155 protein-coding genes, 1 tRNA gene, 3 pseudogenes and 1 riboswitch are annotated in these 161,802 nt (G+C 68.2%); of the genes and pseudogenes, 63 read left to right on the forward strand and 96 right to left on the reverse strand.

The genetic code is table 11. The annotated features are described in order from the left end of the window. Window positions 1-560, forward strand: a 560-nt coding sequence (locus RT91_RS08200; protein ID WP_035186700.1) for a transposase, incomplete at its 5' end; no start/stop codon positions are given. Window positions 561-570: 10 nt separating this feature from the next. Here RT91_RS08200 and RT91_RS08205 read toward each other — a convergent pair. Further along, window positions 571-1,497 (reverse strand): annotated as a pseudogene (locus RT91_RS08205) (M1 family aminopeptidase); the annotation flags it as partial. Window positions 1,498-1,690: 193 nt separating this feature from the next. Between RT91_RS08205 and RT91_RS08210 the strand changes: the two are divergent. Further along, window positions 1,691-2,839 (forward strand): GNAT family N-acetyltransferase, encoded by a 1,149-nt coding sequence (locus RT91_RS08210; RefSeq protein ID WP_035186702.1) that lies wholly within the window; start codon window positions 1,691-1,693, stop codon window positions 2,837-2,839. Beyond that, window positions 2,836-3,702 (forward strand): DMT family transporter, encoded by an 867-nt coding sequence (locus RT91_RS08215; protein WP_012039817.1) that lies wholly within the window; start codon window positions 2,836-2,838, stop codon window positions 3,700-3,702. The genes RT91_RS08210 and RT91_RS08215 overlap by 4 nt, the downstream gene beginning before the upstream one ends. Here the strand turns inward: RT91_RS08215 and RT91_RS08220 are convergent. Then, window positions 3,663-4,043, reverse strand: a complete 381-nt coding sequence (locus tag RT91_RS08220) for a CsbD family protein (RefSeq protein WP_012039818.1) — start codon at window positions 4,041-4,043, stop codon at window positions 3,663-3,665. The genes RT91_RS08215 and RT91_RS08220 overlap by 40 nt on opposite strands. Before the next feature lie 200 nt (window positions 4,044-4,243). Here RT91_RS08220 and RT91_RS08225 point away from each other — a divergent pair, with 200 nt between their 5' ends. Both RT91_RS08225 and RT91_RS08230 read left to right on the forward strand, forming a co-directional pair. Then, on the forward strand, window positions 4,244-5,857 hold the full coding sequence (locus RT91_RS08225) for an APC family permease (RefSeq protein ID WP_035186705.1): 1,614 nt from the start codon (window positions 4,244-4,246) through the stop codon (window positions 5,855-5,857). Window positions 5,858-5,947: 90 nt separating this feature from the next. Continuing rightward, window positions 5,948-6,565, forward strand: a complete 618-nt coding sequence (locus RT91_RS08230; RefSeq protein ID WP_035186707.1) for a pyridoxamine 5'-phosphate oxidase family protein — start codon at window positions 5,948-5,950, stop codon at window positions 6,563-6,565. Window positions 6,566-6,574: 9 nt separating this feature from the next. On the opposite strand, the gene RT91_RS08235 is transcribed toward RT91_RS08230, so the two are convergent. Both RT91_RS08235 and RT91_RS08240 read right to left on the reverse strand, forming a co-directional pair. After that, entirely contained in the window at window positions 6,575-7,174 is a 600-nt protein-coding gene (locus RT91_RS08235; RefSeq protein ID WP_007424431.1) for a glutathione S-transferase, read from the reverse strand. Window positions 7,175-7,294: 120 nt separating this feature from the next. Next, a complete protein-coding gene (locus tag RT91_RS08240) occupies window positions 7,295-8,356 on the reverse strand; it encodes a phosphotransferase (RefSeq protein ID WP_007424432.1) in 1,062 nt (353 codons plus the stop codon). Between the two features lie 178 nt (window positions 8,357-8,534). Between RT91_RS08240 and RT91_RS08245 the strand changes: the two genes are divergently transcribed. The 3 genes from RT91_RS08245 to RT91_RS08255 are packed head-to-tail and all read left to right on the forward strand — an operon-like array spanning window position 8,535 to window position 11,664. Then, window positions 8,535-9,815: an acyl-CoA dehydrogenase family protein gene (locus RT91_RS08245; protein ID WP_007424433.1), complete on the forward strand. Its 1,281-nt coding sequence runs from the start codon at window positions 8,535-8,537 to the stop codon at window positions 9,813-9,815. After that, complete coding sequence (locus RT91_RS08250) at window positions 9,815-10,789, forward strand: NADPH:quinone oxidoreductase family protein (RefSeq protein WP_035186709.1); 975 nt, start codon at window positions 9,815-9,817, stop codon at window positions 10,787-10,789. The genes RT91_RS08245 and RT91_RS08250 overlap by 1 nt, the downstream gene beginning before the upstream one ends. After that, window positions 10,786-11,664 (forward strand): SDR family oxidoreductase, encoded by an 879-nt coding sequence (locus RT91_RS08255; protein WP_012039824.1) that lies wholly within the window; start codon window positions 10,786-10,788, stop codon window positions 11,662-11,664. Before RT91_RS08250 ends, RT91_RS08255 begins: the two co-directional genes overlap by 4 nt. Before the next feature lie 7 nt (window positions 11,665-11,671). Here the strand turns inward: RT91_RS08255 and thiL are convergent, their stop codons facing one another. From thiL to rpiB, 9 genes are read right to left on the reverse strand one after another with little or no spacing between them, the layout of a single operon-like run. Then, on the reverse strand, window positions 11,672-12,610 hold the full coding sequence (gene thiL / locus RT91_RS08260) for a thiamine-phosphate kinase (RefSeq protein WP_012039825.1): 939 nt from the start codon (window positions 12,608-12,610) through the stop codon (window positions 11,672-11,674). Window position 12,611: 1 nt separating this feature from the next. Then, window positions 12,612-13,109, reverse strand: a complete 498-nt coding sequence (gene nusB, locus RT91_RS08265; RefSeq protein WP_007423605.1) for a transcription antitermination factor NusB — start codon at window positions 13,107-13,109, stop codon at window positions 12,612-12,614. After that, window positions 13,106-13,588, reverse strand: a complete 483-nt coding sequence (gene ribH, locus RT91_RS08270) for a 6,7-dimethyl-8-ribityllumazine synthase (protein ID WP_007423604.1) — start codon at window positions 13,586-13,588, stop codon at window positions 13,106-13,108. Before ribH ends, nusB begins: the two co-directional genes overlap by 4 nt. After that, on the reverse strand, window positions 13,585-14,712 hold the full coding sequence (gene ribB, locus RT91_RS08275; protein ID WP_007423603.1) for a 3,4-dihydroxy-2-butanone-4-phosphate synthase: 1,128 nt from the start codon (window positions 14,710-14,712) through the stop codon (window positions 13,585-13,587). The genes ribH and ribB overlap by 4 nt, the downstream gene beginning before the upstream one ends. Continuing rightward, window positions 14,712-15,326: a riboflavin synthase gene (locus RT91_RS08280; RefSeq protein WP_035186712.1), complete on the reverse strand. Its 615-nt coding sequence runs from the start codon at window positions 15,324-15,326 to the stop codon at window positions 14,712-14,714. Before RT91_RS08280 ends, ribB begins: the two co-directional genes overlap by 1 nt. A gap of 3 nt (window positions 15,327-15,329) precedes the next feature. Next, window positions 15,330-16,421, reverse strand: a complete 1,092-nt coding sequence (ribD, locus tag RT91_RS08285; protein ID WP_035186714.1) for a bifunctional diaminohydroxyphosphoribosylaminopyrimidine deaminase/5-amino-6-(5-phosphoribosylamino)uracil reductase RibD — start codon at window positions 16,419-16,421, stop codon at window positions 15,330-15,332. Window positions 16,422-16,423: 2 nt separating this feature from the next. Continuing rightward, window positions 16,424-16,879 (reverse strand): transcriptional regulator NrdR, encoded by a 456-nt coding sequence (nrdR, locus tag RT91_RS08290; protein ID WP_007423352.1) that lies wholly within the window; start codon window positions 16,877-16,879, stop codon window positions 16,424-16,426. A 6-nt stretch (window positions 16,880-16,885) separates the two neighbouring features. Beyond that, a complete protein-coding gene (glyA, locus tag RT91_RS08295; protein ID WP_007423351.1) occupies window positions 16,886-18,184 on the reverse strand; it encodes a serine hydroxymethyltransferase in 1,299 nt (432 codons plus the stop codon). Continuing rightward, a complete protein-coding gene (rpiB, locus tag RT91_RS08300; protein WP_035186717.1) occupies window positions 18,181-18,633 on the reverse strand; it encodes a ribose 5-phosphate isomerase B in 453 nt (150 codons plus the stop codon). The genes glyA and rpiB overlap by 4 nt, the downstream gene beginning before the upstream one ends. 149 nt (window positions 18,634-18,782) lie before the next feature. Here rpiB and RT91_RS08305 point away from each other — a divergent pair. The 5 genes from RT91_RS08305 (at window position 18,783) to RT91_RS08325 (ending at window position 21,181) form a co-directional block, all read left to right on the forward strand. After that, a tRNA-Arg gene (locus RT91_RS08305) sits at window positions 18,783-18,859 on the forward strand. 26 nt (window positions 18,860-18,885) lie between these two features. Continuing rightward, window positions 18,886-19,071, forward strand: coding sequence for a Trm112 family protein (locus tag RT91_RS08310; RefSeq protein ID WP_007423349.1), 186 nt, complete (start codon window positions 18,886-18,888; stop codon window positions 19,069-19,071). After that, window positions 19,068-19,430, forward strand: coding sequence for a gamma-butyrobetaine hydroxylase-like domain-containing protein (locus RT91_RS08315; protein ID WP_007423348.1), 363 nt, complete (start codon window positions 19,068-19,070; stop codon window positions 19,428-19,430). The genes RT91_RS08310 and RT91_RS08315 overlap by 4 nt, the downstream gene beginning before the upstream one ends. A gap of 147 nt (window positions 19,431-19,577) precedes the next feature. Then, window positions 19,578-20,513, forward strand: a complete 936-nt coding sequence (locus tag RT91_RS08320; protein WP_007423347.1) for a tetratricopeptide repeat protein — start codon at window positions 19,578-19,580, stop codon at window positions 20,511-20,513. A gap of 14 nt (window positions 20,514-20,527) precedes the next feature. After that, window positions 20,528-21,181 (forward strand): LON peptidase substrate-binding domain-containing protein, encoded by a 654-nt coding sequence (locus RT91_RS08325; RefSeq protein WP_012039832.1) that lies wholly within the window; start codon window positions 20,528-20,530, stop codon window positions 21,179-21,181. Window positions 21,182-21,188: 7 nt separating this feature from the next. On the opposite strand, the gene RT91_RS08330 is transcribed toward RT91_RS08325, so the two are convergent. The 6 genes from RT91_RS08330 to RT91_RS08355 form a co-directional block, all read right to left on the reverse strand. Next, complete coding sequence (locus RT91_RS08330; RefSeq protein ID WP_081432887.1) at window positions 21,189-22,259, reverse strand: flagellar biosynthesis protein FlhB; 1,071 nt, start codon at window positions 22,257-22,259, stop codon at window positions 21,189-21,191. 40 nt (window positions 22,260-22,299) lie between these two features. Then, complete coding sequence (locus RT91_RS08335; protein WP_035186719.1) at window positions 22,300-23,079, reverse strand: flagellar biosynthetic protein FliR; 780 nt, start codon at window positions 23,077-23,079, stop codon at window positions 22,300-22,302. Between the two features lie 2 nt (window positions 23,080-23,081). Then, the gene (locus RT91_RS08340) at window positions 23,082-23,348 is read right to left on the reverse strand and encodes a flagellar biosynthetic protein FliQ (RefSeq protein ID WP_012039834.1); all 267 of its coding nucleotides are present in this window, start codon (window positions 23,346-23,348) and stop codon (window positions 23,082-23,084) included. A gap of 75 nt (window positions 23,349-23,423) precedes the next feature. Next, the gene (locus tag RT91_RS08345) at window positions 23,424-23,726 is read right to left on the reverse strand and encodes a flagellar hook-basal body complex protein FliE (RefSeq protein WP_007423342.1); all 303 of its coding nucleotides are present in this window, start codon (window positions 23,724-23,726) and stop codon (window positions 23,424-23,426) included. Beyond that, entirely contained in the window at window positions 23,726-24,130 is a 405-nt protein-coding gene (flgC, locus tag RT91_RS08350) for a flagellar basal body rod protein FlgC (RefSeq protein ID WP_007423341.1), read from the reverse strand. The genes RT91_RS08345 and flgC overlap by 1 nt, the downstream gene beginning before the upstream one ends. A 16-nt stretch (window positions 24,131-24,146) precedes the next feature. Beyond that, window positions 24,147-24,527, reverse strand: coding sequence for a flagellar basal body protein (locus RT91_RS08355; RefSeq protein ID WP_007423340.1), 381 nt, complete (start codon window positions 24,525-24,527; stop codon window positions 24,147-24,149). Between the two features lie 486 nt (window positions 24,528-25,013). On the opposite strand from RT91_RS08355, the gene fliP reads away from it, so the two are divergent. Continuing rightward, complete coding sequence (gene fliP / locus RT91_RS08365) at window positions 25,014-25,775, forward strand: flagellar type III secretion system pore protein FliP (protein ID WP_007423339.1); 762 nt, start codon at window positions 25,014-25,016, stop codon at window positions 25,773-25,775. A 39-nt stretch (window positions 25,776-25,814) separates the two neighbouring features. Here the strand turns inward: fliP and RT91_RS08370 are convergent, their stop codons facing one another. Then, the gene (locus tag RT91_RS08370) at window positions 25,815-27,212 is read right to left on the reverse strand and encodes a HAMP domain-containing sensor histidine kinase (protein WP_007423338.1); all 1,398 of its coding nucleotides are present in this window, start codon (window positions 27,210-27,212) and stop codon (window positions 25,815-25,817) included. A gap of 5 nt (window positions 27,213-27,217) precedes the next feature. After that, entirely contained in the window at window positions 27,218-28,375 is a 1,158-nt protein-coding gene (locus RT91_RS08375; protein WP_233490046.1) for a patatin-like phospholipase family protein, read from the reverse strand. Here RT91_RS08375 and rpmH point away from each other — a divergent pair. The 6 genes from rpmH to argB all read left to right on the forward strand — a co-directional run bounded on the left by rpmH (window position 28,365) and on the right by argB (window position 32,677). After that, window positions 28,365-28,499, forward strand: a complete 135-nt coding sequence (gene rpmH, locus RT91_RS08380) for a 50S ribosomal protein L34 (RefSeq protein ID WP_007423336.1) — start codon at window positions 28,365-28,367, stop codon at window positions 28,497-28,499. The two genes, RT91_RS08375 and rpmH, sit on opposite strands and share 11 nt — an antisense overlap. 67 nt (window positions 28,500-28,566) lie before the next feature. Beyond that, the gene (gene rnpA / locus RT91_RS08385) at window positions 28,567-28,929 is read left to right on the forward strand and encodes a ribonuclease P protein component (RefSeq protein WP_007423335.1); all 363 of its coding nucleotides are present in this window, start codon (window positions 28,567-28,569) and stop codon (window positions 28,927-28,929) included. Further along, window positions 28,926-29,180, forward strand: coding sequence for a membrane protein insertion efficiency factor YidD (gene yidD, locus RT91_RS08390; RefSeq protein ID WP_007423334.1), 255 nt, complete (start codon window positions 28,926-28,928; stop codon window positions 29,178-29,180). Before rnpA ends, yidD begins: the two co-directional genes overlap by 4 nt. Then, window positions 29,173-30,978, forward strand: a complete 1,806-nt coding sequence (gene yidC, locus RT91_RS08395) for a membrane protein insertase YidC (protein ID WP_035186724.1) — start codon at window positions 29,173-29,175, stop codon at window positions 30,976-30,978. Before yidD ends, yidC begins: the two co-directional genes overlap by 8 nt. Before the next feature lie 10 nt (window positions 30,979-30,988). Further along, window positions 30,989-31,618 (forward strand): ribosome biogenesis GTP-binding protein YihA/YsxC, encoded by a 630-nt coding sequence (gene yihA, locus RT91_RS08400; protein ID WP_007423594.1) that lies wholly within the window; start codon window positions 30,989-30,991, stop codon window positions 31,616-31,618. Between the two features lie 159 nt (window positions 31,619-31,777). After that, on the forward strand, window positions 31,778-32,677 hold the full coding sequence (argB, locus tag RT91_RS08405) for an acetylglutamate kinase (RefSeq protein ID WP_196796266.1): 900 nt from the start codon (window positions 31,778-31,780) through the stop codon (window positions 32,675-32,677). A 51-nt stretch (window positions 32,678-32,728) separates the two neighbouring features. On the opposite strand, the gene RT91_RS08410 is transcribed toward argB, so the two are convergent. The 3 genes from RT91_RS08410 to RT91_RS21445 form a co-directional block, all read right to left on the reverse strand. Continuing rightward, on the reverse strand, window positions 32,729-34,399 hold the full coding sequence (locus RT91_RS08410) for a methyl-accepting chemotaxis protein (protein WP_035186849.1): 1,671 nt from the start codon (window positions 34,397-34,399) through the stop codon (window positions 32,729-32,731). Window positions 34,400-34,546: 147 nt separating this feature from the next. Then, entirely contained in the window at window positions 34,547-35,839 is a 1,293-nt protein-coding gene (locus tag RT91_RS08415; protein WP_007423445.1) for a hemolysin family protein, read from the reverse strand. Window positions 35,840-35,847: 8 nt separating this feature from the next. Continuing rightward, on the reverse strand, window positions 35,848-36,048 hold the full coding sequence (locus tag RT91_RS21445) for a hypothetical protein (RefSeq protein WP_138919191.1): 201 nt from the start codon (window positions 36,046-36,048) through the stop codon (window positions 35,848-35,850). Here RT91_RS21445 and RT91_RS08420 point away from each other — a divergent pair. Further along, complete coding sequence (locus tag RT91_RS08420; RefSeq protein WP_012039840.1) at window positions 36,047-38,758, forward strand: glycosyltransferase; 2,712 nt, start codon at window positions 36,047-36,049, stop codon at window positions 38,756-38,758. The genes RT91_RS21445 and RT91_RS08420 overlap by 2 nt on opposite strands. Window positions 38,759-38,833: 75 nt before the next feature. On the opposite strand, the gene leuB is transcribed toward RT91_RS08420, so the two are convergent. The 11 genes from leuB to RT91_RS08475 form a co-directional block, all read right to left on the reverse strand. Next, a complete protein-coding gene (leuB, locus tag RT91_RS08425; protein WP_013640567.1) occupies window positions 38,834-39,946 on the reverse strand; it encodes a 3-isopropylmalate dehydrogenase in 1,113 nt (370 codons plus the stop codon). 53 nt (window positions 39,947-39,999) lie between these two features. Next, window positions 40,000-40,620, reverse strand: a complete 621-nt coding sequence (gene leuD, locus RT91_RS08430) for a 3-isopropylmalate dehydratase small subunit (RefSeq protein WP_035186728.1) — start codon at window positions 40,618-40,620, stop codon at window positions 40,000-40,002. Next, window positions 40,620-42,020 carry a 3-isopropylmalate dehydratase large subunit gene (leuC, locus tag RT91_RS08435; protein WP_035186731.1) on the reverse strand — a complete coding sequence of 467 codons (1,401 nt, stop codon included), beginning with the start codon at window positions 42,018-42,020 and terminating at the stop codon, window positions 40,620-40,622. Before leuC ends, leuD begins: the two co-directional genes overlap by 1 nt. A gap of 225 nt (window positions 42,021-42,245) precedes the next feature. Then, window positions 42,246-42,620 carry a 50S ribosomal protein L19 gene (rplS, locus tag RT91_RS08440; RefSeq protein ID WP_012039844.1) on the reverse strand — a complete coding sequence of 125 codons (375 nt, stop codon included), beginning with the start codon at window positions 42,618-42,620 and terminating at the stop codon, window positions 42,246-42,248. A 27-nt stretch (window positions 42,621-42,647) separates the two neighbouring features. Continuing rightward, a complete protein-coding gene (gene trmD, locus RT91_RS08445; protein ID WP_035186734.1) occupies window positions 42,648-43,352 on the reverse strand; it encodes a tRNA (guanosine(37)-N1)-methyltransferase TrmD in 705 nt (234 codons plus the stop codon). Continuing rightward, complete coding sequence (gene rimM, locus RT91_RS08450) at window positions 43,349-43,858, reverse strand: ribosome maturation factor RimM (RefSeq protein ID WP_012039845.1); 510 nt, start codon at window positions 43,856-43,858, stop codon at window positions 43,349-43,351. The genes trmD and rimM overlap by 4 nt, the downstream gene beginning before the upstream one ends. 15 nt (window positions 43,859-43,873) lie before the next feature. Further along, the gene (gene rpsP, locus RT91_RS08455) at window positions 43,874-44,218 is read right to left on the reverse strand and encodes a 30S ribosomal protein S16 (RefSeq protein ID WP_007421700.1); all 345 of its coding nucleotides are present in this window, start codon (window positions 44,216-44,218) and stop codon (window positions 43,874-43,876) included. Between the two features lie 154 nt (window positions 44,219-44,372). After that, window positions 44,373-45,746: a signal recognition particle protein gene (ffh, locus tag RT91_RS08460; RefSeq protein WP_012039846.1), complete on the reverse strand. Its 1,374-nt coding sequence runs from the start codon at window positions 45,744-45,746 to the stop codon at window positions 44,373-44,375. A 168-nt stretch (window positions 45,747-45,914) separates the two neighbouring features. Continuing rightward, a complete protein-coding gene (locus RT91_RS08465) occupies window positions 45,915-47,333 on the reverse strand; it encodes an NAD(P)(+) transhydrogenase (Re/Si-specific) subunit beta (RefSeq protein ID WP_007421698.1) in 1,419 nt (472 codons plus the stop codon). 13 nt (window positions 47,334-47,346) lie between these two features. Continuing rightward, window positions 47,347-47,742: an NAD(P) transhydrogenase subunit alpha gene (locus RT91_RS08470; RefSeq protein WP_035186737.1), complete on the reverse strand. Its 396-nt coding sequence runs from the start codon at window positions 47,740-47,742 to the stop codon at window positions 47,347-47,349. 10 nt (window positions 47,743-47,752) lie between these two features. Then, window positions 47,753-48,895 carry a Re/Si-specific NAD(P)(+) transhydrogenase subunit alpha gene (locus RT91_RS08475; RefSeq protein WP_007421696.1) on the reverse strand — a complete coding sequence of 381 codons (1,143 nt, stop codon included), beginning with the start codon at window positions 48,893-48,895 and terminating at the stop codon, window positions 47,753-47,755. A gap of 229 nt (window positions 48,896-49,124) precedes the next feature. On the opposite strand from RT91_RS08475, the gene RT91_RS08480 reads away from it, so the two are divergent. Then, the gene (locus tag RT91_RS08480; RefSeq protein WP_012039847.1) at window positions 49,125-49,775 is read left to right on the forward strand and encodes an ATP-dependent Clp protease proteolytic subunit; all 651 of its coding nucleotides are present in this window, start codon (window positions 49,125-49,127) and stop codon (window positions 49,773-49,775) included. Window positions 49,776-49,795: 20 nt separating this feature from the next. Here RT91_RS08480 and RT91_RS08485 read toward each other — a convergent pair whose 3' ends face one another. After that, window positions 49,796-50,707 (reverse strand): LysR family transcriptional regulator, encoded by a 912-nt coding sequence (locus RT91_RS08485; protein ID WP_007421694.1) that lies wholly within the window; start codon window positions 50,705-50,707, stop codon window positions 49,796-49,798. 158 nt (window positions 50,708-50,865) lie between these two features. Here RT91_RS08485 and RT91_RS08490 point away from each other — a divergent pair, with 158 nt between their 5' ends. Both RT91_RS08490 and RT91_RS08495 read left to right on the forward strand, forming a co-directional pair. Continuing rightward, on the forward strand, window positions 50,866-51,411 hold the full coding sequence (locus RT91_RS08490) for an SRPBCC family protein (RefSeq protein ID WP_035186739.1): 546 nt from the start codon (window positions 50,866-50,868) through the stop codon (window positions 51,409-51,411). 72 nt (window positions 51,412-51,483) lie between these two features. After that, window positions 51,484-52,383, forward strand: coding sequence for a GntR family transcriptional regulator (locus RT91_RS08495; RefSeq protein WP_035186742.1), 900 nt, complete (start codon window positions 51,484-51,486; stop codon window positions 52,381-52,383). 21 nt (window positions 52,384-52,404) lie between these two features. Here the strand turns inward: RT91_RS08495 and RT91_RS08500 are convergent, their stop codons facing one another. The 11 genes from RT91_RS08500 to RT91_RS08545 all read right to left on the reverse strand — a co-directional run bounded on the left by RT91_RS08500 (window position 52,405) and on the right by RT91_RS08545 (window position 62,354). After that, on the reverse strand, window positions 52,405-53,919 hold the full coding sequence (locus RT91_RS08500; protein WP_035186745.1) for a carboxypeptidase M32: 1,515 nt from the start codon (window positions 53,917-53,919) through the stop codon (window positions 52,405-52,407). Continuing rightward, window positions 53,916-54,632, reverse strand: coding sequence for an SURF1 family protein (locus RT91_RS08505; protein WP_012039851.1), 717 nt, complete (start codon window positions 54,630-54,632; stop codon window positions 53,916-53,918). The genes RT91_RS08500 and RT91_RS08505 overlap by 4 nt, the downstream gene beginning before the upstream one ends. 4 nt (window positions 54,633-54,636) lie before the next feature. Next, complete coding sequence (locus tag RT91_RS08510; RefSeq protein WP_007421645.1) at window positions 54,637-55,488, reverse strand: cytochrome c oxidase subunit 3; 852 nt, start codon at window positions 55,486-55,488, stop codon at window positions 54,637-54,639. 48 nt (window positions 55,489-55,536) lie between these two features. Further along, a complete protein-coding gene (locus RT91_RS22170) occupies window positions 55,537-55,710 on the reverse strand; it encodes a hypothetical protein (RefSeq protein WP_162839078.1) in 174 nt (57 codons plus the stop codon). Then, the gene (locus RT91_RS08515) at window positions 55,707-56,660 is read right to left on the reverse strand and encodes a heme o synthase (RefSeq protein ID WP_035186747.1); all 954 of its coding nucleotides are present in this window, start codon (window positions 56,658-56,660) and stop codon (window positions 55,707-55,709) included. The genes RT91_RS22170 and RT91_RS08515 overlap by 4 nt, the downstream gene beginning before the upstream one ends. Before the next feature lie 119 nt (window positions 56,661-56,779). Beyond that, window positions 56,780-58,378, reverse strand: coding sequence for a cytochrome c oxidase subunit I (gene ctaD, locus RT91_RS08520; protein ID WP_007421647.1), 1,599 nt, complete (start codon window positions 58,376-58,378; stop codon window positions 56,780-56,782). A gap of 33 nt (window positions 58,379-58,411) precedes the next feature. Then, window positions 58,412-59,362 (reverse strand): cytochrome c oxidase subunit II, encoded by a 951-nt coding sequence (gene coxB / locus RT91_RS08525; RefSeq protein WP_007421648.1) that lies wholly within the window; start codon window positions 59,360-59,362, stop codon window positions 58,412-58,414. Window positions 59,363-59,524: 162 nt separating this feature from the next. After that, window positions 59,525-60,238 (reverse strand): class I SAM-dependent methyltransferase, encoded by a 714-nt coding sequence (locus RT91_RS08530; RefSeq protein ID WP_007421649.1) that lies wholly within the window; start codon window positions 60,236-60,238, stop codon window positions 59,525-59,527. 185 nt (window positions 60,239-60,423) lie between these two features. Continuing rightward, window positions 60,424-60,951: a GcrA family cell cycle regulator gene (locus tag RT91_RS08535; RefSeq protein ID WP_012039853.1), complete on the reverse strand. Its 528-nt coding sequence runs from the start codon at window positions 60,949-60,951 to the stop codon at window positions 60,424-60,426. 115 nt (window positions 60,952-61,066) lie between these two features. Continuing rightward, window positions 61,067-61,600, reverse strand: a complete 534-nt coding sequence (locus RT91_RS08540; RefSeq protein ID WP_012039854.1) for an SH3 domain-containing protein — start codon at window positions 61,598-61,600, stop codon at window positions 61,067-61,069. After that, a complete protein-coding gene (locus RT91_RS08545) occupies window positions 61,587-62,354 on the reverse strand; it encodes a molybdopterin-synthase adenylyltransferase MoeB (protein ID WP_007423182.1) in 768 nt (255 codons plus the stop codon). The genes RT91_RS08540 and RT91_RS08545 overlap by 14 nt, the downstream gene beginning before the upstream one ends. Window positions 62,355-62,453: 99 nt before the next feature. Between RT91_RS08545 and queC the strand changes: the two genes are divergently transcribed. Next, window positions 62,454-63,194: a 7-cyano-7-deazaguanine synthase QueC gene (gene queC, locus RT91_RS08550; RefSeq protein ID WP_035186750.1), complete on the forward strand. Its 741-nt coding sequence runs from the start codon at window positions 62,454-62,456 to the stop codon at window positions 63,192-63,194. A gap of 265 nt (window positions 63,195-63,459) precedes the next feature. Next, window positions 63,460-64,872 (forward strand): nitronate monooxygenase family protein, encoded by a 1,413-nt coding sequence (locus RT91_RS08555; RefSeq protein WP_007423180.1) that lies wholly within the window; start codon window positions 63,460-63,462, stop codon window positions 64,870-64,872. A 48-nt stretch (window positions 64,873-64,920) separates the two neighbouring features. Here the strand turns inward: RT91_RS08555 and RT91_RS08560 are convergent, their stop codons facing one another. From RT91_RS08560 to RT91_RS08585, 6 genes are all read right to left on the reverse strand, one after another. Then, window positions 64,921-67,275: a xanthine dehydrogenase family protein molybdopterin-binding subunit gene (locus tag RT91_RS08560; protein WP_035186753.1), complete on the reverse strand. Its 2,355-nt coding sequence runs from the start codon at window positions 67,273-67,275 to the stop codon at window positions 64,921-64,923. Then, on the reverse strand, window positions 67,272-67,745 hold the full coding sequence (locus RT91_RS08565) for a (2Fe-2S)-binding protein (protein WP_007423178.1): 474 nt from the start codon (window positions 67,743-67,745) through the stop codon (window positions 67,272-67,274). The genes RT91_RS08560 and RT91_RS08565 overlap by 4 nt, the downstream gene beginning before the upstream one ends. After that, the gene (locus RT91_RS08570; protein WP_035186756.1) at window positions 67,742-68,584 is read right to left on the reverse strand and encodes a xanthine dehydrogenase family protein subunit M; all 843 of its coding nucleotides are present in this window, start codon (window positions 68,582-68,584) and stop codon (window positions 67,742-67,744) included. Before RT91_RS08570 ends, RT91_RS08565 begins: the two co-directional genes overlap by 4 nt. 67 nt (window positions 68,585-68,651) lie before the next feature. Continuing rightward, window positions 68,652-69,953, reverse strand: a complete 1,302-nt coding sequence (locus RT91_RS08575) for an MFS transporter (protein WP_007423385.1) — start codon at window positions 69,951-69,953, stop codon at window positions 68,652-68,654. A 387-nt stretch (window positions 69,954-70,340) separates the two neighbouring features. Next, window positions 70,341-71,705 carry an ATP-binding protein gene (locus RT91_RS08580; RefSeq protein WP_013640583.1) on the reverse strand — a complete coding sequence of 455 codons (1,365 nt, stop codon included), beginning with the start codon at window positions 71,703-71,705 and terminating at the stop codon, window positions 70,341-70,343. Beyond that, window positions 71,702-72,421: a response regulator gene (locus tag RT91_RS08585; protein ID WP_007423383.1), complete on the reverse strand. Its 720-nt coding sequence runs from the start codon at window positions 72,419-72,421 to the stop codon at window positions 71,702-71,704. The genes RT91_RS08580 and RT91_RS08585 overlap by 4 nt, the downstream gene beginning before the upstream one ends. 302 nt (window positions 72,422-72,723) lie before the next feature. Here RT91_RS08585 and RT91_RS08590 point away from each other — a divergent pair, with 302 nt between their 5' ends. The 4 genes from RT91_RS08590 to RT91_RS08605 all read left to right on the forward strand — a co-directional run bounded on the left by RT91_RS08590 (window position 72,724) and on the right by RT91_RS08605 (window position 78,957). Next, window positions 72,724-73,854 (forward strand): type III PLP-dependent enzyme, encoded by a 1,131-nt coding sequence (locus RT91_RS08590; protein ID WP_035186760.1) that lies wholly within the window; start codon window positions 72,724-72,726, stop codon window positions 73,852-73,854. A 63-nt stretch (window positions 73,855-73,917) separates the two neighbouring features. Continuing rightward, window positions 73,918-74,640 carry a dienelactone hydrolase family protein gene (locus RT91_RS08595; RefSeq protein WP_013640584.1) on the forward strand — a complete coding sequence of 241 codons (723 nt, stop codon included), beginning with the start codon at window positions 73,918-73,920 and terminating at the stop codon, window positions 74,638-74,640. Window positions 74,641-74,642: 2 nt separating this feature from the next. Continuing rightward, on the forward strand, window positions 74,643-75,866 hold the full coding sequence (locus tag RT91_RS08600; protein WP_035186762.1) for a hypothetical protein: 1,224 nt from the start codon (window positions 74,643-74,645) through the stop codon (window positions 75,864-75,866). 103 nt (window positions 75,867-75,969) lie between these two features. Then, window positions 75,970-78,957, forward strand: a complete 2,988-nt coding sequence (locus RT91_RS08605) for a glycosyltransferase (RefSeq protein ID WP_035186764.1) — start codon at window positions 75,970-75,972, stop codon at window positions 78,955-78,957. A 154-nt stretch (window positions 78,958-79,111) separates the two neighbouring features. Here the strand turns inward: RT91_RS08605 and ppdK are convergent, their stop codons facing one another. The 3 genes from ppdK to RT91_RS08620 are packed head-to-tail and all read right to left on the reverse strand — an operon-like array spanning window position 79,112 to window position 84,687. Next, complete coding sequence (gene ppdK / locus RT91_RS08610) at window positions 79,112-81,781, reverse strand: pyruvate, phosphate dikinase (RefSeq protein WP_035186766.1); 2,670 nt, start codon at window positions 81,779-81,781, stop codon at window positions 79,112-79,114. 7 nt (window positions 81,782-81,788) lie between these two features. Further along, a complete protein-coding gene (glyS, locus tag RT91_RS08615; protein WP_035186769.1) occupies window positions 81,789-83,789 on the reverse strand; it encodes a glycine--tRNA ligase subunit beta in 2,001 nt (666 codons plus the stop codon). Then, the gene (locus tag RT91_RS08620; RefSeq protein WP_013640589.1) at window positions 83,782-84,687 is read right to left on the reverse strand and encodes a glycine--tRNA ligase subunit alpha; all 906 of its coding nucleotides are present in this window, start codon (window positions 84,685-84,687) and stop codon (window positions 83,782-83,784) included. Before RT91_RS08620 ends, glyS begins: the two co-directional genes overlap by 8 nt. Window positions 84,688-84,754: 67 nt before the next feature. Here RT91_RS08620 and RT91_RS08625 point away from each other — a divergent pair, with 67 nt between their 5' ends. The 4 genes from RT91_RS08625 to RT91_RS08640 all read left to right on the forward strand — a co-directional run bounded on the left by RT91_RS08625 (window position 84,755) and on the right by RT91_RS08640 (window position 88,053). Next, window positions 84,755-85,159 carry a hypothetical protein gene (locus RT91_RS08625; protein ID WP_035186772.1) on the forward strand — a complete coding sequence of 135 codons (405 nt, stop codon included), beginning with the start codon at window positions 84,755-84,757 and terminating at the stop codon, window positions 85,157-85,159. Beyond that, on the forward strand, window positions 85,146-86,318 hold the full coding sequence (locus tag RT91_RS08630; RefSeq protein ID WP_012039867.1) for an isovaleryl-CoA dehydrogenase: 1,173 nt from the start codon (window positions 85,146-85,148) through the stop codon (window positions 86,316-86,318). The genes RT91_RS08625 and RT91_RS08630 overlap by 14 nt, the downstream gene beginning before the upstream one ends. A gap of 61 nt (window positions 86,319-86,379) precedes the next feature. After that, window positions 86,380-87,336, forward strand: coding sequence for an acetyl-CoA carboxylase carboxyltransferase subunit alpha (locus tag RT91_RS08635; protein WP_007423469.1), 957 nt, complete (start codon window positions 86,380-86,382; stop codon window positions 87,334-87,336). A 96-nt stretch (window positions 87,337-87,432) separates the two neighbouring features. After that, on the forward strand, window positions 87,433-88,053 hold the full coding sequence (locus tag RT91_RS08640) for a hypothetical protein (protein ID WP_035186775.1): 621 nt from the start codon (window positions 87,433-87,435) through the stop codon (window positions 88,051-88,053). A gap of 44 nt (window positions 88,054-88,097) precedes the next feature. Here the strand turns inward: RT91_RS08640 and speE are convergent, their stop codons facing one another. From speE to RT91_RS08655, 3 genes are all read right to left on the reverse strand, one after another. Further along, on the reverse strand, window positions 88,098-88,961 hold the full coding sequence (speE, locus tag RT91_RS08645; RefSeq protein ID WP_007423468.1) for a polyamine aminopropyltransferase: 864 nt from the start codon (window positions 88,959-88,961) through the stop codon (window positions 88,098-88,100). 69 nt (window positions 88,962-89,030) lie between these two features. Further along, entirely contained in the window at window positions 89,031-89,495 is a 465-nt protein-coding gene (speD, locus tag RT91_RS08650) for an adenosylmethionine decarboxylase (protein WP_007423467.1), read from the reverse strand. A gap of 166 nt (window positions 89,496-89,661) precedes the next feature. Beyond that, on the reverse strand, window positions 89,662-90,420 hold the full coding sequence (locus tag RT91_RS08655) for a carboxylesterase (RefSeq protein WP_035186778.1): 759 nt from the start codon (window positions 90,418-90,420) through the stop codon (window positions 89,662-89,664). A gap of 58 nt (window positions 90,421-90,478) precedes the next feature. On the opposite strand from RT91_RS08655, the gene RT91_RS08660 reads away from it, so the two are divergent. The 4 genes from RT91_RS08660 to RT91_RS08675 all read left to right on the forward strand — a co-directional run bounded on the left by RT91_RS08660 (window position 90,479) and on the right by RT91_RS08675 (window position 95,193). Next, a complete protein-coding gene (locus RT91_RS08660) occupies window positions 90,479-91,618 on the forward strand; it encodes a glycosyltransferase family 4 protein (protein WP_035186780.1) in 1,140 nt (379 codons plus the stop codon). Continuing rightward, complete coding sequence (locus RT91_RS08665) at window positions 91,615-92,553, forward strand: glycosyltransferase family 9 protein (protein WP_035186782.1); 939 nt, start codon at window positions 91,615-91,617, stop codon at window positions 92,551-92,553. The genes RT91_RS08660 and RT91_RS08665 overlap by 4 nt, the downstream gene beginning before the upstream one ends. Before the next feature lie 11 nt (window positions 92,554-92,564). Continuing rightward, window positions 92,565-94,487: a threonine--tRNA ligase gene (gene thrS, locus RT91_RS08670; protein ID WP_035186784.1), complete on the forward strand. Its 1,923-nt coding sequence runs from the start codon at window positions 92,565-92,567 to the stop codon at window positions 94,485-94,487. Window positions 94,488-94,605: 118 nt separating this feature from the next. After that, window positions 94,606-95,193: a hypothetical protein gene (locus RT91_RS08675; protein ID WP_035186787.1), complete on the forward strand. Its 588-nt coding sequence runs from the start codon at window positions 94,606-94,608 to the stop codon at window positions 95,191-95,193. A gap of 22 nt (window positions 95,194-95,215) precedes the next feature. On the opposite strand, the gene RT91_RS08680 is transcribed toward RT91_RS08675, so the two are convergent. The 7 genes from RT91_RS08680 to RT91_RS08710 form a co-directional block, all read right to left on the reverse strand. After that, a complete protein-coding gene (locus RT91_RS08680; protein ID WP_035186789.1) occupies window positions 95,216-96,037 on the reverse strand; it encodes an IclR family transcriptional regulator C-terminal domain-containing protein in 822 nt (273 codons plus the stop codon). Window positions 96,038-96,231: 194 nt separating this feature from the next. Beyond that, complete coding sequence (locus RT91_RS08685) at window positions 96,232-96,678, reverse strand: OsmC family protein (RefSeq protein WP_007422452.1); 447 nt, start codon at window positions 96,676-96,678, stop codon at window positions 96,232-96,234. Between the two features lie 75 nt (window positions 96,679-96,753). Next, a complete protein-coding gene (locus RT91_RS08690; protein ID WP_035186791.1) occupies window positions 96,754-97,455 on the reverse strand; it encodes an ABC transporter ATP-binding protein in 702 nt (233 codons plus the stop codon). Window positions 97,456-97,459: 4 nt separating this feature from the next. Next, on the reverse strand, window positions 97,460-98,167 hold the full coding sequence (locus RT91_RS08695) for an ABC transporter ATP-binding protein (RefSeq protein WP_035186851.1): 708 nt from the start codon (window positions 98,165-98,167) through the stop codon (window positions 97,460-97,462). Beyond that, window positions 98,157-99,065: a branched-chain amino acid ABC transporter permease gene (locus RT91_RS08700; protein ID WP_007422456.1), complete on the reverse strand. Its 909-nt coding sequence runs from the start codon at window positions 99,063-99,065 to the stop codon at window positions 98,157-98,159. The genes RT91_RS08695 and RT91_RS08700 overlap by 11 nt, the downstream gene beginning before the upstream one ends. 13 nt (window positions 99,066-99,078) lie before the next feature. Beyond that, on the reverse strand, window positions 99,079-99,960 hold the full coding sequence (locus RT91_RS08705) for a branched-chain amino acid ABC transporter permease (RefSeq protein ID WP_007422457.1): 882 nt from the start codon (window positions 99,958-99,960) through the stop codon (window positions 99,079-99,081). Between the two features lie 101 nt (window positions 99,961-100,061). Beyond that, on the reverse strand, window positions 100,062-101,318 hold the full coding sequence (locus RT91_RS08710) for an ABC transporter substrate-binding protein (protein WP_007422458.1): 1,257 nt from the start codon (window positions 101,316-101,318) through the stop codon (window positions 100,062-100,064). Window positions 101,319-101,563: 245 nt separating this feature from the next. Then, window positions 101,564-101,798: riboswitch (cobalamin riboswitch) on the forward strand. Window positions 101,799-101,933: 135 nt separating this feature from the next. On the opposite strand from RT91_RS08710, the gene metE reads away from it, so the two are divergent. From metE to RT91_RS08730, 4 genes are all read left to right on the forward strand, one after another. Next, on the forward strand, window positions 101,934-104,243 hold the full coding sequence (gene metE, locus RT91_RS08715; RefSeq protein ID WP_035186795.1) for a 5-methyltetrahydropteroyltriglutamate--homocysteine S-methyltransferase: 2,310 nt from the start codon (window positions 101,934-101,936) through the stop codon (window positions 104,241-104,243). A 119-nt stretch (window positions 104,244-104,362) separates the two neighbouring features. Continuing rightward, window positions 104,363-105,544 (forward strand): MFS transporter, encoded by a 1,182-nt coding sequence (locus RT91_RS08720; protein ID WP_035186854.1) that lies wholly within the window; start codon window positions 104,363-104,365, stop codon window positions 105,542-105,544. Window positions 105,545-105,657: 113 nt separating this feature from the next. Continuing rightward, window positions 105,658-107,388, forward strand: coding sequence for an L-arabinonate dehydratase (gene araD / locus RT91_RS08725; RefSeq protein ID WP_035186798.1), 1,731 nt, complete (start codon window positions 105,658-105,660; stop codon window positions 107,386-107,388). 106 nt (window positions 107,389-107,494) lie between these two features. Further along, complete coding sequence (locus RT91_RS08730) at window positions 107,495-109,870, forward strand: xanthine dehydrogenase family protein molybdopterin-binding subunit (protein WP_035186800.1); 2,376 nt, start codon at window positions 107,495-107,497, stop codon at window positions 109,868-109,870. Between the two features lie 59 nt (window positions 109,871-109,929). On the opposite strand, the gene RT91_RS08735 is transcribed toward RT91_RS08730, so the two are convergent. The 5 genes from RT91_RS08735 to RT91_RS08755 form a co-directional block, all read right to left on the reverse strand. After that, window positions 109,930-110,589, reverse strand: coding sequence for a glycosyltransferase (locus tag RT91_RS08735; protein WP_035186801.1), 660 nt, complete (start codon window positions 110,587-110,589; stop codon window positions 109,930-109,932). 294 nt (window positions 110,590-110,883) lie between these two features. Continuing rightward, entirely contained in the window at window positions 110,884-111,870 is a 987-nt protein-coding gene (locus tag RT91_RS08740) for an ABC transporter permease (RefSeq protein WP_012039883.1), read from the reverse strand. Continuing rightward, window positions 111,867-112,838: an ABC transporter permease gene (locus RT91_RS08745; protein ID WP_231844401.1), complete on the reverse strand. Its 972-nt coding sequence runs from the start codon at window positions 112,836-112,838 to the stop codon at window positions 111,867-111,869. The genes RT91_RS08740 and RT91_RS08745 overlap by 4 nt, the downstream gene beginning before the upstream one ends. 8 nt (window positions 112,839-112,846) lie before the next feature. Further along, window positions 112,847-114,292, reverse strand: a complete 1,446-nt coding sequence (locus RT91_RS08750) for a sugar ABC transporter ATP-binding protein (protein WP_240314240.1) — start codon at window positions 114,290-114,292, stop codon at window positions 112,847-112,849. 74 nt (window positions 114,293-114,366) lie between these two features. Further along, complete coding sequence (locus tag RT91_RS08755) at window positions 114,367-115,398, reverse strand: ABC transporter substrate-binding protein (protein WP_007424742.1); 1,032 nt, start codon at window positions 115,396-115,398, stop codon at window positions 114,367-114,369. 270 nt (window positions 115,399-115,668) lie between these two features. Here RT91_RS08755 and RT91_RS08760 point away from each other — a divergent pair, with 270 nt between their 5' ends. The 4 genes from RT91_RS08760 to RT91_RS08775 all read left to right on the forward strand — a co-directional run bounded on the left by RT91_RS08760 (window position 115,669) and on the right by RT91_RS08775 (window position 119,619). Beyond that, on the forward strand, window positions 115,669-116,457 hold the full coding sequence (locus RT91_RS08760; RefSeq protein ID WP_007424743.1) for an IclR family transcriptional regulator: 789 nt from the start codon (window positions 115,669-115,671) through the stop codon (window positions 116,455-116,457). A 213-nt stretch (window positions 116,458-116,670) separates the two neighbouring features. Continuing rightward, window positions 116,671-116,928, forward strand: coding sequence for a hypothetical protein (locus tag RT91_RS08765; protein WP_013640632.1), 258 nt, complete (start codon window positions 116,671-116,673; stop codon window positions 116,926-116,928). A 3-nt stretch (window positions 116,929-116,931) separates the two neighbouring features. Further along, window positions 116,932-118,872, forward strand: coding sequence for a penicillin-binding protein 2 (locus RT91_RS08770; protein WP_035186808.1), 1,941 nt, complete (start codon window positions 116,932-116,934; stop codon window positions 118,870-118,872). Between the two features lie 57 nt (window positions 118,873-118,929). Beyond that, the gene (locus tag RT91_RS08775) at window positions 118,930-119,619 is read left to right on the forward strand and encodes a GntR family transcriptional regulator (RefSeq protein ID WP_007424745.1); all 690 of its coding nucleotides are present in this window, start codon (window positions 118,930-118,932) and stop codon (window positions 119,617-119,619) included. Between the two features lie 298 nt (window positions 119,620-119,917). Here the strand turns inward: RT91_RS08775 and RT91_RS08780 are convergent, their stop codons facing one another. The 3 genes from RT91_RS08780 to RT91_RS08790 all read right to left on the reverse strand — a co-directional run bounded on the left by RT91_RS08780 (window position 119,918) and on the right by RT91_RS08790 (window position 122,812). Further along, window positions 119,918-120,481, reverse strand: coding sequence for a fasciclin domain-containing protein (locus tag RT91_RS08780; protein WP_007424746.1), 564 nt, complete (start codon window positions 120,479-120,481; stop codon window positions 119,918-119,920). A gap of 155 nt (window positions 120,482-120,636) precedes the next feature. Next, window positions 120,637-121,866 carry a bifunctional glutamate N-acetyltransferase/amino-acid acetyltransferase ArgJ gene (gene argJ / locus RT91_RS08785; RefSeq protein ID WP_035186810.1) on the reverse strand — a complete coding sequence of 410 codons (1,230 nt, stop codon included), beginning with the start codon at window positions 121,864-121,866 and terminating at the stop codon, window positions 120,637-120,639. 10 nt (window positions 121,867-121,876) lie between these two features. Further along, window positions 121,877-122,812, reverse strand: a complete 936-nt coding sequence (locus RT91_RS08790; RefSeq protein WP_035186813.1) for a peptidylprolyl isomerase — start codon at window positions 122,810-122,812, stop codon at window positions 121,877-121,879. A gap of 269 nt (window positions 122,813-123,081) precedes the next feature. Between RT91_RS08790 and secA the strand changes: the two genes are divergently transcribed. Both secA and RT91_RS08800 read left to right on the forward strand, forming a co-directional pair. After that, window positions 123,082-125,814: a preprotein translocase subunit SecA gene (gene secA / locus RT91_RS08795; protein ID WP_035186815.1), complete on the forward strand. Its 2,733-nt coding sequence runs from the start codon at window positions 123,082-123,084 to the stop codon at window positions 125,812-125,814. Between the two features lie 49 nt (window positions 125,815-125,863). Beyond that, window positions 125,864-126,349 (forward strand): DUF2380 domain-containing protein, encoded by a 486-nt coding sequence (locus RT91_RS08800; RefSeq protein ID WP_240314241.1) that lies wholly within the window; start codon window positions 125,864-125,866, stop codon window positions 126,347-126,349. 95 nt (window positions 126,350-126,444) lie between these two features. On the opposite strand, the gene RT91_RS08805 is transcribed toward RT91_RS08800, so the two are convergent. From RT91_RS08805 to RT91_RS08830, 6 genes are all read right to left on the reverse strand, one after another. Next, on the reverse strand, window positions 126,445-126,909 hold the full coding sequence (locus RT91_RS08805; RefSeq protein WP_007424751.1) for a MarR family winged helix-turn-helix transcriptional regulator: 465 nt from the start codon (window positions 126,907-126,909) through the stop codon (window positions 126,445-126,447). Between the two features lie 156 nt (window positions 126,910-127,065). After that, entirely contained in the window at window positions 127,066-127,557 is a 492-nt protein-coding gene (gene rpsI / locus RT91_RS08810; protein ID WP_007424752.1) for a 30S ribosomal protein S9, read from the reverse strand. A 2-nt stretch (window positions 127,558-127,559) separates the two neighbouring features. Further along, the gene (rplM, locus tag RT91_RS08815; protein WP_012039909.1) at window positions 127,560-128,036 is read right to left on the reverse strand and encodes a 50S ribosomal protein L13; all 477 of its coding nucleotides are present in this window, start codon (window positions 128,034-128,036) and stop codon (window positions 127,560-127,562) included. 91 nt (window positions 128,037-128,127) lie between these two features. Next, window positions 128,128-129,060 (reverse strand): NAD-dependent epimerase/dehydratase family protein, encoded by a 933-nt coding sequence (locus RT91_RS08820; protein ID WP_012039910.1) that lies wholly within the window; start codon window positions 129,058-129,060, stop codon window positions 128,128-128,130. Between the two features lie 25 nt (window positions 129,061-129,085). Beyond that, entirely contained in the window at window positions 129,086-129,679 is a 594-nt protein-coding gene (phaR, locus tag RT91_RS08825) for a polyhydroxyalkanoate synthesis repressor PhaR (RefSeq protein ID WP_012039911.1), read from the reverse strand. A gap of 109 nt (window positions 129,680-129,788) precedes the next feature. Beyond that, window positions 129,789-130,559: a sulfite exporter TauE/SafE family protein gene (locus RT91_RS08830; protein WP_035186820.1), complete on the reverse strand. Its 771-nt coding sequence runs from the start codon at window positions 130,557-130,559 to the stop codon at window positions 129,789-129,791. An 87-nt stretch (window positions 130,560-130,646) separates the two neighbouring features. Between RT91_RS08830 and RT91_RS22520 the strand changes: the two genes are divergently transcribed. From RT91_RS22520 to gabT, 6 genes are read left to right on the forward strand one after another with little or no spacing between them, the layout of a single operon-like run. Next, window positions 130,647-131,030 carry a hypothetical protein gene (locus RT91_RS22520; protein WP_231295264.1) on the forward strand — a complete coding sequence of 128 codons (384 nt, stop codon included), beginning with the start codon at window positions 130,647-130,649 and terminating at the stop codon, window positions 131,028-131,030. Further along, window positions 130,978-132,039 carry an alpha/beta fold hydrolase gene (locus tag RT91_RS08835; protein WP_240314242.1) on the forward strand — a complete coding sequence of 354 codons (1,062 nt, stop codon included), beginning with the start codon at window positions 130,978-130,980 and terminating at the stop codon, window positions 132,037-132,039. The genes RT91_RS22520 and RT91_RS08835 overlap by 53 nt, the downstream gene beginning before the upstream one ends. Window positions 132,040-132,095: 56 nt before the next feature. Beyond that, the gene (locus tag RT91_RS08840; protein ID WP_007422197.1) at window positions 132,096-133,268 is read left to right on the forward strand and encodes an acetyl-CoA C-acetyltransferase; all 1,173 of its coding nucleotides are present in this window, start codon (window positions 132,096-132,098) and stop codon (window positions 133,266-133,268) included. Between the two features lie 24 nt (window positions 133,269-133,292). Next, window positions 133,293-133,994 carry a CoA transferase subunit A gene (locus RT91_RS08845; RefSeq protein ID WP_012039915.1) on the forward strand — a complete coding sequence of 234 codons (702 nt, stop codon included), beginning with the start codon at window positions 133,293-133,295 and terminating at the stop codon, window positions 133,992-133,994. 10 nt (window positions 133,995-134,004) lie between these two features. Next, a complete protein-coding gene (locus RT91_RS08850; protein WP_007422199.1) occupies window positions 134,005-134,685 on the forward strand; it encodes a CoA transferase subunit B in 681 nt (226 codons plus the stop codon). Continuing rightward, complete coding sequence (gene gabT, locus RT91_RS08855) at window positions 134,682-135,962, forward strand: 4-aminobutyrate--2-oxoglutarate transaminase (RefSeq protein ID WP_007422200.1); 1,281 nt, start codon at window positions 134,682-134,684, stop codon at window positions 135,960-135,962. The genes RT91_RS08850 and gabT overlap by 4 nt, the downstream gene beginning before the upstream one ends. 6 nt (window positions 135,963-135,968) lie before the next feature. Here the strand turns inward: gabT and RT91_RS08860 are convergent, their stop codons facing one another. Continuing rightward, the gene (locus tag RT91_RS08860; protein WP_035186826.1) at window positions 135,969-138,002 is read right to left on the reverse strand and encodes a hypothetical protein; all 2,034 of its coding nucleotides are present in this window, start codon (window positions 138,000-138,002) and stop codon (window positions 135,969-135,971) included. Window positions 138,003-138,055: 53 nt separating this feature from the next. Then, the gene (locus tag RT91_RS08865) at window positions 138,056-138,442 is read right to left on the reverse strand and encodes a YraN family protein (protein ID WP_012039917.1); all 387 of its coding nucleotides are present in this window, start codon (window positions 138,440-138,442) and stop codon (window positions 138,056-138,058) included. Window positions 138,443-138,659: 217 nt separating this feature from the next. On the opposite strand from RT91_RS08865, the gene RT91_RS08870 reads away from it, so the two are divergent. The 4 genes from RT91_RS08870 to hisI are packed head-to-tail and all read left to right on the forward strand — an operon-like array spanning window position 138,660 to window position 142,045. Then, a complete protein-coding gene (locus RT91_RS08870; protein ID WP_007422203.1) occupies window positions 138,660-139,538 on the forward strand; it encodes a helix-turn-helix domain-containing protein in 879 nt (292 codons plus the stop codon). Window positions 139,539-139,590: 52 nt separating this feature from the next. Beyond that, window positions 139,591-140,445, forward strand: a complete 855-nt coding sequence (locus RT91_RS08875; RefSeq protein WP_013640641.1) for a sulfurtransferase — start codon at window positions 139,591-139,593, stop codon at window positions 140,443-140,445. After that, on the forward strand, window positions 140,442-141,698 hold the full coding sequence (gene metC / locus RT91_RS08880) for a cystathionine beta-lyase (protein WP_013640642.1): 1,257 nt from the start codon (window positions 140,442-140,444) through the stop codon (window positions 141,696-141,698). The genes RT91_RS08875 and metC overlap by 4 nt, the downstream gene beginning before the upstream one ends. Then, window positions 141,695-142,045: a phosphoribosyl-AMP cyclohydrolase gene (hisI, locus tag RT91_RS08885; RefSeq protein ID WP_007422206.1), complete on the forward strand. Its 351-nt coding sequence runs from the start codon at window positions 141,695-141,697 to the stop codon at window positions 142,043-142,045. The genes metC and hisI overlap by 4 nt, the downstream gene beginning before the upstream one ends. Window positions 142,046-142,189: 144 nt before the next feature. On the opposite strand, the gene RT91_RS08890 is transcribed toward hisI, so the two are convergent. From RT91_RS08890 to gph, 9 genes are all read right to left on the reverse strand, one after another. Beyond that, window positions 142,190-142,561: an iron-sulfur cluster assembly accessory protein gene (locus RT91_RS08890; protein WP_012039921.1), complete on the reverse strand. Its 372-nt coding sequence runs from the start codon at window positions 142,559-142,561 to the stop codon at window positions 142,190-142,192. Between the two features lie 10 nt (window positions 142,562-142,571). Further along, window positions 142,572-142,937, reverse strand: a complete 366-nt coding sequence (locus tag RT91_RS08895; protein WP_012039922.1) for a DUF59 domain-containing protein — start codon at window positions 142,935-142,937, stop codon at window positions 142,572-142,574. Then, entirely contained in the window at window positions 142,927-143,382 is a 456-nt protein-coding gene (gene sufU, locus RT91_RS08900; RefSeq protein ID WP_035186830.1) for a Fe-S cluster assembly sulfur transfer protein SufU, read from the reverse strand. The genes RT91_RS08895 and sufU overlap by 11 nt, the downstream gene beginning before the upstream one ends. Then, window positions 143,379-144,623: an aminotransferase class V-fold PLP-dependent enzyme gene (locus RT91_RS08905; RefSeq protein ID WP_035186832.1), complete on the reverse strand. Its 1,245-nt coding sequence runs from the start codon at window positions 144,621-144,623 to the stop codon at window positions 143,379-143,381. The genes sufU and RT91_RS08905 overlap by 4 nt, the downstream gene beginning before the upstream one ends. Then, window positions 144,620-145,834 carry a Fe-S cluster assembly protein SufD gene (gene sufD / locus RT91_RS08910; RefSeq protein WP_035186835.1) on the reverse strand — a complete coding sequence of 405 codons (1,215 nt, stop codon included), beginning with the start codon at window positions 145,832-145,834 and terminating at the stop codon, window positions 144,620-144,622. Before sufD ends, RT91_RS08905 begins: the two co-directional genes overlap by 4 nt. Then, window positions 145,831-146,574: a Fe-S cluster assembly ATPase SufC gene (gene sufC, locus RT91_RS08915; RefSeq protein ID WP_012039925.1), complete on the reverse strand. Its 744-nt coding sequence runs from the start codon at window positions 146,572-146,574 to the stop codon at window positions 145,831-145,833. Before sufC ends, sufD begins: the two co-directional genes overlap by 4 nt. Window positions 146,575-146,583: 9 nt before the next feature. Next, window positions 146,584-148,035 carry a Fe-S cluster assembly protein SufB gene (sufB, locus tag RT91_RS08920; protein ID WP_007422813.1) on the reverse strand — a complete coding sequence of 484 codons (1,452 nt, stop codon included), beginning with the start codon at window positions 148,033-148,035 and terminating at the stop codon, window positions 146,584-146,586. 8 nt (window positions 148,036-148,043) lie between these two features. Then, entirely contained in the window at window positions 148,044-148,511 is a 468-nt protein-coding gene (locus RT91_RS08925; RefSeq protein ID WP_007422812.1) for an SUF system Fe-S cluster assembly regulator, read from the reverse strand. 122 nt (window positions 148,512-148,633) lie between these two features. Then, window positions 148,634-149,284 carry a phosphoglycolate phosphatase gene (gph, locus tag RT91_RS08930; protein WP_012039927.1) on the reverse strand — a complete coding sequence of 217 codons (651 nt, stop codon included), beginning with the start codon at window positions 149,282-149,284 and terminating at the stop codon, window positions 148,634-148,636. Between the two features lie 72 nt (window positions 149,285-149,356). Between gph and glmU the strand changes: the two genes are divergently transcribed. Together glmU and glmS are read left to right on the forward strand one after the other, a co-directional pair. Further along, window positions 149,357-150,670: a bifunctional UDP-N-acetylglucosamine diphosphorylase/glucosamine-1-phosphate N-acetyltransferase GlmU gene (gene glmU, locus RT91_RS08935; protein WP_035186838.1), complete on the forward strand. Its 1,314-nt coding sequence runs from the start codon at window positions 149,357-149,359 to the stop codon at window positions 150,668-150,670. After that, a complete protein-coding gene (gene glmS / locus RT91_RS08940; protein ID WP_035186840.1) occupies window positions 150,670-152,493 on the forward strand; it encodes a glutamine--fructose-6-phosphate transaminase (isomerizing) in 1,824 nt (607 codons plus the stop codon). Before glmU ends, glmS begins: the two co-directional genes overlap by 1 nt. A 75-nt stretch (window positions 152,494-152,568) precedes the next feature. On the opposite strand, the gene RT91_RS20485 is transcribed toward glmS, so the two are convergent. The 5 genes and pseudogenes from RT91_RS20485 to RT91_RS20490 all read right to left on the reverse strand — a co-directional run bounded on the left by RT91_RS20485 (window position 152,569) and on the right by RT91_RS20490 (window position 157,183). Then, entirely contained in the window at window positions 152,569-153,243 is a 675-nt protein-coding gene (locus RT91_RS20485; RefSeq protein ID WP_240314243.1) for a hypothetical protein, read from the reverse strand. Between the two features lie 73 nt (window positions 153,244-153,316). Continuing rightward, window positions 153,317-153,394 (reverse strand): annotated as a pseudogene (locus RT91_RS23020) (hypothetical protein); the annotation flags it as partial. A gap of 685 nt (window positions 153,395-154,079) precedes the next feature. Beyond that, on the reverse strand, window positions 154,080-154,682 hold the full coding sequence (gene bchJ / locus RT91_RS08945) for a bacteriochlorophyll 4-vinyl reductase (RefSeq protein WP_343205818.1): 603 nt from the start codon (window positions 154,680-154,682) through the stop codon (window positions 154,080-154,082). After that, the gene (gene bchE, locus RT91_RS08950; RefSeq protein ID WP_012039934.1) at window positions 154,679-156,241 is read right to left on the reverse strand and encodes a magnesium-protoporphyrin IX monomethyl ester anaerobic oxidative cyclase; all 1,563 of its coding nucleotides are present in this window, start codon (window positions 156,239-156,241) and stop codon (window positions 154,679-154,681) included. Before bchE ends, bchJ begins: the two co-directional genes overlap by 4 nt. A gap of 187 nt (window positions 156,242-156,428) precedes the next feature. Then, window positions 156,429-157,183 (reverse strand): annotated as a pseudogene (locus RT91_RS20490) (IS5 family transposase). A gap of 661 nt (window positions 157,184-157,844) precedes the next feature. Here RT91_RS20490 and RT91_RS08970 point away from each other — a divergent pair. The 3 genes from RT91_RS08970 to RT91_RS08985 form a co-directional block, all read left to right on the forward strand. Next, on the forward strand, window positions 157,845-158,507 hold the full coding sequence (locus RT91_RS08970; RefSeq protein WP_051788221.1) for a CBASS cGAMP-activated phospholipase: 663 nt from the start codon (window positions 157,845-157,847) through the stop codon (window positions 158,505-158,507). A gap of 32 nt (window positions 158,508-158,539) precedes the next feature. Next, window positions 158,540-159,711 (forward strand): IS3 family transposase gene (locus tag RT91_RS08980; protein WP_408735334.1). Its coding sequence is split into 2 segments (ribosomal slippage): window positions 158,540-158,801 and window positions 158,801-159,711, totalling 1,173 coding nucleotides; the frame shifts between segments, so codons are not numbered across the junction. A gap of 461 nt (window positions 159,712-160,172) precedes the next feature. Next, on the forward strand, window positions 160,173-161,802 hold a 1,630-nt coding region (locus RT91_RS08985), incomplete at its 3' end, for a PAS domain-containing methyl-accepting chemotaxis protein (RefSeq protein ID WP_240314245.1).

Consider the following 161,802-nt stretch of genomic DNA (forward strand, 5'->3'; position numbering starts at 1 on the left):
ATCGCCCCGCTATCTGGATCTCCGATCTCTATGGCGCCCAGCGCGGTCATGCCGATGACTGGCAGATTTGCCTCGCCCACCAACTCCGGGACTGCAAATTCGCGATCGAGGCGGGTGATACGATCTTCGCACCCAGAATGAAGGCCCTGCTGCTCCGCGCCGTCGTGCTGGCGCGGCGCCATCGCACGCTCGCGGACGCTACAAGACGCGCCTGGCGGCGGCGCCTCGACCATGATCTCGACGCCGTCATGGCGCTCGCCCCGATCAACCACCACGGCAGACGATTGCGCCGACGATACGGCAAGGTTCGTGATCATCTCTTCACCTTCCTCGACCACCCGGATATCGCCGCGGACAACAACGGCTCCGAGCGCGAACTCCGGCCTACCGCGACATATCGCAAGGTCACCGGAGGGTTCCGATCCAACTGGGGCGCCGATTTCTTCGCCAACGTCCGATCCGTCGTCGGGACCGCCGCGCGGCACGGCCTTGATGCCTACACCGCTATCAAAAACGCCGTCACCGGAGCATCACTGCCCATCGCCCCCCTACCGGGTTGAGCAGATACTATTCATGCGCAATCACCCGGTCGATCCGCTGGTAGTCGGCATCCGTCGCGGTGTCCGGCCGGGCGAGGACGAGGGCGGTGTTGAAGATGTTGAGCCCCTTGTTCTCCATCGCCCCCATGTTGAAGTCGGAGACGGCGGCGATGTTGAAGATGTCGAGGTCGTATTCGAGGCCGAACGCCTCCTCGTCCCAGCGCATCGCCCGCTTGAGGCAGGCCATCGCGTGGTCCACCTTGTCCTCGTCGCCGCGGCGGACATGGATGCCGAGCTGCACCTGCCGCCCCGAGCGGGTGACGAACGCGTCATGCACCGAAACCAGGTCGCCCGCGACCAGCGCGAACAGATAGGACGGCTTGGGGTGCGGGTCCTCCCATTTCGCCCAGTGCCGCCCGTCCGGCAGCGTGCCGCGATCGACCGGATTGCCGTTGGACAGCAGCAGCGGGCAGCGCGCCGGATCGGCGATCAGCGTCGCCGTGTAGCGGGCCATCACGTCTGGCCGGTCGGGGAAGAAGGTGATGCGGCGAAACCCCTCGGCCTCGCACTGGGTGAAGAAATCCCCGCCCGAGACATACAGTCCCGAAAGCTCGGAATTGCGCTCCGGCGCGATGATCACCTCGGTATCGAGGGTGAATTCGTCCGGCACGTCACGAATGACGAGGCCATGCGCGCCGAGCGCGTAGCGGTTGGCGCCGAGCGCCTCGCCATCGAGCAGCACCGATCGCAGGTCGAGTCCCTCGCCGTCGAGTTCCAGCGGCGCATCCGCGATCCCGTGCGCCGCGTTGCGCCGCAGCGTCAGGCTGGCGCGCACCCGTGTCGCCGCCGGATCGAGATCGAAGATGAGATCGACCGTATCGACCAGAAAGGCCGGAGGCCGGTATTCGTCAAGGCGGCGCGGGGCGGCGTCGGGCAGCGGGACGGGGCGTTCGGTCATCGGACTCTCCTTGCAGCGCCGTTTTATGTGCCTCGCCGGCTGTCGGCGCGCAAATCGCCTCACCGCCCCCCGGAATGCCGCGAACGGGACTCCGCCCTGCCCGGCGGATGGTTGCATCCGCAGCATCACCACCTATGATTTCGTCGAAGTTACGCGGGACGCCACGCTCCCTCCCGCATCGCGCACGGGATTCATGAACGGCACCGCAGACGACCTCTCCCTCTCGCTGCACCAGAGCATCCACGAGGTCCCGGCGCCGGACTGGGATGCGCTGGCCGGCGGCAACCCCTTCGTCAGCCACGCCTTCCTCTCGGCCCTGGAAGACAGCGCCTCCGTCGGCGGCGACAGCGGCTGGTATCCCCAGCACGCGGTGCTGCGCGACGGCGCCGGCCGCCTGCTCGGCGCCGCCCCCACCTACGTCAAGGCCCATTCCTACGGCGAATACGTGTTCGATCACGGCTGGGCCAACGCCTTCGAACGCGCCGGCGGGCGCTACTACCCGAAGCTGCAAGTCGCCGCCCCGTTCAGCCCGGTGCCCGGCCCGCGCCTGCTGATGGCCGAAGGCCTGCCCCCGTCGCTGCTCGCCCGCGGCCTGGAGATCGCCGCCGAGCGGCTCGGCTGCTCCTCGGTCCATGCCACCTTCTGCACCGAGGCCGAGTGGCACGCGCTCGGCGAGGCCGGCTGGCTGCGGCGCATGGGCGTGCAATATCACTGGCACAACCGCGGCTATGAAGGGTTCGAGGATTTCCTCGCCGCCCTGTCCTCGCGCAAGCGCAAGGCGATCCGCCGCGAACGGCGCGACGCGCAGGCCGGGCTCGAGATCCGCGCCCTGCGCGGCAGCGAGATGGGGCGGCGCGAATGGGCCGCCTTCTACAACTTCTATCTCTCCACCGTCGACCGCAAATGGGGCGGCGCCTACCTCACCGAGCGCTTCTTCCCCCTGCTCGGCGAGCGCCTCGGCGATGCCGTGGTGATGATGATGGCCTTCCGCGCCGGCCGCCCGATCGCCGGCGCGCTCAACCTGCGCGGCCCGGACGCGCTCTACGGCCGCAACTGGGGGGCGCTGGAAGACGTCCCCTTCCTGCATTTCGAACTCTGCTACTATCAGGCGATCGACTACGCGATCGGCGCCGGCCTCGCCCGCGTCGAGGCCGGTGCGCAGGGCCAGCACAAGATCCAGCGCGGCTACCTGCCGAGCCGCACCTTCTCCGCGCACTGGATCGGCCATCCCGGCCTGAGCGATGCCGTCGCCCGCTTCCTCGAGGCCGAGCGCCCGGCGGTGGAGGAGGAAATGGCGATGCTCGGCGAGCAATCCCCCTATCGCAGCGAAATTTCGCCGTGATCGCCGCCTATGCGGCGCTGGCCGCCTCGATGGTGATCGTCGGCGGCAATGTCGTCCTGCTCAAGCTGCTGGCCGCGCACCTGCCGACCTTCCCGTTGCTGTTCATGCGCACCAGTTTCGCCACGCTGTGCCTTGCCCCGCTGGTGGCACCGCGCCTGCCGGCGCCGCGCACGCTGGCCATCCTGTTCATGCAAGCCGCCTGTGGCACCCTGCTGTACAACGGCATGATGGTCGCCGGATTGAAGCTCACCGGCGCGGTGCAGGCGGGACTGGTCCTCGCGAGTCTTCCGGCGGTGATCGCGCTCGGCGCGGCGCTGTTCCTGCGCGAGCACCTGCGGCCGCTGCAATGGGCGGCGGTGGTACTGGCGGGCGTCGGCATCGCCGCCCTCGCGCGCGGCGGCGGCGGTTTCAGCCTGGTGGGTGATGCACTCATCTTCGGCGCGGTGTGCGGCGAGGCCGGATATGCCCTGTTCGCCCGCCGCGCCGCCGGCCTGCTGCCGGTGATGCAGGCGACATTCTGGATGCAAGCCTGCGGCGCCGCGATGACGGCCCCGCTCGCCATCGCCAGTTTCGGACAGGTCCACTTCACCTGGCTGATCGCCGGGCTGTTGCTGGTGAACAGCCTGACCTCAAGCGTGCTGGCCGTGATCCTGTGGTATCACGGAATGCGGCGTGTTCAGGCCGGCATTGCCGGCACGTTCACCGCGCTGCTCCCCGCGACGGCCACCTTGATGGGCGTGCTCGTTCTGGCAGAACCGTTCACCCGGGGCGATGCAATGGGCTTTGCCGCCCTGTTCGTCTCGATGGTGCTGATCCTGCGGCCTCAGCGCCGCCCCCCGTGGAAGAGGAAGGCCAGCGCGTAGCCGAGCGTCGCGGCGCCGAACAGGGCGAGAACGGGCTGTTCGCGCACGAAGTCCGCCACCCATGCCGCGCCGTCACTCGCCGGCGCCGCCGCCCGATCCTCCGGCGCCCGGCCGGCACCTCCCGCCACCGAGTCACGCACGGACTCGAAAGCGGCCCCTGCCGTATGGCTTGCCGAGCGCGCGGCATCCTTGGCCGCGCCAAAGAGCTTCTGCGCTTCGCCCGCGGCCTGGTGGCGCATTCCTTCCCGCTGCAAATCCTCGTCGCCGGTCGCCTCGCCAAGAGCTTCCTCGGCCTTGCCTGCAAAAGCGCGGGCTCCACCTTCGATCTCATCCTTGTCCATCGGGTTTTCCTCCTTCGGCATGTCGGATCAGAACTCGGGAGATGGGGGCCGAAGCCATCCCGGACAAGCCGGTGTATCTCGCCTTTCCTGATCGTCTAGGTTGTAAAGCCTGATTTTGTCATGGCAGCTTCACGGAAAGGTTTCCTCAGATCAAAAACCGGATTAGGGTTTTGACATAAACTCTAATGGGGGCACGTATAATGGCTGAAGGAACCGGAGTTAAACTCAAGCGCGACGCAGGCGTGATCGGCCTGCTGTTCGCAAGTCTGGGAGGTATCATCGGATCGGGCTGGCTGCTGGGCCCGTTGAACGCGGCAAAGATTGCCGGTCCGTCGGCGATCATCGCATGGGCCATCGGCGGCTTTGCCGTTCTCTTGCTGTCTTTTGTCTATGCCGAGCTGGCGACCGCATTTCCACGGGCCGGCGCGGTGATCGCATTCCCGAAACTGTCCCACGGCAATCTGATGGCCACGGTGCTCAGCTTCGTGGTGTTCCTGGGATACGCCTCTGTCGCGCCGGCGGAAGCGTCCGCCGTGATCACGTACGGCAGCAACTACGTTTCGGGTCTCATCGACAAGGCTGGCGTGCTGACCAGCGAAGGCTTCATTGCCTCGGCCGTGCTCCTCGCCATCTTCGCGATCATCAACACCCTGGCCATCCGCATTGTGCTTGCCATCAACAGCGCGCTGACCTGGTGGAAACTCGCCATTCCGGTGCTCACGATCCTTGTTTTCGTCATCGTGGGGTTCCACGGCGCGAATTTCAGGTCTCATGGCTTTGCTCCTGGCGGCGCCTCCGGCATATTCTCGGCGGTCGCAACGTCGGGCATCGTCTTCTCCTATCTGGGCTTCCGCCAGGCCGTCGAACTCGCTGGCGAATCAAGCAATCCGCGCCGAAACCTCCCGATCGCGATCGTCGGGTCGGTCGTCATCGGCCTCGTCATCTACATGGGCCTGCAAATCGCGTTCATCGGCGCGCTCAACCCCAGCGATATCGCGAATGGCTGGGCCAAGGTCACCTTCAAGGGGGCGTTCGGTCCGTTCGCCGGCCTGGCGTCGTTGATCGGCATGGGCTGGCTGGCGGTTCTCCTCTACATCGACGCATTCATCTCGCCGTCCGGGACGGGTATCATCTATTTCACCACCACGTCCCGCGTGCTTTATGCGACCGGCAAGGAAGGATTGCTGGGCGGCAACACGTTTGCGCGGCTCTCTGTCGCCGGCGTGCCGATTGTCGGGGTGATCGTGTCTTTCCTGGTCGGCCTGCTGTTTCTTGTTCCGTTCCCGTCGTGGCAGGGCATCGTCACGTTCATCTCCTCGGCAACCGTGCTGTCGTATGGCACGGGCCCCGTCGTGCTCATGACGCTGCGCAAGACCATGCCGGTCGACAAGTACAAGCGCCCCTACCTGCTTTCCGGCGGCATGCTGATTTCCGCGGTGGCCTTCATCATCTCGAACTTCATCATCTTCTGGAGCGGCTCCTCGACGGACACCTTCCTGTTCGAGCTCATCCTGGCGTTCACGGTGATCTATGTCGGCTATGAGGCGATTGCCGGCGTCGGGTTGAGCAATCTCCACTGGAGCGGCGCGTGGTGGCTTGCGCCGTATTTCTTCGGCATGTGGCTGATCACCTATCTCGGGCCGAAGGGCCTCACCGGCGGAACCGGAGCGCTCGGACAGGTTGCGGCCTCGGTCATCCTGATCGTCTTCAGCCTTGTCATCCTCGTCATCGCCATGAATTCGGGCATTCCCGACCCGGAAGAGGCGAAAGCCACGATCCTCGCCGGCGAACCGGAAATGTTCGGGGCCGAGTAAGGGCAATCGGCGGCGGGCGGATGGCCTCCGCCCGCCTTCCTGTTCCGGGGTGGGGTTTTCAACCGGCTGAAGCGGACCAGATCTCCGCCCATGACCGGATCGAACACCCCACCCCTTCCATTTCAGGACGAAGATCCCGCCCATCATCCGGCAGCGGACTTCATCTCTGCCGCGCTGGCCCGCCTTGCCAGCGGCGCGCGCGGCCGGCGCAGCGATTTCCATGTCATCGGCATTGCGACGCTGGGTGCCGATGGCGCGCCGCGCCTGCGCTCCGTCGTGCTGCGCAGCTTCGAGCCACACGGCGTCCGGCTCACCTTCCACACCGACTCGCGATCCGCGAAGTTCGCCGAACTCTCCCGTGACCGGCGCGCCGCCATCCTCGCCTACGATGCCGGAGCGAAGCTGCAGATCCGGATCGAGGGGCAGGTCGACCTGCACAGCGACGATGCGGACAGCGCTGCGGTCTGGCGCGGCCTGCCGGATGGCGCCCGTCAAATCTACCGCGGCGCGCGAGCGCCGGGCATGCGGGCCGAACCGCGCGTGCTCGATGAAACGGTCGGCGAGGACGAAGCCGAGCGGCACTTCACCGTCTGCCGCCTCACCGCATCGATGATCGACGTGCTGTATCTGCGCGCCGCCGGCCATCGCCGCGCCATCGGCGTGACGGACGGCGCGGGCGGGCTGGCGGCGCACTGGGTCGCCGCCTGACCGGTTCGCTCAGGCCGCCGGCGGCTCGGTCCGGGCGATGGCCGGTTCCTTGCCGAAGGCGGCGAACCAGGCGGCGAGGCCTGGGCAGGACTTCCGCCACTCCCGTGCCGCGAAACGGAAATCAAGATAACCAAGCGCGCAGGCCACCGCGATCGACCCGATATCGAGCATCCGGCCCGGCGGATCCTGTTCGAGCATCGCAAGGGTCCGGTCGATGGCGTGCATCTGCCGCTCGATGAAGGCCTCGCGCGCGGCTTCCCTCGGCTTCATGCTCTCCATCCGGGCGCCGACCGCGGCATCGAGAATGCCGTCGCCCATCGCCTGGTAGCGCAGCGCCACCCATCTGGCCGACCCGCTGGCAGGAAACAGCGGCAGCGCATCGCCGATCTGGTCGAGGTATTCGCAGATCACCCTGCTGTCGAAGAGGGCCACGCCCTCGTCATTGACCAGGCAGGGCACCTTGGAGAGCGGATTGTTCGCGATCAGCGCCGCGGGGCTTTCGTGCGGATTGGTCGGGATCAGTTCGATCCTCCGGTCGATGTCGCGGGCAATCGCGCAGGCCATCACCTTGCGGACATACGGGCTGGTCGGGGAGTGGAAGAGCTTCATGCGTCGGAACCTTTCCTGGGCGGAGCCATCATGAAATCGGCGCGCAGGCGCCGTTGCCACCGAGGCGGATAGCGCCCCCGCGCGCGGGGAGGCAAGCGCCGGAGACGGGCACGCCCCGCTTCAATCCCCGCGCACGATGTTCCAGCCGGTCTTGGCGACCTGCAGGAACACGTCATGCATGCGATGCGCACGCTGGTCGGCCGCGTTGCCGGCCAGCGCGCGGGCATAGACGCCCTCGACAATGGCCGCCGAGCGGAACAGCGAGAAGCCCATGAAGAACCGCCAGTTGTCGATCCGCTCGCGCCCCGTCCGCCGGCAATACAGCTCCAGCGCCTCGGCCTCGCTCATCAGGCCGAGTTCCGCGAGATCCACCCCCTGGTAGCCCGCCATCGCCGGGCCGGAGCCGGGCGGCAGATGATAGGACATGCAGCAATACGCGAGATCCGCGAGCGGGTGGCCGATGGTCGAAAGCTCCCAGTCCAGCACGGCGACGATCCGCGGCTCGGTCGGGTGGATCATCATGTTGCCGAGCCGGAAGTCGCCATGCACGATCGCACTCTCGTCGCGCTCGGGAATGTTGGCGCGCAGCCAGGCGATCAGGTCGGTCATCGGCGCGAAGTCCTCGGTCTTCGAGGCTTCGTACTGCTTCGTCCAGCGCTCGATCTGGCGGGCGACATAGTGGTCCGGCCGGCCGAAGCCGGTCAGGCCCACCGCGTTGTAGTCGACCTTGTGCAGCGCCGCGATGGTCTCGAAGATCTGCCGATGGATGGCGCCGCGCTCCTCCGGCGCAAGCCCGGGCATCATCACGTCGTGAAACACCCGGCCCGCCACGTGACCCATCACGTAGAACTCGGTGCCGATCACCGCGGCATCGGTGCAGTAATGCAGCATCGGCGCCACCGGCACGTCGGTCGCGGCCAGCGCGCTCTGGATGCGGAATTCGCGGTCGATCTGGTGCGCCGAGGGCAGCAGGGTTCCCGGCGGCTTCTTGCGCAGCACATAGTTCCGGGCCGCCGTCTCGATCAGGTAGGTCGGGTTCGACTGCCCGCCCTGGAACTGGCGGATCGTCGCCGGTTCCGCGAAACCCTCGACATGGCCGGCCAGGTAGGCGAACAGCCTCGCCTCATCGAGCCTGTGCTGTGGCAGCATCTCGACAAGTCGCGGCTGGCTTTCCGTGCTCATCCGGTTCCCTCCTCCCGATCGCGCCGGAAAATCGGGGGCAGGCGGCGCGCTGTCAAGCGTCATTGCCCCAGCCGTATCGAGCCTGCCGCTTGGGGGACTTGCATAACCCGCGCGCACCTCGCACAGTTGGGTCAAACAGACGGCTCAGCAGAATCAGAACAGCGAGGAATATGCTACCATGGAGTTCCGTTATTCCGCCAAGACCGAGGCGCTGCGCCAGCGCGTTGCCGACTTCATGGCCGAGCACATCTATCCGAACGAACAGGCGCTGTTCCACACCGCCCACACCCAGGCCAACCAGTGGAAGCCGCTGGAGCTGCTGCAGGAGATCAAGCAGAAGGCGAAGGCGGCGGGGCTGTGGAACCTGTTCCTCCCCGAATCCGAGCATGGCGCCGGGCTGACCAACGTCGAATACGCGCCGCTCGCCGAAATCATGGGCCGCTCGCCCTTCGGCCCGGAAGCCTTCAACTGCTCCGCCCCCGATACCGGCAACATGGAAGTGCTGACCCGCTACGGAACACCGGAGCAAAAGGAAGCCTGGCTGAAGCCGCTGCTCGCCGGCGAGATCCGTTCCGCCTTCGCGATGACCGAGCCGCGCGTCGCCTCCTCGGATGCGAAGAACATCGAGACCTCGATCCGCCGCGAGGGCGACGAATACGTCATCGACGGCCATAAGTGGTGGACCTCCGGCGCGCCCGACCCGCGCTGCCGCATCCTCATCGTGATGGGCCAGTCCGACCCCGAGAACCCCGACCCCTACAAGCGCCAGTCGATGATCCTGGTGCCCTTCCCGCATCCGGGTGTGACGATGAAGCGCGCCCTGCCGGTGTTCGGCGATGTGGATGCCCCGCACGGCCATGCCGAGATGATCTTCGACAAGGTGCGGGTGCCGGCCGCCAACATGCTGCTCGGCGAGGGCCGCGGCTTCGAGATCGCCCAGGGCCGGCTCGGGCCGGGACGCATCCATCACTGCATGCGCTCGATCGGGGTGGCCGAGCGGGCGCTGGAGCGCATGGTCCGCCGGCTCGAAAGCCGCACCGCCTTCGGCAAGCCGGTCATCGAGCAGAGCGTCTGGCGCGAGCGCATCGCCGAAAGCCGCATCATGATCGACCAGGCCCGCCTGCTCACCCTCAAGGCCGCGCACATGATGGACACGGTGGGCAACAAGGAAGCCCGCGCCGAGATCGCGATGATCAAGGTCGTCGCCCCCAACGTCGCCTGCAAGGTGGTCGACTGGGCGATCCAGGCCTTCGGCGGCGGCGGCGTCGCCGATACCTGGCTCTCCTCGGCCTATGCGCACCAGCGCACGCTGCGTCTGGCCGACGGGCCGGACGAAGTGCATCGCGACCAGCTCGCCCGGCTTGAACACCGGCGCTACCGCAACACCGATCCGGCACGCACGGGCGGCTATCCGAATGTGCTGATCGCGGACGGGCTGTCCGAGCCGGGCCAGGCCTGATGCGCGCGATCCGCTGCGAGGAATGGGGCGGGCCGGAGACGCTGCGCCTGCGCGACATCCCCGATCCCGTCCCGCAGAAAGGCGAGGTGCTGATCCGGATTCACGCCGCCGGGGTGAATTTCCCCGACGTGCTGATCATCCAGAAAAAGTACCAGGTGCAGCCCGAACTGCCCTTCACCCCCGGCGCCGAAATCGCCGGGGAGATCGAGGCGGTCGGCGAGGGCGTCACCGGCTACAAGCCTGGTGACCGCGTGCTCGCCCTCTGCTCGACCGGCGGATTTGCGGAAAGGATCGCGCTCGACGCGCATCGCTGCGTGCCCATACCGGACAGCGTTTCGTTCGAGGTCGCCGCCGGGCTGATGCTCGCCTTCGGCACTTCGCACCACGCCGTCGTCGACCGCGGGGAACTCAAGCCCGGCGAGACGATCCTGGTGCTGGGTGCCGCCGGCGGCGTCGGCCTTGCCGCGGTGGATATCGCCAAGGCCAAGGGTGCCAGGGTGATCGCCGCCGCCTCGTCCGAGGAAAAGCTCGAGATCTGCCGCGCGCATGGCGCCGACGCCACGATCAATTACGGCACCGGGGACCTGCGGGCCGCGATCCGCGAACACACCGGCGGCAAGGGACCGGACGTCATCTTCGATCCCGTGGGCGGGCACCTGGCCGAGCCGGCCTTCCGCTCGATCGCCTGGCGCGGGCGCTATCTGGTGATCGGCTTCGCCGAAGGCACCATTCCGTCCCTGCCGCTCAACCTGCCGCTGCTCAAGGGCGCGTCGCTGGTCGGCGTGTTCTGGGGCGAGTTCGCCCGCCGCGAGCCGAAGAACCAGATCCGGATGATGGAAGACCTGTTCGCCATGCTGGCGCGCGGCGAAATCCGCCCGCTCGTGTCGAAAACCTACAGCCTCGACCAGACGGACGAGGCGCTGCGGGACATGGCGGCACGCCGCGTCACCGGAAAGATCGTGATCCTGCCATGAAAGAGTTCAGCAACCGGGTTGCCGTCATCACCGGCGCGGGCAGCGGCTTCGGCCGCGAATTCGCCCGCATCGCCGCCGCCCGCGGCATGCGCCTCGCCCTCGCCGACATCCAGCCCGACGCGCTGGAGGCCATCGCCGCCGAACTGCGCGCGGCCGGCGCCGAGGTGCTGGCCGAACGCGTCGATGTCAGCAACGCCGAAGCGATGGAGCGGTTCGCGGATGCGGTGTTCGCGCAGTACGGCAACGCCCATCTGCTCTTCAACAATGCCGGCGTCGGCGGCGGCGGGCTGCTCTGGGAGCACTCGGTGCGCGACTGGCAATGGGTGCTCGGCGTCAACCTCTGGGGCGTGATCCACGGCGTGCGCTGCTTCGTCCCGCGCATGATCGCCAACGGCGACGAGGGCCACATCGTCAACACCGCCTCGGTCGCCGGGCTGATCTCGGCACAGACCATGGGCGTCTATAACGTCTCCAAACACGGTGTCGTCACGCTGTCGGAAACGCTGTTCCAGGATCTGCGGATTTCCGGATCGATCCTCGGCGTGACCGTGCTCTGCCCCGCCTTCGTCGATACCGGCATCAAGGATGCGGCGCGCAATCGCCCGGCCGAACTCGCCAACGACGCGCCGCCGACGGCCAGCCAGCGCCTGGCCGAGGAGCAGACCCGCAAGGCGGTCACCTCGGGGCGGATCGGCGCGCCGGAGGTTGCGGCCAGAACCTTCGAATGCATCGAAGAGGGACGCTTCTACTGCCTGACGCATCCGAAGATTCTCGGCGCGGTCGAACTGCGGATGCAGGATCTCCTGAACCAGCGCGACCCGAGCGACCCGTTCTCGCTCAAGCGGGAGGTCGCCTTCAAGGCGCCGCAGAACTGACGCTTCGTCAGAAATGTTGCCAGCCGGTTCGCGCCAGCGTGACCGGCCGGCCATCCTTGTCCACCGCCGTCACCGCGGGCGCCCCCGCCACGAAATGGCCGATCCGCGTGAGCGGCGTGCCGGCGCAGGCCTGCCGCAACTCGTGGTCCGATCCGGCCGGGGCGGCGATCAGCAATTCGTAATCGTCGCCGCCGGTGAGGATCGTCTCCCGCCAGGCGGGTCCTGCCGCCCGCGCCGCCGGCGAGAGCGGAACGCGGTCCGCCTCGATCACCGCGCCGCAGCCCGATGCTCGGCACACATGGCCGAGATCCTGCACCAGCCCGTCGGAGACATCGATCGCGGCATGCACGAGACCCGCGAGCGCTAGGCCGATGCGGGGCTCGGGCAGCAGGCGGCGCGCGCGGAACTGGCCGGTCGGATCGGCGATCTCGCCGCGCGCGGCATGCAGCCCGAGCGCCGCATCGCCGATCGTGCCGGTGACGTAGAGCGCGTCGCCCGCAACCGCCCCACCGCGCCGCAGCGCCGCCCCGGGTTCGACACTGCCGATCATGGTGATCGACGTCATCACCGGACCGGGCGTGGACGAGCTGTCGCCCCCCCAGAGCGGCAGGCCGAACCGTGCCTGGTCGGCGGCAAGGCCTTCGGCAAACGCCGAAAGCCAGGTCTCGGGCGTGTCGGCGCGCAAGGCGGTCGTAAGCAGGTATCCCTCCGCCCGCGCGCCCATGGCGGCGAGATCGGAAAGATTCCGGCGCATCAGCTTGCGGGCGACCAGATCGGCGGGATCATCCGGCAGGAAGTGCACGCCCTCGATCATCTGATCCACCGTCAGCACGGCCTGGCGCCCGGCCGGCGGCGTCCAGAGCGCGGCATCGTCGGCCAGGCCGAGCGCTTCCGCCGAGGCGAGCGGCGCGAAATACCGGGCGATGCGGCCGAACTCGCCGCTCACTTCATGCCCTGACGGGGTCGGTGAACTCGCCTTCGCGCAGCGTGCGGGCAATCCGGTCGAGCACGGCGTTGCCCATCTGCACCGCATCGCCTTCGAGGAAGCCGTGCGCCACGTCGAGATATTCGTTGATGACGACCCGCGCCGGCGGCCCGTCGGTCATCCACAGCTCGGCGCCGGCGGCGCGCAGCAGGGCCCGCAGCACCGGATCGAGCCGCGGCATCGGCCAGGCTTCGGGCAGCACGCCGGCGATCAGCGGGTCGACCACGTCCTGCTGCGCCGTCGCGGTGCGGACGATGCGCGAGAACAGCGGCACATCGGGCGGCGGAACCTCGCCTTCCTCGACGCCGAGCATCCCCGCCATCCGCCCGAAACGGTGGCGGACGAACTGGTCGATCACGGTTTCGGCCGTCTCGCCGGCATGCTCGCACTGGTAGAGCGCCTGCACCGCCGCGGCGCGGGCGAGCGTGCGCGGCCGGGCCTTGCTTCCCGCCGGTTTCATGCCGCCCCCAGACGACGCGCGAGCGCGATCTGCCGCAGACAGGCCGATGCCGCCTCGGCCCCCTTGTTCGATCCGGTCTCGGCCGAGCGCGCCTCGGCCTGAGCCAGGGTATCGACGGTCAGCAACGCGGTCCCGAGCGGCGCCGCATAGTCGATCGCCACCTGCATCAGCCCGTTCATCGCCGAATCGCAGATGAAATCGTAATGGTCCGTCTCGCCGCGCACGACGCAGCCGAGCGCCACATAGCCGTCATACCGCGTCCGCCCGCGCAGCGCGATGGCGAGCGCCTGCGGCAGTTCGAACGCGCCGGCGACGTCGACCGTCTCGACCGTCGCATTCGCCCGGCCGAGGAGCAGCACCGCCGCATCCGTCATGCCGTCGACGATCTGCCGGTAATAGGGCGCGCGGATCAGCAGGATGCGCGGCGCCGGGCCGGGCACATCCGGCACCTCGGCTTCAGGGGCATCGGCCGTGCTCATGGCTTCGAAGGCTCCTCGATCGGCAGTTGCTCGACAATGTTGAGCCCGTAGCCTTCCAGCCCGACCACGGCGCGCTTGTGGTTCGAGAGCAGCACCATGTCGCGCACGCCCAGATCCGCGAGGATCTGCGCGCCCACGCCATAGTCGCGCAGCACGGCGCCGGTGCGCGCCCCGCCGACGATCTGCCGCAACCGCGAGGAGACCGCATCGGGCCGCGCCTCGCGGATGAGCACGACGACCCCGCGCCCGGACTGGGCGATCTGCGCCATCGCCCGGCGCAGGTCGCGGATATGGTCGCCGCCCAGAATGTCGTCGATCGTGCTGATCGCGTGCATCCGCACCAGCACGGGCTCGTCGGCGGCAATGTCGCCCTTGATGAGAGCGACGTGCTCGACCTGGTCGATCGTGTTCTCGAAGACGACGCTGCGCCACTGATGCCCCGCGCCATCCGTGATCATTCCATCGCCCGCGCGGCGGACCAGCTTCTCCATCCGCCGGCGATAGGCGATCAGATCGGCGATCGTCCCGAGCTTGAGATTATGGTACTGCGCGAACGAGACGAGGTCCGGCAGCCGCGCCATCGTCCCGTCCTCGTTCATGATCTCGCAGATCACCCCGGCCGGCGTGAGGCCGGCGAGACGGGCAATGTCCACCGCCGCCTCGGTATGGCCGGTGCGCACCAGCGTGCCGCCGTCCCGCGCCATCAGCGGAAAGATGTGGCCGGGCGAGACGATGTCGGCGGCGCCGCATTCGGGATTGATGGCGACCGCGATGGTCCGCGCCCGGTCGGCCGCGGAAATCCCGGTGGTCACCCCCTCGCGCGCCTCGATCGAGACCGTGAAGGCGGTTTCGTGGCGCGACCCGTTCGACTGCGCCATGAGCTTGAGCCCGAGCGTCTCGCAGCGCGCGCGGGTCAGCGCGAGGCAGATCAGCCCCCTCGCGTGCCGGGCCATGAAATTCACGGCGTCGGGCGTCGCGAACTGGGCGGGGATCACGAGGTCGCCCTCGTTTTCCCGGTCCTCGTCATCCACCAGGATGAACATCCGCCCGGCGCGCGCTTCCTCGATGATCTCCTCGGCCGAGGCAAGGTATTGCTGCAGCGATGCGGTCTTGAGCTGATCCATCAGGCTACCTCCGCCAGCCGCGCGACATAGCGGGCCAGCATGTCGATTTCGATATTCACCGCATCGCCGACCGCCAGCGTGGCGAAATTGGTGTGCGTTTCCGTGTGCGGGATGATGTTCACCCCGAATTCAGTGCCGTCAACCTCGTTCACCGTCAGCGAGACACCGTTCACCGCAACGCTGCCCTTCGGCGCGATGAAGCGCGCCAGGTCCCGCGACACCCGGAAACGCCAGCGCGTCGAGCCGCCCTCCGGCCGCATCGACACCACCTCGCCCAGCCCGTCGACATGGCCGGAGACGACATGGCCGCCCAGTTCGTCGCCCATGCGCAGCGCGCGCTCGAGATTGATCCTGGTGCCGGTGCGCCACGCGCCGAGCGTGGTCTTCGACAGCGTCTCGCCGGAAACCTCGACGGCGAACCAGTCCGGCCCGCGCTCGACCACCGTCAGGCAGCACCCCGAACAGGCGATCGAGGCGCCGAGCGCGACCTCGCCGATCCCGGCCCAGTCGGGATTGCCCGCCGGCACGCCGATCACGAGGCGCGTGTCGCTGACGCTGTCCGCCGGGCGCACGTCGCGCACATCGCCAACCCCGGTGATGATCCCGGTGAACATCGTTCAATCCCTCCGATAGCGCGTGCGGATGTCGCCGCCGCAAACCGACGCGTCGATGCGCGTGAAACGCGCCGCCCGGCCCAACTCCTCCACACCGAAGCCGGCCACCGCGCCGATCCCGTCATCGCCGATCACGACCGGGGCGGTGAACCACTCCAGACGGTCCACCAGATCGGCACGGATCAGCGCCGCCGCAAGAGTGCCGCCGCCCTCGGCCAGCACGCGGGTCAGCCCCGCCTCGCCCACCGCCGCGAGCGCCGCCGCAAGGTCGATCCCCACCGGGGCGGCGGGAACCTCGAACAGCCGGGCGCCGAGATCGAGCAGCGCCGCGCGCCGGGCCGGGTCGGCGCCGTCGCGATGCACGATCCAGAGGGGATGGTCCGCGGCCCCTCGCACCAGCCGCCCGTCGAGCGGGATCCGCAAATGCGAATCGACGATCAGGCGGATGACCGGCGTGCTGCGGAAGCCCTCGAGGCGGCAGGTCAGTTCCGGATCATCGGCCAGCACGGTGCCGACGCCGACCATCACGGCGTCATGCGTCCCGCGCAACGCGTGCGCCGCCTGGCGGGCCGCCGCACCGGTGATCCACTGGCTGGCGCCGGTGCGCGTCGCGATCTGCCCGTCGAGCGAGGTCGCGAGCTTCAGCGTCACCAGCGGCCGCCCCTCGCGGATGCGCTTGCAGAACCCCGCATTGATTTCCGCGGCTTCGGCACCGCCAATTCCCTCGACCACCTCGAGTCCCGCCTCGCGCAGGCGGGAGAGGCCCGCGCCGTTGGTCCGCTCGTCCGGGTCGGTCATGGCGACGACGACGCGCGCGATGCCGGCCGCGACCAGCGCATCGGCGCAGGGCGGCGTCCGGCCGTGATGGGCGCAGGGTTCGAGCGTGACATAGGCGGTGGCGCCCCGCGCGGCGTCGCCCGCCGCGGCAAGGGCTTCGGTTTCGGCATGCGGTCGCCCGCCTTGCGCCGTGCGGCCACGCCCGACCACCCGCCCGCCGCGCACGATCACGCAGCCGACGGTCGGATTCGGCGCGGTCTCGCCCAGGCCGCGCCGTGCGAGCGCGAGGGCCGTCCGCATATGCGCGAGATCGTCCATGCCTATTTCGATGGGTCCATCGTACCCAGGAAGGCCTTGAAATCCTTGGCTTCCCGGAAATCGCGATAGACCGAGGCGAAGCGCACATAGGCCACCGCATCGACCTCTTTCAACGTATCCATCACCAGCTCGCCAATCTCGCTGGACGGAATTTCCGCCTCGCCCGAGGCTTCCAGCTTGCGGACGATGCCGTTGACGATCCGCTCGATCCGCTCGTCATCGACGGGTCGCTTGCGCAGCGCGGTGCGGATCGAACGGGCCAGCTTGTCACGATCGAACGCGACCCGCCGCTGATCGGCCTTCACCACGACCAGCTCGCGCAGCTGCACGCGCTCGATCGTGGTGAAACGCTGGCTGCACTGCGGGCAGAAGCGCCGGCGACGGATGGCGGCGCCATCCTCCGTCGGCCGGCTGTCCTTGACCTGGGTATCGGCCTCGCCGCAGAACGGGCAGCGCACGCTTTTTTACCGGTAGATCGGGAACCGGGCGCAGAGCTCCAGCACCTTGGCGCCCACCGCCGCCTCGACGGCGGCGTTGTCACCGTCGTTCGATGCCGAGAGCCCGTCCAGCACCTCGACGATGAAACGGCCGACCATGCGGAACTCGTCGGGCCCGAAACCGCGCGTCGTCGCCGCCGGCGTGCCGAGGCGAATGCCGGAGGTGACCGCCGGCTTCGCCGGGTCGAACGGAATCGCGTTCTTGTTCGCGGTCATGTGGGCGCGCTCGAGCGAGGCTTCCGCCGCCTTGCCGGTCACGTTCTTCGGGCGGAGATCCACCAGCATGAGATGGCAGTCGGTCCCGCCGGTCACGATATCGAGACCGCCCTCGACCAGCGTTTCCGCCAGTACCTTGGCATTGTCGGCCAGCGCCTTCTGGTAGGCACGGAATTCGGGGCGGAGCGCCTCGCCGAAGGCGACCGCCTTCGCCGCGATCACATGCATCAGCGGGCCGCCCTGCAGGCCGGGGAACACCGCCGAGTTGATCTTCTTGCCGAGGTCGAGGTCGTTGGAGAGGATCATGCCGCCGCGCGGGCCGCGCAGGGTCTTGTGCGTCGTCGTGGTAACGACATGCGCGTGGGGCACCGGCGAGGGGAAGATCCCGGCCGCGACGAGCCCGGCGAAATGCGCCATGTCGACCATGAAATAGGCGCCGACCTCGTCCGCCACCTTGCGGATGCGGGCAAAGTCGATGAAGCGCGGATAGGCCGAGCCCCCAGCGATGATCAGTTTCGGCTTGCGCTCGCGCGCGAGGCGCTCCAGCTCCTCGTAATCGAGGGTGCCATCCTCGCGCTTCACGCCATACTGCACGGCGTCGAACCACTTGCCGGACAGGTTCGGCGCCGCCCCATGGGTCAGATGGCCGCCCGCGGCGAGGCTCATGCCCAGAATCGTGTCGCCCGCGTTGAGCAGGGCGAGGAACACCGCCTGGTTGGCCTGCGCGCCCGAATGCGGCTGGACATTGGCGAAGGCGCAGCCGAACAGCTCCTTCGCGCGCGCGATCGCCAGTTCCTCGGCGATATCGACCGCCGCGCAACCGCCATAGTAGCGCTTGCCAGGATAGCCTTCGGCGTATTTGTTGGTCAGCACCGACCCCTGGGCCTCGAGCACGGCGCGGGAGACGATATTCTCGGAGGCGATCAGCTCGATGCCGTCCTGCTGGCGGCCGAGTTCGCGGCCGATCGCCGCCGCGAGATCAGGATCGGTCTCGGCGAGAGGGGCATTGAAGAAGCGCGAGATGTTCGCGATCGGGCTCTGCTGGTTCATGTTTTCGGCTCCGGGGTCAGTTTGGCGAGCCTCTTCTCGTGCCGGCCGCCTTCGAATTCGGTGGTCAGAAACGCATTGAGCGCGTCCAGCGCGACCATTTCGCCGGTCAGCCGGGCACCCAGGGCGAGGATATTGGCATTATTGTGCATGCGCGAAAGGCGCGCCTCGGTTGCATCATGGGCCTGCGCGCAACGAACGCCGGCGTGACGGTTCGCCGCGATCGCCATGCCGATGCCGGAACCGCACACAAGCAGGCCGAAACGGGCCGATCCGGCCTCGATCCGCATGCTCACCTCATGCGCGATATCGGGATAATCCACGCTCGCGGCCGAATTCGTGCCGCAATCGATCACCGCCCAGCCGGCGGCGCGCGCGGCCTCTGCCAGCCGGTCCTTCAATTCGAACCCCGCATGGTCGGCGCCGACCACCAGTGTCATGTTTTCGCTCATGGCGGGGCCTTAGCACGCCCGGCCCTGGCGCGAAACCGGATTTGCGCCAAGCGATGTCGCACTGGCTGGCCGCGAATGGCGTGCATGGGGCACAACCGCGTTATGGGGTTGCGGGATCGCCGCCGATCCGCTAATTCGCCCTCCACGGCGGACCCGTAGCTCAACTGGATAGAGCACCAGACTACGAATCTGGGGGTTAGGAGTTCGAGTCTCTTCGGGTCCGCCAGTCCCCGCCGCAGAGGATGCCCGCCAATGGCCGATCCGGCGCCGATCGACCCCCGCCTTCTGGAAATCCTGGTCTGCCCGCTCACCAAGGGGCCGCTGATCTATGATCGCGAGGCCGGGGAACTGATCAGCACGAAAGCCGGCCTCGCCTTCCCGATCCGGGACGGCATCCCGATCATGCTGGTCGACGAAGCGCGCCAGATCGACCCGTGACCGCGCCCGAACCGACCGAAATCCGCCTGCGCCGGGCCGAGCGGGTGCTCGAGATCACCTTCGCCGATGGCGCTCGCTTCGAGCTTTCGGCCGAATATCTCCGCGTCGAGAGCCCGAGTGCCGAAGTGCAGGGCCACAGCCCTTCAGAGCGGCAACTGGTCGCCGGCAAGAAGGCGGTGGGCATCTCCCGCCTCGAGCCGAACGGCAACTACGCGGTGCGAATCACCTTCGACGACGGGCACTCCACCGGCATCTATTCCTGGGACTATCTTCACAGGCTGGGGCGCGAGCAGGATCAGCGGTGGACCGCTTATCTGAAGGCGCTCGACGCCGCGGGCCTCTCCCGCGATCCCGGCTGATCCCGCGCCGCGCGGACGGCTTGCACACATCCCTTTGGCTCACAAGGCGGCCGCTGATCGCCGGTCCGGGGGCATCCATGCGTCCGACTGGCTTGCGCGGGCGCGGTTGACTATCATCTAGGGAGTCATAGCAACGGATCAGTGACCATGGATCATTTCACCGACTCGGACGCACGGCGCCCAACAGGCGCGGACGCCGCAATCATCGAGGGCAGCCAGACCACGTTCATGGCCGATGTCGTCGAGGCATCGAGAAAGGTCCCGGTTCTGGTCGATTTCTGGGCTACCTGGTGCGGTCCCTGCAAGACGCTGACGCCGACGCTCGAGAAAGTCGTCCGCGCCTATGGCGGCAGGATCAGGCTGGTCAAGATCGACATCGACGAGAACCGCGCGCTCGTTCAGCAGCTTTCGAGCCTCGGGTTGCCGTTGCAGTCGGTGCCGACCGTCGCCGCATTCTGGCAGGGACAGATCGCCGATCTGTTCCAGGGCGCCCTGCCGGAAAGCGAGGTGCGCCGGTTCGTCGACGCGCTGCTCAAGCTGGCCGGCTCCTCGGCACCCTCGGCAGACCTGATCGCTCAGGCCCGCAAGGCGATGGAGGACGATCAGCCGGAGCAGGCCGCCGCCCTGTTCAGCGCCGCGCTCGATGAGGACCAGAACCGCCCCGAGGCCTGGGCCGGCCTCGTGCGGGCGCTTGTCGCCCTCGGCGCGGATGAGAGGGCCGAGGCCATCCTGGCCGAGGTCCCGCAATCCCTCGCCGAGCACGCGGAGATCCAGGCGGCAAAGACGGCGGTTTCCGTCGCCCGCGAAGGCCGCATGGCCGCCCGCCAACTGGCCGAACTCCAGGCCAGGCTTGCCGCGGATCCGAACGACCACGACACCCGGTTCGCTCTCGCTGCCGCCCTCAACGCCACCGGCGACCGCACCGGCGCCGCCGAGGCCCTGCTCGACATCATGCGACGTCAGCGCAACTGGAAGGATGACGCGGCCCGACTTCAGCTTCTCAAGTTCTTCGACGCCTGGGGCGTCGATGACGCCGACACGATGGCCGCCCGGCGCAAACTCTCGGCCCTGCTGTTCAGTTGAGTTCACTCTTCGGCATGTCGGGGACGTCCGCACGGTTCGAGGGCGTCCCGGAGATCTTTCCGATCTTTCCACTGACCGGGGCCGTGCTGTTTCCGGGCGGGCGTCTGCCGCTGAACATTTTCGAGCCGCGCTATCTGGCCATGGTCGACGACGCGATGGCCGCGGGGCGAATGTTCGGCATGATCCAGCCGCTTCCCGACACACCGCGAACCGCGAACGGGCCGGCCATCTATCGCCTCGGCTGCCTCGGCCGCATCACGGCCTTCAGCGAGACGGATGACGGACGCTATCTCATCACCCTGACGGGTCTCGTTCGCTTCGAGGTCGTCGAGGAAGCGGAAATGCGGCGCGGCTACCGCCGGGTGCAGGGCGATGTGTCCGCATTCCGCGACGATTTCGCGATACAGTCGAATGGCGCCATCGGAGCCCCTCCCCTCGTTTCGCGAGAGCTGCTGACCGGCGCGCTACGACGCTATTTCGAAGCGATCGGCGTCGATGCGAACTGGGATGCGATCAATGAAATCTCGGACGATGCGCTGATTGTTACCCTGTGCATGGCGTGCCCGTTCAGCCCGATCGAGAAGCAGACACTTCTCGAAGCCCGGACCGACGCAGAACGTGTGCGATCGTTGCTGGCGATCCTTGAGATCCACTCCCGTCGTTCCTGATCGACGTTCAGATCCGCGACATCTGCCGCTCCGCAAGCTTCCAGATATAGGCGATGATTTCGGCCACCGCCCGGTAATGCTCGGGCAGGATCTCGGTTTCAACATCCTGCTGGAACAGCGCCCTGGCGAGCGGCGGATTTGCCACGATCGGAATGCGGGCCTCGCGCGCAAGATCCCGGATCCGCGCCGCTCGTTCATCTGCGCCCTTGGCGACGATCTTCGGCGCTTCCGCCTGGCCCGCACGGTATTCCAGCGCAACCGCATAATGTGTCGGGTTCGTAATGACGACGGCCGCCCGGGCCATCGCCACGTTGAGGCTTCGTTTGGCAAGGGCACTCCGCGCCGCCTTGATCCGCGCGCGAACGTGGGGATCGCCATCCGTTTCCTTCTGTTCGTCCTTGACTTCCTGCCGTGACATTTTGACTGAAGTCGAAAAGCGGTTGCGCACCAACACGAAGTCGACTGCGCCCGAAACAACCTGAATCATGACGGCCGCAGACAGAATGGCAACGATCGAACCAAAGATCGCCGCAAGAAGCGTCTTTTCCGAACCGAGCAGCATCGCCTCCAGGCCGTGGAGCCTTGCGTCCATGACGACATAAAGCGCTGCACCAATCGCCGCCAACTTGAGGATGGACTGTCCGGAAGCGGCGAGGTTTGGAGTCCCAAACAGTTTGCCGATGCCGGCAAGCGGGTTCAACCTGGCGAAGTTCAGGCCAATCGCCCCCCAGTTCGTCCTGAATCCGGTCTGCAGGAGCGATACGACGATTGCCGATAGTGCAATCGCGCCTGCAAACGGAATGAAAACGCCGAGCGATGCCATTCCAGCCTGCCATAAGGCGCGGCTGAGACCGGCCCCACTGTCGACCGTTGCAGCCCTGGTGAAGGCGCTCGCAAGCGTATTCGCAAGGCGTTCGGCGGAAGACGGCAGCACACCGATCATCACCGCAAGGGCAACACCGAGACTGGCCAGTGTCGCCACTTCCCTGGACGTTCCGGGCCCCTGCTCGTCCAACGCCTTCGCAAGGCGCGTTGGCGTCGCAGCTTCGGTCCGATCTTCCTTGTCTTCAGCCGCTATGACACGACCTCATGCGATATCACGGATTCCGGCCTGCATCTCACCAGCTCGCGTAAGCATGCAGAAGCGGCAGCATCGCATCCTGCCAGACAGTGAGCATCGGGGAGGCGAGGATCGCGAGCAGAAACATGCCGCCAAGCAGCTGCAGCGGGGCGGCAACGAAATAAACCTGCATGCTCGGGGCGACCTTGGACATCAGTCCAAGACCGGCCTGCCACAGGAGACCGATGAACAGAAAGGGCGCGGCAAGATGCAAGGCCGTCACGAACTCTGCCGACACGGCCCGGACAGCGAAGCCGAGCAGCAGCCCCGCCGGGGGAAGGTGAGCGCCAATGATTGTTGACGTCAGCGGGATTACCCGGAACGACCGGATTATGGCGAGGACCGGCAACATAAAAAGACCGGTGGTGAACACTACAGCCGGCAACATGACGCTCAGGGCATTCGCCACCAGCGTGCTGTTCGGACCAATCTCGACATTCGGCAGCAACACGCTGGACAGGCCCATCTGATAGGAAATGATCTGTCCCGCTACGGGCAGGCTCAGCATGATCGCCGCCGTGAGCCAGCCGAGAGATAGCCCGACAACGATCTCACGAAGAACCAGAAACGCGAAAACCGGAATCGAGGATGGAACGCCAATCGTACCGGAGACGATCAACGGCGCCACGATTGCCGTAAGAGCGATCGACAGCCCGATGCGTATCTGCGGCGGCGCATTCCCCGCCCCCATGAAGGGCAGCGCCATGACTAGACTCGAAATTCTGATGAAAATCAGCAACGGCCCGAAAACCATATCGGCAAGGCCGTGCGGAAACATGATCAGCCGACGTGAATCATGGCGGTGAATATCTCGTGCGCGAACTGCGATAACGTACCGAGCAAAAAACTGCCCATGATCATCAATGTTCCGGCGACGGCAGCCATCTTTGGCAAAAAGACAATGGTCGCCTCGTTGATTTGCGTCACCGCCTGCAGCAGCGATATCACGACGCCCGCCACGAGCGCGGCGAGCAAAGGCGGCGCCGACAGTTGCGCCGCAACAAGAAATGCCTCGTGGAGCGACGTGATGACCGCTGGATCAGTCATGCCGGGAACCGCAAGCGATGCCGGACCGCCGCTCCTTTTGTCTGCCAATCGTCGCTGAAGCACCACCGCCCATGATCAGATCGGCATGCTCATGATCGATTGATAGGCCTGGATCAGACGATCACGGATGGCAACGGTCGTCTGCAACGCAACCTGAGCCTGGGCAACAGAGGCAACGACATGGGTAAGGTCTCCCTTTCCCATCAAACCGGAACTGGCTGCCTGCTCCGTCGACGCGCTCTGATGAATTGCGCTCGTGATGACGTTCGACATGTAATCGCCAAAGCTGGGCGAACCGGCCGCGCCCGTGCCGGCAGCGCGACCATAGGCAGAGATTGCATTGGACGGATTTACGAGAGCCGAGATCGTTCCGGACATCAGATCAGCCCCAGCGTGCGGGTCATCATGCCGCGCGTGGCATTCATGACGGAGAGATTGGCATCGTAGGAACGCTCGGCCTGCTGCATATCCATGAGTTCCACCAGACTATTTACGTTTGGCAACTTGACGTAGCCCTGGGCGTTGGCCGCGGGATTGGAGGGATCGTATTTCATTGGGAATGGCGCCGTGTCCTTGCCGATATTCGCAACCTGCACCAGGTCAGTGCCGGTGGTCTGGCTAAAGACGTCCTGGAATGAGATGGTCTTTCGCTGATATGGATTGCTGCCCGGCGTCGAGCCCGTGCTGTCCGCGTTGGCCAGATTCTGCGCGATGACCTGCAGCCGCGCATCCTGCGCTGACAGTCCCGCAGCCGTAATGTCGAGTGTGGTACCGAATTTCATTATAGTTCCTCGGATTTTACGGGTTAGGACCAAGCGCCGTAGTGAACATGCCAAGATAGGTCTTGTAGATATTCACTGCATATTGCTGGTTGATCTGGGTTCCGGCGACCGCCGCGAGCTGACTTTCAAGCGAAACCGCGTTTCCATCGGGCGCGCGTGCCGCGACGGTGGCGGTCTCCGTGCCAACGGATTGACCGGAGGATGACGGAATATCGAGGGCATTCGTCGTGGCCAAGGCAAGATTGCCAGTGCCGTTCAGCGTATCCGAGAACGCAACCGGCATTCTGGACACATATCCTGGGGTATCGATATTCGCTATGTTTTGCGCCAATACCGATTGCGATTGCGCCAGATAGACCAGCCGATCGGCGGCGAGGCCGATAAGATTCAAGGTCATTTTGCCCTCCGAAACCGGAAGGATGATGCCTTTGAAAAGTTAAAATTCCGTCAAGGATAATGGGCATTAATTTTTTTATTTCTGCGAACCCGACGCGCAGGTTCAATGAAATATTAATCTTTTTCCGGCTTTCTTCCGCAGGCCGACCTGCCGCCGATTCGGGCGAAGCCAGGTCGGCGGGATCAGATCCGGAGACTGCTGCAGAATGGGCATGGCAGGAATAGAGCACGTTGTTATCGCGCTGGGGGTCGTCTTGCTCCTGATTGCGGGACTTGCCGCAATTCTGCGCCGACTCCGTCTGACCAGCGCCTTGACAGGGATTGCCTCCGCTTGGGGCGTGACGGCCCAGACACAGTCCTGCCGAGTCGGCCGCAACACGACATTGTCGATCGTTACACTGGGCGACTTCAGTTTTGTTGTCATGAATGGCCCGCGATCGGACCAAATACAGCTCTTGCCGACGGCTCGGCAAGGGAACGACACCTGATGAACCGGCGTACACGCACCGGCGTGCTGCTGGGGGCCGGCCTCGGCCTTGCCCTCCTGGCCTTGCCTCACGCCGCCCATGCCCAGTCGGTCAATCTCGATCTCGGGTCGGGAGGCGCGCCCGAAACCGCGAAGCTTATCCAGCTCATCGCGCTGATCGGCGTCATCTCGCTGGCGCCCAGCCTGCTTGTCATGCTCACGGCCTTCACGCGGATCGTCATCGTGCTGAGTCTGCTGCGCACGGCCCTCGGCACACAGACGACACCGCCAAACTCGGTGCTGATCGGACTTGCTCTGTTTCTCACCTATTTTGTCATGGCCCCGGTGTTCTCGCAGTCGTGGCACACCGGTCTCCTGCCGATGACCCAGGGCGATGTTGGCACGCTGGAGGGGCTGAAGCTCGCCGCCGCGCCATTTCACACGTTTCTCGCTGATAATGCCCGCCCCGCCGATGTGCGGGTCTTCCTCTCGCTGGCACACATCAAGCCGCCGGCAAACATGCAGGATGTTCCTTGGCGCGCACTGATTCCCGGCTTCGTCGTCGGTGAGTTGCGCCGCGGATTTGAAATGGGCTTCATGATCTTCCTGCCGTTCATGGTGATCGACATCGTCATTTCCTCGATCCTGATGAGCCTCGGCATGATGATGCTGCCGCCCACCGCGGTGTCACTGCCATTCAAGATCATCTTTTTCGTTCTTGTCGATGGCTGGCAACTCGTCTGCGGCAGCCTGGTGAGAAGCTTTCCGCCCATACATTTCTAGTTGCGACTGGAACGTCTCCTCACCCTGCGTGACGGCCGGTCAGCCGGGGTCGAGCGGGATCGATATCCTGAAATGCGTTCCTCTGCTGCTCGTCGCCACGAGCGTAAGCTCGCCTCCATGGGCGCGCACCAGGTCACGGGCGATGGCGAGGCCCAGGCCCGTTCCACCGCTGCGGGCAGACCCTGTGAAGGGCCTGAACAGATTGGCCTGCGCCCGCTCGGGCAGACCAGGTCCGTCATCCACGATGTCGATGATGACCTGGCCGGCATCGATGCCGCTGCTGATGACGAGCCGGCCCGCCCCCGCCTCGGCGGCGTTGCGCATCAGGTTCAGCAAGGCGCGCTGCATCTGCGTTCTGTCCAGCGACGGCATGATTTCAGCTGGAATGTTCGTTTCGATGGTCAGGCGCTCGTGCAGCAGGCGCGTCTGCGCGGCGACGTCCGCGACCAGTTCCGCCAGGGGGCAGGCCGCTCTGACCAGAGGCGGCGGGCCCTCCCGGGCGAAACTGAGCGTATGAGTGACGAGATCCGTCGCGCGTTCGACCGCGTCGACCAGGGTCGTCGCGCCGCTGCGGATCGCGGGGTCAGCACTTCCGGAAAGCCGGTCAGCGACCAGCAGCGCCGTCGATAATATGTTGCGCAGATCGTGGCTGATCTTGGCCACCGCCGTGCCGAGTGCCGCCAGCCTGGCGTTGCGCCACAGCGCGGCACGAAGCTCCGTCTGCATGCTTGCGAGTTCGCGCGCGGCAACCGCGATCTCGTCGTCCCGGAACTCATCCGCCGGCCGGATCGCAAGCGGCGCGGCGTGCTCGGGATCTTCCCGGAAGCGGGTGATGCTTTCCGTCAGCCGGCGCATCGGCAGCACGAGCACCCGGTTGAGCGCGACATAGACCACCAGTCCGGTCAGCAGCGCGATGGCGAGAGAGAGGGCCGCGGTATGGTCCGCATAGTGCCACAGATGCCTTGCGAGAACGGGATTGTGGACGACGATCTGCACGATGACATTCGGCTGCAGCGGACTTGGCGCGGTGACCAGCACATCGCGCGGGGCAAGGCCGAACTGCACATCGAGAGCCCTGAGAACGGAACCAAACAGGGTTTCGTGCGCGAGGTTGATCGAGCCCTCGGCGCGCACCGTCCCCCGCGGCGGCAACACCAGGATGCTGCGTCCGCCCTGCACGAGCCGGATCGCCTCGGTGCCGGACAGACGGAGCAATTCGTTGCGAGTCGACAGATCGACGACCCCATGCGGCGCGGTCGATACCGTCAGCGCCGCGAGATGGGCCTCGGTCACTCTGTTCATCAGCCAGGCGCTGCGTTCATGGCCGAGGCTCGGCAACAGGATCATGACCTCGACAAGCAGCGTCACGATCACGGTCAGCCAGAGCAGCCGCGCCGACAGGCTGTGGCCGATCCATCGCCCGAAGACTTTGTTCATGGCGGTCAGGCGGCCCTCGCGCGGAAAGCGGCGCGCCCTTCCTCGAACAGGCGATCGAGAAAGGCACGGTCCGCATAGGCCCGCGATTCGGGCGAAAGGCCGGCCAGGGCACGATCGGCCGGATATTCGATGAAGGTCAGCGTCGGCGGCAGCAGGGCGCATTCAGCGTCGATCGCCGTCTGGAAGGCGAGTTCCTGCACCCGGTTGAGAATATCGGCCGGCTGGCTCGGCACGCCGGCCCGAAGCCGGCTCTGCGCCCGAATCAGCACCAGCCTCTCGGGATCGAGCGCCAGCAACGGACCGAGAGGCGGATTGCCCGAATACGCCCCGTCCCAGTAAGCGATTCCATCGATCAGCACCGTCGGAAACAGGGTCGGCAGGCAGGCGGAAGCCAGAAGGGCGTCGACCGTGATGTCCTGATTCGTGAATATGCGTGACAACCCCGACTCCACGGCGGTCGCCGCAATGAACAGCCGCGGCGCCGAAGGATCGGCCAAGGCGGCACGATCGAGCAAATCCGTCAGGATCGGACGCAGCGGATTCTGCCCCAGCGGGTTGATCGACGCGTGTCCAAACATGCTGAGAACCGTCGCAATACCCTGCATTGCAAGGTTGCTGCCGAATTCGCGCCCGACCTCGAAGCCGGGCAGCCAGCGGTCGAGATGCGACGTCAGCGGCGCCAGCACGTTGGTCGCCACCACCCGGTCCCAGAACTGCGCCATCGCCGCCCGGGCGCCGTCCGCCCCGCCGCGAACGAAACCCTGGACGGCCATCGTGCCCAGAATGGCGCCGGAGGAAACACCGCAGACGGCGTCGAACACCTCCCCGGCGGCCAGCAATGCGTCGAGAACACCCCAGGCATAGGCGCCGTGCGAGCCGCCGCCCTGCAGGGCCAGCGCAGTGCGACAACGATACGGTTGCTGTGAGGTCATCATCGCAATCTGCACAATCGCATATGGGTTGGGCAAGCGGAACCGCGCCGGCACGCGGCGGTTCAGCCGTCTTTGTTGACGTCGGGCAGGACAATGCCTAAGAGGACGGACCGAAGGGAGCCGCTCCGGACGGAACGCGGCGCTCTGCCTGTTTTCCGAATTCAACCGGCGGCAGGTTGCCCGCAACCACCGCCATACGGCAGTCATTGGAGTAGAGACCGTGAAGCGCACCTACCAACCCTCCAAGCTCGTTCGCAAGCGCCGCCATGGTTTCCGCTCGCGGATGGAGACCGTCGGCGGCCGCAAGGTGCTGGCAAGCCGTCGCGCGAAGGGCCGGAAGCGTCTTTCCGCCTGACGTTCCTTCGCGTTCGCCCGGGCCCGCACATCGCGCTGCGTGGCCGGGCCCGGAACCAGTCACGATCATGCGCGCCGCGCCCTTCCAGTCTCTGCCCCAGCGTGCCGATTTCCTCCGTGCCGCTGCCCATGGGCGGAAGGCGGCGCGCGAAGGTTTCGTCGTACAAATCCTGCTGACAATGCCCGGCGCGCCCGTCCGCCTCGGCCTGACCGCGAGCCGGAAGGTCGGCAACGCGGTCATCCGGAACCGGGCACGCCGCCGGCTTCGTGCGCTCGCTCGCGAAGAATTGCGCCACCGATCGGTTTCCGGGGCGGACATCGTCCTGATCGCCCGCAAAGGCACGGCAACCGCCGAATTTTCAAGCCTCCGCGCGGATTTCCGCGCCGTGCTCGACGCGGCTTTTCCCCCTGCGGCGGCAGACGCGCGATGAACACGGCGACGAAGTTGCTGCGTGGCGGGGTGCGGGCCTATCAGCTGACGCTGTCATCTGTCCTCGGCGGGCAGTGCCGCTTCTATCCTTCGTGCAGCGCCTATGCGATGGAAGCGCTCGCGGTTCATGGCGCGCTGCATGGTTCCGCCCTCGCCGCACGGCGCATCCTGCGTTGCCATCCCTGGAATCCGGGCGGGGTCGATCCCGTCCCACCGGCCCATCACCACGATGAGATGAAACAGAATGGATAATCGACGGCTTCTCTACTCGATCTCGATCTCTCTGGTGATCCTCGTGCTGTTCCAGGTCATCGCGAGCTACGTGCTGCCGCCGCCGAAAAAGGCGCCGCCGCACCCGGCCACGCAGACAGCGCAGACACAGCCGGTCTCCGGCCAGCCCGCGCCGGGCGTGCCGGCTCCCAGCGCGGTGCCGCCCGCGGCCGCGCCGGGCGGCGTCGCGGCGAAGATACCCGCCGGCCCGCGCCTCGCGATCTCGACCCCGCTGCTGCGCGGATCGATGAGCCTCGTCGGCGCCCGGCTGGATGACCTCGTGCTCACCCGCTATCACCAGACGGTCAAGAAGACGTCGCCGCTCGTGCAGCTGCTCTCGCAGGCCGGCACGGCGAAATCCTATTACGTCCAGTTCGGCTGGGATGCAGCACCCAGCAGCTCCCTCAAGGTGCCCGGTCCCGATACGGTGTGGACCAGCTCCGGCGGGGACCTCTCGCCCGCCCACCCGGTGACGCTGTCATGGAACAACGGCGCCGGCGTGACCTTCGAACTCAAGCTTGCGGTCGACCGCCAGTATCTCTTCACGGTCCAGCAGCGCGTGATCAATCACGGCGCGGCGGCGGTCGAGGTCTATCCCTGGTCGCGCATCCGCCGCGACTTCCTGCCGGAGGAGCCGGGCTCGTTCACCCTCCACAAGGGGCCCATCGGCGTCTTTCATGGCACGCTGCACGAGATGGGCTATGAGGGCGTGAAGTCGGGCGGGAAGCATCCCGCCGCCGGCGATGCGCCCGGCACCGCGTATCAGACGACCAATCTCGGCGGCTGGGCCGGCATCACCGGCAAATACTGGCTGACCGCGCTCATCCCGAGCCAGGGCCGCGAGGTGATCGGCGCCTATCGCTACCTCGCGGATCCAGGCCAGCCGGAGCACGGCGGATACCAGGTCGACTACATGACCGCGAAGCCCGTCGATGCCGCCCCCGGCGCCACCGCCTCGACCACGACCCACGTCTTCGCCGGCGCCAAGGTGCTGAGCATCCTGAGCCACTACGAAACGCAATACCGCATCCCGCTGTTCGAACGCGCGATCGATTTCGGCTGGTTCTTCTTCCTCACCAAGCCGATCTTCATCGCGCTCGACTATCTCGCCGGCGTGTTCGGCAACATGGGGGTGGCGATCATCGTCTTCACCATCGGGCTGAAGCTGGTGCTGTTCCCGCTGGTCCGCACCTCCTACCGCTCGATGGCGCGGATGCGCGCGATCACGCCGAAGGTCCAGGCGCTGCGCGAGCGCTACAAGGACGACCAGATGCAGCAGCAGAAGGAGATCATGGCGCTCTACAAGGCCGAGGGCGTCAACCCCGCCGCCGGCTGCCTGCCGATGCTGCCGCAGATCCCGATCTTCTTCTCGCTCTACAAGGTCATCTTCATCTCGATCGGCATGCGCCACGCGCCCTTCGTGCTGTGGATCCACGACCTCTCGGCCGAGGACCCGACCAACATCTTCAATCTCTTCGGCCTGCTGCCGTTCCACCCGAGCGCGCTGTCGCCCTTCCTGCATCTCGGCATCCTGCCGATCATCATGGGCATCACGATGTGGGGTCAGCAGCGGCTGAATCCGCCGCCGCCGGACCCGACCCAGGCGAAGATGATGCAGTTCATGCCGGTGATCTTCACCTTCATGCTCGGCCGCTTCGCCGCGGGGCTGGTGCTGTATTACTGCGTGAACAACACCCTCACGATCCTGCAGCAATGGACGATCATGCGCGGCACCAACGCCGCCCCGCGCGCCGCCGCCAACCTCAACGCCAAGGGTTGAGCGCGGCGCCATGGAAGAGACCGACCCGATCGAGGAAGGGCGGAAACTCTTCGCCCGCGGGGCGCGGTTCTTCCATGCCGCGCAGACCGCCGAGGGCCTGCCGGAGCCGGAAGGCATCGAGATCGCCCTCGCCGGCCGTTCGAATGTCGGCAAGTCGACGCTGATCAACGCGATCACCGGCCAGGTGGCGCTCGCCCGCGTCGCCCAGGCGCCGGGGCGCACCCGCCAGCTCAACTTCTTCCGCATCGGCGACGGGCCGCTGACCATCGTCGACATGCCGGGCTATGGCTACGCCGCCGCCCCCAAGGCGGTGAAGCGGGACTGGCAGGGCCTGATGTTCCGCTATCTGCGCGGCCGGCCCAACCTGCGCCGCGTCCTGCTGCTGATGGACGCGCGGATCGAGGACAAGCCGGCCGACCACGCGGTGATGGAACTGCTCGACCAGGCGGCGGTGTCCTTCCAGGTCGTGCTGACCAAGGCCGACAAGATGAAACCCGAGGCCCTCGCCAGCAAGCTCGCCTCGATCGGGGCGATCGCCCGGCGGCATCCGGCGGCGCTGAACGAGGTGCTCGTCACCTCCGGCGAAACCGGCGCCGGCATTGCCGAACTGCGCGCGGTGATCCACGGCCTGCTGGCTTGACCGCCCGCGCCCGGTTCCATAGAGCACTTTCCGATCCTGCCGGATCGGATGCAGTGCTCTATCGTATTGAAAATTAGAGCATCTTTATCCGACCAGATGACCCCATCCGGTCGGGTGACGCTCTGGACCGCCGGAAAAGCAAGGAAAGATCCTGCCGTCATGACGATTTCCGACCGCCACGCCGACGCCGCCGAACAGGCCCGCATCGTCGCCCTCGCCCTGCCCTATCTGCGCCGCTATGCCGGGGCGACGATCGTGGTGAAATATGGCGGCCACGCGATGGGCGAGGAATCGCTCGCCGAGGAATTCGGGCGCGACATCGCCCTGCTCAAGCAGGTCGGCATCAATCCCGTGGTGGTGCATGGCGGCGGGCCGCAGATCAACGCGATGCTCAAGCGGCTGGCGATCCAGTCCACCTTCGTCGATGGCCTGCGGGTGACCGACGCGGCGATGGTCGAGGTGGTCGAGATGGTCCTCGCCGGCACCGTCAACAAGATGGTCGCCGGGCTGATCAACCGGGCCGGCGCGCTGGCCGTCGGCATCTGCGGCAAGGATGGCGGGCTGATCCGCGCGCGCAAGCTGACGCGGACGAGGCGCGACCCCGAGGGCGCGATCGAGCGCGCGCTCGATCTCGGCTTCGTCGGCGAGCCGGAGCATGTCGATGTCCGGGTGATCCATGCGCTGACCGGCGCCGGGCTCATCCCCGTCGTCGCCCCCGTCGGCGTCGGCGCGGATGGCGCGACCTACAACATCAACGCCGATACGGTGGCGGGCGCCATCGCCGGCGCGCTCGGCGCCAACCGGCTGCTGATGCTGACCGATGTCGCCGGCGTGCTCGACCGCAACGGCAAGCTCATTCCCGATCTCAGCATCGCCGAGGTCGAGGCGCTGCGCGCCGACGGGACGATTTCCGGCGGGATGATTCCGAAGGTCGAAACCTGCATCGAGGCGGTGCGACAGGGTGTGAAGGGGGCGACGATCGTCGATGGCCGCGTGCCCCATGCCTGCCTGCTGGAACTGTTCACCGAAGGCGGCATCGGCACGCTGATCCACGCGTGAGGGCGGCACCCGGCGGGCTTTCCGCCGGGCGGCGAGCGGACCCCGCGCGGTTCAGGCGACCTTTGCGGGCAGCCGCACCACGTTGGCGCCGGCGGCGATGCGGAACCGGCTGAGCAACTCCGCCAGGGTCGCCGCTTCGGACGACATGCCGTGGCTGGCCGCGGTGGTCTGCTCGACCATGGCGGCGTTTTGCTGGGTCACCTGATCCATCTGGTTGACGGCGGTGTTGACCTCGGCGAGCCCGGTCGACTGTTCTTCCGACGAGGCCGCGATGTCGACGATCAGGCCGTTGAGCGCCGAGACCTGCCGGGCGATGCGCTCGAGCGCGGCGCCGGTTTCGCCCACGAGTTCGACGCCGGCGCCGACCTCGCGATCCGAGGTGGCGATCAGCTGCTGGATCTCGCGCGCGGCGGAGGCCGAGCGCTGGGCCAGGGCGCGGACCTCGGTGGCGACGACGGCGAAGCCGCGGCCGGCCTCGCCCGCGCGCGCCGCCTCGACGCCGGCATTCAGGGCGAGGAGGTTGGTCTGGAAGGCAATTTCGTCGATCAGCCCGCTGATCTGCCCGATCTGGCGGGATGACGCCTCGATCGCGCTCATCGCCGCGACCGCGCGCTGCACGATCTCGCCCGAATGATCGGTCTCGGAGCGCGCGTCGCCGACCAGTTTCCGGGCCTCGCCGGTGCCGGCGGCGGTGCGCCGCACGGTGGCGGTGATCTGTTCCAGCGCCGCGGCCGTCTGTTCGAGCGTCGCGGCCTGCTGTTCGGTGCGGCGGGCCAGATCGTCCGACGCCGCGGTGATTTCCTGCGCGCCCGAACGCACCGCGTCGGCGTTGCGGGCGATCATCGCCATCGCGTCGTGAAGCTGGCGGATCGCGCCGTTGAAGTCGGTGCGGAGCTTTTCGTATTCCGCGGCCAGCTTCTCGTCGAGCCGGAACAGCAGGTCGCCGCCGGCGAGGCGCTCGAGGCCGGTGCCGAGGGCGGCGATCGCGTGCGCCTGCTGGTGGGCGCGCGTGACACGCTCGGCATCGAGGGCGCGCCGCGTATCCTCGGAAAGCTGCCGCAGGGCGATCGCTTCCCCGGCCGTCCTGACCTGCTCGGCGAGCACCTTCCGCAGGGAATCGAGATCGGCGCGGATGCAGGCCATGCTGCGCGGATCGCCGGTCACCGTCCCCTCCGGCAGGTCCAGCTTCCTGACGCCGACGAAGATGATCGCGATCGTCTCGTGGTTGGCGATGACCGGCTCGTAGATGGCGAAATAGGGTTCGCCGAGGATTTCCGCCTCGCCGCGATAGGTCTTGCCCATGCCGAGCACGGCATCGTGGATCGGGCCGGGGGCGAGCCTCGTGCCGACCGCGCGGGTGCCGTCCGGCTTCTGGACATTCGTGGCCACCCGGACGTCGCGCATGAAGATGGTCACGGCGCCGCCGTATTGCGTCTTGATCTCGTCGACGACACGATCGTCGCCATTGATGCGGTAGGCGCCGAACCAGAGTTCGTCGTTCTCGATGCGCGCCGGGCCGAGGGCCGCGAGACGGGCGCGCAGGCCATCGATGTTCCGGTCGAGCCCGTTCTGCGCGACCATGTCGCGATGCGCCTCGCTCGCGGCGATCGCCACGGCGTTCAGATCCCGCGCGAGGGCGGAGACGCGGCGGCGGACGCCGAGCAGAATGGCGGCGATGGCGCCGGCCGCGGCCAGGACGATGCCGGCCAGTATCCAGACCATCGTCACCGGCCCCGCGACCGGCCGGCGGACGGGACGACAATCCTGACGGGATGGCGTTTCATGGATCGGGCTCCCCTTGACAGGCTGGGCCTAGCAGCGTGGATCACCGACCCCGCATAGCAGGCGGGACTTAATGAAAGCCTAATTTCACGGCACGGCCGTGGGATCGCGGCTGACGCGCACGAGTTCCACCCGGCGGCCGTTCATCGCCAGCACCTCGAAGCGCCAGCCGCCGAAGGCGATCGCGTCGCCCTGGCGCGGCACCCGCTTGAGCAGGGCGAGCAGGAAGCCGCCCAGCGTGTGATACGAGCCGTGGGCGGGCAGGTTCTCCAGCCCGAACTTGTGCGCCACCTCGTCGATCGGTTCGAGACCGTCGAGCTCGTAGCGGTCGGGCGCGGGTTCGCCGGCCTCGCCATAGCCCGCCTCCTCGACATCGCCGACGATCGCCTCGAGCAGGTCGCCCACCGTCACCATGCCCTCGAAGCTGCCATATTCGTCGAGCACGAAGGCGACGCCGAGCGGGTCGGATTTCAGGCGCTCCAGCGCATCGAGCGCGGAGATCGCGTCCGGCACGGCGAGCGGCTGGCGCAGCGCGGTGGCGATCGAGATGTCCTTGCCGTCCAGCATCCGGTCGAGGATGTCCTTGGCCTGGACGATGCCGACCACATTGTCGATGCTACGGTCGCAGACCACGAAGCGGGAATGCGGCGCGGCCTTCAGCGAGGAGATCACCTGGCCGCGCGGGGCGGTGCGGTCGAGCCAGGCGATGTCCTGCCGCGGCGTCATGATCGCGCGGATCGGCTTGTCGGCGAGGCGCATGACGCGCTCCATCATGTCCCGCTCCTCGTATTCGAGCATGCCGGATTCGGTGCCCTCGGCGAGGATGGCCTTCAGCTCCTCCTCGCTGATCGCCCGGCGGTGCGGATCGACCGGGCCGAACAGGCGCAGCACCAGATCGGAGGTGAAGCCGAGCAGCCAGACCAGCGGCGAGGCGGCGCGGGCGAACATGTCGATCGGCCAGGCGACGAGGCAGGCGATCCGCTCGGCATTGCGCAAGGCGAGTTGCTTGGGCACGAGTTCGCCGAAGACGAGGGTGAGCAGCGTGACGCCGACGACGGTGAGCGTCAGCGCGATCGTGTCGGCGAGCGGGGCGAGCGGGCGGATCAGCGCGATCGCCGGCGCCAGCGAATGGGCGAGTTGCGCCCCGCCCACCACGCCGGTCAGCACGCTGATCGCGGTGATGCCGATCTGCACCGTGGGCAGGAAGCGCTCGGGCGTCTCGGCCAGCAGGCGCGCGCGCTCGGCGCCGCGCACGCCTTTTCGGGCAAACAGCGCGAGCGCCGCCTTGCGGGACGACACCAGCGCCATCTCGGCGAGGGCGAATCCGGCATTGAGCAGGATCAGCAAGGTCAAAATCAGTATCAGAACAACAACGTGCATACCTTACTTCAGTTCTGACATGAACCCAGGACAACGAAACCGAGCTTCACCGGCGTAACGATCTCCGATCCAGCAGCATAGCGGATGCGCAGGACATGAACCACACGCCACTCTTTAGCCATAATCCAGCCGACGCGATGCCGCACTGCACCGTCATGGGAGATGTTCAACGCGGACTTTTTCCGCGGGTCAACCGGATGATGGTTCATGACGCATCTCGCGCGCCTCCGCCCGATCGCTCCCCGGGTCAGCCCCCGCCAGACCAGGGCGGGCTGGCGTCACCCGGGCACATGGCTTGCAGCTCTTGGCGCTGCGGGCGCCACCTTTGGCATCTGGGCCGCGCTGAACCGTCCCGTGACGAACCTGCCGCCCTATCGCGGCGAAATCGGCGGCTTCGCCTTCTCGCCCTTTCACGCCGGCGAAAGCCCGCAGAGCGGGATCTACCCCTCGATCGCCCAGATCCGGTCGGACCTCGCGCTCGTCGCGAAGCACACGCATGACATCCGGACCTACACCGTCCAGGGCGATCTCGGCCAGATTCCGGCGCTCGCCGCCCCCTACCACCTGAACGTCACGCTCGGCGCCTGGATCGACCAGCATCCGAAGGCGAACGAGGCCGAGCTGAAGAAGGTGGTCAAGGTCGCCAACGCCAATGCCGACGTCAAGGCCGTCATGGTCGGCAACGAGGTGATCCTGCGTCGCAACCTCACGGTGCCGGAACTCGCCGCCGACATCGAATACGTGAAGAAGCGCGTGCATGTGCCGGTCTCCACCGCCGAGCCCTGGCATGTCTGGCTGCACCACCCCGAGCTTGCGAAGTCGGTCGACTTCATCACCGTGCATCTGCTGCCCTACTGGGAGGGCGTGCCCGAGAAGGACGCCGTGCAGTATGCGCTGATGCGGCTGCATGAGGTCGAGAAGCGCTTCCCCGGCAAGAAGGTGGTGATCGGCGAGATCGGCTGGCCGTCGGACGGCATCGATATCGGCGCCGCCCGCGCCTCGCGCGTGCTGCAGGCCCGCTTCCTGCGCGATTTCTTCAACATCGCGCAGAAGCAGCATCTCGACTATTTCGTGATGGAAGCGTTCGACCAGCCCTGGAAGACCAGCTTCGAGGGCCGCGCCGCCGGCTACTGGGGCATGTGGTCGCTCGACCGCCAGGCCAAATGGTCGCTCACCGGCCCGGTGCAGCAGAACCGCGCCTGGCTCGCCTGGGCGCTCGGCTCCAGCCTGCTCGGCTTCCTCGTCACCCTGCTGATGCTCGGCGTCAGGCCCGACATCCGCTGGCCCGGCAAGATCCTGTTCGCGGCCCTGGTGCAGGGCTTCGGCGCCGCCCTCGCCTCGCTGCTGATGACGATGGGCGAGACCTATCTCTCCTGGTCCGCCGCCGCGGTCTGGGCCGCGCTCGCCGCCGGCCAGGCGCTGCTGCTCTTCCTGCTCGTCGCCGACAGTTTCGACCTCGTGGAAACCCTGTTCGGCCGGGTGCGGATGCGCCATTTCGAGCCGGTGCCCGCGGCCCCCGGCACGAAACTGCCCAAGGTCTCGCTGCATCTCGCCATCTGCAACGAACCGCCCGAGATGGTGAAGCAGACGCTGAACGCCCTCGCCGCCCTCGATTACGAGAATTTCGAGGTGCTGGTGATCGACAACAACACCAAGGACCCGGCGGTATGGGAACCGGTGGCGGCGCATTGCGCGCGGCTCGGCAAGCAGTTCCGCTTCTTCACCCTCGGCAAGCATCCCGGCTACAAGGCCGGCGCGCTGAACTTCGCCCTGCGCGAGACCGCGCCGGATGCCGAGATCGTCGGCGTGCTCGACTCCGACTATATCGTCGACCCCGACTGGCTGCGCTGCATGGTCCCCGCCTTTGCCGACCCGAATGTGGGCTTCACCCAGTCGCCGCAGGACTACCGCGACAATGACGGCTCGCTCTTCAAGCGGATGATGTTCTGGGAATATGCCGGCTTCTTCCATATCGGCATGGTCAACCGCAACGAGCGCAACGCGGTCATCCAGCACGGCACGATGACGCTGATCCGCAAGGCGGCCCTCGATGCCGAGGGCGGCTGGGCCGAATGGTGCATCACCGAGGACAGCGAGCTCGGCCTGCGGCTGTTCCGCGAGGGTTACGAGGCGGTCTATTCCAAGCGGAGCTTCGGCCGCGGCGTGATGCCGGACGATTTCAACGCCTTCCGCAAGCAGCGCTACCGCTGGGCCTATGGCGCGATGCGGATTTCCCGCCGGCACTGGAAGGCGTTCCTCTCGCCCTTCGACCGCACGCTGACGATCGGCCAGCGCTGGCACTTCGTCACCGGCTGGCTGCCCTGGATCGGCGATGCGCTGGGTCTCGCCTTCCTGCTGCTGGGCCTCGCCTGGTCGGCCGGTCTGATCCTCGATCCGGTGCGGTTCGAATTCCCGATCCTGCTGTTCATGCTGCCCTCGATCGGCCTGTTCGCCTTCAAGATCGTGCAGATTTTCGCGCTTTACGCGGCGCGGGTGCCGTGCGGCGTGGGCGACCGGCTGGGGGCGGCCGTCGCCGGGCTCGCGCTCTCGCACACGATCGGCAAGGCGGTATGGAAAGGCCTGTTCACCAACTCGCTGCCCTTCATCCGCACGCCGAAGATGGAAAACGCGCCCGCCCTGGTGCAGGGGCTGGTAATGGTGCGCGAGGAGCTGATCCTGCTTGCCCTCACCTGGGCGGCGCTGCTCGGCGTCGGCTTCGGGCATCACTGGGCCACGCCGGAAAGCCGGCTCTGGTGCGCGGTGCTGTTCACCCAGTCGCTGCCCTATCTGGCCTCGGTCCTGGTCTCGATCATCGCGTCGATGCCGGCGAAGGCGCCGAAGCGGACGCGGATCAAGGCGCCGGCGCTGCTGCCGCAATCGCGGATGCCGATCAGCGCGCGCACCGCGGCCGGCGACTGACCGCGCTTCCTCCGGCTGAAATGAAAACGGGGCGGCAGGCGCAAACCTGCCGCCCCGATCCTTTTCCGGCCCGGATCAGCCGCCGAGCTTGTCGAGCTCGCGCAGCACCGCGTCGCCCATCGTCCGCGTGCCGATCCGCGCCGTGCCCTTCTGCTCGATATCCGCGGTGCGCATGCCGCTGGCGAGCACGTTGGAGACGGCGGCTTCGATCGCCGCCGCATCCTCCTGCATGTCGAAGGAATAGCGCAGCAGCATCGCGAGGCTGAGGATCTGCGCCAGCGGATTGGCCAGGCCCTTGCCGGCGATGTCCGGCGCCGAGCCGTGGATCGGCTCGTAGAGCGCATGCCGCCGCCCCGCCGCATCCGGCGCGCCGAGCGTCGCCGAGGGCAGCATCCCGAGCGAGCCGGTCAGCATCGAGGCCAGGTCGGAGAGCAGGTCGCCGAACAGGTTGCCGGTCACGATCACGTCGAACTGGCGCGGATTCTTCGCCAGCTGCATCGCGCAATTGTCGGCATACATGTGCGAGAGCTGCACGTCAGGATATTCCGCCGCGCCGAGGGCGGTGACGGTCTGCCGCCAGAGCAGGCCTGATTCCATCACGTTCGCCTTCTCGACGCTGGTCAGCCGCCCCTGCCGCTTGCGGGCCAGCTCGAAGGCGACGCGCGCCACCCGCTCGATCTCCGGCGTGGTGTAGACCTCGGTGTTGATCCCGCGCTTCGTGCCATCCGGCAGGGTCTCGATCCCGCGCGGCTCGCCGAAATAGATGCCGCCCGTCGATTCCCGGACGATCATGATGTCGAGCCCGCGCACGATCTCGGGCTTGAGCGGGCTCGCGTCGATCAGCGCGTCGAACACCGGCGCGGGGCGCAGGTTGGCGAACAGGCCGAGGCGCTTGCGCAGTTCGAGAATGGCGATTTCCGGCCGGTTGTCGAAAGGCTGCGAATCCCATTGCGGCCCGCCCACCGCGCCGAACAGCACGGCATCCGCCTCCAGCGCGCGCTCGATCACCGGTTCGGTGATCGGCTTGCCGGTCGCCTCGATCGAGGCGCCGCCGACGAGGTCCTCGGCGAGTTCGAACCGCGCCCGGCCGCTGCGCGCCAGCCAGTCGATCACCCGGCGGGCTTCCGCCATCACCTCGGGGCCGATGCCATCCCCCGGCAGGAGCAGCAGTTTCCGGTTCGCAATCATGGTCGTCTCTCCCTTGGGGTCGCGTTCGGCGGTGGTGGAGCGGGGCGGGCGGATCAGACGGTCTCGATCCGCGGCCGCCAGGCCGCGCCGTCCAGCTTCGCCTCATAGGCGTCGATCGAGGGCGCCTTCTCCAGCGTCAGGCCGATATCGTCGAGCCCCTCCAGCAGGCAGCGCTTGCGGAACGGATCGATCTCGAACCCGTAGGTCTCGCCATCCGGCCGCGAGACGGTCTGCGCCGCGAGATCGACGATGATCCGCGCATTCGCCCCCGATTCCGCATCCTCCATCAGCGCCTCGCATTGTTCGCGCGGCAGCACGATCGGCAGGATGCCGTTCTTGAAGCAGTTGTTGAAGAAGATGTCGGCGAAGCTCGGCGCGATCACGCAGCGGATGCCGAAATCCAGCAGCGCCCAGGGCGCGTGCTCGCGCGACGAGCCGCAGCCGAAATTCTCCCCGGCGACGAGGATATGCGCCTGCCGGTAGGGCTCGCGGTTCAGCACGAAATCCGGGTTCTCGCTGCCATCCTCGTTGTAGCGCAGCCCGGCGAAGGCGTGCTTGCCCAGCCCCGAGCGCTTGATCGTCTTGAGGAAGCGCGCCGGGATGATCTTGTCGGTATCGACATTCGCCATCCTGAGCGGGGCGGCCACCGCCTCCAGCCGTTCGAACCTGTCCATCATGCCATCTCCCGCGGATCGGCGAGCGCGCCGGTAATTGCCGAGGCCGCCGCCATCGCCGGCGACACCAGATGCGTGCGCCCGCCCGGCCCCTGCCGACCCTCGAAGTTCCGGTTCGAGGTGCTGGCGCATCGCTCGCCCGGCTTCAGCTTGTCGGGGTTCATGCCGAGGCACATCGAACACCCCGCCTCGCGCCATTCGAACCCGGCATCGAGAAACACCTGGGCGAGGCCCTCGGCTTCGGCCTGCGCCTTCACCAGCCCCGAGCCCGGCACCACCATGGCGCGGACATGGCCGGCGACCTTCTTCCCCCGCACGATCCCGGCGGCAACCCGCAAATCCTCGATCCGCGAATTGGTGCAGGAGCCGATGAACACCGCGTCGATCTTCGTGCCCTTCAGCGCCTGCCCCGGTGCGAGGTCCATATACTGCAACATGCGCTCCATCTGCGCCCGGCGGCCGGCATCCGGCTCGGCCGCGGGGTCGGGCACATGGCCGGTGATCGGCACCACCGTCTCCGGGCTGGTCCCCCAGGTCACCTGCGGCACGAGGGCGGACGCATCGATCGTCACCACCCGGTCGTACCGCGCGCCCTCGTCGGAGGCGAGCGTCTTCCAGTAGTCGATCGCCCGCTCCAGCGCCTCGCCCTTCGGCGCGTAGGGCCGGCCGCGCACATACTCGAACGTCGTCTCGTCCGGCGCGATCAGCCCGGCCCGCGCCCCCGCCTCGATCGACATGTTGCAGACGGTCATCCGCCCCGCCATGTCGAGCGCGCGGATCGCCTCGCCGGCATATTCGATCACGTGCCCGGTGCCGCCGGCGGTGCCGATCTCGCCGATGATCGCCAGCACGATGTCCTTCGCCGAGCAGCCCGGCGGCAGCGTGCCATCCACCCGCACCAGCATGTTCTTCGCCGGCTTCTGCAACAGCGTCTGCGTCGCCAGCACATGCTCGACCTCGGAGGTGCCGATGCCGAAGGCCAGCGCGCCCATCGCGCCATGGGTCGAGGTGTGGGAATCGCCGCAGACGATCGTCATCCCCGGCAGCGAGATCCCCTGCTCCGGCCCGATCACGTGAACGATGCCCTGCCGCGCGTCGGTCACCGGAATATAGGGCACGCCAAAGGCGGCGACATTCTGTTCGAGGGTCGCGACCTGCAGCGCGCTCTCCGGCTCGGCGATGCCGGCGGCGCGGTCCTCGGTCGGCACGTTATGGTCGGCGACCGCGATGGTCGCATCCACCCGCCGCACCTTGCGCCCGGCCATCCGCAGCCCCTCGAAGGCCTGCGGGCTGGTCACCTCATGGACGAGATGCCGGTCGATATAGAGAACCGCGGTGCCGTCCGGCATGCGATCGACGACATGCGCCGCCCAGATCTTGTCGAACAATGTCGAAGCCATGCGTGCGTCCTCCGGCTCAAGGTGCCGGACCGGGCGGGAATCACCCGCGCCCGACATGAGCGTCACGCTCCGGACACCTTCAAGGTTTCGGTCAGAGCGGCATCGGGCGGCAGACGCGCAAGCGCCCGCGTGATGCCCCTCCGGCTGAAACCGTGCTGCGCGGGCGGCGCGCCGCCCGGCGGGGATGGCAGGGGGCGCGTGGCCCCCTGGCGCTCCCCCGGCGCGTCAGTCGGCGTTGGTCTCGCGCGCGGCCTCGGCGATGCGGGCGGACTTGCCGCGGCGGCCGCGCAGGTAATACAGCTTCGCCCGGCGCACCACGCCCCGGCGGGTGACGGCGATCTCGGTCACGTTCGGCGAATACAGCGGAAACACGCGCTCCACGCCCTCGCCATACGAAATCTTCCGCACGGTGAAGTTCGAGTTGATGCCGCGATTCGACCGCGCGATGCACACGCCCTCGAACGCCTGGATGCGGGTGCGCTCGCCCTCGGTCACCCGGACCGAAACGCGGAGATTGTCGCCCGGCTTGAAGTCCGGCACGGCGCGGGCTTCCGCGAGCTTGCCGATCTGCTCGGCGTCGATGGTCTGGATCACGTTCATGTCTGGCATCCTTTCGGGGGAGTTCATTTACGGAAGAGCCGGCTGGCTGGCAATGTGCCGGGCCCATAGATCTGGTCTGCGCCGCCTGGTCACGGCCTCGGCCTCGGCGCGGCGCCAGGCGGCGATGGCGGCATGATGGCCGGAGAGCAGCGCCTCCGGCACCGCCCGCCCCTGCCACACGGCCGGGCGGGTATAATGCGGATATTCGAGCAGCGTGCCGTCCGAGAAGCTTTCCTCCTCGGCGCTCTCCGCCGCCCCCATCACGCCCGGCAGCAGGCGGATGGTGGCATCGAGCAGCGCGAGCGCCGCGATCTCGCCGCCCGAGAGCACGAAATCGCCGAGGCTGATCTCCTCCGCCTCGTTGGCATCGAGGGCGCGCTGGTCGAACCCCTCGAACCGGCCGCAGAGCAGCACGGCACCCGGCCCTTCGGCAAGCCGGCGGATGCGCGCCTGGGTCAGCGGCGCGCCGCGCGGGGTCAGCGCGATCAACGGTCGCCCGTCCCGCGCCTGGCCGATCGCGGCATCCAGCACGTCCGGCCGCAGCACCATGCCCGCGCCGCCGCCGAACGGCGTGTCGTCCACCGCGCGATGCCGGCCGAGGCCGAAATCGCGCAGGTTCACGCAATCAAGCGCCCAGATGCCCGTCTCCAGCGCGCGTCCGGCCAGCGACAGGCCGAGCGGCCCCGGAAACATCTCGGGGAACAGGGTGATGACCGTGGCGCGGAAGCTCATTCCCGCATCTCCACCTCGACCGGCCGCACCACCACGGCGCGGCCGCCCGGCAGGTCGATCTCCGGCACCACCGCGCGGGTGAAGGGCAGCAGCGAGCCATCGGAAAGCTCGATGCTCGCGCCGGCGCCGAAATCATGCACCGCGCGGATCGTGCCGAGTGCCGCCCCATCCGGCCCCACCGCGTGCAGCCCGATGAGGTCGGCGAAGTAGAATTCGTCCTCGTCCTCGGGCGGCGGCAGGTCGGCCCGGCGCACATAGAGCCGGAGATTGGTCAGCTTCGCCGCCGCATCGCGGTCGGCGATCGCGGCGGCCTCGTCGCCCTCGCCGATGGTGACGCGCGCGATCCCCGCCCCGGTCCAGGCCAGCCCGACCCGCCGGCCGCGCTCGTCGCGCAACGGCAGCTCGGCCAGCCCCTCCGGGTCCGGCGAATAGGTGGTGACATGCACGGCCCCGCGCACACCGTGGGGCCGGCCGATCACGCCCATCAGGATCAGGCGATCATCCATCGCTCAGCCGCGAAATCAGGCCTCGGCGGCCTTGGCGCGCTCGGCGGCGCGCTCCTGCGCCTTCTTCTTCGGCGCGGACTGCACGGGCTGCTCGCGGAACGCCGGCATCGGCGCGAGGCCGGCCTTGCCGATGAAACGGGCGACGCGGTCGGTCGCCTGCGCGCCCTGGCTCAGCCAGTGCGTCACGCGATCGGTCACGAGGCGGATGCGATCCTCGTGATCGGCCGGCAGCATCGGGTTGTAGGTGCCGATCCGCTCGATGAACTTGCCATCGCGCGGGCTGCGCGAGTCGGCGACGACGATGTGGTAGAACGGCCGCTTCTTCGCACCCGCGCGGGCCAGTCTGATCTTCAACGACATTCCATTGTCTCCTGGTCAGTAGTCTCGATGGCGGCCAGCCCGGCCGCCGTGGTGTCAGTCCGGGCCAAAGCCCGTTATTTCGCTCCGGGCCGAAGCCCGTTATTTCACTCCGGGCCGAAACCCGCGGTTTCAGTCCGGGCAAAAACCCGCGATCTCAGAACGGGCGGCGCCCGCCTCCCTGCGGCAGCAGCGCGGCCAGCCCGCCGCGCGCGAGGCCCTTCTGGCCCAGCTTCTGCGCCCGCTTCATCATGTCCTTCATCTGCTCGAACTGCTTGAGCAGCCGGTTGACCTCCTGCACCGAGGTGCCCGAGCCCGCCGCCACGCGCTTCTTCCGGCTCGCCTTCATGATGTCCGGATTGGCCCGCTCGGCCTTGGTCATCGAGGAGATGATCGCCGCCTGCCGCTTCAGGATCGAGGTGTCGAGATCCGCCTCGGCGAGCTGCTGCTTGATCTTGCCCACGCCGGGCAGCATGCCCATGATGCCCGACAGCGAGCCCATCTTGGTGATCTGCTTGAGCTGCTCGGCATAATCCTCGAGGTCGAACTTGCCGCGCGCCATCTTCTTGGCGAGCTGTTCGGCCTTCTGCTGGTCGACATTCTCCGCCGCCTTCTCGACCAGGCTGACAATGTCGCCCATGCCGAGGATGCGCCCGGCGATGCGCTCGGGATGGAACGGCTCCAGCGCATCGAGCTTCTCGCCCATGCCCATCAGCTTGATCGGCGCGCCCGTCACCGCCCGCATCGACAGCGCGGCGCCGCCCCGCGCGTCGCCATCGAGCCGCGTCATGACGATGCCGGTGATGCTCACCGCCTCGTTGAACGCCGTCGCCGTGGCGAGCGCGTCCTGGCCGGTCATCGCGTCGACCACCAGCAGCGTCTCCGCCGGCGCGGTCACGTCGCGGATCGCCTTGACCTCGTCCATCAGCGCCTGGTCGATCGCGAGCCGCCCGGCGGTGTCGAGGATGACGACGTCGAACACCTCGCGCCGCCCCGTCTCCATCGCCCGCCGCGCGATCTGCACCGGCGTCTCCCCCGGCACGATCGGCAGGCTCGCCACCCCGGCGCGCTCGGCCAGCTGCGCGAGCTGGAGCTGCGCCGCCGGGCGCTGGGTGTCGAGGCTCGCCAGCAGCACCTTCTTGCGCTGCTTCTCCTTGAGCAGGAGCGCGATCTTGCCCGAGGTCGTGGTCTTGCCCGAGCCCTGCAATCCCACCATCAGGAACGGAATGGGTGATGCCGCGTTGAGGTTGAGCGGCACCGCCCCCTCGCCGCCGAGGGCGTCGACCAGCGCGTCGTTGACGATCTTGACGACCTGCTGCCCCGGCGAGACCGCCCGCAGCACCTCCGCGCCCACCGCCTGCAACCGGACCTTGGCGATGAAATCCCGCACCACCGGCAAAGCGACGTCGGCTTCGAGCAGCGCGAGGCGGATATCCCGCATCGCCTCGATCACATCGCTTTCGGACAGCGCGCCGCGCCGGCGCAACCGGTCGAAAACATCCCCGAGCTTGCCCGACAGGGCGTCAAACATCGCAACCCGCTCCATCAACGAAAAACGCGCCGCGGTGCGAAACTCGCAGCGCGACGGCTCTATTCCGCTCTGCCTATGGCCGAATTTCCCGCCGCTGGCAAGCGCGTCCCCAAACGAAAGCGGCGGAGCCAGTGGCCCCGCCGCCGGATCGTCCCGCGGTCGCCCGGCTTACTTGCCGAGCGACTGCACGATCTCCTCGGTCATCTTCTTCGCGTCGCCGAACAGCATCATCGTGTTGTCGCGGAAGAACAGCTCGTTCTCCACGCCGGCATAGCCCGAGGCCATCGAGCGCTTGACGAACAGCACCGTCTTCGCCTTGTCGACCTCGAGGATCGGCATGCCGTAGATCGGGCTCGACGAATTGGTCTTCGCCGCCGGGTTGGTCACGTCGTTCGCGCCGATCACGTAGACCACGTCGGCGGTCGAGAACTCGTTGTTGATCTCCTCGAGCTCGAACACCTCGTCATACGGCACCTGCGCCTCGGCGAGCAGCACGTTCATGTGCCCCGGCATGCGGCCGGCGACCGGATGGATCGCGTATTTCACCTCGACGCCCGCCTCCTTCAGCAGGTCGGACATCTCGCGCACCGCGTGCTGCGCCTGGGCCACCGCCATGCCGTAGCCCGGCACGATGATCACCTTCGAGGCGTTGCTCATGATGAAGCTCGCATCCTCGGCCGAGCCGATCTTCACCGCCTTGTCGCCGGCGGCCCCCGCGGGGCCGGCCGCGGCGGCGGCATCGGTGCCGAAGCCGCCGAGCAGCACGTTGAGGATCGAGCGGTTCATCCCCTTGCACATGATGTAGGAGAGAATCGCACCCGACGAGCCGACCAGCGCGCCGGTCACGATCAGCGCGATGTTGCTGATGGTGAAGCCGATGCCCGCCGCCGCCCAGCCGGAATAGGAGTTCAGCATCGAGATCACCACCGGCATGTCCGCACCGCCGATCGGGATGATCAGCAGCACGCCAAGCGCGAGCGCGAGGGCCGCGATGATCCAGAACAGCACCTGCGAGCCGCCCGAGGCGACGAAGGCGATGATCAGCACCACGAGCAGGATGCCGAGGCCGAGATTGAGCTTGTGCTGGCCGGGGAAGTTGATCGGCGCGCCGCTCATCAGCGCCTGCAGCTTGGCGAAGGCGATGACCGCGCCGGTGAAGGTGATGGCGCCGATCGACAGGCCGAGCGACATCTCGATGAGGCTTTCGAGATGCAGGTGCCCCGGCGTGCCGATGCCGAAGCTCTGCGGCGCGTTCAGCGCCGAGGCGGCGACGAACACCGCGGCAAGCCCCACCAGCGAGTGGAACGCGGCGACGAGCTGCGGCAGCGCGGTCATGTTGACCCGCCGCGCCACCACCGCGCCGATCGCGCCGCCGATGACGACGCCGAGCACGATGAGCCCCACGCCCGAGAGCAGCATCGCCGGATGCGCCAGCGTCGCCAGCGCGGCGATCGCCATGCCGGCCATGCCGAGCAGGTTGCCGCGCCGCGCGGTCTCGGGATGCGAGAGCCCGCGCAGGGCCAGGATGAACAGGACGGCCGCCACCAGATAGGCGAGCGTGATCCCCGGATCGGATGCGTAATTCATTGTCGCGCCGCCCTTACTTCGCTTTTTTCTTGAACATGGCCAGCATGCGCTGGGTCACGAGGAAGCCGCCCACGATGTTCACGCTGGCCAGCAGCACCGCGATGAAGCCGAAGGCGTGCGCGGCATAGCCGCCCTTCAGCCCGGTCGCGAGCATCGCGCCGACGATGATCACCGACGAGATGGCGTTGGTCACCGCCAGCAGCGGCGAGTGCAGCGCCGGGGTGACGCTCCAGATCACGTAATAGCCGACGAACACCGCCATCACGAAAATGGCGAACAGGTCGATCAGCGGGGCGCCGTGCGGCGCGTGCGCCGCCGCCTGGGCGGCGAAGCCGGCGGCGTTCTGCGCCAGCACGGTGGCCTTGTCCGCGAGCGCGGCGGCCTGGTCCGCGAGTTGTGCAGGGGTCATGATGTGGCTCCTAGGCAGCTGCTTGCGGCTGGAAGTTCGGATGAACGACGGCGCCATCCCGCGTGAGCAGGACGCCCTTCACGATATCGTCGTCGGCGGGCAGTTTCGGCCGCCCGGCCTCCTTGTCCCAGAACCCGGTAAGGAAGGTCGAGAGGTTGCGCGCATAGAGCGTGCTGGCGGCGACGCCGATGCGCGACGGCCAGTTCCGGTGCCCGAGCACGATCACGCCGTTCTCCGTCACGATCCGCTCGCCCGGCACCGTCGCCTCGCAGTTGCCGCCGGCATCCGCCGCGATATCGACGATCACGCTACCCATCCGCATCTTCGCCACCGCGTCGGCGGTGACGATGGTCGGCGCCTTGCGCCCCATCACCAGCGCGGTGCAGATGACGATGTCGTTCTTCGCCACCGTCTCGGCGATCAGCGCCGCCTGCTTGGCGCGGAACTCCGCACTCATCTCCTTCGCGTAGGCGCCGGTCTGCGCCTTGCTCTCCTCGTCCTCGACGCCGACGAAGGTCGCGCCGAGCGACTTGATCTCCTCCTTCGCCGCCGGCCGCACGTCGGTCGCCGAGACGATGGCGCCGAGCCGGCGGGCGGTGGCGATCGCCTGCAACCCGGCAACCCCGGCGCCGACCACGAACACGCGCGCCGGCGGCACGGTGCCGGCCGCCGTCATCATCATCGCGAAGCCGCGCGGAAACGCCTCCGCCGCCTCGATCACGGCGCGATAGCCGGCGAGATTCGCCTGGCTCGACAGCACGTCCATCGACTGCGCGCGGGTGATGCGCGGCAGCAGCTCCATCGAGCAGGCATCGATCCCGGCCTTCGCATAGGCCTGCACCCGCTCCTGGTTCCCCATCGCGCCGAGCGTGCCGACCAGCAGCGCGCCGCGCTCGATCTGCGCCAGAATCTCGTCCCCGGGCGGCTGCACCGTGAACACGATGCCGGCCCCCTTCAGTGCCGAGGCCGCATCCGGCGCGATCTCGGCGCCGGCCTCGCGCAGCGCCGCGTCGGAGACCGAGGCCCGCTCGCCGGCCCCCGCCTCGATCACCACGTCGAGCCCGAGGGCCTTCAGCTTCTTGATCGAATCCGGCACCGCGGCGACGCGGGTCTCGCCCGGCAGACGCTCTTTCAACACCGCAAGACGCATCATATCCATCCCTTCGTTCAACACCGCGCAACGATCGTGCGCCCCGGCGTCCGAAATATTGTGTCGCACCGCACCATTCAAAGCAGCAATTATGCCACAGATGTGATAACGGTCCCGCAATCTCGCACCATGCGCGGGCCGCGCTGTCAAGACGGCACCCATGCGCGCCCGATCGTCTCGACAGGGGGACCCGCATACCCCACAATAGTGCGACTGGTTCTGAGGAGTAGGCATGACAAGCGACATGAGCAACAGGCTCGCCCCCCGCGCCGATGACGAGGACGCCCCCGAGAAGGAGGCGCCCGAGGCCGCCAAGGCCGGCAAGGTCGGGCCCGAACTCGAAAACCGTCTGTTCAAGCAGCGCAAGGTGCTGATCTTCGGCGAGATCCACGACCGCATCGCCCGCGCCGTCACCGGCCAGCTCCTCGCCCTCGCCGGCGCGAGCGACGAGCCGATCGACGTCTTCGTCAACTCGCCGGGCGGCCATGTCGAGAGCGGCGACACGATCCATGACGTGATCCGCTTCGTCGACGCCACCGCGCCGGTGCGGATGATCGGCACCGGCTGGGTCGCCAGCGCCGGCGCACTGATCTACCTCGCCGGCCACAAGGACCGCCGCTTCTGCCTGCCCAACACGCGCTTCCTGCTGCACCAGCCGATGGGCGGCGTGCGCGGCCCGGCGACCGATATCGACATCGAGGCCCGCGAGATCATCAAGATGCGCGAGCGGATCAATCGCATCATCGCCCGCGAGACCGGGCAGGACTATGCCCGCGTCGAGAAGGACACCGACCGCAACTACTGGATGGGCGCGGAGGAGGCGATCGCCTACGGCATGGTCAGCCGCGTCGTGCAGACCATGAAGGATCTGGACGCCGCCTGATCCCCCCGGCGGCCGCGGCGTCAGCCGTGGCCGTCCTCCGGCGGGGACTCGCGCAGCAGGGCGAGCAGCGCCGCCGCGGCCCTGGTGCGCGTGCGGTCCTGGTGCTGGACCGCGAAATAGGTCCGCCGCGGCAGCTTCACCGGCACCTCCACCACCTTGCCCGCGGCCAGCGCATCGGCGCAGACCAGCTCGGAGAGGATCGTCGCCCCGGCGCCGCCGCTCACCGCCGTCAGCACCGAATTGTTCGCCGGCAGCTCGATCGCGACATCGACCGCCGCATGGTCGATCCCGAGCCCGGCCAGCGCCTCGAAGAGCACCGCCCGCGTCCCCGAGCCGTCCTCGCGCAGCACCCAGCTGCCGGAGGCGAGCTCCGCCGGCCGCAGCGCGCGCCGCTTCGCCCAGGGATGACCGGGAGCGACCACCATGACCAGCCGGTCCTGCGCGATCGGCTCGGCGGCGAGCCGCGGCTGGATCAGCGTATCGCCCGGCCCCTCGACGAAGCCGAGCTCGACATCCCCTTCCAGGATCGCGCGCGCCACCTCGGCCGAATTGCCGATCGAGACCGCGAGCCCGATGCCCGGATAGGCCTGCCGGAAGGCGACGAGGCGCAGCGGCAGGAAGTGGTTGGCGATGGTCTGGCTGGCCTTGATCGCCAGCCGCCCGCGCGCGAGGCCGGCGATCTCGCGCATCGTCAGCGCCGCCTGCTCCGTCCGGTTCAGGATCGCCCGCGCCTCGGTGAAGAACACGCGGCCCGCCTCGGTCAGCGCGATGCCGCGGCCGACCCGGTGGAACAGCCTGGTGCCGAATTCACGCTCCAGTGCCGCCACCGCCCCCGAGGCGGCGGACTGGGTGAGCCCCAGCGCCTCGGCGGCCCGTGTCACATGCTCGCGTTCGGCGACCGCGATGAAGATCCGCAACTGATCGAGGGTCATCCTGAACCGGCCTCGTCAGGGCAGCCTCGTCCGAACGACGTTCGCCCAGAAGCCCGTGCCCGCTAAATTTTCATACGCACGCAAAACTATGGCATAGAGCGATCCATGCATGTAAACGCATAGGACCGGCTTCACCGGACCGTCAACAGGAGGAACACTTGAAAGCACCGATCTTGCGCCGCGCCGTTCTCGTCGCGCTGCCGCTGACCCTGCTCGCCGCCGTCGCTCCCGCCCAGGCGAAAGCCCCCGTGCTGCACGTGACGAAAAGCGTCGTCATCAAGGCGCCGGCCGCGAAGGTGTGGTCGATCGTGCATGATTTCGGCAAGCTGACCTGGGTTCCCGCCGTCAAGACCAGCAAGGCCGACAAGGGCAACCACCCCGGCTCGGTGCGCCATCTCGACCTCGGCGGGCCGGTGCTGACCGAACAGCTCATCCGGTATGACGCCCGGCACATGACCTACACCTATGAAATCCAGCACACCGCCAACAACATGAAGATCCTGCCGGTGCGCGACTATGTCTCGACGATTTCGGTGCACCGGCTCGGCGCCAACGAGACCCGCCTCGTCTGGAGCGGCCATTTCCGCCGCCTCGATCTCTCCGCCCATCCGAAGAAGGGCGAGGACAACGCCACCGCAATCAAGGCGATTTCCGGGATCTACGAATCAGGGCTTGCCAACGCGGCAAAGCTCGCCGCACAATAAATATTGCAAACCGACTAGGCCGGCGGTTCGACCGCCGGCCCGACAATCAAGAGGAAGCGCCGGGCAGAACGGATGGCAAAGCCGAATACGTTGCTGAAACGAACGAGCAACGCCCTACTCGACTACATCAAGGACCTTCCGGAGGAGCCAGCCGCACTCGGGTCGGACAGCGCGCTCGCCCGCCAGTTCGGGGTCAGCCGCACCACGGTGCGCGCCGCCATCGAAACCATGATCGGGAGCGGCATCCTGGAGCGCGGCTCGGCCGGCCTGCGGATCATGCGCCGCCCGGAACGCGCGGACTATTACACCGAGTCGGAAACCGACGGTCCGCAGGAGCAGATCGAACGCGTCTTCATGCAGCGCGTGCTCCTTGGCGACTGGCGGCCCGGGCACACCTTCTCCGAAGCCGAGCTGGCGCGCGACAGCAATGCCAGCACCGTTTCCGTCCGCGAATTCCTGATCGGCTTCTCCCGCTTCGGGCTCATCGCCAAGCAGCCGCGCGGCGGCTGGATCCTGCGGGAATTCCATGACGGTTTCGCCGCCGAGGTGGCCGACATGCGCGAACTGATCGAAATGGCCGCCCTGGCGCGCATGCCCCGCGCCGGCAGCGCCGCCCTCACCGAGGCGGCGGATGCGATGATCGCCCGCCACCGCGACATCGAGGCGGCAATCGCAAGGCGCTACACCGAGTTCGCGGCGCTGGACCGGGATTTCCATCTCTGGATCATCGGCTTCCTGAACAACCGCTTCGCCTACGATTTCTTCGACATCGTGTCCTTCCTGTTCCATTACCACTACCAGTGGGACCGGAACTACGAGGTCGAACGCACCCGCGTCGCCATCGCCGAACACATGACGGTGCTCATCGCCCTGCGGTCCGGTGCGATGGAAAAGGCCGAGCTTGCCATGGCGGTTCATCTCGCGACCTCCCGCCGTTCGCTCAAGGCCGGCCTCAAGCGCGTCGCCGCCTGACCCGCCCGGCGGCGGGCGGCCTCAGGCCAGGTAACGCGCCCGCAGATGCGCCTCGAACGAAGCGGGGTCGAGCGGCTTGCCGGTCGCCTCGACCAACAGTTCGTTGAACCCATAGCGCGCGCCGTGACCGTGGACATTGGCGCGCAGCCAGTCCCGCAGCGGCGCAAAATCGCCCTCCGCCAGGGCGGCGTCGATGTCCGGCCGCGCCCGCCGCGCCGCCTGCATCAGCTGCGCCGCGGCCATCGCGCCAAGCGTGTAGGACGGAAAATAGCCGAACAGCCCCGCGTACCAGTGAATGTCCTGCAGGCAGCCCCTGGCGTCGTCCGGCGGCACGATGCCGAGCAGCGCGCGCATCCCGTCGTTCCAGGCCGCCGGCAGGTCGGCAACCGCGAGGTCGCCGGCCACCATCGCCGCCTCCAGCCGGAAGCGCAGGATCACATGCGCCGGGTAGGTCACCTCGTCCGCCTCGACGCGGATGAAACTCCGCTCGACCCGCCGCAGCCGCGCCGCCAGCCGGTCCGGCGCGAAATCCGCCGGCGGCTGGCCGAAGGCGGCGGCGAGTTGCGGGCCGAGCCAGCGCAGGAACGGATCGGATCGCGCCGCCTGCAATTCCACGATCAGCGACTGGCTTTCATGCACCGCCATGCCGGCGGCCGCGCCGACGGGCTGGCGCGCGCGCGCGCGCGGCAATCCGGCCTCGTACAGCCCGTGCCCGGCCTCGTGCAGCACGCCCATCAGGGCGGAGGCGAAATCCGCCTCGTCATACCGCGTGGTGATCCGGATGTCGGTCGGCGTGCCGCCGCAGAACGGGTGCAGCGAGCGGTCCAGCCGCGCCGACCGGAAATCGAGCCCGACGCGCTCGGCAAGGCGGCGGCACAGCGCCTCCTGCGCCGCCTCGGCGAAGGGCGGCATGCCCGGCAGGCCAGCCATCCGCCCCGCCTGGCGTGCCTCGACGGCTGCCAGATTGTCCCGCAGGAACGCCTCGTAGCGGTCGAACACCGGCTCGATTTCGGCCGCGGTGATTCCCGGCTGGTAGGAATCGATCAGCGCATCGTAGGGCGAGAGGCCGAGCGTCGCGCCGAGTGCCGCCGCCTGTTCGCGGATCAGCCCGAGCAGCACCTCCAGCCTCGGGCGGACGGCGGCGAAATCGGCATCCCGCCGCGCGCCGCGCCACACCGTCTCGCAGGCCGCGCTCTCGCGGGCCACGGCCTCGACCAGATCGGCCGGCACCGCCGTCGCCCGCCGATACGCCCGCCGCATCAGCGCGAGATTGCGCCGCTCGACCGGATCGGCGGGCGGCGCGATTTCGGCGGCGGCGAGATCCTCCTCGACCTCCGGCGCCGCCAGCATCCCATGGGCGACGCCGGCGAGCGTCGCCAGCTGGTCGCCCCGCGCCGCGGCGCCGCCTTCCGGCATCACCGCCGCCTGGTCCCAGCCCAGCATCGCGCTGGCCTCGTCGATGATCGCCAGCCGCTCGAACCGCGACACCAGTCGCCGATACGCGGTTGCCGAGATGTCGGTGCCCAGATCGTTCACGCGGTCTCCAGAATCACTTTTCGCACGTAGAAGATATATTCGAGCACGACGACCAGCGCGAGGCCGAACCAGGTGAGCGCGTATTGCTCGGAATTGTTCGGCGGCGTCGGCAGGCTCGGCGCCGGGATCGGCCCGCCCGCGACCGGCTTCGGCCCCAGCATCACCAGGGTGAACGGCGCGGCATCCGCAAACCCGAGAGCGGCCCCGATCGCCCGCGGATCGAGCTTGTAGAAAATCAGCCGGGCCAGATCGGGGCTTGGGGCGAACGGCCCGAATTTCTGCGGCGCCTGGACATAGCCCGAAACCACCGCCGGCCCCGCGGGCAAGGGCACCGGCTTCGGCACCCGTCCCCGCACCCAGCCGAGATCGACCAGCACCACGCCGCCGTCCGCGCGGCGGAACGGCACGATCAGTTGACCGCCCCGCAGCGGGCCGGTCGGCGAATTGCGGATCTGGTCGCCATAGAACGCCGCCTTGCCGGAAACCCAGGTCCCGGTCAGCGCCACCTTTTCATAGGGCGAGGGTTTTGCGGAGAGCGGAACCGGCGGCCGCAGCTGGGCGGCATGAATCTCGCGCTGGATCCGGTCCTTGTAGTGCCACCGGTGGACCTGCCAGACGCCGAGGGCGATCAGGGCGACCAGCATGAACAGGCTGATCGCCCCCATCCCGATCAGGCGCCGCCAGCGCGATCGCGGCAAGGCCTGATCGGTCATGCGGTCAGGCGGCGGTGATGGCGCTGCGGCCGAAGTAGTAGATGCAGACGAACAGGAACAGCCACACCACGTCGACGAAGTGCCAGTACCACGCGGCGGCCTCGAAGCCGAAATGCCGCTTCTGGGTGAACTGGTTCTTCAGCGCGCGGAAGAAGTTCACGATCAGGAAGCTGGTGCCGACGATCACGTGGAACCCATGGAACCCGGTCGCGATGAAGAACACCGACGGGAAGATGCCGCCATGATAGAAGTTGAACGGCGAGTGCGTGTATTCGTAGGTCTGGCCGCAGAGGAAGGCGAGGCCGAGAATGATGGTGCAGCCGAGGCCCTGGATCAGCCCGCGGCGGTCCCCCTCGATCAGCGCGTGGTGCGCCCAGGTGATCGTCGTGCCGGAGAGCAGCAGCACCATCGTGTTGAACAGCGGCACCGCGAACGGGTCGATCGTGGTGATATGCGCCGGCGGCCAGACCGGCTGGTGCATGTAGCCCTGGTGCGCCGGGAAGAAGAAGAAGTTGAAATAGGCCCAGAAGAAGGAGACGAAGAACATCACCTCGGAAGAGATGAACAGCGCCATGCCGTAGCGCAGGCCGATCTGGGTGACGAGCTTGTGCAGGCCGGGCGTGCGGCTTTCGCGCACCACGTCGCGCCACCAGACGAACATGGTGCTGACCGCGCCGATGAAGCCGGCAATGAGGAACCAGTAATCGTTGAAATGGGCGACGAAGATGATGCCGGTCGCGATCAGGATGGCGGACATCGCCCCCGTCAGCGGCCACACGCTGGGTTCTACCAGGTGATACGGGTGCGGCACGTGCCCCGCGATCTGCCCTTCGGCGGTATGACTCTCAGCACTCATAAGACACTCTCTCCCGATAGAAGCCGGCCGCTAAGGCCATGATTCGTTTCACCACATATGCCCGGCATGATAAAGCTTGACGACGGCAATCGCGTAGATGAGGCCGCAGAGCGCGACGAGCGCCGCGAGCAGCGCCCAGTTCCGCCCCCGCCGCCGGCGGATGAATTCCGCCCGCTCCTCCCGGCTCCAGTCCTTGCTGCTGGCCCGTTCCACCCTGGTCATACCAGATGGTCCAGAACGAGCGCGCCGAAGATCAGGAAAAGGTACAGGATCGAGAACTTGAACGCCGCCTTCGCCGGCGCGTCCCGCGTCAGGCTGACGCCATTTTCATCCTGCCGGTCGCGCAGCACCCCCCAAGAATACCACACGAACGCGAGGCCCAGCACCATGGCGCTCGCGCCGTAGACCGGGCCCGCGAGGTGCAGCACGTAGGGCAGCAGCGAGAGCGGCACCAGCCACAGCGTGTAGCGCATCACCGCGAGGCGCGTGGCCTTCTGGCCGGCCACCACCGGCAGCATCGGCACGCCCGCCTTCTGGTAATCGGCCGACGCGAAAAGCGACAGGGCCCAGAAATGCGGCGGCGTCCAGAAGAAGATGATCGCGAACAGCAGCACCGGCAGCAATCCGACATGCCCGGTCGCGGCGGCCCAGCCGATGACCGGCGGAAACGCCCCCGCCGCGCCCCCGATCACGATATTCTGCGGCGTCCGCCGCTTCAGCCACATCGTGTAGATGAACACGTAGAACCCGATCGAGGCGGCCAGCAGCCCGGCGGCCAGCAGGTTCGTGGCGAGCCACATCAACAGCACCGACAATGCGGAAAGCGCAACGCCGTAGGCCAGCGCGCCATCCGGCGAAATCCGCCCGGTCGGGATCGGCCGCCCGGCGGTCCGCCGCATCACGGCATCGATGTCGCGATCATACCACATGTTGATCGCCCCCGCCGCGCCGGCGGCCATGGCGATGCAGAGGATCGCGGCAAAGCCGAGGATGGGATTGATCCCGCCGGGCGCCACGAGCAGTCCGGCCGCGCCCGTATAGACCACGAGGTAGAGCACCCGCGGCTTGAGCAGGGCGAGCCAGTCGCCGGCCGTCGCGCCGAGCAGCGACTGGTCGAGCAGCGCCGTATCGGGGACAGCGGTGGCAGAGGTGCGCAGGATCGTATCGCTCATTCCATCAATCCAGCCGGCGCGAGGATTCGCATCCGGATTTTGCCTTGCGGGAACGAGGATGGTTCTCCCCGCCGGAGAGAACCATCACCCGCCCGCTTTCGTCAGTGGCAACCCGCGCGTCAGCGGATTACCGGAACATCCTCGAAGGTGTGGTGCGGCGCCGGCGAGGGAACCGTCCACTCGAGGGTCGTCGCGCCCTCACCCCAGTAGTTGGCGGCCAGCTGCTGCCGCCCGGTGAAGATCTTGAAGAGGATGTAGAAGAACACCAGCGTGCTGATGCCGGAGATCAGCGCCCCCACGGAGGAGACGTAGTTCCACCCCGCGAACGCCACCGGGTAGTCCGGGTAGCGGCGCGGCATGCCGGCGAGGCCGAGGAAGTGCTGCGGGAAGAAGGTCAGGTTCACCCCGATGAAGAACAGCCAGAAATGCAGCTTCGCCGCGCCCTCGGGATAGGGCTGGCCATACATCTTGCCGATCCAGTAGTAGAAGCCGGCAAAGATCGCGAACACCGAGCCCATCGACAGCACGTAATGGAAGTGGGCGATCACGAAATAGGTGTTGTGCAGCTCGGTATCGAGGCCGGCATTCGCCAGCACCACGCCCGTGGCGCCGCCGAGCACGAACATGAAGATGAACCCGATCGCCCACAGCATCGGCGTCTTCAGCTCGATCGACCCGCCCCACATCGTGGCGATCCACGAGAACACCTTCACGCCGGTCGGCACCGCGATCACCAGGGTCGCGGCCTCGAAATAGACCTTGCTGTCCACCGAGATGCCCGAGACGAACATGTGGTGCGCCCAGACCACGAAGCCGACGAACCCGATCGCCACCATCGCGTAGACCATGCCGAGATAGCCGAAGATCGGCTTCTTCGAGAAGGTCGAGACCACGTGGCTGATCACGCCGAAGGCCGGCAGGATCATGATGTACACTTCGGGATGGCCGAAGAACCAGAACAGGTGCTGGAACAGCACCGGATCGCCGCCGCCCGCCGGCTCGAAGAACGAGGTGCCGAAATTGCGGTCCATGATGAGCATGGTGATCGCGCCGGCCAGCACCGGAATGGCCAGCAGCAGCAGGAACGCCGTCACCAGGATCGACCACACGAACAGCGGCATCTTGTGCATCGTCATGCCGGGCGCGCGCATGTTCAGGATCGTCGCGATGAAGTTGATCGCGCCGAGCAGCGAGGAAATGCCGGCCAGATGCAGCGAGAACAGCGTGAAGTCGACGGCCACCCCGGGCTGGTAGGTGATGTCCGACAGCGGCGGATACAGCGTCCAGCCCACGCCGGAGCCGGCGCCGACCAGCAGGCCCAGGTTGACGAAGATGAACGCCATGAACAGGAACCAGAAGCTCATGTTGTTCAGGCGCGGGAACGCCATGTCCGGCGCGCCGATCATCATCGGCACCATCCAGTTGCCGAAACCGCCGATCAGCGCGGGCATGACGAAGAAGAAGATCATCAGCAGGCCGTGCGCGGTCACGATCGCGTTCCAGGTCTGGCCCGAGGTGATGATCGTGTTGTTCGGATGGGCCAGCTGCGCGCGCATGATCATCGAGAGCACGCCGCCCTCGATCGCGGCGATGATCGCCCAGGTGATGTAGAGCGTGCCGATATCCTTGTGGTTCGTGCTCATCACCCAGCGCCGGAAGAATCCAGGCTGGTGGTGGGCATGTTCGCCATGGGCATCGTGCAGTGCGGTCGCGGACATTGTCATATGCTCCTGATGATCGCCGACTACAGATTAACGCGTCGTTTCATCGGTGGTTGCGCTGGCCAGGGCGATGTGCCCCTGCGCGCGCGATGCGGCCTTCTTCGCCGCATCGGCCATGGCCAGCACCTCGTATTTGCGCACGGGCGGCACATTGCCCTGCGCGGCGTCGGCCTTCGCCTCGGCCAGCCACGCCTTGAACTGCTTCAGCGGAAGCGCGACGATCTCGATCGGCATGTTGTCGTGGTTCATGCCGCAGATCTGGTTGCACTCGCCGTAATAGATGCCCGGCGCGTCGATCTTGGTCCACTGGTGCCAGTACTGGCCGGGAATGGCGTAGCGCTGCACGCCGAGCGAGGGAATGAAGAACGAGTGCAGCACGTCGGCGCTGGTGATCTTGAAGACGATCTTCTCGTTCGCCGGCAGCACCAGCGGGTGATCCGCCGAAAGCCGCGCGATCTGCCCGGGTTTGATCTGGTTGTCGGGGATCGGGTACGAGGTGAAATCGACCCCCTTGGCGGCGGGATAGTCGTATTCCCAATACCACTGGTGCCCGGTGACCTTCACGGTCATGTAGCGGTGCGTGTAGTTCGACTGTTCGTAGATCAGGTTCAGCGACGGCACGAAGATCACGACCAGCAGCAACGCCGGCACCACCGTCCAGATCACCTCGATCAGCGTGTTGTGCGTCGTGGTCGTCGCCACCGGGTGCTTCGAGGCGCGGAAGCGGATGATCACGATGGCCAGCAGCAGGCCCACCAGCCCGACCACGCCCGCCATGATCCAGAGCACGAACTGCATGAGCCAGTCGATGCTCTTCTGGATCGGGCTGGCGGCGGGCTGGAACCACCATTCCCACGGCGTCGGCGCATGCACCGGAAACCCGACGGCATTCTTCGCGGCGGCAAGCGCCATCGGCGCGCCCGCGGCGAGAACCGCGAAGCCGACCAGGCCCAGGAACAGATATTTGTTGGATCGTTTCATCAGCTCCGCCAGTTCCGTGTACTCGGACCGCGTTCGGCGCGGCCGTCGAAGTCAGTTGAAATAAAAATACGTCACAGCGCAGCCGGGGCCGATTACGCCCCTTTCACGCGCATTCAACAAACTGGATATAACAGGCCCACCCCTCGATCAAGAGACCTGATGTCACAAAGCGGGCTGGTTCCCCTCGCCCCGCGGATTGGGGAACGAAATCAGCCTGAAAAGCCCGAAGGGTCGCATCCGCGCCACACTCAGCCGCCCCCGCTGGTCGGCGGGTATCAGCCGCTCGATCGCGAAATCGGGGTGCCAGCCCAGCGCCCGCGAGGCCGGCGCCAGCGCCCGCTCGATCCACACCATCGGGCCCGACTCGGCGGCGAAATGGTTGACGAACAGGATCAGCCCGCCCGGCCGGACCACACGGCGGAGTTCCGCCGCCAGGCGGCGCGGATTCGGCACCACGGAGGCGACGAACATCGCCACCGCGATGTCGAACCGCCCGTCCTCGAACCCGGTCGCCTCGGCGTCGAGTTCCAGCAGCTGTTCGACATTCCGCAGCCCTTCGCGCTTCACCCGCGCCCGCGCGCGGTCCAGCATGTCGGTCGAGAGGTCGATGCCGGTGATCCGCTTCTCCGGCCGGTAGTGCGGCAGCGCGAGGCCCGTGCCCACGCCCACCTCCAGCACCTCGGTGCCCGGCGCCCTGTTCACCGCGTCCACCGCGGCGCGGCGGGCCGGCGCCGAAACCGCGCCGAACACGCCGTCGTAGATCCCGGCCCAACGCCGATACGCAGCCCGCACCGCATCGGCGTCGAGCGCGGAAGCGCGCCTGGCCAGCCTCTCGGCCTCGCCGGTGTTGGGGGCGCTCTTGTAGGCTTCGCTCATTTTCGGACGCTGCTCCTGTCGACCCGTCACTTGCGACCGACGATCGGCAGCGCAGCACGCCCGCCAGGGGCGCAAGACAGCAGACCGAAGGCGCGTGCCTCATGCCCGCGGCGCGGGCAGGACAAACACTGCGTGAAGCGGGCCGGACATGCAAGCCCGGAATTCATCTCCGGCGGCAAAACACCTCAGGCGACGTCCTCGCGGCGGTCGCGCACCCGCACATAGGCGATCTCGGCATGCGGCTGGCAGTAGGGCTTGCCGTTCATCGCGGGATCGCCGCAGAACCGGAAGCTCGGCGTTCCGGGTTCGCCGATCGGCCAGCAGCAGGCCGGCACCCGGGCCACCGCCCGCGGCGGCGCCGCCGGACGCGATGCCACCAGGGTCGGGCGCGGCGGCGCCGTCCGCACCGCCGCAACCGTCGATGCGCCGCCCGCCGGCGCCGCCGTCACGTGCGGCATCACGGGAACCGGCTCCGCCGCGATCGCCAGCGAAGGCAGGGTCGGCCCGGTCACCCGCGCCGGCGCGGGGCGCGACGGCCGCGCGCCGCTGATGTCGCGCCGGATCGGCGAGGGACGGGCCGGCAGATCAAGCCGGTGCGCCTTGCCGACCACCGAATTCTTGGAAATGTTCAGCCGTCGCCCGATTTCGGCGGTCGAAAGCCCTTCGTCCCAGAGCTGGCGGAGGCGGGCAATGATCTCGTCGGTCCATTCCATGGCCTGTCCTGTCCCTCTCATGTGCTACAACATTCTGTAGCCGAGCGACCGGCCTCACTCAACATCTAGTTGAGTTCTGCCTTGCAGTTTTCTGTGGAAAACCCACGTCGATGGGCTATTTTATCGCCTCGCCGGCGAACGAGCCCCAGAACTGGTCGCGCCGGAGCCACCCCGCGCGGTGATCGACCTCCACCTGGCACCACGCCGCCCCCGCCTTGCAGCGCCGGATCACGCCGATCACGCCCTTGTCGAGATAGGCGACCGGCGCCGCATCCTTGTGCGGTCCCGCGCGCAGCGTGTGCCGGCCGCCGATGACGATGAAGCTGCGCAGGCCGTGCAGCAGCGCCTCGTGCACCCACCCGTCGCCGCCATCCGGCGCGACGACGTGGCGCCAGACATTGAATTCCCCGGTCACCTCCACCGGCAGGTCGAGCCGGTGATAGACCCAGATGATCGGATACTGGAAGCCCGGCCCCGCCCGCATGTAGATTTCCCTGGAGCGGAAACTCTCGAAGCGCGGCACCGGCCAGCCGGTGGCCGACCCCTTGCCCGGCCCCGGTCCCGGCCCGACCTTCGGCGCGTGCCAGGCGCCGAGCGCCAGCGCCACGACGACCAGCCCGAGCCGGGCGAGGCGGCTAGACGCCCGCACAGGCGGCACAGTCCGGCACGCGGGGGATCGTGATCGTGCGGAACCGCGCATCCAGCGCGTCCCACAGCAGCAGCCGCCCGGCCAGCGAGGTGCCGATGCCGAGAATCTCCTTCATCGCCTCGGTCGCCTGCAACGTGCCCATCACCCCCGTCACCGGGCCGAGCACCCCGGCCTCCGAACAGGTCGGCACCATGCCCGCCGGCGGCGCCTCGGGATAGAGGCACCGATAGCAGGGGCAATCCGGCCCCGCATGCGGCTTGAAGGTGGAAAGCTGCCCCTCGAAGCGCAGCACCGCCGCCGAAACCAGCGTCCGCCGCGCCGCGACACAGGCATCGGCGACGAGGAAGCGGGTCGCGAAATTGTCGGTCCCGTCGAGCACGATGTCGTGCGCGGCGACCAGTGCGCCGACATTCCCCGCGTCCAGCCGGGCGCGGACCGGGTTGACGCTCACCTCCGGGTTCAGCCCGCGCATCGCCGCCGCCGCGCTCTCCACCTTCGGCGCGCCGAGAAACGCCACCCCGTGCGCGATCTGCCGCTGCAGGTTGGAGAGTTCCAGCACGTCGTCATCGACGATGGAAATCCGCCCGACGCCGGCGGCCGCGAGATAAAGTGCCGCCGGCGAGCCGAGCCCGCCCGCGCCGACGATCAGCACCGAGGCCGCGCGCAGCCGCGCCTGCCCGGTGCCGCCCACCTCGCGCAGCAGGATGTGGCGCGAATACCGGGCGATTTCGGTTTCGGTGAAGTCGAGATCCATGCCGCATAGAATCGCATCCGCGCCGCCCCGCCGCAAGGGCGCGGATCTACGCCCCCGATCGCGCTTGATCGCGGCCGGCCCGCCCGGCATGTTCCGGCCATGACCACCTCCCCTCCCGCCGCATCCGGCGCGGCCCTCGTCCTCTTTTCCGGCGGCCAGGACAGCGGCACCTGCCTCGCCTGGGCGCTCGACCGCTACGACCGGGTCGAGACGATCGGCTTCTTCTACGGCCAGCGCCACGCGGTCGAGCTGGAGTGCCGCGCCCCGCTGCGCGCCGCCATCGCCGGCCTGCGCCCCTGGCGCGCCACACTCGGCGCCGACACGATGCTCGACATCAGCGCCGCGCTGGCCACCCTCGGCGCCACCGCGATGACCGCCGAGATCGAGATCGAGACCACCGAGGCCGGCCTGCCCAACACCTTCGTCCCCGGCCGCAACCTGCTCTTCCTCACCTATGCCGCCGCCCTCGCCTATCGCCGCGGCATCGGCGCGCTGGTCGGCGGCATGTGCGAGACCGACTATTCCGGCTACCCCGACTGCCGGAACACGACGATGCAGGCGATGCAGCTCGCCCTCTCGCTCGGCCTCGACCGCGCCGTCACGGTCGAGACGCCGCTGATGTATCGCGACAAGGCCGCCACCTGGGAGCTCGCCGCCGAACTCGGCGGCGCCGCGCTGGTCGAGGCGCTGCGGACCGGCAGCCACAGCTGCTATCGCGGCGAGCGCGCCACGCTGCACGACTGGGGCTATGGCTGCGGCACCTGCCCGGCCTGCGAGCTGCGCGCGGCGGGCTGGCAGCGCTGGCGCGCGGCGCGTGCGGATTTTGTGGACGGTGCATGACGGTTTCGTGTATCGGCGTCTCACGCGGCGGTTTCTCGTGCATCCGAATGATGATATGAATTCGTATCCGGACGGTGCAGGCGTTCGCGATGCGGCACCGCAAGCCGGCCCAGCAAGCCGGATCGGCGTTTCGGCGGCACCCCCCGCCCGACACCCGATCCTCGCCCACGGCCGGCCCGGCACGGGGCGGCGCGCGACGATGGACGGCGGGCGGCAGTGAAACTCAGGATGGCATCGCGCAGGCGATGAACAGGTTATCGAGACGATGAAGACGATCAACGCGATCAGGATGGGCGGCGTCGATGTTCTCCCGCTGGTCGAAGGCGGCAAGGGTGTGGCGGTCTCCAACGGACTTTCGGCCGGAAGCTGGGCCGCCTCGGGCGGCGTCGGCACGTTCAGCGCCGTCAATGCCGACAGCTACGACGACTCCGGCCGTCCGGTCCCGCAGGTCTATCACGGCACCACGCGGCGCGCCCGCCACGAGGAGCTCGTGGCCTTCGCGATCGAGGGCGGCATCGCCCAGGCCCGGCGCGCGCACGAGGAATCGGGCGGCCAGGGGCGCATCCACGCCAACATCCTCTGGGAGATGGGCGGCGCCGAGCGCGTCATCACCGGCATCCTCGAAGGCGCGAAAGGCCTCGTGAACGGCATCACCTGCGGCGCCGGCATGCCCTACCGGCTCTCGGAAATCGCCTCGAAATTCAACATCCACTACTATCCGATCGTCTCCTCCGCCCGCGCCTTCAACGCGCTCTGGCGCCGCGCCTACCACAAGGCGCAGGAACTGCTCGGCGGCGTCGTCTACGAAGACCCCTGGCTCGCCGGCGGCCATAACGGCCTGTCCAACTCCGAAGACCCGACCAGGCCCGAAAGCCCGCTGCCCCGCGTCATCGCGCTGCGCCGGCAGATGCGCGAGTTCGGCCTCGGCGAGACGCCGATCATCATGGCCGGCGGCGTCTGGTGGCTCGAGGAATGGGAGGACTGGATCGACAATCCGGATCTCGGCCCCGTCGCCTTCCAGTTCGGCACCCGCCCGCTGCTGACCAGGGAAAGCCCGATCAGCGACGTCTGGAAGCAGAAGCTCCTCACCCTCAAGCAGGGCGACGTCTTCCTCAACCGCTTCTCGCCCACCGGCTTCTATTCCAGCGCGGTGAACAACGGCTTCATCCAGGGCCTGCGCGCCCGCAACGAGCGGCAGGTCGCCTACACCACCGAGCCGGTCGGCGAGCATACCGAGGAATACGGCGTCGGCCCGCGCAAGCGCCCGGTCTGGCTCACCCCGGCCGACCTCAAGGACGTCCACGCCTGGGAGCGCGAGGGCTTCACCGAGGCGATGCGCACCCCGGATTCCACCCTCGTCTTCGAAACCCCCGAAACCGCCGAGGAAATCCGGCTCGACCAGGTGAACTGCATGGGCTGCCTCTCGCAGTGCCGCTTCTCCAACTGGTCGCAGGAAGAGCCCGATTTCTCCACCGGCAAGAAGGCCGACCCGCGCAGCTTCTGCATCCAGAAGACCCTGCAGGACATCGCCCACACCCATAACGACCCCGATTCGGTCGACCACAACCTGATGTTCAGCGGCCACAACGGCTACCGCTTCGCGACCGATCCGTTCTATTCCAACGGCTTCATCCCGACGGTGAAGCAGCTCATCGAACGGATCCTGACCGGCCGCTGACCGAGTCAGATCCTCACCGGCCGCTGACCGCGGCCGGCGCCCTCCGCGTCAGCCGATGCCGAGGGCTTCCAGCACGCGCGCGGGCGTGATCGGCAGCGCGGTGATCCGCGCGCCGCGCGGTGCGAGCGCGTCGTTCACCGCGTTCAGCACCGCCGCCGCCGCCGCCGCCGTGCCGGCCTCGCCCACGCCCTTGGCGCCGATATGGCTTTCCCGCGTCGGCGTGCAGACATGGCCGATCACGATGTCCGGCATCTCGGCCGCCATCGGCACCAGATAATCCGCCATCGTCGCGTTCAGCATCTGCCCCTCGGAATCGTAGCGGCATTCCTCGAACAGCGCCGCCCCCAGCCCCTGCACCACGCCGCCGCGAATCTGCTCGTCCACCAGCAACGGGTTGATGATCGTCCCGCAATCCTCGACCACGAAATGCTTCAGCAGCCGCACGAAGCCGGTCTCGGCGTCCACCTCGACCACCGCCGCCTGCACCCCGTTGGTGAAGGCGAAGGGATACTCCCGCGGCACGTAATGCCGGCTCGCGACCAGCGCCGGCTCCACCCCCTGCGGCAACGTGTCGGGCCGGAAATGGGCGATGCGCGCCAGCTCGGCGAGGCTCATCCGCTCGGCCCCGCCCGCCGCATCGACGATCGCGCCATCCCTGATATCGAGCGCCTCCGGGGCGGCCTGCAGGATGCTCGCGGCCAGCGCCAGCACGTTCTCCCGCAGCGCCGATGCCGCGCGAAACGCCGCCTCGCCGCCCACCCCCGCCCCGCGCGAGGCCCAGGTGCCGCCGCCATAGGGTGTGGCGTCGGTATCGCCGAGCTTCACCAGCACCCGCGCCGGGTCCACCCCCATCGCCGCGGCCGTCACCTGGGCGAGGATCGTCGTCGTCCCCTGCCCCTGCTCGGTGGCGCCGGCATGCAGCACCACGTCGCCGGCCGCATCGAGCCGCGCCGTCGCCCCGTCCTGCGCGGCGATCCGCGCCCCGCCGACGCCGTAGAACGCCGCCCCCGGATTGGTGATCTCGATGAAACTCGCGATCCCGATGCCCCGCCACACCCCGCGCGCCCGCTTCCCTTCCTGCTCCGCCCGCAGCGCGTCGTAGTCCATCAGCCGGACCAGCTCGTCGAGACAGGCATGGTGCGACAGCGCCTCGAACCTCATCCCCGCCGGCGAGGCGCGGGGATAGGCATCATCGGCGATCAGGTTGCGCCGCCGCATCTCGACCGGGTCGATCCCCCGCCGCCGCGCCGCCTCGTCCACCAGCGCCTCCGTCACCGCGGTCGCGATCGGATGCCCCACCGCGCGATATTGCGACATCATCGCCTTGGTCTGGAACACCACCCGCGCCCGCGCCGCGTAATGCGCGAAATCATACGGCCCGCCGACCAGATTGATCACCTGGTTCGCCTCCACCGCCGAGGTGCGCGGATAGGCCGAATACGGCCCCACCCCGGTCAGATCGTCCACCGCGAACCCCTCGATCCGCCCATCTTCCGCCACCCCGATCCGCGCCGACACCCGGTGCCCGCGCGCATGGATATCGCCGGTGAAACTCTCCAGCCGGTCGGCCACGAACCGCACCGGCCGGCGCAGGATGCGGCTCGCCGCCACCGCCGCCATCTCGTCGGGATAGACATGGATCTTGATCCCGAACGACCCGCCCACGTCCGGCCCGATCACCCGGATTTGCCGCTCGGCGAGGCCGAACAGTGTGGCCAGCACGGTCTGGAACATGTGCGGCACCTGGGTGCCGAGATGCACGGTCAGCCGCTGCTCGCCCTCGTTCCAGTCCGCCACCAGCGCGCGCGGCTCCAGCGTCACCCCGGTATGCCGGGCGAAATCGAACTCCAGCGCCACGCGCTCCGCCGCCGCGTCGATCGCCGCCGCCCCGCCGCCCGCCTCGATCGTCCGCGCGAACGCCAGATTATCCCCGAGTTCGGGATGGATCGCCGCCGCCCCCGGCGCGAGCGCCGCCAGCGGATCGACCACCGGCGCAAGCGGCTCATACTCCACGAGAATCCGCTCGGCGGCATCCTCCGCCTCGGCCCGGCTCGCCGCCACCACCATCGCCACCGGCTCGCCCTGGAACCGCACCCGGCCTCGCGCCAGCGGATATTGCGGCGCCGATTTCAACCCCTTGAGATGCGTCAGCACGCCGACCCACGGCGCGCACCGCCCCTCCAGCGCCGCCGCGTCGAACACGCCGACCACCCCCGGCATCTCCCGCGCCGGCGCCAGGTCGATCGCCCCGATCTCGGCATGCGCATAGGGCGATCGCAGGAACGCCGCATGCACCATGCGCGGCAGCGCGATATCGCTGGCGAACAGCCCGCGCCCCTGGGTCAGCCGCCGCGCATCCGGCCGCGCCATCGCCCGTCCGATCGGCCGGTCGGCGCCGTTCATGCCGCCCTCCGCGCCCGCGCCGTCGCCTCGACCGCGTCGACGATCGCCTCATATCCGGTGCAGCGGCAGTAATTGCCCGAAAGATGCGCGCGGATCGCCGCGCGGTCGGTCGGGTCGGGCGCATGGGCGAGGAAATCCGCCGCCGCCAGCATCATCCCCGGCGTGCAATAGCCGCATTGCAGCGCGTTGCGGCGCCAGAACGCCTCCTGCAAATCCGCCAGCTCGCCCGAATCCGACACCCCCTCGATGGTCTCGACCACGCACCCCGCCGCCTGCACCGCGAGGACGAGGCAGCCGCGCACGATCGCCCCGTCCAGCCGCACCGTGCAGGCGCCGCACACGCCATGCTCGCAGCCGAGATGCGTGCCGGTCAGGCCGAGCCGCTCGCGCAGGAAATCCGCCAGATGCAGCCGGGCCGGCACCTCGGCCTCGACGCGCTCGCCATTCACGATCAGGGAAATCGCCGTCATGGAGCCAGACATTCCTTCATCACCCGCCGCAGCAGCACCCGCGCCAGGTGCAGCCGCACCGGCGCCGAAATCTCCGGGTCCGCATGCGGCGGCAAATCCTCCGCAAGCGCCGCGCACGCCGCCTCGATCCCCGCCGCCCCGTCTGCAAGCGCCCCGTCCGCGAGTGCGCGCTCCGCCGCCGGCGCGCGCAGCGCCGCATGGCCGACCGCGAAGAACCCGAGCCGGACGATGCGCCCCTCCATCGCGGCGGCGAGCCCGACCAGCGCGTAATCCCCATGCCGCCGCGCCAGCTCGGCGAAGCCATGCCGCCGCCCCGGCACCAGCGGAATCTCCACCGCGGTCAGAATCTCCCCCGGTTCCAGCGCGGTTTCGAACAGGCCGGTGAAAAAATCCGCCGCCGCGATCCGCCGCGCGCCCGCCTGCCCCTCGGCGATGATCGTCGCATCGAGCGCCAGCATGCAGGCCGGCAGTTCCGCCGCCGGATCGGCGTTGGCGAGGCTGCCGCCGATCGTCCCCCGCGAGCGGATCGCCGGATGCGCGACATGGGCGAGCGCGGTCGCGATCAGCGGCGCATGGGCGGCGATCTCGGGTGCGTCGAGCAGCATCGCATGGGTGCAGCCGGCGCCGATCCGCAGCATCGTCGCGGTGACGTCGATGCGCCGCAGGTCCGCGATCGGGCCGATATCGACCAGCAGGCCCGGCGCCGACAGCCGGAAGTTCAGCGCCGGCAGCAGGCTCTGCCCGCCGGCGAGGAGCTTCGCCCCCTCATGGGCGGCGAGCAGCCCGACCGCCTCGGCGACCGACCCGGCACGGACGTAATCGAATGGAGCAGGTTTCATGACATTCCTCGCCCGAAACCTGTCCGATCGCGGCGGGCGCGTCAATCGCCCCGCCGCCGCACCGCGCTCACCTCAGGGGCTGGCGGCCGCGGTCCTTCAGCATCCACAGCGCGACCACCGACATCGCGCAGCCGACCAGCAGATAGGCGCCGGCGGCGAGCTTCACTCCGGTCAGCCCGATCAGCGCGGTGGCGATCAGCGGCGCCGTGCCGCCGCCGATCCCGAGCCCGACATTGAACGCCAGCGAATAGCCCGACAGCCGGTATTCAGAGCGGAACTGCTCGGAGAGCATCGCCGGGGCGACGCCCATGATCGAGCCGAGCATCAGGCCCGAGACCACCTGGGCGATGGCGAAGGGCGTCAACGCCCCCTGCGCCATCGCGAAGAAGGGCAGCGCCAGAACCAGCAGCGCGCCGAAATTGCCGATCAGCCAGGAGCGGCGCAGGATCCAGTGATCGGTCAGCCAGCCGGTCAGCGGGATCAGGACCAGCACGAAAAGCTGCGTGACGGTGACGATCTCCAGCGCCAGGCTGTCGGAAATCGCGCCGAACTTGGACCCGAAGGTCGGCAGGAACACGAGGGTGAGATAATCCGCGACGCCATAGCCCCAGGTGAACAGCATCGCCAGCAGCATGATCTTCGGGCTGCGGCGGAACGCCTGGCGGATCGGCAGTTCGTCATCCTCCGCCGCCTTGTCGGGCTCATATCCGGTATCGGTCAGCCGCGAACGCACCAGATAGGCCAGCACCGCGAGCACGCCGCCGGCGAGGAACGGCACGCGCCAGGCCCAGCCCTGCACCGCATGATGGCCCGCCATCAGCGTGGTCAGCGCGGCGAAGCCGGCGGCGAGCAGATAGCCGCCGGTCGAGCCGAAATTCGCGAAACTGCCGGCGAAGCCCCGCCGGTTCGCCGGCGCGGTTTCCACGAGATACGACACCGAACCGGTGAACTCCCCGCCCACCGACAGGCCCTGGAACAGCCGCACCGCCAGCAGCAGCACCGGCGCCCAGAAGCCGATCTGCTGATAGGTCGGCAACAGCCCGACCGCCGTGGTCGCCAGCCCCATCATCACCACCGAGGTCACCAGCACCGTCTGCCGCCCCACCCGGTCGCCCAGATGGCCGAAGATCACCCCGCCGATCGGCCGCATCATGAACCCGATGGCGAACCCGCCATAGGCGCCGAGCAGCGAGGCGATCTTGTCGGACGAGGGGAAGAACAGGCTGGCGATCATCGGCGCGAGATAGCCGTAGAGGCCGAAATCGTACCATTCCAGCACGTTCCCGATCGTGCCAGCGCTGAGATTGCCGAGCGAGAGGGTGCGGTGTTTCTTGAGCCGCGTGGGCGCGGCGGATGCGGGTTGCGACATGTCAGGCCTCGCTTTCGTTCTCCCCGAACGGCAACGACGCATCGCCGCCCACCGGCGGAGGGCGGCGCGGGACAAACCGGTCGGGTCTTGGGTTGCGGCCGGACGACGCCAGCGCGCCATCACGGCGCCGGTCGCCTCGTCGCGGCGCCCGGCCCGCCGCGCCCCCGCAACCGGGACACGCGGCGGCTCATGAATCAGGCGCCCGACGGGCACCATCTGAGATTGCAGTCTCGATCCAGATATGGAGGCGTCAGCTCACGGATCAAGAAAAAATCGCAGGATTCATGTCATTCCCGGCGAACCCGCGGAAACATCCCTGTATTTTACTCGATCCTCCTCAACCGGCGCACCGCCGCCAGATCCGGTCTCGCGGCGATGCGCCTGCGTTCATTCGGGCAGATACACGCTGGCGATCAGCCCCTTGCCGCCCGGCCGGTTCGCCAGCGTGATGTCGCCGCCATGCGCGCGGATCGCGTTGCGGGCGATGGCGAGGCCGAGCCCCGAGCCGCCGGTCTCGCGGTTGCGGCTGGTCTCCAGCCGGCGGAACGGCTCGAACACCCGCTCCAGCTCGCCCGGCGGCACGCCCGGCCCGTCATCCTCGATATCGACGCGCAGCGTATGCCGCTCCGCCTGGTGCAGCGAGACCCGCGCCGACTGGCCGTATTTCACCGCGTTGCCGATCAGGTTGGCGAAGGCGCGCTTGAGCGAGAGCGGCCGGCCGCGGATGGTGATGTGATCGGGCCCCTGATAGGCGAGCCTGGCCGAAGCGGCGGGGGCGATATCGGCCGTCTCGTCGATCACGGTGCGCAGCAGGATCGCGAGGTCGACCGGCACCGAGGCCTCGGTCTGCGCCACGTCGCGCCCGAAGGCGATGGTCGAGGTCAGCATCGCCTCCAGCTCGTCGAGATCGGCGAGGATCTTCTCGCGCTGCGCGTCGTCGTCGAGGAATTCGGCGCGCAGCCGGAGGCGGGTGATCGGCGTGCGCAGGTCGTGGCCGATGGCGGTGAGCAGGAAGGTCCGGTCCTCGACGAAGCGGCGGATGCGCGCGGCCATCGTGTTGAACGCGATGGCCGCGGTGGCGATCTCGGTCGCCCCGCCCTCCGGCAGCGACGGCGCATGGGCGATGTCGCGCCCGAGCTGCTCGGCGGCGGCGGCCAGCGTGCGGACCGGCGCGGTCAGCCTGACCACCCCCCAGAAGATCAGCAGCGCGCCGAGCGCGAACATCACCAGAAAGGCGCTCGCGAAGCCGGGCTGTTCCCAGGGCGGGCGCGGCCGGAACGGGCTCTGCACCGTCAGCCAGCCGCCATCCGGCAGCTCGAAGCTCAGGATCGTGGTCGAGGGCGCGGTCGTGCCCCGCATCACCACCTGCCTCGGCTGCAGGAAATCGGGCATCGGAAAGGCGAGCAGCGAACCCTGGATGATCTGCCGGGTCGGCAGCGGCAGGGTGAAGGTGCCCGAATAGGGCGGCACCGGATCGAGGCTGACCCGGTCGCCGGCGACGCCGTTCGCCTCCGCCACGATCTGCGTCCGCAGCGGCTTCGGCGCGCTCACCACCCGGCGATAGAGCGCGCCGTCGCGCGTCGCGATCGCGCGTTCGGCGACGATCCCGTTCACCTCGATCTGGTTGAGCACATGGACGCCGAGGCCGATGGCCTGGATCAGCGAAAACCCGAGCAGCAGAACGAGCCCGGTGCGCCAGGCGAGGCTGGAAGGCCAGAATTTCAGCCGTGCCCAGATCCGGCCGAGGGTCATGAACGCTCGACCGGCGCCGCCAGCACATAGCCGCCGCCGCGCACCGTCTTGATGATCTGCGCGTGCCGCCCGTCATCCTCGAGCTTGCGCCGCAGCCGCGAGATCGCGACGTCGATCGCCCGGTCGAACGGCCCCGCCTGCCGCCCGCGCAGCAGGTCGAGCAGCATGTCGCGGGTCAGCACCCGGTTCGGCCGGTCGAGCAGGGCGAGCAGCAGGTCGTATTCCCCGCCGGTCAGCGGCACCTCGACCCCGTGCGGGTCGAGCAGCCGGCGCCGCGACGTCTCCAGCACCCACCCGGCGAAGCGGTAGAGCCGCGCCGAGCTTTCGCGGCCCGGGGTCTCGTTCTCGCCGACGCGGCGCAGCACCGCGCGGATCCGCGCCACCAGCTCGCGCGGGTTGAACGGCTTCGTCACATAGTCGTCGGCGCCGAGTTCGAGGCCGATGATCCGGTCCGGCTCCTCGCCCAGCGCCGTGAGCATGATGATCGGCACCTGCGATTCCCCGCGCAGCCAGCGGGCGAAATCGATCCCCGATTCGCCGGGCAGCATGAGATCGAGCACGACGAGCTGGTAATGGCCGTTGAGGTAGGCCCGCCGCGCCTCGCGCGCATCCCGCACGGCGGTGACGCGGAAGCGCTGGCGTTCGAGAAAGCGGGCGAGCAGTTCACGGATTTCGCGGTCATCGTCGACCACGAGGATGTGCGGCATGATGTCCATGGCTGTTACAATAGCCGGGATCGTTTCACTTTGGGCGCACCGTTGCATTTCCTTACGCAAAATGATCATGCCCCGGCGTCCAAGATTTTACTTGCGCCCCCGGGGTGATGGCCCTATGTCGCGCTCCACGCAGCAACGCACGTGCCTCTGCCTCCCGTCGGGGGTTACGCAACGACGTCAAGCGTTCTGGCAACAACCCGGCATTCGTGCCGGTTTCGTCTGGTCGCTGGTTCGTTCGACCGTTTCGCAACCCGCCCTGCGCCGCGAGCGCCGGGCCCATGGATCTGGGAAGGGAGTGGGTCATGACCCCCAAGCTCGCCCGTTTTCTCGATTCCGGCATGGTCTCCACGCCGGCCATCCTCGTCGATCTCGATCGCGTGGCGGCGAATTTCGCCGCCCTGCGCGCCGCCCTGCCGGACGCCGCGATCTACTACGCGGTGAAGGCCAATCCGGCCGCCCCGGTGCTCGATCGCCTGGTCGGCCTCGGCTCGCGCTTCGATGCCGCCAGCATCGAGGAAATCCGCGCCTGCCTCGCCGCCGGCGCCGCCCCCGCCGCGATCAGCTTCGGCAACACGGTCAAGAAGCGCGCCGCCATCGCCGAGGCGCATGCGCGCGGCGTCGATCTCTTCGCCTTCGATTCCGACGAGGAGCTGGACAAGCTCGCCGAGGCCGCGCCCGGCGCGAAAGTCTATTGCCGCCTCGCCGTCAGCCAGGACGGGGCGGACTGGCCGCTCTCGCGCAAGTTCGGCACCAGCGGCACCCATGCGCGCGACCTGCTGGTCCGCGCCGCCGAACGCGGCCTGATCCCCTGGGGCGTCTCCTTCCATGTCGGCAGCCAGCAGACCGGCGTCGGCGCCTGGCGCACCGCGATCGGCCAGGCCGCCGCCGTGTTCACCGACCTGCGGGCGCGCGGGATCGACCTGCGGCTGCTCAATCTCGGCGGCGGCTTCCCCACCCGCTACCGCGACGACATCCCGCCGCTCGGCGATTTCGGCGCCGCGATCATGGATGCCGTGCGCCATGCCTTCGGCAACAACGTGCCGGACCTGCTGATCGAGCCCGGCCGCGCCATCGTCGGCGATGCCGGCGTTGCGGTGAGCGAGGTGGTGCTCGCCTGCACCCGGCACGAGGATGAGGGCCGCCGCTGGGTCTATCTCGATCTCGGCCGTTTCGGCGGCCTCGCCGAAACCGAGGGCGAGGCGATCCGCTACCGCATCACCGCCCCCGGCGTCGCCGGCGCCGACGCGCCCGCCGTGCTCGCCGGGCCGAGCTGCGATGGCGTGGATGTGATGTATCGCGAAACCCCCTGCCCGCTGCCCGCATCCCTCGCCGCCGGCGACCGCGTGCTGATCCACGATACCGGCGCCTACGTGACAAGTTACGCGAGCCAGGGGTTCAACGGTTTTCTCCCGCCGGAAGAGCACTATCTCTGACGCAGTCGCGCCGCCCGGCGTCCGGGCGGCGCGTTGTTGCAACCAGCGCTCAGGGAGAGCCTCATGACCGACAAGATCACGACGACCATCGGCAGCATCGACATCAAGGCCGCCGACGGTTCGGGCGCGTTCAAGGCCTACACCGTCACCCCCTCCGTCAAGCCGACCGGCGCGGTGGTGGTGATCCAGGAAATCTTCGGCGTGAACGACGCGCTGCGCGCGACCTGCCAGGAAATCGCCGAGATGGGCTTCATCGCCATCGCGCCGGACCTGTTCTGGCGGCAGGAGCCGGGCGTCGACCTCACCGACAAGTCCGAGGCCGAGTGGAAGCGCGCCTTCGAGCTGATGAACGGCTTCGACCAGGACAAGGGGATCGAGGATCTCAAGACCACCCTCGCCACCGCCCGCGCCCTGCCGGGCTGCAACGGCAAGGTCGGCACCGTCGGCTTCTGCCTCGGCGGCCGCCTCGCGGTGATGATGGCCACACGGTCGGACGCCGACGTGAACATCTCCTATTACGGCGTCATGCTCGACAAGCTGATCCCCGAATTCGGCAACATCGGCCGCAAGCTGGTGATGCACATGGCCGAGCTCGACGAGTTCGCGCCGAAAGAGGCGCGCGACGCGGTGATGGCGGCGACGAAGGGCAACGCCCTGGTCTCCTCGCATGTCTATCCCGCCGTCCACCACGCCTTCGCCCGCGTCAACGGCGTGCATTTCGACCGCCGCGCCGCCACCATCGCCAATGGCCGCACCGCCGAGGCGCTGGTCGAGGCGCTGTCCTGACCATGCGGGGCGCGGCGCGGCCGATCCGCCGCCGCGCCCTGCTCGCCGGGCTCGCCACGAGCCCGGCCCTCGCCCACACCACCGCCCGCGCCGCCGCGCCGCCATCCCCCACCACCGCCATCGCCGCCGCGATCGACTCGATTCCCGCCGGCCCCGCCCTGCTGGCGAGCTACCCCGACACCGCGGCCAACCGCCGCTTCCCCGCCTTCTTCCCCGCCAATGACGGCGTCGCCTATGTCTATGACAACGCCCTCGCCGGCCTCGCCCTCCTCGCCGCGGGCGATGCGCCGCGCGCCGCCCGCATCGCCGACGCCCTCGTCCTCGCCCAGACCCACGACCCCGACCACCGCGATTTCCGCCTCCGCAACGCCTACCGCGCCGGGACGATGCGCCTGCTCCACGGCGCCGTCCCCCTGCCCGGCTGGTGGGACGCGGCGGGCGGCCACTGGGCCGAGGACCCGTACCAGACCGGCAGCGAAACCGGCCCGATCGCCTGGGCCATCCTGCTCTGGACCGCACTCGCCCGCGCCGGGGTCAACGCGGCCCGCTACCGCGAGGCGGCAACACGCGCGGCGGACTGGATCGTCACCCAATGCCGCGCCCCGCGCGGCTTCACCGGCGGCGTGTTCGGCTTCCCGCCGCATCCGCAGCGCCTGCGCTGGACCAGCACGGAACAAAACACCGATCTCGCGGTGGCCTTCGCCCGGCTCGGCCGGCGGGCGGAGGCCGCCCACGCCGCGCGCTTCGTCCGCGCCATGCGCGATCCCGCCACCGGCCTGTTCGCCGCCGGCCTGCTGCCCGGCGGCGCCCCCAACCCGCTCATCGCCGCGGACGCCAATCTCTGGCCGGTCCTCGCCGGCCTGGCCCCGCCCGCCGGGTTCGCCGCCTGCCTCGGCGCGCTCGGCCAGCCGCGCGGCGCGCCGGCCGGAATCGGCTTCAGCGCCGCCAGCCAGGGACTCTGGACCGAGGGCACAGGCTTCGCGCTGCTCGCCCTGCGCCGCGCCGGCGGCCACCAGGCAACGGCGGTCCGCTTCGCCGCCACGCTGCGCGCCGCGCGCACCCGCTCCGGATTCCTCCGGGCGACGGGCGGCGCCGTGCTGTCCACCGGCCTCGCGGTCGGGCCCGGCCGCGGCGCCAAGCCGTTCCTGTATTATCCCGTCCCCGCCCTCGCCCCCACGGCCTGGGCCGCGCTCGCCGACTCCGGCCACGACCCGCTGACCCGCTAACCGTTTCTCAGCCGTTCTTGCGCTCGACCGGTTTTTGCAGTTCTGTCGCCGTGCATTCGCCGTCCATTTTCGATCCGTCATTTCAGCCGCGAGACCATTTCAGGTGCCCCAGCCCGCCCATCTCCTATTGCGCCTCCCCGCCGAGCAACGACCCGCCTGGGCGCTCTTCGATCCGGTCTGGTACGCCCTCCGCCATCCGGACATCGCCGCCGGGCGCGACGAGGCCGCCCTGCTCGAATACTACCTCGCCGTCGGCGGCCGGCTGGGGCACAGCCCGAGCCCGCTCTTCGACGAAGGCTTCTACCGCGCCAGCAACCCCGACATCGCGGCGCTGGTCGCCGAGGGCGGCTACGCCTCGGGCTTCGATCATTTCTGCCAGTACGGCCATCGCGGCCTCTCGCCGCACTGGCTGTTCGACGACACGCTCTACGGCGACCTGCACGCCGACATGTCGCTCGAGAATCTCGACCGCCACCGCTGCTTCGGCCGCTACGACCACTGGCTGAAATCCGGCCAGCGCGAGCAGCGGATCTGCCATTTCCTGTTCGACAGCGCGTTCTACCGCCGCGAGGTCGAGACCGCGGGAGAGGGCGCGGCGCGGCTCGAGTCCATGGGCCCCTTCGTCCACTATCTCTACGCGCTCTGGGACGACACGCCCGAACGCGCCACCTCGCCCTATTTCGACCCCGCCTGGTACGCCGCGATGCACGAATCCGCGCGCGACGACATCGCCGAGGGCCGCGCCCGCAACGCGCTGCACCACTACGTCACGCGCGGCGAGGCCGCCGGCTTCGACCCGGTGCCGGAATTCTCCGAGCGCTACCATCTCGACACCTATGACGACATCGCCGCCGCCGTCGAGGCCGGAGTGTTCCGCAGCGGCTACCATCACTTCGTCCGCTACGGCACGCTCGAACTACGCCGCCCCCGCGCCGACATCGACCTGATCTACTACCGCGACACCAACCCCCGCGTCCGCAACGATCTCGCCGCCGGCGCGGTGCGCGACGCCTTCGCCCATCTGCGCATGATCGGCCTGCGCGAGGGGCTCGAACACTGCCCGCCCGAGCGCGTGCCGGACCTGCCCGAACGCGCCGCCCGCCAGCTCTTCGAACTGCGCGCGCGCAACCAGTCCGCCCTGTTCGCCCGCCAGCGGATCGACTTCGCCCCGTCCGCCCCGCCCACGCTCTCGGTCATCATGGTGCTGCACGAGAAATTCGAGCTGACCATGCAGGCGCTCGCCTCCCTGCGCGCCAACTTCCCCGGCGATCTCGACCTCATCCTGATCGACAACGGCTCGACCGACGCCACCGCCCGGATCGAGACCTATGTCCGCGGCGCGACCATCCTCCGCGAGCCCGGCAATCCCGGCTTCCTGCTCGCCTGCAACCGTGGCCTGCGCGAGGTCCGCGCCCCGGCGGTGCTTTACCTCAACAACGATGTCGAGCTCGGCTTCGGCGCCATCGCCGCCGCCCTGCGCCGCCTCGCCTCGGCACCCGATATCGGCGCCGTCGGCGGCAAGGTCATCCGCACCCATGGCCGCCTGCAGGAAGCCGGCTCGATCGTCTGGGCCGACGGCTCGACCCAGGGCTACCTGCGCGACGCCTCGCCGCTGGCCCCCGAGGCCAATTTCGTGCGCGACGTCGATTTCTGCTCCGGCGTCTTCCTGCTCTGCCGCACCGATCTCGTGCGCCGCCTCGGCGGCTTCGACGAAGCCTTCCGTCCCGCCTATTACGAGGAGGTCGATCTCTGCGTGCGGATGATCGAGGCCGGCTTCCGCGTCGTCTACGACCCGGACGTCACCATCCACCACCTCGAATACGGCAGTTCGAGCAACGCCGAGGCGGCGATGCAGCAGATGCGCCGCAACCGCCGCGTCTTCGTCCGCAAGCACAAGGCGTTCCTGCACTTCCAGCAGGCGCCGGCGCCGGGCGGCGAAATCCGCGCCCGCGCGCGCAACGGCGCCGGACGGCGGCTGCTGTTCCTCGAGGATACCGTGCCGCTCCGCCGCCTCGGCTCCGGCTTCGTCCGCGCCAACGACGCGGTGCACGCCATCGCCGATGCCGGCTGGCAGGTCTCGGTCCTGCCGGTGAACGGCGCGCGGCACGACCTGATGAGCCAGTTCGGCGACCTGCCCGAAACCGCCGAGGTGCTGCACGACCGCTCGATCATGACCCTGCCGGCCCTTCTCGCCGAGCGCCCCGGCTTCTACGACGCGGTCTGGATCTCCCGCACCCACAACCTGATGCGCACCGCCCCGATCTTCGAGGCGGCGGGGATCGATCCGGCCACAACGCCCTTCGTGGTCGATACCGAGGCCGTCGCCGCCACCCGCGAGGCCGAGGCCGCCGCCCTGCGCGGCGAGGCCGCGTTCGACCTCGCCGCCGCCGTCGCCGCCGAAATGCGCCCGGCCATGGTCTGCCGGCATGTCACCGCGGTGAACGAGGCGGAAGCCGCCCTGCTCCGCGCCGCCGGCCTGCCGGGCGTCGCCGTGCTCGGCACCATCCGCGCGCCCGATCCCACGCCGCGCCCCTTCGCCGCGCGCGCCGGCCTGCTCTTCGTCGCCAGCATCCACCGCGAGGACAGCCCGAATCTCGACAGCCTGCGCTGGTATCGCGACGAAATCCTGCCCGCCCTGCGGCGGATCATGGGCGAGCCGCCGACCCTCAGCTTCGTCGGCTACACCGCGCCGGATCTCGACCTCGCCGAATTCCGCGGCATCCCGGGCATCGAGCTGCGCGGCACGGTGGCCGAGCTGCGCCCCGCCTATGACGAGCACCGCCTGTTCATCGCCCCCACCCGCTTCGCCGCCGGCACGCCCTACAAGGTCTACGAAACCGCCTCGTTCGGCCTGCCCTGCGTGGCAACGCCACTGCTCTGCCGCCAGCTCGGCTGGACCCAAGGCAAGGACATCGCCACCCCGGCCACCGCCGACGCCGCCGCCTTCGCCGCCGAGATCGCCTCGCTCTACCGCGACGAAACCCGCTGGACCGCGCTGCGCGATTCCGCCCTGCGCCGCCTCGCCGCGGAAAACGGCCGGGCCCCCTTCGAGGCCACGGTCCGCCGGATCCTCGACGCCATCAGCGCCTGACCGTTTTTGCGCCCGCCCGCGCGCCAGACCAGACACCCGCTCCAGCGCGCCTCAGACCGTATTTCTGCTCCGCCATCCGGTCGGCGGAGCAAAAATCCGGCTCACGCCGTCCGGTCGCCGGAGCAAGAATCCGGCGGGCTTCAGACCGGCCGGCTCACGCCGTCCGGTCGCCGCCCGCGCCGATCGCCGCCTGCGCCGCCGCCAGCCGCGCCACCGGCACCCGATACGGGCTGCACGACACGTAATCGAGCCCGATCTCCTCGCAGAACGCGATCGAGGCCGGATCGCCGCCATGCTCGCCGCAGATCCCGAGCTTGAGCCCGCCCTTGGTGCCCCGCCCGCGCTCGGCGGCGATGCGGATCATCCCGCCGACGCCCTCGATGTCGAGCGAGACGAACGGGTCCTTCGGCAGGATTCCGCTCTCGACATATTTCGGCAGGAACTTGCCGGCATCGTCGCGCGACAGGCCGAACACCGTCTGCGTCAGGTCGTTGGTGCCGAAGGAGAAGAAATCGGCCGACAGCGCGATCGTGTCCGCCGTCAGCGCCGCGCGCGGCAGCTCGATCATCGTGCCGATGCTGTAGTCGAGCACCCGCCCCGCCTCGTCGAACACCGCGCTGGCCACGCGCTCCACCTGCCCGCGGGTGATGTCGAGCTCGCGCTTCATCCCCACCAGCGGAATCATGATCTCCGGCACCGGCGCCTTGCCGGTCTCGGCCGCCACCGCCAGCGCCGCCTCGAAAATCGCCCGCGCCTGCATCTCGTAGATTTCCGGGAAGGAAATGCCGAGGCGGCAGCCGCGATGCCCGAGCATCGGGTTCGCCTCGGAAAGCTCGGCCGCGCGCTGGCGCATCGCGTCCACACTCATGCCGAGCGCCTGCGCAACCTCCTCCAGCTCCGCCTCGCCATGCGGCAGGAATTCGTGCAGCGGCGGGTCGAGCAGGCGGATCGTCACCGGCAGCCCCGCCATGATGCGGAACAGCGCCACGAAATCCTGCCGCTGATACGGCAGCAGCTTCGCCAGCGCCGCCCGCCGTCCGGCCTCGTCATGCGCCATGATCATCTGCCGCACCGCGCCGATCCGCTCCGGGTCGAAGAACATGTGCTCGGTGCGCGACAGGCCGATCCCCTCGGCGCCGAACTTGCGCGCCGTCTCGGCGTCCAGCGGCGTCTCCGCGTTCGCCCGCACCCGCAGCCGGCGCACCGCGTCGGCCCAGCCCATCAGCTTGGCGAAATCGCCCGACAGCTGCGGCTCGATCATCGGCACGAAGCCGGTGAAGATCTCGCCCGTCGCCCCGTCCAGCGTGATCGTGTCGCCCGCGCGCACGACCACCCCGCCGGCGGCGAGCGTCTTCGCACCGTAATCGACGTGAATGCCGCCGGCACCCGCAACACAGGGCCGCCCCATCCCGCGCGCGACCACCGCCGCGTGGCTGGTCATCCCGCCCCGCGTGGTCAGGATGCCGCGCGCCGCGTGCATCCCGTGAATATCCTCGGGGCTGGTCTCGATCCGCACCAGGATCACCGCCTCGCCCTTCTGCGCCCGCATCTCCGCCTCGTCGGCCGAGAACACCACGATGCCCGACGCCGCCCCCGGCGAGGCCGGCAGCCCGCGCGCCAGCAGCGTCTTCTTCGCCTTCGGATCGAGCGTCGGGTGCAGCAGCTGGTCGAGCGATTGCGGGTTCACCCGCGTCACCGCCTCGCGCTGGTCGATCAGCCCCGATTCCGCCATCTCCACCGCGATCCGCACGCTGGCCGGCGCCGTGCGCTTGCCGTTGCGCGTCTGCAACATGTACAGCTTCTGCCGCTGGATGGTGAATTCGATGTCCTGCATGTCGCGGTAATGCCGCTCCAGCGTCTCGCGCACCCGCACCAGCTCGGCATAGGCCTGCGGCATCGCCTCCTCCAGGCTGATCTCGCCCGGCTTCGCATAGGATTTCGACAGCGGCCGCGGCGTGCGGATGCCCGCCACCACGTCCTCGCCCTGCGCGTTCGGCAGATATTCGCCGTAGAACTCGTTCACCCCGGTCGATGGGTCGCGGGTGAAGCACACCCCGGTCGCGCAATCCTCGCCCATGTTGCCGAACACCATCGCCTGCACGTTCACCGCCGTGCCCCAGTCGGCCGGGATCTCGTGCAGCCGCCGATAGGTGATCGCCCGCTGGTTCATCCACGAGCCGAACACCGCCCCCACCGCGCCCCAGAGCTGGTCGTGCGGGTCCTGCGGGAACGGATGGCCGGTCTCGGCCTGCACCACGTCCTTGTAGGCCTCGACCACGCGGTGCCAGTCCTGCGCCGAAAGCTGGGTATCCTCGGTCGCCCCCTCATCGAGCTTCACGTTCTCGATGATCTCCTCGAACCGGTGATGCGCCACACCCAGCACCACCGAGCCGTACATCTGGATGAACCGCCGGTACGAATCCCAGGCGAAGCGCGCATCCCCCGCCCCCTCGGCCAGCCCCTGCACCGTCACGTCGTTGAGCCCGAGATTGAGCACGGTATCCATCATCCCCGGCATCGACACCCGCGCGCCCGAGCGCACCGACACCAGCAGCGGGTTGTGCTTGTCGCCGAAGCGCCGCCCCACCTCCGCCTCGATCTTCGCCAGCGCCGCGTCCACCTGCTCGCGCAACCCGTCCGGATAGGCGCGGTCATTGTCGTAGAACGCGGTGCACACCTCGGTGGTGATGGTGAAACCCGGCGGCACCGGCAGGCCGATGCTCGCCATCTCGGCCAGGTTCGCCCCCTTGCCGCCAAGCAGGTTGCGCATTGCCGCCGAACCGTCGCTGGCGCCGGGACCGAAGCTGTAGACGTATTTGCTCATCGGGGCATTACCCTTCCAGTTTCGAGAAATCGGCGACGCGATGCATCACGTCGCGCAGGCGGGCCAGCAATCGCAAACGATTGCGGCGTAATTCTGCTCCCGTCGCGTTCACGGTCACATGATCGAAAAACGCGTCGACCGGCGCGCGCAGCGCCGCGAAACCCCGCATCGCGCCGGCGAAATCCTCGTCTTCCAGCCGGCGCCGCGCTTCGAGATCCACCGCCTCCAGCGCATCCGCGAGCGCGATCTCCGCCGCCTCGGCCAGCAACCCAGGATCGATCGTGCCCTCGTGCGGCCCGTCCTTCGCATCCTCGATTCTGAGGATGTTTGTACTCCGCCGATACGCCGCGAGCAGGTTCGCCCCGTCCTCGGTGGCGAGGAACGCCCCCAGCGCCTCGGTCCGCGCGATCAGCCGGGTCAGGTCGTCATCCCGCGCCGTATCCAGAACGGCGTTCAGCACGTCGAACCGCTTGCCCTCGCCGCGCAGCTTCACCCGCAGCCGTTCGATCAGGAAGTCGAACACCTCCGCGCCCACCAGCGGCATCAGGTTCAGCCTGAGCCCATTCTCCAGCACGATGCGGATCACCCCCAGCGCCGCCCGCCGCAGCGCGAACGGATCGCCCGACCCGGTCGGCGTCTCGCCGATGCGGAAGAACTCCCGCAGCGTGTCGATCTTGTCCGCCAGCGCCACGGCGGCGGAAACAACCCCCGAAGGCACCTCGTCCGACGGGCCTTTCGGCTGGTAATGCGTGCGGATCGCCGCGGCGATCGCCTCACCCTCGCCCGACGCCTCGGCGTAATACCCGCCCATGATGCCCTGAAGCTCGGGGAACTCGCCGACCATCCCGCTGACGAGATCCGCCTTGCACAGCCGCCCGGCCCGCGCCGCCGCATCCGCCGCCGCCGCATCCGCGCCCAGCGCCAGCGCGATCTCCCGCGCCAGCGCCTCGATCCGCCCGGCCCGCGCATGCTGGGTGCCGAGCTTCGCGTGGAACGTCACCGCATCGAGCTTCGGCAGCCACGAGTCCAGCGTCTGCTTCCGGTCCTGCGCCCAGAAATGCTCCGCATCCGCGAGCCTTGCCCGCAGCACCCGCTCATTGCCGGCGATGATCGCCGCCCCGCCGTCATTCGCCGCGATATTGGCGACGAAGGCGAAATACGGCGCCGGATTGCCCGCCGCGTCGCGCGTCGCGAAATAGCGCTGGTTCACCTTCATCGACAGTTCGCGCACCTCCGGCGGCAGCGCCATCTGCCCCGGATCGATCGCCCCGATCAGGCAGACCGGCCACTCCACCAGCCCCGCGACCTCGTCCAGCAGCCCCGCATCCCCGGCAACGCTCAGCCCCTTTGCTCCGGCCGCCGCGCGCAGCCCCTCCGCGATCGTTTTTCTCCGCTCATCGGCATCGACGATCACGCGCCGCGCCCGCAGCTCCTCCTGCCATTGCGCGGCGGAGGTCACCCGGAACGCGCCCGGCGCGAGAAACCGGTGCCCCTCGCTCTGATCCCCGCTCGCCACCGGCCCGAGCGTGAACGGAATCACCTTCCCATCGAGCAGGCACACCACCCGCCGCAACGGCCGCACCCAGGTGAACGCCCCGCTCTGCCCCCAGCGCATCGATTTCGGCCAGCCGAACCCGGCCAGCGCCTGAGCGAATTCACCCGCGATCAGCTCGCCCGCCGGCCGCGACGGCAGGTTCCGCCGGAGCAGGAAATACCCGTCCTCCTCGACCAGCTCTTCCCGCGCCGCACCGTTCTTGCGCAGGAACCCCTCCAGCGCCTGCGGCGGTGCCGAGAGCTTCGGCCCCCGCACTTCGCTCGCCGATTCCGGCACCTCGGCCGCGATCGTCGCCACGACGGCAATCCGCCGCGCGGCGCCGAAGGCCTTTATATCGCGCGGCGACAGCGGCGCGAGCTGCGCGCCCACCAGCTTCGCGAGCTGCTCGGCCGCCGCTTCCTGCATCCGCGCCGGAATTTCCTCGGAGAAAAGCTCCAGAAAGAACTCAGCCATTCTTCCGCGCCTCCGCCTCGGCCCGCTCGCCCGCGACCCAGACCTCCGCGCACGCCTTCGCCAGCGCCCGCACCCGGCCGATATAGGCGGCGCGCTCGGTCACCGAAATCACCCCCCGCGCATCCAGCAGGTTGAACAGATGGCTCGCCTTGATGCACTGGTCATAGGCCGGCTGCGCCAGCCCCCGTCCCACCAGCGCCCCGCATTCCTGCTCCGCATCCCCGAAATGCCGCATCAGCATTTCGGTATCGGCGAATTCGAAATTATGCGCCGAATAGTCTTTCTCCGCCCGGAGGAAAACATCGCCATAGCTCAGCGCGTGCGGCCCCTCGGCATCGTTGAAGCGGAGCGAGAACACGTTCTCCACCCCCTGCACATACATCGCCAGCCGCTCCAGCCCGTAGGTCATCTCGAAGCTCGGCACATCCACCGCGATCCCGCCGACCTGCTGGAAATAGGTGAACTGCCCCACCTCCATCCCGTCGCACCAGATCTCCCAGCCGAGTCCCCAGGCGCCCAGCGTCGGGCTTTCCCAGTCATCCTCGACGAAGCGGAAATCGTGCCGCAGCGGATCGAGCCCGATCTCCCGGTAGCTCGCCAGCAGCAACTCCTGCGCGTCCGCCGGCGAGGGCTTCATGATCACCTGGTACTGATAATAGTGCTGCAACCGGTTCGGATTCTCGCCATACCGCCCGTCCGAGGGCCGGCGCGAGGGCTGCACATAGGCCGCCGCCCACGGCTTCGGCCCGAGCGAGCGCAGCGTGGTCGCCGGATGGAAGGTTCCGGCCCCCATTTCCATGTCGTAGGGCTGCAGGATCACGCAGCCCTGGCGGGCCCAGAACCGGTGCAGCGCGAGAATGATATCCTGAAAGCTCAGGGCGTGTTTCTGGTCTTGCATGGGTCCGTGATATGGAGCCGGTGATTTCGCGGGCGTTTTCGCGATGCACCATTACGAGGCAAGGGGCATGAGGGCAAGATTCGGACGGGCCGACCTGATCGGAATCGCGGTGGTGATCGCGCTCGCCGCCGCCGCCGCCGGCTTCCGCATGGCGACGATCGAGCCCCGCGCCTATGTCGGCCTCTGTGCCGGCGCCCACGCCCCGCTCGTCTGCGCCCCGCGCCACGCCGTGCTCTGGCTGCAATACGAGCGGCTGTTCGGCTTTCCCGCCCTGCTGCTCGGCCTGCTCGCCTTCGCCTTCGCCAGCCGCGCGCTCGGCATCGCCGGCCTCGCCCTCGGCATCGTCGCCGTCATCAACTACAACGGCACCGAAGGCATCGTCGGCGCCGCCCTCGCCTTGTGGGGCTGGCTCGAAGCCGCGATGCCCGCCGCTTTCGACCGGGGAGAAGGACAACGCCATGCGCGCGAATAGCCACACCATGCTCGATTTCGACCTCGGCGAGGAGATCGACGCCCTGCGCGATTCGGTCCGCCGCTTCGCCGCGGCCGAAATCGCCCCCCGCGCCGCCGCGATCGACCGCGACAACGATTTCCCGCACGATCTCTGGTCGAAGATGGGCGACATCGGCCTGCTCGGCATCACCGTGCCCGAGCAATATGGCGGGGCCGGCCTGGGCTATCTCGCCCATTGCGTCGCGATGGAGGAAATCTCCCGCGCCTCGGCCTCGGTCGGCCTGTCCTACGGCGCGCATTCCAATCTCTGCGTCAACCAGATCCGCCTCAACGGCACCGAGGCCCAGCGCGAGCGCTACCTGCCGGACCTCGTCTCCGGCCGCAAGGTCGGCGCGCTCGCGATGTCCGAGCCCAATGCCGGGTCGGACGTCGTCTCGATGCGCCTGCGCGCCGAGAAGCGCGGCAATTCCTACGTGCTGAACGGATCGAAAATGTGGATCACCAACGGCCCCGAGGCCGACACGCTGGTGGTCTACGCGAAAACCGACCCCGAGTCCGGCCCGCGCGGCATCACCGCCTTCCTCGTCGAGAAGACCATGCCCGGCTTCTCCTGCGCCCAGAAGCTCGACAAGCTCGGCATGCGCGGCTCCAACACCGGCGAGCTGGTCTTCGAGGATTGCGTCGTCCCCGAATCGAACGTGCTCGGCGGGGTCGGCCGCGGCGTCAACGTGCTGATGAGCGGGCTCGACTACGAGCGCGCCGTCCTCGCCGCCGGCCCCCTCGGCATCATGCAATCGGCGCTCGACATCGTGATCCCCTATGTCCACGAGCGCGAGCAGTTCGGCCAGAAGATCGGCGAGTTCCAGCTCATCCAGGGCAAGCTCGCCGACATGTACGTGACGATGAGCGCCGCCCGCGCCTATGTCTACGCGGTGGCCAAGGCGTGCGACCGTGGCCGGACCACCCGCAAGGACGCCGCCGGCGCCATCCTCTACGCCGCCGAGAAGGCGACCTGGATGGCGCTGGAGGCGATCCAGTGCCTCGGCGGCAACGGCTACATCAACGACTACGCCACCGGCCGCCTGCTGCGCGATGCGAAACTCTACGAGATCGGCGCCGGCACCTCGGAAATCCGCCGGATGCTGATCGGCCGCGAACTCTTCCGCGAAACCGCCTGACCCGCGGCCCGCGCCAGGGGGGATTTGACGCCGGCGAAAAACTGCGGCACCGGAAGCGGCCATGCGCCATTTCCTGGATTTCGAGAAGCCGGTCGCCGAGCTGGAAGCCAAGATCGAGGAGCTGCGCCGGATGACCGATCCGGGCGAGCTCAACATCGCCGAAGAGGTCACCCTCCTGTCCGACAAGGCGGAGCGGCAGTTGCGCACCCTCTACGGCAGGCTCTCGCCCTGGCAGAAGACCCAGGTCGCCCGCCATCCCGAGCGGCCCAAGGCGCGCGACGTCATCGCCGGGCTGATCACCGAATTCACCCCGCTGGCCGGCGACCGCGGCTTCGGCGAGGATGCCGCCATCGTCGCCGGACCCGGCCGCTTCAAGGGCGAGCCGGTCATGGTCATCGCCATCGAGAAGGGTTGGGACCTCGAATCGCGGCTGAAGCACAATTTCGGCTCGCCCCGGCCGGAGGGCTACCGCAAGGCGCGCCGCCTGATCGAGATGGCCGGCCGCTTCGGCCTGCCCGTGCTCTCCTTCGTCGACACCTCCGGCGCCTATCCCGGCGTCGATGCCGAGGCGCGCGGCCAGGCCGAGGCGATCGCCCGCGGCATCGATGCCTGCCTCGCCGCCCCGGTCCCCTTCATCGCGACCATCATCGGCGAGGGCGGCTCCGGCGGCGCCATCGCCATCGCCGCCGCCGATACCGTGCTGATGTTCGAGCACGCGATCTATTCCGTCATCTCGCCCGAGGGCTGCGCCGCCATCCTGTGGGAAGACCGCGCCAACGCCGCCCAGGCCGCCGAGGCGATGAAGATCACCGCCCAGGACCTCAAGCGCCTCGGCATCATCGACCGCATCGTGCCCGAGCCGCTCGGCGGCGCCCATCGCGACCCCCAGGCCGCGATCACCGCCCTCGGCGCCGCGATCGCCGAAACCCTGCCCGGCCTCGCCGCCCTCGCGCCCGAGGCCCTGCGCGCGAAACGCCGCGAGAAATTCCTCGCCATCGGCCAGACCCTGCCGGTCTGACCGGCGCAAGCCGGCCGCGATCGTTACGATACTTGACCGAATTCCGAAAGCGATTCAGCCTGCGCGCCTGATCCACCGGAAGAGGGGAAGGCCGACATGGCCCGGAATCACCTGCCGACCATCACCCTCAAGCGCCTCGAGGCCGACCGCGACGAAGCCGCCGACCAGCTGCTCGGCCTCGTCGTCGACCAGTTCCTGCCCGAGGGGCTGTCGCCCTTGCCGGTCGCGGAGATGATCGTCACCTGGGCCGAGCTCGGCCTCACCGTTGCCGGCTTCGGCGAACAGCTCGGCGCGGTGCAGGGCGCGATCGGCAAGGGCCTCGCCCGCGTGAGCGAAATCCTCACCCGCCCCTATCACCTGAAGTTCGACGGCGGCGCGATGCGCCTCGTCGGCGACCCGCCCCGCCGCGACCTGACCGAGACGCTGGTCAAGCTGCGCGCCGTGCTCGCCGCGCCGGACGATTCGCAGGTCCGCCTGCGCCTCGTCGCCCCCGCGGTGAGCTTCACCGATGCCTGCTTCAACTATCGCTGGCGCGGCACGATCTTCGAATTCACATCGGGGTTCATGCCCGGCATCAACCGCCCGCGCCACGTCGCCTGGCACCCCTCGCCGACCTACCGCCCCGCGCCCGCGATGCCGAAACACCTGACCGATCTCTTGCGGATCGGCCGCGTGCAGCACCGCACCCACAGCGAGCAGCGCGGCCAGGACGGCTGAACCTCGGCCCCGCGCCCGACCCGAACGGGACCGGGCGCCGAAGCTCAGCCCGGCAGATGCTTCGCGATATAGGGCGGCAGCACGAAGCTCGCCGCGTGCATCTCCGGCGACCAGTATTCCGTGGTCCCGAGAATCCCCGCCGCTTCCGCCCGCGCGCGGATCGTCGCCGCCGGCAGACGGGTGAGTTCCGGGTCCTTGCCGGCCCAGCCCAGCGTCATGAACCCGCCGACATAGGTCGGCACCGCGGCGACATAGGCGGTCACGTGCGGAAAGAATTTCCGCCGCCGCGCCGAGGTCTCGCGCAGCTCGTCCGCCTGCATGAACGGCACGCCGCACTGGTTCACCACCAGCCCCCGCGCGGTCAGGATGCGCGCGCAATTGGCATAGAAATCGTCGGTGAACAGCACCTCGCCCACCCCGATCGGATCGGTCGAATCGACGATGATGACGTCGAAACTCGCATCCGGCGCCTTCTTCACATAGTCGATCCCGTCGCCGACGATCACCTCCGCGCGCGGATCGTCCCAGGCCTCGCCCGCGATCTTCGGCAGGAACTCCTTCGCCAGCCGGATCACCTCGCCGTCGATCTCGACCATCACCGCCCGCTCGACGCCCTTGTGCATCAGCACCCGCCGCAGCACGCCGCCATCGCCGGCGCCGATGATCAGCACCGATCGCGCCGCCCCATGCGCCAGCAGCGGCACATGCGTCAGCATCTCCTGATAGACGAACTCGTCGCCCTCGGTGATCTGCACGATGCCGTCCAGCATCATCACCCGTCCGTGGAACTCGCTCTCGAAGATCGCGATGTCCTGGAAGTCGCTCTTCGTCCGCGCCAGCTCGCGCGTCACCCCGAAGCGCTGGCCCCAGAACGGATACAGCGTCTCGTTCACCCACATGTCGGTCATGCTCTCGCTCCATACGAAAACACCGCCCTGCCGGGGGCAAGGCGGTGTGTCGTCATCAACGGTTTCGCCTCAGGCGGTGACGCCGCGGCGCTGTTCGCCCACCTGCACGTCGCTCGGCGAGAACGCCGCGCGCAGGAACGGAATCGCCTTGTAGGGATCGCACACGCCGCACATGAAGATGTCGATCGCGGCGTAGTTGCGCTCCGGCCAGGTGTGGATCGAGATATGGCTCTCCGCCAGCACCACCACGCCGGACACGCCGCCATTCGGCGTGAAATGGTGGAAATGGCTGTGCAGGATCGTCGCCCCCGCGGCGAGCGCACCCTCGCGCAGCGTCGCGTCGATCAGTTCGGGACTGTCGAGCTTCTCGGCCCCCCACAAATCCACGAGCAGATGCGTCCCGGCGAATTTCACGCCGTCACGCTCGACGAAATAATCCTTCGGCACGGCGACCTCATCGGTCGCGTCCTGAGCAACAGTCTGGTTTTCGCTCGGAATTTCCGAGACCATCCCCAGTCGGGCAAGTGCGTTCATCGCGAACCCCCTCAACCAGTGACAGCCTGTAGAACGCGGCACCGCGCCGCGCCCCCCGGGGCCAAGAGCGCGCGATATGCGGAAAAACCTCTGGACTTGCAAGGGGTTTTTCAAGGTTCTTCGATGAAATTTTACCCCCCCTGCGCAGGGGGGCAATGCGCGCCGGTTATGACGCCGCGCCGGCTCGGAGCGAAAACACCTCCGCGCCGATCAGCGCGAGGTCCTGCGGGCGCGACAGCCGGTGCTCCCCGTCCTTGACCAGCGTCACCCGCACATCCTCGCCCGTTACCGCCTCGGCGATCCGCAGCGCCGTCCGCCACGGCACCTCGGCGTCGCGCTGCCCCTGGATCAGCCGCACCGGCGCATCGATCGGAATCGGCCCGCCGAGCACGAGGTTCCGCCGCCCATCCTCCAGCAACGCCGCGGTCACCGGCGTCGGCGCGCCATAGGGATTGGGCAGGTGCAAGATGCCGTCGCGCGCCAGCGCCGCCCGCGCCGCGTCATCGAAGGCGGGCTCCATCAGCTCGGCGGTGAAATCGGGTGCCGCGGCGATGCCGACGAACCCCGCCAGCCGCGCCCCGAGCCGCCGCGCCAGCAGCAGCCCGATCCACCCGCCCATCGACGATCCGACCAGCACGAGGTCTTGCTCCGGCACCATGGCGGCGATCACCTCTGCGGCATCGTCGGCCCAGCGCCCGATCGTCCCCTCCTCGAACCGCCCGCCCGACTGCCCGTGCCCGGAATAGTCGAGCCGCAGCATCGCCCGCCCGCGTGCCGCGCATTCGTCGCGCAGGAACAGCGCCTTGGTCCCCTGCATGTCCGAGGCGAAGCCGGGCAGGAACACCACCACCGGCCCCGCGCCGCGCAGAAGGGCACAGGCGAGGCTGGTCCCGTTCGCCCCGATCCGCGCCACGCTCTCGTCCATCCGGCCCTCCCCTTCGCTGCCCGCGCATGGTATCGGCGCGGCGCACGAAAGGTCCGCCATGCGCCATCCCTCGGATTATGCGATTCTACAGGTTCTGCCGCGTCTGGAAACCGGGGGCGTGGAGCAGGTGGTGGTCGAACTGACCGAGGCCGTCGCCCGCACCGGCGCCCGCGCCTTCGTCGCAAGCCAATCGGGCCGCCTGGTCCGCGCGGTCGAGCGCGCCGGCGGACGGCATGTCGAGATCGACCTCGAATCCCGCAACCCGCTGAAGATCCTCGCCGCCGCGCGCCGCCTCGCCCGGCTGATCCGCGCCGAGCGGATCTCCCTCGTCCACGCCCATTCCCGCGCCCCGGCCATCGCCGCCCGCCTCGCCGCCCGCCGCTGCGGCGTGCCCTTCGTCACCACCTATCACGGCGCCTATGGCCAGCGCGGCCCGCTCAAGGCGCGCTACAACGCGGTGATGGCCTCGGGCGACCGGGTGATCGCGATCTCCGGCTTCATCGCCGATCTCGTCCGCGCCCGCCACGGCGTCGGGGCGGACCGCCTGCGCATCGTCCCCGGCGGGGTGGACTGCGCGAAATTCGACCCCGACGCCGTGGGCGGCCGGCGGATGGAGGCCCTCGCCCGCGCCTGGCCCCTGCCCGACGGCGCGCCGGTGATCATGCTCCCCGCCCGGCTCACCGGCTGGAAGGGCCAGCGCGTCGCCATCGAGGCGCTCGCCCGCATGCGCCACCGCGACCCGATCCTCCTCCTCGTCGGCGCCGCCCAGGGGCGCGAGGCCTATCGCCGCTCCCTGGTCGAGACGATCCGCCGGCTCGATCTCGTCCCCCGCGTCGTCTTCGCCGGCGACTGCGCGGACATGCCCGCCGCCTACAAGCTGGCGGACATCGTGGTGAACGCCTCGACCGACCCCGAAGCCTTCGGCCGCACCATCGTCGAGGCGCAGGCGATGCGGCGGATCGCCATCGCCACCGATCACGGCGCCGCCCGCGAAACCATCCGCCACGGCGAAACCGGCTGGCGCACCAAACCCGGCGACGCCGCCGACCTCGCCGCCGCCCTCGACGCCGCACTCGACCTGCCGCCCGAATCCCGCCTCGCGATGGGCGAGGCCGCCCGCGCCTATGTCGCCGAATTCTACTCGATCGCCGCGATGCAGAACGGCAATCTCGCCGTCTACGACGAGCTGCTGGGATGACATCGACGCCGCGCATCCTCGTCATCCGCCACGGCGCGCTGGGCGACATCGTCCTCAGCTTCCCCGCCTTCGCCGCCATCCGCGCCGCCCATCCCGCCGCCGAGATTTCGCTCCTGACCACGAAACCCTTCGCCGCCTGGCTCGAAGCCGCCCCCTGGTTCGACCGCGTGATGATCGACCCGAAGCCCGGCCCGCTCGACCTCGCCGGCCTGCGCCGCCTGCGCCGCGCCCTCGGCGGCTTCGCGATGGTCTACGACCTGCAGACCTCCGGCCGCTCCAGCCGCTATTTCCGCCTCGCCGGACGCCCGCTTTGGTCCGGCATCGCCCCCGGCTGCGCCTTCCCCCACGCCGACCCCGCGCGCGACCGCACCCACACCCGCGAACGGATCGAAGGCCAGCTCGAAGCCGCTGGCATCCCCCTGCCGCTCCCCCTCCCCGACCTGTCCTGGACGCTCGCCGCCCCGCCCATCCCCCTGCCGGAGCGCTTCGTCGCGCTGATCCCCGGCGCCGCCCCGCACCGGCCGGAGAAGCGCTGGCCGGCGGAAAACTTCGGCGCCCTCGCCGCCGGGCTCGACCTCCCCTCCGTCGTCCTCGGCACCGCGTCCGAAGCCCCGCTCGCCGCCGCCATCGCCGCCCGCGCCCCGCGCACGCTCGACCTCACCGGCCGCACCACGATCCCCCAGCTCGCCGGCACCCTCGCCCGCGCCAGCCTCGCCATCGGCAACGACACCGGCCCGATGCACCTCGCCGCCGCCCTCGGCGTCCGTTCCGTCGTGCTGTTCGGCGGCGCCTCCGATCCCGCGCTGACCGCCCCGCGCGCCCCCGATGGCGGCTGGTCCGCCATCCTCCGCCGCCCCGATCTCGCCGCCCTTTCGGTGGCGGACGTTGCCGCCGCCGCGCAGGATGGGCATAACGACGCGTCATCCCCGCCCTGAAGGAGCACGCAATGCCCGCGATCACCCTGCCCGACGGTTCCGTCCGCGACTATCCGGGCCCCGTCACCGGCACCGAGATCGCCGCCTCCATCGGCCCCGGCCTCGCGAAGGCGGCGCTGGCGATGGAGGTCGACGGCAAGATGATGGACCTCTCCCGCACGCTCGATGCCGATGCGCGCCTCCGCTTCATCACCCGCCGCGATGCCGACTCCCTCGAGCTCATCCGCCACGACGCCGCCCATGTGATGGCCGAGGCGGTGCAGGCGCTCTACCCCGGCACCCAGGTCACCATCGGCCCCGCCATCGAGGGCGGCTTCTATTACGATTTCTTCCGCAACGAGCCCTTCACCCCGGACGACCTGCCGGCGATCGAGGCGAAGATGCGCGAGATCATCGCCGCCAACGCCCCCTTCACCCGCGAGGTCTGGGACCGCGACGAGGCGATCCGCTTCTTCGAAGCCCGCGGCGAGCGCTTCAAGGCCGAGCTGATCCGCGACCTGCCGGCCAGCGAGACCATCACCATCTACCGCCAGGGCGACTGGCTCGATCTCTGCCGCGGCCCGCACATGCGCGGCACCGGCGATATCGGCGGCGCCTTCAAGCTGACCAAGGTCGCCGGCGCCTACTGGCGCGGCGATCACCGCAACCCGATGCTCAGCCGCATCTACGGCACCGCCTGGCGCGACCAGAAGGAGCTGGATGCCCATCTGAAGCAGCTTGAGGAGGCCGAACGCCGCGACCACCGCAAGATCGGCCGGCAGATGGACCTCTTCCACATGCAGGAGGAAGCCGTCGGCAGCGTGTTCTGGCACGAGAAGGGCTGGCGCCTCTACCGCACGGTGGAGGCCTATATGCGCCGCCGCCAGGAGGAATTCGGCTATATCGAGGTCCGCACCCCGCAGCTGCTCGACCGCAAGCTCTGGGAAGCCTCCGGCCACTGGGACAATTACCGCAGCCACATGTTCATCGCCGAGGTCGAGGACGAGGACAAGGTCCTCGCCGTCAAGCCGATGAACTGCCCCTGCCACGTGCAGATCTTCAATCACGGCCTGCGCTCCTACCGCGAGCTGCCGCTGCGCATGGCCGAGTTCGGCGCCTGCCACCGCTACGAGCCCTCCGGCGCGCTGCACGGCATCATGCGCGTCCGCGCCTTCGCCCAGGACGACGCCCATATCTTCTGCACCGAAGACCAGATCGCCGATGAAACCGTCCGCTTCGTCGAGATGCTCCGCCGCGTCTACGCCGATTTCGGCTTCCCCGAATTCGCGGTGAAATTCGCCGACCGCCCGACCCCGCGCTCCGGGTCTGACGAGGTGTGGGACAAGGCCGAGGCCGCCCTGCGCTCGGCCTGCGAAACCGCCGGCGTCGAATTCACCGTCAATCCCGGCGAGGGCGCCTTCTACGGCCCGAAACTCGAATTCGTCCTCCGCGACGCGATCGGGCGGGACTGGCAGTGCGGCACGCTCCAGGTCGATTTCGTCCTCCCCGAGCGGCTCGACGCCTCCTACGTCACCGCCGAGTCCGGCCGCGCCCGCCCGGTCATGCTGCACCGCGCGATCGTGGGCAGTTTCGAGCGCTTCATCGGCATCCTGATCGAGAACTGCGCCGGCCGCTTCCCGCTCTGGCTCGCCCCCACCCAGGCGGCCGTCGCCAGCATCGTCACCGACGCCAACGACTATGCCGAGACGGTCGCAGCGAAACTCAAGGAAGCCGGCCTCGCCGTCGCCACCGACACCCGCAACGAAAAGATCAACGCCAAGGTGCGCGACCTCTCGCTCGCCCTGGTGCCGAACATCCTCGTCGTCGGCCGGCGCGAGGCCGAACAGCAAACCGTCTCGATCCGCCGCCTCGGCTCCGACAAGCAGGACAGCATGACCCTCGACGAGGCCGTCGCCACCCTCAAGGCAGAAGCCACCCCGCCCGACCTGCGCTAGTTTTTTGCTCCTCCGTTCCTTCGGGCGAAGGCGGCGCCCGAACGGGAGCGGAGCAGAAGAAGCAAAAAGGGAGCAAAATTCTTGCCCACCCCGGCGCAAGTATGTTCTTGTTCCGTTCATGCATGTCACCCGCCGCTTCCGCGCCCTGATCGACACGCTGTGCGACGCCGTCGCCCGGCGCGGGGCTGCCGGCGCCTTCGGCCCCGGGAGCGGCGCCCTCACCGTCCTGCTCTGGACCCGCCTGCGCCGCTACGCCACATTTTTGCTCCGCCTCTGCGCCGACGATGTTTCTGCGCCGCGCCCGCGTCCCTCGCGCCGCCGGGCGCGCCCGGCGGCCAATCCCGCAAGGCTCGCCCTGCCGCGCCGCACCGCCTGGCTTCTCGCTCCGGTCCCCGAGGCCATCGCCGCCGCCGGCCAGCTCCGCGCCCTGCTCGCCGATCCCGAATTGCAGCGCCGCATCGGCGAGGAACCGCGCCTCGGCCGCATCCTCCGCCCGCTCTGCCGCTGCCTCGGCGTGAAACTCCCCGCGCCGCTCCGCCTCCCGCCGCGCGCAGGCAGCAGGAAGCGGACCAAGCCCGCCCCCGCAAGCAGCACGCATGCGGGAGGAGCAGAATCACGGCCGCTGGCGCGCCGGTTCCGCCCGCCCGCCGCCTGCGCGCCGCCGCGCCGGCGCAACCGCGCCCCGCCGCTCGTCCGGTCCCGATGATGATCCCGTCAGGCGCGCCCGCTCAGCCGAGCAGGGCGACCGCCCGCGCGCATTGCGCCGCCGCCTCGCGAATCGCGGGCAGGATGCGGCGCATCACCTCCTCATGCGACACCCGCGCCGCGTTGGTGGCGACATTCAGCGCCACCGCCTGCCGCTGCCCCTTGCCCGGCACCGCCACCGCGACCGAGCGCAGGCCGAATTCGAGTTCCTGGTCGTTCAGCGCGAACCCGTCCCGCCGCACCGTCGCCAGCCGTTCGAGCAGCCGGCCGACATCGGTGATGGTCGCGGGCGTGAACCCCTGCAACGGCGCCCGCCCGTACCGGACGCGCACCTCGTCATCGCTCAGGGTGGCGAGCAGCGCCTGGCCCATCGAGGTCGCATGCGCCGGCAGCCTGGTGCCGACCCCGAGCGACAGCGCCATCAGCCGCTGCGGCGCCGCCGAGCGCGCGACGTACACGATGTCGGTCCCGTCCAGCACCGCCGCCGAGCTCGATTCGCCGAGCTCGCGGGTCAGCCCGGTCAGATAGGGTTCGATGAGTTCGGGAAAGCGCAGGCTGCCGAGATAGGCGTAACCGAGTTCCAGCACGCGCGGGGTGAGCGCGAACCACCGGTCGGTCTGCACGGCGTAGCCGAGATCGCACAGGGTGAGCAGGAACCGCCGCGCCGCCGAGCGCTGCAACCCGGTGACGCGGGCGGCGTCCGACAGGGTCATTTTCGGCCGGTCCGGCCCGAAGGCGCAGAGGATGGCAAGGCCGCGGGCGAAACTCTCGACATGGTCGCGCGGATTGGCCGGCGCGGCGGCCGGCGGGGCGGGCTGGATGGAATCGGCGGACAGGGACGACATTCGTGCGTTCTGCGCCCATCTGCCCCGCGCTTGCAAGATGGCGGACCGGCGCGCCGGGGAATCGCAAACATGCGTCTTGCGGAAAGCGTCCTTGCGGTTTCCCCCGCGCTTGTCCACAGGCTTATTCAGATTTCTGTGGACAACTCGCCGGAGATTGCCGAGGCGGCTGGCCGGTTTCGCCGGCCTGGACGGGCTCAGCCCTTGACCCTGGCACCGGTGCCGTCGGTCACGCTCACCTCGATCGGAATGCCGCGGGCGACCGAGGCGCCGACCGTGCAGAACTGTTCGAACTGGCCGAGAATCCGATCGAGATGCCCGATCGTCCCCGCCTCGGCGGCAAACCCGATCGCGACCTGGATCGCCTGCACCCGCAGCCGCCGGTTCTCGTCCCGGTCCACGGTGGCCCGCGCGGTGGTGGTGATCGCGCCGGGCGCCTCGCGGAACTTGGTCATCGCGAAATGAAAGCTGGAGGACATGCACGAGCCCACCGCCGCGAGCAGCAGCTGCACCGGCTCCGGCCCCGCCCCGCCGCCAAGCGGCGGCGGCTCGTCGGACACCAGCTTCGGCAGCCCGCCGCCGAATTCGGTCTCGAAGCGGAAATTCTCGATCTGACGCAGGACGATCTCGTGCGTGTCGGCCATCGGAGCCCCTCCTTCTGCTGCCCTGCAACATGCACGCAACCGGCGGCAACCGCCAGATGGCCGAAGGCAGGCCGCTCAGAGCCCGAAATAGGCCTCGTGCACGGCGTCGCTCGCCTCAAGCTCGGCCCGCGTGCCGGAAAGCCGCACCCGCCCGCCATCGATCAGGTAGCCCCGGTCGGCCAGCGGCAGGAAGGCGACGTTCTGTTCGGCGATCAGCAGCGTCATGCCGCCGGTGATCGCGGTCTTCAGCACGTCGACCACCTGCTTGACGAAGACCGGCGCGAGGCCGGACGAGGGTTCGTCCATCAGCAGCAGCTTCGGCTCGGAGATCAGCACCTTGGCGATGCCGAGCATCTTGCGCTGCCCGCCGGACAGGCTGGAGGCGAGGTCGCGCCGCTTGCCGGCGAGGGCGGGAAACAGGTCGTAGAGCCGGGCGCTGCGCCGCCGCACCTCGGCGGCCGAGAGGAAATAGCCGCCGAGGCGGATGTTCTCCTCGATGGTCAGGCCGGGAAACACGCCGAGTTCGGACATGAAGGCGATGCCGCGGCGGATGCGCTGGTCCGGCGGCAGGGCGCCGACCGGCTCGCCATCGAAGGTGATCGTCCCGCCGGTGCAGGGCAGCAGGCCGATGATCGTGCGCAGCAGCGTGGTCTTGCCGGCGCTGTTGGCGCCGAGCAGGATCACCGTCTCGCCCGCGTTCACCGCGAGGTCGATGCCCCAGAGAACCTGCATCGGGCCATACCCGGACTCGACGCCCTTGAGTGCGAGAAGGGTCATGCCGTCAGCCTCCGATGAACGCGGCGACCACGTCCGGGTCCCGCGACGCCGCCTTGAGCGAACCCTCGAACAGCATCCGCCCCGCGCCCAGCACGATCACCCGGTCGGTGATGCGGTTGAGGAAATCGAGCAGATGCTCGACGACGATGAGCGCGATGCCCCGCGCGGCGAGCGATTTCAGCAGTTCGGCGATGCCCCCGAGCTCCGCCGGGTTGAGCCCCGCGCCGATCTCGTCGATCAGCAGCAGGCGCGGATTGGTCGCCAGCGCGCGGCCGAGATCGAGCATCTTCTGCTGGTTGACGGTCAGCGCCCCGGCGATCGCGTCGGCCTGGTCGGCGAGCCCGATACCGGCGAGGATCTCCTCGATATCGACCGTGCCGCGCCCGGCGAAGGTCGCGGCAACCTCGATGTTCTCGCGCACCCGCATCGCGCGGAAGCATTTCGGCACCTGGAAGCTGCGGTTGATGCCGAGCCGGGCGATGCGGTACAGCGGCAGGCGCTGGATTTCCCGCCCCTCGAACAGGATGCGCCCGGCATCGGCCTGGTGCACCCCGGAGATGACGTTGATCGTCGTCGTCTTGCCGGAACCGTTGGGGCCGACCAGGCCGAGAATCTCGCCTTCGGATATCGAGAAACTCTGCCGGTCGAGCACGGTGAGCCCGCCGAAGCGCTTGCTCACCCCGTCCAGCCGGAGCAGCGGTTCAGAGGACATCGACATTTCTCCGGATCAGCAGCGACATCAGGCCGTTGGGCAGGAACAGCACCAGCAGCACGATCAGCAGCCCGTAGAGCAGTTCGAAATATTGCGGCGCGGAGACGCCGATCACCGCGTAGAACGCATAGAGCAGGGCCGCGCCGAGCAGCGGGCCGATCACCGTGCCCACCCCGCCGAACAGGGCGAAGACGATGGCGAAGACCGAAATCTGCAGGGTGAACACCGCGTCGGGGTAGAACACCGACAGGTTCCACGCATAGGCGCCGCCGACCAGCCCGGCGATGCCGGCCGAGGCCAGCCAGACGATGAGGCGCTCGCGCACGATGTTGACACCCGCGAGCCCCGCGCTGATCGGGTCCTGGTGCATCGCCCGCAGGCCGAGCCCGAAGCGCGAGCGCCGGAAATACGCGGCAAGCCCGGTGGCGAGCAGCAGGATCGCCAGCATCGTCGCGTAGCTCGCCGTGGGCGCGTAGACCTGCTCGATCTTCACGCCATAGGGCCCGCCGGTCACATGCTTGAGCGCCTCGTTCGCCACCACGTAGTAGATGATCTGCGAGGCGGCGAGATTGGCGATCGAGAAATACGCGCCGGACAGGCGCAGCAGCGGCCCGAGGATGAGCCCGACCACGACCGCCGCCAACCCGCCGCCAAGCACGCAGACCAGCACCGGCAGGCCGGTGAACGTGACCAGCAGCGAGGTGGCATAGGCGCCGGTGCCGAAGAAGCCGACATAGCCGAACGGCAGATATCCGGTGAAGCCGTAGAGCAGGTTCAGCCCCTGGGCGAGCGCCATGAACGTCATCATGGTGAACAGCACGGACTGGTTGCCATAGACATGCGGCAGGACCAGGAAGGCGGCGGCGAGGATGGCCAGCACCGCGACGGGATAACGCATTGTACTGTTCCGCTTACGCACTGCGCACCGCCTTGCCGAGCAGGCCGGAGGGCCGGATCAGCACGATGATGAGGAGCAGCGCATAGGGCACGAGATTCGACCACGAGGCGTAATAGGTCTGCATCAGCATCGTTCCCACGCCGAAGACGAGGCCGCCGACCACGGTGCCGAGCGGATTGCCGAGCGAGCCGATGATGATGATGGCGAAGGATGTCGTGGTCAGCCCGTCGCCGATCGAGGGCGACACCGAGCCGACCATGTAGGGCACGAACACGCCGGCGATCCCGGCGAGCGAGAGGCCGATCATGAAGGCGATCGCCGACACCCTGTCGACATCGATGCCGGTCGCGCGCGCCTCGTCGCGGTCGGCCATGATGGCGCGCGTCGCGAAGCCGAGCCGCGTGCGCGTGAAATAGAGCCAGAGCCCGCCGATACAGATGACGCTGACCGCGGCGGCGACCCACCAGCTGTCCGGAAATTCCTGGCCGAACGCGCCGATATTCCCCGAGCCCAGCGCGTTACCGGGCAGCGAGCGCTGGTCCGCGCCGAAGATGAGGAGCATCACCGCCTCGATCATCTGGGCGATGCCGAAGAACAGGATGAAGGACAGCATCTCCGGGTCCTGGCTGCGCTGCAGGCGCGGCACCACGCCGTAATAGAGCGGATAGCCGATCAGGATCCCGCCGAGAATCGCCAGCGGAATGCCGAAGATCGGGTTGAGGTGAAGGTCATGCACCAGAAGCCACGCGCCGAACCCGCCCAGCATGATAAACTGGCCGTGGGCGAGATTGATCATCCGCATCACGCCGAAGACGAGATTGAGCCCGATGCCGACAAGGCTGAAGAAGATGCCGTAGAGAATGCCGCCGATCAGCGCGTATTCGAGAAGTGCCAACGGCGCGCCCTTTCTTGCAGGGAAGTTGGAAACCAGTGGTCCGGATCGACGAAAGATCCCGGCCCGTCACGGGCCGGGATCCTGCGGTTCCGGGGCGCCGGTCAGTGGTGCGGCGCGGGATAGACCGGCTTGCCGGTCGCCTTGTCCTGCGGATAGACCACGACGATCTTGTTGGTCTTGCCGGCGGGGACGAGCTGCGCCACCGGCAGCAGCTCGCCGAGCTGGGCGCCGTTCGCGTTGATCTTGAACTGGCCGAGCACCGTCGTCGTCTTGCCGGACATGTCCATCAGCGCCTGATGGAAGGCGAGCTGGGTGAATTTCGGCGCGGTGCCGAGCATGTCCTGCATGATCAGCCCGGTATTGTAGCCGGCCGCATCGAGGAAGTTCGGCGCGTTATGCGTCGCCGCGGTGAACTCCTTCACGAAGGTCGCGGTGTTCGGGCCATAGGTGGTCTTGGCGAAGGAGACGAGCGGCGGCGTCGGATAGGTGTAGGTATAGGCGAGGGTTTTCGCGCCGACATTCTTCGTCATCAGGGCGAGAAGCTGGCCGGGGAAGATGGTGAACGTCATCTTGAAGTGCAGGCCGCTGCCGGCCAGCGTGTGCAGGAAGGCGATGTCGTTCGGCGGATAGCCGAACTCGATCACCGCATCCGGCCGGTGCGCCGCGATCGTGTGCAGCAGCACGGTGTAGTTGGATTCGCTGGTGGGCACGCCGTGATAATACACCGGCGTGACGCCGCCCTTCTTCAGCGTCGCCTTCAGCGTTTCCGCCTGCGAGGCATCGAAATCGTTCGAATCGTAGATGACGGCGACGCGCTTGATCTTGTGGTCGAGCAGGAAATGGCCGAGCGGCAGCGGCCACACCGTGGAGGCGGGAATGCTGACATCGGCGAGATAGTCGGTCTTCTTGGTGAAGAAGTTCGCCCCCGAGCCGGTCGGGTCGATCAGCAGCATGTGGTGCTCGGCGGCCAGCGGAATCGCGACCGAGGTGAGCACCGAGCCGAAATCGGCGACCAGCAGGTTCACGTGGTCCTGGGTGATGAGCTGGTTGTACAGCGTCGTCGCGGTCGCGGTCGAGCTCTGGTCGTCATAGGCGACGATCTTGACCGGGATCTTCTTGTCGAACGCCTTGACGAAGACGCCGCCGGACTTGTTGACCGTCTTCGCCCAGTATTCGAGCCCGTGATACTGCCCCTCGGACGCCACCGCGAAAGACCCGCTGCTTGCATAGAGCGTGCCGATCTTCAGGACCGACGGCGCCGTCGCGGCGGACGCCTGGCCGATGCCCGCCAGCGCCAGGCCCGAGGCCAGGACTCCCGCCGCGCAAAAACCCCAGGCGCGTCTGAATTGTGCCCGCATGGTTGCTCCCCTTGATGCAATGAGCCAGTCACGGCCAATTGTTGAAATTTGACCGACCGATATGACCACAGAAGCCGGACGGTCAATACTCGCAACCAATAAACAAGCCGTGATTGCCGATTTTCGCCCCGGGGATGAAATACCGATCGAACTCGATCCATGACTGCAACGATTCTGCGCGGACGACGCGATTATTTGCCGGCGCGGCGGATGCCGCCACCCTTGCCGAATGTCCGTCCGGGCGGCATACGACATTCGTCACCGGTCCCGCGCGAGCGGGTGAAAAGGGAACATCGTGCGCTTCGGCCGGGCTTCATTGTCCCGGAAGCAAGTCGATGGCTGCCCCCGCAACTGTCAGCGGCGAGCCGGTGGTCCGTCCGCCCGCAAGGGCGAGCCACTGAACCGGGAGCGGTTCGGGAAGGCAGGGCCACCAGCGTCGAGCCGCGAGCCAGGAGACCTGCCGGTGTCGCACCAACCTTGCTGCCGGGCGGGGTGCACCGGAAGCCGGAGCCGACCCATGACTGCACGCATCAGCGGCAGCGCCTGCCGCGCGCGTCCTCTCGTTTCCCCCTCATCGCGCCGTTCGCGGTCCCACGCCCGCCGGGGAGGCCGCGCATGAGCATCGCGACCAGTCTCGGCTTTCCCCGCATCGGCCGCCGGCGGGAACTGAAATCGGCCCTCGAGGCGCACTGGGCGGGCGAGCTGTCCGAAGCCGGCCTGCAGGAGGCGGCGCGCCTGCTGCGCGCGGAGTCCCATTCGCTGCAGCAGGGGCTGGGCATCGGCCACATCCCCTCGAACGATTTCGCGCTTTACGACCATGTGCTGGATACCGCCTGCATGGTCGGCGCGATTCCGCCGGGCTATGGCTGGCGCGGCGGCGAGGTGACGCTGCCGACCTATTTCGCCCTCGCGCGCGGCACCGGCGGCGGCGATGCCGCGGCCGGCCTGCCCGCGCTCGAAATGACCAAGTGGTTCGACACCAACTATCACTATCTCGTCCCCCGGCTCGCGGCGGGGCAGCATTTCGCGGTCACCGCCAACCGTCCGCTCGCGCTGTTCCGCGAGGCGCTGGCCCGCCACCGCCGCACCCGGCCGGTGGTGCTCGGCCCCGTCTCGTTCCTGCTGCTCGCCAAGACCGATGACGGGTCCGATCCGCTCGACCTGCTCGACCGCCTGCTGCCCTGCTATGCGCAGGTGCTGGCGGAGCTGGCCGCCGAGGGCTGCGCCTGGGTGCAGATGGACGAGCCGGTTCTCGCCCTCGACCTCGCGCCGAAGGCGCGGGCGGCGCTGCGCCACGCCTATGAGACCCTCGCCCGCGGGGCGACGCCGCGCCTGCTGCTCGCCAGCTATTTCGCGCCGATCGCGGACAACCTGCCGACCGCGCTGGCCCTGCCGGTCGCCGGCCTGCATCTCGACCTGGTGCGCGGCCGAGACGATCTCGCGCCGGTCCTCGCCGCGATCGGCCCGGCGACATGGCTCTCGCTCGGGCTGGTCGACGGGCGGAATGTCTGGCGGGCGGACCTGCGCGCCGCCCTCGCCACCGCGCGCGAGGCAGCGCGCGCGCTCGGCGGCAGCGAGCGGCTGATGATCGCGCCGAGCTGCAGCCTGCTGCACGTGCCGGTCGACCTCGCGCAGGAGGACCGGCTCGATCCGGCGATCCGCCCGTGGCTCGCCTTCGCCACCCAGAAGCTCGCCGAGATCGCCACCATCGCCCGCGGCCTCGACGAGGGGGAGGGCGCGATCGCCGAGGCGCTGGAGGCCTCTGACGCCGCACTCCGCACCCGCCGCGACAGCGCGCGGGTCCACCGGACCGACGTCGCCGCCCGGCTGCTGGGCGCGACACCGGAGATGGAACGCCGCCCCGCCCCGCACGCCGCGCGGCGCGCGCGGCAGCGGCAGCGCCTGCCCCTGCCCGCGTTTCCGACCACGACGATCGGCTCGCTGCCGCAGACCTCGGGCGTGCGCCGGACCCGGGCGGCGCTCGCGCGCGGCGAGATCGGCGCCGCCGAATACGACGAAGCGATCGCGACCTGGACCGAGGACGCGATCCGCCTGCAGGAGCGGATCGGACTCGACGTGCTGGTGCACGGCGAGTTCGAGCGCAACGACATGGTCAAGTATTTCGGCGAGCAGCTCGACGGTTTCGCCTTCACCCGGCATGGCTGGGTGCAGTCCTATGGCAGCCGCTGCGTGGCGCCGCCGATCATCTGGGGCGATGTCGCGCGGCCCCGGCCGATGACGGTGCGCTGGGCGCGCCATGCCCAGTCGCTCACCGCCCGGCCCGTGAAGGGGATGCTGACCGGGCCGGTGACGATGCTGCAATGGTCCTTCGTGCGCGACGACCTGCCGCGCGAGACGGTCTGCCGGCAGATCGCGCTGGCGCTGCGCGACGAGGTGGCCGACCTCGAGGCCGCCGGCCTCGCCATCATCCAGGTGGACGAGCCGGCCTTCCGCGAGGGGCTGCCGCTGCGCACCGCCGACCGCGAGGCCTATCTGCGCTGGGCGGTGTCCTGCTTCCGCCTCGCCACCGCCGTGGTGCGCGACGACACGGCGATCCACACCCATATGTGCTACGCCGAATTCCAGGACATCATGCCGGCTATCGCCACGATGGATGCGGACGCGATCTCGATCGAGACCGCCCGCAGCCGGATGGAACTGCTGGAGGCCTTCGCCGGCCACGGCCCCTCCGCCTACCCGGCCGAGATCGGCCCCGGCGTGTGGGACATCCACAGCCCGCGAATCCCGCCCGAGGAGGAAATCCTCGCCCTGCTCCGCCTCGCCCGGCGGAAGCTGGCGGACGACCAGCTCTGGGTGAACCCGGATTGCGGGCTGAAGACCCGCAACTGGCGCGAGGTGATTCCGGCGCTGGAGAACCTGGTCGGCGCCGCGCGGCGGCTGCGGGCGGAGGCGATCCCGGCCTGATCCCGCCCGCCGGCCGGATGCGCGCCATCCGGCCGGCACCGCGCGGGGCGGCGTTTGCGGCGCGGCCGATCGCGGATACACCGGCATCGGCCGCAACCCGCCGCCGGAGCCCGTTCCGCATGCCGATCGCCGCATCCCCCGCCGCAGCCCAGCGCCGCGTCATCGTGCTGACGGGGATCCTGTTCGTCTCCTACCTGACCGTCGCGATGGCGCTGCCGACCGTGCCGATCGAGGTGCACGACCGGCTCGGGCTCGACAATGCGCTCGGCGGGCTCGCCGTCGGCCTGCCGTTCCTGACCACGCTGCTGACCCGCGCGCAGGCCGGCCGCCTCGCGGACGAGCGGGGCGGGCGGCGCTGCATGCTGCGCGGCCTCGGCGTCTACACCGTGGCGAGCGCGATCTGCATGGCCGCCGCCGTGCCGGCCACGCCGCATCTCCGCTTCGCCGTGCTGCTCGCCGGGCGGGCGCTGCTCGGCGTCGGGGAAAGCCAGGTCGCGGTCGGCATGATCGGCTGGGGCATCGGGCTGATGGGCCATGCCCGCTCGGGCAAGGTGATCGCGCTGGTCGGCGCGGGGATGTATGGCGCGCTCGCGGTCGGCGGGCCGCTCGGCCTCGCGCTGTTCCGCGCGCTCGGCTTTGCCGGGCTGATGGCAACCTGCACCCTCCTGTCGGTGCTGGGCGCCGCCATCGCGTTCCGCTTTCCCGACGCGCCGCCGACGCAGGGACAGCGGCAGCCGCTCTGGCGGGTGGTGCGGCGCATCGCGCTGCCGGGTGCCGCGGTCGGGTTGCAGGGGATCGGATTCGCCGCGCTCGGCGCCTTCATGTCGCTCGACTTCCTGAGCAAGGGCTGGCCGGGCGCCGGGCTTGGGCTGACCTGTTTCGGAATCGGCTTCGTGCTGATGCGCCTCGCCTTCGGCGACCTGCCGGACCGGGTCGGCGGCACCGCGGTGGCGGCGGGGTCGCTGCTGGTCGAAGCCACGGGACAATATCTGATCTGGCTTGCGCCCGAGGCATGGGTCGCGCTGCTCGGCGCCCTGCTGACCGGGCTCGGCTGCTCGATGGTGTTCCCCTCGATGGGCAAGGAAGCGATCCGCCGGGTGGAGCCGCATCTGCGCGGCACGGCGATCGGCGGATTCGCCGCGTTCCAGGACCTGGCCTATGGCGCGACGGGCCCGGTCGTCGGCCTGCTGGCCGACCGCACCGGCTATGCCAGCGTGTTCCTGATCGGCGGGATCGCGGCCACGCTCGGCTTCGGCGCGGCGCTGCTGGCCCATCGCGGCGCGCGCGGCGCGGCGGGCTGATCGCCCGCCCGCCCATCGGCCGGCGCGGCGTGGCCCTTGCGTCGATCCTTGCTAGATTCCAGAACCGGAGGCGACGCCGCGCCCTGCGGCGCCGGCAGGCGAGGAGACCGACGATGACCAAGACGCGCAAGACACCCGAGGAGTTGCGCAGCCACCGCTGGTTCGGCGCGTCCGACCTGCGCAGCTTCGGCCATCGCTCGCGGATCAAGCAGCTCGGCCACGCGCCCGAGGATTACGCCGGCAAGCCGGTCATCGCCATCGTCAACACCTGGAGCGGCCTCGCCCATTGCCACGGGCATTTTCCCGCCCGCGTCGAGGCGATCCGCCGCGGCGTGCTGCAGGCGGGCGGCTTTCCGGTCGAGATTCCGGTGATGGCGCTGCCGGAGAATTTCGTGAAGCCGACGACGATGCTCTATCGCAACCTGCTCGCGATGGAGGTCGAGGAAAGCCTGCGCTCGCTGCCGGTGGACGGCGCGGTGCTGATGGGCGGCTGCGACAAGACCACGCCGGCCACCATCATGGGCGCGATCAGCGCCGGGCTGCCGGCGATCTTCATGCCAGCCGGGCCGATGCTGCGCGGCGACTGGGGCGGGCGCATCCTCGGCTCCGGCTCGGATGTCTGGAAATACTGGGACGAGAAGCGCGCCGGCAACATTTCCGAGGCGCAATGGGAAGACATGGAATCCGGCATCGCCCGCTCGGATGGCGTGTGCATGACGATGGGCACGGCGATGACGATGACCTCGCTCGCCGAGGTGCTCGGCCTCACCCTGCCGGGGGCGACCTCGATCCCGGCGCCGGATTCGCGCCATGCCCGCATGGCGGCGGCGACCGGGCGGCGGATCGTCGAGATGGTCTGGGACGACATCACCCCCGCCGACCTGCTCAGCCAGGCGAGCTTCGAGAACGCGATCGTCGCCAGCGCGGCGCTGGCCGGCTCGACCAACGCGATCATCCACCTGATCGCGATGGCCCGCCGCGCCGGGATCGAGCTCGATCTCGACCGGTTCGACGCGCTCTCCGCCGGCGTGCCGGTGCTCGCCAACATCCGCCCCTCCGGCCAATACCTGATGGAGGATTTCTACTACGCCGGCGGCCTGCCGGCCTTCCTCACCCGCATCGCCGACCGGCTCGACCTCGCGACCCGCACGGTGAACGGCATGACGCTCGGCGATAACATCGCCGGAGCGACCGTGTGGAACGACGACGTGATCCGTCCGCTGGACAATCCGGTCTCCCGCGCCGAGGGGCTCGCGGTGCTGCGCGGCAATCTCGCTCCCGGCGGCTGCGTGATGAAACCCTCCGCCGCGGAGCCGCGCCTGCTCAAGCATGAAGGCCCAGCGCTGGTGTTCGACGATTACGACGCGATGGCGAAAGCCGTCGCCGATCCCGATCTCGACGTCACCGCCGATCATGTGCTGGTGCTGCGCAATGCCGGGCCGCAGGGCGGGCCGGGCATGCCGGAATGGGGGATGCTGCCGATCCCGGTGAAGCTGCTCCGCCAGGGCGTGCGCGACATGCTGCGGATTTCCGACGCGCGGATGAGCGGCACCAGCTACGGCGCCTGCGTGCTGCATGTCGCCCCGGAATCCTTCGTCGGCGGGCCGCTCGCGCTGATCCGCACCGGCGATGTCATCGCCATCGACGTCGCGGCACGGCGGATCGACGTGCGGTTGTCCGATGAGGAACTCGCCCGGCGCCGCGCGGCGTGGACGCCGCCGCCGCCGCGCTTTCCGCGCGGCTATGGCGCGATCTTCGCCGCCCATATCGGCCAGGCCGATACCGGCTGCGATTTCGACGTGCTGGCCCGGCCGGGGACGATCGCGGAGCCGGAAATTCACTGACATTCAGTTAGCGCGGCCGGGTTTCACGGTGCCGCATCTTGCGCCCGCCCTGTCGGGACCGAACATAAGGGGCAACCCTATTGACGTTCTTCGAAGGACATTCCGCATGACACGCATCCTCCGCCAGCCGGAAGGGCTGGATCGCGCGCTGGCCACCGGGCGCTTCGCGATCGGCCAGCCGGTGTCGCGTAGCGAAGACCCGGTGCTGCTGCGCGGCGAGGGGCGCTATACCGACGATCTCGACCGGCCAGGCCAGCTCTACGGCGTCGTGGTGCGCAGCGGGGTCGCGCATGGCATTCTGCGCGGCGTCGATACCGCAGCCGCCGCGGCGATGCCGGGCGTTGCCGCGATCATCACCGGCGCCGACATCGCGGCGTCGGGCTTCGGCCCGATGCCGGCGGCCGCGAGCCGCAACCGCGACGGGTCGGACACGCCAAGGCCCCGGCAATTCGCGCTGGCGACCGACCGCGTCAGGTATGTCGGCGACCCGATCGCCTTCGTCGTCGCCGAAACGCTCCAGCAGGCGCGCGACGCCGCCGAGGCGGTGCTGGCCGAGATCGACGCGCTGCCGGCGGTGACCGACGCGCGCGACGCCGCCACCCCCGGCGCGCCGCAACTGCACGAGGAGGCGCCGGGCAATCTCGTGCTCGACTATCATTTCGGCGATGCCGAGGCCGTCGCCGCCGCCTTCGCCCGGGCCGCGCATGTCACCCGGCTGAGCCTGCGCAGCAGCCGCGTGATCGTCAGCCCGATGGAGCCTCGTGCTGCGATCGGCGAGTTCGATCCGGCGGAGGGCTACGTGCTGCGGCTCGGCTGCCAGGGGGCGGTCAACATGCGGGGGCTGCTCTGCACCGTGCTCGGCGTGCCGAAGGAGCAGGTCCGGGTGCTGGCCGGCCATGTCGGCGGCTCGTTCGGCATGAAGGCCTCGTGCTATCCCGAATATGTCTGCGCCCTGCTCGCCGCCAGGCAACTCGGCCGGCCGGTGAAGTGGACCGATGATCGCTCCGGCAGCTTCCTCTCCGACAGCCACGGCCGCGACCACGAGATGCTGGCCGAACTGGCCCTCGACGCCGAGGGCAATTTCCTCGCGACCAGGCTGACCGGGTTTGCCAATCTCGGCGCCTATCTCTCCAACGTGGTGCTGCTGCCGGCCACCGTGAACGCGGTGAAGAACTTCGTCGGCGTCTACCGCACCCCGCTGATCGAGGTTTCCAGCCGCAGCGTCTTCACCAACACCACCCCGGTCGGCGCCTATCGCGGCGCGGGGCGGCCGGAAGGCAATTACTACATGGAGCGGCTGGTCGAGACCGCCGCGCGCGAGATGGGGCTCGATCCGCTGGCGCTGCGCCGGCGCAACCTGATCCGCCCGGAGGCGATCCCGCATCGCGCGCCCTCGGGCCTGACCTATGACAGCGGCGATTTCCCCGCGACGCTCGACCGCGCGCTGGCCGCGGCGGACTGGGACGGGTTCGCGGCACGGCGGGCGGAGAGCGAAGCGCGCGGGCGGATCCGCGGGCGCGGGATCGGGCACTATCTGGAAGTGACGGCGGATGCGAGCCCCGAGATGGGCGGCATCCGCTTCGATGCCGATGGCGGGGTGACGATCGTCACCGGCACACTCGATTACGGCCAGGGCCACGCGACCCCCTTCGCCCAGGTGCTGCACGGCAAGCTCGGGATTCCCTTCGAGCGCATCCGGCTGGTGCAGGGCGATTCCAGCCAGCTCCTCGCCGGCGGCGGCACCGGCGGCTCGCGCTCGATCATGCAGAGCGGCGCCGCCATCATCGAGGCCGGCGACCTCGTGATCGAAAAGGGCCGCCGCGCCGCCGCCCATCTGCTCGAAGCCGGCGAGGCCGACATCGAATTCGCCAACGGGCGCTTCAGTGTCGCCGGCACCGATCTCGGGATCGACATCATGGACCTCGCCGAACGGCTGCGCACCGCCGGCACCCTGCCCGAGGGTGTGCCCGCCACGCTCGATGTCGGCCATGTCACGCGCGGCGTGCCCTCGGCCTTCCCCAATGGCTGCCACATCGCCGAGGTCGAGCTCGATCCCGAAACCGGGGTGATCGAGGTCGTCGCCTATCACACGGTCAACGATTTCGGCGTGCTGGTGAACCCGCTGCTGGTCGCCGGCCAGGTGCATGGCGGCGTGGCGCAGGGGATCGGCCAGGCGCTGCACGAGCTCGTCGCCTATGACGAGGCCGGCCAGCTGCTGACCGGCTCGTTCATGGACTATGCGCTGCCGCGGGCGGACGCGGTGCCGGGGATCGGCTTCGCCAGCCACCCGGCGCCGGCGCGGACCAATCCGCTCGGCGTCAAGGGCTGCGGCGAGGCCGGCTGCGCCGGCAGCCTGCCGGCGGTGATGAACGCGGTGGCCGATGCGCTGTCCGGCTTCGGCATCGCGCATATCGACATGCCGGCCACCCCGCGCCGTGTGTGGGAGGCGATCCAGGCGGCGAAGATCCGGCCGGGTGGATGATGCTCCGGTTATCAATATGATGGAGCGCTACATCCGATCCGACAGGATCGGAAAGTGGTCTAGCGCCGGTAGGTTTTCGCCAGCCTGGCCGGGTCGCGCCCGGCCAGAAACAGCGCCAGGCGGATGAGGTTTCCCGCGGCCCGGCGGAACCAGCCGTCGCGCTGGTAGGTCCGGGCGCTGGTGCCGATCACGAGATCCATCGGGGCGAGGCGGCGGCCGAGGCGGCGGGCCAGCGCGACATCCTCCATCAGCTTCAGGTCGGGCACGCCACCCAGCGCCGCGAGCAGGCGCGCATGGATCAGCAGGGACTGGTCGCCATAGGGCAGGCGAAAGACGCGGCACCGCCATCCCGCGAGGCGCTCGACGATCCGCGCGCGAATATCGCCCGACGCGAAGCGCAGCCTTCCATAATAGGCCCGCGCGGGGTCGGCCCGGGCGAGCGTGTCGCGGAGAGATTCCGCCCAGCCCGGCGGCAGTTCGCTGTCGGCGTGCAGGAGCCAGATCCAGCCGTCGGCGATCCGTTCGGCCCCGCGGCGAAGCTGGCCGCCGCGGCCGGGCCGGCCCGTGACGACTTCGGCGCCATGACGCCGCGCGATGGACACGGTGTCATCCACGCTGCCGCCATCCGAGACGACGATGCGCGCGACGAACGCCGGCGCCCCGGCCAGGACGGCCAGCAGGGCGCCAATGCGATGCCCCTCGTCGAGGGTCGGGATCACGACCGTGACGTGGGCGTCGGCCTGTAAGCATGCGTCCCGGCCGATCGGACTCTTTCTCCTGCCTGCGCGATTCGGTTGCGACATGCCGCAGCATAGCGCGTCCGGCGGGACAGGCGAGCGGCCCCGACAAAAAGGGCCCCGGATGACTCCGGGGCCCAGTTGGGAACAGGGAATTCAACGTCTGGGAGAAACGTTCATCCGGTTGATACAGGAGACGCGTGTGCTCCCGATATGACCTAGATCAAACCGCATCATTTATTTGCATGAGACAACGAACCCGCCCGGCGGACGGCGTCAGCTCCTGCGCGTCAGGACGGTCTGGATCAGGACGGCCATCAGCAGGAAGAGGCCGGAGGCGAGGTTTTGGTAATACGAGCTGAGATTGCCGATCTGGTCGATCACGTTCTCGATGACGCCGAGCAGCAGCACGCCCGAGAGGGCGCCGGCCATGGTGCCGACGCCACCGGTCAGCAGCACCCCGCCGATGACGGCGGCGGCGATCGAGCGCAGTTCGTCGCCCTGCCCCGCCGTCGACAGGCCGGAGGAGAGATGCGCGCCCAGCAGCGCGCCGGCGAGGCCCGCCAGCGTGCCCGACAGCACGTAAGTCGCGACCTTGACGGTGGCGACCGGGACACCGAGCATCCGCGCCGCCTCCTCGTTGCCGCCGATCGCGAACACGGCGACGCCGAAGCGCGACCGGTTCAGCACCAGCGCCGCCAGCGCGAAGCCGGCGAGCAGGATCCAGATCAGGTTGCCGACCCCGAGCAACGTGCCGTTGGCGATCTGGCCGAACAGGCCGGGGTGGACGATGACCATGCTGCTCCTGGCCAGGACGAGGTCGAGGCCGCGCACGCCGAGCAGGGCGGCGAGCGTGACGATGAACGGCGCCATGCCGGCGCGGGCGATCAGCAGCCCGTCGATCAGCCCGACCGCCGCGCCCGCCAGGCAGGGCACCAGCAGGGCGGGCACCCAGCCATAGGGCACCGCATAGGCCGCCAGCACCGAGCCGAGGCCGATGACCGAGCCGACCGACAGGTCGAACCCGCCGAGAATGATCACGAAGGTCTGGCCGATCGTCACCAGGCCGACGAAGCTCGCCGCGACGCCGATATTCTCGAAATTGTTGACCGTCGCAAAATACGGGAAGACCGCGCTGGCGATGACCGCGGCGATGGCGAGGACCACGATGGCGCCGCGCGACCGGATCAGCGCGATGATCCGCGCGCGGCGTTCGGTGTCCGGTGCCGCGATGCCCGCACCGGCGGCTGGCGCGCCGCTCATCCGCCGGCCCGCTGCAGGTACAGCGCGGCGACGATGAAGGCCGCCTTGAGGATCTGCGCGTAGCTGAAATTGATGTCGTTCATGATGAAGCTCGCTCCCAGGACCTGCAGCAGCAGGACGCCGAAGACGCCGCCGGCGATCGAGACCCGGCCGCCGGAGAGCGGCGTGCCGCCGATCACGGCCGCGGCGATCGCGTCAAGCTCGAAATTCAGCCCGATATAGTTGGGATCCGCCGCGCCGAGCCGGGCGGCGGCGAACAGGCCGGCAAGCCCGGCGAGCAGGCCGCTCGCCGCATAGACGGCGAACAGCGTCCGCCGCACCTTGATGCCGGCGATCACCGCCGCCGCCTGGTTGGCGCCGATGAAGACGAGGCTGCGCCCGAAGACGGTGGTGCGCACGACGAGGGCGACCGTGGCGGCCAGCGCGAGGGCGATGATCGCGACCATCGGCACCAGCGACACGGCGCCGATGCCGAGCCAGTCGAACACCCCGCCCGTGGGCAGCGACACGCGCGATCCGTCCAGCAGCGCCTCGGCGAAGCCGCGGGCGGTGACCAGCAGCGCCAGGCTCGAGATCAGCGGGTTGATGTCGAGGAAGGCGATGAGCGCGCCGTTCAGCAGGCCCACCGCCAGGCCGGTGCCCAGCGCCGCGACGACGGAAACACCCGCGCCGCCCGGCAGCGCCAGGGCCATCACCGATGCGGCGAGCGCCATCGACGAGCCGACCGACAGGTCGATCCCCCGCGTGCCGATCGCCAGGCTCTGCCCGAGCGTGATGAGGATGATCGGCGCGGCCTGGAACAGCAGGTTGCGGATCACGATCGGGTTGCGGAACCCCGGCGTGAAGATCAGGTCGACGATCACCAGCAGGGCGAAGGCGATGTAGACGCTCTGCGCGCGCAGCATCGCCGCCGGCGTGTCGTGGCCGGCGCGCGCCGCAAGTCCGGCAAGGCGGGACGGCCTGTTCATGACGGCGCTCATGCTCCCGCCCGCTCGTGCGGGGCGGCCAGCCGGTCGAGCACGTCCTGCACGCCGGCGCCGGCGGTTTCCATCGTGTCCGCGACACGTCCCTCGTCGAGGATCACCAGCCGGTCGGCCAGCACCATCAGCTCCTCCATTTCCGAAGACGTCACCAGCACGCCGAGGCCGCGCTCGACCAGGCGGCGGATCGCGTCGTGCACCTCGGCCTTGGCGCCCACATCGATCCCCCGCGTCGGGTCGTCGAGCATGATGGCGCGCGGGTCGGTGGCGAGGCAGCGGGCCAGCAGGACCTTCTGCTGGTTGCCGCCCGAAAGCGAGGTGATGGGCGCTTCGGCGCCCGCCGTCTTGATCCCCAGCAGGCGGACGAACTCGGCCACCATTTCGGCCTGCCGGCGGCGGGAGACGAAGCCGTAGCGGGAGATGCGCCGCAGCGCGCAGGCCGTCAGGTTCTCCGCGACCGAGAGCTTCGGAAAGATCCCCTCCGCCCGCCGGTCTTCCGACAGGAAGGCGAGGCCGGCGGCAATCGACCGCTCCGGCGCGGGGGCGGGCAGCGGCCGGCCGCCGACCTCGACCGTGCCGCCACCCGGCGTCTCGATCCCGAAACTCGCCTTCATCGTCTCGGTGCGGCCGGAGCCGAGCAGGCCGGCCAGGCCGACCACCTCGCCGGGCATGACCTCGTAGGACACGTCCCGCACCCGGTTGCGCCAGGTGAGATGGCGCGCGGCCAGCGCAGGGGCGCCCGAAGCCGCCGCGCGCGGCGCGTGCTGGCGTTGCAGCGTTTCCGCGCTCCGCCCCAGCATCGCGGCGATCAGCGCCTGGCGCGGCAGGTCGGCGGCCGGCGCGCTGGCGACCAGGCGGCCGTCGCGCAGCACCGAGAAGCGGTCGCACAGCCGGTAACATTCCGACAGCCGGTGGCTGACGAACAGGATCGCGATGCGCTCGGCCTTCAGCCGGTCGACCACGCGGAACAGGGTCTCGACCTCGCCGCCGGTGAGCGCGGAGGTCGGCTCGTCGAGAATGACGACCTTCGCGCCGAGCCGGATGCCGCGGGCGATCGCGACCATCTGCTGGAGCCCGAGCCCGAGCGTGCCGAGCCGCGCCCGCGGATCGATGCGCAGTTCGTAGCGCGCCAGCAGCGACTGCGCCTCCGCCTCCATCCGGCGCCGGTCGATCAGCCAGCCGAGCCGCCTCGGCTCGTGGCCGAGGAAGAGGTTCTCGGCCACGTCCCGTTCGGGGATCAGGTTGATCTCCTGGTAGACGGCGCTGATGCCGTGGCGTTGGGCGGTGCGGGGGGAGTCGAACCGCACCGCCGCGCCGCCCAGCCTGATCGTTCCGTCGTCAGGCTGATGGAACCCGGTCAGCAGCTTGATCAGCGTCGACTTGCCAGCGCCGTTCTCGCCGGCAAGTCCATGCACCTCGCCGGCATTGAGCGTCAGCGACACCCCCTCCAACGCCCGAACCGCACCGAAACGCCTTGAAACGGCGACCGTTTCAAGAACCGCCACAGACATGGGCGTCAGTAGGGAACGCCGCTGGCCAGCGCCGCCTTGGCATTGGCGGGCGTGTAGAGATGATCGCGGATCGTGATCTTCTGCGGCACCGGCTTGCCGTCGAGCCAGTTCTGGATCTCGTGCATGGCGATCGGCCCGAAGCGCGGATTGGTCTCGTCATCGGCATAGATCCAGCCGGAGACGATGTCCTGCACGCCCTGCTTGGTGCCGTCGATGGTCACGATCTTGACCTGCCCCGGCTTCTTGCCGGCGTCGCGCAGGGCGGTGATGGCGCCGTAGGCCATCGTGTCGCTCTGCGTGTAGATCGCGTTGACATCGGGATGCGCGAGCAGAATCTGGCTGACCACCTTCTGCGCGTCGGTCGTCGACCAGTTGCCGGTCTGCGCGGCGATGACCTTCATGCCGGGATATTTCGATATCGCGGCGGCGAAGCCCTTGGTTCTCGCGGTTTCCACCGAATTGCCGTAGGCGCCCTGGATCTCGGCGATCACGGCGTGCCCGCCCGTCGCCTTGGCCAGTTCGCGGCCGTCGATCACACCCTGGTTGTAGAAATCCGACCCGACGAAGCTCAGGAAGTCGGAGCAATGGGTTCCGGCCGTCTCGCGGTCGATCGTGATGATCGGGATATGTTTCGCGACCGCCTGGGCGAAGGCCGGCTGCAGCCCGGTCGAGTTGAGCGGCGCAATGACCAGAGCCTGCGCACCCTGGTTGATCATGCTCTCGACATCGGCGACCTGCTTCGCCTCGTTGGAATGCGCGTTGGTGTAGATGTAACGCTTCGCGTGCACCTGATGCGCGGCTTCCCGCAGCGACCGCGTCTCTTCGGCGCGGAACGGGTTCTGGTTGCCCTGCGACTGGGAGAAGCCGACCACGAGGCTCGACAGCTTCGCATGGCTCGGGTGCGGGTTCACACACACCGCCTTCGACGTTCCCAGGATCATCTGCGCGGCAGTCTGCTTCGCCGCCTGTGCGGATGCGACCGTCAGCATGGCAGCGCCGATGCACGTGGCCGCAAGCAATATCGTTCTGGTCTTCATGTCCCCTCCATTCGCTCTCTTCGGCGTTATCGGGCCGGTTGGCCGTTGTAGTTCCGTATAATGGAACTTAGTTCTATATTCATGCTAAGCGGGCTGTTACAAGCTGTCAAATGCGGATCGGACATCGGCGCCACGGCCCGGGATGCCGCCGCGAATGGCGGGGATTTCGCAGCCCGTTCTGGCCGCTGCGGATAAATTCGGTTTTTTGCAACCAAGGGGGGGGGGTTAGCGAATTGACAGCGCAACGTCCCGCTCTACGCTGAAGGCCCCATGAGGATCGACACTCCCGCCAACGAGGCGTCATCGAGCGTTGCCAAGGCCCTGGCGCTGCTGCGTGCCGTCAGCCTCGCCGAGCCGCCCGCCGGGTTCAACGCCCTGCTGGAGCGGACCGGCCTGCCGAAGGCGACGCTGCACAGGCTGCTGCGCGAACTCGCCGATGCCGGGCTGGTCCGCCATCATTCGCCCGACCGCACCTATCGGCCGGCGCTCGGCCTGCTGGAACTCGCCAGCCGCGCCTGGGACTCGATCGACCTGCGGCAGGTGGCTGCCCGCCATGTCGACGCGCTGTGGCACAGCACGCAGGAGACGGTGCACGTCGCCGTGCGCGACGACATCGAGATCATCTATGTCGACAAGCGGGAAAGTCCGAAGGCGCTGCGGCTGTTTTCCTCGATCGGGCGGCGCGGGCCGCTGTACTGCACAGGCGTGGGCAAGGCGATTTTCGCGCATCTTCCTGCCGCCGAGCGCGACGATGTGCTCGCCCGCCTCACCCTGACGCGCCATACGCCGAGCACCATCACGTCGCGGGCCGGCCTGCGCGCGGAGTTCGAGCGGATCCGCCGCGACGGCGTCGCGTTCGACCGCGCGGAGCATGAGGAAGGCATCGTCTGCGTCGCGGCGCCGATCTTCGACCGGCAGGGCCATCCCGTCGCCAGCGTCAGCGTGACCGCACCAGCCGTTCGCATGAATGACGATCGCGTCGCCGCGCTGGCGCCCGAGGTCAGAAGCGCCGCGGAACGGATTTCGCGCGACCTCGCCTTCTCCAACTGCCCGGTCTGATCGCCCCCGCGCCCGCCCGGAGCACCGCCGCCTGACAATGCCCCGCCCCAAGGCAGGCCGGTTTCGCGGCCCGGCTGCCGGAATTTCCGAACTGGCCGGGAATATTATTTAATATCATATATTTGATGATCGTTTTTGACGAGTTCGGGCTACACTCGCGGCCCGCGGGCGCATTGGGGCCGCCCGCGGGATGGATTTGCGAGGATGCCGAACATGGGGGCAGATGCCGGGACCGCGCCGCAGGGGCGCTCTGGCTGGGCGTTGCGGGGACTGCCGATCTCTTTCGCCGCGGCCGACATGCAGTCGAAGGCCAGCGCCCGCTACGTGCCGCATCCGGGGCCGGGCGGCGCCGATTGCGCCGTATGCCAGTTCTACGAACCCGCACACCCGGGGGCGCCGACCGGAAACTGCATGGTCGTCGCGGGTCTCGTGGGGGCGCGAGGCTATTGTGACTTCTTCACCTCGCGGTGAGCGATGACGCCGAGACCGCCTGCTTCCGGCGAGTCCGCGACGTCCGGCTGGGCGCGCCGGTTCCGGCGGCGGATGCGCCTCGGCGCCGCCGGATTCGTCGTGCTGTTCGTGGCGGTCGCGGTGAAGCTGACCGATGCCACGGTCATCGATCCGCTTCCGCCGAACCAGGCGGCGCTCTCGGCGCTCAGGCCCGACCTGAGCACCAGACCCCTGGAACCGGACCGCGCCGCCATTCTCGATCGCAATGGGCGGCTGCTGGCCGTCTCGCTGCCCGGCGCCTCGCTCTATGCCGATCCGCGCCAGATTCGCCATCCGTGGCGCGACGCCAGGGCGCTGGCCAGGAAGATCGCGGGCCTGGACGTCAGATCGACGGCGCGCCGGCTCGGCATGAAGCATTACGGATTCGTCTATATCTCCCGGCACCTTACCGCCACGCAGGAGCTCGCGGTGAACCGGCTCGGCATTCCCGGCCTGTATTTCCAGAGAACCTGGCAGCGGCATTATCCGCAGGGCGACCTTGCCGCGCATATCCTGGGCGGCGTCACCCCGGGCCAGCACGGCCTTTCCGGAGTTGAGGCCTATTACGACAAGCGGCTGCTGAGCAAGCCCGGCCAGCCGCTGCGCCTGTCGATCGACCTGCGGGTGGAGGCCATCGTCCACCACGAGGTCGCGCGCGCCATGCGCGACTACAAGGCACGCGGCGCCTGCGGAATCGTGGAATCGATGAGCGGGCGGATCGTCGCCATGGTCAGCCTGCCGGATTACAACGCCAACGATTACCACGACGCGCCGGCCGACACCCTGTTCGACCGCTGCATCTCGGGCGACTACGAGCCTGGCAGCGTGATGAAGCTGATGACCCTGCCGGCGGCGCTGCAATCGGGGCTGATGCATTACTGGGACAAGTTCAACACGACCCATCCGCTCGTCATGAACGGTTTCGCGATCACCGACTACGAGCCAGTGCACCGCTGGCTGGCGATGCCGTCGATCCTTGCGTATTCGTCGAATATCGGCGCCTCGCGGATCGCGACCATCCTCGGGCCGAAACTGCAGCGCGCCTGGCTGCGCAAGATGGGATTCTTCAAGCCGCCGCCGATCCAGATGACCGGCGCCCAGCCGCCGATCTGGCATCCCGCCGATACCTGGAAGCTGCTGACGACGATGACGGTGAGCTTCGGCAACGGCATCGCCATGGCGCCGCTGACGCTGGTCAATGCCGTGGTCGCGGACGTGAACGGCGGCATCCTCTTCCGCCCGACGCTGCTCGCGCGCCGGCCCGGCGCGCCGCCGCGCACGGGCGTCCGGGTCATGCGGCCGGGCGTATCGGAAACGATGAGGCGGCTGATGCGGGGCGTCGTGCTGTCGGGAACCGGCGTCTACGCGCGGGTGAAGGGATATCGCGTCGGCGGCAAGACCGGCACGGCGCAGGTCGTCGGGCGGGATGGCCGCTATCGGAACCATCTCAACAACTCGTCCTTCATGGCGGTGTTTCCGGCCGACGATCCGCGCTACGTCATCTACGTGCTGGTGATCCATCCGAGGCCGACGAAGAAGATGGCCGGATTTTCGCACGGCTTCACCACCGGCGGCTATGTCGCCGCGCCGGCGGTCGGGCGGATCATTGCGCGGATCGGCCCGATGCTCGGCATCGCCCCCCTGGAAGGCGCACGGCTTGCCGAGGTGAACCGGCGGTTCGACATTCCGCTCGACCCTCCCGTTCCGCCGGGGCGCACCGCGCTCGGCCCGGGTCATCCGTTTCCGCCCGGCGCCAATGCCTACGCCTATATCCTCGCGCACAGGAAGCCGCCGCGCCATCCGGACCGGCTCGCGGCGCGGCAGGCCCTGAAACGTGTCGAACTGGCAACGCCGGGCGTGGCGCTGCCCGCCGCGCCGCCCACCGTCCAGCGCATCGCGACGCGGGACGCCGCCCCCCACGCATGATGCGGAAGGCGGCGGGCCAGGCTTGGAGGCCTCACCACGGTCGCGTATGAGTGCGGGATGACGCCTGCCGGTGAGCACGAGCTGGGTGGGACGGAACCGGCCGGCGCAAAGGCCGCCGGCCGGCCGAGTTCCCTGGATGCCTATGAAAGCCTGCTCTCGGCCATCGAGGGCGGCGAGTTCGCGCCCGGCGCCCGGCTCCGCGAGGTTGAACTCGCGCGACGCTTCGGGATCAGCCGTACGCCGGTCCGCGAGGCGCTGAAGCGCCTCGAGCATCAGGGGCTTGTCGTCCACGAACCCCATCACGGCGCGATCGTGGCGACACTCGACGATACCCAGCTGGCGGAGCTTTATGAAATGCGCGAGGTCCTGGAAGGAACCGCCGCGCGCCTCGCCGCGCTTCACGCGACCGAGGCGGAGATTTCGCTCTTGGCCGCCCTCGTCGAGCGCGACGCGGCGCTGGTCGACCGGCCCGAGGAGCTGGCGGCCAACAACCGCATCTTTCACCGGCAGATCCGGAACGCGGCGCGCAACCGCTACCTCAACGGAATGCTCGAAAGCATGCGCCTCTCCCTCGCTTTGCTGGGCGGCACCACCCTCGCGGTCCAGGGGCGCGGAGCCGACTCCGTCGCGGAGCACCGCGCGGTCGTCGAGCGGATCGCCGCGCGGGATTCCGCCGGCGCCGAGCGCGAGGCCCGCGCCCATATCCGCGCCGCCTACCGTGCCCGCATTCTCCGCGCGCCCGGCTAGAGCATCATCCGATCAGATGGAGTCATCTGATCGGATAAAGATGCTCTAATTATCAATATCATAGAGCACTACATCCGATCCGGATGGATCGGATGGTGCTCCAAACCGGTAGCCGCGGCACTCCCCAGCTTCGTGAAATTCCCTTGCAGCAGAAGACCGCTCGCCGATTCGGAGCCGCGATGCGCCTGCCCCGGGAGACATCCGGATGCGTTCCGCATCAAAAAAGAGCCAGCGGCGTGCATGCCGCTGGCTCGAATTCCGGCCGGGCGGGGCCCCGCCGGATCGCGGGAAACCCGGTTCAGGGCATCAGAACACGGTCGATCACCTGAATGACGCCGTTCGACTGATTGACGTCGTATGTCTCGATCTGCGCCACATTGCCCTTGTCATCGACGACCTCGATATTGTGCGGGCCGTTCATCCGGAAGGTGAGGTCGTGCCCCTTGTCGAGGGTCGGCAGTTTCACCATGCCGCCATGGCCTTCGATGTCGGCGCGCAGGGTGTCGAAGGTGAAGTCACCAGGGACGACGTGATAAAGCAGGATCGAGGTGAGTTCCGCCTTGTTCTTCGGCTCGAGAAGCGTGGCGACCGTGCCTTTCGGCAGCATGTCGAAAGCCTCGTTGGTCGGCGCGAAAACGGTGAACGGCCCCTTGCCCTCGAGCGCCTTCACGAGGCCGGCGGCCTTCACGGCGGCCACCAGCGTCGTGTTGTCCTTCGAGTTCACGGCATTCTGCACGATGTTCCGGGTGGGATACATCGGCGCGCCGCCGACCATCACCGAATCGTTCGTCATCGCGGCGAAGGCCGCGCCGCAGGCGGCGAGGGCAAGCGCGCTGCCCAGGGCCAGATGGCTGAGTTTCATGGTCCGTCATCTCCTCTGCTCGATCGCCGGCGGCGATCTCATGCCCCGGTTACGCAGCGGGCATTCAAACGGATGAGTTGCGGAAAGATTTCCTCGGTCACGAGATCGTGAGGACAGGAGTGCGAGGCGGCCATTCGTGCCGCCCCGCCGGCAGATCAGCTGCGATAGCTGCCGTTGATGTCGATATAGCCATGCGTGAGGTCGCAGGTCCAAACCCGCCCGCGCCCGCGCCCCAAGCCGAGATCGACATCGATACGGATGTCCGACCCGCGCATATGCGCGACCACCGGCGCCTCGTCGTAGCCCTCGACCACCCGCCCGTCGCGGGCCATCCAGACGCCGCCGACGGCCACCGCCAGCCGGTCGCGGTCGGCCGGCTCGCCGGACTTGCCCACCGCCATGACGATCCGCCCCCAGTTTGCATCTTCGCCCGCCACGGCGGTCTTGACCAGCGGCGAATTCGCGATCGCGAGCCCGATCCGCCGCGCCGAGCGCGCGGAGACGGCGCCGGCGACGTTGATCTCGATCAGTTTCCGCGCCCCTTCGCCGTCGCGCACCACCATCAGGGCCAGATCATGTAGCACGGCGTTCAACGCCCGGCGAAAGGCGGCCAGGTCGCGCGCGTCTTCGACGGGTGGATTTCCGGCCGCGCCGGTCGCGAACAGCAGCACCGTATCGGACGTCGACGTGTCCGAATCCACGGTGATCGAATTGAAGCTGGGGCCGACGCCGCGGCGGAGCAGCGCCTGCAGGGTCGCGGCGGACACCGCCGCGTCGGTCACGATGAAGGCGAGCATCGTCGCCATGTCGGGCGCGATCATGCCGCTGCCCTTGGCGATCCCGGAAATCCGCACCTCGACCCCGCCGATCTTCGCCGTGCGGGTCGACGCCTTGGGAAAGGTGTCGGTCGTCATGATCGCGCGCGCGGCCTGCGCCCAGCGCTCCGGCGCCAGATCGGCGGCGAGCCCATCCATGACCGCGACGATCCGCTCCGCCGGCATCGGCTCCCCGATCACGCCGGTCGACGCCAGGAACACCTGCTCCGGAGCGCATCCGAGCGTGCGCGCCGCAGCTTCGGCGCTCAGCCGCGCCGCCGCCGCACCTGCCGCGCCGTTGAAGACGTTGGCGTTGCCGGCATTGACGACGAGGCCCCGCGCGGTTCCGCCGGGCAGGATGTCGCGGCACCAGGTCACCGGCGCGCCGGGACACTTGTTGCGGGTAAAGACGCCCGCAACCGTCGTGCCGGACGCGAAGGAAGCGAGCAGCACGTCATCCCGCCCGCGGTAACGGATGCCGGCGGCGGCGGTCGCAAACCGCACGCCGCCGATGGCCGGAAGCTCGGGCAACGGCACCGCCAGCGGCGATACCGGCAGGTCCTTCGCCACGGCGTCCCGCTCAGTTCTTCGCGGGCGCGGCGGAAGCGCCGCCCTGCACCGGCGTGCCGTCCGGATTGAAGAGCTTGATATCCAGCCCCTTGCGCGCATCCTCCAGCGCGGAGGTGACCGCCTTGTTGGTGATCTGCTGCCGGATCTGGTCCTTCACATCCGCCAGCGGCGGCACCGGCTTCTCGCGCTTGCCCTGGCTCTCGATGACATGCCAGCCGAACTGCGAATGAACGGGTGTCTTGGTGTAGGTGCCCGGCTTGAGGGCAAAGGCCGCATCCGCGAAGGGCTTCACCATCTCGTCCTTGGTGAACCAGCCCAGTTCGCCGCCGTTCTTGGCGCCGGGGTCGATGCTGTACTTCTTCGCGAGGGCGGAGAACTTCGCACCCTTGCCCAGCTGGGCGATGATCTTGTCGGCTTCCTGCTGGGTCTTCACCAGGATCTGCCGCGCCTTTACTTCCTCGGGCTGCTTCGCCTTCACGTAATGCGAGTCGTAATAGGCCTTCACCGCCGCATCCGTCAGCTTCGGCTCGACCAGCGCGCGGAGATAGGCGCGTTCAAGCGCCTGGTCCGCTGCCGCCTTCATTTCGGCGGCCACCTTCGGATCCTTGGCGGTGCCGGCCTTGCGGGCCTTGACCAGCAGGGCGCGCTCATCGACGAGGCGGTTGAGAAGCACCGGGAAAAGCTCCTGCGGCGGCGCGTTCTGCAACTGCGGCGGGAGATCCTGCGCCGCCTTGGCGACGTCCGAAAGGTGGATGTCATGGCCATCGACGATCGCGACAACCGTGTCCTTCTGCGCCTTCGCGGCGGGCTGGGCCTTGGTTGCGGCCGCCGGTGCCGTTGCACCCGCATCGCCGCCGGTGGCCGCCTGCGCGGGGCCGGCCAACCCCAGCGCAATCACCGCGGCGAAGGCGAAACCGACCGAATATCCTGAGAGAGAACGCTTCATGCTGCTGGTCCCTAGTGGAAATCGGCCGCACCATGACTGAAGCGCGCATCGCCCGCAACCCGCCCGCCTCCGGCTTCGCTTACATTTGCGGCCATGCCCCCACCCGTAACGATGCTTGATTTGACCAGATCGGCGCACACTCTTATGTCAGATCAGCGCCCGCAGTCCGGCCGCCGCGCAGAATGGCGCGCGGGCGGGCTGCCTTCACACCCAGACCACTCGGGACAGACAGTTTCAGACTCGCGGATAGACCGGAAGCTCGCTCCAACATGTTCTCAAGCATCGCCCGCGCCATCATCGGCACCAGCAACGACCGCGCGCTGAAAGCCTATCGCCGCCGCATCGCCGAAATCAATGGCCACGAAGCCGCCCTGGCCACGCTCGATGATGCGGCCCTCCAGGGCAAGACCTCCGAATTCCGCGACCGCCTCGCCGCCGGCGAAAGCCTCGACCGCCTGCTGCCCGAGGCGTTCGCCGTCTGCCGCGAAGCCGCGAAGCGCGTGCTCGGCATGCGCCATTTCGACGTGCAGCTGATCGGCGGCATGGTGCTGCACGATGGCAAGATCGCCGAGATGAAGACCGGCGAGGGCAAGACGCTCGTCGCCACGCTGCCGGTCTATCTCAACGCGCTCAGCGGCAAGGGCGTGCATGTCGTCACCGTCAACGATTATCTCGCCAAACGCGACGCCGGCTGGATGGGCCAGCTCTACAACTTCCTCGGCCTGTCCGTCGGCGTGATCGTGCCCGGGCTGGAGGACGATGCGCGGCGCGAGGCCTACGCGGCCGACATCACCTACGGCACCAACAACGAGTTCGGCTTCGACTATCTGCGCGACAACATGAAATACGCGCTGGCCGACATGGTGCAGCGCGACTTCAATTACGCGATCGTCGACGAGGTCGACTCGATCCTGATCGACGAGGCCCGCACCCCGCTGATCATCTCCGGCCCCTCCGACGAGCCGACCGAACTCTACAACCAGGTCGACGGCATCGTGAAGCAGCTTGTCGAGGACCCCGAGACCTACGACAAGGACGAGAAGTTCAAGACGGTGAACCTCACCGAGCTCGGCTCCGAGCGGGTCGAGCAGATGCTCTCCGAGGCCGGGCTGCTCACCGAGGGCAATCTCTACGACGTCTTCAACGTCTCGCTGGTGCATCACACGAACCAGTCGCTGCGCGCGCACACGCTGTTCACCCGCGATGTGGACTACATCGTCAAGGACGGCCAGGTCATCATCATCGACGAGTTCACCGGCCGCATGATGGAGGGCCGCCGCTATTCCGACGGGCTGCACCAGGCGCTGGAAGCCAAGGAGCACGTCACGGTCGAGCGCGAGAACCAGACCCTCGCCTCGATCACCTTCCAGAACTATTTCCGCCTTTACCCCAAGCTCTCCGGCATGACCGGCACGGCAATGACCGAGGCCGACGAGTTCGACGAGATCTACAAGCTCGCGGTGGTCGAAATCCCGACCAACGTGCCCGTCGCCCGCAAGGACGGCGATGACGAGGTCTATCGCTCGGCCGACGAGAAATACGAGGCCGTCGCCGCGCTGATCGAGGAATGCCGCCAGCGCCAGCAGCCGGTGCTGGTGGGCACCACCTCGATCGAGAAATCGGAGATCATCTCGAACCTGCTCAACAGCCGGAAAATTCCCCACGCCGTGCTGAACGCGCGGTTTCACGAGCAGGAAGCGGCGATCGTCGCCGAAGCCGGCGCGCCGGGTGCTGTCACGATCGCGACAAACATGGCCGGCCGCGGCACCGACATCAAGCTCGGCGGCAATCTCGAGATGCGGTTGAAGACCGAACTCGAAAGGCTGCCCGAATCCGCCCGCCCGGCACGCGAGGCGGAGATCCGCGCCGAGATCGAGGCGGCGCACGACATCGTCCATGCCGCCGGCGGCCTGTTCGTGATCGGTACCGAGCGGCACGAGAGCCGCCGGGTCGACAACCAGCTGCGCGGCCGCTCCGGCCGCCAGGGAGACCCCGGCGCCTCGCGCTTCTTCCTCTCCCTCGAAGACGACCTGATGCGGATCTTCGGCTCCGACCGGATGGGCCCGATGCTGGAGAAGCTCGGCCTCAAGGACGGCGAGGCGATCATCCATCCGTGGATCAACAAGGCCCTCGAAAAGGCCCAGAAGAAGGTCGAGGCGCGGAACTTCGACACCCGCAAGAACCTTCTCAAATACGATGACGTGATGAACAACCAGCGCAAGGAGGTTTATGCCCAGCGCCGCGAGTTCATGCGCGCCGAAAGCGTCGCCGATGTGATCGGCGAAATGCGCGCCGACACGATCGCCCAGATGGTCGAGCGGCGAATCCCCGAGAAGGCCTATGCCGAGCAGTGGGAAAGCGCGGAACTCGCCGAGGACGTGAAGCGCGTGTTCGGCCTGGAGCTGCCGGTCGTCGACTGGGCCGCCGAGGAAGGCATCGACGAGAGCCATCTGCGCGAGCGCATCAGCGAGGCGGTCGAGGCCCACATGGCCGCCAAGGCCGCCAATTTCGGCCCGGATTTCATGCGCTTCCTCGAGAAATCGATCCTGCTGCAAACGCTGGATCATCTCTGGAAGGAACATCTGCTCGCGCTTGACCATCTGCGTCAGGGCATTGGCCTGCGCGCCTATGGCCAGCGCGACCCGCTCAACGAATACAAGGCCGAGGCCTTCGCCCTGTTCACCGCGATGCTCGAGGACCTGAAGGAACAGGTCTCGTCGGTGCTCGCACATGTTGAACTCGGCTCCGACCCGGCCACGGCACCGGCGCCCGCCTTCGATCCGGCATCGATGTTCACCAGCCATCCCGCCAGCGGCCCGTATGACGGCGTCGCCCTGGCGGAACCGCAGCCGACGCTCGCGCCGGAGATGGCGGTCAGCACCTACCGGGCCGAATCGGTTGATCCCAACCGACCGGAGACCTGGGCGTCCACGCCGCGCAATGCCGCCTGCCCATGCGGCTCGGGCAAGAAATACAAATACTGCCACGGCAGGGTGACCTGATCGGATGCGGCTCCGGCCTCTTCTTGCCGCACCGCTCTTTCTGCCCTCGATGCTGGCCGGCATCGTTCCCACCGCAACCGCTGCACCGCGGGCGACCGTGTTCGTCGCCCCGATCGACTTGTTCGACACGGCGGCCGACCAAAGGCCGGCCGTCGTCGCCGACCAGCGTCTTTGGCTGCATGAGGCCGCCGCCCGGATCCGGGCCGATCTCGACCATGCGGGTCCGGTCAAGGCCGTCGGTACCGCGGAGACGCGCGCGAGAATGGCGCCGATCAACGACGATTACGATCATCCGTCGACATGCCCGGAATGCCTCGCCACCGCCGCGAGGAAGGCGCACGCCCGGTTCCTCTTCGTCGGCACACTGCACCGGGTCAGCGATCTGATCGTCTATCTGAAGGGCTATCTGCTCGACCTGCGTTCCGGGCGCGAGTTGATGGGAAGAACCTTCGAAGTGAAATCCGACGACCACATCATGCTCGACCGCGTGGCCGACCGGATGGCCACAGCCATCGAACGCCATCTGCCGCACTGATTTTCCTGAGGCTGGCCAGGGGAGGCCCTGCCTATTGCCCGATATTGCGCCCGATGCCCGTCGTCATGCCGGGCACGAGGGCCGGAGTCCCGAGATCACGCAGGCTCTTCGACCTCGACACTGAGCCTTTGCGTAAGGTCGATGAGTTCCGTCCGCAGCCGTTCAAACTGCAGATCGTCGAGACCTGCGCGGCAGCGCACCTTATGCTGCACGGCGGAAAGCTGGGCGGCGGCAGCGTGGCTCTTGGCGGTCAGCTTGACGACAACCACGCGCTCGTCGGCCTGGCTGCGTTCCCGTGACACCCACCCGGCCTCGGCCAGACGCTTGAGCAGCGGCGTTACCGTCGCCGCATCGAGGCGGAGCGCCTCCGCAATGCCGTTGACCGTGGACTCGGCGCGCTCGAACAGCACGAGCAGGACGATGTATTGCGGATAGGTCAGGCCGAACTCGGCCAGCAGGGGGCGATATACCCGCGTGATCGCATGTGTCGCGGCATAGAGCGCAAAACAGAGCTGCTCACCCAGACACAGATTGCTGAAACCCTCACGCGCTGCGGCCATCTGACCCGATCCCGTTGCTTTTGCCAAATCGGCAGGCGCGTTCCGAATCGCCCCGTGCACCACCGCCAGAGCCTAAATGACAAAAAAATGGAAACGGCACAAATACGAACCGCCCCGGACGGTGCCGGGGCGGCTGCATGCTGAAATCCGCTTCGCTCAGCGCTTGGAGAACTGGAAGCTCCGGCGGGCCTTCGCCTTGCCGTATTTCTTGCGCTCCACCGTGCGCGGGTCGCGGGTGAGGAAGCCCGCCGCCTTGAGAATGCCGCGCAGGTCCGGCTCGTAATAGGTCAGCGCGCGGGAAATGCCGTGCCGCACCGCGCCGGCCTGGCCCGAAAGCCCGCCGCCGGTGACGGTCGCCATCACGTCGAACTGATTGTAGCGGTCGGCGACGAGGAACGGCTGGGTGATCAGCATCCGCAACACGGGCCGCGCGAAATACTGTGCCGCCTTGCGGCCATTGATCACGATCTCGCCCTTGCCCGGCTTGATCCAGACCCGGGCGACCGCGTCCTTGCGGCGGCCGGTTGCGTAGGAGCGGCCCAACGCGTCGCGCTTCGGCTCGCGCTTGGGGGCCTCGGCGTCGGCGGCGGTGCCGGCGGTCGGGGTGATGATGGTCTTCAGATCGGCGAGCGTACCGGTTCCGGACATGTTCACGCCCTCGCGTTACGGTTGGTGTTCTTGCGGTTCAGCGCCGCGACGTCGAGCGCCTGCGGCTGCTGGCCATGATGCGGATGCGACGGACCGGCATAGATGTGCAGGTTCTTCATCTGCTGGCGCTGCAGCGGCCCACGGGTGATCATTCGCTCGACCGCCTTTTCGATCACGCTTTCCGGATTTTTGCCTTCGAGGCGCTGGCGGATTGACCGCCCCTTGATGCCGCCCGGATAGCCGGTGTGGTAGTAGAAAACGGAATCATCCATCTTCTTGCCCGTCACCTTCACCTTTTCCGCGTTGACGACAATGATGTGGTCACCGCAGTCGACATGCGGGGTGAATTGCGGCTTGTGCTTGCCGCGCAGACGATTGGCGATCAGGGCGGCGAGCCGGCCGAGCACAAGCCCGTCGGCGTCGATCAGCACCCAGTCCTTCTGCACGTCCGCCGGTTTCAGCGAAACGGTGGTCTTCATGACGGGAGTCCTCGTGACATCATCCATACGATGGCGGCGCGTATGCGCGAAATGCGCCATCGCGTCAAGCGGATCAGTGAGCGGTAACCGATTACCGCAAAGCGGACGCGGTCGCTTCCAGGGCCGTCGGCACCGGCGTGGATGCCGAAAATCCGAGGGAATCCCTGGCAAGGGCGACATCGGCATGAAACGAGCCGGCGAAGCTCCGCCACGACTCACCCTGCCCGGCCATGCGTGCGGCCGCGCCCAGCCATGAGGGCGGAAACGGCAGCAGCGTGACCCGCCGGCCGAGGCCACGGCCCAGCGCGCGGATCAGCCCTGTCGTTGAAACCGGCTCGGGATGCGCGCCGATCACGCAGTCCGGCGGATCTTCCGCGCTCACCGCCCGCTCGATCAGGAGGGCGAGATCGTTCACCGCGATGAAGCTGCGGGCATTGCTGATGGCGCCGAAGGGCAGCGGCAAGCCACGGCGGATCAGCCGGACAAGTCGCGGAATGTTGCCGGCACATCCCGGCCCGATCACCGCGCAGGGCCGCACGATCACCAGCCGCGTCGCGCTGCCGGCCACCGCCGCCCGCACGGCGGCCTCGCCTTCGAGCTTGCTTGCGGCATAAGCGTCGTCCGGCCGGGGGGCGCTGATCTCGTCGAACATCTCGTCCCGCCGCTTGCCGAACACCGCCGCCGAGGAAACCAGAACCAGGCGCGGCACCCCGCGCGCGACCGCGGCCTCGGCCACCCGGCGGGCCGCCGTCACATTCGCCGCCGCCAGCGCCGCCGGATCAACGCCGGTGCGATGCGCCAGTCCCGCCGCGTGAACCACCGCGCCAACCCCGCGCATCGCGTTGACGAGGGCGGGAGCGGGGGCGGCAAGGTCCCCGGCGTCGACCGCGCGCGCCGCCCCGGGCACCGCGCGCGCGCGACGCAGCGCGACGACCACTTCCGCGCCCGACAGGGCAAGGCGGGCAGTCACCGCCCGGCCGATGAACCCGGCGGCCCCGCTGACCAGTACCGTCCGTTCGCTCATGAGCCGTTCCGTCGGCGGGACGTCGTCACGCCCGCTTCGGCGCCCTCGCCCTGAGCGCGGCAAGTTCCGCCTGCAGCCTCTCGACCTCGGCGCGCAGGGTCTCGATTTCCTCGGCGGCGCCATGATCGTCCGCACCGGCGGCGGATGCCTCGCCCTGCGCCCCGAACGGCGAGAACAGGCTCATGGCCCGTTCCATCATCGCCATGTTCTGGCGGCCGATCTCTTCCATGCCGGGGGGGATGAAATTTCCCATCGTCTGCTGCATCGCCGCGCGCATCTGCGACTGCTGGCGGCTGAACTGGCTCATCGCCTGCTCGAGAAAGCGCGGCACGACGCCCTGCATGTTGTTTCCGTACAGACCGATAAGCTGGCGGAGGAAATTGGTCGGCAGCATGGCCTGGCCAACCTTGCTCTCCTCCTCGACGATGATCTGGGTGAGCACCGCCCGGGTGATGTCCTCGCCCGTCTTGGCGTCGAATACTTCGAAATCGCGCCCTTCCCGCACCATTTCCGAAAGGGTTTCGAGCGTGATGTAGGTCGAGCTTTCGGTATTGTACAGGCGCCGGTTGGCGTATTTCTTGATGACGATCGGCTTGGTGCCGTCCGGCGTCTGAGGCATTTTCTTCGCCCTTTCCCCTCGTCGCAAGGCGTGGAATCCGGTCGCCGTTGATTCGGCAGTTTGCAATGCAACACCATGACAGAGACGAACGGCAAAGGCCAGCACCGCCTCATGCCAGTTCGAGGAGCATCCGCAGTCCGACCAGGCCGAGCATCGCGGCGAGCAGCAACCGCAGCAGGCGCTCGGGGGCGCGCTTCACGAACAGGCTGCCGATCAAGACGCCAGGAAGCGATCCGGCGAGGAGGGCGCCGAGCATCGGCGCATCGATTCCGTGCAGCCAGAGCCGGCCAAACCCGGCAACCAGCGTCAGCAGCAGCGCATGGGCGATGTCGGAGCCGACCACCTCCCGCATCGACAGCCGCGGGTAGAGATAGATGAGCGCGACCGTGCCGAGCGCGCCGGCGCCGACCGAGGAGAGCGTCACCGTCACGCCCAGCACGATCCCGAGAGCGATGGTCATCCATGCCGGTGGCGCACGATGCAATCCGCCGGCGCCGCGATGCGTGACCCAGGGCTTCACGGCAAGCGAAGCCGCCGCGAACAGCAGCATCGCGCCGAGCAGCAGCAGGCTGAGCCGGTTCGCCGCGGCACCGTGAACGCCGAGGCGGGCAAGCAGCAGGATCGCCAGCGCGGCGCCCGGCACGCTGCCGGCGCCAAGGCGCCAGACCACCGGCCACGCCACGGTGCGGTTCGCGCCGTGAACCGCGGTCCCGACCGCCTTGGTGAAGGCCGCAAAGAGCAGGTCGGTGCCGATTGCGGTGGAGGCGCGGATGCCGAAGAGCAGAACGAGGATCGGCGTCATCACCGATCCGCCGCCCACGCCGGTGAGCCCGATGAGCAGGCCGACGACGAACCCGGTGAGCACGAATGCCGGCGACATGGCCACTCCTTGTCAGGCGACCACTGGCAGAAGGGACGCCTTTCGCGCTAGAAAATCCTCGATATAGCGCGGTTGCCAGGATGCCTCATGACAGACGCCGGACAGGGCGACAAGCACGAAGCCGAACCTCCGAACGCCGAATCGCGCCTCGGCGAGCTTGCGCGCGACTGGATCACGCTCTGGCAGAGCGAGTTGACCGCCCTCGCGCAGGATCGCGAGTGGCGCGAGGGCTGGACCGGATTGATGACGCTCTGGGCCGGCGCCGCGACCGCCGCGATCGGCACGGCCGAGGCGCTGTCCCGCCATGACCCGCCCCGACGCGCCCGGCCCGATGGAGCGCCGCGGCCCGCGTCCTCTCCTGCTGCACCTGATGCTGGCGGCGATGCGGTCGAACGCCTCCATCGCCGCATTGCCGAACTTGAGGCACGTCTGGCCGCACTGGAACGCGACGGACAGTCTGGCGGATCCTGATTTCGCCGCGGCGGTGGTGCGCGAGGCCCTTGCGCAGGATGCCGCCCTGCTCGCCGGCATCGCCGCCTATCGCCGCCACCCGTGGCGCCGCACCCTGGCCGATCCGCCTGCCGTATGGGCCGAGGGCTCTTCGCGTCTGCTCGACTACGGCGGCACCGGACCCGTGCTGTTCTTCGTCCCCAGCCTCGTCAACCGCGCCCATATCCTCGATCTCGCCGAGGACGCCTCGTTCCTGCGTTTTCTCGCGGCGCATGGCGCCCATCCGCTGCTGCTCGACTGGGGCTGGCCCGGCGCCATCGAACGGCAATTCACGCTGACCGACTATGTCGCCGGCCGCCTTGAACGGGCGCTGGAGGCGGTGGCAGGCCCGGTCGTCCTGGTCGGCTACTGCATGGGCGGGCTGCTGGCCCTGGCCGCCGCCCTGCGCGCGCCGGAGCGTATCCGTGCCCTCGCCCTGCTGGCGACGCCGTGGGATTTCCATGCCGAGGACGAGGAGGCGGCGCGCAGCCTCGCCACCAGCCTGCCCATCCTCGAACCGCTGATGGCGGCCACCGGCACGGTGCCGATCGACGCTCTGCAGACGCTGTTCGCAACCCTCGATCCGTTCGGCGTCACCGCGAAATACCGCGCATTCGCCGCCCTCGACCCCGCGAGCCCGCGCGCGGTCCGCTTCGTTGCGCTCGAGGATTGGCTGAACGACGGCGTGCCGCTCGCCGCCCCGGTGGCGCGGGAAACCCTTGGCGGATGGTATGGCGAGAACGCGACCGCGCAGGGCGCATGGCGCATCGCCGGCCTGCCGGTGAACCCCGCCGCCATCACCTGTCCCACCCTGATCGCGACACCGGCGCGCGACCGGCTGGTGCCCCCGGCCTCCGCCGCCGCCCTCGCCACGGTCGTTCCGCACGCCACGGTGATCGCGCCGAAGGCCGGCCACATCGGCATGATCGCCGGCATGAGCGCGCCGCAAGCCCTATGGCAACCATTCGGCGAATGGGTAGCCTGGCTGTAGCCCTTGCGGCGGCAAAGGTCTATGCTGCACCGCACGGAACCGAGAGGAGGAGCACAATGGACGACATCGTCATCGCCGCGGCCGCCCGCACGCCGGTCGGCAGCTTCAACGGCGCCTTTGCCGCCACCCCGGCGCATGTGCTGGGCGAGGTTGCCATCAGGGCCGCCATGGAGCGTGCCGGACTTTCCGCCGACGAGGTCGACGAGGTGATCCTCGGCCAGGTGCTCTCCGCCGGCGCGGGCCAGAACCCCGCCCGCCAGGCCGCGCGCAATGCCGGCATCCCGGATGCCAAGACCGCGTTCGGCATCAACCAGGTCTGCGGCTCCGGCCTGCGCGCCGTCGCGCTGGCCGCGCAGCAGGTGATGTCCGGCCAGTCCGATATCGTCATCGCCGGCGGCCAGGAGAGCATGTCGCTCAGCACCCATGTCGCCCATCTGCGGGCCGGCACCAAGATGGGCGACGTCAAGTTCATCGACTCCATGATCAAGGACGGGCTGTGGGATGCCTTCAACGGCTACCACATGGGCACCACCGCCGAGAACGTCGCCCGGTCCTATCAGATCACCCGCGAGGAGCAGGACGCCCTCGCCCTCGCCTCGCAGCAGAAGGCCTCGGCGGCGCAGAAGTCCGGCCGCTTCCGCGACGAGATCGCGCCGGTGACGATCGTTACCCGCAAGGGCGAGGTCGTGATCGCCGATGACGAATACATCCGCCATGACGCCTCGGCCGAGAGCATGGCGAAGCTCAAGCCCGCCTTCTCGAAGGACGGCACCGTGACCGCCGGCAACGCCTCCGGCATCAACGACGGCGCCGCCGCCCTCGTCGTCATGTCGGCGAAGGAAGCGGCGAAGCGCGGCCTGACGCCGCTGGCCCGCATCGCCAGCTTCGCCACCGCCGGCGTCGATCCCGCGGTGATGGGCACCGGGCCGATCCCCTCCTCGCAGAAAGCGCTCGCCCGCGCCGGCTGGTCGGTCGCCGATCTCGACCTGATCGAGGCGAACGAGGCCTTCGCGGCACAGGCCTGCGCGGTGAACAAGGGCCTCAATCTCGACCCGGCGAAGGTCAACGTGAACGGCGGCGCCATCGCCATCGGCCACCCGATCGGCGCCTCTGGCGCGCGGGTACTCACCACGCTCCTGTTCGAGATGCAGAAGCGCGACGCCCGCAAGGGGCTCGCCACGCTGTGCATCGGCGGCGGCATGGGCGTGGCCATGTGCGTCGAACGCTGAAACACCAGGGAGGAAACCAACCGGATGCGTAAGGTCTATTCCGGCGCCGTCGAGGCGCTCGCCGGTCTGCTGCGCGACGACATGACCATCCTCGCCGGCGGCTTCGGCCTGTGCGGCGTGCCGATGGCGCTGATCGAGGCCATCCGCGAGAGCGGGGTGCGCAACCTGACCATCGTCTCCAACAATGCCGGGATCGACGGGGTCGGTCTCGGCATCCTGCTCGACACGCGGCAGGTGAAGAAGATGATCTCCTCCTATGTCGGCGAGAACGCCACCTTCGCCCGGCAGTATCTCGCCGGCGAGTTGGAGATCGAGTTCAACCCGCAGGGCACGCTGGCCGAGCGCATCCGCGCCGGCGGCGCCGGCATCCCCGCCTTCTTCACCGCCACCGGCTATGGCACCCAGGTTGCCGAAGGCAAGGAAACCCGCGAGTTCGACGGCCGGCACTACGTGATGGAACGCGGCATTTTCGGCGATCTCGCCGTGGTCCATGCCTGGAAGGGCGATACCGAGGGCAATCTCGTCTACCGGAAGACGGCGCGGAACTTCAATCCGATCTGCGCTGCCGCCGCGAAGGTGACGGTCGCCGAGGTCGAGGAACTCGTCGAACCCGGCACGATCGACCCCGACCACATCGTCACCCCCGGCATCTACGTCAAACGCATCGTCAAGCTCGCGCACGTCGAGAAGCATATCGAGAAACGCACCGTCCGCGAGCGGGCCTGAGGAGGGAAACATGCCCTGGACACGCGATCAGATGGCGGCCCGCGCCGCCCGTGAACTGAAGGACGGCTTCTACGTCAATCTCGGCATCGGCATCCCGACGCTGGTGGCGAACCACATTCCCGAGGGCATCTCCGTGCAGCTGCACTCGGAGAACGGCATGCTCGGCATCGGCCCCTTCCCCTACGAGGGCGAGGAGGACGCCGACCTGATCAACGCCGGCAAGCAGACCGTGACCGCATTGCCGACCACGAGCTATTTCGATTCTGCCCAGTCCTTCGCCATGGTGCGCGGCGGGCATATCGATATTTCGATCCTGGGCGCGCTGCAGGTGGCCGAGAACGGCGATCTCGCGAACTGGATGATCCCCGGCAAGATGGTGAAGGGCATGGGCGGGGCGATGGACCTCGTCGCCGGCGTGCCGCGCGTCGTCGTGCTGATGGAGCACACGGCGAAGGGCGAGCCCAAGATCCTGAAGAAATGCACTCTGCCGCTCACCGGCAAGGGTGTGGTCAGCATGATCGTCACCGACATGGCGGTGTTCGAGGTCGACCATGCGCGATCCCCGTCGCTCGTCCTGGTCGACAAGCCCGACGATGTGACGATCGAGCAGATCCGCGACGCGACCGAAGCCGATTTCGTGGTGCACAGCACGATGCACCGTAACCCCGCCGCCGCGGAGATCGAGGAATGAGCACGAATACCGACCTTCATGCGCGGCGCGAGGCCGCCGTGGCCCGCGGTGTGGGCATCAGCCACCCGATGGCCTACACGGCCCGCGCCGAGAACGCCGAGCTGTGGGACGCGGACGGCAAGCGCTATATCGACTTCGCCGGCGGGATCGCGGTGCTCAACACGGGGCATCGCCATCCGAAGGTGATCGAGGCGGTGAAGGCGCAGCTCGACCGCTTCACCCATACCTGCTTCCAGGTCACGCCGTACGAGCCTTACGTGGCGCTCGCCGAACGGCTCAACGCGATCGCGCCGATCGAGGGGCCGGCCAAGACCGTGTTCCTGACCACCGGCGCCGAGGCGCTGGAAAACGCGATCAAGATCGCCCGCGCCGCCACCGGCCGCCCCGGCGTGATCACCTTCGCCGGCGGGTATCACGGCCGCACCCTGCTGACCATGGCGATGACCGGCAAGGTCATTCCCTACAAGAAGCGCTTCGCGCCGATGCCGGCCGAGATCTACCACGCGCCCTTCCCGTACGAGCCCTTCGGCGTCAGCGTGGCCGACAGTATCCGCGGCATCGACATGCTGTTCCGTGCCGATATCGAGCCCGAGCGCGTTGCCGCCATCGTGATCGAGCCTGTCCAGGGCGAGGGCGGGTTCATCCCGGCGCCGACCGAGCTGCTGGTGGCGCTGCGCGAGATCTGCGACCGCCACGGCATCCTGCTGATCGTCGACGAGGTGCAGACCGGTTTCGGCCGCACCGGGAAGATGTTCGGCATCGAGCATTCGGGCGTCAAGCCGGACCTGATGACGATCGCGAAATCCCTCGCCGGCGGCTTCCCGCTCTCCGGCGTGATCGGCCGCGCCGCGGTGATGGATGCGCCGGAGCCGGGCGGCCTCGGCGGCACCTATGCCGGCAATCCGCTCGCCTGCGCCGCCGCCCTCGCCGTGCTCGACGTCATCCGGGATGAAAACCTTGTGGAGCGCGCCAATGCGATCGGCGCCACGATGAAGAGCCGGCTGGAACGCATCGCCTCGCGCAACGATGTGGCGCCGATCACCGCGATCCGCGGTCCGGGGGCGATGATCGCCTTCGACATCGTCAGGCAGCGCGGCAGCTACGAGCCCGACCCCGACACTACGAAGCAGGTCATCGCGCGCGCCCGCGAACACGGGCTCATCGTGATTTCCTGCGGCGTCTATGGCAACGCCATCCGCCTGCTGGTGCCGCTGACGGTGAGCGACACGGTTCTGGGCGAGGGGATGGACGCGCTGGAAGCCGCCCTCGCCGGCTGAGCCGGCCTATCGGTAACACGGGCGCGGGTCGGCCTCGGCCACCCGCTCCCAGTGCGCGCGCAGCAGCGCGATCTTGTCGAACACCAGTGCGAGGTCCGCCATTTCGCGCGCAAGGCGCCGCTCGGTGGCAAGGCCGCGATGCGACGGCTCGCCGGAAATCAGCCGCGCCCCCGCCGAGACCCTGAGCCAGCCGACCTGCCCGCCCGCGCCGTCCGGCAGGGCGACAGGCTGGCCGATATGGCAGATCCGCGCCGCCACGCGCCGCTCGGCGGCGGCGTCGAACAGGGCGGCGCAATCCGCATTCAGCCAGTGATAAAGCCGCCGGGCCGCCGCCGGGTCGAGCAGGCGATCCGCCGCCCCCGGCGCGCACACGGCGAAGGCAAAGACGCTGCGCAGCGTATCCCATCCTTCGCCCTCGCGTGCCGGATCGGGCACATCCTGCAGCACGAAGACATCATGACGGGCAACCGCCGCCTCGACTGCCTTGCGGAAGCGCAGGATCACCTCGGCCTTGCGCGCATCCGACACAGAGGCGAGCGCCCTGAATTCGGCGAGCGCCGCCCGCCAGCGCAACAGCAGACCATAATTGGCGCCCTCCGGAAGCCCCCGCGCCGCCTTTGCCGCGGGGGGCCATTCGCCCCGGCTGAAATAGGCCTCAAGCCCCGCGGGCAGCCTGCCGCGCCCCAGCCGCCGGGCGATCGCCGGCGGAATCAGCGCGGCCCCCGCAAAGGGCGGGCCGGTGAGAAACTTCGAGCCGGTCACCTGCACGACGGCGTCAAGGCCGAGATAGGCGCGGATCCGCGCCGGCGCCATCCGCAGCTGACAGGCATCGACGACGATATCCAGACTGTCGCCGAAGCGGGCCCTCAGCCGCCGCAGCAACGCCATCGATGGTGCGAGCAGCCCGGTCTTGGACAGATCGAGCGCATGCAGGATCACGCGCCGGCCTGATGCCACGGCGGCCTCGACAGCTGCGACGATCTCCGCCTCGACCGCATCGCGATGACGCGGAGCGCCGCGTTCGTCCCGCAACGGAATCGAAACCAGTTCGGTATCCGGACGGAAGCCCTCGATGGGTGCCGCGCGCGAAACGTCATGTCCGTTTGCCGTATCGATCGCAAAATGCCGCCCGACCGCCGCCATCGGCACACCGCTTCCCGTCTCCTCGGGCGCGAGCAGGATGGTCGTGATGGGGCGCACCGCGTCCGGCAGATGGCTCAGCGCCAGCGCCAGCAATTCGCTATCGGTGCCGGAAGCCGCAAGCACGACGGCTCCGCCGCGCGGAAGGCCGAAATCGCGGCCGATCGTCCGCCTTACGGCTATGGCCTGACGCTCGATCGGGCGACGCGTACCCTCCAGCAGCATCGCGGCGGTGATCTTCAGCCGGAGGCGGTCCGCCGCTTCGTATCCCCGTTCGGAGACCGACGATGCGGTCGACGAGGCAAAGGTCACCGCCCAGGGGCGGGGCCGATGGCTGCAACCATAGCCGTTCAGATCGCTCTGGGGATCGCGCATCAGACGGATGTCGCCCCCCGTCTCCATGATCGACTCGGCGATCCCGATCACCGGCCATAGGGCGCGCAGCCTCGCGATGGCCGCCTCGTCCGCCACGGCCGCCCCGGCGCCGGCCACATGGTCCGCCAGACGGCGCGACACATCTGCCAAGCTGGCGGCACTGGGCGGCAGTTCCGCCGCCATCGTCGCTGCCCAGCCCATGCCGTCTGGCAGGGTCAGATGTTCGGCTTCCGCGAACTGGGCCGCGACGCGCGCAGCCGCAAGTCCGGCCAGAGGGAGCGGAACGCCCGCGCGCGCCAGGAGCATCCATTCGCCGGCCAGTCTCGCGGCAACGCGCGCAACGGCCGCCCCCGCGGCTTCATCGATCGTCGTTCGGCGGGCCGCGAAGTCGATCACGAGGTCCGACCGCGCCTCGCCAAGGCGACATTCCATTTCGCGAAGCATCCAGAACGCCACGTTCCGACGCAGTTCGGCACTCACCGGCATGTCTGCGCGGGTACCGGTGAGCCGGGCCGGCTCGGGCATGGGATCACTCATGAGAGGCTTATAGCCGTTCCCGGGCCGCTCGGCCAAACAGGTCAGGGATCATCGGCGCGGAACGCGTCGCGTATCGCGTGCACGTCATCCCCGACGAGCAGCACAACGTCGAAACGTGTCTCCGCTCGCCCCCAGTCCGGCTGGCCGGCGAGGACGATGGCCGCCGCGGCGACAAGACGCCGGCGCTGGCGCGGCGCAACCGATTCGATCGCGGACCGCAGAGCATTCCGTGCCTTTACCTCCACGAAGACGAGCGTTGTGCGGTCGGCCACCACGAGGTCGAGTTCGCCCGCCGCCGTGCGCAGCCTTTGCGCAAGCACAACAAAGCCTTGTGCGGCGTACCATCCGGCGACGCGCCTCTCGGCATCGCGCCCTCGATGCTCGGCCCGCCGACGGGCGGCTGCCCGTCTTTCAGATTCGTTTCTCACACCGATTGTCTCGACAAATTAATAAGAATACGGCATATGCAATTTTTCAGATGCCATAGCCATGACGATTCGGTCCGATGTCAGGATAATCGAGGTTCATGCCCAGAATTTAGTATGCCGATAATATTTTGCGTCCCGATCTATTTCTGATAGAAACGGATTGAAAATTAGGCTCCGCATTTGGAACGAATTCGTGTTTTAAAAGTGAGAACGGATGATGCATTTTAACGATATTGGTCAGCAACTCCGGGCCTACCGCATGGAATCCGGTCTCAAGGCCGAGGAAATTGCTGCCCGTCTCGGCGTATCCCGCGCGGCACTCTACCGCTATGAGAAAGGCGAGGTGATCAAGCTCGACACCGTCAAGCGCCTCGCGGAGCTGCTCAAGATCTCGCCGCTGACCCTGCTCGGGATCGGCATCGAATATTACAGCCGTCCGATCGGCTACCTCGAAAGGCTGCGACAGATCGAGGAGACATCCGATCAAATCCTGCAATTTTTCGGGCCGGTCTGCTACCTGACGACCTCGGATGAATATGACTCGACCCTGACCCAGGTGTTCGAGGAAAACGCTGAATCGAGCGGACAGGATCGGGCCATGGCCCGCTCGGCGGCGGAACAGGTTCTGGGCGTGCTCTCGGTTCGCAAACGCATGTTCGTGGCGCGCCGCCCGTCGGTCATCGCGATTTTCACGACCACCGCGCTACGACGATTCATGGAGCAGGGCATCGCCAGCGCGCTGCCGCTTTCCGAAAAGCTGCGTCGGAAGTGCCGCGAAACCGCTCGCAGGGAAGTCGAACGCATGGTCGAACTGATGGAGAGCGAGCCGATCGGCCTGCAATTCGGCCTCATGTCCGGGGCCGAACCGAACGGCCCCTTTACGATTCTGCGCGCGCGCGAGCGCGCATCGCTGTCGATCAATCCCTTCTCGACCGACGCGCCGCCGGATGCTCAGACCGGCGTCGCCATGATTACGAGCGCGGAAGATGCCGTGATGACGCATCAGCGTATCGCCGAAGGCGCCTGGCGCGATGCCATCAAGGGCCGCGCCGCCGCCGCGGAGGTGCGACGGATGCTCGAGCCTGCCATGGCCTGACTCGACGCGCCGGCGGGGAGACAAATCTTCGCCGGCGAGTTAATGCTCGGGCATGTCATCCCCACTGATCTCGACGGAAGCGCTCGCTGCAACGCTCGACGACCCGGCCCTGGTCGTTTTCGACGCGTCGTTTTACCTGCCGAACGAGCCACAGGATGCGCTGTCGCTGTTTGACGAGGCGCACCTGCCGGGCGCCGCCTTCTTCGATATCGAGCGCATTGCCGATACGACCTCGCACCTGCCCCATATGCTCCCGGATGAAGGAGGTTTTGCCTCTGCCGTCGAGGCGCTCGGGGTCGGCAATGACAGCCGGATCGTGGTCTATGACCAGCGAGGCCTGTTTTCGGCGGCTCGCGGCTGGTGGATGTTTCGCGTCTTTGGCCACGAGAACGTCTTCGTGCTCGACGGCGGATTACCGAAATGGCGCGCCGAGGGCCGCCCGCTCGAACAGGGCAAAGCCAACCTGAGACCACCAGGCCGCTTCATTGCCCGGTTCGATCCCTCCCGTGTGCGGGACCGCGCGGCGATTGAAGCCAATGTGGCGTGTCGAGCGGAAACCGTGCTCGATGCCCGGGCCGCCGGCCGCTACGCCGCCACAGTGCCGGAGCCGCGCGCCGGCATGCGCGGCGGCCACGTCCCCGGCGCCCGTTCGCTACCCTATTCCGAACTTCTGGGCGCTGACGCAACCATGCTCCCGCCGGATGCGTTGCGCGCCCGCTTCGCCGCCGCCGGCATCGACGATACCAGCCGCCCGGTCACGATGTGCGGCTCGGGCGTCACTGCCGCGGTTCTCACCCTCGGCCTGGCGCGCGCCGGCCTGCCGATGGGCGCGCTCTATGACGGCTCATGGGCCGAATGGGGCGCCCTGCCCGACACCCCGGTTGCCACCGGAGAGGATCCCGCATGACTGAAGATCGCTTCGAAACCCGCCTCTCCTTGGCCTCACGCCGGCCGGTCAAGTCGCACGGCTATGTGAATCCCAAGCTCGTCCGCGGCTCCACCGTGCTCTATCCCTCCTGTGCCGCGCGCCGCGAAATCGGCAAGCGCCGCCTCGAACAGGAGGAGATATACGGTCTCTATGGCAGCGAAACCCATTTCGCGCTGGAAAACGTGGTCGCCGAAATCGAGGGCGGCACGCATTGCCAGATCGTCTCCTCGGGCCTTGCCGCCATCACCGTGCCGCTGCTCGCCTGGCTGAAGGCGGGCGACCACATGCTGGTGCCGGACTCCGTCTATGGCCCGACGCGCCGCTTCTGCGACAGTGTACTCGCCCGCTATGGCGTCGCCACCACCTATTACGATCCGCTGATTACCGAAGACCGGCTGGCGGCGCTGATGCGCCCGCAAACCACGGCCATCTTTTCCGAGAGCCCCGGCAGCCACACTTTCGAGGTGCAGGACGTGCCGATGCTCGCCCGCGTCGCCCACGCGCATGGCGCCAAGCTGTTCATGGACAATACCTGGGGCATCCGCACCTTCCAGCCCTTCCGCCACGGTGTCGACGTGTCGATCCAGGCGCTGACGAAATATGTCGGCGGCCATTCCGACATCGTGCTCGGCGCCATCACCGTCGCGACGGATGAGGACTGGGCCTGGCTGCGCGCCGGCGCGCTCGATCTCGGCCAGTACGCCTCGCCGGACGATTGCTGGCTGGCCCTGCGCGGCGCGCGCACCCTCACGGTCCGCCTCGCCGAGCAGGAACGCGCGGCCCTCGCCGTCGCCACCTGGCTCGCGGACCGGCCGGAAGTGCTGCGCGTGCTGCATCCCGCCCTGCCCTCCTGCCCCGGCCACGAATTCTGGAAGCGCGATTTCACCGGCGCCTGCGGCCTGTTCGGCGTGGTGTTCCAGCCCGAGCATGATTACGATGCCGTCTGCGCGATGGCCGACGCGCTGCGCCTGTTCGGCATCGGCGCGTCCTGGGGCGGCTATGAGAGCCTCGCCCTGCCGACCACCAACACCATCACCCGCACCGAAGGCACCGGCCGCTTCGGCGGCGAGATGCTGCGGCTGCAGATCGGCCTCGAACACACCGACGACCTGATCGCCGATCTCGAACAGGGCCTCGCCGTGCTGCGCGGCCAAGCCCGCACCACCTGCGCCTCGCCCCCCTGCATGGCCGGGGAATTGCAAGACGGCTTCAGCCCGGACGGCACGGCATGACCCACCCCGTCATCACCGCCGCCCGCTTCAACGAAGCCGGACTCATTCCCGCCATCGCGCAGCAGCACGATACCGGCGAGGTGCTGATGATGGCCTGGATGAACGCGGAGTCGATCGCCGAGAGCCTCGCCACCGGGCAGGTCTGCTATTTCAGCCGCAGCCGGGGGAAGCTCTGGCGCAAGGGCGAAAGCTCGGGCCATGTGCAGCGCCTCGTAGAGATGCGGCTCGACTGCGATGGCGATACGCTGCTGCTCCTTGTCGAGCAGACCGGGCCGGCGTGCCACACCGGCGCGCATAACTGCTTCTTCCGCCGTGTCACCAAAGACGGGCTGGAGGAGATCGCCTAGAGCACTTTCCGATCCTTTCGGATCGGATGTAGTGCTCTATCATATTGATAAACAGAGCATCTCCATCCGATCAGATGACTCCATCTGATCGGATGATGCTCTAAGCAGTTTTCGGCCGTCAGGCCGCGGCGTCAACGCGGCGCGTCAGACGTGGAAACTCTCGCCGCAGCCACAGCGGCCCTTCTCGTTCGGGTTTTCGAAGGTGAAGCCCGAGGTGAATTTTTCCACCTTGTAGTCCATCACCGTGCCGATGAGGAACAGGGTGGCCTTGCGGTCGATCAGCACCGTGACCCCCTTGTCGCTCACCTGTTCGTCGGTCGGCGCCGGCTCGTCCACCCAGTTCATCTCGTAGGACAGGCCGGAACACCCCTTGGTACCAACACTGATTCGCAGCAGCCGGCCCTGCTGGCCGTTTTCATACAGCGCGCGAAGGCGATCGGCGGCGGCGTCGGTCAGCTGCATCAGCGGCGGCAGGCTGCGGCGGGGCGGTGCGGATTCGGTGCGGATCGTGGTCATCGCAGACTCCTCAGAACATGTTGAGGGCGAGGCGCGCCTCGTCGCTCATCCGCGAGGGATCCCAGGGCGGATCCCACACGGTCTCGACCTCTACCTCGCTCACCCCCGGCACCGTCCCCACCGCGAGGCGCACCGCCTCGGGCAGTTCCTGCGCGCTGGGGCAGGCTGGCGCGGTCAGCGTCATCTCCACCTTCACCGCCCCACCCTCGATCTCGATCGCGTAGATCAGGCCGAGCTCGAAGATGTTCACCGGAATTTCCGGGTCATAGACCGTGGAAATCGCCGCGATCACGTTCTCCTCGCTCACCAGCGGCGCGGTTTCGCCCTCCGGCGTCCAGGTGGTCACGGGTTCGGTCCTGGCCATGTCATCCGCCATGTCCGGTCTCCATCGTCTTGGTCAGCGCGGCGCGCAGCGCCTGCCAGGGAAGTGTGGCGCAGCGGTGGCGCGAGCGATATTCATGAACGCCCGACAGCGCCCGCAATTCGCTGAAATCCTCGCGGTCGGGCACCGCCCCGGTCGCCACCATCGTCTCGAAGGCGCCGGCAAGCTCCTCGGCCGCCGCGCGCGAGCGCCCGGCCACCGCATCCGCCATCAGATCGGCCGAGGCGACGCAGATCGCGCAGCCGCGGGTCTCGTGCCACACCTCGCCGATCGCCCCGCCCGCGCAGCTCAGGCGCAGATGCACCCGGTCGCCGCACATCGGGTTGTCGCCCTCCGCCTCGGCATCGAAGCGCGCCGGCCGGCCGGCATGCAGCGGCGCGCGGGCGCGTTCCATGATCAGCCGCTGGTAGAGATCGCCGACATCCGCCGCACCGCTCATCCGCCGAACACCTGCTGCACGCGCCGCAGCCCCGCCGCCAGCGCGTCGATCTCCTCCATCGTCGTATAGACGCCGAACGTCGCGCGGGCGGTGCTGTCAAGCCCGAGCCGGCGGGTCAGCGGTTCGGCGCAATGATGCCCGGCCCGCACCGCGATCCCCTGCTTGTCGAGCAGGGTGGCGACGTCGTGCGCATGCACCCCGTCCATGGTGAAGGCGACGACCCCGCCGCGGTCCTGCGCCCGCCCGACCACATGGACGCCGCCGATCGCATCGAGCGTCGCCAGCGCGTGATCGGTCAGCGCCCGCTCATGCGACGCGATCGCCGGAAACCCGATCGCGTTCACATAATCGATCGCTGCCGCGAGACCCACCGCCTCGACGATCGCCGGCGTGCCCGCCTCGAACCGGTAGGGCGGCTCGGCCCAGGTCGACTTTTCGTAGCTCACGCTGCGGATCATGTCGCCGCCGCCGAGGAAGGGGGGCATCGCGTCGAGCAGCTCGCGCTTGCCGAACAGCACCCCGATGCCGGACGGCCCGTAGAGCTTGTGGCCGGAGAACACGTAGAAATCCGCATCGATCGCGCGGACGTCCACCGCCCGGTGCACCACCGCCTGCGCGCCATCGAGCAGCAGCCGCGCCCCGCGCTCGTGCGCAAAGGCGGCAAGCCGCTCCGCCGGCGTGTAGGTCCCGAGCACGTTCGACATATGGGTGATCGCCAGCAGCCGCACCCGCCCATCGGCGAATTGCCGCTCCAGATCGGCGAAGTCGAGCTCGCCGGCATCGGTGATCTTCGCGATGCGCAGCTCGATCCCGTGCGAATCCCGCAGCATCTGCCAGGGCACGAGATTGGCGTGGTGCTCCATCTCGCTCACCACCACCGCATCGCCCGGACGCAGCGCCGACCGGCCGAAGGTCGCGGCAACGAGGTTGATCCCCTCGGTCGCGTTGCGCACGAAGACGATCTCCTCCCGCGCCGCGTTAAGGAAAGCCGCCGCCTTGTCGCGCGCGGCCTCGTAGTCGTCCGAGGCGCGCTCGCTCAGCCAGTGCAGCCCGCGATGGACATTGGCGTAGCGTGTCTCCATCGAGCGGACCATCGCATCGATCACCGCGCGCGGCTTCTGCGCCGAGGCGCCGCTATCGAGAAACACCAGTTTCTTGCCATGCACCGTCTGCGACAGGATGGGGAAATCGGCGCGGATGCGCGCGATGTCGAAGCCGGGCTGCTCGATGGCCGCGCTCATGCCCCCTCCCGCCACCAGGCGCCGATCGCCGCCTCGAAGACGGCCCGCGCCGCCTCATCGGTCACCGGCTCCAGCGCCTCGTCGAGAAAGGCGCGGATCAGGATCGATTTCGCCTCCGCCGCCGGCACGCCGCGGCTGCGCAGGTAGAAAAGCTGTTCGGGGTCGAGCGCGCCGATCGTCGCACCGTGGCTGCACTTCACGTCGTCGGCGAAGATTTCCAGCTCCGGCTTGCTGTCGATCTCCGCCTCGTCGGAGAGCAGCAGCGCCTGGTTCATCTGATAGCCGTCGGTCTTCTGCGCGATGCGATCGACCTCGATCCGGCCCTGGAAGACACCGCGCGCCGCCCCGGCGAGGACCGATTTCACCGTCTGCCGCGAGGCGCAGTCCGGCGCGTCGTGCCGCACCACCGTGGTCACGTCGCCATGCTGGGTGCCGGCGAGCAGTTGCGCCGCGTTGAGATGGACATCCGCCGCCGGGCCGGTCAGCCGCGCATGGGTCTCGTTGCGGCTGAGCCGGGCGCCGCGGTTGAGGGTGAAGCTCTCATAGCCCGCTCCGCCCGCGATCTCGGCGAAGATGGTCGCGACATGCACCGCCTCGGCGGATTCGTCCTGGAGCCGATAATGGTTGAGCCGCGCCCCCGCGCCGAGGTCAACCTCGAAGACCGGCGCGTGCAGGTAGCTGCCCTCGCCGCGCGCGGTCTCGATCAGCGTCAGCGTCGCACCGGCGCCGAGCACGATCCGGTGGCGCGGCGCGATGGCCGGCATCGTCTCGCCCCGGCCCGCCGCCAGCGCCACCAGGAACAGCGTGCCGCCCTGCTGGCCCGGCGCCAGGGTGATGGCCACGCCATCCTCCGCCAGCGCGGTGTTCAGCGCGACGACAACGCCGCCGCACGCCGGATCCGCCGCCGCATCGCCCAGCGCCACATCGCTCAGCCGGGCCACCCATTCGGGCGCCGCCGAGCGCGCGGCATCGAACCGGCCATTGACGAACACGACGCGCTGCCCCTCCGGCAGTTCAGCCGCGACCTCCACCGCCGGGGCGGGGCCGAGAGCAAAACCGCGCAGCCCGGCCGCGAGATCGGTATAGTGCCAGGCCTCGTCGCGCTTCGTCGGCCAGCCGCCGGCGCGCACCCGCGCCGCCGCCGCCTCCCGCGCGGACGCGCCCGGCAGCGCGGCGAGGTCGAAACCGTCGAGCAGGTCAGTCCCGCTCATGCCGCCTCCAGCCCCGCATAACCGTTGGCCTCCAGTTCGCGCGCAAGCTCCGGCCCGCCGGAGCGGACGATCTTGCCGGCCGCCAGCACATGCACCCGGTCCGGCACGATATGGTCGAGCAGCCGCTGATAATGCGTGATCACCAGCGCCGAGAAACTGGGCCCGCGCAGCGCGTTCACCCCTTCGGCGACGATCTTGAGTGCGTCGATATCGAGCCCGGAGTCGGTCTCGTCGAGCAGCGCCAGGGTCGGCTTCAGCAGCGCCATCTGCAGCACCTCGTTGCGCTTCTTCTCGCCGCCCGAGAACCCGACATTGACATTGCGCTTCAGCATGTCGTCCGGCATTTTCAGCGCCTTCACCGCCGCCCGCGCTTCCTTGAGGAACTGAACGGCGTCGAGTTCCGCCTCGCCGCGCGCCCGGCGGATCGCGTTCAGCGCGGTGCGGATGAAATTGGCGTTGCCCACCCCCGGCAGTTCGACCGGATACTGGAAGGCGAGGAACACACCCGCCGCCGCCCGCTCCTCCGGCTCCATCGCCAGCAGGTCGGCGCCGTTATACGTCACGCTGCCGCCGGTGACCTCGTAGCCCTCGCGGCCCGACAGCACGTAGGACAGGGTGGATTTTCCCGCCCCGTTCGGCCCCATGATCGCGTGCACCTCGCCCTCCGGCACGGTCAGGTCGATCCCGCGCAGGATCTCCTTGCCATCGATGGTCGCGGTCAGTCCCTTGATTTCAAGCATGTTGCGTCCTCAGCCCACGGAGCCTTCGAGAGACACGGCGAGCAGCTTCTGCGCCTCGACCGCGAACTCCATCGGCAATTCCTTCAAAACGTCCCGGCAGAAGCCGTTGACCAGCAGCCCCACCGCGTCCTCTTCCGAAAGCCCGCGCGAGCGGCAGTAGAACAGCTGGTCATCGGCGATCTTCGAGGTTGTCGCCTCGTGCTCCACCTTGGCGGTGCGGTTGCGACTCTCGATATAGGGCACCGTATGCGCGCCGCAGCGATCGCCGATCAGCAGGCTGTCGCACTGGGTGAAGTTCCGCGCATTCGTCGCCCGCGGCATGATCCGCACCAGGCCGCGATAGGTGTTGTTCGAGCGTCCGGCCGAAATCCCCTTGGAGACGATCGTGCTCGTCGTGTTCGGCGCCAGATGGATCATCTTGGTGCCGGTATCGGCCTGCTGGAAATTGTTCGTCACCGCCACCGAGTAGAACTCGCCGGTCGAGCCCTCGCCCTGCAGGATGCAGGACGGATATTTCCAGGTGATCGCCGAGCCGGTTTCCACCTGGGTCCAGGAAATCTTCGAGTTCCGCCCCCGGCAGGCGCCGCGCTTGGTCACGAAGTTATAGATGCCGCCGCGCCCCTCGGCATCGCCCGGATACCAGTTCTGCACGGTCGAATACTTGATCGTCGCCTCGTCGAGCGCCACGAGCTCGACCACCGCGGCGTGAAGCTGGTTCTCGTCGCGCATCGGCGCCGTGCAGCCCTCGAGATACGACACGCTGGCCCCAGCCTCGGCGACGATCAGTGTGCGCTCGAACTGGCCGGTGTTGCGGGCGTTGATGCGGAAATAGGTCGAAAGCTCCATCGGGCAGCGCACGCCCTTCGGCACGAAGACGAAGCTGCCATCGGAAAACACCGCCGAGTTCAGCGCCGCGTAATAGTTGTCGCCCGCCGGCACGACGCTGCCGAGATATTTCCGTACCAGATCGGGATGCTCGCGCACCGCCTCGGAAATCGAGCAGAAGATCACCCCGGCCTTGGCCAGCGACTCCCGGAACGTGGTCGCGACCGAAACGCTGTCGAACACGGCATCGACGGCGATTCCCGCCAGCGCCGCGCGCTCGTTCAGCGGAATGCCGAGCTTCTCGTACATCGCGAGAAGTTCGGGATCGACCTCGTCCAGCGACTTCGGCGCCGGCTTCTTCGGCGCCGCGTAATAATGCAGGTCCTGATAGTCGATTTTCGGATGGCGGATGCGCGCCCAAGCCGGGTCTTCCATGGAGAGCCAGGCGCGATAGGCCTTGAGCCGCCATTCGAGCAGCCATTCCGGCTCGCCCTTCTTCGCCGAGATGAGCCGGACGATGTCCTCGTTCAGCCCCTTGGGCGCGAACTCCATCTCGATATTGGTCTCGAAGCCGAACTTGTAGCCGCCGCCGGATATCCGGTCGACGGTCTCGATCGTCTCGTTCACGGCAGGCATGGAAACCCCTATTCGACAGTTGACGGCGCGCGCGCCGCGACATCCGATCCTTCGACCCGCAACGCCCTGGGCAATGCGGCCGCCTGCATGTCATCCAGCGAGATCGCGTTGAGCGCATCGCTGATCGCATCGTTCACGACGCCCCAGCGCCCCGCCATCGGGCACAGCGAAGCGCTGTCGCACGATCCGCCGGTGCCTTCGACGCAGGCGGTCAGCGCAATGGGTCCGTCGATCGCCACGATCACATCGGCGATCGGAATCGCGGCGAGCGGCCGCCCGAGCCGATACCCGCCATGCGCGCCACGCTGCGACGACACGAGGCCGGATTGCGCCAATCCCTTCAGCACCTTCGCCACGGTCGGCTCCGGGATGCCGGTTCCGGCGGCGATCGAGGGCGCGGTCTCGACGCATCCAGCCTGGGCCAGACGCACCAGCACCACCACGGCGTAGTCGGTCAGTCGTGACAATCTCAACATGGTTCACCCGATTGCGGACAATGCAGGTCCTGTTTCCGCACATGGGCTATCGAGCAGCGCCCGTCAAGGCCGGTTGCGGGATGGCGCCCACGCGAATCGGCCGCGTGCGCGGGGCAGCCCGATCAGCCCGCCCCGAGCAGGCGCTCCACCGCCGGCACGAGCGCCGCCGTTTCGTCGATCGACACCGTCGCTTCCGCGCGCCCATACCCCCAACGGACGAAGATGGACGCCACGCCCAGCCCGTCCGCGGTGGCGATGTCGTTGTGGTGGTCGCCGACCATCACCGCCGCATCCTTGCCGACCGCCATTGCCTCGAGCACCGCGCCGAGATGGCGGGGGTCGGGCTTGCGGAACGTGGTGGCGTCGCCGCCGATCAGGACCGGGAAGAAGCGATCGAGGTCCAGCGCCGCCAGCACCTTGCGCGCCGAGGCCTCCGGCTTGTTGGTGCACATCCCCAGGCTGTAGCCGCGCGCGGCCAACGTGCCGAGCGCCTCGGCGATGCCCGGATAGGGCTCGGTCAGGTCGGTCACATGGGCCTCGTAATCGGCGAGGAAGATGGCCTCGTCCTCGTCATCCGGCGTCATTCCGCGAGCTTCATAGCCCCGCTTCAGCAACATTTTCGCGCCATCGCCGACCATCGGCGCCACCTCTTCCCGAGGGACCGGCGCCATGCCATGGCGCGCGAGGGAGCGATTCAGCGCTGCCGCGAGATCCGGCAGGCTGTCGATGACCGTGCCGTCCAGATCGAAAACAACACCGCGTGCAGCATTCATGACACACTCCGAAATCCTATTTGATGGCCGGACACTTTACAGGCGCGGCTGGCCAGGGCTACCGCTTCGCTCATGCACAATACCGCCGTGATTCTTGCCGCCGGCCTCGGCACCCGCATGAAGTCGAGCCGACCCAAGGTGTTGCACCACATCGCCGGCCGGCCGATGCTCGCCCATCTCCTCGCCGCCTGCAAGACGGCCTTCGCGGCCACCGTGGTCGTCACCGGGCCGGACATGGACGAGGTCGCCCGCGCCGCCGCCCCGCACCCGACCGTGATCCAGCGCGAGCGCCTCGGCACCGCCCATGCAGCCCTCGCCGCCGCGGACCATTTCGGCGCCGGCGCCGTCACCCTCGTCTATGGCGACAATCCGCTGGTCACCGGCCCGACTCTCCAGCGCCTCGGCGCGCGGCTCGGCGCGGGGGATGCGGCGCTGGTGCTGCTCGGCACCCGCCCGCCGGAACCCGGCGCCTTCGGCCGCATCATCGGGCCTGACGGCTTCGCCGAACGCATCGTCGAATTCGCCGACGCGACCGAGGCCGAGCGCGCGATCGGCCTGTGCAATGTCGGCGGCTTTTCCGCCGCCGCTGCCGACATGCGCCGCTGGCTCGGGAGCATCGGCAACGACAACGCGAAAGGCGAATACTACCTTACCGACCTCGTCGCCGTCGCCCGCGCCGAGGGTGCCTCCGTCGCCGTGGTCGAGGCGCCGTGGGACGAATGCCGGGGCGTGAACTCCCGCGCCGAGCTCGCCGCCGCCGAGGCGGCGATGCAGTCCCGCCTGCGCGCCGCCGCCCTCGCCGCCGGGGTGACGATGACCGCCCCCGAAACCGTCTTCCTCGCCGCCGACACGGCACTCGCCGCCGATGTCACGATCGAGCCGCATGTCGTCTTCGGCCCCGGCGTGACGGTCGGGCCGGATGTCACGATCCGCGCCTTCTCCCATCTCGAGGGCTGCGCCATCTCCGCCGGCGCCATCATCGGCCCCTATGCGCGGCTGCGCCCGGGCAGCGACATCGGCGCCGGCGCCCACGTCGGCAATTTCGTCGAGCTCAAGGCCGCCCGCCTCGGTGCCGGCGCCAAGGCCAACCACCTGACCTATCTCGGCGATGCCGAAATCGGTCCGCGCGCCAATATCGGCGCCGGCACCATCACCTGCAATTACGACGGCTTCGCCAAGCACCGCACCACGATCGGCGCCGACGCCTTCATCGGCTCGGACGTCGCCCTCGTCGCCCCTGTTTCGGTGGGCGACCGCGCGATCATCGCCGCCGGCAGCGTCATCACCGACCCGGTGGCGGCGGATGCGCTGGCGCTCGCGCGCGGCCGGCAGGTCGAAAAACCCGGCCGCGCGGCCGAACTGCGCATGACGAAGGGAAAACGCTGATGTGCGGCATTGTCGGACTGATCGGGCGGAACGACGCCGCCCCCCTGCTGCTCGACGGTCTCTCCCGCCTCGCCTATCGCGGCTATGACAGCGCCGGCATCGCCACCCTGGTCGAGGGCGCGATCACCCGCCGCCGGGCCGAGGGCAAGCTCGCCAACCTCGCCGCCAGCCTCGCCGCGGCACCGCTCGCCGGCACCACCGGCATCGGCCACACCCGCTGGGCGACGCATGGCGCGCCCACCGAAGGCAACGCCCATCCGCACGGCACCGCCCGCGTCGCCGTCGTGCATAACGGCATCATCGAGAACCATGCCGAACTGCGCGCCGAGCTCGAAGCCGCCGGCCAGGTCTTCTCCACCGAGACCGACACCGAAACCGTTGCCCAGCTCGTCGATCTTCATCTCGCCCGCGGCCTCGCCCCGGTCGAGGCCGCCGCCGCCGCCTTCGCCCGGCTCGAAGGCGCCTATGCGCTGGCGCTGATCTTCGCCGGCCATCCCGAGCTGATCATCGGCGCGCAGCGCGGCGCCCCGCTCGCGGTCGGCTTCGGCGAGGAGGAGATGTATCTCGGCTCCGATGCCCTTGCCCTCGCGCCGCTGACCCGCCGCATCGCCTATCTCGACGATGGCGACTGGGTGATCGTCTCGCGCAGCGGTGCCGAATTCCGCGACGCCGCGAACAACCCGGTCACCCGCGAGGTCAAGCTGACCCGCCTGACCGGCGCGTCCATCGGCAAGGGCAATTTCCGCCATTTCATGGAAAAGGAGCTGCACGAGAACCCCGCGATCATCGGCGACACACTGAACCGCATGATCGACCCGGCAACCCGCCTGCCGGTCCTGCCGGATCTCGCGGTCGACCTCGCCGCCATTCCGCGCATCAGCCTCTCGGCCTGCGGCTCGGCCTACTATGCCGGTCTGACGGCGCGTTACTGGCTGGAGGAGATCGCGCGGATCGCCGTCGATGCTGATGTAGCCAGCGAGTTCCGCTACCGCGAGCCACCGCTCGACCCCGCGGGGCTCGGCCTCGTCATCAGCCAGTCCGGCGAAACCGCCGATACCATGGCGGCGCTGCGCTACATGAAGCGCCAGGGCTGCAAGGTGATGTCGGTGGTCAACGTGCCGGAAAGCACGATGGCGCGCGAGAGCGACCTGATGCTGGAAACCATCGCCGGCCCGGAAATCAGTGTTGCCAGCACCAAGGCCTTTACCGCACAGCTCGCCGTGCTCGCCGGCTTCACCCTCGCCCTCGCCCGCGCCCGCGGCGCGCGGAGCGATGCGGAAATCGCGCCGCTGGTCGCCGCCCTGATGGAGCTTCCCGGCAAGATGGCCCAGCTCCTTGCCGATGATACGGAGATCCGCGCCCTTGCCGAAGACATCCGCGATGCGCGCGACGTGCTGTTCTTCGGCCGCGGCTCGATGATGCCGATCGCCCTCGAAGGCGCGCTGAAGCTGAAGGAACTGACCTATATCCACGCCGAAGGATACCCCGCCGGCGAAATGAAGCACGGGCCGATCGCGCTGATCGATCCCTCGGTGCCGGTCATCGCCGTGCTGCCTTCCGGCCCGCTCTTCGAAAAGACTGCGTCCAACCTGCAGGAAGCCGCGGCACGCGGTGGACGGATCATACTGTTCAGCGACAAGGCCGGCGCCGCCCGCCTCGCAGGCATCGCGAACCGGACCATCATCATCACCGAGTGCGATCCGTTCGTCGCGCCCATTCTCTACGCGATCCCGGTTCAGCTTCTCGCCTACCATGTCGCCGTCCTCAAGGGCACCGATGTCGATCAGCCTCGTAATCTTGCGAAATCGGTAACCGTCGAATAATCAATCATCGGGATGAATTTTATTTCGTCGGCGGACAATGAAATTGTGAACCAGACAATAAAGATGTATTCCAGATCATAGAGATTTATCCTCGGGTGTTTTGCGATCGGATTGAATTGATGGGCGATTCCAGCTTGCGCAGAATTCTGATCCAGAATCCGTACTGGTGAAGGTGGCCGGCATGGATGGCAGGGTCTGACTCAAATTCCCTGCAGATGTGGTCATGCGGGCACCATGAACCGTGCCTTGAGCAAATCGATCTTGGCGCGGCCGTACATCTGGCACTTTATGGATTTGAGGCGTGTAATTTTGCCTTCGGCCTGACCGCTGGCCCATGGCGACGAGACAGCGGCGGCGCGTGGTCCGTTCGCTGACCATGCGCAGCGAGCCTGTAAAGCCTGATGCCTTCAAGCGCCGCCAGAGTTCGGAACCAACCCTGCGTCCTGCGTTCCACTCGGCCTCGAGCGTGAGCGACCAGGCATCGAGCGCGCTCTGACGCTGCCAGAATGTATCGTGGCGCTGGCCGCTCAGGATCTTGCGGAACGTCTGGCACGACGCGCCGGTGGTGCGCTCCATCGCCTTGATCGGCACGCCTCGCCCGGCAAGATCCACAATTTGTCGGTTGAGTGCCTGGCGAAGCTGAGTGCCATCCCACTGGATATGCTCGGCGCGGGTCAGGGTCGCGGGATGACCGGCCGCGCGGGTGCGGGCGTACGGCGCAGGCACTGCATCTCGGATCGAACCGCGCAAGGAACACCGCAGACGCATTCTCGAACATGTGCCAGCGCTCGGCTACCTGACGCGCCTGGGGCGCCGCTGCGGTGGCGGCAGCGCCATAGCCAGGGCCGCGATCACGGCAGATGATCTCGACCTGCGGGCTCTGCTCAAGCCAGGCGGTCACGGTCTCGCGCCACCTGTCCGTCAACAGGTCGATGACCTGACGACTTCGAGATCGACGACGATGCCGCCGTCGCTATCCCCGCGGCGCCAGGAGAAGTCGTCGATACCGATCACCCGCGCGGGCGGCGGTGGCTCTGTCAGCGGATCACCGCGCACACCAGCGCATTGCAGCGCCCGACCCACCGACCGTACCGGCGGCCAAATGCGGGTGCTAACGGCTCGCTGAGCGTTTGCCGCCGGCAAGAGGCGTGTCCGCACCGAAACGTCGTATCAATAGCCGAAGCTGGACCGCGCTCCCACTGACGGGCATTTCCGAGAGCATGCGATCGCGCCGGCTGTGGCAGGATGTCGACGGCGTGCCGTAGTCCGGACACGTTGCCTGCGAAGCGGACAGCCGGCCCGACATCTGCACAACACCGCCAACGAGCATCTTGCGCTCCACGATCAAGCCCGGCAGCGACAGACTGCTGTCCCATGTCTTTATACCCACCGACCTTTTCCTCCAGGCCATCTGGTAGCAGAAGTGGGCAGACCACAGATCAATCCCCTCAAGGCCGCACGGCGTTTGGTTCAGACCCAGAACTGGGCGCCGAAATCGAAGGCGAAGCCCTCGCGGCGGCGAGGCCGGGTGGGTATCGGGCAGGCCGGTAGAGCATCATCCGCGCCGCCGGTCTATTGCCGGGAGATCAGCCGCGCCGGATCGCGAAGACGCAGGCGGGGTGGCCGGCGGCGCGGCAGGCGGTTTCGCGCACGACAAGGTGGCGGTCGACCAGCGCCTGGAACAGCACCTCGAAGGTGCCGGCGTGAAAGTCGCAGCCGGGACCGGCCGCGCCGGGCACCGCGATAGGGTTTGCCGCGAGGAACAGGCGCAGCCCGCCGCGCCAGGCGGCATCGAGCCCGTCCGGCACGCCGAAAGTCCAGGCGTGGCGGCGGATCGCCGCGACCAGCAGGCGGGCGGCGAGCGGCGCCGGGGCGGCGCGGAGCGCGAGGCGGACCGCGCGCGGAATCCGGTGCGCGAGGAGATAGCGCCCGGTCGCCTCGCCCGCCGCGCGCAGCACCGCCCCGCCCGGCCCGGCGCCGAGGCAGGCGCGCACCGCGCGGTGCAGCGCCAGCACCTCGGCCACCGAGACCATCGCGACGGGCGGATGGGAGAGATGCGATTCGGCGCCGGCCACGCGCGCGACCCTGGCAACGCAGGCTGGCCCGCCGGCGGCGGCGAGGGCGGCGAAGACCTGGAGGATCGCGTTCGGCCCGATGCGCGGCCCCGACGGATTGTCGAGCGCGGTCAGGGTGGTGGTTCCGCAGGGCTGGGCGCCTTGCTTGGGTGCCGCTTGTTGTCATGCATGGTGCGCCATTCGACCTGCTCCGCGCCGGCCTTGCTCCGGGCGCCGTCGAAATGGAAATCGACCTTGCGCTTCGATTGCGGCCCCCAGTAGCCGACCCGGCCTAGATCGTAGAATTTGCGCTCGAAGCCGGATTTCATGAACGCCTTGAGGCAGCCGAGCAGATAGCGCCTTCGCGCGCCGGAGCCGGCCCAGGGGTAGGAGAAGAACGCCTTGCGCATGTAGAAGCGGCGGTAATTGTGCATCACCCGGTCGAGCAGTTCGGCGCGGTCCATTGCCGCGGGGCGGATGATCGGGGTGACGAAATTGTATTTCTCGTAGTCGAACACCTCGACCTTGTCGGCCAGGTCGCGGAACAGGTCGGAGAAGGGCCAGGGCGTGTACATCGACCAGTTGGCGAGATCGGGCGCCCAGTCGCGCGCCATGCGGTAGGTTTCCTCCAGCGTTTCGCGTGTTTCGTTCTCCAGCCCGACGATGAACTGCGCCTCGACCACGATGCCGGCGGCGCGCAGCAGGGCGATCGCCTTGCGGTTCTGCTCGATCGTGGTTTCCTTGTTGAAACGGTCGAGCTTCATCTGGGCGGCGGCCTCGGTGCCGAGGGAGACATGGATGAGCCCGGCGCGGCGGTAGAGCGGCAGCAGCGCCTCGTCGCGCAGTATGTCGGTGACGCGGGTGTTGATGCCCCAGAGCAGGCCGACATCGCGTGCGATCAGCTCCTCGCAGAAGGCGACGAATTTCTTCCGGTTGATCGTCGGTTCCTCGTCGGCGAGGATGAAGAAGCCGACGCCGTGCTCATCGCGCAGACGCACGATTTCATCGACCACTTTCGAGGGATCGCGGTAGCGGTAGTCGCGCCAGAATTTCCATTGCGAGCAGAACGAGCAGGTGAAGGGGCAGCCGCGCGCCATGTTGGGGATGGCGACACGGGTGCCGAGCGGGATGTAGCGGTAGCGGTCCCAGTCGAGGATGCTCCAGTCGGGGGCGAGGGCGTCGAGATCCTTGACGGTGGGGGCGGCTTCGGTGGCGACGACCTTGCCCGCCTCGCGGAAGGCGATGCCGCGGATGTCGTGGCGGGTTGCCGCGAAATTCCCCGCCGCCACGGCACGGGCGAGATCGACGATGATCCCTTCGCCCTCGCCGCGGACGATCACGTCGATCCAGGGGGCTTCGGCGAGAACCTGGCCATACATGAAGGTGGCGTGCACGCCGCCGAGAACCGTCAGCGCGCCGGGATGTTCCTCGCGCGCGATCTTGAGCAGGCGCTCGGCCTTGTAGATCGAGGGGGTGATCGCGGTGCTGCCGATGATGTCCGGCCGTTCGGCGCGGAGGATGTCGCGCAGGGCGTCGTCCGACAGGTCGTTGGTCATCGCGTCGATGAAGCGCAGATCGGTGAAGCCGGCGGATTTCAGCGCGCCGGCGATGTAGGCGGCCCAGGCGGGCGGCCAGTTTCCGGCGATTTCGGCGCCGCCCGAATGATAATTCGGATGCAACAGCAGGATCCGCATCCATCCCTCCCGGTGATTTTGATATGTCAGGTTATAGTGACAATTCGAAATGTCACTTTGATCTACATCAAGGAGGGGTGCCGAGTGATGACGCTTTCAGATGAAGTATATCATTTGATTACATAAAATATGATCATATGGTGTCCATGTCGAAAGATTTGGGACTACGGAATGTTAGGTTCTGGACTCAACTGATCCACGCGGTGACGGCGAGGACGAGGCAGATCCCGGCGAGGAAGTTTCGTGCGGTCTTGTCGTATCGTGTAGCGATGGCGCGCCAGTCTTTGAGCCTGCAGAAGGCACGCTCGATGAGATTGCGCTTTCTGTAGGCGACGGGGTCGAAGGGCGGTATGGCGCGGCGGTTTGGCATGGGCGAGATCACCGGCCTTGTGCCCTGCCTGGTGAGGAAGGCGCGGAGGTCATCGGCGTCGTAGGCCTTGTCGGCGATCAGGTCTTCTGGCGGTGGCATGGTGGGGAGAAGCGCTCGGGCGCCACTGATATCGGAGGCCTGTCCCGGCGTCAGGAGGACGGCGGCGATGCGCCCCAGGTCATCCGCGACGGCGTGGATCTTGGTCGTCCGTCCACCCCTCGACCGGCCGATGGCCTGGCTTTGCGCCCCCCTTTACCGCCCGCGGCCGCGCGATGTGCCCGAACCGAGGTGCTGTCCACCATGGCGATGCGCGGGGGATCCGCGCAGGCGACAAGGGCCGCGAAGATCTCCTGCCAGAGGCCACGCTGGCTCCAGCGGTTGAACCGGTTGAACACCGTGGTCCGCGGCCCATAAGCCTCCGGAAGTGCGCGCCACCGCAAGCCCTCGCGAAAGCGATGCAGGATGCCACTCAGAACCCGGCGATCGTCCACCCGCGGTTTGCCGCCGAGCTTGGGCAACAGCGGCTCGATCGCAGCCCATTGCGCGTCGTTCAGCCAGAATAATTCCGCCATGATCCAAACCCTCCGTAGAGACTTGAATCAAAACTCCCGTAGTCATGGCAATAGGTACGGAACCTAGCCTGACGGACTCAGAGGTCACAATACCGAAAACGTCCTCAAATTCTCCTTGCATCTTCCATCCGGAGTCTAACCTGCCGGCGCATCTATGGAAGGGGAGATTGAAGGTCCAAATGCTGAGAGGCGTTCGTCGTAACTGAAGGACCGGGCGGTGCGGTGACCCAGTTGGCGGGCCAGCGCGACCAACGCGGCCTCGATCACCGCGTCGTCGTGCGGTGCGGCGGTCTCGGCTTGCCGCGGGGCCGGATCGCGTGTGCGACACGGCGCCTCGTGGGAACCATGGTCAGGTCGAACTGCATCAATCATGACCTCGTTCGTTGAGAGCAAGGATCCGGTCGAGCGGAAGCCGGCCGGGGCCTCGCTCAAAATAGCGCCACGGCGGTGCCTCACCGCCGATTGCACGAAGGAGGTCGGCGCCGTGCGATCGGAAGCCGCAGGGCACCTTCAGAAGTTGGTAGGGAAGCAGGATGGGGAGACGACCCTCAAAGTCTCAAAACCAGTGTAAGGCTTATCGCAACGAGCGGAAAAGGCCAAAATGCCAAAATTTCTGGACCAGTCTTGCAGCATGATCCCGTAACGTTCTATTTACGTTACCATGGCAGACGTGCAGCAGGTGCTATGTCTATCAGGCGGCGGGTATTTGGGGCTGTATACAGCTGCCGTGCTTGCCGAGTTGGAAAAGATCAGTGGTAAGCCACTTCACAATACGTTCAATCTGCTTGCAGGCACATCGGTCGGCGGGATTATCGCCTTGGGGTTGGCCGCCGGTACATCTGCCGCTGATATCCGCGATGCCTTCATCGAAAACGGCGGTGCCATATTTTCAGAGTTACCCCCGCCCCAGACAGATTTCTGCAGATTTCTGGATCTAAGGCGTAACTTCAAGAAGGCTAAATACCGTTCAGAGCCACTGCGGGCCGTCATTGAGGCCATTGTCGGGTCTCAGTTGTTGATCGGGGACCTTCGGCAGCGGACCATCGTCCCTAGCGTGAATCTTACCAAGGGAAGGCCTCAAGTATTTAAGACGCCGCATCACCCGACCTTCGTGCGTGATCTCCATCTAAAGGTCGTTGATGTTGCGCTCGCGACGTCCGCTGCCCCTGCCTTCTTCCCTATCCACCAAATTGGTGGCGAGTTATTCGCGGACGGAGGCCTTTACGCGAACTCCCCCGACTTCCTTGCGCTGCACGAGATGGAGTTTTTTCTGAAAGTGCCTGTTGCACGTTGGTCTGAGCCCGTGGATTTCCTCCAGGAATGAGTAGAGTCCGCCCCATCAGGGAGACGGACGAGATGAAGAGCAGTCGGTTTAGCGAGGAACAGATCATCGGCATCCTCAAAGAGCAGGAGTCGGGGATGTCGACGGCGGAGGTCTGCCGTCGACACGGGATCAGTTCGGCGACGTTTTACAAGTGGAAGGCCAAATTCGGCGGGTTGGAAGTCTCGGACGCCAGGCGGCTCAAACAGCTGGAAGACGAGAACGCTCGGCTCAAGCGGCTGTTGGCGGACGCCGTGCTGGACAACGCCATGCTCAAGGAAATTGCGTCAAAAAAATTCTAGCGCCCAGCCATAAGCGGGAGGCGGTAGCTCATCTTCAGAGCCTGTTCGAGGTGAGCCAACGCCGGGCCTGCGATGCGCTGGGCGTGGATCGGACCACGGTGCGGTATCAAAGCCGCCGCCCGGATGATGCGGAGGCTCGCGAACGCATGCGCGTGCTTGCGGGCGAGCGCCGTCGATTTGGCTATCGGCGCCTGCACTGGCTGCTCAGCCGCGAAGGAATTTCCATGAACCACAAGAAGTTTCGGCGCCTTTACCGCGAAGAACGTCTTCAGGTTCGCCGTCGCGGCGGGCGAAAGCGGGCCTTGGGCACACGATCTCCGATGACCATTCCGCAGGGCTGCAATCAGCGCTGGTCGCTGGATTTCGTCTCCGACGCCCTGACATGCGGGCGCAGGTTTCGGATCTTCGCCGTCGTGGACGATTTCAGCCGCGAATGCGTTCGCTTGATCGCCGACACGTCAATTTCGGGCGCCCGGGTGGCACGCGAGTTGGATATGGCGATCACTGAGCGCGGGGCGCGCCCGCTCATGGTGGTCAGCGACAACGGCACTGAGCTCACCAGCATGTCGATCCTGCGCTGGTCGAAAGAGCGGAACGTGGAATGGCATTACATCGCGCCCGGCAAGCCCCAGCAAAACGGGTTCGTCGAGAGCTTCAACGCCCGGCTCCGGGACGAGTGTCTGAACGAGACCTTGTTCACGAGCCTGCCTCAAGCGAGGTCCGTGCTGGCCGCCTGGCGTCACGACTATAATCATCACCGCCCCCATTCGAGCCTGGGCAACAAAACCCCGGCAGAGGTGGCGGGAAAAATCAGCGGCGCGCCGGGTTGGGGGTTAACCCCCAACCCGGCTGTTGCACCTACGCCCAATCGTGGGCATCACTCGAGGATGAGACTCTACTCCTGAATGGCGGGAACTTAGGGCTCAGACCATCTGGCTTCAATCATGATTTCGCAGCTATCCGCCGGCCTCGTCGCGCTGAACCGCGGCGTACGCGCTCACCCATCTCGAAGCTAAAGGGGTTCGGTGGCCGATCCACAACGCTGATGTTTGCGGCTTCGCGACGGTCCGAGACCAAAGAAACCGTTCGGAACATCTCGCCAGTGCGCCGGAACGGCTGCGCTGACAACCTCGATCTGGAACGCCTCCGATCCCATCGCATGTAGCGCCTTGTCTATTTGATAGTCGCGGCATCTTTGGCCGAATGACATGATAGTCAGCGTGCAGCATGAAAATATCAGATTCCGGTAATACATTGTTAAGGAGACCCGGATAGAAGTTTTATTTAATAAAATAGATCAATCAATAAAAATGGGAATTGTTTCGTGGTTATTGGGAAGCTACGTCAAATCTCTGACAAAAGCAGGATGTTTGATGCCATTGGAAACTCCTTCGGCATCATCGGTTTCAAACCCGACGGCACGATCATCGACGCCAACGACAGTTTTCTCCGTTTGATGGGCTACGGCGCCGCCGACATCATCGGGCGCCATCATCGTATTTTTGTAACCGTAACCGAGCGCGACAGCGCCGCCTACGGCGAGTTCTGGCAGCGCCTGCGCGGCGGCGCCTTCTGCTCCGGCGAGTTCCGCCGCATCGCCAAGTCCGGCCACGATGTCTGGCTCCGCGCCTCCTACGTCCCCGTCCGCAACCGCGCCGGCAAGGTCGCGAAGGTGGTCAAGGTCGCCCTCGACATCACCGCCGAGAAACGGGCCGCCGCCGAAAACGAAAGCATCCTCAACGCCATCGAGCGCTCCCAGGCCGTCATCAAGTTCGCGCTCGACGGCACCATCCTCGAAGCCAACGACAACTTCCTTCGCGTGATGGGTTACGCGCGCGACGAGATCGTGGGCCGCAAGCACAGCATGTTCGCTACACCAGCATACGCCGCCAGCCGCGAATACCAGGCCTTCTGGGAACGCCTGCGCCAGGGCGAATTCATTGCTGGTGATTTCGAGCGCGTGGGCAAGGGCGGCCGCCACGTCTGGCTCCAGGCCACCTACAACCCGGTCTACGACGCCGAGGGCAAGGTCACGAAGGTCGTCAAGTTCGCGGTCGACCTCACCGAACGCATGGCCGAGGTCGGCCTCGTCGGCGACGCCCTCGAACGCGTCTCCGAAGGTGATCTCACCGCCTCCGTCGACCGCCAGCTGATCCCCTCGCTCGACAAGCTCCGCATCGACTTCAACACCGCCGCCAGCCGCCTCGCCGAAAGCGTCAACGGCGTCCGCCAGAGCACCGACGAAATCAATCTCGGCGTCGCCGAAATCGCCGAAGCCGCCGAGGATCTCGCCCGCCGCACCGAACAGCAGGCCTCCACCCTGGAGGAAACCTCATCCGTGCTCGACAGCGTCACCACCGGCATCCGCCGCACCGCCGACAACGCCTCCAAGGCCGCCAGCGCCGTCGACGCCACCAACAACGCCGCCCGCAAGTCCCACGCCATCGTCGGCGAGGCCGTGGTCGCCATGAACCGCATCGAAACATCCGCCCGCGAAATCGACCAGATCATCGGCCTGATCGATGAAATGGCCTTCCAGACCAACCTCCTCGCCCTCAACGCCGGGGTCGAGGCCGCCCGCGCCGGCGATGCCGGGCGCGGCTTCGCCGTCGTCGCCTCCGAGGTCCGCGCCCTCGCGCACCGCTCCGCCGATGCCGCCAAATCCATCAAGCTGCTCATCGCCCGCTCCTCCGAACAGGTCGGCAACGGCGTCCGCCTCGTCGGCGAAACCGGCACCGCGCTCGATACCATCCTCGGCCACGTCACCGACCTGCACGGCCTCGTCGGCGAAATCGCCACCGCCGCCGCCGAACAGGCCGGCAGCCTCGCCGAAATCAACGCCGCCACCGGCCAGATGAACCAGGCCGTCCAGCAGAACGCCGCCATGGTCGAGCAGACCTCCGCCGCCACCCACTCCCTGCGCGAGGAAATCAGCCGCCTCGCCGGCCGCGTCTCCGGCTTCCGCACCGCCCACGCCGCAACCGCCCACGCGGCAC

The sequence above is a fragment of the Acidiphilium sp. JA12-A1 genome (assembly GCF_000724705.2).
In the GTDB taxonomy this organism is placed as follows: domain Bacteria; phylum Pseudomonadota; class Alphaproteobacteria; order Acetobacterales; family Acetobacteraceae; genus Acidiphilium; species Acidiphilium multivorum.

Bases quoted from the DNA above. Each gene is read 5' to 3' on its own strand.
- RT91_RS08210 (WP_035186702.1), top strand. From the start codon at position 1,691: ATGAACGGCACCGCAGACGACCTCTCCCTCTCGCTGCACCAGAGCATC.
- RT91_RS08220 (WP_012039818.1), bottom strand. From the start codon at position 4,043: ATGGACAAGGATGAGATCGAAGGTGGAGCCCGCGCTTTTGCAGGCAAG.
- RT91_RS08225 (WP_035186705.1), top strand. From the start codon at position 4,244: ATGGCTGAAGGAACCGGAGTTAAACTCAAGCGCGACGCAGGCGTGATC.
- RT91_RS08230 (WP_035186707.1), top strand. From the start codon at position 5,948: ATGACCGGATCGAACACCCCACCCCTTCCATTTCAGGACGAAGATCCC.
- RT91_RS08235 (WP_007424431.1), bottom strand. From the start codon at position 7,174: ATGAAGCTCTTCCACTCCCCGACCAGCCCGTATGTCCGCAAGGTGATG.
- RT91_RS08240 (WP_007424432.1), bottom strand. From the start codon at position 8,356: ATGAGCACGGAAAGCCAGCCGCGACTTGTCGAGATGCTGCCACAGCAC.
- RT91_RS08245 (WP_007424433.1), top strand. From the start codon at position 8,535: ATGGAGTTCCGTTATTCCGCCAAGACCGAGGCGCTGCGCCAGCGCGTT.
- RT91_RS08250 (WP_035186709.1), top strand. From the start codon at position 9,815: ATGCGCGCGATCCGCTGCGAGGAATGGGGCGGGCCGGAGACGCTGCGC.
- RT91_RS08255 (WP_012039824.1), top strand. From the start codon at position 10,786: ATGAAAGAGTTCAGCAACCGGGTTGCCGTCATCACCGGCGCGGGCAGC.
- nusB (WP_007423605.1), bottom strand. From the start codon at position 13,109: ATGAAACCGGCGGGAAGCAAGGCCCGGCCGCGCACGCTCGCCCGCGCC.
- ribH (WP_007423604.1), bottom strand. From the start codon at position 13,588: ATGAGCACGGCCGATGCCCCTGAAGCCGAGGTGCCGGATGTGCCCGGC.
- ribB (WP_007423603.1), bottom strand. From the start codon at position 14,712: ATGGATCAGCTCAAGACCGCATCGCTGCAGCAATACCTTGCCTCGGCC.
- RT91_RS08280 (WP_035186712.1), bottom strand. From the start codon at position 15,326: ATGTTCACCGGGATCATCACCGGGGTTGGCGATGTGCGCGACGTGCGC.
- ribD (WP_035186714.1), bottom strand. From the start codon at position 16,421: ATGGACGATCTCGCGCATATGCGGACGGCCCTCGCGCTCGCACGGCGC.
- glyA (WP_007423351.1), bottom strand. From the start codon at position 18,184: ATGAACCAGCAGAGCCCGATCGCGAACATCTCGCGCTTCTTCAATGCC.
- rpiB (WP_035186717.1), bottom strand. From the start codon at position 18,633: ATGAGCGAAAACATGACACTGGTGGTCGGCGCCGACCATGCGGGGTTC.
- RT91_RS08310 (WP_007423349.1), top strand. From the start codon at position 18,886: ATGGCCGATCCGGCGCCGATCGACCCCCGCCTTCTGGAAATCCTGGTC.
- RT91_RS08320 (WP_007423347.1), top strand. From the start codon at position 19,578: ATGGATCATTTCACCGACTCGGACGCACGGCGCCCAACAGGCGCGGAC.
- RT91_RS08325 (WP_012039832.1), top strand. From the start codon at position 20,528: ATGTCGGGGACGTCCGCACGGTTCGAGGGCGTCCCGGAGATCTTTCCG.
- RT91_RS08335 (WP_035186719.1), bottom strand. From the start codon at position 23,079: ATGTTTCCGCACGGCCTTGCCGATATGGTTTTCGGGCCGTTGCTGATT.
- RT91_RS08340 (WP_012039834.1), bottom strand. From the start codon at position 23,348: ATGACTGATCCAGCGGTCATCACGTCGCTCCACGAGGCATTTCTTGTT.
- RT91_RS08345 (WP_007423342.1), bottom strand. From the start codon at position 23,726: ATGTCCGGAACGATCTCGGCTCTCGTAAATCCGTCCAATGCAATCTCT.
- flgC (WP_007423341.1), bottom strand. From the start codon at position 24,130: ATGAAATTCGGTACCACACTCGACATTACGGCTGCGGGACTGTCAGCG.
- RT91_RS08355 (WP_007423340.1), bottom strand. From the start codon at position 24,527: ATGACCTTGAATCTTATCGGCCTCGCCGCCGATCGGCTGGTCTATCTG.
- fliP (WP_007423339.1), top strand. From the start codon at position 25,014: ATGAACCGGCGTACACGCACCGGCGTGCTGCTGGGGGCCGGCCTCGGC.
- RT91_RS08370 (WP_007423338.1), bottom strand. From the start codon at position 27,212: ATGAACAAAGTCTTCGGGCGATGGATCGGCCACAGCCTGTCGGCGCGG.
- rnpA (WP_007423335.1), top strand. From the start codon at position 28,567: ATGCGCGCCGCGCCCTTCCAGTCTCTGCCCCAGCGTGCCGATTTCCTC.
- yidD (WP_007423334.1), top strand. From the start codon at position 28,926: ATGAACACGGCGACGAAGTTGCTGCGTGGCGGGGTGCGGGCCTATCAG.
- yidC (WP_035186724.1), top strand. From the start codon at position 29,173: ATGGATAATCGACGGCTTCTCTACTCGATCTCGATCTCTCTGGTGATC.
- yihA (WP_007423594.1), top strand. From the start codon at position 30,989: ATGGAAGAGACCGACCCGATCGAGGAAGGGCGGAAACTCTTCGCCCGC.
- argB (WP_196796266.1), top strand. From the start codon at position 31,778: ATGACGATTTCCGACCGCCACGCCGACGCCGCCGAACAGGCCCGCATC.
- RT91_RS08410 (WP_035186849.1), bottom strand. From the start codon at position 34,399: ATGGTCTGGATACTGGCCGGCATCGTCCTGGCCGCGGCCGGCGCCATC.
- RT91_RS08415 (WP_007423445.1), bottom strand. From the start codon at position 35,839: ATGCACGTTGTTGTTCTGATACTGATTTTGACCTTGCTGATCCTGCTC.
- RT91_RS08420 (WP_012039840.1), top strand. From the start codon at position 36,047: ATGACGCATCTCGCGCGCCTCCGCCCGATCGCTCCCCGGGTCAGCCCC.
- RT91_RS21445 (WP_138919191.1), bottom strand. From the start codon at position 36,048: ATGAACCATCATCCGGTTGACCCGCGGAAAAAGTCCGCGTTGAACATC.
- leuB (WP_013640567.1), bottom strand. From the start codon at position 39,946: ATGATTGCGAACCGGAAACTGCTGCTCCTGCCGGGGGATGGCATCGGC.
- leuD (WP_035186728.1), bottom strand. From the start codon at position 40,620: ATGGACAGGTTCGAACGGCTGGAGGCGGTGGCCGCCCCGCTCAGGATG.
- leuC (WP_035186731.1), bottom strand. From the start codon at position 42,020: ATGGCTTCGACATTGTTCGACAAGATCTGGGCGGCGCATGTCGTCGAT.
- rplS (WP_012039844.1), bottom strand. From the start codon at position 42,620: ATGAACGTGATCCAGACCATCGACGCCGAGCAGATCGGCAAGCTCGCG.
- trmD (WP_035186734.1), bottom strand. From the start codon at position 43,352: ATGAGCTTCCGCGCCACGGTCATCACCCTGTTCCCCGAGATGTTTCCG.
- rimM (WP_012039845.1), bottom strand. From the start codon at position 43,858: ATGGATGATCGCCTGATCCTGATGGGCGTGATCGGCCGGCCCCACGGT.
- rpsP (WP_007421700.1), bottom strand. From the start codon at position 44,218: ATGTCGTTGAAGATCAGACTGGCCCGCGCGGGTGCGAAGAAGCGGCCG.
- ffh (WP_012039846.1), bottom strand. From the start codon at position 45,746: ATGTTTGACGCCCTGTCGGGCAAGCTCGGGGATGTTTTCGACCGGTTG.
- RT91_RS08465 (WP_007421698.1), bottom strand. From the start codon at position 47,333: ATGAATTACGCATCCGATCCGGGGATCACGCTCGCCTATCTGGTGGCG.
- RT91_RS08470 (WP_035186737.1), bottom strand. From the start codon at position 47,742: ATGACCCCTGCACAACTCGCGGACCAGGCCGCCGCGCTCGCGGACAAG.
- RT91_RS08475 (WP_007421696.1), bottom strand. From the start codon at position 48,895: ATGATGCGTCTTGCGGTGTTGAAAGAGCGTCTGCCGGGCGAGACCCGC.
- RT91_RS08480 (WP_012039847.1), top strand. From the start codon at position 49,125: ATGACAAGCGACATGAGCAACAGGCTCGCCCCCCGCGCCGATGACGAG.
- RT91_RS08485 (WP_007421694.1), bottom strand. From the start codon at position 50,707: ATGACCCTCGATCAGTTGCGGATCTTCATCGCGGTCGCCGAACGCGAG.
- RT91_RS08495 (WP_035186742.1), top strand. From the start codon at position 51,484: ATGGCAAAGCCGAATACGTTGCTGAAACGAACGAGCAACGCCCTACTC.
- RT91_RS08505 (WP_012039851.1), bottom strand. From the start codon at position 54,632: ATGACCGATCAGGCCTTGCCGCGATCGCGCTGGCGGCGCCTGATCGGG.
- RT91_RS08510 (WP_007421645.1), bottom strand. From the start codon at position 55,488: ATGAGTGCTGAGAGTCATACCGCCGAAGGGCAGATCGCGGGGCACGTG.
- RT91_RS22170 (WP_162839078.1), bottom strand. From the start codon at position 55,710: ATGACCAGGGTGGAACGGGCCAGCAGCAAGGACTGGAGCCGGGAGGAG.
- RT91_RS08515 (WP_035186747.1), bottom strand. From the start codon at position 56,660: ATGAGCGATACGATCCTGCGCACCTCTGCCACCGCTGTCCCCGATACG.
- ctaD (WP_007421647.1), bottom strand. From the start codon at position 58,378: ATGTCCGCGACCGCACTGCACGATGCCCATGGCGAACATGCCCACCAC.
- coxB (WP_007421648.1), bottom strand. From the start codon at position 59,362: ATGAAACGATCCAACAAATATCTGTTCCTGGGCCTGGTCGGCTTCGCG.
- RT91_RS08530 (WP_007421649.1), bottom strand. From the start codon at position 60,238: ATGAGCGAAGCCTACAAGAGCGCCCCCAACACCGGCGAGGCCGAGAGG.
- RT91_RS08535 (WP_012039853.1), bottom strand. From the start codon at position 60,951: ATGGAATGGACCGACGAGATCATTGCCCGCCTCCGCCAGCTCTGGGAC.
- RT91_RS08545 (WP_007423182.1), bottom strand. From the start codon at position 62,354: ATGGATCTCGACTTCACCGAAACCGAAATCGCCCGGTATTCGCGCCAC.
- queC (WP_035186750.1), top strand. From the start codon at position 62,454: ATGACCACCTCCCCTCCCGCCGCATCCGGCGCGGCCCTCGTCCTCTTT.
- RT91_RS08555 (WP_007423180.1), top strand. From the start codon at position 63,460: ATGAAGACGATCAACGCGATCAGGATGGGCGGCGTCGATGTTCTCCCG.
- RT91_RS08560 (WP_035186753.1), bottom strand. From the start codon at position 67,275: ATGAACGGCGCCGACCGGCCGATCGGACGGGCGATGGCGCGGCCGGAT.
- RT91_RS08565 (WP_007423178.1), bottom strand. From the start codon at position 67,745: ATGACGGCGATTTCCCTGATCGTGAATGGCGAGCGCGTCGAGGCCGAG.
- RT91_RS08570 (WP_035186756.1), bottom strand. From the start codon at position 68,584: ATGAAACCTGCTCCATTCGATTACGTCCGTGCCGGGTCGGTCGCCGAG.
- RT91_RS08575 (WP_007423385.1), bottom strand. From the start codon at position 69,953: ATGTCGCAACCCGCATCCGCCGCGCCCACGCGGCTCAAGAAACACCGC.
- RT91_RS08580 (WP_013640583.1), bottom strand. From the start codon at position 71,705: ATGACCCTCGGCCGGATCTGGGCACGGCTGAAATTCTGGCCTTCCAGC.
- RT91_RS08585 (WP_007423383.1), bottom strand. From the start codon at position 72,421: ATGGACATCATGCCGCACATCCTCGTGGTCGACGATGACCGCGAAATC.
- RT91_RS08590 (WP_035186760.1), top strand. From the start codon at position 72,724: ATGACCCCCAAGCTCGCCCGTTTTCTCGATTCCGGCATGGTCTCCACG.
- RT91_RS08595 (WP_013640584.1), top strand. From the start codon at position 73,918: ATGACCGACAAGATCACGACGACCATCGGCAGCATCGACATCAAGGCC.
- RT91_RS08600 (WP_035186762.1), top strand. From the start codon at position 74,643: ATGCGGGGCGCGGCGCGGCCGATCCGCCGCCGCGCCCTGCTCGCCGGG.
- ppdK (WP_035186766.1), bottom strand. From the start codon at position 81,781: ATGAGCAAATACGTCTACAGCTTCGGTCCCGGCGCCAGCGACGGTTCG.
- glyS (WP_035186769.1), bottom strand. From the start codon at position 83,789: ATGGCTGAGTTCTTTCTGGAGCTTTTCTCCGAGGAAATTCCGGCGCGG.
- RT91_RS08620 (WP_013640589.1), bottom strand. From the start codon at position 84,687: ATGCAAGACCAGAAACACGCCCTGAGCTTTCAGGATATCATTCTCGCG.
- RT91_RS08625 (WP_035186772.1), top strand. From the start codon at position 84,755: ATGAGGGCAAGATTCGGACGGGCCGACCTGATCGGAATCGCGGTGGTG.
- RT91_RS08630 (WP_012039867.1), top strand. From the start codon at position 85,146: ATGCGCGCGAATAGCCACACCATGCTCGATTTCGACCTCGGCGAGGAG.
- RT91_RS08635 (WP_007423469.1), top strand. From the start codon at position 86,380: ATGCGCCATTTCCTGGATTTCGAGAAGCCGGTCGCCGAGCTGGAAGCC.
- RT91_RS08640 (WP_035186775.1), top strand. From the start codon at position 87,433: ATGGCCCGGAATCACCTGCCGACCATCACCCTCAAGCGCCTCGAGGCC.
- speE (WP_007423468.1), bottom strand. From the start codon at position 88,961: ATGACCGACATGTGGGTGAACGAGACGCTGTATCCGTTCTGGGGCCAG.
- speD (WP_007423467.1), bottom strand. From the start codon at position 89,495: ATGAACGCACTTGCCCGACTGGGGATGGTCTCGGAAATTCCGAGCGAA.
- RT91_RS08655 (WP_035186778.1), bottom strand. From the start codon at position 90,420: ATGGACGAGAGCGTGGCGCGGATCGGGGCGAACGGGACCAGCCTCGCC.
- RT91_RS08660 (WP_035186780.1), top strand. From the start codon at position 90,479: ATGCGCCATCCCTCGGATTATGCGATTCTACAGGTTCTGCCGCGTCTG.
- RT91_RS08665 (WP_035186782.1), top strand. From the start codon at position 91,615: ATGACATCGACGCCGCGCATCCTCGTCATCCGCCACGGCGCGCTGGGC.
- thrS (WP_035186784.1), top strand. From the start codon at position 92,565: ATGCCCGCGATCACCCTGCCCGACGGTTCCGTCCGCGACTATCCGGGC.
- RT91_RS08675 (WP_035186787.1), top strand. From the start codon at position 94,606: ATGCATGTCACCCGCCGCTTCCGCGCCCTGATCGACACGCTGTGCGAC.
- RT91_RS08680 (WP_035186789.1), bottom strand. From the start codon at position 96,037: ATGTCGTCCCTGTCCGCCGATTCCATCCAGCCCGCCCCGCCGGCCGCC.
- RT91_RS08685 (WP_007422452.1), bottom strand. From the start codon at position 96,678: ATGGCCGACACGCACGAGATCGTCCTGCGTCAGATCGAGAATTTCCGC.
- RT91_RS08690 (WP_035186791.1), bottom strand. From the start codon at position 97,455: ATGACCCTTCTCGCACTCAAGGGCGTCGAGTCCGGGTATGGCCCGATG.
- RT91_RS08695 (WP_035186851.1), bottom strand. From the start codon at position 98,167: ATGTCCTCTGAACCGCTGCTCCGGCTGGACGGGGTGAGCAAGCGCTTC.
- RT91_RS08700 (WP_007422456.1), bottom strand. From the start codon at position 99,065: ATGCGTTATCCCGTCGCGGTGCTGGCCATCCTCGCCGCCGCCTTCCTG.
- RT91_RS08710 (WP_007422458.1), bottom strand. From the start codon at position 101,318: ATGCGGGCACAATTCAGACGCGCCTGGGGTTTTTGCGCGGCGGGAGTC.
- metE (WP_035186795.1), top strand. From the start codon at position 101,934: ATGAGCATCGCGACCAGTCTCGGCTTTCCCCGCATCGGCCGCCGGCGG.
- RT91_RS08720 (WP_035186854.1), top strand. From the start codon at position 104,363: ATGCCGATCGCCGCATCCCCCGCCGCAGCCCAGCGCCGCGTCATCGTG.
- araD (WP_035186798.1), top strand. From the start codon at position 105,658: ATGACCAAGACGCGCAAGACACCCGAGGAGTTGCGCAGCCACCGCTGG.
- RT91_RS08730 (WP_035186800.1), top strand. From the start codon at position 107,495: ATGACACGCATCCTCCGCCAGCCGGAAGGGCTGGATCGCGCGCTGGCC.
- RT91_RS08740 (WP_012039883.1), bottom strand. From the start codon at position 111,870: ATGAGCGGCGCGCCAGCCGCCGGTGCGGGCATCGCGGCACCGGACACC.
- RT91_RS08745 (WP_231844401.1), bottom strand. From the start codon at position 112,838: ATGAACAGGCCGTCCCGCCTTGCCGGACTTGCGGCGCGCGCCGGCCAC.
- RT91_RS08755 (WP_007424742.1), bottom strand. From the start codon at position 115,398: ATGAAGACCAGAACGATATTGCTTGCGGCCACGTGCATCGGCGCTGCC.
- RT91_RS08760 (WP_007424743.1), top strand. From the start codon at position 115,669: ATGAGGATCGACACTCCCGCCAACGAGGCGTCATCGAGCGTTGCCAAG.
- RT91_RS08765 (WP_013640632.1), top strand. From the start codon at position 116,671: ATGGGGGCAGATGCCGGGACCGCGCCGCAGGGGCGCTCTGGCTGGGCG.
- RT91_RS08770 (WP_035186808.1), top strand. From the start codon at position 116,932: ATGACGCCGAGACCGCCTGCTTCCGGCGAGTCCGCGACGTCCGGCTGG.
- RT91_RS08775 (WP_007424745.1), top strand. From the start codon at position 118,930: ATGACGCCTGCCGGTGAGCACGAGCTGGGTGGGACGGAACCGGCCGGC.
- RT91_RS08780 (WP_007424746.1), bottom strand. From the start codon at position 120,481: ATGAAACTCAGCCATCTGGCCCTGGGCAGCGCGCTTGCCCTCGCCGCC.
- RT91_RS08790 (WP_035186813.1), bottom strand. From the start codon at position 122,812: ATGAAGCGTTCTCTCTCAGGATATTCGGTCGGTTTCGCCTTCGCCGCG.
- secA (WP_035186815.1), top strand. From the start codon at position 123,082: ATGTTCTCAAGCATCGCCCGCGCCATCATCGGCACCAGCAACGACCGC.
- RT91_RS08800 (WP_240314241.1), top strand. From the start codon at position 125,864: ATGCTGGCCGGCATCGTTCCCACCGCAACCGCTGCACCGCGGGCGACC.
- RT91_RS08805 (WP_007424751.1), bottom strand. From the start codon at position 126,909: ATGGCCGCAGCGCGTGAGGGTTTCAGCAATCTGTGTCTGGGTGAGCAG.
- rpsI (WP_007424752.1), bottom strand. From the start codon at position 127,557: ATGTCCGGAACCGGTACGCTCGCCGATCTGAAGACCATCATCACCCCG.
- rplM (WP_012039909.1), bottom strand. From the start codon at position 128,036: ATGAAGACCACCGTTTCGCTGAAACCGGCGGACGTGCAGAAGGACTGG.
- RT91_RS08820 (WP_012039910.1), bottom strand. From the start codon at position 129,060: ATGAGCGAACGGACGGTACTGGTCAGCGGGGCCGCCGGGTTCATCGGC.
- phaR (WP_012039911.1), bottom strand. From the start codon at position 129,679: ATGCCTCAGACGCCGGACGGCACCAAGCCGATCGTCATCAAGAAATAC.
- RT91_RS08830 (WP_035186820.1), bottom strand. From the start codon at position 130,559: ATGTCGCCGGCATTCGTGCTCACCGGGTTCGTCGTCGGCCTGCTCATC.
- RT91_RS22520 (WP_231295264.1), top strand. From the start codon at position 130,647: ATGACAGACGCCGGACAGGGCGACAAGCACGAAGCCGAACCTCCGAAC.
- RT91_RS08840 (WP_007422197.1), top strand. From the start codon at position 132,096: ATGGACGACATCGTCATCGCCGCGGCCGCCCGCACGCCGGTCGGCAGC.
- RT91_RS08845 (WP_012039915.1), top strand. From the start codon at position 133,293: ATGCGTAAGGTCTATTCCGGCGCCGTCGAGGCGCTCGCCGGTCTGCTG.
- RT91_RS08850 (WP_007422199.1), top strand. From the start codon at position 134,005: ATGCCCTGGACACGCGATCAGATGGCGGCCCGCGCCGCCCGTGAACTG.
- gabT (WP_007422200.1), top strand. From the start codon at position 134,682: ATGAGCACGAATACCGACCTTCATGCGCGGCGCGAGGCCGCCGTGGCC.
- RT91_RS08860 (WP_035186826.1), bottom strand. From the start codon at position 138,002: ATGCCCGAGCCGGCCCGGCTCACCGGTACCCGCGCAGACATGCCGGTG.
- RT91_RS08870 (WP_007422203.1), top strand. From the start codon at position 138,660: ATGCATTTTAACGATATTGGTCAGCAACTCCGGGCCTACCGCATGGAA.
- RT91_RS08875 (WP_013640641.1), top strand. From the start codon at position 139,591: ATGTCATCCCCACTGATCTCGACGGAAGCGCTCGCTGCAACGCTCGAC.
- metC (WP_013640642.1), top strand. From the start codon at position 140,442: ATGACTGAAGATCGCTTCGAAACCCGCCTCTCCTTGGCCTCACGCCGG.
- hisI (WP_007422206.1), top strand. From the start codon at position 141,695: ATGACCCACCCCGTCATCACCGCCGCCCGCTTCAACGAAGCCGGACTC.
- RT91_RS08890 (WP_012039921.1), bottom strand. From the start codon at position 142,561: ATGACCACGATCCGCACCGAATCCGCACCGCCCCGCCGCAGCCTGCCG.
- RT91_RS08895 (WP_012039922.1), bottom strand. From the start codon at position 142,937: ATGGCGGATGACATGGCCAGGACCGAACCCGTGACCACCTGGACGCCG.
- sufU (WP_035186830.1), bottom strand. From the start codon at position 143,382: ATGAGCGGTGCGGCGGATGTCGGCGATCTCTACCAGCGGCTGATCATG.
- RT91_RS08905 (WP_035186832.1), bottom strand. From the start codon at position 144,623: ATGAGCGCGGCCATCGAGCAGCCCGGCTTCGACATCGCGCGCATCCGC.
- sufD (WP_035186835.1), bottom strand. From the start codon at position 145,834: ATGAGCGGGACTGACCTGCTCGACGGTTTCGACCTCGCCGCGCTGCCG.
- sufC (WP_012039925.1), bottom strand. From the start codon at position 146,574: ATGCTTGAAATCAAGGGACTGACCGCGACCATCGATGGCAAGGAGATC.
- sufB (WP_007422813.1), bottom strand. From the start codon at position 148,035: ATGCCTGCCGTGAACGAGACGATCGAGACCGTCGACCGGATATCCGGC.
- RT91_RS08925 (WP_007422812.1), bottom strand. From the start codon at position 148,511: ATGTTGAGATTGTCACGACTGACCGACTACGCCGTGGTGGTGCTGGTG.
- gph (WP_012039927.1), bottom strand. From the start codon at position 149,284: ATGAATGCTGCACGCGGTGTTGTTTTCGATCTGGACGGCACGGTCATC.
- glmU (WP_035186838.1), top strand. From the start codon at position 149,357: ATGCACAATACCGCCGTGATTCTTGCCGCCGGCCTCGGCACCCGCATG.
- glmS (WP_035186840.1), top strand. From the start codon at position 150,670: ATGTGCGGCATTGTCGGACTGATCGGGCGGAACGACGCCGCCCCCCTG.
- bchE (WP_012039934.1), bottom strand. From the start codon at position 156,241: ATGCGGATCCTGCTGTTGCATCCGAATTATCATTCGGGCGGCGCCGAA.
- RT91_RS08970 (WP_051788221.1), top strand. From the start codon at position 157,845: ATGGCAGACGTGCAGCAGGTGCTATGTCTATCAGGCGGCGGGTATTTG.